Genomic DNA, 230,686 nt, shown 5'->3' with positions numbered 1-230,686 from the left:
CCTGCGGCGCATTGGCTACAAGGTCCAGTTCGGCTACCTCAAGCCCGAGGAGTACGAACGCATCTGGCGCCAGGAATGCGAACGCCTGGGCATCCCCTATGACCCGTTGTTGGTGCGTTATGTCCTGCAGCGGTTGTATGGCGGCGAAGGCATGCCGCTGGTGCCTTGCCATCCCCGTGACCTGTTGAACATGGCGCTCGACCGCCAGCGTTACCTGGGCGGTTCCGGACCCCTGTCGCCGCAAGAGCTGGATTGGGCCTGGCACAACTACTTCGTTCAGCTCGACTTCCTTTGATCTGGAGATACCGACATGAGCTCTCGTACGCTTCCGCTGATAGGCGTTTCCCTGGTGCTGGGCCTTGGTGCCGCATGGATGGCTGACTCCTGGCTGAGCGCGCGACTCAACGCGACCCCCGATGATCACTTGCGAAGCGTGGTGGTCGCGACGGTGGAAATTCCCTTCGGGCAAATGGTCGAGGCCCAGCAGGTCACGACCGTGCGCATGCCCATGGACACGATCCCGGACGATGCCTTCGATGCCAGCGAACAGGCCGTGGGCAAGATCGCCACCTTCGACATCCTGCGCGGCGACATTGTGCGGGGCGCGCGCCTGAGCGAGCACCTGGGCGGCAGCACCCTGGCTTCGTTGATCGCCCCGGACAAACGCGCCATTTCGGTACGTGTGGACGATGTGGTTGGCGTGGGGGGCTTCCTCTTGCCAGGTAACCGGGTCGATGTCTTGGCGACCAAGACCACCAACGCCGGCAGCAACAGCGCCACGTCGCGGACCATCCTGGAAAACCTGCGGGTGCTGGCGGTGGACCAGACGGCGGGCACTGACAAGACCCAGCCGGTGGTGGTGCGGGCCGTGACCCTGGAAATGTCGGTCACCGAAGCGGAAGCGCTGGTCACCGCGCAGACCGAAGGCAAGCTGCAATTGGCCCTGCGCAACCCGTTGAACCTGGAGAAAAAACCTGTCGCCGTTGCGCCGCCAGCCCTTGCGCCGGTCATCGCCATGGCGGCCGCCCCGTTGCCCAAACCTGTGGTGCAGCGCAGTGCCAAGCCGCAAGGCGGGGCTGTCACGTTGATCCGCGGGGTTGAAAGCAGCGTGATCAATGTTCGCTGAGTGACCCCTCCATGCCAGGCCTTTGCGGGCCGTGGCGATGCCGATCCTCAAACGTTGTAGGCGAGGGCTCGATGATGAATGCCAATATCCGGCGCCAGGGAGGGGCGGTGAGTGTACTGATGGTGATCGCGTTGGTGGCGATTTCCATGATGGCCGCGCTGGCCCTCGATGGCGGGCACATGCTGCTGAACAAGACGCGCCTGCAAAATGCGGTGGATGCCGCGGCCTTGGGCGGCGCCAAGACCCTGAGCCAGGTGAGTGGCGGCATCAACATGGCCAGCACCACCCGCGCGGCTGCCCTGGATACGCTGAACAGAAATGCCAGCGCCGTGGGCAACACCGAGCTGGCCACCGCAGTTGCCGGCAACCCGGGCGCGTTCGCCGTGGTGGAACTGGCCAGCAGCGTCTATGGCCCGTTCTCCTACCCTGGGCCTAGCGATGCCAAATACGTGCGGGTGTCGGTGGCCAGCTATCAATTGGACGGCTTTTTCTGGAGCTTCGTGCAAACCATGGGCAGCGCCGGGCTCGGCAACAAGCGCGTGGCGGCGATTGCCACGGCGGGTCCCAGCCCGACCTCGCCGTGTGACCTGGCGCCGTTGATGGTCTGTGGCGAGCCCACTGAGTACAACCCGGCCGCCGGCAACTTCTGGGGGTATCAATTTGGCGATCTGGAAGTCCTGAAGACGGCGGCGGGGAACACCTCGCCCATCGGCCCGGGCAACTTCCAATTGCTGGATTTCGGCTCCGGCGGCAGTGCGGTCCGCGAGGACCTGGCCGGCGGGGGCTCGGTCTGCCGCAGCGTTGGCGACAACGTCCAGACGGCGCCGGGCAATAAAGCCGGCCCGACTTCCCAAGGCTTGAACACCCGTTTCGGTGTCTATAACGGTCCGGTCAGTGCTTCGGACTATCCACCGGACCTGGTCACGTCTTCAGGCAGCCCGGCGATCACCTACAACGATTCGGTCCCCCGGCCGGAATACAAAGGCCAGGCGATCACCTCGAGCAACGGCGATCTCTCGGCGGGCGGCGAGGCGATACAGGACTACAACGACTGGCGGGCCCAAGTCGCCGCCTGTGTGGCGGGGGGCGCCAGCGGCTGTGAAAGCAATGGCGTCTTCGAGCGCCGGATGCTGAAGATCGTGATTGGCGATTGTGCCGGGAAACTGAGCGGCTCGACGTCGATTCCGGTCCTGGGGTTTGGCTGCTATTTCGTCCTGCAGCCGGTGAACGGTGGTGGTTCGGAGTCGATCATCTTCGGCCAGTTCGTCCAGGAGTGCGAGGGCGACAACGTGCCCGGCCCGACGCCATCTTCCGACTCCGGCCCACAGATCATCCAGCTCTACAAAACCTATCTCAACGGCAGCGGCACGCCGAGCACCGACTCGTAGGAGGCGTCATGGGACTTTCTCATTTCAAACCCGCAAGAGCCCAAAAAGGCGTGGCGCTGGTGGAGTTCACCCTGGTGCTGCCGTTGCTGCTGTTGCTGCTGCTGGCCTTCGGCGAGTTCGGCCGGATGCTCTACCAGTACAACGTGCTGTTGCAGGCCAGCCGCGATGCCGATCGCTTCGTCGCCAGCCAGGCGTGGAACACCACCCTGGGCGGCATCACGCTGAACAACACCCTATTGACCCAGACGAAAAACGTGGCGGTGTATGGCGTGCCCAGCGCTGCCGGCGACGCCGTGGTGTCCGGGTTGACCACGGCCGACGTGGAGGTCGTCACCGAGGGCATCGATCATGTGCGCGTCACCATCAAGCACACCTTCTCACCGGTGATCGGCACGGTGATCCCTGGTTTTTTCGGTGCGTCCACCGTCTTGGGCATCGAACTGGTGGCGACCACCGTCATGAGGGCGCTGTGATGAATCGCAAACACATGGGCGGCACCTACATCGTGGAGTTCTCCTTCGTCGGCTTGCTGGTGTTCATCCTGCTGTTCGGCGTGGTGGAAATGGGCCGGCTGTACTTCACGGTCAATGCCCTGGATGAAGCGGCGCGCCGTGGCGCGAGGCTGGCGGCGGTGTGCAATGTCAGCGACCCGGTGGTCCTGCGCCGGGCCATTTTCAACGCCGCGACGGACGCTGGCACCAGTCAGTTGATCAGCAACCTGGCGACCTCGAACCTGGCGCTGACCTACCTGGACGTCAATGGCGCCGTGGTGGCGAACCCCACCAACACGTCCGGCACCACCGGCTTTCGTGCCATCCGCTATGTACGGCTGAGCGTGCAGAACTTCGTTTTCAACCTGTTCATTCCCGGCTTGGGCGTGCCCATTACCTTGCCGACGTTCCGGGCAACCTTGCCACGCGAAAGCCTTGGGCGTCATTCCGATTCCGCGGAGATCACACCATGCTGAACACCAGGGAAAATCCGCTTTCGACCACCACTGGCAGAGCCGGGCTGCGGATACTGATCAGCAGTCGCGATGCCACGGCACTGCGCGACCTGCAATGCGTCTGCCAGCGCATGCCGGGCCTTGAGGTCAGCACGCGCCTGGTCAGCAACGGGCATGTCGACCCGCTCTATGGGCTGGATCGCATGCCCGATCTGTTGCTGCTGCGGGTCAGCCATTTGTGGCGAGAGGAACTGTCGGCGTTGCTGCAACGTCCGGCCCATGAACGGCCGCCGATGCTGGTGTGCGGTCCATTGGGCGAGCAGGAAGGCATGCGCCTGGCGATGCAGGCCGGTGCCCGGGATGTGTTGCCCGAACCCATCGCCGATACGGAGCTGGTGGCGGCGCTCAATCGCCTGGTGGCGGACGTTCGTCTCGGCAACGGCAACGAAGGGAAGTTGGTCGCGGTGATCAGCGCCAAGGGCGGCTCCGGCGGCACCTTGGTGGCCTGCAACCTGGCCCAGCAGCTCAGCGCCCGGGCAGGCAATACCCTGCTGCTGGACATGGACCTGCAATTTGGCAGCGTGACCCATTACCTGGACGTGGCGCAGTCCCACAGTCACTTGGAAGTGCTGCAGCAGGTCGATGAGATGGACAGCGTCGCGCTGCGAGGCTTTTGCAGTCACTTCAGCCCGACCCTGCACGTATTGGGTGGTCGGGCCGGTGAGTTGTGCCTGCCCCAGGACGCCCAGCCTGAACAGCTCGATGCCCTGCTGCAACTGGCCCGCGCCAGCTATGACTGGGTGGTGGTGGACCTGCCGCGGCAGATCGATCACCTCACCGGCTCGGTGCTGGAACAGGTGGACCGGGTGTACGTGGTGGTGCAACAGAGCGTCAGCCACCTGCGTGATGCCAGCGCCCTGGTGCGGATTCTTCGCGAAGACCTCGGTGTGCGCGGGGACCAGTTGCAGATCGTGATCAACCGCTATGACAAAAACGCCGCCGTCAGCCTCAAGGACATCGGCGAGGCCCTGCGTTGCGCGAACCTGTCGAAATTGCCCAATGACTTCAACCTGGTCAGCCAGAGTCAGAACACTGGCGTGCCGTTGGGGCTGCATGCGCCGAAGGCGGCCATCACCGCCGCCCTGCGCGATTTGACCGAAGACCTGGTCGGTCACCAGATGGCCACGAACAAGGGCCTGCTTAAACGCGCCTTCAACCGTTTCTTCGGGGGATGACCCATGATCAGCGACTTTCGTAACCGCTTGCGCAAACAGCCCGCCAAACCTGGCACCTCGGCGGGTGCCCAGCCCGGCGACAGCCTGCCGGACCCGACGGACGCCTTGATGGCCTGGGAACAGGCCATTCCCGACGTGCTCTATGAAACCCGCAGCCAGGTCACGCCGGTGGAGGCCGAGTGGCGGGAGAAGATCTACCAGCAATTGCTCAAGGTCATGGACCTGTCGTTGCTCGATGCCCTCGAACAAGCCGAGGCCGCGCGGCAGATTCGCGATATCTGCCAGCGCTTGCTGGAAGAACATTCCGCGCCGGTGAGTACCGTCAGCCGACAGTTGATCATCAAGCAGATCACCGACGAAGTGCTCGGCCTGGGGCCGCTGGAACCGTTGTTGGCTGACCATAGCGTGTCCGACATCCTGGTCAACGGCTTTGCTTCGGTCTACGTCGAACGCTTCGGCAAGCTGCAACGCACCGACGTGCGTTTTCGCGACGACCAGCATCTGTTGAACATCATCGACCGCATCGTCTCCAGCCTGGGGCGGCGCATCGACGAGTCCTCGCCGTTGGTGGACGCTCGGCTCAAGGACGGTTCGCGGGTCAACGCGATCATTCCGCCGCTGGCCATCGACGGTCCGAGCATGTCGATCCGGCGCTTCGCCGTGGACCTGCTCAATACCGACAGCTTGATCCAGGTCGGCACCATGACACCGGCCATTGCCTTGCTGCTCAAGGCCATTGTTCGCGGGCGCTTGAACGTGCTGATTTCCGGCGGGACCGGCAGCGGCAAGACCACCATGCTCAACGTGCTCTCCAGTTTCATCCCCCACAACGAGCGCATCGTCACCATCGAGGATTCGGCCGAGCTGCAACTGCAGCAGCCCCACGTGGTACGCCTGGAAACCCGGCCGTCGAACATCGAGGGGCGTGGCGAGGTGAGCCAGCGGGAATTGGTGCGCAACAGCCTGCGCATGCGCCCGGACCGCATTGTCATCGGCGAGGTGCGCGGCGCCGAGGCGATGGACATGCTCACGGCGATGAACACCGGCCACGACGGTTCGCTGACCACCGTTCACGCCAATACCGCACGGGATGCCCTGGGGCGAATCGAGAACATGGTGTCGATGACCGGGGCGACGTTTCCGATCAAGGCCATGCGTCAACAAATTGCCTCGGCCATCGATGTGGTCATCCAGCTGGAGCGTCAAGAAGACGGCAAGCGCCGCGTGGTGAGCATGCAAGAGATCAACGGCATGGAAGGCGAGATCATCACCATGACCGAAATTTTCTCCTTCGCGCGCCAGGGCATCGGTGAACATGGCGAGGTGCTTGGGGAGTATCGGCCCAGTGGCATGATCCCGGCCTTCCGCGATGTGCTGGCCAAGCGCGGCATCGAGTTGCCGCTGACCTTGTTTCGCCCTGAGTGGATGGAGGGCCGGACGTCATGAGCAATATCCCCAGCGAGTTCATCCTGATGTTCCTGGGCATGGTGTTCATCGCCGTGTTCCTGCTGTCCCAGGGCGTGGTGGTGCCGGTGTTCGGTGAGGCCGGCAGGATGCGCAAACGTATTCGTGGGCGCCTGCATGTGCTGGAGAAGGCCAACCACTTGCCCAACATGCAGACGGTGTTGCGGCAGAAATACCTGACGCGCCTGTCACCCTTGGAAGCGCGGCTGGAGCAGCTGCCATTCATGGCCAACCTGACGCAACTGATCGAGCAGTCCGGCCATGAATACCGGGCCTATCGGGTCATGCTGCTCGGTCTGGTCCTGGGGGCGGCGGCCGGGGCCTTGGTGCTGATGGTTTCGCCAGTATGGTGGATGGCGCTGCTGGCGGCCTTTGCCGTGACCTGGGTGCCGGTGCTGAAAATCCTGCGGGACCGCAACAAGCGTTTCGCCGCGTTCGAGGAAGGTCTGCCGGATGCGCTGGACGCCATGTGCCGAGCCTTGCGCGCCGGGCACCCGTTCAACGAAACCCTGCGTCTGGTCGCCGAGGAGCACAAGGGGCCGGTCGCCCAGGAATTCGGCATGACCTTTTCCGACATCAACTATGGCAACGATGTGCGCCGGGCCATGCTCGGCTTGCTGGAGCGGATGCCGAGCATGACGGTGATGATGCTGGTGACCTCGATCCTCATTCACCGCGAGACCGGTGGCAACCTGACCGAAGTGCTGGAGCGCCTGAGCCGTTTGATCCGCGGGCGTTTCCGGTTCCAGCGCAAGATCAGGACGCTGTCGGCGGAAGGGCGCATGTCGGCCTGGGTGCTGGTGGCGATCCCGTTCGTGCTGGCGATCGCCATCGTGCTCACCAGCCCCAGCTACATGCCGGTGCTGATCAATGACCCCATAGGGCACAAGCTGATCATCGGCGCGTTCTGCGCCATGTTGATCGGGATTTTCTGGATCAGGAAAATCATCCGGATCCAGGTTTAAGCGCTGTTGCGTCGAGAGGTTTCAGCCATGGACTTTCTGCTCGGATTGTTGAGTCGGTTCACCGGTAACGAAGAACTGGCCCGCCTGTTGTTCATCGCCGCGATTGGCCTCAGCACGGTGCTGACGGCCGTTGCGCTCCTGCTGCTGGTGTTGGGCTTGCAGGATCCGGTGCAGCGGCGCCTGGCGCTGATCAAGCGCGGTTACGCCGGCAACAGCGCCGGGCAAGAGGCACCGGGTAACCTGCAGCTCTTGCTGGAGCGGATCGGCCAGCGCTTTGCCTCGACCGACCAGGCCCACACGTCCGCCACCCAGACTTTGCTGACCCACGCCGGTTACCGGTCTGCCTCGGCGGTGCAGATGTACTGGGCCGTGCGCCTGATGTTGCCGCTGTTGCTGGTTGGCGTTGCGTTGTTGCTGCTGCCGATGGTCAAGGTTTCATTGGCCATTGGCTTGCTGGGGGTGACCCTCGTGGCGGGCATTGGCTGGTTGATCCCGGCGATCTACGTCGGCAAACGCAAGCAGGCCCGCCAAGGCCGGCTGCGCGCCGCGTTCCCGGATGCGCTGGACCTGATGGTGGTGTGCGTCGAGTCGGGCCTGGCCCTGCCGACGACGATTGAGCGGGTGGCTGAGGAAATGTCGGTCAGCCAGGTGGAACTGGCCGAGGAACTGGCGTTGGTCAATGCGCAGATCCGGGCGGGCATCACCAGCACCGAGGCGCTCAAGCAACTGGCCGTGCGCACCGGCCTGGAGGATATCCAGGGCCTGGTCAGCCTGCTGGCGCAAAGTATCCGTTTCGGCACCAGCGTGGCCGATACCCTGCGGATCTACGCCGACGAGTTTCGCGACCGGCGGACCCAGGCCGCGGAAGAAATGGGCGCCAAGATTGGCACCAAGCTGATCTTCCCGCTGATCTTCTGCCTGTGGCCGAGCTTCTTCCTGGTCGCCATTGGGCCGGCCATGATTGGGGTGTTCAGGGCTTTCGGGAATATGTAAAGCACCGGGGTTCTTGTGGGCGCGAGCTTGCTCGCGATAGCGGTTCGACAGTCAATGACAGTGTTGAATGTCAGTCCGCCTTCGCGAGCAGGCTCGCTCCCACAGGTGATCTTGGGTGTTCATGAGGCTTGTGTTCACCACAGGTTTTTCTGACACCCGCCTGCTGATCATTCCAATCGAAACCCCGCACCTGTGGCGGGGGAGCTTGCTCCCGCTGGGCTGCGCAGCGGCCCCGGCTTCTTGCGGCGGCTCCGCACCATTGTGGGAGCGAGCTTGCTCGCGATAGCGGTGGGTCAGTCGGTGAAGTGTTGAATGTAAGTCGGCCATCGCGAGCAAGCTCGCTTGTATGGTAGGACTTGAAGGGAGGAGGAGGGACAAGGCTCGATTCTGACTGTTCGCGCAGTACAGACCGTGGGAGATTTCGCCCCTCCTCCTTTCACCCAAGCGCCGATAAAGAATGCTTCGGCCTGGATCGACGATAGAGACAAGCCTGCGCCTCTGGGTGACCCCTTCAAGTGTTCAAACCTTAGCCCGGAGGATTTTCAATGGCAATGCCGGTTTCTGTCACAAAGCCGATCGTGGGCGTGGATGTCGCCAAGAACGAGCTGGTGATCTATCACGCAGAGCTTGATGTGTTGGAAGCGATTCCCAACGACAAGGCGGCCATCAAAAGGTGGTTGAAAGTACTGCCGGGGCCCGTCGATGTCGCCATTGAGTCGACCAATATCTATCACTTGGATTTTGCTGATCTGGCCTATGAGGCCGGTTGCACGATCTATATGGTGGGCGGTTATGAACTTCACCATTACCGCAAAGGCGTAAAAGTACGCGCCAAAACCGACGCGCTGGACGCCAAGCTGCTGGCTCGTTACCTGAAGAACGAAGGGCATGAGCTTCATCCATGGGCGCCGCCATCTCCGTTGTATCGCCAGCTTCTAAGCCTTTTCCGCCGTCGCGCTGCGTTGGTTCAGGCTCGAGTCGCCCTGGTACAAAGCTGGGCCAATGAGCCGCTGCTCAAGACCGCTTTCGCCGAGCAAATCGCCGCCATGCAGAGGCTTGAGACATTGATCGAGAAGACGATCAAGGATCATCTGAAAAATGCTGGTTTGCTAGGTCAACTGAACCATTGCCTGAAGGTCGAGGGCATCGGATTTCTGACCGGAGCCCGCTTACTTACGGCGTTTCAGCGGGGCGACTTCAAAAACGCAGACGCCTTCATTGCCTTCTTGGGGATGGATTTGCGAGTGTCCCAATCAGGACAAAAAGACGACCGCCGAAGCTTGAGCAAACGAGGCGATCCGGAAGTTCGTCGGCTTTTGCACAACGCAGCCATGTCGGCTAGCCGTACGCCTGCCTGGAAAGGCTTTTATGAAAAACTAAGAGCTCAAGGCTTCGCTACCACCCAGGCGCTAGTGATACTGGCACGCAAGCTTGCTCGGATCGTATTCGCTCTGCTGAAAGGGCAAAGCGAATACCAACCAAAAGCGGCTTGAGGGCTTCCCCTCAACCATAGAATCTCCCACAGGTGATCTTGGGTGTTCATGAGGCTTGTGTTCACCACCGGTTTTCTGACACCCGCCTGCTGATCATTCCAATCGAAACCCCCGCACCTGTGGCGAGGGAGCTTGCTCCCGCTGGGCTGTGCAGCGGCCCCGGTTTTTGAGGCGGCTCTGCACCATTGTGGGAGCGAGCTTGCTCGCGATAGCGGTGGGTCAGTCAGTGAAGTGTTGAATGGCAGTCCGCCTTCGCGAGCAAGCTCGCTCCCACAGGTGATCTTGGGTGTTCATGAGGCTTGTGTTCACCACCGGTTTTTCTGACACCCGCCTGCTGATCATTCCAATCGAAACCCCGCACCTGTGGCGAGGGAGCTTGCTCCCGCTGGGCTGCGCAGCGGCCCCGGCTTCTTGCGGCGGTTCTGCACCATTGTAGGAGCGGGCCTGTGGTCTGCCGGCCGCTCAAGCTAAAAGACCGCAGCCCTCGGCAGTCCCTGCATCGGATCAAATGCAGGAACTGTCGAAGGCTGCGGTGTTCGTTTCCAGCGTGTTTCATTTGCCGCTGGTAATTTCTCCTGCCGAGTCCTGGTCAAAGAACTCCGGGATCGGATAGTTGAAGCTGTTGAGCCAACGCTGCATGGCCATCTCACGTTCGGCGGCCGAGGCGGTTTGCAGGTGGGTGGACGCCGCCACGCCGCGAATCTGCAGTTGCATCCAGCTCTCGGTGCCTTGCTGAGCGGCCGAGGAGGGGCCTGGCTCAATGGCCCAGGCGGCGGTGGACAGGCCCACCATGCACACGATCATCAATTGTTTGGTCATCATTTCTTGAACTCCTCGTAACGCTCTACTTGACCGCGCCGGTTGAAGCATCGACAACTTCGGTCAGGCGGTTGGCGGGTGACGTCACTGCCTGAGGGGCCGAGCCCCTGATTTTTTCCGCACGGGCCTGGGCATCTGCCACTTGCCGGGGACTGAGCTTGGCCATGTTGGCGAGCTCGGCAGCCTGCTTCCAGTTGTCCTGGTAAATCAGCAGGGTCACCATGTTGATCGCGGCCAGCGTGTCGGACTGCTGGAGCTCCATGGCGGTCATGAACTCGAAGCGGGCTTCTGAAATGCGCCGCTGGTTGAGGTAGACCACCCCCAGGTCATTGCGGATCTTGCCCTCGGTCGGGGCCATTTTCGCGGCGCGTTCGAGGTATTGTGTCGCGGCCGCATTGTCCTGTTTGGCCGCCGCCAGCTGACCCAGGCCATGTTCACCGTCAGCGGCCAGGCACGTCCCCTGCAGGCTTTTATACAGCGGTTCGGCCTCGTTGCGGCCCATCAGCCGCAGCACCCGAGCCTTGCGCAGGCGGACCTGGACCAAGTCTTCGGGCAAGCGTTCGAGGTTTGCCAGGCTGGCGTATAGACGGCCCTCGTTGGCCATGTCTTCCGCCATGTTCAGGGCCAACTCCTGGTCGGCCCCGGGCTTGGCACAATCGGCCGAGCGTGAAGCCACCACACCGTTGCTGGCGCAGCCGGCAAGCATCAAGGCCGCCGTTAAAGCGATCACTGTTTTCATGGAATACCCCTTGGCGAGCCGTTGGACATCGAACGCCTTGCACATCAGGCGCCGGCTCATTGGGAAAGCCCGCTGCGGTTGTCAAACTCGCCACTTTCAAGGAAGTACATGCGATAGAAGTTCGGGTCGTAATTGCGCAATTGCTCGCCGGGCAAGCTCGGCAGTTGCGCGTTGGCTGCCAAGGGTTGGACCAGGTGTGGGGTGACGATCATCAGCAGTTCGCGTTCTTCGCGGTTGATGGAATTGTCACGAAAGAACGCGCCGAGAATCGGCACGTCGCCCAGCCCTGGAAACTTGTTCACCTGGGAGCTGTTACGGGTGCTGATCAGGCCGCTGATGACAAAACTTTCGCCATCGGCCAGGGCGATGCTGGTATCGGTGCGGCGTACCGTGAGGGCGGGTACCAATGTCCCGGCGATGTTCACGGCGTTGGTGAAGTCCAGCTCACTGACCTCCGGCGCCACCTTCAAGACGATGCGATTCTTGCCGATGACGGTGGGGGTCAGGGTCAGGCGGATGCCGAACTCCTTGTACTCGATGGACACGTTGTCGCTGCCGGCACTGGGCACCGGGATCGGCACTTCGCCGCCGGCCAGGAAACTCGCACTCTGCCCGCTGAGGGCCACCAGGCTGGGCCGCGCCAGTGTGTAGGCGAAACCGCTGCCTTCCAGGGCGTTGATCATCAACAGGGTCTTACCGGTGGCGAACGACAGGTTGAACATGTCGTTATTGACCGGCAATGAAGGCCGGACCACACCGCCGATGGTGGGCAAGGTCCTTGGCGAACCGAACAGGAAATTGCCGCGGGTGCCGAAAATCGAGGTCGAGGCTTCCTTGAGCTTGGTCCGGCTGACTTCCACGAAACGGATGTCGGTCTGTACCTGGGCGAGCAGCATCGGGTCTTCGGAAGGCATGCTCGCAGCGCTCGTCAGCGCCTCAGTGGCCCGGCCTCTGACAAAGACCATGCTCTGGCGCGGTATTTTCGAACAGTCGGTCCAGACCATCAGGCTGGTGGCGCCGGGCGCCAGGCCCGTGAGAATGAAGGCATCGCTGCCACTGGGTTGCACATCGGCGATTTTCGGGTCGCCGACGGCCAGTTTCGTCACGGGGGCAAGGATGCGCAGTTCGCTCTGGAGCCCTTGGCCAACCTCGAAGGTCGCCGGCAAGCTGTCCAGTTGCGAACAGTTTGCCGTTGCGGCCTGAGCCGCCTCCAGGCCAAGACTCATCCAGAACAGGCCGTGAATGAAATGTTTTAAAACGGGTGCGGTGCGCTGGGTCATGAAGTGATCCTCGATGGAGAGGCCTTCCCTAGGCTTGCCTGATGCCTCGGATCACTTAAGAGGCCCGGGCTGCCCCTTTTCATCTCGCCAGCTTATTTAGTCAATGCCGGCGTCAGACCTCGTCGCTACCAGCAACGGGCGCATTACACCGGCCCGACTGAACGACAGGCAGCTTGCGAACAACCTTTCTGAGCCCCGGGATCTCCGGGATTGTCGAGGGCAGTGACGGTATCGATCAGGGCGTTTGAGGCACTTTTTACCGACCCCGTCCTCGCTTGTGTTTGACGGTAGTTCAAGCATGGCAAAGCGCCACGCCTCGGGACAAAAAAATGACTAAAAGCTGACGGGTGGGAAAGGCAGACAAAATTCGCGTCAATAATCTGTCTTTTCTTGCGGTTTTCGGTTGACGTATTCACATGGAAAGGATCAGCCGGCCGGCAAACAGAATCAGTACGACTCCCATGGTCCGCTCGAACCAATGGCCCATGCGCAGGAATACCTCCCGCACCTTTGCGCTGGAAAAAAACAGCGCCACGACGACGAACCACAGTGCGTTCACCAAGCACATCCAGACCCCATACAATGCCTGGATTTGCAGCGGCGTCGTCGCGCTGATCAACGTGGTGAAAATCGCCAGGAAGAACAGCGTGGCCTTGGGGTTGGTGGCGTTGGTCAGGAAGCCGGTGACAAAAGCTTTAAAGGGCGTTTGTCGGGCGATGGCCTGTTCGTTGTCCTGCTGGTTTTCAAGGGAGGACTTGGGTTGGCTGCGCAGCAGGCTGATGCCCAAGTAGATAATGTATGCTCCGCCCACGATCTTGGCCGCCGTCAGCAACCACGCGGTGGTATGCATCAGCGCACCGACGCCGAGCAAGGTGTAGAGGACATGCACCGAAATGCCAGCACCTATGCCCAGTGCCGTGCAGATCCCGACCCAGCGACCGAAGCGAACGCTCTGGCGAATCGTCACGGCGAAATCCGGACCGGGCGCGACCACCGCGAGAAAGTGGAGGGTAGCCAGGGTCAGAAATTCGCCAAGGTAGTTGGATAGCATTTCAACTCCAAAAGGTCAGGGGCGAGGAATCGCCGCGATAACCGACAAAAAACGAAAGGCTCAGGCGTGGGGCGGCCACACCGGGGCTGACCGAATGCATGTATCGCGAGTTGAACATGATGAAGTCGCCGGGTTGCGGTCGTACTTCCAGGGTCGGGCGGCCGAGCAGGGCGGGGTCTATGCCGTAGCTGTCGCCGCGCATTTCATCGAACAGCTCTGGGGAGACGTGCTTATCCCATATCTGCAGTGCGCCGCCTTCGGAGGGCATGTTGAGATAGAGGTTGCAGGCGAACTGGGCTTGCAGGCTGTGGGCCTGGAAACTGTCGGGCGCGTCCTTGGCGAAAATATCGTGATGGGCCAGGAAACACACGCCGGGTTTCACTACACGAGACAGGCCTACGTACATCTTTCGGCCGTAAAGGCTTTCCAGGTGCGCCCCTGCTGGCCAGGTTTCGTCGAGCATGCAGCGCAAGGTGTCGACTGGCGAGGAATACGGTGCACAACGGTTGCGCAGCTCGACGATATTGCGACCGGCCTGGCGGAAGTAGTCTTCCATCAGTGGTGGCTGATTCTCGGCCTCATAGAAAGCCATGCCGATGCGCCCGATGCTGGGGGCGTTGATATAACCTTCGAAACCGGGGGCAAGGATCTTGTTACCAATTTCAATGGCCAATGATTCCGACAGAAAGTTTTTCAAGCGCACAGCGAGCACTTCGCCATCTATCAATTTCTTGATACACCACTGATCGAGGTGCTCAACATCAAGCATCATGAGACAGGTCCGTCTGAATAGGGGGAGGGGCTTGCGAGCAATTCCTGGCCGCAAGGCTGAATATCAGGCCACGTGGTAGTGAACTGACAACATTCCTTTCTTTTGTGAAAGCGAGGCGATGGTGACGGCTCCCAGCTCTTGCAGCCGCCTGACATGGGTGCCGCCGCAGCCATAAGCCGCCAGCTCACCGAAGCCGACTTCCCGGGTGCCTTGGCGAAGTGCGATCAGGCGCGGCAGGTCCGCGGCGATCCATACATCGATGCCCTGTTGGATGATCGATACATCCAGCTCCTCAAAGTGTTCGCCGGGCTGGAACTGTACGCGGCTTTCTCCGGGCCAGTGGTGGGCCTTGATCGGCTTCCAGCCACGGCTTTCGGCGAAATGCCCGATCAGATGCCCGGCCGAGTGCAGGCGTGAATTGAGCAACCGCCGCTGTTCATCCACGCGGATCGCGACCATGCCCGGGGCTATCGGACGGTCGACGTAATGAATGATCTGCTGCCCGTCCTGAATGACGCGCATGACCTGGCTTTCACCTATCCAGCCAGTGTCGCAAGGCTGGCCGCCGCCCTGGGGGTGGAACAGGGTGGCGCGCAGCACCACGGCATATTCATTCTCCTGGGGGCTGCATTCCAGGACTTCCACGTTGGCCTTGAGGTCATCGCTGTGGAAAAAGAGGCGAAGCGTCATGGTCCATACCCACATCCAGAAATTGTGACGGGATTATAGGTAGCGTGTAAAAGGGTGATAATTCGTTCGAATTTCAAAGGACTGTTGCGCCATGAGCACAAATCTACCGTTGCCGTTGCTTGCCGAAATGGCCATCTTCGTCAAGGTCGTGGAGACCGGCAGTTTTTCCGAAGCGGCCCGTCAATCAGGCTCATCGCCGTCGGCCATCAGCCGCAGCATTTCCCGCCTGGAGAAAGCCCTGGCGACCCGATTGTTGCAGCGCACCACCCGCAAGTTGCGTTTGAGCGATGGCGGGGAAGAGGTGTTCAAGCGCTGCCAGGAAATGGTCGCCGCCGCTCGGTCGGTGATGGAAATCAGCGGCCAGTTCACCCAGGAAGCGCAAGGACGTATCCGCGTCAGTGTGCCCAAGGCAGTGGGGCGTTTCGTGATTCATCCGCACATGCCTGAATTCTTGCGCCGTTATCCCAAGGTCGATGTGGAGCTGTTCCTGGAAGATCGACAGGTCGACTTGATCGATGATCATGTCGACCTGGCCATCCGGATTACCGATCAACCGCCGGCCGGCCTGGTGGGGCGCCAATTGCTGACCATTGACCACTTGCTCTGCGCCACGCCGCAATACCTGGCGGAACACGGTGTTCCCATGCATCCCCACGATCTGCTGGAGCACAGCTGCGTTTACCTGGGAGAAACCCCGAACGATGCGCGCTGGAAATTCAAGAAGGGCAGCAAGGCCGTCACCGTAGCCGTGCGCGGACGCTATGCGGCCAATCACACGGGCGTGCGGTTGGGGGCGGTTTTGCAGCACATCGGCATCGGTAGCCTGCCGTATTTTACCGCCCGACATGCCTTGGAACAGGGGTTGATCGTGCAGGTGCTGGCTGACTGGACGTTCCTGGCTTCCTACCACGGTGGCTTGTGGTTGCTGCATTCGCCGACCCGCTACCTGCCGCCGAAGCTGCGGGTGTTCATTGATTATCTGGTGGAGTGCCTGGCGAAGGAGCCGACCTTGAACAAAGTGGGCACAGGGAGTCGGTCCGGCAAGGTCGCGGCGCACTATGAGTTGCCGGAGAGTGATGGGTTGTTCTGACGGGCGCCATCGCGAGCAAGCTCGCTCCTACACTGGTTGCGTTGATCATAGGAGTTCATGTCCGCTACAGCCCCCTGTGGGAGCGAGCTTGCTCGCGATGAGGCCCATCCAGGCAACACACTTTGCCCAGACAAAAAAAGGCCCGCAGGGTAACCGTGCGGGCCTTTTGCATGACGGGTCGTTATCAGTGCTTGCTGTCCTGGTCCGACATCGCCAGCAATTGCTTTTCCTGGTTCCAGTCGAAAGGCTCGTCGTTCTGCTCGGCTTCGAAACGACGCTCTTCCAGGGCTTGGTACAGGGCGATTTCTTCGTCGGGCATGTAGTGCAGGCAGTCACCGGCGAAGTACCAGAGCAGGTCGCGAGGCACCAGGTGGGCGATCTGTGGATAACGGACGATTACCTGGCACAGCAGGTCCTGACCCAGGTACTGGCTTTCGATCGGGTCGACGGGCAGTTGCGCGCGCAATTCGTCGAAGCGCTCCAGGAACAAGGCGTGGCTTTCTTCGGGCACCTGTTCGGCCTCACCCACGGCGACCAGGATGCTGCGCAAGTGGTCAAGCAAGATAAGGTGATCGGCAACGATGTTGGACACGAGATAAGTCCTCAAGAGCAAAACGGGCGCAGGAGTATAAAGCCCTTGCGCCCGCTTTTATAGGTGATGCACGTACCTGGTCGTCAGGTCACCGGACTTTGTCCTGCGCCAGTGTCAGCTCATCCTTATCGAAATCATCCACATCGATGACCTTGCGCCGCGCCGCCTCGGCCGCGCGCAAGGTCTGCGCTTCGCCGGCTTGCAGCACACCGGCTTCCAGCGCCGCATCGATGAGGGGTTCGCCTGGTGCGGGGTTGAGCTGGCCCTGCTTGAGCGCTCCGTGCAGTTTCTTGTGCAGCGGATGGGCGGCCGCCAGCAGATCGGCGGCGTGTTGCAGGGCGCCCACCGGGTCGTCGGTCGATTGCGGACGATAGCAACCTCGCAACAACTCTTCGAGGGTCGGGTCACCCTTGGGTCGGCCAATGACCGCGGCCACCTCGGCGTCGAGCCTGTCGCTCGGGCCTTTGTGACGACGACCGAAGGGGAACACCACCAGGCGCAACAGGCAACCCAGTACCCGGTTCGGAAAGTTGCCCAGCAGCTCATCCAGCGCGTGTTCCGCCTGGCCGAGGCTTTCCTCCATGGCCCAGTTGAACAGCGGCGCCATGTGCTCCGGCGAATCGAGGTCGTGATAACGCTTGAGCGCGGCGGACGCCAGGTACAGGTTGCTCAAGACATCGCCCAAGCGGGCCGACAGGCGTTCGCGGCGTTTGAGCTCGCCGCCCAGCAGCATCATGCTCAGGTCTGCCAGAAGGGCGAATGCCGCTGCCTGGCGGTTGAGGGCGCGAAAATAACCCTGGCTCAAGGCATTGCCGGGTGCTCTCTCGAAATGCCCCAGGCCCAAGTTGAGCACCAGGGTGCTGGCGGCGTTGCTGACTGCGAAACCGATGTGCTTGAGCAACAAGGCATCGAACTCGACCAGTGCCTGGTCCTTGTCTTCACGGGTCGCCAAGGCCATTTCCTTGAGCACGAACGGATGGCAGCGAATGGCGCCCTGGCCGAAGATCATCAGGTTGCGCGACAGAATGTTCGCGCCTTCGACCGTGATGAAGATCGGCGCACCTTGCCAACTGCGACCCAGGTAATTGTTCGGGCCCATGATGATGCCCTTGCCACCATGCACGTCCATGGCGTGGCTGATGCACTCGCGACCGCGTTCGGTCAGGTGGTACTTGAGAATGGCCGACAGCACCGAGGGTTTTTCCCCCAGGTCCACCGCGTTGGCGGTCAGCATGCGTGCCGCATCCATCATCCAGGCATTGCCGCCGATGCGCGCCATGGCTTCCTGGATGCCTTCGAATGCCGACAACGGTACGTTGAACTGCTCGCGCACCTGGGCGTACTGGCCCGTTACCAGGCTGGTGAACTTCGCTGCACCGGTGCCCACCGCCGGCAGGGAAATCGAGCGTCCGACCGACAGGCAGTTCATCAGCATCATCCAGCCCTTGCCGAGCATGGCCTGGCCACCAATCAGGAAGTCCAGCGGGATGAACACGTCCTTGCCCCAGTTCGGCCCGTTCATGAACGCGGCGCCGAGGGGCAGGTGACGGCGGCCGATGTGCACACCAGGGGTGTCGGTGGGAATCAAGGCGAGGCTGATGCCCAGGTCCTCTTCGTCACCCAGCAGGTGGTCGGGGTCATACGCCTTGAATGCCAGGCCCAAGAGGGTGGCCACCGGGCCGAGGGTGATGTAGCGCTTTTCCCAGTTCAGGCGCAGGCCGAGGGTTTCCTGGCCCTCCCATTCACCCTTGCAGATGATGCCGGTGTCGGGCATGGCTCCGGCGTCGGAGCCGGCCAGCGGCCCGGTCAGGGCGAAGCAGGGAATATCGTCGCCACGGGCCAGTCGCGGCAGGTAGTGGTCGCGTTGTTCGTCGGTGCCGTAGTGCAGCAGCAGTTCCGCCGGGCCGAGGGAGTTGGGGACCATGACGGTGGAGGCCAGGTCGCCGCTGCGGGTGGCCAGTTTCATCGCCACCTGGGAGTGGGCATAGGCGGAGAAACCCTTGCCACCATATTCCTTGGGGATGATTAGCGCGAAGAACCCGTGCTCCTTGATATGGGCCCAGGCTTCAGGTGGCAGGTCCATGGCTTGGCCGATCTGCCAGTCGCTGACCATCGCGCAGAGTGCTTCGGTGGGGCCGTCGAGGAACGCCTGCTCTTCCTCGGTCAGTCGCACCTTGGGGTAAGACAGCAACAAGTCCCAGTCCGGGCGGCCGCTGAACAGTTCGCCGTCCCACCACACCGTACCGGCATCGATGGCGTCGCGCTCGGTCTCGGACATGGGCGGCAGGGTTTTCTGGAACCAGTCGAACATCGGCGCACTGAAATATTTGCGGCGCAGGTCCGGTAGCAGCAGCGGGGCCGCGACAGCCGCGAGCGCCACCCAGAGGATCAGCAGCAGCCAGCCGGGCGCATGGCTGAAAATGCCCATGGCCAACAGGTAGACCGCGACGATACCCAGCGCGGGCAGCGGGTCGGTGCGCCGATGCGCCAGCCAGGCGATCCCGACGACCAAGACCAGTATCCACAACAACAGCATATGTAATCCTCCGTGAACCAAGGCAAAACCGACCTTCAGAGCTTAGACGGCATCTGCAAAACCGGCGGTCAGCGCGATGTGATTGATTTCGTGGGAAACCCTGGGTTCATTGCGCCAGTCTGGTTGGCAACAGCCGTGGGAAATCGTTCGTTATCAAAGTGAGAAAACGCCATTGTTTGGCCGGAATGCCGTTATCGCTGGGCTGGGGCTGTGGATAGACTCGTGTTTTCCCGGTGCCAATACACCAACCCTTGTGGTGAAGACACTTACTGTGGCGAGGGAGCTTGCTCCCGCTCGGTTGCGCAGCAACCGTAAAAGCTGGGGGCCGCTACGCATCCCAGCGGGAGCAAGCTCCCTCGCCACAAGGATCGGGTTCGGCATACCAGCGGTGATTTTCCCAAGAGGTCTTCCTTTTATGCAGCAATACCTGAACCCCAGCCGCTTCACCGACAGCGACCACCCCGCGGTCATCGACTTCGCCGAAACCCACCGCGGCGCCGATCGCGACCCGCTGGCCCAGGCGGTCAGCCTGTATTACGCCGTGCGCGAGGCGGTGCGCTACAACCCCTACACCTTCAGCCGTGACCCGGAGACCCTGCGGGGCAGTTACGCGTTGATGGCCGGCGAAAGCTATTGCGTGCCCAAGGCCACCTTGCTGGCCGGCTGTGCCCGGCATTGCGGCATCCCGGCGCGTATTGGCCTGGCGGACGTCCGTAATCACCTGTCTACGCCGCGCCTGCTGGAATTGCTCAGGAGCGACGTGTTTGCCATGCACGGTTATACCGAGCTGTACCTGAACGACCGCTGGGTCAAGGCCACGCCGGCTTTCAACCAGGGGTTGTGCGAGTTGTTCGATGTGGCCCCGCTGGAGTTCGACGGTCGCCACGACAGCGTCTTCCACCCGTTCAATCGGCAAGGGGCGAAGCTGATGGAGTACGTCACCGAGCACGGCCAGTTCGCCGATGTGCCCGAGGCCTTCTTCTTCGAACACCTGGAAAAATGCTATCCGCACCTGTTCGGCGAGCAGGTGCCGCTCTTGCTCGGCGACATGCAGGGCGATTTGAGTCGCGCCTGATCCGGCGTATGCTGCTGCGGCATTTATCCATCGAGGACGCCGTGATGCTGAAGATATGGGGCCGGAAAAATTCATCGAATGTGCGCAAGGCGTTGTGGTGCGCAGAAGAGTTGGGGCTGGCCTACGAGGCCATCGATGCCGGCGGGGCATTCGGTGTGGTGGACACGCCCGAGTACCGTGCGAAAAACCCCAACGGCCGCGTGCCGATGATCGAAGACGACGGCTTCGTACTTTGGGAATCCAACACCATCGTGCGCTACCTGGCGGCGCGCCATGCGTCGGGCTCGGCCTGGTATCCGGCTGACGTGCAGGCACGGGCCCAGGCTGAGAAGTGGATGGACTGGACCACATCCAGCTTTGCCGCACCGTTTCGCACGGTGTTCTGGGGCGTCTTGCGTACCCCGGCCGAACAACAGGACTGGGCGGCCATCGATGCGGCGATCCAGGAATGTGACGACTTGCTGGCGATGGTCGAGCAGCCCTTGAGCGAGCAACCTTACCTGTCGGGTGATGAAATCGGCATGGGCGACATTCCCCTGGGCAGTTTCATTTATGCCTGGTTCGAGATGCCCATCCAGCGCGCCGAGCGGCCTGGTGTGCAGGCCTGGTACGCGCGGTTGCAGGAGCGTACGGCCTACCGCAAGGCCGTCATGACCGCGTTGACTTAATACTTACTATCGACACACTTGACTGTACTTGTGCGGCGACGCCAAGCACCATTGCCTTCGTGCGCCGTGGTTGTATTGCTCGCCGCCCGCCCTTATCTATTCTTTTCTTCCCTCCCTTCTTGGTGCGTAATCCGATATGAGTTCCGCTCTGTCCATCCGGCAGTTAACCAAAACCTACGGCAACGGTTTCCAGGCCCTGAGTGGTATCGATCTGGATGTCGCCGAAGGTGATTTCTTCGCCTTGCTCGGCCCTAACGGTGCCGGCAAATCCACCACCATCGGCATTCTTTCCACCCTGGTGAACAAGACCAGCGGCACGGTGAATGTCTTTGGTCACGACCTGGATCGCGAGCCCGCCGCCCTCAAGCGTTGCATCGGCGTGGTGCCCCAGGAGTTCAATTTCAACCAGTTCGAAAAGACCTTCGACATCGTCGTGACCCAGGCCGGTTACTACGGCATCCCGCCGAAGATCGCCAACGAGCGCGCCGAGCAGTACCTGACCCAACTGGGCCTGTGGGACAAGCGTGACGTGCCGTCCCGCTCGCTGTCCGGCGGCATGAAACGTCGACTGATGATCGCCCGCGCGTTGGTGCATGAGCCGCGCCTGCTGATCCTCGACGAGCCGACCGCTGGCGTGGACATCGAGCTGCGTCGTTCGATGTGGAGCTTCCTGACCGAGCTGAACCAGAAAGGCATCACCATCATCCTCACCACCCACTATCTGGAAGAGGCTGAGCAGTTGTGCCGCAACATCGGCATCATCGACCACGGCACCATTGTCGAGAACACCAGCATGCGCCAGTTGCTCAGCCAACTGCATGTGGAGACCTTCCTGCTGGACCTGAAAGGCGACCTGGCGACCGCGCCCCAGCTCATCGGTTATCCGGCTCGCCTGGTGGACAGCCACACCCTGGAAGTGCAAGTGGACAAAGCCGCGGGCATCACAGGCTTGTTCACCCAACTGGCCCTGCAAAACATTGAAGTGCTGAGCTTGCGCAACAAAACCAATCGCCTCGAGGAGTTGTTCGTGTCCCTGGTAGAGAAAAATCTGGCGAAGGTGGCGGTATGAGCATGAGTTCCGAACTGCGCCCCAACCTCATCGCCCTCAATACCATCGTCTACCGTGAAGTCCGCCGCTTCATGCGGATCTGGCCGCAGACGCTGCTGCCGCCGGCCATCACCATGGTCCTGTACTTCGTGATCTTCGGTAACCTGATCGGCCGGCAGATCGGCGACATGGGTGGCTTCACGTACATGGACTACATCGTGCCGGGGCTGATCATGATGTCGGTGATCACCAACTCCTACGGCAACGTCGTATCGAGCTTCTTCGGCAGCAAGTTCCAGCGCTCGATCGAAGAGTTGATGGTGTCGCCGGTGTCGCCCCATACGATCCTCGTTGGCTACACCTTGGGCGGCGTGCTGCGCGGCCTGGCGGTGGGCCTGATCGTGACGCTGCTGTCGTTGTTCTTCACCGATCTGCAGGTGCATCACTTGGGGGTGACGGTCTTGGTGGTGGTGCTCACGGCCACGATCTTTTCGCTGCTGGGTTTCATCAATGCCGTGTTTGCGCGCAACTTCGATGACATCTCCATCATCCCGACGTTCGTGCTCACGCCGCTGACCTACCTGGGCGGGGTGTTCTACTCGATCTCCCTGCTGCCGCCGTTCTGGCAGACCGTGTCCCTGGCCAACCCGGTGCTGCACATGGTCAACGCCTTTCGCTACGGCATCCTCGGTGTGTCGGACATCAAGATCAGCATCGCCATCACCTTCATGCTGGTGGCGACCGTGGTGCTCTACATCGGTTGCGCGCGGTTGCTGGTCAGCGGGCGCGGGATGCGGACCTGACCCCGAACTCCCCTGTGGGAGGGCACAAGATTTGTGTTCACTAGAGATCCAGTGTGGGAGCGAGCTTGCTCGCGATGGCGGCGGTACATCCAACACCGATGCAAGCTGACCCACCGCTTTCGCGAGCAAGCTCGCTCCCACAGGGGGGCAGTCAATGCACCACAAAAAAGGCCTCCATTCCCAGGAGGCCTTTGTGCATCTCACATCCGGCTTTTCTTGCGCCGCCGCCACTGCCGCGCCACCCACCAGCGCCAATAACTCATGGTGACGAAGTAGGCCAGGGCGCCGAGCACCAGGCCGGTCACCACCGAGCCCAGCAGGAACGGTTGCCACAAGGTGGACAACTGGCCGCTGATCCATTCCCAGGTCAGTTCTTCGGGCAGCGTCCGGGCGGGTACGTCCATCAGCCAGGCGCCGGTCTGGTAGGTGCAGAAAAACACCGCCGGCATGGTGATCGGGTTGGTCAGCCACACCAGGCTCACCGCAATCGGCATATTGCCGCGCACCGTAACGGCCAGCGCCGCGGCCAGCAACATCTGCAACGGGATCGGCAGGAACGCGGCGAACAGGCCAACGGCCATCGCCCGGGCCACTGAGTGCCGATTGAGGTGCCAAAGATTGGGATCGTGCAGCAGGGTACCGAGAAAACGTAAGGACTTATGTTCCCGAATGCTTTCTGGGTCTGGCATGTAACGTTTGAATAGGCGCCGGGGCATAAGGCTTCTCGGTCGGTTCAACGCAATTAAAGCCGCAAGTATGTCTGGATTCTACGGCTGGCAGATTCAGACTTTGTGACAATTGATAACGCCAGCGGTGCCGCGAACCGTCTATGCCTGAAGGGGGCACTCTCAAGGACGGGTTATGCGCACAGGATTAGTCGCGCTTGCACTGGGGCTGGTGGCCCCGATTTTTTTACCGGCACTGCCGCCGTTGTGGCTGGTTGCAGCCATGCCGCTGCTGGCGTTGATGGTGTTGCCGTTTCGAACCTACCCGCTGGGTTTTTTCCTGTTCGGGCTGGCCTGGGCCTGCCTGTCGGCGCAGTGGGCGCTGGACGACCGGTTACCCGCTACCCTGGACGGAGAAACCCGCTGGGTCGAAGGGCGCGTCGTCGGTTTGCCGCAACAGGGCGACGGCGTGGTGCGCTTCGGACTGGCCGATGTCCAATCACGTCGTACCCGGTTACCGAAAACGCTGCGCCTCGCCTGGTTTGGTGGCCCGCCCATCAACAGCGGCGAACGCTGGCGATTGGCAGTGAAGCTCAAGCGACCCGCCGGGTTGCTGAACCCGCACGGCTTCGATTATGCCGCCTGGTTGTTGAGCCGGGGTATCGGCGCGACCGGGACGATCAAGCAAGGGCGTCTCCTGCAAGCGGCCCGGGGCGCCTGGCGTGACGAGGTGCGCCAGGCGCTGGCACAGGTCGATGCCTACGGCCGCTCCGGTGCGCTGGCGGCATTGGTCCTGGGTGACGGTGGCGGGCTGAGTCGCGAGGATTGGCAGGTGTTGCAGGACACCGGCACCGTTCATTTGCTGGTAATTTCCGGGCAACACATCGGCCTGCTTGCCGGCCTGGTGTACCTGCTGGTGGCCGGCGCGGCGCGTTATGGCCTTTGGCCGGCGGGGCTCGCGTGGTTGCCTTGGGCCTGTGCGCTGGCCTTTTGCGCCGCCCTGGGCTACGGCTTGCTCGCCGGGTTCGAGGTGCCGGTGCGACGGGCCTGCGCGATGATCGGCCTGGTGTTGTTGTGGCGCTTGCGCTTCAAGCAGCCTGATCCCTGGTGGGCTTGGCTACTGGCCTTCGCCGGGGTGCTGGTGTTCGACCCGCTCGCCAGCCTGCGGCCGGGATTTTGGTTGTCGTTCGCGGCCGTCGCCATCTTGATGTTCACCTTTGGTGCTCGCCTGGGGCCCTGGCGCTGGTGGCAAACCTGGACCCGAGCCCAGTGGCTGGTTGCGCTCGGCCTGTGTCCGCTGCTGTTGATCGTGGGCTTGCCGGTCAGCCTCAGCGGACCGCTGGTGAACTTGATCGCGGTGCCGTGGATCAGCCTGCTGGTCTTGCCGCCGGCGCTGCTCGGCACGGCGTTGTTGCCGGTGCCGCTCATCGGTGAAGGGCTGCTGTGGATCGCCGGCGGTTTACTCGATCTGCTGTTCAGGGGGCTGGCGTTGGTGGCCGGGCGATTGCCCGCCTGGGTGCCGGTTGCGGTCCCGTCCTGGGCCTTGGGTATCGCCGCCCTGGGGGCTTTTTTGCTGCTATTGCCCAAAGGGGTGCCGCTGCGCTTGCTGGGGTGGCCGATGGTCTTGCTGATGGTGTTCCCGCCGCGAGAGAACCTGCCGCCAGGGCACGCCGAGGTCTGGCAACTGGACGTCGGCCAAGGACTGGCGGTGCTGGTACGCACCCGGCATCACACCTTGCTTTACGACGCCGGGCCGCGTTTTGGCGAGGCCGACGTGGGCGAACGTGTCGTGCTGCCGACCTTGCGTAAACTCGGCGTGCACGGCTTGGACCTGATGCTTCTCAGCCATGCCGACGCCGATCATGCCGGCGGCGCCCGCGCCGTGCGCAAGGGACTGCCGACGATGGAAGTGATCAGTGGCGATCCCGACGCGCTGCCTGAGCAATTGCAGGCTGGGCCTTGCGACAGCGGCAGGCGTTGGGAGTGGGATGGCGTCGGGTTCGAGCTGTGGCGGTGGGCCTCTGCCGTCGAAAGCAACCAGAAGTCCTGCGTGCTGCTGGTGGAGGCCGGCGGCGAACGCCTGCTGCTGACCGGCGATATCGACACCCACGCCGAGCGCGCCCTGCTCGACGAAGCCTTGGCGCTGCCGATCCAGTGGCTGGCCGCGCCTCATCACGGCAGCCGCAGCTCGTCGTCGATGGCCTTGCTGTCGCGCCTCAAGCCGCATTCGGTGCTGATCTCCCGAGGGCAGGGCAACGCGTTCGGTCATCCCCATCCCCAAGTGATGGCCCGGTACCGCCGCTCGGGCCTGGCGATTTACGACAGCGCCGAGCAGGGTGCCATTCGTCTGCAACTGGGCGCGTTCGAGTTGCCGCGCACCGAGGCCGGGCACCGACGCTACTGGCGCGATCCGCCCGGCGTCGGGCCACCGCGGCAACATTGATCCAGGGCAATCGGCGGATGCGCTTATCGGCGGAGCGGGTCTGCAAGGCGAGTCTGTGTGATAAAGTGGCGCACTTTTTCGAGGGGGCAGTCACTGTGTGGGAATTGGTCAAATCCGGCGGCTGGATGATGTTGCCGATCATTCTGAGTTCCATCGCGGCACTGGGTATCGTTGCCGAACGCCTGTGGACCCTGCGGGCCAGCCGCGTGACGCCGGAGCATCTGCTCGGGCAGGTCTGGGTCTGGATCAAGGACAAGCAGCTGAACAAGGACAAGCTCAAGGAGCTGCGGGCCAGTTCGCCGCTGGGGGAAGTCCTCGCGGCTGGCCTGGCGAACTCCAAGCATGGTCGCGAGATCATGAAGGAGTGCATCGAGGAGGCCGCCGCCCGGGTCATCCATGAACTGGAGCGCTACATCAATACCCTGGGCACCATCGCCGCCATGTCCCCGCTGCTGGGCCTGCTGGGTACGGTGTTGGGCATGATCGACATCTTCAGCGCATTTACCGGTTCCGGCATGACCACCAACGCCGCAGTACTGGCGGGGGGGATTTCCAAGGCCCTGATCACCACCGCCGCTGGCCTGATGGTCGGTATTCCGGCGGTGTTCTTCCATCGATTCCTGCAACGCCGCGTCGACGAGTTGGTGGTGGGCATGGAGCAGGAAGCCATCAAGCTGGTCGAGGTGGTGCAGGGTGATCGTGACGTGGACCTGGCTGGGGGCAAGAAGTGAAATTCCGCCGCAAGCCCCGGGAAAACATCGAGATCAACCTTGCGTCGCTGATCGACGTGGTGTTCATCCTGCTGCTGTTTTTCGTCGTGACCACCACGTTCACCCGGGAAACCCAGCTCAAGGTTGAATTGCCGGAAGCCGTCAGCGGCTCGCCGGCCGAAGACCAGCAACTCAAGAACCTGGAAGTCACTATCAGCGCCGAAGGGGCGTTTTCGGTGAACAACCAATTGCTGCCCAAGAGCGACCTGGCGAGCCTGATCGAGGCCTTGCAGAAAGAGTCTGGCGGCGACACCAGCCTGCCGCTGTCCATCAGCGCCGACGGCAAGACCCCTCATCAATCGGTGATCACCGCCATGGACGCGGCCGGCAAGCTTGGTTTCAGCCATCTGCGCATGACCACGGTCGAGGCGGCTCCGGCACCCTGATGGCCATGTCCGATCGATTGCTTGCCGCGTGGTATGATGGTCACCCGGCCCTGACCCTGCTGCGCCCACTGGAGTGGTTGTACCGGCGGGTGGTGGTGGGCAAGCGCGAGCGTTTCCTGGCAGGTGAAGGCCTGATCTACCAGCCGCCCGTGCCGTTGGTGGTGGTGGGCAATATCACTGTTGGGGGCACCGGCAAGACGCCGTTGATCCTGTGGCTGATCCAGCACTGCCAGCGCAGTGGCCTGCGGGTCGGGGTGGTCAGCCGGGGCTATGGTGCCAAGCCGCCGCAACTGCCGTGGCGGGTCGCGGCCGAGCAGGGCGCCGATGTCGCGGGGGACGAGCCGCTGTTGATCGTCCAGCGCACGGGCGTGCCGCTGATGATCGACCCCGATCGCAGTCGCGCGGTCCAGGCGCTGCTGGAGAGCGAACCGCTGGACCTGATCCTGTCCGACGATGGCATGCAGCATTATCGATTGGCCCGGGACCTTGAGCTGGTGCTGATCGACAGCGCCCGCGGCCTCGGCAACCGACGTTGCCTGCCCGCCGGGCCATTGCGCGAGCCAGTGGAGCGCCTGCAATCGGTCGACGCCGTGCTGTACAACGGTGCCAGTGCCGACCGCGAAGACGGCTTCGCCTTCCAACTGCGTCCCACCGAACTGGTGAACCTGGCGAGCGGCGAGCGCCGTCCCCTCGACCATTTTCCATCCGGCCAGGCCTTGCACGCCGTGGCCGGCATCGGCAATCCCCAGCGTTTCTTCAAGACCCTCGAAACGCTACACTGGCGGCCCATACCGCACGGGTTTGCCGACCATGCGGAATACAGCGCCCAGGCCTTGAATTTCACGCCATCCCTGCCGGTGGTCATGACGGAAAAAGACGCGGTCAAATGCCGTGCCTTCGCCGCGCCCGACTGGTGGTACCTGGCGGTGGATGCCGTGCCGTCGCCGGCCTTCGCGGCCTGGTTCGATACGCAGTTGATGCGCCTGTTGCCGGATCGGCTCTTGCCTTAACACCTTTTACCCAAGGGAATTCCATGGACACCAAACTGCTCGATATTCTGGCCTGCCCGGTCTGCAAAGGCCCGCTCAAGCTCAGCGCCGACAAGACCGAACTGATCAGCAAGGGCGCCGGCCTGGCTTACCCGATTCGCGACGGCATCCCGGTGATGCTCGAAAGCGAAGCCCGTACCCTGACCACCGACGAGCGCCTGGATAAATGACTACCGCCTTTACCGTTGTCATTCCGTCGCGCTTTGCCTCGACGCGCCTGCCCGGCAAGCCGCTGCTGTCGATTGCCGGCAAGCCGATGATCCAGCATGTCTGGGAACAGGCCTGCAAAAGCAACGCCCAGCGCGTCGTGGTGGCGACTGACGATGCGCGCATCGTCGAGGCCTGCAAGGGCTTTGGCGCCGAGGTCGTACTGACGCGCGAAGACCATAATTCCGGCACCGATCGCCTGGCGGAAGTCGCGGCGAAGCTTGGTCTGGCCGCCGACGCGATCGTCGTCAATGTGCAAGGTGACGAGCCGTTGATCCCGCCGAGCGTGATCGATCAGGTCGCCGCCAACCTCGCGGCCCACACCGAAGCGCGCATGGCCACCCTGGCCGAGCCGATCGAGGATGTGCAGACCTTGTTCAACCCCAACGTGGTCAAGGTGGTCAGCGACCTCAATGGCCTGGCATTGACCTTCAGCCGTGCGACGTTGCCCTGGGCGCGGGATGCCTTCGCCCAAGACCGCGACGTGCTGCCAGAAGGCGTGCCGTACCGCCGTCACATCGGCATTTACGCCTACCGCGCCGGTTTCCTCCAGGACTTCGTCACCTGGGGCCCGTGCTGGCTGGAAAACACTGAAGCGCTGGAACAACTGCGGGCCTTGTGGCATGGCGTGCGGATCCATGTCGCCGATGCGTTGATCGCCCCGCCGACCGGTGTCGACACCGCCGAAGACCTCGAGCGCGTTCGTCGCCTGCTGGAGGCCTGATGCGGGTCCTGTTCGTCTGCCTCGGCAATATCTGCCGCTCGCCCACCGCCGAAGGCATCTTGCGCCACAAGCTGCGCGAGGCCGGGCTGGCCGGGCAGGTGGAAGTCGCTTCCGCCGGCACCGGTGACTGGCATGTCGGCAAGGCCCCGGACAAGCGCAGCCAGGCCGCCGCCCTGCGGCGTGGCTACGACTTGTCGGCCCAGCGCGCGCAACAAGTGACGCGCGCCGACTTTGCCGCCTACGACCTGATCCTGGCGATGGACAGCAGCAACCTGCGCAACCTCCAGGCCCTGCAACCGGCGAAGGGCAGGGCCGAGCTGGATCTGTTCCTGCGGCGCTACGAAGCCGAACTCGACGATGTGCCGGACCCGTACTACGACGGCGAGCAGGGCTTCGAGCAGGTGCTGGACTTGATCGAGCGCGCCACGGATCGCCTGGTGATCGAATTGAAGGGGCGGTTATGACCTTGCAGGTGCGGGCGGGCGTCAGCCTCAAGCCCTTCAACAGTTTTGGCGTGGACGTCAGCGCCCGCTTGTTCGCCGAAGCCCACAGCGACGCCGATGTACGCCAGGCGCTGGACTACGCCAGCGAGCATGTCGTACCGTTGCTGGTGATCGGCGGCGGCAGCAACCTGCTGCTGACCGGCGACATCGACGCCTTGGTGGTGCGCATGGCCAGCCAGGGGATCCGCCTGCTCAGCGATGACGGCGAGCGGGTGGTGGTCGAGGCCGAAGCCGGGGAACCCTGGCATCCCTTCGTCCAGCACACGCTGGCGCAAGGCTGGTCGGGCCTGGAAAACCTCAGCCTGATTCCCGGTACTGTAGGCGCGGCACCGATGCAAAACATCGGCGCCTACGGTGTGGAGATCAAGGATGTCTTCGCTGGCCTCACCGCGCTGGATCGCCAGACCGGCGAATTGCACGAGTTCACCCTCGAAGAATGCCGTTTCGCCTACCGTGACAGCCTGTTCAAGCAACAGGCCGGGCGCTGGTTGATCCTGCGGGTGCGTTTCGCCCTCAGTCGCGCTGCGCACTTGCACTTGGAGTATGGCCCGGTCCGCCAGCGATTGACCGAGCAGGGCATCGATCAGCCGACGCCGACGGATGTGAGCCGGGCCATTTGCAGCATCCGCAGCGAAAAACTCCCCGACCCGGCCGTGCTGGGCAATGCCGGCAGCTTCTTCAAGAACCCGCTGGTGCCGGCCGCGCACGTGACGCATCTCAAGCAGCAATACCCCGACCTGGTGGCTTATCCACAGCCTGGCGGGCAGATGAAAATCGCTGCTGGCTGGCTGATCGAACGGGCCGGCTGGAAGGGTTTTCGCGAGGGCGATGCCGGGGTGCACAAGTTGCAGGCGTTGGTGCTGGTCAACTACGGCAACGCTACCGGCCCGCAATTGTTGGACCTGGCCCTGCGCATCCAGAAAGACATTGCCGAATGTTTCCAGGTCGAGCTGGAAATGGAACCCAATCGGTACTGAGCGGCCTTCTCGCAATCGCCTGAAAAAACGCCCTGCACACCCTGCGCACGATCATTTGTGCAGGATTGTGCAGGGCGTTTTGCTTGATCCTGGGTTAATTTAGCCTCCTGACGATGCGACCATCGCATCCAAAAGGCCCGATGCAGACGCCTGCGTGCGCTTGCATAAGAGAGCCTGATCAGCCTGAGCCAGTCTGCGCGAACCGAACCGCTAACCCAGCGGCAGATTGCTCGACCCCATCATTCGATCACTGTGCGGGCGTGCCCATGATTACCCTGAAACTCAATGGAAAAGACCATCAACTGGATGTGACCGAGGACATGCCGCTGCTCTGGGCTATCCGGGATGTGGCCGGTTACAACGGCACCAAATTCGGCTGCGGCATGGGCCTGTGCGGCGCCTGCACCATCCACATCGACGGTGCCCCGGCGCGCAGCTGCATCACGCCGATCGGCTCGGTGAAAGGGCAGCCCATCAGCACCATCGACGGGCTTCACGCCGATCCGGTCGGGCAAGTCGTCCAGAAGGCCTGGCTCGATACCGCTGTGGCCCAATGTGGTTACTGCCAGGGCGGGCAGATCATGTCCGCCACGGCGCTGCTCAAGACCAACCCCAACCCGAGCGATGAGCAGATCGAGGAAGCCATGGTCGGCAACCTCTGCCGTTGCGGCACCTACAACCGGATCAAGACCGCGATCCGCCAAGCCTCCACTCACCTGAAGGAGGCCAAGGCATGAGCCGCTTGCCCGATGATTTCGTGCTGAGCAACCTCAGCCGTCGTGGTTTCCTCAAGGGCGCGAGCGCCACCGGTGTGCTGGTGCTGGCGGCCACGTGGGGCCTGCCGGATGCCTTTGCCGAAGAGAAGAAATTCGGCGCCGAGGGCATGCCCCATGGCGCGGTCGACGATCCCAAGGTCTATGTGAGCATTGCCGCCGATGGCAGCGTGACCGTGATCTGCAACCGTTCGGAAATGGGCCAGGGCGTGCGCACCAGCCTGAGCATGGTCGTGGCCGATGAGCTGGAGGCCGACTGGGCACTCATCAAGGTCAAGCAGGCGCCGGCCGATGAGGCGCGTTTCGGCAACCAGGATACCGACGGCTCGCGCAGCATGCGTCACTGGTTCGAGCCGATGCGCCGTTGCGGGGCCGCCGCCCGGACCATGCTGGAACTGGCCGCCGCTGCGCAGTGGAAGGTGCCAGTAGGCGAATGCCGTGCCCAGCTGCATAAGGTGGTGCACCAGCCTTCGGGGCGCGAATTGGGCTATGGCGAGTTGGCCGCTGCCGCGAGCGCCTTGCCAGTACCCGCCCGTGACAGCCTGCGCCTCAAGCAGCCGTCCGAGTTCCGCTATATCGGCCAGGAAGCGAGCCGGGCCATCGATGGCGCGGACATCGTCAACGGTCGCGCAGTCTTCGGGGCTGACGTGCATTTCGACGGCATGCTCTACGCCGTCATCGCGCGTCCGCCGGTCTATGGTGGCAAGGTCAAGAGCGTGGACAGCAGCGCGGCGTTGAAGGTGCCGGGCGTAGTCAAGGTGGTGTCGATTGAAGGGCGGCCGCTGCCCTCGGAGTTCCAGCCGTTGGGCGGCGTGGCGGTGGTGGCGAAGAACACCTGGGCGGCGATCAAGGGCCGCGAGGCCCTGAAGATCCAGTGGGACGACGGCCCGAATGCCGGCTACGACTCCATTGCCTATCGCAAGGAGTTGGAAGCGGCGGCCCTCAAGCCTGGAAAAGTCGTGCGCAGCAGCGGCGACCTCGACGATGCGCTGGCCAAGGCTGATTCGACATGGGAGGCATCGTATTACTTGCCGCACCTGTCGCAATCGCCTATGGAACCGATGGTTGCCGTCGCCCGGTTCAAGGACGGCCAATGCGAGGCCTGGGCACCGAGCCAGGCGCCGCAGGTCACTCGTGAACGCGTCGCTGAACGCCTGGGCATTCCTTTCGAGAAGGTCACGGTGAATATCACCTTGTTGGGCGGCGGTTTCGGACGCAAGTCGAAACCCGATTTTGTCGTCGAAGCGGCGGTGCTCGCCAAGGAGTTTCCTGGCCAGGCCGTACGCGTGCAGTGGACCCGTGAGGACGATATTCACCACTCGTATTTCCACACCGTGTCGGCCGAATACCTGAAGGCTGGCTTGAACAAGGACGGCATGCCTTCCGGTTGGCTGCATCGCACGGTGGCCCCGACCATCACCGCATTGTTTGCACCGGGCATGACCCACGAGGCGCCGTTCGAAGTGGGCATGGGCGTGACCAACATGGCTTACGCCATTCCCAATCTGCGCCTGGAAAACCCCGAGGCGGTGGCCCATACCCGGGTGGGCTGGTACCGCTCGGTGTCGAACATTCCCCATGGTTTTGCAATCCAGAGCTTCATTGACGAGTTGGCCCACAAGGCCGGCCAGGATCCGCTGAAGTACCACCTCAAGCTGCTGGGCCCGGACCGCAAGATCGATCCGAATAGCCTCAATGACAGTTGGAACTACGGCGAATCCCCCGAGCGTTATCCGATCGATACGGCGCGGATCCGCACGGTGCTGGAAACCGCTGCGAAGGCGGCCGGTTGGGGGCGCGAGTTGCCCAAGGGCCGAGGGTTGGGGCTGGCGGTGCATTACAGCTTCGTCACCTACGTGGCGGCGGCGATTGAAGTCGAGGTCAAGGATGACGGCACGGTGATCGTGCACAAGGCGGACATCACCGTGGACTGCGGTCCGCAGATCAACCCCGAACGCATCCGCTCACAGTTCGAAGGCGCCTGTGTCATGGGCCTGGGCAATGCGATGGTGGGCGAGATCAGCTTCAAGGACGGCAAGGTGCAGCAGGACAACTTCCATATGTATGAAATCGCGCGCATGTCCCTGGCGCCCAAGGAAGTGGCGGTGCATCTGGTCACGCCGCCGGGCGAGGTGCCGTTGGGCGGTGTCGGCGAGCCGGGCGTGCCGCCGATTGCGCCAGCCTTGTGCAACGCGATCTTCGCCGCCACGGGCAAGCGTATCCGTAACCTGCCTGTGCGCTATCAGCTGCAAGGCTGGCAACAGGCCAAGGCCTGATGGACAGCGTCGATCTGAATGTCTTGCGCAGCGTGCTTGAATGGCGTCGCGCCGGGCAGCGGGTGGTGTTGTTCACCGTGGTCCAGACCTGGGGCACCGCGCCCAGGCCGCCGGGGGCGATGCTGGCCCTGCGTGAAGATGGCGTGGTGATTGGTTCGGTGTCGGGCGGTTGTGTCGAGGATGACCTGATCGCCCGGTTGCACGACGGCCGCATTCCGGCGGACGGTCCGCCGGTGCAACTGATCACCTATGGCGTTACTCGCGAAGAGGCGGCGCGCTTCGGCCTGCCGTGCGGTGGCACCCTGCGCCTGACCGAAGAGCGGGTGGGCGATCCGCATTGGGTCGCCCAGTTGCTGGAGCGTTGCGAGGCCCATGAAATCGTTGCCCGTGAGCTGACCGTCGCCAGCGGCAACGTGGTCTTGACCCCGGCCAGCAAGACCGACGCTTTGATGTTCGATGGGCAGGTGTTGCGGGCCATTTACGGCCCGCGTTGGCGGCTGCTGCTGATCGGGGCCGGACAACTGTCGCGCTACGTGGCGGAAATGGCCCGGCTGCTGGATTTCGAGGTGCTGATCTGCGATCCGCGCAAGGAGTTCGTCTACGGTTGGGAGGAGCAGCATGGGCGCTTCGTCTCCGGCATGCCTGACGAAGCGGTGCTGAGCATCCAGACGGACGAGCGCACGGCCATTGTGGCCCTCACCCATGACCCACGTCTGGACGACATGGCGCTGCTCACGGCGCTGGACTCCAAGGCTTTTTATGTCGGCGCCCTGGGTTCGCGGGTCAACAGCCAGAAGCGCCGGGACAACCTGGCTCAGCTAGGCTTGTCAGCAGAGGCCATTGAACGCTTGCATGGACCGATTGGCTTGCACATCGGCAGTCACACCCCGGCGGAAATCGCCTTGTCGTTGCTGGCGGAAATCGTGGCCATCAAGAATGGCGTGGAGCTGCGGCAGAAAAAGCCGCTGTAAGCCATGGGCAAGGAGGACGTATGGGCGAGTCGATTGGCGTGATCATCCTGGCAGCGGGAGCGGGTAGCCGTTTCCGCCGGATTGCAGGTCCCGACAAGGATAAATTGCTCGCCGATTGCACCGGGCGTGACGGCGCCGTGCGGTCGGTGATCGAGCAGGTGCTGGTGAATCTGCCGGCCTCCCTGGAAAAGCGTGTGTTGGTGACGAGCAAGGACCGGCCACAAGCCATACGCATGGCCCAGGCCTATGGCTGCGATTTCGTGGAGCTGGACTCCCCCGGCCTGGGTGACAGCATCGCCGCGGGTGTCCAGGCCTGCCCTGATCTTGATGGCTGGCTGATAGTGCTGGGCGATATGCCCTTCATCTTGCCGTCGAGCATCGAGCAGGTGGCGGCGGGGATTCATGAGGATGGGATCAGCGTGCCGGTCCTGGCAGGGGAGTACGGGCATCCGGTGGGATTTGGTCGTGGGTTTGGGCCGAAATTGATGGCGTTGACTGGAGATCGTGGCGCCAAGGCATTGTTTGCCGGGGCGCAGGTGGTCGAAGTACCGGTGGACGATCCAGGCGTGACGTGGGATGTCGATGTGCCAGAGGCCCTGACCTTCAAATGACAGGCGACGCAAAACCCTTTGGGAGCAAGCTCGCGATGGCTGAGGGTCAATTTGCAGTGATGGTGGATACCCACAAGGTCTCTGGGAGCAGCACGGTCCTGTGGCGAGGGAGCTTGCTCCCGCTGGGTCGCGCAGCGGCCCCCAGAAAGCGATGAGCGCTGCGCACTGGAGCGCCAGCCCGGTCAAGCGGGAGCAAGCTCCCTCGCCACAAAAGCGTCCCAGCCATCACGGCACCGATTGATCAACAATAAACATTGCGGGAGCGAGCTTGCTCGCGAAAGCGGTTTGGCATTCAACATTGATGCAGGCTGAGCCGACGCTATCGCGAGCAAGCTCGGCTCCCACATTGGATCTCAGTGGATATAAGCCTTGTGCCGGGCCCCGGCCTCCTGTGGGAGCGAGCCTGCTCGCGATAGCGGCCTGGCATTTACCATTGATGCAAGCTGAGCCGGCGCCTTCGCGAGCAGGCTCGCTCCCACATTTTTTCCGAGTTGCTCTCAGGTATCGTGCTCGCCACGAGTCCATTGTGGGAGCGAGCTTGCTCGCGAAAGCGGTTTGGCATTCAACATTGATGCAGGCTGAGACGACGCTATCGCGAGCAAGCTCGCTCCCACATTGGAGCTTCGGCGGATATAAGTCTTGTGTCCGGCCCAGTTCCCCTGTGGATAAGTCTGCAGGCATAAAAAAGCCCCGCCTGGCGTTACCAGGCGGGGCTTTTTACTGGGCGGTGGAATCAGGCGTGAGGTTTAGGCTCGTGCTCTTTTTCCAGGGCTTCAGTGTGACGCGGTGCGATTTCTTCAGCGACGTGCTGAGGTTCGTCGAACGTCGGAGTCGATTCAACCGGGGCCTCTGCGACCGGGGCAGGGGCTGCCTCGGCGACTTCTTCCACGACTGGAGCTGGCTCGGCGGCAGGCGCTTGAGCGGCGGCAGCGGCAGCTTGTTCGGCTTCCTTCTGCAGACGCTCGGCTTCACGCTTGCGACGACGCACTTCACGTGGATCGTTCGGCGCGCGGCCATTCGCGGTCAGGGCACTGGCCGGTGCAGGCTCTTCCAGCGGGGCAGGGGCTTCGGCAACCACGGGCGCTTCGACCACTGGAGCAGGCTCGACCACTTCTGGCTCGACCGCTTTCACGGGCTCTGGTGCCGGCTCAGGCTCGACAACCGGTGCCGGTGCGGCTGGCTCGGCGGTCCAGTTGAACGCCGTCTGCTCTTCGCGGACAGGCTCGGGTGCCTTTTCCTCGGCCGGTGCTTCGACGACCGGTTCGGCAGCCACCACTGGCGTCTCGACGACCGGTGCAGGCTCGGCGGCGACTTCAGCTTCAGCTTCAGGCTGGGCTTCAGACGTCGGTGCGAGTTCCACTTCTGGCGAAGCGGTGGCTTCTACCGGGGTGGTGGCTTCGACCGCAGGCGCTTCAACCGGCGCGCTTTCCACCGCAGCGGTGGCACGTTCGGCTTGTTCGTGCGCCTGGGCTTCGGCCGGAGCGCTGATCGCGCTGCTGGCAACGGCCGCCGTCACGGCCAGGCCGGCGGCCAGGTCCGCAGCGCTTGGCGCTTCGGCGTTTTCGCTGGACTCGGACTCTTCCGAACCTTCGATCACGTTGCCGTTGGCGTCGCGTTGACGCTCACGACGGTTGCTGCGACGACGCTGGCCACGGGAGCGGCGGCGTGGACGATCACCTTCGGCGGTGTCCTGGCCGTCTTCCTGCAACTGCTCTTCGGCGTTCAGCACTTCTTCTTCGCTGGCAGCGGCGGCTGCCTGCTCAGCGCGAGGCTGGCGCTCCTCACGTGGCGGACGCGGCGCGCGTTCTTCACGAGGCGGGCGAGCCGGACGCTCTTCAGCAGTGGCAGCAGCCACGGCCGGGGCGGCATCCAGTGGCTCGCGCAGTTCGCGAACACGCTCTTCACGCTCGCCACGTGGCTTGCGATCTTCACGCGGTGCGCGCGGCTGGCGTTCTTCACGCGGCGGACGCGGTGCGCGTTCTTCGCGGGCTACGGCTGGCGCTTCCTCACGGGCTTCGCGCGGTTGGCGTTCTTCACGCGGCTCACGTGGCGCGCGCTCTTCACGCGGTGCACGTTCTTCGCGAGGCTTGCGCTCTTCGTCGCGACGACCGTTGCGGTTGCGGGTTTGCTGGCGACCGTTGCGGCGTTCTTCGTTGCGGGCCGGACGCTCGGTAGCGGCAGGCTTGGCGACGGCGGCCGGGGCAGCAGGCTCTTCCTTGATTGCAAACAGGCTGACCAGCGACTTCACCAGGCCTTTGAACAGGCTGGGCTCCGGGGCTGCGGCCGGGGCGGCAACCGGGGCAACCACTTCGGTCGGAACCGGAGCGTTGGCGCGGGCCGGTGCGGTCTTGACCGCGGCTTCCTGGCGAACCAGGGTGCGAGTGGCGGCGGCCGGCTGGACTTCTTCCACTTCGGCAGCGGCAGCAGCGATTTCATAGCTGGACTGGTTGGTGTGGGCTTCCGGGCTGTCATCGCGCAGGCGCTGCACTTCGAAGTGCGGCGTCTCGAGGTGATCGTTCGGCAGGATGACGATACGGGCGCGGGTGCGCAGTTCGATCTTGGTGATCGAGTTGCGTTTTTCGTTGAGCAGGAACGCGGCCACCGGGATCGGCACTTGGGCGCGAACTTCGGCGGTGCGGTCTTTCAGGGCTTCTTCTTCGATCAGGCGCAGGATCGCCAGGGACAGCGACTCGACGTCGCGGATGATGCCGGTGCCGTTGCAACGCGGGCAAACGATGCCGCTGCTTTCGCCCAAGGATGGACGCAGGCGCTGACGGGACATTTCCAGCAGGCCGAAGCGCGAGATACGACCGACCTGTACGCGGGCGCGGTCGGCTTCCAGGCATTCACGGACCTTTTCTTCCACGGCGCGCTGGTTCTTGGCCGGGGTCATGTCGATGAAGTCGATGACAATCAGGCCGCCAATGTCGCGCAGGCGCAACTGACGGGCGATTTCCTCGGCCGCTTCAAGGTTGGTCTGCAGGGCGGTTTCTTCGATGTCGCTGCCTTTGGTGGCGCGCGCCGAGTTGATGTCGATGGACACCAGGGCTTCGGTCGGGTCGATGACGATGGAGCCGCCGGACGGCAGTTCGACGACGCGCTGGAAGGCGGTCTCGATCTGGCTTTCGATCTGGAAACGGTTGAACAGCGGAACGCTGTCTTCGTAGAGCTTGATCTTGCTGGCGTACTGCGGCATCACCTGGCGAATGAAGGTCAGGGCTTCGTCCTGGGCTTCGACGCTGTCGATCAGCACTTCGCCGATGTCCTGGCGCAGGTAATCGCGGATGGCACGGATGATCACGTTGCTTTCCTGGTAGATCAGGAACGGCGCGGAGCGATCCAGCGAGGCTTCTTTGATGGCGGTCCACAGTTGCAGCAGGTAATCGAGGTCCCACTGCATTTCTTCGCTGCTGCGACCCAGGCCTGCAGTGCGCACGATCAGGCCCATGTCGGCCGGTGCGACCAAGCCATTGAGGGCTTCACGCAGTTCGTTGCGCTCTTCGCCTTCGATGCGACGGGAGATGCCGCCGGCACGCGGGTTGTTCGGCATCAGGACCAGGTAACGGCCGGCCAGGCTGATGAAGGTGGTCAGGGCGGCGCCCTTGTTGCCACGTTCTTCTTTTTCGACCTGGACGATGACTTCCTGGCCTTCGCTCAGGACGTCCTTGATGTTGACGCGGCCTTCAGGGGCCTTCTTGAAGTATTCGCGGGAGATTTCTTTGAGGGGCAGGAAGCCGTGGCGCTCGGAGCCGAAATCGACAAAGGCAGCCTCAAGGCTTGGTTCGATGCGAGTAATCCGGCCTTTATAGATGTTGGCCTTCTTCTGCTCGCGTGCACCGGATTCGATATCCAGGTCGTAGAGGCGCTGGCCGTCTACCAGTGCAACACGCAACTCTTCGGGTTGAGTTGCGTTAATCAGCATTCTTTTCATGTAGTACCGTCGGTTTCCGGGCTGCCGGAAACGGCGTTCGGCACACACGACTTCTCACGGTCGGTGTCAGGTGCGTCCTGGAGGTGGCAAGGCCATTCCAGTGTCCAGCGAGTTCGGCCCAATGATGGCGAAGTCGCGACGGACGCGTCCTGCTTGCTGGTACTCAAGCACTCAGTCAGGAGGAGGAATCAACCGGCGTCTGTGGACGAGATGAAGCGTCTAAATATAAGCCTAGTGCTACACAGTCCGACGGTTGTACGTCTCCACCCTACACGTATCCCTGATAATTCGGGTGCTGCCGCGCGCAGAATCCGCAGCGGGTTGGCATTTACCGTGAGCTCCGGAAGGGGAGGTCACGCATCATGGCTAATTTAGGCGTTGTTTCCGAAGCTCTCGCTCGGGGTCGTTCGCAGCTGACTGCACTTTGTGAACTGGCCGTGAATGTGGCGCGCAAAGCGAGTCAAAACTCTGCTTTGCGGCGTATCTCAGGCCTCATGTCACCTGCGCTCGTTACACCTGAAAACTCTACCGTTACGTAGCGAAAGCCCCGTAGGACGGCCTCTCGTCCTCGTGAATTGCGTTGGTCAGGGCCGGTTTTTGACCGCTGGTCCACTGTCCAGCCACTTTTGGCGGCGTTCGCGACTATAGCAGCAATGATTAAGTGCTTCAATTCCATAAAAAATTGTTATGATCGCCGCCATGACAACTACTGCCCCTTCGACCCCTGGCGTTCAACTGCTCGAGGTCTCGCCGGAATATGCCGGCCAACGAATCGATAATTTCCTGCTGGCCCGGCTCAAAGGCGTGCCCAAGACCTTGATCTACCGCATTTTGCGCAAAGGCGAAGTGCGAGTGAACAAAGGTCGGATCAAGCCTGAATACAAGCTCCAGGCCGGCGACATCGTGCGCGTGCCCCCGGTTCGCGTGCCCGAACGCGATGAGCCGGTGCCCCTGGCCCAGGGATTGTTGCAACGCCTTGAAGCCTCGATCGTCTATGAAGACAAGGCCCTGATCGTAATCAACAAGCCCGCGGGCATTGCGGTCCACGGCGGCAGCGGCCTGAATTTCGGCGTGATCGAAGCCTTTCGTCAGTTGCGTCCGGACGCCAAGGAACTGGAACTGGTCCATCGCCTCGACCGCGACACCTCCGGCCTGCTGATGATTGCCAAGAAACGCAGCATGTTGCGCCACCTGCACGAGCAGTTGCGCGGCGATGGTGTCGACAAGCGCTACATGGCGCTGGTGCGTGGGCGCTGGGAGACCTCCATCAAGCAGGTCCGTGCGCCGCTGCTCAAGAGCAACCTGCGTTCCGGCGAGCGCATGGTGGAAGTCAACGAGGAGGGCAAGGAGGCGCTGACGGTGTTCAAGGTATTGCGCCGTTTCGACGACTTCGCCACCTTGGTCGAGGCCAAGCCGGTGACTGGGCGTACGCACCAGATCCGCGTCCATACCCTGCACGCCGGCCACTGCATTGCCGGTGACAGCAAATATGGCGACGACGATTTCACCAAGGAAATCCGCGACCTGGGCGGCAAGCGCCTGTTTCTCCATGCCTATATGCTCACCGTGCCGCTGCCCGATGGTGGCGAGCTGAAGTTGCAGGCCCCGGTGGATGACATGTGGGCCAAGACCGTGGAGCGGTTGAGTGCATCCTGACTACAAATTGCTGATCTTCGATTGGGACGGCACTCTGGCGAACTCTGTTGGTCGGATTGTCGAAGCGATGCATGTCGCATCGGATCGTTCCGGTTTGGCCCGGTGCGACGATTTTGCAGTGAAGGGCATCATCGGCCTGGGATTGCCGGAAGCGATTCGCAGCTTGTATCCGGATATCGATGACGATGCGCTGGTGGTTTTTCGCCAGCACTATGCCGATCACTACATTGCGCTGGAGGCTGAGCCTTCGCCGTTGTTCGAGGGCGTGGTTCATACCCTTGAAACCTTGAAAGGCGAGGGTTATCGCTTGGCGGTCGCGACCGGCAAGGCTCGTCGGGGGCTGGATCGGGTATTGAAGGCCCATGGTTGGGATGATTATTTCGATATCACTCGTGCCGCCGATGAGACGGCCAGCAAACCGCATCCGTTGATGCTCGAACAGATACTGGCCCATTGCGGGGTGGAGCCTGCGCAAGCGTTGATGGTGGGGGATTCCTCGTTCGACCTGCAGATGGCGCGTAACGCCGGCATGGGTTCGGTGGCTGTCAGCTATGGTGCGCAGTCCATCGAGGCGCTCAAGGCGTTCGAGCCGCGACTGGCGATCGACCATTTTCCTGAATTGCACGCCTGGCTGAGCCGGCGCGCTGATTAAAGTCTGTTGAGGATGCATGTATGACCGATGAATGGAAGGCACCGGCCAAAGCGAGCGCTGACAACGGTGACGAAAAAAGCTGGAAGCTGTTGGAGAAGACCCTGCTGGCCGGGGTGGAAGAGCAGCGTCGTGCGCGCCGGTGGGGGATCTTCTTCAAGTGCCTGGTCTTTATCTATCTGTTTTTCGGCTTGGCGCTGATCTACCAGGCGGTTGACGGGAAAACGAGTCCGGGAGGTGGTGCAGCCTATACGGCGGTCATCGATATTGAAGGCATGATCGCCGACAAGGAAGCGGCCAGCGCGGACAACATCATCGGTAGCCTGCGAGCTGCGTTCGAAGACTCGAAAGTCAAAGGGGTGGTGCTGCGCATCAATAGCCCGGGCGGCAGTCCGGTACAGGCCGGCTACGTCTATGACGAAATCGTTCGTTTGCGTGCGGCGCACCCGGACATCAAGCTCTACGCGGTGATTGCCGATCTCGGCGCCTCCGGTGCTTATTACATCGCCAGTGCCGCGGACCAGATCTATGCCGACAAGGCCAGCCTGGTGGGTTCCATTGGCGTGACGGCGGCCGGTTATGGCTTCGTCGAGACGCTGGGCAAGCTTGGGGTGGAGCGTCGGGTCTATACCGCGGGCGAGCACAAATCCTTCCTGGATCCGTTCCAGCCGCAAAAGCCTGAGGAGACGGCGTTCTGGCAGGGCGTGCTCGACACCACCCATAAACAGTTCATCGCCAGCGTCAAGAAAGGGCGGGGCGAGCGCCTGAAAGACAAAGAGCATCCAGAGTTGTTCTCCGGGCTGGTCTGGTCGGGCGAGCAGGCTTTGCCGCTGGGCTTGATCGATGGCCTGGGCAGCGCCAGTTCCGTGGCTCGGGATGTGATTGGTGAGAAAGAGTTGGTGGATTTCACCGTCGAAGAGTCCCCGATCGACCGCTTCTCGAAGAAGTTGGGTGCCAGTGTCGCCCAGCACCTGGCGATGTGGATGGGGTTCCAGGGGCCTGCGTTGCGCTGATTGCCTTGAAGTTTTCGCTACAGGGGAAGGTTGACACTACCCCTGTGGCGAGGGAGCTTGCTCCCGCTGGGCTGCGAAGCGGCCCCAGATTTTGCGGTCGCTGCGCAACCGAACGGGAGCAAGCTCCCTCGTCACGGATTTTAGCGTTAGGGAACCTGCACGCCCTCGGCCAGCAACATATCCACAAGACGAATCAACGGCAGCCCGATCAGGCTGGTGGCGTCCGGCCCTTCGGTGCTCTGGAACAGGCTTACGCCAAGCCCCTCGGCCTTGAAGCTGCCGGCGCAGTCGTAGGGTTGTTCGGTGCGCAGGTAGCGTTCGACGCGCCCAGGATCCAGGGTGCGCATGTTGACGGTAAATGGAACGCAATCGACCTGGCAGGCGCCGGTCTGGCTGTTGAACAGCGCCAGGCCGGTCAGGAACGTGACCCTGGTGCCGCTGGCGGCCAGCAGTTGCTCGCGAGCATTGTCGAAGGTGTGGGGTTTGCCCAGGATGCGCTCGCCGAGCACGGCGACCTGGTCTGAACCGATGATCAGGTGTGCCGGATGGCTGTCGGCCAGCGCCAGGGCTTTTTCCCGGGCCAGGCGCTTGACCAGCTCGACGGCGGGCTCGCCGGGGCGATGGCTTTCGTCGATATCGGGTGAGCTGCAGACGAACGGCAGTCCCAGGCGGGCAAGCAATTCCCGGCGATAGACCGAGCTCGAGGCAAGTAATAAAGGCAGCATGGACGTCTCCAGGAGGCAGGGGTGAATTCTAGCGAGGCACGCAAGTGACGGACAGGGCTGAATTTCCTTTGACATGGCTGGGGGCATCCCTATAATGCTGCGCCTATGTTGAATGACCCGATTCCACCTCACGTTGACCCGCGCAAATTGGCTGACCGTGGCACCACCCTTCAAGGTGAACTGCTGCTGGCCGATTTGAAGAGACTCTGCGACCCGCTTTCCGACGATGTCGGTACGGTCCAGGCCAAATTCGTTTTTGAACGAGATGAACGTAAATCTGTGGTTATCCACAGCTTTATCGACACCGAAGTCAAAATGGTTTGCCAGCGTTGTCTTGAGCTGGTCACCCTGCCGATCCACAGCGAATGCAGTTACGCCGTGGTGAAGGAGGGTGCGAATACCCAGTCGTTGCCGAAAGGTTATGACGTGCTGGAACTGGGCGAAGATCCATTGGATCTGCAGTCACTGATCGAGGAGGAGCTTCTGCTCGCCTTGCCCATTGTGCCTGCTCATCATCCGGAAGAATGCCAGCAGCCGGCGGGAGCAGATGAGCCCGAACCGAGCGAGGACGAGGTAACGCGGTCCAACCCGTTCAGTGTATTGGCGCAGTTAAAGCGTGACCCAAACGTTTAGGAGTTAATCAATTATGGCTGTTCAGCAGAACAAAAAATCCCGCTCTGCCCGTGACATGCGCCGTTCGCACGACGCTCTCGAGGCTAGCACCCTGTCCGTAGAAAAGACCACCGGTGAAGTTCACCTGCGTCACCACGTATCGCCAGAAGGCGTATACCGTGGCCGTAAAGTGATCGACAAGGGCGCCGACGAGTAATCACTTGTCCGCTCAAGTCATCGCGATTGACGCAATGGGCGGGGACTTCGGTCCCCGCAGCATTGTTCAGGCCAGCCTTGCTTGCCTGAATGCTACTCCCTCGCTGCACCTGACCCTCGTCGGTCAATCCCCTCTCCTGGAAGACATGCTCAGCGGCCAATCGGCTGTGGATCGCGCGCGCCTGACGATTGTCCCGGCGTCTGAAATCATCGCCATGGACGAAAAGCCAGCCCAGGCCCTGCGCGGCAAGCCTGACGCCTCGATGCGGGTGGCCCTTGAGCTGCTGCGCGATGGCAAGGTCCAGGCCTGTGTCAGCGCCGGCAATACCGGTGCGCTGATGGCACTGTCGCGCTACGTGCTCAAGACCTTGCCGGGTATCGACCGGCCCGCGATGGTGGCGGCGATCCCGACCCAGCGTGGGTTCTGTCAGTTGCTCGACCTGGGGGCGAACGTCGACTGCAGTGCCGAGCATTTGCTGCAATTTGCGGTGATGGGCTCGGTCGCGGCTGAAACCCTGGGCATCGTGCGTCCTCGCGTGGCGCTGTTGAATATCGGCACCGAAGACATCAAGGGCAATCAGCAGGTAAAACTGGCGGCCACATTGTTGCAGGCTGCGCGGGGTATCAACTACATCGGTTTCGTCGAGGGCGATGGCTTGTACCGTGGCGAGGCCGATGTGGTGGTCTGTGATGGCTTCGTGGGCAATATCCTGCTCAAATCCAGCGAGGGGCTGGCCACCATGATCGGCCAGCGCATCGAAACCTTGTTCAGGCAAAGCCTCGCCTCGCGGGTGGTCGGCGCCTTGGCGCTGCCGTTGATGCGCCGGTTGCAGGCGGACCTGGCGCCGGCGCGGCACAACGGAGCGAGTTTCCTCGGGCTGCAAGGTATCGTGATCAAGAGTCACGGATCGGCGGGCGTGCAGGGTTTCCAAAGTGCGATCAACCGAGCGGTGATCGAGATCCAGGAGAACCTGCCGGAGCGTTTGCACGGTCGCCTCGAGGATTTGTTAACTTAGGCGTTTTCGTCCGACAATGCTTAAATGTGACCGGTCGGTTCAACCCGCCATCCAATGTGCAGTTTGCTAGCGCCCCCAGGGGCGTCAATTTTTGACGACAAGATCATTAGGGGCTTTGTTTTCATGTCTGCTTCCCTCGCATTCGTCTTTCCAGGGCAGGGCTCGCAGTCCCTCGGCATGCTGGCCGAGCTGGGCGCGCAATACCCGCTGGTCCTCGAAACATTCAAAGAAGCTTCCGATGCGCTCGGCTATGACCTGTGGGCATTGACCCAGCAAGGGCCGGAAGAGCAGCTCAATCAAACCGATAAAACCCAGCCAGCCATCCTCACCGCCTCGATCGCCTTGTGGCGCTTGTGGCTGGCTGAAGGCGGCGCGCGCCCGGCGTTCGTCGCCGGTCACAGCCTGGGCGAATACAGCGCCCTGGTGGCCGCGGGCAGCCTGAGCCTGGGCGCTGCGGTGAAACTGGTGGAGCGTCGTGGCCAGTTGATGCAGGAGGCCGTTCCGGCCGGGCAGGGCGGCATGGCCGCGATCCTGGGTCTGGAAGACGCTGATGTGCTCGCTGCCTGTGCCGAAGCGGCGCAAGGCGATGTGGTCAGCGCGGTGAACTTCAACTCCCCGGGCCAGGTAGTCATCGCCGGTGCCAAGGCGGCCGTCGAGCGTGCCATCGAAGGCTGCAAGGCTCGTGGTGCCAAGCGTGCCATGCCGCTGCCGGTCAGCGTGCCGTCGCACTGTGAACTGATGCGTCCGGCCGCCGAGCGCTTTGCCGAATCCATCGCTGCCATCGACTGGCAGGCTCCGCAGATTCCCGTGGTGCAGAATGTCAGCGCCAACGTGGCGCCAGATCTCGAGACCCTCAAGCGTGATCTGCTGGAACAACTCTACAAGCCGGTTCGCTGGGTCGAATCGGTACAGGCCCTGGCAGCCAAGGGCGCGACCGAACTGGTCGAATGCGGTCCTGGCAAAGTGCTGGCAGGCCTGAACAAACGCTGCGCCGAAGGCGTGTCGACTTCCAATCTCAATACCCCAGATGCCTTCGCTGCCACCCGTGCAGCGCAGGCCTGAACAGGAGAAGCTTGCATGAGTCTGCAAGGTAAAGTTGCACTGGTGACCGGTGCAAGCCGTGGCATCGGCCAGGCCATCGCCCTGGAACTGGGTCGTCAAGGCGCCATCGTCATCGGCACCGCGACTTCCGCTTCGGGCGCCGAGCGCATCGCCGCGACCCTGAAGGAAAACGACATCCAAGGCACCGGCCTTGAGCTGAATGTCACCAGCGACGAATCCGTTGCGGCGGTGCTGGCGAGCATTCAGGCGCAGTTCGGTGCGCCGGCGATCCTGGTCAATAATGCCGGTATCACCCGCGATAACCTGATGATGCGCATGAAAGATGACGAATGGTTCGACGTGGTCGACACCAACCTGAACAGTCTGTACCGGCTGTCCAAGGGCGTTCTGCGTGGCATGACCAAGGCGCGCTGGGGTCGAATTATCAGTATCGGCTCGGTTGTGGGTGCCATGGGCAACGCAGGCCAAGTAAACTATGCTGCGGCGAAGGCCGGTCTGGAAGGTTTCAGCCGTGCGCTGGCGCGTGAAGTGGGTTCGCGCTCGATTACGGTAAACTCGGTTGCACCGGGTTTCATCGACACCGACATGACCCGTGAACTGCCGGAAGCACAGCGTGAAGCCTTGTTGACGCAGATTCCGCTGGGTCGTCTGGGGCAAGCTCAAGAAATCGCGTCCGTGGTCGCTTTTCTTGCTTCGGACGGTGCGGCATACGTGACCGGGGCTACAATCCCGGTGAACGGCGGGATGTACATGAGTTAAATGTGACGGATTGCTTCAAAAAAATGTCATACGAGCTGTCTAAAATCCGTTATAAAGCTGCAATCAATTTATAGACGGCGGGCCGCTGGGTTTGAGGAGTGAAGCTTTCGGTTGAAAAACCGAAAAGTTCTTCTATACACTTACCCACCGGCCAGCTGCCTGAATTTGTCCATTAGGAGTGAAAACAAGGTATGAGCACCATCGAAGAGCGCGTCAAGAAAATCGTTGCCGAGCAACTGGGCGTTAAAGAAGAAGAAGTTGTGAACACCGCTTCCTTCGTAGAAGACCTGGGTGCCGACTCCCTTGACACCGTTGAGCTGGTGATGGCTCTGGAAGAGGAATTCGAGACCGAGATTCCTGACGAAGAAGCTGAGAAGATCACTACTGTACAAGCTGCTATCGACTACGTTACCAGCCACCAGGCGTAATCGTATTTAGTCGTCGCTAGCTGTCATGGAAAAACCGCACTGCCGTCACGGCGTGCGGTTTTTTCTTTAGGCCTGATGCAAAGTCGTCATTAGAAAAAGGAGAGTGCTGTGTCGCGTAGACGCGTCGTAGTCACCGGTATGGGTATGTTGTCGCCACTGGGCACGGATGTGCCGAGCAGTTGGCAGGGCATTCTGGCCGGCCGCAGTGGCATTGGTCTGATCGAACACACCGACCTTTCTGCCTATTCCACCCGTTTTGGCGGCTCGGTAAAGGGCTTCAATGTCGAGGAATACCTGTCGGTCAAGGAAGCCCGCAAGCTTGACCTGTTTATTCAATACGGCCTGGCAGCCGGTTTTCAGGCGGTGCGTAACGCCGGCCTGGAAGTCACCGACGCCAACCGTGAACGCATCGGCGTGGCCATGGGCTCGGGTATTGGCGGCTTGACCAATATCGAAGAAACCAGCCGCACGCTGCACGAATCGGGGCCGCGACGGATTTCTCCGTTCTTCGTGCCGGGCTCGATCATCAACATGATTTCCGGTTTCCTGTCCATCCACCTGGGTGCCCAGGGACCCAACTACGCCATCGCCACGGCGTGCACCACCGGTACCCACTGCATCGGCATGGCCGCGCGCAACATCATGTACGACGAAGCCGACGTGATGATTGCCGGTGGCGCCGAGATGGCCGCTTGCGGCCTCGGCATGGGCGGTTTCGGCGCGTCCCGTGCACTGTCGACCCGCAACGACGAGCCCGCCCGTGCGAGCCGGCCGTGGGACAAGGGCCGTGATGGCTTCGTGTTGTCCGACGGTGCCGGTGCGTTGGTGCTCGAGGAACTGGAGCACGCCAAGGCGCGCGGCGCGACCATCTATGCCGAGCTGATCGGCTTTGGCACCAGTGGCGATGCGTACCACATGACCTCGCCACCGGCCGATGGCGCCGGTGCGGCCCGTTGCATCGCCAACGCTTTGCGTGACGCGAAGCTCAACGGCGAGCAGGTGCAGTACATCAACGCCCACGGCACGTCGACCCCGGCCGGCGACCTGGCCGAAGCCCAGGCGATCAAGACCGTGTTCGGCGAGCACGCCTACAAGCTGGCGGTCAGTTCGACCAAGTCCATGACCGGTCACCTGCTGGGTGCGGCAGGGGCGGTGGAAGCGATCTTCAGCGTCCTGGCGATCAACAGCCAGACCGCGCCGCCGACCATCAACCTCGATGAGCCGGACGAAGGTTGCGACCTGGACTTCGTGCCGCACACGGCCCGCAGCATGGATATCGATGTGGTGCTGTCCAACTCCTTCGGCTTTGGCGGGACCAACGGTTCGCTGGTGTTCCGCCGGTTCGCCGGGTGATGGAAAGCTGGGTCGACGGTCAGCCGGCCGACGTCCTGTCGCTGAAAGATCGCGGCCTGGCTTATGGCGATGGGTTGTTCGAAACCATTGCCGTGCACGATGGCAACCCGGTGCTGTTGGAGCGCCACCTGCAACGCCTGGAAGCAGGTTGCCAGCGGCTGGCGCTCAACGTCGACATGGGCGCATTGAGTACAGAATTGAGCACCTACGCCGGTTGCCTGGGTGATGGTGTGCTGAAACTGATCGTGACCCGTGGCGACAGCCTGCGCGGTTATGCCGCTGATCCTTCGGTGCCGGCCAGGCGCATCTTGCAAGGGAACCCGCCGGCCACTTATCCCACCGCCCATGCCGAACAAGGCGTCCACCTGTTTCCCTGCGCCGTGCGTTTGTCCGAGCAGCCCTTGCTCGCCGGCCTCAAGCACCTCAACCGCCTGGAACAAGTACTCGCCCGTGCCGAATGGCGCGATGCGCAGTACGCCGAAGGCTTGATGTTGGACGCGTCCGGGCGGGTAATCGAAGGCGTATTCAGCAACCTGTTCCTGGTGCGCGATGGCGTTTTGTTCACGGCGGACCTGAGCCGTTGCGGTGTGGCCGGCGTGATGCGCGCGGAATTATTGTTTCAAGCAAAGTCCCAGGGCATCGCCACGCAAATCACCGACATCGGCCTCCAGCAACTGCACCAGGCCGATGAAGTCTTCGTCTGCAACAGCGTATATGGCGTGTGGCCGGTACGCGGATGCGGTTCGGCGTGCTGGTCGGTTGGCCCGCTCACCCGTAAACTGCAGACCCTTGCCCGTGCGCTATTGGATGCTTGATTCGTGAGACGTAAATTCTTGCTGCTGCTGGAGACCGGACTGGTCCTGGCAGGGCTGTTGTTGGGCGCTTCGGCCTGGAAAATTCAATCGGCGCTGCAACAGCCGCTGAACATTACCCAGGAAGAGTTGCTGGACGTGCCCAACGGAACCACCCCGACCGGAACCCTCAAGCGCCTCGAGGCCGATGGCCTGATCAAGGACGCCTTCTGGCTGCGTGTCTATTGGCGCTTCAATCTTGCCGGCCAGCCATTGCACTCCGGTGAATACCGGATGGTGCCAGGCATGACCATGGAGGGGCTGATCGGTGTCTGGAAACGCGGTGAAGTGGTGCAGTACAGCGTGACGCTGGTGGAGGGCTGGAATTTTCGCCAGGTGCGCGCCGCACTGGCCAAGGATGAAAAACTCCAGCAGACCCTTGCCAACCTGAGCGACAGCGAGGTCATGGACCGTCTGGGTCATTCGGGGGTATTTCCCGAAGGCCGGTTCTTTCCGGACACCTACCGCTTCGTGCGCGGCACATCGGATGTCGATTTGCTGAAGAAAGCCTACGACCGTCTGGAAGACGTGCTCGCCAAGGAATGGGCACAGCGTGCCGCCGATGTGCCTTACACCCTGCCGTACCAGGCGCTGATCATGGCGTCCCTGGTGGAGAAGGAAACCGGCGTACCCCAGGAGCGTGGGCAAATTGCCGGCGTCTTTGTCCGGCGCATGCGCCTGGGCATGCTGCTGCAGACCGATCCCACAGTGATCTACGGCTTGGGTGAGCGCTACACCGGCAAGCTCACCCGCGCCCATCTGAAAGAAGAAAACCCCTATAACACCTACCTGATCCCGGGCTTGCCGCCGACGCCGATTGCGATGGTGGGGCGCGAAGCGATTCATGCCGCGTTGAACCCGGCACCGGGCAACAGTCTTTATTTTGTCGCCCGTGGCGATGGCAGCCATGTGTTTTCCGATGACTTGGAATCGCACAACAACGCGGTGCGCGAGTTCCAGCTCAAGCGCCGTGCCGATTACCGCTCCAGCCCGGCGCCGGTAACGCCGGACGAGCAGGCGCCGATCCCGGCGGCATCGCCCGACACGGCACCTGAAGCGGTGCCCCATGTACCACCTCAGGTACCGGCCCCCGAGCCGGACGCCAGCGAGCCACCGAGCCCGCAATGACTTTGATTAAGGATCGCCCCGTGACTGGCTTGTTTATAACGCTGGAAGGCCCGGAAGGCGCCGGCAAGAGCACCAACCGCGAATACCTGGCCGAACGCCTGCGGGCCGCCGGCATCGAGGTGGTGTTGACCCGTGAACCGGGCGGTACGCCACTGGCCGAGCGAATTCGCGAGGTGCTGCTGGCGCCCCTCGAAGAAGTCATGAACCCTGACACTGAGCTGCTGCTGGTGTTCGCCGCCAGGGCGCAGCATCTGGCCGAGGTGATCCGCCCGGCGCTGGCCCGTGGCGCCGTGGTGCTCTGCGATCGTTTTACCGATTCGACCTATGCCTACCAGGGCGGCGGCCGGGGCTTGTCCGTGGAACGCATCGCCGCGTTGGAAAGCTTCGTCCAAGGTGAGCTGCGCCCAGACCTGACCCTGGTGTTCGACCTGCCGGTGGAAATCGGCCTGGCCCGCGCCAGTGCCCGTGGCCGGCTGGATCGTTTCGAGCTTGAAGGCCAGGCTTTCTTCAATGCCGTGCGCAATGCCTTCCTGGGGCGCGCCAAGGCCGATCCGGCGCGTTACCTGCTGATCGATGCCGCACAGCCGCTGGCCCAGGTCCAGCAGTCCCTGGATAGCTTGTTGCCACGTTTGCTGGAGCGTGTCCGTGGCTGAAGCCTATCCCTGGCAAGACGGTCTCTGGCAGCAACTGGCCGGTCGTGCCCAGCATGCCCATGCCTATCTGCTGCACGGCCCGGTCGGCATCGGCAAGCGGGCGCTGGCCGAGCGGCTGATGGCCAGCCTGTTGTGCCAACGCCCGGGTGTCTCCAACGCTTGCGGCGAATGCAAGTCCTGCCTGCTGCTCAAGGCCGGCAGCCATCCCGACAATTACGTGCTGGAGCCGGAAGAGGCGGACAAGGCGATCAAAGTCGACCAGGTTCGCGACCTGGTCAGCTTCGTGGTCCAGACTTCGCAGATGGGCGGGCGCAAAGTGGTGCTGATCGAGCCGGTCGAGTCGATGAACATCAACGCTGCCAACGCCTTGCTCAAGAGCCTCGAAGAGCCTTCTGGCGATACCGTGTTGCTGCTGGTCAGCCACCAGCCGAGTCGCTTGCTGCCGACCATCAAGAGTCGTTGCGTGCAACAGGCCTGCCCGCTGCCGAGCGAGGCGATGAGCTTGCAATGGTTGGCCCAGGCCCTGCCCGACAGCAGCGACGAAGAGCGTGTCGAGCTGCTGACCCTCGCGGCTGGCTCGCCCCTGGCGGCCGTCAGCCTTCAGGCCCAGGGCGTGCGTGAACAGCGGGCCTTGGTGGTGGACGGGGTCAAGAAGCTGCTCAAGCAGCAGCAATCCCCCACGCAACTGGCCGAGGGCTGGAACGCCATCCCGCTACTGCTGCTGTTTGACTGGTTCTGCGACTGGTCGAGCCTGATCCTGCGTTACCAGTTGACCGAAGACGAGACCGGCCTGGGGCTGGCCGACATGCGCAAGGTGATCCAGTACCTGGCGCAGAAAAGCAGCCAGGATAAAATCTTGAACATCCAGGACTGGATTCTTGCCCAACGTCAGAAGGTGCTGAGCAAGGCGAACCTCAATCGAGTGCTGTTGCTCGAGGCGCTGTTGGTGCAGTGGGCGAGTTTGCCTGGTCGAAGTTGACAGGTACCGCCTAGACTCAGCTCAATCGCAGCGGAGATCAGCATGAACGAACCTGTCAGTCCCGGTCCACGCAACGGCATCTTGTCCCTGACCATCAAGGACAAGTCGGTGCTTTATGCCGCCTACATGCCCTTCATCAAGAACGGCGGCCTGTTCATTCCGACCAACAAGAATTATCGCTTGGGCGACGAGGTGTTCATGCTCTTGAGCCTGATGGATGAGTCGGAGAAAATTCCGGTCGCCGGCAAGGTGATCTGGCTGACCCCCAAGGGCGCCCAGGGCAATCGGGCCGCCGGCGTGGGCGTGCAGTTCAGCGACGGCGACAATTCGGCCCGCAATCAGATCGAAACCCACTTGGCCGGCTCCCTGAAGTCCGACCGTCCCACCCATACGATGTAGCCTGGCCTTTTATGCTTGTAGATTCCCATTGTCACCTTGATCGTCTCGACCTCGCTGCCCATGGCGGTTCCCTGGATGCCGCGCTGGACGCGGCCCGGGAGCGGGGCGTCGGTCACTTCCTGTGCATCGGCGTCAGCGCCGACAACGCCGCCGATGTGAAGGCGCTGGCAGAGCGTTATGCCGACGTCGATTGTTCGGTCGGCATCCACCCATTGGACGTCCAGCCCGGCGCCGCGCCGGCGCTCGACTGGCTGTTGCGTGAGCTCGATCATCCACGGGTGGTCGCCATTGGCGAAACCGGCCTGGACTATCACTACGAGCCAGAAGCCGCCGACGTGCAGCAGGCGTCATTCCGGCTGCACCTGGAGGCCGCCCGGCAGACCGGCAAGCCGGTGATCATCCACACCCGCGGCGCCCGGGCCGACACCCTGGCCTTGCTGCGTGACGCCGCGCTGCCCCAGGCCGGTGTGCTGCATTGCTTCACCGAAGACTGGGACATGGCCAAGGCTGCCCTGGACATGGGCTATTACATTTCCTTGTCCGGGATTGTCACGTTCCGCAATGCCGATGCCCTGCGCGACGTTGCCAGCAAAGTGCCGGCTGATCGGCTGCTGGTGGAAACCGACTCGCCTTACCTGGCGCCGATCCCCTATCGCGGCAAGCCGAACCTTCCGCAATACGTACGGGAAGTGGCAGAGTTCCTGGCGATGTTGCGTGGCGAGTCCTACGAGGGATTTGCCGAGCAGACGACGGAAAATTTTAAGCAATTGTTTCCGTTGGCTCACGTTCGATCGGCGCACGCCTGAATTTCATGCAAAAAAAACCCGGGTTCTGGGGGGTGAATCCGGGTTAAGACCATTAGGAGTAAAACAAAGGCACGCGGTCCGTTGGCACCTTTATCAGCGCGTCACTTGGGGGAGATGTCGCGCCGACAGTTCAAGTATTGATCAGTATGCCCGCCCGTCCAGTCTGGCCGGGGCGGTTTTTAAACAAATTTGGAATACGCTCGCTTCGGATAAGTTCTCACTGTCGTCAAAGCTCGCCAGTACGGCCCGTTGGCAAGGGAAACGGCGAGCCGGGTGTGCACGGTTTTGTGAAGAACGGTGGCCGAGAATGGATGATCCGTGCATTTTTGCGTAAGTTAGGCATAATACCCGGCTTCGAATTTTGACCCTTCAGACCTTTTTCTTATGCACAAAGAACCCCGTAAGGTCCGTGAGTTTCGCCGCCGCGAGCAGGAAATTCTCGACACCGCGCTCAAGTTGTTCCTCGACCAGGGTGAAGACAGTGTCACCGTCGAGATGATTGCGGATGCCGTGGGTATCGGCAAAGGCACGATTTATAAACATTTCAAATCCAAGGCGGAGATCTACCTGCGCCTGATGCTCGACTACGAGCGCGATTTGAACGAGCTGCTGCATTCGGCCGATGTGGACAAGGACAAGGAGGCCCTGTCCCGGGCCTACTTCGAGTTCCGCATGCGCGACCCGCAGCGCTACCGCTTGTTCGACCGCTTGGAAGAGAAGGTGGTCAAGGGCAACCAGGTGCCGGAGATGGTCGAGGAGCTGCACAAGATCCGCGCCTCCAACTTCGAACGCCTGACCCTGTTGATCAAGGGCCGGATCAGCGAAGGCAAGCTTGAGGACGTGCCGCCTTATTTCCATTACTGCGCCGCCTGGGCGTTGGTGCACGGCGCGGTGGCGCTGTATCACTCGCCGTTCTGGAGCAACGTGCTGGAAGACCAGGAAGGTTTCTTCCAGTTCCTGATGGACATTGGCGTGCGCATGGGCAACAAGCGCAAGCGCGATACCGACCACCCGAGCACCTGACTGGCCGCACGAGCCAAGACATTCAGCTGCCTTATTGCGCCATGTCCGCTTACATGGCGCAGTGCCCCAGTAATATACTCAGGCTTGGGCCTTGCGAAATCTTGATTTCTAGGTCAATTTTTGCGAGTCCGATTTTTCTCGTGCCGGAGTGATCCATGATCGTTGACCGTCAAGGCAGGCGTTTCCGTAATCTGCGGATCAGCCTGACCTCAGCCTGCAACTACGCCTGTACCTACTGCGTGCCTGACGGCAAGCGGTTGGTGGCTGCGCAGGATGAACTGTCAGCCGAAGCCATGGCGCGCGGCGTGGCCTATTTGATCGAGGCCGCCGGTATCGAGCGGCTGCGCATCACGGGCGGCGAGCCGCTGGTCAGCCCCAAGCTCGAGCGTTTCATGACGGCGGTGGGGCAGATGGGGCTGGAGGACATCAGCCTGACCACCAATGGCCAGTTGCTCGCGAAAAAACTGCCGTTGCTGGTGGATGCCGGTATCCGTCGCATCAACGTTTCCCTCGACACCCTGGACCCCGCCGCGTTTCGCAGTATCGCCCGTGGCGGCGACCTGGCGACCGTGCTCGATGGCATGGAACAGGCCCGGGCCGCCGGGATGAAGATCAAGGTCAACATGGTGCCGTTGCGCGGGCAAAACCTCGACCAGGTGATGCCGTTGCTCGAGTACTGCCTGGAACGTGGTTATGAGTTGCGTTTCATCGAGTTGATGCGCATGGGCCACCTGGCCAGCGATTCCAACGCCTTCCTGCAGCAATTCGTCAGCCTTCAACAACTGCTCAGCCTGATCGGCGACCAGTACGAATACCTGCAGGCCGACGCGCCGGTGGACGCCACGGCGGTGCGTTATGAGATACCGGGGCTGGGGCACTTTGGCGTGATCGCCAACGAAAGCGTGCCTTTTTGCCGTACCTGTTCGCGACTGCGGCTGTCCTCCACGGGCTGGCTGCACGGCTGCCTGTCGTCGAGTAACCGTCACTTCGTCGGCGATCTTCTGGACAAGCCACGCCATCAGGCCTTGCCGGCGCTTCAGCGCTTGTTGGTCAAGGCGCTGGGGGACAAGCAGGAAGTGGCGTTCTCCGGCGGTGCGACCATCATGAAAATCATTGGCGGCTGATCGGACCTTTCCTGGCTTGAGTCTGTAGGAGCTGGCGAAACCTGCGATCTTTTGACTTTTGATCTTTCGCTTGGGATTCAAGTGTCTGGGGAAAGATCGCAGCCTCGTTGCACTCGACAGCTCCTACGGGCGCAGCCCAGCGGGAGCAAGCTCCCTCGCCACAGGTATTCCAAGGCGCAACCCTAACCATCCTGCGAGCTGGCGCAAAAGCTGCATCCTACGACCATTCGCCGGTTTTCCGACACCGGTCTTTGGAGGGATAGGATGCGTAGCCTGGTTTTGCTGCTGGCCGTTTTGGTGCTTGGCGGTTGCATGAATGTCAGCGACATGGGGGAGGGTGTTCGTTATCACATGAGTGATGCCGGCCTGCTGGACCATAGCGAAAGCCGTCGTGTGAACAACCTGCGAATTCAGCCCGACTCGTTCATCTACATCGCCCAGGGCGCCTTCGCTCCGCCGGGCAGTGCCTATCCACGTCCCAATGTCGTGGCCGAAGAAGCCTTCAATGGCTTCATCGAATATTTCCCCATGGTCCGTCGTGCCCGTGTTCCCGAAGGCCTTGATCAGGCGATGGGCGAAGCCCGTGCCGCCGGTGCCCATTACCTGTTGTACACCCGGTTCGCCAAGGCCGATAACCGCATCGGCAACTCCGACGAATGGCTGGATGAGGAAGCCGTGGATCGCCTGGGTGTCGATACCGGCGTGATTCAAATCATGTTGATCGAGACCAGCACGCAGTATTTGATTGATACTGCACGGATCAAGAGTCGTGGCGGTTTACTGACGTTCCACGACAAGCAGCCCCAAGACCTCATCGCCGCGCCTCTGCGTGAATATGCCCGCAGCCTGTTGGGGATGAGCGACCAGTAACTACGAGGAGTCACCATGAGCGGACCGCAAAAAGCCAATGACTTGCTGGGGCAGATCCCCAAGACCAAAGGCCTGCCGCCGGTCCACTTGTGGAACCCCGACTTCTGCGGCGACATCGACATGCGCATCGCCCGGGACGGCACCTGGTACTACTTGGGTACGCCCATCGGACGAAAACCGATGGTCAAGCTGTTCTCCACCATCATCCGCCGCGACGGCGATGATTATTTCCTGATCACCCCTGTGGAAAAAGTCGGCATCAAGGTCGATGACGCGCCGTTCGTGGCCGTGACCCTGGAGGTGGAAGGGCAGGGGGAAGGACAATTGTTGCGCTTCACCACCAATGTCGAGGAAACCACCGAGGCCGGCGCCGCGCACCCGCTGCGGGTGGAGATCGATCCCCAGACCCAGGAACCGACGCCTTACGTGCATGTGCGCAGCAACCTCGAAGCGCTGATCCATCGCAATGTGTTCTATCAACTGGTGGAACTGGCAGTCAGTCGCGAGATCGATGGGCAGCGCTGGCTGGGTGTGTGGAGCGGCGGCGAGTTTTTCCCCATCGGCCTGGAACCCTGATCCTCGGAGCACCGAGGCGTCGCTTTCGCGAGCAGGCTCGCTCCCACAGGGTTTACCGTTGATCAATCTGTGGCGTAATGGCTGGGTAGCTTTTGTGGCGAGGGAGCTTGCTCCCGCTTGAGTGCGCAGCGCTCATCGCTTTTTTTGGGGCCGCTGTGCGACCCAGCGGGAGCAAGCTCCCTCGCCACAGGGTCGTGCAGTACCCAAAAAACCTTGTGGGTATCCAACATCACCGCAAACTGACCCTCCGCCATCGCGAGCAAGCCCGCTCCCACAGGGGTTATGCAAAATTCAAATTGACACCCAATCGTATGATGATTAGCGTGGGCCACCAATAAGAGTGGCCCGCGGGGTTTTCATGTCCAGCAGTTTTCACGCATCGACCGTCGATTGGCTGGGGGGCTGGATCGCCGCTGGCCAGGTCAAGCCTGGGCAAACCATCAAGGTCGAAGCGGACTTGGGCGAGCAACTGGGCGTCAGTCGCACAGTGATTCGCGAGGCGATCAAGACCCTGGTGGCCAAAGGCATGCTGGAAGTCGGGCCGAAAGTCGGCACGCGGGTATTGCCGGTGCGCCGCTGGAACCTGTTCGACCCTCAAGTGGTGGGCTGGCTGTCACGCAGCGGCCTGCCGGAAAACTTCGTCGACGACTTGCTGGACCTGCGCCGTACCATCGAGCCGATGGCGGTGCGCTGGGCCTGTGAGCGGGCCACGGCCGATCAGGTGCAGGCGATCCGCCTGGCCTACCATGCCTTGGAACGGGCAGTGGACAGCGGCGCAGACTACAACCGCGCCGACCAGTTTTTTCATGAGTGCATCCTGGCCGCCAGCCATAATCAATTCATCGAACAGATGGTCCCGGCCCTGGGGGCGTTGCTGGCGGTGTCGTTCGAGGTGTCGGCGGCCGACCCGGATGAGTTGCGCCGCACCTTGCCCATCCACAAGGACATCGCCGACGCCATCGCCGCCCGTGACGCGGCCCGGGGTGTCTGGGCCTGCATGACCCTGATCGATAACGCTGACCTGGCGATCAAACGCTTTTACCCCAATGTCATGGCCGGTCGAACAGACGCCGCCGGGCAAGTCGGGAACGGGAGGTTTCAATGAAGTGGACGGCTGTGACGGAACACCGGGCGAAGTTGGGCGAGGGGCCCTTCTGGGATGCGCCGACCCAAGCGTTGTATTGGGTCGATATCGCTGGTAAGCAGGCACTGCGGCTGATCGGCGCCAACGTGGAGATCTGGCAGATGCCCGAGCATGTGTCCGCCTTCATACCGACCCAAAGTGGCGACGCACTGGTGACCCTGAGCAGTGGCGTCTATCGCCTCGATCTTGATTCGCCGGGCCTGGAGCCGCGCCTGACGCTGCTGTGCATGGCCGACCCCCAACTGGGTAATCGCGCCAACGAAGCCCGTTGCGATGCCCTGGGCCAACTCTGGCTCGGCACCATGCAGAACAACATCGGTGCCGACGGCGAGGACTTGCCGATCGAACAACGGTCCGGTGGCCTGTTTCGCGTCGGTGGCGACGGTCGGGTCATGCCCTTGTTGCGCGGGCTGGGCATCCCCAACACCCTGCTCTGGAGCCCCGATGGCACCACGGTGTATTTCGGCGACAGCCTGGACGGCACGGTGTATCGGCACTTTATCTATCCGGAAGGCAATCTCGCGCCGGCCGAGGTCTGGTTCGGCCCACACCCGCGTGGCGGCCCGGATGGCTCGGCGATGGATGCCAGGGGCTATATCTGGAACGCCCGCTGGGACGGCAGTTGCCTGTTGCGGCTGACGCCGGACGGGCAGGTCGACCGGGTGATCGAATTGCCCGTCAGCCGACCGACCAGTTGTGTGTTCGGCGGCGAAGACCTCAAGACGTTGTACATCACCAGCGCGGCGAGCCCCTTGGGTCATCCGCTGGACGGTGCGGTGCTGTCGATGCGTGTCGATGTGCCTGGCGTGGCCTGTACAAGGTTTGCGGGGTAATCCCAAAATATGGGATGTAAATATATATATTGAGATTATTTGGCGGCCGGGTTTATAGTCGGCTCCATCGGCAATACGCACTCACACTAAAAAAACAAAACAGGTGAAGTGATGCAACGATCTTTCCCCGTACGCCCCGGCGGCGTACGCCGGCCACTGTTCTTCCAAGCGCCTTTGCGCCGGTCATCCGTGGATGCCCGGTTTTCGTCGTGCCCGCACGCAGGAGCCTTGAGCCATGGCTGAGCCCTTGGTCTTGCCGCCCGTGCCGGAGCCACCGAAGGGCGAACGCCTGAAAGACAAGGTCGTGCTGTTGACCGGCGCCGCCCAAGGCATTGGCGAAGCCATCGTCGCGGCGTTCGCCTCGCAGCAGGCCCGACTGGTGATCAGTGACATCCAGGCGCAGAAAGTCGAGGCGGTGGCCGCCCACTGGCGTGAACGCGGTGCCGATGTGCAAGCGTTGCAGGCCGATGTGTCGAAGCAGCAAGACTTGCAGGCCATGGCCCGTCGCGCCGTCGAGCTGCACGGTCGCATCGATGTGCTGGTCAACTGCGCCGGCGTCAACGTCTTCCGCGACCCGCTGGAAATGACCGAAGAGGACTGGCGCCGCTGCTTCGCCATCGACCTGGATGGCGCCTGGTACGGTTGCAAGGCGGTGCTGCCACAAATGATCGAACAGGGCGTGGGCAGCATTATCAACATTGCCTCCGTCCATTCGTCCCACATCATTCCCGGCTGTTTCCCTTACCCGGTGGCCAAGCACGGCCTGCTCGGCCTGACTCGCGCCCTGGGCATCGAATACGCGCCCAAAGGGGTACGCGTCAATGCCATCGCTCCGGGGTACATCGAGACCCAGCTGAACGTCGACTACTGGAACGGCTTTGCCGATCCCCACGCCGAACGCCAACGTGCGCTGGATATGCACCCGCCACGGCGTGTCGGGCAACCGATCGAAGTGGCAATGACGGCCGTGTTCCTGGCCAGTGACGAAGCACCGTTTATCAATGCCTCATGCATCACCATCGATGGAGGACGTTCAGTCATGTACCACGACTGAATATTCCTGGATTGCAGTGGGAAACTTCGCCTGTAATCCAATCATCATACGATATGACTATTTAGGCCTATGCTGTGTAGCAACTTGATGTAACCGCCCAGCCTGCGCATTTCCACCGACGGTGGAGCAGACCCTGGACGTTTGGCTTTCAATAAAAAAAACAAGGAGTCAACTATGAAACATCGTCGTGGGATCCGTTCCCTGTGTCGCGCCGCCCTGGCGGTTACCGCGGTCAGCCTCAGCAGCCACTTGCTGGCGGCCGATGCGGTAAAAATTGGTTTCCTGGTCAAGCAGGCCGAGGAGCCTTGGTTCCAGACCGAGTGGGCGTTTGCCGAGAAGGCGGCCAAGGATAAAGGATTCCAATTGATCAAGATCGCCGTGCCCGACGGCGAGAAAACCCTCTCGGCCATCGACAGCCTGGCCGCCAACGGTGCCAAGGGCTTCGTGATCTGCCCGCCGGACGTGTCCCTCGGCCCAGCCATCATGGCCAAGGCCAAGCTCAACGATCTCAAGGTAATTGCCGTGGACGACCGTTTCGTCGACGCCAACGGCAAGTTCATGGAAGACGTGCCATACCTGGGCATGGCCGCTTTTGAAGTGGGCCAGAAGCAGGGCGCTGCCATGGCCGCTGAAGCGAAGAAGCGTAATTGGGAGTGGAAAGATACCTACGCGGTGATCAACACCTTCAACGAGCTGGACACCGGCAAGAAGCGCACCGACGGTTCGGTCGATGCCCTGAAGAAAGCCGGGATGCCGGAAGACCATATCCTGTTTACGGCGCTCAAGACCCTCGACGTACCCGGCAGCATGGACTCCACCAACTCGGCGTTGGTGAAGCTGCCTAGCGCCGCGAAAAACCTGATCATTGGTGGCATGAACGACAACACCGTGCTGGGCGGCGTGCGCGCCACTGAAGCGGCCGGGTTCAAGGCAGCCAATGTGATTGGTATCGGCATCAACGGCACCGACGCCATCGGCGAGCTCAAGAAACCCAATAGTGGCTTCTTCGGTTCGATGCTGCCAAGCCCGCACATCGAAGGCTACAAGACCGCCGAAATGATGTACGAGTGGATCACCACCGGCAAGGAACCGCCGAAGTACACCGCCATGGACGAGGTGACGCTGATCACCCGGGAGAACTTCAAGCAGGAGCTGGAAAAGATCGGCCTGTGGAACTGACGGTCGGTTGATTCAAAAGCGGCCCTGGCCACATGAGTGGCGGGGTCGCTTGATCTTTGTAAGTTCGAGGTGGTTATGCAAGCGCAAACAGCGACACGGCAACACAACATCGGCGGCAGCTTGCGGTTCAACGGGATCGGCAAATCCTTTCCCGGCGTGCAGGCGCTGGCCAATATCAGTTTCGTCGCGCATCCGGGGCAGGTGCATGCCTTGATGGGCGAGAACGGCGCGGGCAAGTCCACGTTGCTGAAGATCCTCGGTGGCGCCTACATCCCAAGCAGTGGCGACCTGCAGATCGGCGAACAGACGATGGCCTTCAAAGGCACCGCCGACAGCATCGCCAGCGGGGTGGCGGTGATTCACCAGGAGCTGCACCTGGTGCCGGAAATGACCGTCGCGGAAAACCTGTTTCTCGGCCATTTGCCGGCGCGTTTCGGCCTGGTCAACCGTGGTGTGCTGCGCCAACAGGCGCTGGCGCTGCTCAAAGGCCTGGCCGACGAAATCGACCCGCAGGAAAAAGTCGGTCGCCTGTCCCTCGGCCAACGGCAATTGGTGGAAATCGCCAAGGCCTTGTCCCGTGGCGCCCATGTCATTGCCTTCGACGAACCCACCAGTAGCCTGTCGGCCCGGGAAATCGACCGTTTGATGGCGATCATCGCCCGCTTGCGAGACGAGGGCAAAGTGGTGCTGTACGTCAGCCACCGCATGGAAGAGGTGTTCCGTATCTGTAATGCGGTGACCGTGTTCAAGGACGGTCGTTATGTCCGGACCTTCGAGAACATGAGCGAGCTGACCCACGATCAGTTGGTCACCTGCATGGTCGGCCGCGATATCCAGGACATCTACGATTACCGTCCTCGGGAACGCGGCGATGTGGCGCTGCAAGTGAAGGGCCTGCTGGGGCCGGGCTTGCGCGAACCGGTGAGTTTCCAGGTGCACAAGGGCGAGATCCTCGGCTTGTTCGGGTTGGTCGGCGCCGGCCGCACCGAGCTGTTTCGCTTGCTCAGTGGCCTGGAGCGCCAGAGCGAGGGCAGCCTGGTCCTGCACGGCCAGGAACTGAAACTGCGTTCGCCACGGGATGCCATTGCCGCTGGCGTGCTGCTGTGCCCGGAAGATCGCAAGAAGGAAGGCATCATCCCGTTGGGCAGCGTGGGCGAGAACATCAACATCAGCGCCCGACCGTCCCACTCGACCCTCGGCTGCCTGTTGCGCGGTGATTGGGAACGGGGCAATGCCGACAAGCAGATCAAGTCGCTGAAGGTGAAGACGCCGGCGGCCAGCCAGAAAATCATGTACCTGTCTGGCGGCAATCAGCAGAAGGCGATTCTCGGTCGCTGGCTGTCGATGCCGATGAAAGTCCTGCTGCTGGACGAACCGACCCGTGGCATCGACATCGGTGCCAAGGCGGAGATCTATCAGATTATCCACAACCTGGCGGCCGACGGCATCGCGGTGATTGTGGTGTCCAGCGACCTGATGGAAGTGATGGGCATTTCCGACCGAATCCTGGTGCTCTGCGAAGGGGCCATGCGTGGCGAACTGCCGCGCGACCAGGCCAACGAATCCAACCTGCTGCAACTGGCGCTGCCGCGCCAACGCGTTGCCGACGCGGCGAACTGAGAGGTAAATCATGACCATTCAAAACAATGCACTGCCAACGGCACGCAAACCCCTGGACCTGCGTCGTTTCCTCGACGACTGGGTCATGCTGCTGGCGGCCATCGGGATCTTCGTGCTTTGCACCCTGATGATCGACAACTTCCTGTCGCCGCTGAACATGCGCGGCCTGGGCCTGGCGATTTCCACCACTGGCATCGCGGCCTGCACCATGTTGTATTGCCTGGCGTCCGGGCACTTCGACTTGTCGGTCGGTTCGGTGATTGCCTGTGCCGGCGTCGTCGCGGCGGTGGTGATGCGCGACACCAACAGCGTGTTCCTCGGCGTCAGCGCGGCGCTGGCGATGGGGCTGATCGTCGGCCTGATCAACGGCATCGTGATCGCCAAGCTGCGGGTCAACGCCTTGATCACCACCTTGGCGACGATGCAGATCGTCCGCGGCCTGGCCTACATCTTTGCCAACGGCAAGGCGGTGGGTGTGTCCCAGGAATCGTTCTTCGTGTTCGGCAATGGCCAATTGTTCGGCGTGCCGGTGCCGATCCTGATCACCATCGTCTGCTTCCTGTTTTTCGGCTGGCTGTTGAACTACACCACTTACGGGCGCAACACCATGGCCATCGGTGGCAACCAGGAAGCGGCGTTGCTGGCGGGGGTGAACGTTGATCGCACCAAGATCATCATCTTCGCCGTGCATGGTTTGATCGGCGCCTTGGCCGGGGTGATCCTGGCGTCGCGCATGACCTCGGGCCAGCCGATGATCGGCCAGGGCTTCGAGTTGACGGTGATCTCGGCCTGCGTGCTGGGCGGGGTGTCGTTGAGCGGCGGCATCGGCATGATTCGCCACGTCATCGCCGGCGTGCTGATTTTGGCGATCATTGAAAACGCGATGAACCTGAAGAACATCGACACCTTCTACCAATACGTCATCCGCGGCTCGATCCTGTTGCTGGCGGTGGTGATTGACCGGTTGAAGCAGCGCTAGACGGTGGGATTACTGGCGGCTGATCTGCCGCCATCGCGAGCAAGCTCGCTCCCACAGGGTTTTAGTGTCAGGCGCAGGACCTCGGCACAGCACAGACCCCATGTGGGAGCGAGCTTGCTCGCGAAGGCGTCGACACATCCAACACTTCCTTAGCTGACCCACCGCTTTCGCGAGCAAGCCCGCTTCCACAGGGTTTTAGTGTCAGGCGCAGGACCTCGGCACAACACAGACCCCATGTGGGAACGAGCTTGCTCGCGAAGGCGCCCTCCCTGACGCCAACCATCACCCGGCCTTGCGCAACGCTTCGACCAGCTCCTGCTTGCGCATCTTCGAACGTCCGGGAATGTTTTTCGCCCGGGCTTCCTTCATCAAGCTGTCCACGGTCTGGGTCCCATGGGAGGCTTTGCTGGTGCGTGGGTGACCCTCGCGGGTCTTGGCGGCGCGGCGGGCTGATTCCTTGCGGTCGGTTTTCTTGGCCGCCGCCGGTTTTTCCTTGCCTGAACCACCGGAGCGTTCGCCGCCACCGGACTGCTTGTTCACCGTCGCCCAGGCCCGAGCTTCGGCCTCGCCCTCCGACACACCTTTTTGCTCATAACTTTCTTCGATGTGCTCGGCCTTGCGTTTTTGCTTGTCGGTGTATTTGTCTTTGCTTCCACGAGGCATGGGATGTTCCTCCTCAAATGTCCGGGCAAAGGCTACTGGCTGGCGGCGCCACCTTCGGAACCCGAGCCACCGGTCGTGGTTTTCGAGCCCACTCCGGTCTCGGCGTTATCCGGTGCGGTGGAGTCCGGCGTATTCATGCCGCCCTGGCGCCCGGTGTCATTCCCCTGCACGCGTGGATCGGTGCCGGTGGCCGGTGGCTGGCCATTGTTCAGGCTACCGCCACCGGTGCCGTCGGTGTTCAACTTGGGCAGGCCTTGCGTGGCAGGGGAGTTTGGCGCTTGTACGGGATCGGTCGGCCCAGTGCCGTCGGTAGAGGCCGCGAAGGCCGCCGAGGACAGCAGCGCGGCGAAGGTGAATACGGTCAGCCTTGAAGTGATCATGGGTGTCGCCTCCATTTTTCAGAATGCTTACCTGATCTTGGGCCTTGGTGGCTTGGCGTTGGTGCCTTGGGCGCGACGAATGGCAGTTTTGGGAAGAGGCGTGCGTCCGAGATCAAATAGTTGGATCGGTATGTGACGAGCGCCGCGCAGCGGCTTAGTATGGCGCTTTCAATTGGCTACAAGGCCTGTTCATGTCGATCGAGATCCGTCCTGCGCAACCCAGCGATGCGCCTCAAATCCTTGCCTTCATTACCGAGTTGGCCGATTACGAAAAAGCCCGCCACGAAGTCATCGCCAGTGTGGCCGACATCGAGCGCAGCCTGTTCAGCGAAGGCGCAACCGCCCACGGGCTGATCTGCCTGCGTGACGGCGTGCCGATCGGTTTCGCGGTGTTTTTCTTCAGCTATTCCACCTGGCTGGGCAGCAACTGCCTGTACCTCGAAGACCTGTACATCACGCCGGAGCAGCGCGGTGGCGGGGCGGGGAAGACGCTGTTGCGCCACCTGGCGAAGATCGCCTGCGACAACGATTGCGGCCGCTTCGAATGGAGCGTGCTGGACTGGAACACGCCGGCCATCGATTTCTACAAATCCCTCGGCGCGCAACCCCAGGAAGAATGGGTGCGCTACCGAATGGACGGCAAGGTGCTACGGGATTTCGCTAACGGCAATTGATGCTCATGAATATGCGTTGGACGCGTATTCGGCAAATCCGGGGCGTTGTTCGAGCCGCTTGCAATAGGCGGCCACCGCCGGATAGTCCGGGCGTTCCATCGGTGTCTGGCGCCAGCGGTGTGCGGACAGACCGATAAGTACGTCCGCAAGGGAAAACGCCGTACCGGCCACGTAGGCGCCGGTGCGGTTCAACTGCTGTTCCAGCAAACCCATCTTCTCGTTCCAGCCTTTGACGCCCGCGGCGATGAGCTGTGGGTCTTGGAAGTCCGGGTGTTTGCGCACCAATCCGTAAAACGCATCGCCCCAGGAAGGATTGAGTTCCGTGGCCTGCCAGTCCATCCACTGCTCGATGCGTGCCCGTGCGGCAGGTTCGACGGGCAGCAGATCGCTGCGCCCCTGCTTGCCCACCAGATAGCGACAAATAGTGTTCGACTCCCAGAGCACACCGTTCTCATCAATGATCACCGGCACTTGGGCATTCGGGTTCAAGGCCAGGAACGCCGGGTCATGGGTCGAGGCAAAGCCGATACCCCAGTCTTCGCGTTCGTAGGCGATGTCCAGTTCCTGGCAGGTCCACAGCACTTTTCTGACATTGATCGAGGAAGTGCGGCCGAGGATTTTCAGCAATTGTTCCATCACTTTTTCCCTGAGTTGTTTAGCATCCGACCAGAAAACTAGCAGGGTCTTGGACGGATGGCGATTGGCTTTGTGGTTGGCTTATCAGATCCCAATATATGGGAGTGATATTTATATATTGAGATTTTATCGTCCCCAGGTTTATAGTCCGTTCCACTCACTGCCAAAAAACAAAACAGGTGAAGCGGATGCAGGCGCAATTGATCGCGCTCGATTGGGGGACCACCTCATTACGGGCTTACAAACTCGCAGCCGGTGGCGAGGTGCTCGAGCAGCGTTCGCTGTCGTCGGGGATCATGCAGTTGCCCTCCGGGCCACGAACCGTGGCCGGCCGGGTCTGCATCGACGGTTTCGAGCTGGCCTTCGACGAGGCCTGCGGCGACTGGCTCGATGCTCAACCGGGCTTGCCTGTGATTGCCTGCGGCATGGTGGGCAGCGCCCAGGGCTGGCGCGAAGCGCCTTACTGCGACACACCCGCCAACGTCGCCAATCTCGGACATTCCCTACAAACCGTTCGCAGCCTTCGCGGCGTCGATGTGCACATCGTGCCCGGCGTGATCCAGCGTTCACGTTTACCCAATGTCATGCGCGGCGAAGAAACCCAAGTGCTCGGTGCCTTGCACAGCCTGCCAGACGAAGCGGTGCTGATCGGCCTGCCTGGCAGTCATTCGAAATGGGTGGAAGTGGCCGATGGCTGCATTGTGCATTTCGATACCTTCATGACTGGCGAGATCTTCGCCGTGCTCAGTGACCACAGCATTCTCGGCCGCACCCAGCAACGGGGGACGACCTTCGATGGCGTGGCGTTTGACCGTGGCGTGCAGGTGGCGCTGTCGGTGGACGGCCAGATCGGCCCGTTGTCCACCGTGTTCAGCGCCCGCAGCCTGGGCTTGACCGGCGAGCTGGCGGCCAGTGCCCAGGCGGATTACCTCTCGGGCCTGTTGATCGGCCATGAGCTGGCGGCGCTGGCCGAGGTGCAGCGCCGTCGCCGCGACAGCCTGCACCTGCCGACGGTGGTGCTGATCGGCAACTCCCAACTCTGTGTCCGCTATCAACGGGCCCTCGACGCCTGCGGCTTCGCCCGGGTGGTCCTGGCCGAACAGGCCACCGAACGCGGTTTGTGGCAACTGGCCGTGGCGGCCGGGTTGCTCGATTCCACCGTCCCCTGAACCTGACTGGAGGTCTGACATGCTCACACAAGCACTGGCGCACAACGGGTTGATCGCGATCCTGCGTGGCTTGCGTCCCGAAGAGGCGGCGGCCATCGGCGAGGTCCTGTACAGCGCCGGATTTCGTGTCATCGAAGTGCCGCTCAATTCCCCCGAACCGTACGAAAGTATCCGCATCCTGCGCAGTACCTTGCCGGCCGATTGCCTGATCGGTGCCGGCACCGTGCTCACGCCGGAACAGGTCGGGCAGGTGAAAGCCGCTGGCGGCCAAGTGATCGTCATGCCCCACAGCGACCCGAAGGTGCTGCGTGCGGCGAAAGCGGCGGGATTGTACCTGTCGCCCGGCGTCGCCACGCCCACCGAAGCCTTTGCCGCGCTGGCCGAAGGCGCTCATGTACTGAAGATGTTTCCCGCCGAGCAAATGGGCCCGGCGGTGGTCAAGGCCTGGCTCGCGGTGTTGCCGGCCGGGACCGTGCTGGTGCCGGTGGGCGGGATTACGCCGGACAACATGGCGGTGTTCGTCGAAGCCGGCGTCAAGGGTTTCGGCCTCGGATCCGGGCTGTTCAAGCCGGGCCTGACAGCGGATGAAGTGGCGGTACGCGCCAAGGCCTACGTAGCCGCATGGAATGCCTTGAACTGAAGACTTTTCCAGCGCCCCGCGCGCTGCATCTGACAAGAGAGACAACAAGATGAAAATTACCAAGCTGACCACGTTTATCGTTCCGCCGCGCTGGTGCTTCCTCAAGGTCGAGACCGACGAGGGCGTGACCGGTTGGGGCGAGCCCGTGGTCGAGGGCCGTGCCCACACGGTGGCGGCGGCTGTCGAGGAATTGTCCGACTACCTGATCGGCAAAGACCCACGCAACATCGAAGACATCTGGACCGTGCTCTATCGCGGCGGCTTCTACCGCGGCGGCGCCATTCACATGAGCGCCCTGGCCGGCATCGACCAGGCGTTGTGGGACATCAAGGGCAAGGCCCTGGGCGTGTCGGTCAGCGATTTGCTGGGCGGCCAGGTGCGGGACAAGATCCGTGTGTATTCGTGGATCGGCGGCGACCGGCCAGCGGACACCGCCCGCGCGGCGAAAGAGGCCGTAGGGCGGGGCTTCACCGCGGTGAAAATGAATGGCACCGAAGAGTTGCAGTTTCTCGATACCTTCGAAAAAGTCGACCTGGCCCTGGCCAACGTGGCGGCGGTACGCGATGCGGTCGGGCCGAACGTCGGCATTGGCGTGGACTTCCACGGCCGCGTGCACAAGCCGATGGCCAAGGTGCTGATGAAGGAACTCGACCCTTACAAACTGATGTTCATCGAAGAGCCGGTACTCAGCGAAAACTACGAAGCCCTCAAGGAATTGGCGCCGCTGACCAGCACCCCGATTGCCCTCGGCGAGCGGTTGTTCTCGCGCTGGGACTTCAAGCGCGTACTCAGCGAAGGCTACGTGGACATCATCCAGCCGGATGCGTCCCACGCCGGCGGCATCACCGAAACCCGCAAGATCGCCAACATGGCCGAGGCCTACGACGTGGCGCTGGCGCTGCACTGCCCGCTGGGTCCCATCGCCCTGGCGGCGTGCCTGCAACTGGACGCGGTCTGCTACAACGCGTTCATCCAGGAGCAGAGCCTGGGCATCCACTACAACGAGAGCAACGACCTGCTGGATTACATCAAGGATCCGCAGGTGTTCGACTACGACAAGGGCTTCGTGAAGATCCCGAATGGCCCGGGCCTGGGCATCGAGATCAACGAGGAATACGTCATCGAACGCGCAGCCATCGGCCACCGCTGGCGCAACCCGATCTGGCGCCATGCCGATGGCAGTTTTGCCGAGTGGTGAGTCACGCCTGACCCAAGATCCCTGTGGGCCTGTGGTGAATGCAAAAGCCCATGAGCGCCCCAGAGCCCCTGTGGGAGCGAGCTTGCTCGCGATGGCAATGTATCAGTCACACATGCGCCAACTGACACACCGTCATCGCGAGCAAGCTCGCTCCCACAGTTTGATCTTCGCAGGCAGGGAGATCTTCTTCGGTACGCCCGTTCCTCAATAAACATAAAAAGAGGCACCTCACATGCAAGCGCACACCCTGAGCGCGCAGGCGTCGTTGGTGACGCCTAGCCGCAAGCGTTTTTTCATCATGGTCCTGCTGTTCATCACCGTGGTGATCAATTACCTGGACCGCAGTAACCTCTCGATTGCCGCCCCCGCGCTGACCAGTGACCTGGGCATCGACCCGATCCACGTCGGGCTGATTTTCTCCGCGTTCGGCTGGACCTACGCCGCCATGCAGATTCCCGGCGGCTGGCTGGTGGACCGGGTGCCGCCGCGCATCCTCTACAGCGTGGCGTTGCTGCTGTGGTCGGTGGCGACGGTGATGCTGGGGTTCGTCTCCAGCTTCATCGCGTTGTTCGTGCTGCGCATGGCAGTCGGAGCCCTGGAAGCGCCGGCCTATCCAATCAACAGCCGCGTGGTGACGACCTGGTTTCCCGAGCGCGAGCGGGCCACGGCCATCGGTTTCTACACGTCCGGGCAATTCGTCGGGCTGGCTTTCCTGACCCCGGTATTGGCCTGGCTGCAGCACGCCTTCGGTTGGCACATGGTGTTTGTCGCCACAGGCGCGGTGGGCATTCTCTGGGCAGTGATCTGGTACGCGGTGTATCGCGAGCCGCGGGATTTCAAAGGCGCCAACGCCGCCGAAATCGAGCTGATCCGCGAAGGCGGCGGGCTGGTGGACATCCAGGCCGAGGCTGCCAAGGTCAAGGCCAAGTTCAGCTGGGCCGACCTGCGGATCGTCCTGACCCAACGCAAGTTGTGGGGCATTTACCTGGGGCAGTTCTGCCTCAACTCCACGCTGTGGTTTTTCCTGACGTGGTTTCCAACCTACCTGGTGAAATATCGCGGCATGGACTTCATCAAGTCTGGCTTGCTGGCGTCGTTGCCGTTCCTCGCGGCGTTTGTCGGCGTGCTGTGCTCCGGGTTCTTCTCCGATTGGCTGATTCGCCGCGGCGCCACGGTGGGCTTTGCCCGCAAACTGCCGATCATTGGTGGGCTTTTGATTTCCACGGCGATCATTGGTGCCAACTATGTCGAATCGACGCCGCTGGTGATCGCCTTCCTGGCCCTGGCGTTCTTCGGCAATGGCCTGGCGTCGATCACTTGGTCGCTGGTTTCCACCTTGGCACCGGCGCGATTGCTCGGGTTGACCGGCGGGGTGTTCAACTTCATCGGTAACCTGGCGGCCATCGCCACGCCGATTGTCATTGGCTTCCTCGCCAGCGGCGATTCGTTTGCCCCGGCCATTACCTATATCGCTGTCCTGGCATTGGCTGGCGCGCTGTCCTACATCCTGCTGGTCGGGAAGGTCGAGCGCATCGAGTTGTAGTCCGACGGGGCGGGCGACCATAATGCCGCCCGTTCCCCGCTCACTGTTGAAGGTCGGCTATGCAGCAAGACGATCCAAAAATCACCAAGGACGCCGCGCCTACCGGCACGCAGACATTGCTGCGTGGCCTGGGCGTGGTCCAGGCGGTCGCCAGTGGCGCCCGCGACTTGAAGGAAATCGCCCGGCTGATCGGCACCACCCGCAGCACCACCCATCGCCTGGCCAGTTGCCTGGTGGACGAACGTTACCTGCGCGTGGTGCCGCAAGTGGGTTACCTGCTGGGTCCGAAGTTGATCGAACTGGGTTTCCAGGCCCGGGAAGAGCTGCCCCTGGTGAGCCTGGCGGGGCCGTACCTGGACGAGCTGTCGGCGCTGACCGGGGACACCGTTCACTTGGCGATTCGCGAGGGCGACGAAGTCTTGTACCTGCTGAAGAATCCGGGGCGCAACGGCCCGGAAATGCGCTCGCGCGTAGGCCATCGCATGCCGTTGGCGCGCACCGGGATCGGCAAGGCGCTGATGCTCGATGATTCGCAGGAACAATGGAAGCGGCTGTATGAAATCAGCCTGCCGGCGGGAGGGAAAAATCAGTTCTGGCCCCAGCATCAGGAGCAATCCTGGGAACAGTTCCAGCAACGGATGGTGGAATACGTGGCGGGGGGCTATGCCTTCGACCTGGAAGACAACGAGCCGTCGATTCGTTGTGTGGCGGCGCCGATTCGAGACGCTGGCAAGCGCATCGTCGCCGGTATCAGCATCGCCAGCACCGTGCCGTACATGCCGCTGGAAAAGATGGCCGAGCTGATTCCCCTGGTCAAAGGGGTCACAGCCCGGCTGTCGGCGGAGCTGGGCGCCAAGGTCTGACGAGCGTCAGGCCTTGAGCGTCGCCATGTCGATGACGAAGCGGTACTTCACATCCCCGGCGATCATGCGGCTGTAGGCCTCGTTGATCTGGCGGATGTCGAGCATTTCAATGTCGCAACTGATGTCGTGCTCGGCGCAGAAATCCAGCATTTCCTGGGTTTCTGCGATACCGCCGATCAGCGAGCCGGCCAGCACTCGGCGACCCATGATCAGTTTTGCCGCGTGTACCGGTGGGTCGACCGGCTCGACCAGGCCCACGATGATGTGTACACCGTCGAAATGCAGCGTGTCGAGGTAGGGATTGAGGTCGTGCTGCACCGGAATGGTGTCCAGCAGGAAATTGAAACGTCCGGCAGCCGCCGCCATCTGTTCGGCGTCGGTGGATACGATCACATGGTCCGCGCCCTGACGACGGGCTTCTTCAGCCTTGCTCGCCGAGCGGGTGAACAGCGTCACTTCTGCGCCCATGGCCTTGGCGAACTTGATGCCCATGTGGCCCAGGCCGCCCATGCCCAGCACGCCGACCTTGTCGCCAGCCTTCACGCCGTAGTGTTTGAGGGGCGAATAAGTGGTGATGCCGGCGCACAGCAGCGGTGCGGCGCTGGCCGGGTCGAGTGTTTGCGGGATGCGCAGCACAAAGTGCTCGCTGACCACGATGCTGTCGGAATAACCGCCCATGGTGTGGCCACCACTGACGCGGTCCGGGCTGGCGTAGGTCTGGGTCATGCCTTCGAAGCAGTATTGCTCCAAGTCAGCCCGGCACGCTTCGCACTCGCGGCAGGAGTCGACCATGCAGCCCACACCGACCAAGTCGCCGACTTTGTGAGCGGTAACATTCGCACCGACGGCGGTGACTTTTCCGCTGATTTCGTGGCCGGGCATCAGCGGGTAGACGGCAATGCCCCATTCATTGCGGGCCTGGTGGATGTCGGAGTGGCAGACCCCGCAGTAGAGAATATCGATCGCCACATCGTCGGCTCGCGGGCTGCGACGTTCGAACTTCATGGGGGCGAGGGGAGTGGTGGCTGATTGGGCGGCATAGCCGATGGCTGTGTACATGATGGACCTCGCTAAGCAGTGAACGGTGAGGGAATCCATTCTGGGAGTCATGGCGGCAGGCGGCGATGGCGATTCCTCCGCCTGTCATGCCTAATCCTCCGGCATTGGCCAGGATTTGATTCCATGTGACGCCAGACCTGCGATGATGGTTTCATCCCATTTTCCGTGAAGTTTTCGACCATGTTGTTGACCCGCCATCTTGATGCCAACGCCACGCTGGTTTCACTGATCGAACCCTTGGCGACCCGCGACGGTTTTGTCCCTACACCGCTGCCCGGCGTGCATGCTTTGCGCGCCAGCCAGGACGTCGCTCGTGGCCCACAGCTCTACGAACCGAGCCTGGTGATCATTGCCCAGGGCAGCAAACTGGCCTACCTGGGGCCACGCACAATGGAATATGGCGCCGGGCATTATCTGATCCAGGCCTTGCCGGTGCCGTTCGAATGCGAAACCTATGCCATGCCCAATGCTCCGCTGTATGGCGTTTCCGTTGCGATCGACCGGGCGATGTTGGGGGAGTTGGTGCTTTCCATGGGATTGATGCCAGGGCGGAATCTACCGCCCCAGACACCGGAATCCATGACCTGCGCAGTGCTCGATGACGCCATGCGTGGGTGTGTCGAGCGCTTGTTGCGCTGCCTGCACGATCCGCTGGAATGCCAGGTCATGGGCCAGGCACGATTGCGGGAGTTGCTGTTCGTCGCGTTGCGCGGTCCCCAGGCTGATGTGCTGCGGGCGCTGGTGGAGCAGCAAGGCCAGTTTGCCCGGATTGCCGCGGCCCTGAGCCATCTGCATGCGCATTTCACCGAGCCACTGAACGTCGAGACCTTGGCCAGTTGCGCGAACATGAGCGCTTCGACCTTCCATGAGCATTTCAAGCGCAGCACCTTGCTGTCGCCGGTGCAGTACCTCAAGCGGTTGCGCCTGCTCAAGGCTCAGCGCCTGCTGATGTGCGAGGGCATGAGTGTGGCCCACGTCGCGCACCAGGTGGGGTATCAGAGCCCGTCGCAATTCAGTCGCGAATACAAGCGCTACTTCGAGCGCAATCCCGGGGAAGAGCGCGCGGCCTGACCTTTTGAATGTCCCTTGTGGGAGCGAGCTTGCTCGCGATAGCGGTGTATCAGTCGACATCTTTGTTGAATGAACAATAGCTATCGCGAGCAAGCTCGCTCCCACATGGGGTTGCGGTGTTTTTTGAATCGGGGGCAACAAAAAGGCCCCCATTGCGGGAGCCTCGATGTTCGGCGTGTCGGCTTACATGTTCGGGTAAGTCGGCCCGCCAGCGCCTTCCGGCGATACCCAGGTGATGTTCTGCGCAGGGTCCTTGATGTCGCAGGTCTTGCAGTGGACGCAGTTCTGGGCGTTGATCTGGAAGCGCTTCTCGCCGTCTTCCTTGGTCACCACTTCGTACACGCCAGCCGGGCAGTAGCGCTGGGCCGGTTCGTCGTACAGCGGCAGGTTCTTGCTGATCGGGATGCTCGGGTCGGTCAGCTTCAGGTGGCAGGGTTGTTCTTCTTCGTGGTTGGTACCGGAGATGAACACCGAGCTGAGTTTGTCGAAGCTGATCTTGCCGTCCGGTTTCGGGTAGTCGATCTTCTTGCAATCGGCTGCCAGTTTCAGGCACGCATAGTCGGGCTTGTTGTCATGCAGGGTGAACGGAATCTTGCCACCGAAAATGTTCTGGTCGAGCCAGTTGAAACCGCCACCGATGATTGCGCCGTATTTGTGGATCGCCGCACCGAAGTTGCGGCTGGCGAACAGTTCTTCGTACAGCCAGCTGTTCTTGAAGCTGTCGACGTAGGCGGTCAGTTCATCGCCGCCTTCGGATTCGACGAACAGGCGATCGGCCACGGCCTCGGCGGCGAGCATGCCGGATTTCATGGCGGTGTGGCTGCCCTTGATCTTGGCGAAGTTCAGGGTGCCGAGGTCGCAACCGATCAGTGCGCCGCCCTTGAAGACCATTTTCGGCAGCGAGTTCAGGCCGCCCTTGCAGATGGCACGGGCGCCGTAGCTGACGCGTTTGCCGCCTTCCAGGTACTGCTTGAGCACCGGGTGGTGCTTGAGGCGCTGGAACTCGTCGAACGGCGACAGGAAGGTGTTGCTGTAGGACAGGTCGATAATCAGGCCGACCACCACCTGGTTGTTTTCCAGGTGATAGAGGAAGGATCCGCCGGTGTTCTCGGTGCCCATGATGTCCAGCGGCCAGCCAGCAGTGTGCACCACCAGGCCGGGTTGATGCTTGGCCGGGTCGATTTCCCAGATTTCCTTCAAGCCGATGCCGTAGTGCTGGGCGTCGGCCTCGCTGTCCAGGTTGAAGCGCTTGATCAGTTGCTTGCCGATGTGACCACGGCAGCCTTCGGCGAATAGCGTGTATTTGCCACGCAATTCCATGCCGGGGGTGTAGAGGCCTTCCTTTGGATTGCCTTCGCGGTCGACACCCAAGTCGCCGGTGATGATTCCGCGAACCACGCCGTTTTCGTCGAACAGCGCTTCCTGGGCGGCGAAGCCCGGGTAGATTTCCACGCCCAGGTTCTCGGCTTGCTGGGCCAGCCAGCGGCACAGGTTGCCCAGGGAAATAATATAGTTGCCTTCGTTGTGCATGGTCTTGGGCACAAAGAAGTCAGGGATTTTGCTCGCGGCCTCGGCGTTTCTCAGGACATAAATGTCATCGCGTACGACGGGCGTGTTCAACGGTGCGCCGAGTTCTTTCCAGTCCGGGAACAGCTCATTCAAGGCGCGGGGCTCGAACACCGCGCCGGAGAGGATGTGCGCGCCGACTTCGGAACCTTTTTCGACCACGCAGACGCTGATTTCCTTACCGGCTTCGGCGGCCTTCTGTTTCAGTCGGCAAGCGGCAGACAGGCCAGCGGGGCCGGCACCGACGATGACCACGTCGAATTCCATGTATTCGCGTTCCACAGGCTATCTCCTACTCAAGGCTCACAGTTTTTCTAATTGGAGGTTTGGCGTTGCATCCGTTGTTTCCTTCGCGAAAAGCGACGAAAGCGGCAATGGATGAAACGCGGGTCTCTCTTAAGCGGCGCATTATATCTACACCACTCTCAGGGTCCAATACAAACGTTTGTTTGAAATTGCCGCAGCCCAGATAAATCACTGACGTACGGCTTATGACTGACCATTTTGCCGTATTGACCGGAATAGGCGTTCCGGTCAAGATACGGGCGGTTTTGCGCTCGCCGTAGGCTGACTGTTGGTTCCAAGAGCACCTCTAAAGACAGGGCGAAGGCAGCACAAAGTGACGTATTGCGCGGTTCCCAGGCGCAGTTTACACGCCGCGATAATGAATGACTCATCGGTCATCACTGACGAATGGTCTTCACTCCCGTGAGCTGGGTCATGTGTGGTTCATGCCGGCGTTTTTAGAGGTGCCCTTGCGCCCATGAGCATCAACCGCCAGGTTCGCCTAGGCGACTTTTTTTCACCGGAGAGTAACGAGGAATCCATGAAGGTTCTTGTAGCTGTCAAACGAGTGGTCGACTATAACGTCAAGGTTCGCGTCAAGGCGGACAACTCCGGCGTCGACCTCGCCAACGTCAAGATGTCGATGAACCCCTTCTGCGAAATCGCCGTGGAAGAAGCCGTCCGCCTGAAAGAGAAAGGCGTGGCAACGGAAATCGTCGTCGTCTCCATCGGCCCGACCACCGCCCAGGAACAACTGCGCACCGCGCTGGCCCTGGGTGCCGATCGCGCCATCCTCGTCGAATCCGCCGAAGACCTGACCTCCCTGGCCGTGGCCAAGCTGCTCAAGGCCGTCGTTGACAAGGAACAGCCATCGCTGGTGATCCTCGGCAAACAGGCCATCGACAGCGACAACAACCAGACCGGCCAGATGCTCGCGGCATTGAGCGGCTACGGTCAGGGCACCTTCGCTTCGAAAGTCGAAGTGTCCGGCGACAGCGTTGCCGTGACCCGCGAGATCGACGGCGGCGCGCAGACCGTTTCCCTGAAACTGCCGGCCATCGTCACCACCGACCTGCGTTTGAACGAGCCGCGTTATGCGTCGTTGCCAAACATCATGAAAGCCAAGAAGAAGCCGCTTGAAGTGCTGACTCCGGATGCTTTGGGTGTTTCCACCGCCTCCACCAACAAGACCGTCAAAGTCGAAGCGCCGGCTGCACGCAGCGCGGGCATCAAGGTCAAGTCGGTGGCTGAACTGGTCGAGAAACTGAAAAACGAAGCGAAGGTAATCTGACTATGACTATCTTGGTAATCGCCGAACACGATAACAAGGCGCTGGCTCCGGCCACGCTGAACACCGTTGCAGCCGCTGCCAAAATTGGTGGTGACGTGCACGTCCTGGTGGCCGGGCAGGGCGCAAGCGCCGTTGCCGAAGCCGCTGCGAAAATCGCTGGCGTGGCAAAAGTGCTGTCGGCCGACAACGCCGCCTACGCTCACCAGTTGCCGGAAAACGTTGCTCCATTGGTTGCCGAGCTGGGCAAGGGCTACAGCCACATCCTGGCTGCCGCCACCTCGAACGGCAAGAACATCCTGCCGCGCGTTGCTGCCGCGCTGGACGTCGACCAGATCTCCGAGATCATCTCGGTAGAAAGCGCTGACACCTTCAAGCGTCCGATCTACGCCGGCAACGCCATTGCCACCGTGCAATCGACCGCTGCGATCAAGGTCATCACCGTCCGTGCCACCGGTTTCGACCCGGTTGCCGCCGAAGGTGGCTCGGCTGCGGTTGAAGCCGTAGGCGCTGCTCACGACGCCGGCATCTCCAGCTTCGTCAACGAAGAACTGGCCAAGTCCGACCGTCCTGAACTGACCGCTGCCAAGATCGTCGTTTCCGGCGGTCGCGGCATGCAGAACGGTGACAACTTCAAGCACCTGTACGCCCTGGCCGACAAGCTGGGCGCCGCCGTCGGTGCTTCCCGCGCCGCGGTCGACGCCGGTTTCGTGCCGAACGACATGCAGGTCGGCCAGACCGGCAAGATCGTTGCGCCACAGCTGTACATCGCCGTCGGTATCTCTGGCGCGATCCAGCACCTGGCCGGCATGAAAGATTCCAAGGTGATCGTTGCGATCAACAAGGATGAAGAAGCGCCGATCTTCCAGGTGGCTGACTACGGCTTGGTAGCGGACTTGTTCGAAGCCATCCCCGAGCTGGAGAAGCTGGTCTAATCCGGCGTCTTCACTTATAAAGAGCCCGGCCCTTTGGCCGGGCTTTTTATTTTCCGCATCAGAGGAGCTTATCGCCATGGATCTGCGCCGCTTGACCGGCTGGTGGTTGCTGTGGGCGTTGGCGTTCGTGCCGGGCCTGTCTTTCGCCGCCGGCAAATGTGAACGACTGATCGCCACCGGCAGCCCGGACGCACCGCCTTACCTCTGGCAAGACCCTCAAGACCCCAAGCACCTGATCGGTGCCGGTGCCGATCTGCTGGCGCACGTCGGGGCGGAGCTGGGGATCAAAATCGAACTGCTGTATGCCGGCAAGCGCGCCCAGGCGCTGGACGAAGTGCGCAGTGGGCGCATGGACCTGCTCACCGACGCTCCGCTGACCGCCACCGGGCTTGATGCGCTGGATTACGTTCATCCGCCCTTGCTGGAAAACGATTACCTGGTCTGGACACGCAAGGACTCGAGCCTGGACATCAACCAGCCCGAAGATCTTCACGGTCACTCCGGCGCCTTGTCGGAAAAGTCTCGCATGACCCAGGAATTTGGCGTCTTTGCCGAGCAGAAACTATCCCTGGTGCGCACGCCCAACCTGACCCAGGCCTTTCAGAAATTGCTGTTGGGAGAGGTGGAATATGTCCTGGCAGGGCGCTATTCGGGCCTGGCGATGGCGCAGACACTGGGGATGGCCAGCGACCTGCAAGCCGCATCGCAACCGGTGGATAAGCCCGGGCTGTTCCTCGCGGTTTCCCATAACTCCGCCTGCAATGACCCATGGTTACGCGGACAGCTGGCGCAAAAGATGACAGAATTGGCCGCGTCCGGTCTGACGGAGGCTGTGTTGCAGCGCAATCTCGAGCGTTGGAACACACAGTTGCAGCCACCTGTCAGTGCCCCCAAACAGTAGGGAACATTAGTGACTATTCGACCTCTTTTCGCTGCCCTGGCCGTTCTGGCTCTGGCGGGCTGCGCAGCCGATCCGGCGCCGAATGAACAGATCCGCCTGACCGAACAGGCATTGAAGCAAGCCCGGGCCGTTGGCGCCACCGTCGACGAAGTGCCCGAATTGAAACTGGCTGAAGAAAAATTCGCCCGCGCCAAATCCAACATGGCAGACGAATCCTACAAGAAGGCGCGCATGCGGGCCGAACAGGCTGAACTCGACGCCCGACTGGCCGAAGCTAAGGTGCTGACCCTCAAGAGCCAGGAGCAACTGAACGTGCTCGACACCCGCATCAAGCGCTTGCGCAAACAATTGAGGGAGGATGCCCAATGAAGCACTCCCACGTATTGGGCGGCCTGGTCCTCGCCAGCCTTGCCAGCTTGTATGGCTGCGCCGGCCAGCGCAGCGAAGCGGCGCTCGAACAGGCCAGCACCGATTTCCAGAAGGTCAAGGAAGACGCCAACGTATTGCGTGCCGCGCCCCGGGATGTGATCCGCGCTGGCGAGTCCCTGGCCCGTGCCGATCGCCTGTCCAGCTACTGGGGCAGCGGTGAGGATGTGCAGCATTACGCCTACCTGAGCCAGCGCTACAGTGCGATCGCCCGAGAGCACAGCAACCAGGTGCTCAACGAAGAGCGTGCGGCGAAGCTCGAACTGGAGCGCCAGCGCCTGCAATTGGCCTTGCGTGAGTCCAAATTGTTGAGCGTGCAGCAGCAGGGCAAATGGCTCGAAGAACAGATCATGGCGATGGCGACCACCCAGACTGATCGCGGCTTGGTGATGACCTTGGGTGACGTGCTGTTCGACACCGGCGAAGCGGAACTGAAAAACTCGGCCAACCGGGTCGTGCTCAAGATCGTGCAGTTCTTGCAGCTCAATCCCAAGCGCGTGGTGCGTATCGAGGGGTACACCGACAGCACCGGCGGCAAGCAGGAAAACCTCAAGCTGTCCCGCGACCGCGCACAGTCGGTGGCAGATGTGCTGGTGGACTTGGGGATTGATGAAAAGCGCATCCAGGTCGAAGGCTACGGTGATGAGTATCCGGTAGACGTCAACGCTTCCGAGCGTGGCCGGGCACAGAACCGTCGCGTTGAAATTGTGTTCTCCGACGAAAAAGGCCAGCTCGGCGCCGCCCGCTAAGGGCTGCGTCACTGGAAAACCCGGCCCCTGTAAAAGGCGCCGGGTTTTTTTGGCCCTGCAATCGATGCAGGATGAGTACAGTTAGAGCTGTCACTCCACTGTACTGTCGAGTAATCTGGCAACTGTCCCAGTACACTTCTAAACTGTTCCGGTATCGTTTCCGACAAGAATAAAATGCCCGTGAAATCGAGTGCTGCGTCATGACCAACCTCCTGCTCTATCAACGTATTGCTCAACAGCTGGCTGAAGACATCCGGCGCGGTGTGTATCAGCCTGGTGAACGTGTGCCTTCGGTGCGCAAGATGAGCTCGCAGCTCAACGTCAGCCACGCCACGGTGCTGCAGGCCTATGCGAACCTTGAAGACCAGGGGCTGATTCGCGCACGGCCGCAATCGGGCTACTACGTTCACCAGACGCCGGCCCTGACTGCACCGACGCCGGACATTGCCCGGGTTGAGCGTCCGGGGCTGGTGACGCGCAGCAGCATCATCCAGCAGGTATTGGTCGAGTCGCGCCGCGAAGGGGTATTCCCCCTGGGCGCGGCGGTGCCGAGCGTCGACTATCTGCCGGTTCGGGCCCTGCATCAGCAATTGGCCAAGGTCACGCGTTTCCACAGCCCGCGGGCGTTCAGCTACATGTTCAGCCCGGGCTTCGAGCCGTTGCGGCGTCAAGTGGCGATTCGCATGCGCGATGCCGGTGTCGTGGTGGACCCTTCCGAAGTCGTGATTACCCATGGCTGTGTCGATGCGTTGCAGATGTCCTTGCGGGTGCTGACGCGGCCGGGGGACTTGATCGCCGCCGAGTCGCCGACCTACTACGGCTTGCTGCAACTGGCGGATCTGTTGGGGCTCAAGGTCATCGAGATTCCCAGCGACCCGGTTACCGGTATGAGCCTGGAGGCCTTGCAGTTGGCGGCCAACCAGTGGTCGATCAAGGCCTTGGTGCTGACCACGCGCCTGAGCAATCCCCTCGGCGGCACCATGCCCGAAGAGCGACAAAAGCAGTTGCTGCGCCTGGCGTCGGACTTCGATATCCAGATCGTCGAGGACGATATCTATGGCGAGCTGATGTTCGAGCAGGGCCGCACCAAGGCCCTCAAGGCCTACGACCGGCTGGATCGGGTCATCTATTGTTCGAGTTTTTCCAAGACATTGTCACCGGGCGTGCGCATCGGCTGGATGATCGCGGGGAAATTCCAGCAGGAAATACAGCGGCTCCAGACCTTCAGCACTCACTCGGCGTGCAGCGTCACGCAAATGGGCATTGCCGCGTACCTGGAAAACGGCGGCTATGACCGACATTTGCGCTATATCCGCCAGGAGTACCGCAAGAACCTCAGCGCTTTCCAGCTGGCGGTGCAACAGTATTTCCCCGAAGGCACGCAAATGAGCCGTCCCACTGGCGGGTTCATCCTGTGGGTCAGTCTACCGGGGCGGGTCAATACCCAGGAATTGCATGTGCGGGCGTTGCAACAAGGCATCAGCATCGCCCCAGGGCTTATTTTCAGCAACACCGAGCAGTTCAACCACTGCATTCGCTTGAACTGCGGCACACCCTGGAACCGCGAGGCAGAGCGGGCCCTGATGACGCTGGGGTTGTTGGCGACGCAATTGTGCCAAGAGACGGCCAACGGGTTCCTATAGAAATCAGCGGCTTAGCTTGATGTGCTTGTCAGCGCCTGATTATCAGGCGAGCATGGGGATCTCTGCCGTCAGTGCCGTTGTGTCTATGAAAGCCATTGTTCCTGTTGCCTGGGTTTTGATCGGCCTGTTGAGTGCCTTCCAAATGGGAGGCATTGCCGTGGCGGCTTCGACGCAGGAAAAACCGGCCGCCAGTGCCACGAAAGACGGGCCGAAAAAAAACACAGCGGCCAAGAAGCCTTCCCCTAAAAAGGCGACTGCGGCGAAGAAAAAGCGCGCGCCCATCGCCTCCAAGAGCAAATCCGCCCGTGAAGTCGCCAAGACCCCATTGCCGCCGGCCAAGCTGGACTTGAGCCTGCCCCATGACATGGTCGAGGAACTGCAGCCACCGGGTAAAGTGCAGCCGCCCAAGCGTGAACCGCTCTTGCCGTCAATGTTTGGAGATAAGCCCGGACCGTTCCAGCTCAATGGCCGGCTGTTGAGCAATGAAATGCAACTGCCGCTGCGCAATCAGGAGCGTAATGAGGTGGAAGGTGCGGCGCTGGAGTTTGAATTCAAGCAGTAGGCCTCTCACAGGCGTGCCGCTCGTCACTGACCGTTCGGTCATCTCGCCAAGGGCAAAAAAACACGCAGGCGGGAATTTAAAACGGGTGTTTTAGCCGTTACTCTGTGTTCTGTTACTCATCATTACTGTCGCGAGGATGTGGTTGTCGTGAAATGCCGTGAAGGCTGTGGTGCCTGTTGCATCGCCCCCTCTATCAGTTCGCCTATCCCTGGGATGCCCCTAGGCAAGCCTGCGGGAGAACGGTGCGTGCAATTGTCCGTCGATAACCTGTGCCAGATCTTCGGCCAGTCGGAGCGTCCGGCGGTATGCTCGGCGTTCGAAGCCGACATCGAGGTGTGCGGCGACAGCAGTGAAGAGGCCATCCGCTTGATCGGTTGGTGGGAGCAAGTCACGGCAGCGTGATGGGTCAATGAACGGATCCGAAATAAACGAACTTGGACAATAAGGAAAACACTATGGGTTCGCTGCATCGTATGGCTGTGTTGTGTGGGTTGACCGTATTGCTGGCAACGGCCACCGCTCAGGCAGAAGACTGGCAGGTTGCCAAGGAGAAGGACGGCATCAAGGTTTCCCTCAGTGAAGTAGCGGGCTCCGAGTACAAGGCTTATCGTGGCGTGACAGTGATGAAAACCTCCATGGCCAAGCTGCGCAGCTTGCAAGAGGACGTAGCGGGCGCCTGCGCCTGGATTCATGAGTGCAAGAGCCAGAAACTGCTCAAGCACGAAGGCAATCAGAGCTGGACCTACACCCAGTTCAACACGCCATGGCCGGTGACGCCCCGGGACTCGGTGCTGGAAGTCACGACCGAGGAGGGCACCGATGGCAGCCTGACCCGCAAGCTCAAGGGCTTACCTGAGTACTTGCCTGAGGAGAAGGGTTTTGTGCGTGTGACCAAGGTCGACGGTTTCTGGAAGTTCACCCCCAAGGGCGCAGACCAGGTCGAAGTGATCTATCAGGTCCATACCGAGCCGGGTGGTAGCGTACCGTCCATGGTGGCCAACAAGTTCGTGGTGGATGCGCCGTTTAATACATTGAAAGCGTTGAAAGAGCGCGCTGAAAAATAAACAGTATTCGCTGATGAAGAGACCGCCCCCGAGGCGGTCTTTTCATGTGTGCCGTCCGAACTTCCAGCGGAACGATTGTCCCGCCGCCAATGTCGAGATAGAGGTAAGCCAGGTCCTGAATTGATCAAGGAGACACTGATGCAAAAGTGGGAAATCACTTTCATTGACGATCACGGTGAAACCACCGTCGAGCAGTTCGACTATGACCAGAAGCCCACCATGGAGCAGGCTGCCCAACTGATTCGCGAAAGGTTGCTTCCAGTGCTCAACAAGCTGGATATGAACGACTTGGAGAACCGCACCGAAGACCCGACGGTCAAGAATCTCAAGTCCCAGAACAGTATCGAAATCGTCAGCATTACACCAATTTCATGAAACCTTGCCTGGTCTCGCTTGGCAGTGGCCATCACTTGCGGCTACTCTGCAATTGAGATCAGCGAAAGGATCGCCAAGGTCCGGTCTTGTCAGCTACATGCTTGTGTCCCGACGGTCATTTGATGCCGTATCGCTTGCAGCCTGCGGGCTTCACGCACGAGAAGACGGAAAGTCTATCCATCGGTTTTAGGAGGACGTTTCATGAGCACAGCCTATCAAGAAGACATCAGCGCCAGCGTATTGCGCCGCATGAAAGAAGGCGGTTTCGATTTTTCCCGATTCCATCCCATTGAGTTCTACGCCATTTTCCCGGACGAGGAGCGGGCGCGCAGGGCGGCAGGTCAATTTCGGGGAGAATCGTTGAACGCGCAGATCAGTGCACGGGACGACGGGGCTTGGTCATTGGAACTGAGCCGGGTGATGTACGCCACTTACGATGATATTGGCGACTTCGAGCAAGACTTCGAGGCCGTCGTCGAACCTTTGGGTGGCGTGATCGAAGGGTGGGGCGTCAAGCAAGAGATCCGGCGCCTGCAGGCCTGACAATCAGTTACCGCAACCACAGCAACGGCTGACCTTTGTGTCGGCCGTTTTCATGTCTGCGACTAGCCGGGACCTTTGTGGGAGCCGAGCTTGCTCGCGATGACGGTGGGCCAGCTTGCATCAATGTTGAATGTGCCGACGCCATCGCGAGCAAGCTCGGCTCCCACAGGGGAGCTCACCGATAATCCATTGTGGGAGCGAGCTTGCTCGCGATGGCGGCCGCAAACCAACATCACTTTCCCGCTGACTCACCACCATCCTCTCCTCCAGGTTTTGTACCTAACTGTATCGAGACCAAGCCGCGTCGTTTTTCCGTGACTATGCTCATGAAAGCGACGCCCCTGCGTCGCAATGAAGCGGGGGGCAGCGGGTTGGGGGGATTTGCCGCACCATAAAAGTGCGCGGCCTGAGAATGGAGAATCCAACCCGTTGATCATAAAGCGTTTATGCCGATGGCACGGGGCTTGCGAAGCTTGCTGCCAGGGTGACAAGGAGTACGGCATGATCCGCAGCGGTTTTGATGAAATGTACGACGCCGACGGCCAGGTCCGGCCGCACTACCAGGCGTTTGCCCGCTGGTTGGCCGACACGCCTGACGAACTGCTGGCGCAACGCAGGCGCGAAGCCGACCTGTTGTTTCATCGTGCCGGCATTACGTTCACGCTCTACGGTGACGAACAGGGGACCGAGCGCCTGATTCCGTTCGACACGATCCCGCGCAGCATTCCGGCCAGCGAATGGCGGGAGGTGGAGCGCGGCTGCATCCAGCGGGTCAAGGCGCTGAACATGTTCCTGGCCGACCTCTACCACGAACAACGGATCATCCGCGCCGGCATCATTCCCGCCGAGCAGGTGCTGGCCAACGAGCAATATCAACTGGCGATGCAGGGGCTGGACCTGCACCGTGACATCTATGCGCACATTTGCGGTGTCGATCTGGTGCGCGACGGTGACGGTACGTACTACGTGCTCGAAGACAATCTTCGTACGCCCAGCGGTGTCAGCTACATGCTCGAAGACCGCAAGATGATGATGCGCCTGTTTCCCGAACTGTTCGCCGCCCAGCGCATCGCTCCCATTGACCATTATCCGAACCTGCTGCTCGACACCCTGAAAAGCTCCAGCCCACTGGACGACCCCAGCGTCGTGGTGCTGACGCCGGGGCGTTTCAACAGCGCGTTCTTCGAGCACGCGTTCCTCGCCCGGGAAATGGGCGTGGAATTGGTGGAAGGCGCCGACCTGTTCGTCCGGGATGACAAAGTGTTCATGCGCACCACCGACGGCCCGAAAGCGGTGGATGTAATCTACCGTCGCCTCGACGATGCGTTCCTCGATCCCCTGGCCTTCAATCCAGATTCAATGCTCGGCGTGCCGGGGCTGTTGTCCTCCTATCGCTCCGGCAATGTGGTGCTGGCCAATGCCATCGGCACAGGTGTAGCGGATGACAAATCGGTGTACCCGTTCGTCACCGACATGATCCGTTTTTACCTGGACGAAGAGCCGATCCTGAAGAACGTTCCTACCTGGCAGTGCCGTAATCCCGCTGAGCTTTCCCACGTACTGGCGAATCTTCCCGACCTGGTGGTCAAGGAAACCCAGGGTTCCGGCGGTTATGGAATGCTGGTGGGGCCAGCCGCGACCACGGCGCAGATCGATGCCTTTCGCGAGCGGATCAAGGCCAAGCCGCACGCCTACATCGCCCAGCCGACGTTGTCGCTCTCGACCTGCCCGACCTTTGTCGAAAACGGCATCGCCCCGCGCCACATCGACTTGCGTCCGTTCGTGCTGGCCGGCCGCGAGACCCGCGTGGTCCCTGGCGGGCTGACACGGGTGGCGCTGCGCGAGGGCTCCCTGGTGGTGAATTCATCCCAGGGCGGTGGTACCAAGGACACTTGGGTGGTCGAGGATTGAGGAACTGCCATGCTGAGTAGAACCGCCTCGGACCTGTACTGGATGTCGCGCTACCTGGAGCGGGCGGAGAACCTCGCGCGGATGCTCGACGTGAGCTATTCATTGTCGTTGATGCCCCAGGACGGGCGTGGCGACGGCCTGCACGAGCTGGCCATGCCATTGCTGATCACCGGCACGCTGGACGATTACCGGGAGCGACACGGCGATCTGCACGCCGAGCGCCTGCTGCATTTCTTTGCCCTGGAAGCGGCCAATCCAGCCAGCATCTACAGTTGCCTGGGCTCCGCGCGAGCCAGTGCCCACGCGGTACGTGGGCGAATCACCGCCGACATGTGGGAAAACATCAATGCCACCTGGTTGGAAATTCGCGGTATCGCCGAGCAAGGTTTGAATCGCTACGGCATGAGCCGTTTCTGCGAGTGGATCAAGGAGCGCTCGCACCTGTTTCGCGGCGCAACCTACGGCACCATCATGCGTAACGACGCGTTCCGGTTCATTCGCCTGGGGACCTTTATCGAAAGGGCCGACAACACCCTGCGTTTGCTCGATGCCCGTTACGAAATGGCCGGTGACCAAGCCGACGCGGTCAGCGACGGCACGGCCCATGCGTACTACCAATGGAGCGCCTTGTTGCGGGCCTTGTCGTCCTTCGAGGCCTACACCGAGATCTACCGTGAAGCCCCGGGCGCTCGCCATGTGGCGGAGTTGCTGCTGTTGCGCGCCGACGTGCCGCGCTCGCTGCGCGCCTGCACTGAAGAAATCAACCAGATCCTCGCCAGCCTGCCGGGCACTAACGGCCGGCAGGCACAACGGCTGGCGGCGGAAATGGACGCACGCCTGCGCTACACCGGTATCAACGAAATCCTCGACGGGGGCCTGCATGCCTGGCTCACCGAATTCATTCCACTGGTCCGTGAACTGGGCAATGCCATTCACAGTTCCTACCTGGAGGTCATATGAGACTCTCGATCAGCCACGAAACGGCCTACCACTATGAAGACCAGGTTCGCGCCAGCATCCAATATCTGCGCCTGACGCCCCACGACAGCGAACGCCAGCACGTGCTGAGCTGGCAGCTTGATTTGCCACGGCCTGTGCGGGCGCAACTGGATCCGTTCGGAAACATCCTGCACGTACTGACCCTGGATGAGCCCCACGAAACGGTGATCATCGGCGCCCGCGGGCAGGTGGATATCGATCCGTCGCGCGAAGCCGAACATGAAAGCCAGTCGGCGCTGCCGTTCCTGCGCTTCACCCGGCTGACCGAGGCGGACGAGGCTCTTCGAACCTTCGCCGCGCAGCAATGCCAGCAGCGTCGCGATCGTACGGCGCTGATCGACCTGATGCAGGGGCTGAACCAGCACATGATCTATACCCCTGGCACGACGGCGATCGAGACCAGTGCGGCCCAGGCTTTTGCCGGTCGTAGCGGGGTGTGCCAGGACCATACCCACGCCTTCCTGGCGTGCGCCCGTAGCCTGGGCGTGCCGGCGCGTTATGTGTCGGGGTATCTGTTCAACGAAGAAAGCGAACACCTGGCGAGTCATGCCTGGGCAGAAGCCTGGTTGGACGACGCCTGGTACAGCTTTGACGTGACCAACCAACTGGCCCGTCCGGAGCGGCACCTGAAACTGGCCGTGGGCCTGGATTACCTGGACGCCTGCCCGGTGCGAGGCATGCGCCGCGGCGGCGGTTGCGAGCAGATGCACGCCAAGCTGGTCGTGACAGCGGCGCCGGTGATCACGGTGCAACAACAATGATCATTTAGTGAGCGAGCTTTTGTGGCGAGGGAGCTTGCTCCCGCTCGAGTGCGAAGCGCTCGCAAGCCTTATAAGGGGCTGCTACGCTGCCCAGCGGGAGCAAGCTCCCTCGCCACAAAAAAGCGATCTCACGGGGCCAATGGCTGCTTGCGTCCCGCCATATGCTTCAAATAACCCACCAGCAACTCCAGCTCTGGGTCCGGCAGAACTGTTGTGGAGAACCCGGGCATTTTTCCCTGTGGCCAGCGTCGCAGGCCTTGCGGGTCGCGGATGTAGCGCTTGAGGAAATCCCCGGAGAAGTATTCGGTGGGATTGAACGGAATGTTCAAGTCAGGACCGAACTGCGCATCGCCGGCGCCATTGAGCCGATGACACGCCAGGCAGTTTTTCTGGAACAGTGCGAAACCCTTGTTGATCGGGTCATCCTTGGCCAGCCCGGACGCCGGCAGCAGGGCCGGGAAGCGCTCAGCCACGGCCGACAGACGCTTGATGCTCGCCACCGCGTAGGGCCATTGTTCCGGGCTGATCCGACCCGCCTGCGGGTCGGTCCAGACCAGATAAAAAGGCCCGGCACTGGACTTGCCTTCTCCCAGCGACGGCCAAGGCTTGGCCGGGTCCTCGATCGCCAGCCAGGCCCGGGCTCCGCTCTTGTCGAGGAGTGGCGCCGCGGGCATTTCGGCAGCGAATCCGTCCAGGGCAACGGCTTGCAGATGGTCGTCCGGCTGGATACCCGTCAGGAGTGAAGTCAGCGGCACGGCTCGATAACTCATGGGTTTCTTGTAGGAAACGTCCTCGGCAATCTGGACCGTTCGCACATCCGGGTGCTTGAGCAGTTCTTCGGTTTGCCAGGTGCGCGTGCTCGCGCCCAACTCCAGCACCAGTTGCGCGGCATAAAGGGGCGTGCTGAGCAGCAACGCCCCGAACACAATGAGAGCTTTCAAGTCGATCGCCTTCCATGTCGAGGGGAGCCGCAAAGGTTGGCACAGCCATCGCAGCCCGAACAGTGAACCCATCACATTTTTTGGCGATACAACGCATTGGATGATGCAGGTGCCCACGCGCAGGGTTTAGCCAATCACCTTGGTGATATTCGGCAAAATCAACAGCAGCGTCGTGGCAAAGAGAATGAGTCCGGCTTGGCGAACTTTCGATTGTTTGAACATGGCTGACCCGCCTTTTTGTTATTTCCTAAAAACCAGCCTGCATATCCATGATGGCTGGCGGTGCACTTCCTGTTCCGACAAGCGCCTCGGCAAAACCCGACGACTTACTTGTACAAGGATTACATTAGGGGCCGCGGCCGCCTTGGCTTAGATCCAATTCGTATCAGCTTTGAGCAAGTAGCGATAAAAATGATATGAGGCGTATTGCCACCTTCCTGCTGGCCCTTTTGCTAGACAGCTTGCCCTCCTGAAACGGTTAACCCGATAGCTCGCTACCGTTCGTCTGAGCGTGGTCGTCAACGTCATTGAGCGCTGTGGTCATTGAATCCAGCGCCGCTGGGCTTATGGTTGAGGCATCGCATTACGCCCGTGGTTTCGAGGATGGTCATGACCCAAGCTTTGATTTTCGACGCATTACGCACGCCTCGCGGCAAGGGCAAGGCCGATGGTGCCTTGCACAGCGTCAAGCCGGTGAACCTGATGGGCGGCCTGCTCAGTGCCTTGCAGCAGCGTATGGACCTGGACACCAGCCAGGTCGACGACATCGTGCTCGGGTGCGTGACGCCGGTGGGCGAGCAGGGCGCCGATATCGCCAAGACGGCTGCGCTGGTGGCCGATTGGGATGTCAGCGTGGCCGGCGTGCAACTCAATCGGTTTTGCGCCTCGGGCCTGGAAGCGGTGAACCTGGCGGCCATGAAAGTGCGTTCCGGGTTCGAAGACCTGGTGGTGGCCGGCGGTGTCGAATCCATGTCCCGGGTGCCCATGGGCAGCGATGGCGGTGCGTGGGCGCTGGACCCACAGTCAAACCTGCACGGCCACTTCATTCCCCAGGGTATCGGCGCCGACCTGATCGCCACCCTGGAAGGCTTCAGCCGCGAGGATGTCGACGGTTACGCACTGCATTCCCAGCAAAAAGCCGCGCGCGCCCGGGCCGATGGTTCGTTCGATAAATCCCTGGTCGCCGTGCGGGACCAGAATGGCATCGTGCTGCTGGACCACGACGAATTCATCCGCGCCGACTCCACGCTCGACGGCCTGGGCAAGCTCAAGCCGAGTTTCGAAGCCATGGGCCAGATGGGTTTCGATGGCACGGCGCTGCGGGTGTATAGCCATGTCGAGCGAATCAATCATGTGCACACGCCGGGCAACAGTTCCGGCATCGTCGACGGTGCGGCGCTGATGTTGATCGGTTCCGAAGCCAAGGGGCGCGCCATGGGCCTGCAACCCAGGGCGCGAATCGTCGCCACGGCCGTCACCAGCACCGACCCGACCATCATGCTCACCGGCCCGGCACCGGCCACCCGCAAGGCCCTGGCCAAGGCCGGGCTGCGGGTGGAGGACATCGACCTGTTCGAAGTCAACGAAGCCTTCGCCTCGGTGGTGCTCAAATTCATCCGGGACATGGCCATCGATCCCGCCAAGGTCAACGTCAATGGTGGTTCCATCGCCCTGGGACATCCCTTGGGAGCCACCGGCTGCGCAATCCTGGGCACGTTGCTCGACGAGTTGGAAGCGCGTCGCCTGCGCTATGGCCTGGCGACCCTCTGTGTCGGCGGCGGCATGGGCATTGCCACCGTCATCGAGCGCCTCTGAGCCCGACTTCAAGGAACACCTTTCATGACCGATGCCATCCGTTACGAAACCGGCCAGGACCGGATCGTCGTCCTGACCCTGGACATGCCGGGCCAGAGCGCCAACACTATGAATGCGCGTTACCGCGAGGCCATGGCCGCTTGCGTCGCCCGTTTGAAGGCTGAAAAGGACTCGATTGCCGGTGTGATCATCACCTCGGCCAAGCACACGTTTTTTGCCGGTGGTGACCTCAACGAGCTGGTCAAGGTCGGCAAGCCCGAGGCCAAGGCTTTTTATGACAGGGTCCTGCTGCTCAAGGCGCAACTGCGTGCCTTGGAAACCCTGGGCAAGCCCGTGGTGGCGGCCATCAATGGCGCAGCCCTTGGCGGGGGTTGGGAGATCTGCCTGGCCTGCCATCATCGTGTGGCGCTGGACCTGCCATCAGTGCAGCTCGGCTTGCCGGAAGTTACCCTCGGCCTGTTGCCGGGCGGCGGTGGGGTGGTGCGGATGGTGCGCCTGCTCGGCTTGGAAAAGGCCTTGCCCTACCTGCTCGAGGGCAAGAAGGTCAATGCGCAACAAGCACTGCAGGCGGGTTTGATCGATGAGCTGGCGAAGGATCGTGACGAACTGCTGGCCAAGGCCCGGGCCTGGATTCTCGCCAACCCCAGCGTCGTGCAACCCTGGGACGCAAAGGGCTATCGACTGCCGGGCGGCACGCCGTCCGACCCGAAGGTCGCGCAAATGTTGGCAATCGCCCCCTCGATCCTGCGCAACAAGACCCAGGGCTGCTTGCCGGCACCGGAGAAGATCCTCTGCGCGGCCGTAGAGGGCGCCCAGGTGGATTTCGACACTGCCCACCTGATCGAAACCCGCTACTTCACCGAACTGACCACCGGCCAGGTGGCGAAGAACCTGATCGGCACCTTCTGGTTCCAGCTCAACGAGATCAAGGCTGGCGGCTCTCGCCCACAAGGTTTGGCGCCGTATCTGACGAAAAAAGTCGGCGTGCTCGGTGCGGGCATGATGGGGGCTGGTATTGCTTACGCTGGCGCCGTGGCCGGCATTGCGGTGGTGCTGAAGGATGTCGATCTAGCGGCAGCCGAGAAGGGCAAGGCCCGTTCGGCGGCGTTGCTGGATAAAAAGGTCGCCCGCGGACAACTCACTGCCGAGCAGCGCGAAGCCACGCTGGCGCGGATTCACCCCACCGACAGCCACGCGGACCTGGCCGGTTGCGACCTGATCATCGAAGCGGTATTTGAAGATCGAGCCCTGAAAGCCAGCGTGTCGGCCGCCGCCCAGGCAGTGGCGGGAGATGATGCGGTGATCGCCTCCAACACCTCGACCTTGCCTATCACCGGCCTGGCCATGGCCGTGCCGGACCCGACGAAGTTCATTGGCCTGCACTTCTTCAGCCCAGTGGAAAAAATGCCCCTGGTGGAGATCATCAGGGGCGCGCGTACCAGTGACACGACCCTGGCCCGGGGGTTCGATTTTGTCCTGCAGATCAACAAGACGCCGATTGTGGTCAACGACAGTCGCGGTTTCTTCACGTCGCGGGTATTCGGCACCTTTACCAGTGAAGGCATCGCCATGCTCGGCGAGGGCGTGGGCGCGCCGATGATCGAGACCGAAGCGCGCAAGGCCGGGATGCCGGTCGGGCCTCTGGCGATCTCTGACGAAGTTTCCCTCGGCCTGATGAGCCATATCCGCACGCAAACCGCCAAGGACCTGCGTGCAGAAGGGAAAACGCCGACTGAGCACCCTGCGTTCGCCGTGATTGATTTGCTGCTCAACGAATACAAGCGTCCGGGCAAGGCCGCTGGCGCCGGCTTCTACGAATACCCGGCCACTGGACAAAAGTATCTTTGGCCACAGCTAAAGAGCCACTTCGAGAAAGTCGACGGGCAGATTTCCCCGCAGGATATCCGGGATCGCCTGCTGTTCATCCAGGCCCTGGAAACCGTGCGCTGCGTGGAGGAGGGCGTACTGACCTCGACGGCCGACGCCAACGTCGGCTCGATTCTTGGCATCGGCTTTGCGGCCTGGACCGGTGGCGCGCTGCAATTCATCAACCAATACGGCCTGCAGGACTTTATCGGTCGTGCCCAGTACCTGGCCGAGCAATACGGCGAACGCTTCTCACCACCGGCCTTGTTGTTGGAGAAAGCCGCCCGGCACGAACTGTTCTGACAAACCAGGGAAGGGGCTTGCCTTGGGACCGTGTTTCAGGGCAGGCTCTGGGTGTGCAATATTCCCATCACGTGTCAGGTATTTTTTATGTCGCTACGCATCTGCATTCTGGAAACCGATATCCTGCGTCCGGAACTGGTCGACCAATATCAGGGTTACGGGCAGATGTTCCAGCGCCTTTTTTCACAGCAGCCCATCGCGGCCGAATTCATCGTGTACAACGTGATGGAGGGGCATTACCCCAGCGATGACGAGGCGTTCGACGCTTACTTGGTAACCGGCAGCAAAGCGGACTCCTTTGGCACCGACCCTTGGATTCAAACCCTCAAGACCTACCTGCTGGAGCGCTACCAGCGCGGCGACAAATTGCTCGGTGTGTGCTTCGGTCATCAACTGTTGGCGTTGTTGCTGGGCGGTAAGACCGAACGCGCTACCCAAGGCTGGGGCGTTGGCACCCATCGCTACAAACTCGCCGCCAAGGCGCCGTGGATGAGCCCGGTGATGGAAGAACTGACCTTGCTGATCAGCCATCAGGACCAGGTCACCGAACTGCCCGAAAGCGCGACCGTCATCGCCTCCAGCGATTTCTGCCCGTTCGCCGCCTACCACATCAACGACCAGGTGCTGTGCTTCCAGGGCCACCCGGAGTTTATCCACGATTACTCCCGGGCCTTGCTGGAGATTCGCCAGCAACACCTCGGCGAGCAAATCTACAGCCAGGGCGTGGCAAGCCTGGCCCATGAGCACCACGGCACCACAGTGGCGGAGTGGATGATGCGTTTTGTGGCGCACAAGCCGCAGGTTGAAACCAGCCAAGCCTAAAGGTCACACCCGGTCTAATGTGGGAGCGAGCTTGCTCGCGATGGACGCCACACAAATCCCACTGAATGATGTTTGCCTACAACCACCCCGACCGCTTGAAACTCGCCCACAAAGCGGTGCACCCCACTCCGATGAATCCAAGCACCAGAAAATACCCATAGTGCCAGGCCAACTCCGGCATATTTTCGAAGTTCATCCCATAGATCCCGGCCACGGCTGTGGGAAACGCCAGGATTGCCGCCCAAGCGGCGAACTTGCGTTGCACCACGCTCTGGCGCGACGCTTCGAGCAGCACGCCGACTTCGATAGTCTGGCTGGCGATGTCGGCCAGGGTCGCCAGGTCTTCCATTTGCCGCGTTACATGAATCTGCACATCGCGAAAGTACGGGCCCATGTTCTTGTCGATGAAGGGGAAGTCGAGTCGCTGCAGCTCTTCGCTGATTTCCACCATGGGTGCTGCATAGCGACGCAGGCGCAACACGTCGCGGCGCAAGCTGTGCAGGTTCTGGATATCCCGCTCGTTCAGGGAGCTGCACAACACGTTACGTTCCAGCTCGTCGATTTCGGCGTGAATGGCTTCACCTACCGGCTGGTAGTTTTCAATCACGAAATCAAGGATGGCGTAGAGGACGAAATCTTCCCCATGCTTCAGCAAGAGGGGACGTGCCTCACAACGCTGTCGGACGTGGGCGTAGGACGCTGAATGGCCGTTGCGAGCGGTGATGACGTAGCCCTTGCCGGCAAAGATATGGGTCTCGATGAACTCCAGCTTGCCGTCCTTGCGTATCGGCGAATACGTGACGATGAACAGCGCATCACCAAAGGTCTCCAGCTTGGGGCGGCTGTGTTTCTCCATGGCGTCTTCGATCGCCAGTTCGTGCAGGTTGAATTGACGCTGCAGGTTGGTCAGCTCCAGCGTGCTGGGCTCTTCGAGACCGATCCATACAAAGTGACCCGGTTTGGCAGCCCAGGCGCTGCCTTCGTCGAGGGTGATATTGGTGACTTTCTTACCGGCGCTGTAAACCGCAGCGGCAACGACTCTACCCATAATGGTGGTTCACTTCTTATTGGAAAATGGCAGTGGCAGGCAGCGTTCAGCTTAACGCGCCCTGTTGCTTGAGAGTCAGTGAAATCTGCGGAGTTCGGCGGTAAAAGAAAACCCGCCGTAGGGCGGGTTTTCCATTCACGCGGCTTGCAACTGCCGGTCCATGGTCGCGATGCATTCGCGCATCTGCTCGCGGCATTCGGCGATGAGCCGGGGCATGTCATCCATGCTCAGTCCGGCCGTAGGAATTGCCGGCAACGAGCGTATGAGAATGTCGCCACTGCGCCAGCGATTGAGGCGCATGTGCTTGATGTAGCTGCTGACGCACACCGGAATAATCGGGACCCCGGCGGCGATGGCCATCTGGAATGCGCCTTTCTTGAAGGGCAGCAGGTCCTCGCCCAGGTTGCGCGTGCCTTCCGGGAAGACCCAGATCGAGGTGTCCTCATGCTGCAACGTATGAGTGGTGGTCAGCATCGATTGTCGCGCCTTGATCGCGTTGCCGCGGTCGATCAACACATTGCCCGCCAGCCAGAACAACTGCCCGAACAGCGGCACCCATTTCAGGCTCTTCTTGCCAATGCACACGGTACGGCGCGGCACCACGTTGCCGAACATGAATAGGTCATAGTTGGATTGGTGATTGGCGATGATCACGCAGCCGTTGGGCTTATTCACCAGCGTGTCGACCTGCGTCCGGACCCGCAGGCGCAAAATGCACATGGCCGGCAACGCGTAGAGCCTGGCGCACAAACGACTGTTGTCCGGATTGAAGGGGCGGCACAGGCCCAGAATCACCCCAAGCACACCCGCCAGGACAAAGTGCAGGCCCATCAACAACATACGCAATACAAACAGCATCTACAGGGCCCCGTCGGGACAAAAGGTGGCGCAGTGTACGGACGTGCACTGTTTTCAGCAATTGCCCCTATAGAGGTAGAAAATGGACGATGTTTAAGCACATGTTTCTAAATAGTGCGCCAGAAGCGTCCTAGAGCGGTTGCGGATTTTTAAACGGCCCATGTAGGAAAAAGCCCAGCACCAAGGAAAGGCTCATCTGTGGCGAGGGAGCTTGCTCCCGCTGGGCTGCGCAGCAGCCCCAAAACCATTCAACACGGAGCATCAGAAAAACGGCTGGCAGTGTTTACGACTGCTGCGCAGCCGAGCGGGAGCAAGCTCCCTCGCCACAATGATGTTTGGGTGATTTGTGAGCGTCAGCCCATATGCTCCTGATCCAGCAGAATCGCACTGTCCAGCGTTTCCAGCAGCGCCTTGCGAACTTTCAGCTTGGTGTTCTTGTGGGCCGACATGTTGATTTTTTTCAGCAGACGCGCAGCTTCCAGGGCTGCGCCCTGCAGTTCTTCGGCCGACACCACCTTGTCGAGGAAACCGGCATCCACGGCGCCCTGGGGATTGAACATCTCGGCATTGATCACCGAGCGATGAAAGGCCGACTTGCGCAGGCGATCACGGGCCAGCTCAATACCGGCATGGTGCATGGTCATGCCAATCTGCACTTCGTTCAGGCCAATGCTGAACGGGCCTTCAACACCAATGCGGTAATCAGCCGACAGCAGCAGGAACGCGCCTTTGGCTACCGCATGCCCAGGGCAAGCGACAACGACAGGGAAGGGGTGCGACAGCAGGCGACGGGCCAGTGTCGAGCCAGCCGTGACCAGGCTCACCGCTTCCTTGGGACCGGCAGTCATCACCTTCAAATCGTAACCACCCGACAAAATCCCCGGCTGCCCGGTAATGATCACCACCGCCCGATCCGCCGTCGCCTGGTCCAGCGCTGCGTTGAACGCGGCAATCACATCCGGCGAGATGGCATTGACCTTGCCGTTGTTCAAGGTCAGGGTCGCGATACCGTCTTCGAGATGGTAGGCAATCAAGTCGCTCATGACGCTATTCCTTGTAAGAGAAGTGTCGCAGACGTTACCCACCGCCGCAGGCCAGGTAAAGCGCCGTGACTGACTCACCGGTCAGCCCCAAGCTCGACAAACAGCCTGGCCCGCCCATCCCGCCACGCCTTCCTCTATAGGGCAGTACCCATTCAACCCCGAAGATTGGCCGGTTTGCCCTGTCCAGGCGCGTTTGAATGCCCGACGAAGCTTAACCGCATGAAAATTCTGAAAAAAACCTTTGCCATCGGAAAAGCTTTCGACTACATTAGCGCGCCTCGACAGACTGAACAGTTTGGCGAGATACGGTGAAGTGTCCGAGTGGCTTAAGGAGCACGCCTGGAAAGTGTGTATACAGGAAACTGTATCGAGAGTTCGAATCTCTCCTTCACCGCCACATTCTACAAACACAAACCCCTGATTTTCCTAGAGAAAGTCGGGGGTTTGTGGTTTTTGGTGTCCAAGAAACGCTGCCATGGGACCACGGTGGGACTGGATCTATGGAAACTGGTACGCGGTGGACGAACCTGGTTGCGCCGTCGATCTGCAATGGATCTCGGAACTGGGCGAGTCGACGGTTTCAGGAGCCCATCAAAAGGCTATCGGAGTGGCAACATCAACGTAATAGGCGAAAGCTCAGGACACGGAATAAATCCTGCGTGTTTGGCATAAAAGTCTGACAGCCGCTGGTTAAGCGGGTGAACAATCATTGCAGTAGAACCGATGGTTTCAGACGCGATAATTGCTCGTTCAACCGCATCCTGAAGCAAGCCGATAGCGAAGCCCTGGCCCTGTGCTGTTTCAGTGATGCCCATGCGTCCCAACAAGGTCACTGGGTGCACACTCGGAGAATTGCGCTGACGGCTTTTCCGAACGACATTCTCTCGAGCGATCGATCCACTCGACAGGGTGTAATAACCCATGACGACCGATGTGTCCTTGCGACAGACAACGTACACAACGGCTTGCTTGGCGGCTTGAGCTTTACGTGCTGTTTTTTGAAGATAATCGTTGATCGACGCCACGCCTGAATCGAATTCGTCCAGGATGTGTTCGTCGTTCAGCTTTTCTGGAGCCCTCAACTCCACGGTTTGGGCCTTTCGAGAAGTTGAAGTAGGCATTTATTATCTCGGATCGGATTGGCTTCCATGGCCTGTTCAAATGCGTCAAATGCAACGTCGTCGAGAAGGAACAACCGCTTGGCAAGGATGACTTCCTCTGCTTTCTGACAAGCAGCTTCCAAGATAAAGCTGGTTCGATCACGACCGGACATGGCAGCTGCCAGATCGATCAGGTTCCGTTTTTTTTCATCCGCCCTCATGTTGATGGGAACGGGCTTGGATTTTTCGATGCTTACGGTCATGTTGATTCCCGCCTTGGAGATGCCTCAGTGCTTCGCTTATGTGATCAGTCGTTGGAAAGATCTATCGATTGAGATTCGATGCCGTTGAGTCGGCTTCGTGATTAACGCTATATCAATGTGTAGCTGTTGTATATACGAGTGTATCGATTGGCTATACGGTCGCGTCCCCATCGACCCCTAGCCCCATCGCCAAATTCGGTACACACAAGCCCCTGGTTTTCCAAGAAAACCAGGGGCTTGTGGTTTCTGCCGTCTTAAAAAAATGACGATGGGGGCAATGGCCCAGGTGATACGCCGTCAGCGCAAAGGTGCAAACTTCCTAACCTTGACTCCGCCACCCAAACCACTATCCCCGCCTGTAGCCGTGCTACAAAAAGGCCTGTTCAGCGCGTGGAAAACACCGATGTCACCGCTCTCCAACGGCAAGCCCTCCAATCGCTTCGGCCTGTTTTGCGTAGCCAGTTTTCTACTGTCCATTTCTTATGGCGCCACTTTCCTGGTCTCGCTGCTGGTGTCCTCCCTGGGGGGAACTGAGCGCGATGCGGGGCAAGTCTTTGCCGTTGCCATGACGAGTACCCTGGTCGCGGTGGTCGCCTCGGGGCATTTGATGCAGCGCATAGGTGCAGCACTGTGCATGGCCCTTGGCGCTGTATTTCTGGTCATTGCGTCCATGGGGTTTGCGCTGATATCGGGCCTTGGCATCGGTTTGTTGGCCTGCGGTTTGATGCTGGGGATCGGGTGGGGGCTGTTTTACACGGTTGGGCCCATTATGGTCGCAGCGATGGTCGAGCCAGCCAGGCGGACTCATTGCTTCGCGCTTTTGTCGGGCAGCATGTTGACGGGGATCGGTAGCGGCCCTCTTTCAGGCAAGCTGGCCAGTTCCGTCGGGCTACCCATCCAGACGGCTTTCTTCTCTGCCGCCGCCGCGGCATTGCTGGGTGGGGTGTATTTTTGGTGGCTGAGAACGGGATTTTCCGAAGTGGAGCGTCGGTCTGGCGATAAGGCGCGGATGGGGCTGAGATCGGCGACGGATGTGCTGCGCTCACGTTCAGCGTTGTCCATTTTGATGGTGGGGCTGGGGGGCGCGATCTTCGGCGGCCTGGGCAGTTTCCAGACCAGTTATGCCGCCAGTCAGGGGTTTGACTACTCCCTGTTTTTCGTCGGTTTCATGGGGGCGGCTATCGCTTGTCGGTTGTTGATTGCCGGGTGGGTGGTCCGCCGTGATCCCTTTGCGACTTCTTGCCTGTTGACCACGCTGATGTTGGTCGCCGTGACGGGGTTCGGTGTGTGGGTTCATGACAGTCTTAGTTACGGGTTGACGGCGGCCTTGCTTGGGGTCGGTTATGGTCTCAACTATTCGGTCATTAATGGCTTGGCTGCCAACGAGGCGCCACCTGGACTGACCGCCCAGGCACTGCTGCTTTTCAGCCTGTCCTACTTCATTGGCGTATTCGGGTTTCCCTTTATCGCCGGCAAGCTCATCAGCAGCACGGGCGTGAATGGGATGCTGCTTAGTGTCGGATTGATCGCTATGTTGGCCTGGGCCTTGAGTGTCGGTCGCTGGCTGGCCGGGCGATTCTGGAAACCAGCCTCTCTCATGGAATGAAACATTTTCTTCTAGGGTGCAATGGTTTTCCGGTGACGGAGAAGTCTGAGCATAAGGGCATGAAGGTAGTTAAGGCTGAAGGCACAAAGGCGCGGCAAATTGCTTGATGAACGGCTGCTCATGAAATCTATCCACTGAACAGCATCGGGCAACCTCACAGCAGTATCGGGCAAAGGTTTCTGAGCACACGCCGTTAAGGTTCTCCTGGAGGAGCGTCTTATCAACTGCATTGCTGTGAGAGAACATCATGACCCTATGGATGAATTTGGCTTTGCGTGTCCAGGCTCTTGCACTGTCTTTAGTGTTTTTCACGAGTAACGCCTGGGCTTCGGAACCTATTCAAAACGCCAATACGGATCTGGTCCGTCAGGCCTTCGCGAATTGGCAACAAGGCAAAGGCACGGTATTCGATCTGCTGGCGCCCAATGCGAAATGGACCGTGGCCGGGACGAGCCCTGTTTCCGGTGTCTATAACAACAAGGCTGAGCTGGCCCACGTCGTGCGGTCGATTACCGCTCGGCTGGCAACACCGATTGTCCCCACGGTGCAGCACATCGTTGCTCAGGATGATGTCGTGATTGTGATGTGGGACGGCACAGCCACGGCGCTTGATCACAAGCCCTACAACAACACCTACCTGTGGCACATGACTTTCAAGAATGGTCAGATCATTGAAGTCACAGCCTTTCTGGACACCTACGTGCTGGACGACCTTATCCGGCGTGTAAAACCTGAACAGTAGCGGTTCGGCCGAAACAATTGCGTTGGGCTATATTGTTGGCTGTGAAACAGTTCGCTTTTCCGTCGCGTGCTTTTCAAAAGGTTCACTCGACTCAGAACAAAAACCGGAAAGGCATGGTCTTTGTCAGTACCCCAAGTTCGTCTCTTCCTGAGGTCACGCAATGAGTCTGATCGATTGTCCTGAATGCGCATCCCGAATTTCCGACAAGGCCTACGCCTGTCCACATTGCGGCAATCCGTTCCGGGAGCCGAGTTTCCGTCTGACCGAGAAGAACGTGGGGCAGATTGCCGGGGTGACCGGCGTCTGGCTCACCGCGCCGTGGGTCGCGCGGATGGTCTTTGGCGTGGTGGCCGTGATTGCGGTAGCGGCGGTGTTGATTCTGCGGTGACTGTGTCGATTGGCTAGCTAGCCGGACCCGTCGTGCAAGCGCTCTGCCGGACATAATAATTGTCGAACTCGCTGCTTTCGACGAATTGGAAACCATGGCGGATGTAAAAGCGATTCGAGGTGCTTTCCTTAAGGGCACCCACCCTGAGCGGGAGCGCGGCTGCATCCGCTTCGTTGAAAATATGATCGAGAACAGCCGCGCCTATTCCTGATCCTTGCGCGCAGGGCCTTATATACAAGTGGTCAAGCAAGAGTTCATGGCTGAAAGGCTTGACCACAACGAACCCGGCCCTCTTTCCCGACACCTCGATGTGGCGCGTATAGCAGGGTTGGAAACCACCAAGAAACCGCTCGCGCGCCCGCACCGGATCAAATCGCCCCACACGCTCCAGGCTTTCGCGCATGGCCTCGATTCGGATGCCTGCCAGATCTTCCGAGTCGCTTTGTTGAGCGGGGACGAGAATGACGGGAGGGTTTTGCTTGGGGGAGAGGGGCATTCTTCACGCGCTGCTTTTCATCCGGGAAGCCAGTATAGATAACCAACCGAAGAAATCAGGTGATCCAGAATGCAAACCGACTCGCCGTTATGGCGAGAAAAAGTTCGCGCTCACAGGCCATATGGATGACTTAAGCGAAGCGATGAACCCGTGACGAGGGAGCTTGCTCCCGCTTGAGTGCGAAGCGCTCACAAAAGAGGGCCGCTGCGCGACCCAGCGGGAGCAAGCTCCCTCGCCACGGGTTTTCCAGAGCCGACAGATTCATCACGTATTCAACGGCAACTGCGGACTGTCCGGATTCAACTGCTGACGCCTGAACTGCCCCGGCGGCTGTCCATGTATCTGGCGAAAACGCCTGGAAAAATAGGCTTCGTCGGCAAACCCGCACAACCTCGCCACTTCGCCCACTGGCCGTGTGCCATTGAGCAAGTAATTGCGTGCCGCATGCATTCGACGTTCGAGCACCAGCTCGGTAAAGGTCTTGCCGATTTCCTTGCGCAGCCAGTGGGTCAGGTACGTCGGCGACAAGTAAGTCGCCGCAGCCACTTTGATCAGGTTGAGGTCCGGGTCGGCGATGTTCTTGCGCAGGTATTCGGACATCCGGCCCAGCGCATCGCGTCGGCTGACTTCGGCGGCATTTTCTTCGGCCAAGCGCTTGAGTGGCTCCGCGTACAAGGCGCAGACGCTGCCGATCAGTTGCAGCAACAAGCCCTTGAGCATCTCGCGGGTGCCGAACTGGCGGTTCTGGTCCAGGGCGCGCATCTGCTCGATCAAGGCGCAGGCCTTGGTGAAATCCTCGCCCCCCAGGATGAAGTCCAGGTGTTCCTGGAAACGGAACGGCGACAGTTCCGGCGCCAGCAGAATCGAGACTTCTTCCAGGTCCATCGGGTCGCACTGCAGATGCGGCAGCAGGAACGTCTGGGAAAAATTGATCACCATGAAGTTGCTCTCGACCGGGTGCGGAATCACGTGCACGCGGTGGGGCAGGATGAAGGCCAGGGTGTTGCGTGGAAACGGACGCTCGACGTTGCCAATGTGCTGCACGGTGTCGCCGCCGAGGTTGATCTGGATCTGGAAGTACTCGTGGCGATGCGGGCTGGTTTCCGCGCGTCGGCCCTTTTTGTCGCGGATGTAGAAGTCGGTCAATTCGCTGCGTTGCTGCATGACGTAGGTGGGGACTCGGCTCGGTGATGACATCTCCTGGGAATCCTTTGCGGTGCATGGCGGTGATGAAGATTGTGACGGTGCATCTGGATAATGTTCAAGAGGTCATACGATGACGATGCTGGCGTTGTGAGTTTTCTATCGCTCGAAAATGAAGGGCGCTTGTCCAAAAACAATAAATTCGCATGATTAAATTTATCTTTTAAAAACAAATGGTTAATAAAAGTATGAAAAAAATCGCCGATCTGATTTTTTTGGACAGGTTCCTTTGGCGCGCTTTTAAACGGAAAAAAAGATCTAACACCTCAGTTGATTTCGAATGGTTGTACGACCACTGTTGGAGCCACGCAACCCGACCTCCCATCCAAAAACAATCAAAGGTGCGCACATCATGAACCTGTTCCTGTTTCACGCTGACCCGCCCGACTGCTTCTGCGACAAATCCTGTTGCAAGGCCTCTTTGAACACCTGACACCGGCTGTTCACGCCTCTCATTCCTGTAGCGATTGTTCTGCCCCGGCATCGAGGGCATTGATTTCGGCTGCTCGTAAATATTTCGACGCTTCTAACAATAACGAGGTCCACCATGTCGAACTCCCACACCACCCAAATCGCCAGCGCCCGGGACGCCGTGGTGCCTGAGCGCCTGCCGTCGCGGCGGCGTTGGTTCATGCTGTCGTTGCTGCTGATTGCGACGATCATCAACTACATCGACCGGGTGAATATTTCGATTGCCGCGCCGTTCCTCGCCAAGGACCTGGGCTTGGACAAGATCGAAATGGGCCTGATTTTTTCTGCGTTTGCCTGGACCTACGCCATTGCGCTGGTGCCGGCCGGCTTCATCGCCGATCGTTTCGGTTCCCGGTTCACCTACGGGGTGTCGCTGATCAGTTGGTCGACCGTCACCGTGTGCCAGGGCTTTGCCACGGGCTTCGCTTCATTGTTCGGTCTGCGCTTGGCCGTCGGTGCGATGGAAGCGCCGGCGTTCCCGGCCAATAGCCGGGCGGTCACGGTGTGGTTCCCAGCGCGTGAACGGGGCCTGGCCAGCAGCATCTACGTCTGCGGCCAGTACCTCGGCACGGCGCTGTTTACCGGCGCGCTGCTGTGGTTGGCGACCACTTATGACTGGCGCCATGTGTTCTACAGCACCGGTGCGCTTGGTATCGTTTTCGGTGTGGCCTGGCTGTTCCTGTACCGCGATCCAATGAACTGCAAGAAAGTCAGCCAGGAAGAACTCAAGTACATCGAGGCAGGGGGTGGGCTGGTCAAGAGCAGCAAGGAGCGTACCCGGTTCAACTGGCGACAGATCGCCGAGCTGTTCAGCTATCGGCAGGTCTGGGCGATTTGTATCGGTAAATTTGCCAGCACCTCGGCGCTGTACTTCTTTCTCACCTGGTTCCCCACGTACCTGATCGAAGAGCGTCAACTGACCATGATCAAGGCCGGGATCTTCGCTGTGCTGCCGTTCGTGGGCGCGACGGTGGGCATCCTGCTCGCCGGGATCGTCTCCGACCTGCTGATCCGTCGCGGCTATTCGCTGTCTTTTGCCCGCAAGTTACCGTTGGTGGTCGGGTCGATGCTGGGCATGTCCATCGTGCTGGTGAATTTCACGGATTCGAACGTGATCTGCATCGCCGTGCTGACGATTGCCTTCTTCGCCCAGGGCATCGCTTCGTCCTCGTGGGCGGCGGTGTCGGAAGTGGCGCCCAAGGAACTGATCGGACTGACCGGCGGGATCACCAGCCTGGCGGCTAACATCGGCGGTATCGTCACTCCCATCGTGGTCGGCGCGATCGTCCACAAGACCGGCTCATTCGCCTTGGCCTTCTGGTTCATCGGCGGCGTGGCGCTGATCGGCACCTTGTCCTATTCGTTGCTGCTTGGCCGTTTGTATCGCATTGAACTCAAGGCGCGCTGAGCCCGGAAAAAAGCTTTTTTTCTCCAACACGAGGCGGCATTCCTCCAACTTAGCCAGGGATTGCCGCCGTACGCTGACCCTTCCAACAGGACTTTTATCAGGATGAACATGCCCGAGTATGTCTTTACCCCGGACTTGCCAGTGACCCTGCCGGTTGTTGGCTTCCCGCAGCGTTTTCCCGTTGGCCGGGTCTTTTGCGTTGGTCGCAACTACCCTTGGCCCGATACCCACGGTGAATCCCGCGTGCCACCGGTGTTTTTCATGAAACCAGCCAGTTGTGTGGTGGACGCGGTCGGTGGCGTGACGTTTCCACCGATGACCGAGGAGTTCGCACACGAAATCGAATTGGTTGTGGCCATCGGCGAGGGCGGCGCGAATATTCCTGAGAGCCAGGCGCTGGCCTATGTGTGGGGCTACGCGGCGGGTTTGGATCTGACTCGACGTGATGTCCAGCGCCTGGCCAAGCGCAACGGCCTGCCGTGGGAGGGCGCCAAGGTGTTCGATGGTGCCGCGCCGATGACGGCCATCGTGCCGGTCTCGCGGGCGGGGCACCCCGAAGGCGAGCTGTGGTTGAACGTGAACGGCCAGGAGCGCCAGCGCGACAGCCTCGACAGCCAGATCTGGTCGGTCAGTGAAGTGATCGCCCGCATCTCCCAAACGGTGACGCTGCGCGCCGGCGACTTGATCATGACCGGCAGTCCGGCAGGCGTGGATGTGTTGCAGCCGGGAGATGTCATCACGGCCGGCATCGATGGCATAGGCGAACTGGAAATGCGCGTTGGCCCGCGTTTGTCTGACTGATCTAGAAAAGGAGAACTTACGTGTCCAACACATTGAAAGTGGCTTTGGTGACGGGTGCCGGCAGTGGGATTGGCCGTGCGGTGGCCCTGGGATTGATGGAAGACGGCTACACGCTGGTGTTGGCCGGGCGCCGGCCCGAGCCCTTGCAGGCATTGGTCGAGTTGGCCGCCTGCGAGGGGCGCGAAGCCCTGGCGGTGCCCACTGATGTACGCGATCCGGCCAGTGTCGATGCGCTGTTTGCCGCCATCGCCGAGACCTACGGACGCCTGGACGTCGTGTTCAACAACGCCGGGGTCAATGCGCCCGCCGTGCCGCTGGATGAGCTGACGTTCGAACAGTGGCGAAACGTGATCGACACCAACCTCAACGGCGTTTTTCTGTGCGCCCGTGGTGCCTTCGGCCTGATGCGCCGGCAACAGCCCCAAGGTGGACGGATCATCAACAACGGTTCGATTTCGGCCCACACCCCGCGACCGTTCAGCAGCGCCTACACCGCCAGCAAACACGCGGTGCTGGGGTTGACCAAATCCCTGGCCTTGGACGGGCGCGACTACAACATTGCCTGCAGCCAGATCGACATCGGCAACGCCCTCACTGAAATGTCCGTGCGCATGACCCAGGGCGTGCGCCAGGCCAACGGCAGCATCGCGGTGGAGCCGATGGTGGACGTCAAGCACGTGGCCGACGCGGTGCGTTACATCGCCGGCCTGCCATTATCGGCCAACGTCTTGAACATGACCGTCATGGCCACGGCCATGCCGTTTGCCGGTCGCGGTTGAGCCAGCTTTTTTATTCGCCATACGAGGTGTACATGAAGCCAGAAGTCTTGCAACTCAGCCCGATCCTGATCCCTGAAATCAATACCCGGCTCAACGAACTGTTCACGGTGCGGCGCTATTTCGAACAGGCTGATAAACAAGCCTATCTACAAGAACACGGCGCCAACATTCGCGGTGTGATCACCGGTGGGCATACCGGCATCAGCCAGGCGCTCATGGCACAACTGCCCAAGCTGGAAGTGGTCGCTGTCAACGGCGTGGGCACCGATGCGGTGGACCTGGCCTATGCCCGGGATCGCGGAATCCGCGTGACGGCGACCGTTGGCGCGCTGACCGAAGATGTCGCCGACCTGGCGATCGGCCTATTGATAGCCGTGTGTCGCGGCTTATGCACCGGTGATCGCTACGTGCGCTCCGGCCAATGGCCCCAGAGCCCGACGCCGCTGTCTCCGCTGCCATTGGCCCGGCAGGTGTCCGGCATGCGCATCGGCATCGTCGGCATGGGCCGGGTCGGTCGCGCCGTGGCAACCCGCGCCGCCGCGTTCGGTTGTCCGATCAGCTACACCGACCTGCAACCGATGAGCGACGTAAACCACACCTTTGTCGCCGACCTCAAGCAACTGGCCCGCGACAGCGACGCCCTGATCCTCGCGGCGGCCGCCGACAAGGCTGAAGCCCTCGTCGATGCCGAGGTGCTGCAAGCGCTGGGCAAGGGCGGCTACTTGATCAACGTGGCCCGCGGCAAACTGGTAAACGAGCCCGACCTGGTGGCGGCGCTGGCCGACGGGGAAATCGCCGGTGCGGCGCTGGATGTGTTTGTCGATGAGCCCCATGTGCCCGAGGCGTTGTTTGGCAATGAACAGGTGGTGCTGCAACCCCACCGAGCGAGTGCGACGTTGCAGACCCGCACGCGGATGGGGGAGATGGTGGTGGCGAGTCTGGTGGATAGTTTTGCTGGGAAGGTGCCGCAGGGGTGTGTGACGGGGTGAGGCGCAAGCGTTGCGGCGTTGCGGAGCAAATCGATGAGTGTGCTGTGTTGAGCTAGGGGGAGGCGGCAGGTAGGTCTCAGGTATGCAATGGCTGTGCTTGCTCGATCAGCCAATAAGGCGGGAGCCGCCTCCATGCAAATCGTTTTGGCTGATGTGGCCGTCAGCGTATCCGAACTCAAAAAAATCCGTCATCCGTCCTGAACGCTGGCAACGGCGCGCCAGTGGCGGTGTTGAACCACAACCGCGTCATGGGCTATATGGTCCCGGCAAGTGTTTACGAGGCCATGGTTGAGCGCCTGGATGAACTGGAGCTGGCACAGGTGGTAAAGGCACGGATCGAGGCCAATGAGACGCCTGTCCGGGTGTCTCTTGACGAGCTCATTGGCGAAGCTGAGGCTGATATCGCCAACGAGCATTGATTACACCGCGAGGTAGTACCGATAGAACAAGGCCAGAAATGATGTCCACTTTAATTGATCTGACCCCGAAAGCCAGCGGCCTCTGCAAAGGTGGCCGCTCATATCGAAACTGTCCCTCTTCCTGTCAGTAAAACTTCCACCCATTACGTTTTGCACGAGGACTCCCTGACCGCATATTCAGTGGAAGAGGCCGGTGCCGTTGAATACAAAGTGGTGACTTCGAAGGGTCGCAGAAAGACAGCCAAAAGGCTGGACAAGGGGTAGGGCAATCATCTGTTGATCAAGGGGCAGCGTTGGTTGTCGATCCACGCGAGTTGAGGATGATCCGCACCCCCATGACCACCCCAACCAGCACAGCCACAAGACCTGACATCTCCAGGAGTGTCGGCAGCCGATGATGAAACCACAAGCCCAGTAGCGTTGCGAACAGCGACTCCAAGGCGATCAGTTGCCCGGAAAGCACCATGGGCAAACGCCGGGACGCGGCGTTCCAGGCCCAGGCCCCGACAACGGATGACATCAGCGCAATCACGAACTCCCAGAGATATAAAGGCCCTGCGACGGAAACAGCAAAACCCAGGCGCGGCAGTTTGAGCAGGTCGAGTGCTTGTACTGCCGGTAACAAACACAAAGTGCCGATGCCGGCGCCAGTCATCATCAGGCCAGTCCAGGCGCCGGACGCCTGGGGTGGCAGTGTTAGCAGGGCGCGCTGGTTCACCCAACTGAATGCGAGCCACAAGATCACGGCACCGATTGAAAACAACAAGCCCATCAGCCAGGAACCGTCGCTTGCAACGGGTTGATGGACCGCGCCGAGATTCGACAGCAGAAGCCCAACCGTCAAGAACATCAGTGGGATCGTCAGTTTGCGCCACTGGAGGATTTTGGTCGTGGCGTTGCCCAGCAATGCCAGCAAGACCGGCACCATGCCAATAAAGGCCGGTGTCAGCACCGGCCCGCCGAAGATGATGCCGGCGGCGATGCAGGCGCTATAGCCGAGGTAGCCAATCACGCCCAGGCCTGCGGCCAGAAGCACCTGATTGCGACGCAGCCGCCGAAGCTCGGCCCGATAGAGCAGCACGACAGCCAGGCCCAGGGCACCGGCGATCAGGAACCGTACGATCATCAAGTCATAGATCGTGTAGGCGCCGGTGACGTAGGGCGCAATGAAGTTCAACGCCCAGCTCAGCGTCGCGACCACCGCGAGGGCCAATCCGATGAAGAGGCTTGAGTGGGCCTGGATCATCAGGCGTGCGCCCCGGTACGTCGGCTATTGCAGCCAATCCCTGAACCCTCTATAAAATCTCGCGCTGACATCGCGTTCCTCTTGACCGTCGTTGGCCCTGGATATCTGACCCGCATGGAGCATCATCGTGAGCCAATCGCCACACCCCCTCATTTCCCAGACTGATATTTGCCCGGGCACTACCTACCGCGTCCTGCGACATGCCTTGAACTTCACCTTATTGACGCTGCTCACCGGCTGCGGAGCGCTGTCGGATGTCCGCTCTTTCTCCACCCCTTATTCAACGCCTGACGGTGGCGAGACCGCACGCTTGCGGGTGATCAGCGATGGCATGGTCAGGGCCGTACCCAAGTCCGATTGTGTGGATTTCCGCCTGCCGGGCGCGGGCGTCATGGTGGCGTTCCGGGATGGCTACGCCAATCGCAACGGCGAACGACTGGGCATGCCAGACGACGACAAACATTCATCTTCCACGGTAATGACGGAGCTGCTGGTGCCTGCCGGACAGCCCATCGCTTTTCATTACATCGGTGCTCAATGCTACAACATGTTCCGCTTTGTCCCTAAAGCAGGGGCGGATTACCAACTGGAGGCCGCGGGGCGCTTCAAGTGCACGGTCACCCTCAAGCAACTGTCCGTGAAAACGACCGAGCTTCCCCCTTTATCCTTGGAGGACAGCAAGCTGTGCAGGATCATGGATAACTTGTAGCGTGAAAACTTTTCAAGGACGCCATAACGTTTGAAAAGGAATCTTCATCATGGACCCCATCCCCACCTTCCAAACCCGCCGCCTAATCCTCACGCCCCTTGAACTGGCGGATGCACCGGCGATTCAACGATTATTCCCACACTGGGAAGTGGTTCGTTACCTGGACAGCCGCGTGCCCTGGCCGTACCCGGATGACGGCGCGCTGACCTACGTGCGCGACCATGCGCTCCCCGCTGTCGCCGCCGGGCGCGAGTGGCACTGGATGATCGGTATTGCCGAGGACTCGGCACAGAGCATCGGCAGCATCAGCCTCTACGATCAGCCAGGCAACAACCGCGGTTTCTGGCTGGCACCGCAGTGGCAGGGGAAAGGCTATATGCGCGAGGCGTGCGAGGCGATCAATGCCTATTGGTTTGAAACCCTGGAACGCCCCGTCATGCAGGTGCCCAAGGCCGTGGGCAACCTGGCTTCGCGCAGGGTGTCGGAGCGCGAAGGCATGCGCATGATCGGGACGCAGCAGGGGGAATTTGTCTGTGGGCCGTTGCTTAAAGACGTCTGGGAAATGACGCGTGAGGCGTGGCTTAAAGCGAAAGCTACATCGAGCACCTGATTCCCACGCCGGCCAGAGCCACCCATCGAGACAGTTACTGACTCGCCAACGGACGCCACGGGGTGGTCTGCAGATAAGGCCACTGTTTAAACAGTAGACCCCGCGTTGTTTCCACGCCCTGCAAGGTTTCGGTGCAATTGACCATCGCGGTAAAGCTGCGCTCGGTCAGCATGAAACTCTCCGACCCCAGCGCCTGGCACTGTTCGCTGGTACCGATTGGCTGGCAGAACATCGGTTGCATTTTTACGTCGTAGCCTTGGGACCGAGTGAATGCCTGGAACTCCGGCATGGCGAGGCGAGCCGGTGTGCCGCTCAGTGCCGGGCCTTGCCAGACGGCGGTGATGAGGCCCCTTGATGGATAGTCGCTCAGCCCCTGGACTTGCCTGGCCTCGAACAGGGCAAAACAGAACGAAGTATTGGCCGCGCTATTGCTTGCTGGCGATGTCACGGGAGCGGCCAGGGGGCGCGTCGGCGCGGCGGCTGCCGCAGGTGCAAGCGCTACCAAGGGTGCCAAGCCCGATGAGTCGCCCATTTCCACCAACGCGTCGATGGGGGCCCGGTTGCGCCACACCTTCAACGGCGCCGCGAAGCCAGGTCGAATACGACTGGCGACAGCGGTCAGCTCGGCCGGGCTGTTGACCGGGGTCCCGGCAATTTGCAATACGATATCGCCGGCCAACATGCCCGCTTTTTCCGCGCCACTTCCTGGCACTGGCCTCACGACCAATACGCCGCTGGTAGCGGCTAAGCCAAATTGCTGAGCCACCGCCGGTGTAACGCTGGTGATGTGCAGGCCCAAGCCCCCAGACTGATTAGGTTCCGATGCGGGCATTGCCGCGGACATCCCGGGCGTCGGTGACACCGCAGCGGCAACTGGTGCTGGAGCGCTACCGGCTGAACAATCGCGTTGTCTGGCGACTTGTTGGATCACCAGGTTAACGGGATCGCCCGCCATGCTCGGATGCTTTTCCCAGCCCTGTTTGGTCGCCAGGAACGTTTCACAATCCATGGCGTAGTAGGTCGCCGGATCCTTGACCTTGCGCAGGTATTCCGCCGTTTCGGCTCGCTCGGCGGAGCTGTACATCGGGTTGACGCAAGACGCCAGGAGAGGGGAGAGCACCAGTATTGCGGCAAGGCATTTTGTCGACATGGGCTTCTCTGAGGTCGTGGCGTTCAGGCAGGTCCAGGCAAGGTACTATTTGGCCATCATCCTGTCCAACCTCAACCAGGCACTTCGCTGCCGTGGTGATTGAGACGGGTGGCATCCGGGCAAATGTGCATTCGATATACAACTGAAAGGCACTTTGCCATGATGCGGCACGATCCACTCGAATCAATCACTGAGTAGCGAAATGTCCGCATCTGCCTTCAAATCAAGCGCCAGGCTTGTCGTTGCACTTTCGCTCACTGCCTTGGCTGGCTGTGCCTCTGATGGCGGTCTCGGTGAGGCGGCGGTAGTCGGTGCGATGCTGCTGCCCATGGGAGGCGTCGACACCAGCATGATGACCAGTGCAGCAGGCCTTGCGGCCGGTGCCTACGTGGTCTCATCGGTCGCCAGTGCGGACTCTGCCAGCGTCTCCCCCGCAACCTCCACCGTTGCCGCCCCCCAAGGCTTGCCACCCATTGACCTGCAGCAGTTGGTGACCCGGGAAACGCCTGACCGGTATCGCTCCAAATCTTGTGAATACATCGAAATGTCCCTCAGCGAAGTGCCGATGTACCAGGCGAGCGCTGAGCCCATCCTGAAGCAGGTCGCCACGGCTCGAAAAGAAGCGGCCAGCCAGGTCTGGCTTGAAAAAGGCTGCCAGCCGGCCAATTTACCTCGCGGCAGGATCGGCGCCAGTATCGAGACCATCGATCCGAAGCGGGCGATGGCGCTGTCAGCGCCTCCCGCCGGGGTTGTGGTACAGGCGACCGTTCCGGGCAGCGGTGCGCAACAGGCGGGGATCTTGCCTCAAGACGTGATCGTGGCCGTGGATAACGGGCTTATCGCCGATTCAATCGATTTCAGGGTGGCCGTTGCCAAAGCGCCAATCGGCTCGCGGGTGAACCTGAAGGTCTGGCGAAACAACGCGTTTAGCATCGTTCCGGTTCTGGTGGGGCCTGGTGGGACGCAAGTCGCGATGACGCCTACGGTGATGGCCAACGGTGCCACGGCTGTGGTCCCGGCTGCAGCCATGTATTGCACCGCCGTACTGTCCACTCAGCATACGTACGGCGCTGCGGTCAGCCCGGTCAAATTGATCGCCGGTGCCGCGAGCGACATGCAACCCTCGCTCAAAAGCTACATCGCCAAGGTGAAGCAGGAACAGCCCGGCGTTTGGGGTGATTTCAAACTCAACAGCGCCGTTTGCACACCGGGCGCCGTGGTGTGCATGGCCGAAGCCAAGGGGCCGACCGGCAAGACCCAGAACGCCTTCGAGTTCTGCCACGCGACGCAAGCCAAGGCGGATGCTGAACTGGCCCAGATGCGCCAGGGGGATCCGAAAGCGGTGCTTGTTGATTGGCCGTGAGCTGTGATTGTCCGTTGCGGTGCATGACTTGAGGAACTGGCTAATCATGAGTACCTGTCAGCGACGATTGGCGTCCAAACCCGTTGACGACGATGTACAACAGCGGACCGATTGATACGAAGATGGCCGTGATCAGGAAGTAAGGCAGCAGCGATGTGAGCGACCGGCCTTTCGAGCGTGCGTCCCGGTACATCCAGACGCACGCCATGCAAGCGAGCAGATAAAGGTCGATGACAACCTGCGCGGTGTCTGGGCACGACATGAGCCCGAGGCCGAACGCCAGGAGCGATTGCTCGGCGAGAAACAAAGTACTCGCTGTGTACACGGAAAAAAGCAGCAGTGTCACCAGTGCGATGTAAGGTTTCTTCAAGTTGCCTCCCCGGACAAGTTCGTTGATCAGGGAGGTAGGCTAGTGACTAGACCGTCACGGCTTCAATGACCTCTGAGGTCATCGACGCCATTCACCCGCAATGCCAGAGTCAACGGATGACCAGTCGACCTTTCTCTCGAACAACGCCGCCAACCTCGGCCGGTGCCCAACTGCGTCACTTGCGCCAACAGGCCGGACTCAGTCAGTTGGACTGCGCGCTGATAACAGGGCTATCTCAGCGTCACCTTAGTTGCATCGAAACGGGACGTGCGAAGCCAAGTCCCGGCACCCTGCACAACTTATTGACTGCCCTGGATGTGCCTTTGGAACGATGCAATGACATCTTCCTCGCCAGCGGCTACGCCCCTCGCTACGAAACGACGCCGCTCACATCATCGACAATGGAGGTGGTGCGTGCTGCCATTGATCACATCCTTCACGCCAATAACCCCGCCCCAGCAATTGTCTTGGATGCTCAATGGGACATCCTTGCCGCCAACGCCAGCGCGGGAGTCTTGTTCGATCTGGTGGGGCTTGCCAGAGAGGCGGCAGAGGGACTGAACCTGTTGGTGACACTGCTGCAACCCGGTGGCTTGGGTGATCATCTGAGTAACGCCGAGGAAATAAGATTAGTGGCTTGGCAACGCGCATCCAGGGAAGCCTTGAGTCATCCGGCGCTGGCTGAGATCCTGAAGAGCCTGCCGGCCCCACACAGCGCTGCGCTGGCTAACGAACTGCCTCCGCTGCTGCTGACGCGAGTCGACTCTTCCCAGGGTGAGCTTAAGTTCATGTCGACATTCACCACCTTCGGTATGCCCCTCGACATCACGATGAGCTCATTGCGTATCGAGCATCTGATTCCTGCCGACACTGGAACCTGGGAGGTCATGACGACGGCATATAAGAAGACGCAACACTCACACTGATCACGGATGAATACATGCAACCGTCACTCAATCGAATCATGTTGTATGTCCGGAACGCTCAGGCAACCTGCAATTTTTATTACGGTAATTCCATCTCCAGCAGAGCGTTTGCATGTCACTGAGCTTCTATAAGATGCATGCCAATGGCGACGACTTCATTATTGTCGACTCGCGCAATGCAGCCAGCCCAGTGACAAGTGCCATGGCCCGGCGTATGGGCGATAGGAACCGGGGCGTGGGCTTCAACCAACTCGCGGTGTTGCTCGATTGCGACGATGCCGATGCGCGGGTGATGTTCTGGAACGCAGATGGCTCCCCGCTGGATGTTTGCGGCAGCGCGACGCGAGGAGCGGCGGATCTGCTGATGCGCGAAGCAAATGCTACTTCGCTGGTGCTGCGCACTAACCGTGGTCTGCTGACTTGCGAGCGTACTCCAACCGGCGACATTTCCGTCGCCATGGGCGTGCCGCTTTTCGGCTGGTCGGACATTCCTTTAGCGCAAGAACTGGACACTGTTGCTTTACCACTTGCTGGCAGTCCCGCCGCGTGCAGCATGGGTAATCCGCACTGCACTTATTTTGTCGATGATCTGGCCAGCGTTGATATCGCGACGATCGGTCCGGCCATCGAAACCCACGCGCTGTTCCCGCTCAAGACCAACGTTCATTTCGTCCAGATCATTGATCGCAACCATATACGGCTGCGGATCTGGGAACGTGGGGCGGGTATTGCGCTAGGTTCGGGATCCTGCTCGTGCGGTGCGGTTGTTAACGGCATTCGTCGTGGTTTGTTGGACAGCACCGTCGAGGTTGAATGTGATGGCGGAGGCGTGACGGTTCAGTGGGATGGCGTGGGTGCGGTCGTTCTTGTCGGGCCGGTGGAGGCCAGTTTTTCGGGAACGATGAGTCAAGGTTGAGTGGGTGGTGTTTAAACCCTGATACTGATATTCGCAGGACGTTGTGCATCATTAAATCAAAAGGAAGTTTTATTCATGTCGGAGCAACGCATTAGGCCCCTCGCTCTTTGTATCTTTCATCATCACGGAAAAATACTGGTCAACCAGTTTTACGATGCCAATAAAAAACAGGTGTTTTTTCGTCCCGTTGGCGGTGGTATTGAGTTCGGCGAAAGAAGCCATGAGGCCATCGTCCGAGAAGTGCAAGAGGAGCTGGGTGCCTCGATCAGCGACCTTCGATTGATTGGCACCTTGGAAAGCATTTTCACCTACGCCGGCAAGCCTGGGCACGAGATCGTCCAAGTCTACGATGCAAGGTTTGACGACGCCGATCTCTACAAACAACCCTGGCTGGAAGGCTTTGAAAGCGACGGTGCATCGTTCAAGGCCACGTGGTGCTCCAGTGACAGCTTCACGGCTCTGTCACCGCTGGTGCCTGAAGGACTTTACGATTTGCTCAAGTCGGCTTCGCTCCTGGAATAAGTAGAATCAGCGAAAGGCATCCACAATCCTGAGCCACGGCCAGCGAGCCTGATAACTCTTCGCCTTCTCATCGAACAAATCCGGCTGCGGATTATTTGGATTGATACGCAGAAAGCCTTGCTCGATATCGTCCAGGCCAAAGGGCGCATAGACCTCACCGGTTTCAACATCCAGCCCAATGCACGTGCCCGCAATCAAGTAACGATCAATGCCATCCTTGGCCGACTGAAGCTGAGGATAAGGCTTGCCAAACCGCTGACCGTACCAGAGGTGGACGCGAGCCTGATTCTTGACCTCGATGTTGACGTCGAGGTCCTGGAAGAGTCGCTGGGCGGCGTTGATCACTTCGTTCTCGGCTTCCCAAGACAGGTCCGGGTCAAAGTAAAAAACATCGTAATCCTTAACGCCCCAAGAGGACTGTTGCTTCGATTGATGATTCCAGACGGCTTGGAACAGGCAGCCTGCCGTGAGCATGCATTGATTTAAACCGAGTGCAGGCAAGCGCGAAGTGATTTGTGCGTTGATTGGATTGGTCATTGCTATCCTGACCAAACTTTCGACCGTCAATGTCATGTTCATCCTGTGGAAATCGCTCCAGGCGCAGTAACTGAACGATACATCAACTGCAGTTTTCGAATAGGAACGCCCATGAATTTCTTCAAGAAGCTCTTCGGTTCATCAAAAGCCCCTGAAACCCAACACGACCAGCCCGCGCCGCAATCCCCTGAGCTTGTCGACCTGACTGAGGCTGAAGCCGCCAATCTGGCCGTCCGGGAAGCCGGCGCAGCGTGCCTGGATCGTCATTGGAGTGCTGTCGGCACGGTCGAGCGGGATGTCCTTGCCTACTTGATCAGCCCGACCTTTTCCGGCGGCCCGTACTGGCCTTCGACCCGCCAGGCCTACCGCGTGGTTCGCCGTGGCGAGACGATCATCCTCGCCACCGAAGGCCTGTCCGATCCATTCGATGATACGGAAGGCATGGGCAACGGTTTCGAAATGGAGTTGTTCGTCGAAACCGCGGACATCCCCGAACACGTCCATGGCCCCGTGGGCGAGGTCGATCCTTTCAAGGGCAGTTGGGCATTCGAATTGGTGGAACACGTCGCCAAGACGGTGGCCGACGCGGGCGGCATCACCCACCAACTCGACCAGTATGGGGCGCTGTCCCTTGAACTTCCCGGGCTCAGCCAATCGCACCACATGAGCGACCAATTGCCCAAACACTTCGTGACCGATGACGACTCCACCGGCGTTCTGCTCGGTGCCCCGGCGCCGGATTTCCCGACCCAACTGGAGGATATGCCATTGTCCCCCGTCAGATTGGTGCCGGTGGTGTTGATCACCGCGGCGGAGCTGGAGTACGTGCGTTCGGGTGGGCGAGCGGCGCGGGAGGATTTGGTGAGTCGTTTGCAGGCGGCGGGGGTTGGGCATTTGAGCAGTCTGCATCGGGCAAGCGTGGTGTGATGGCGCAGGGATACCTTCTTGGACGCTGCAGTGCTACAGGTCCAAGGTTTTCGTCATGATGATCGTGCGCTCTGATTTGTGGAACTCATCCCGGACTTTTTCAAAGCCAAGCGAAGCATAAAAGCCTTCTGCGGTGATTGAAGAGGGAACCCGCAGCAGCTTCAGGCCTGCGTTGATGGCGATCGATTGAATCCTCGTCATCAGGTGTCTTCCGAGACCCTTCCCTTGATAGCTCGGGTCGACAAACACGCTTCGGACCACGTCCTGATCAAGACTCGCCGTTGCAACGATATGATTGTCGACTGTGGCTACGAGTATCTGGCGTTGAGCCAACAATTGAAGAATTGCCGGCGGGGAAAAATTTTGCACCACTTGATCGATAATTTCGGGTGAGTAGTCTTGGGCATTGGACTGGCGCAAGGCATTGATGATTGTTTGACTGATGGCCGGGGCATCGGTATCCATAGCGTTTCGAATCAGGTAGTCCATTAAAGTTGCTCCTTGCGCATAGTCGCTTGAGCATAGAAGGATTCGGCCTCACTGACCAAAACGGAAGGCGCAATGACTGATTACCGCGGACTCATTCTCGAAGACACCCGTGAAGGCGCCACCGACCGTGCCATCTCACAATTGGAAGCCAGCCTGGGTGCCCGCCTGCCGGACGACTATCGCCAGTTCCTCAAGACCTGCAACGGCGCCTACGTGGAATACGATGTGTTGGCCACGCTCGCCAATGGCGATGAGGAATTGCTCAGCTTTTCACTGTACGGGCTGGATCTGGACGAAAAGTATGAATCCAACCCCTTTGAACTGGAGCAACTGCGGGCCCAGCCCGGTTTCCCCGAGACGGGATTGTTGCCGATAGGTCGCGACGGCGGCGCGAGTATCTTGCTGCTGGATGTGCGGGAAGAGCGCCAGGACGTGGCGGCGATGGTGGCGGGTTTACCGGCCTGGACTGGGCGCCGCCAGCAGGGCGATGAGTACGTGGTGTTGGCGGATTCTTTCAATGGTTATCTGGATTCGCTGCATTTATCGGAAGAGCGGATCGAGGAGCACATCAATCACTTCATGATCAGCCCTGAGAGTGTTGAGGCGACGTTGGAGTGGTTGGATAAGGGGAGCCCGGGGTGGCGGGAGCGGTATCGGGAGTTGTGGAATGCGCGGGTTTTGGATCGGTTGATTTGAGGGTCATAGGTGGAGGGATCCCGTTTGATGCATACAGCAAGCTTCTTTTGAATCGAAACGATGCGTCGCTGATATATCGCAGAATAAAAAAATGAGAGCAGTGCGTCTGCTGCTTGGCCATACGAATCTTGAGAGCACCGTTAGGTATTTATATCGAGGTGCGTCCCCGCTCTTAAACCTCGAAATTCGCAAAGAGAAGGTTTTACCGGTGGATTTTAACCACATCGTGCATGCCTTGACGGAAATAGAGGCAGATGCCAATTTAACATCAAAGCGAGAGGTCAAGGAGTGACGTGTGAAGATCACCATCAACGTATTCCTGCTCAAGAACGGGCGAAGCGTCCAGGACGCACTTTCCGATGAGGTCAACTTGCGACCTATCGCTTTTTCATTGGGCGATGTTGAGTGCCTCTTTTACCATCAGAAAACCCCTTCCCATCCTAAATGGACGCAACTATTCGGTGCCATCCCAGAGGTGGCTGGCCTCGACCTTACCGGCAGATCGCTCAAAGCCCTCCTCGTCCTGGCAGTCCACGGTAGGGTTTTTTGCTTCACTTTTGGCCACGCCAGGCACCTGATCGATCAGCTAGCCATTGAGCGTTATTTCGGGCTGCGCACGGCGCTTAGCCTGACTGATCCACTACTGATCAAGTCCGTGGAAAAGTCCAATATTGATCGCACGCCGCTGCGCTCAAAGGCGCAGTCATCGAGACTGCTGTCGATTTCGGAGTTCGATTTCAAGTTCGACTCGGAGATCCTGAAATCGCTAACCGGCATCGTGGAGAACGATCAGGATGAGGGCGAGTACGTTAGCGGTTCGGACTCATTGGCGTTGCATTCCGATGTAAAGCTCGAAGAATTCCCGGATATCGCGCTTCGACTGTTGGCGGCGTACGAAGACGAGCACTGCAAGGAAAAATACCCTTGGATAGACTTCATCGTCCCAGTACGCGATTCCACACTCATGGGCCAACTGGATGGGCTTCTAGTGGCTGCGATAAATATAGAGCAGTTCGACCGCGTCCGCGTGGCGCCACCCGAGCTACTTGGCAATGACATCAGCGGCTTCGGCTATGTGAAACACAGCGCCCGATCTCGCAACGGCCCGACGATCGCATTCGACCTCGATCTGCGGCAGGCGCTGCTCGCCAAGCACCTTCTGCGGGGCATCACCCGCCAAGCGCTGGCCTCCGAACGTATCTACCTTTACGGTGCAGATGAGCAGCGACTTGCTGCGTGGCCTCTGTATACGTGTCTTGAGGCGGAGATCGAACACGAAGGAAAAATCTATCTGCTCAGCGAGGGTGATTGGTACCAGATTGACCGCGATTACACCGAGCAAGTGAACCGCTTCTTTGACGCTGCAGTTCCATGCAACCTAGTGTTTCCTCCGTATGGCACCGACCACGAGGGCGCTTACCTTAGACGCATCGCAGACAACATGAATTTCTATCTACTAGACCAGAAATTAGTGAGGTTGACGGGAGCTGGTGGCCCATTCGAATTTTGTGACCTGCTCACGCCGGATCACCACATCATCCACGTCAAAAAGTACTCATCGTCGAGCGTGCTGAGCCATCTCTTTTCTCAGGCCTATGTGTCCGCTGAGGCTCTGATCAACACCCCCGATGTCGTTACTCAGGTGAACGGCTATCTAGCGGAGTTGGGTAATTTTCAGTTCTCCTTCAACCCTGTCACGCAACCGCGCAACAGAATCGTGTTCGCTATCATGCAACCCAACGATACGTTGCACATGCCGTTTTTCTCGAAGGTGAACTTCCGACAGTTCGCCCAGCGGCTCGGTGCAATGGGCTACCAGATTGAGGTTTGTAGAATCGGTAATTGACCCATCTGGCCATGGTCAATCAGACCGGCCAGCACATTTTAATGGGCGAACAGTGACGCCCTAAGCCGAAAAATCAGAGGATTTTGACGTCATATGTAGGGTCAGTAGCACGTCGCCGGGCGAGGTGCCGGTCAGTTCCTGAAGGCGCTTGCAGGAGGCCGAGCGCTACCGGTCACGGAATGCGTGACAGGACGGACTGCTGCTTGGGGGAGCGGAAAAGGGGAAGTGTGTGGAGAGGACTACTTTAGACCAATGGTGAGATGAGCCATTGCCGTTTAGTTTCGGATTACTCGGAAGCAAGGGGGCGACATGATCAAGATCTTCGAAGACGATGACTTCGCATGGAAAATCCTCGTCCATGTTCTGGAACACGGAATTGCCGGTATTGCGGGCGGCAGAATGAGCACCCGCAACAAGTTGGAAGAAGTGAAGGAGAAGGCCCGGTCAGATCGGCATGACAATGTTACTGCCCTTTCCACGGTTCATCATTTCTGGGGTGAGCTGGCATTCATCTACGATGAGAAAATCTATCGATTTCAAGAGGCCAGGCAACTGGTGGTCGATGCCTACGAAAAGCAGCTAGCCGCCCAGGGCATTTTCCCTGATACCTATCCCCGCAGTTGAATAGTGCAGCCTATGTGCATTGCGTGTGCAGTATCGTCAGTCGCTTGAAACTAAAGGGAGTAGCCGTAGACATGGCGCGTTTTTTTCAGATCATTTCCGACGATGGAAGTCCAATTGACGCGCACTTCGGAATCGAGTCGGACGAGATTGTATTCCACAGCCGTGGCGGTACTAAAGGTAAGGGCGCGATTAACTCCGAATATGCTCTGGGGCTTTCTGTTTTGCTGGCCAGGCTGAAGCGGGCTTCGTTTGCAGTAGAACACGTCTGGGTTGATAGCAGTCGCGTTCAAGGCATTCCCATTTCTCAGCGAACGATACTGACCTCGGAGGAGAGTCAGGCGCCTGTTGATCAGATTGTGAAAGTCCTTTCCACTCGAATGAAGGCCGTTGGCCGATCGTCCTCTGAGTCCTCGGGAGGCAACTCCACTCGACGCATTCGGATGACGATATCTGGGGGCGACAAGCACGCATTGAGTCTTGCGCTGGGCGGTATCCCCGTAGATAAAAATCTACGAAGTCTCGATCGACTTCCCGCTGAGGTGCTTCGTGGAGTCACCGCCGAGCATATATGGCGTGCTGTTCAAGATTTGATCAACGGGATTGATTCACCTGGCTTTGCTGAGTCAACCGATTACGACCTGATTGTTGATGAACATCTCCGACTGCCACCGAAGGCGGTATTTGGCTTAGCTGCTACACGCGCTCTGGAATTTCAGATACTGCCAAAACACTTCATTGCCGGCGTTAACAGCGTCTGTTTTCAGCTACTAGAGAATGCTGGCTTCCGTATAGTGCCCAAAGGGGCCTTGATGTCTGATCCCGCTCTGCCAACACTGCATGAAGATCGGGTATGGACTGAGGGGCAGCCCAGGCTCGTAGCTCATCTACGGAAGGAGCGCGCTCCAGGGTTGTCGATTGCCAAGAAAGCTGAATTCAAGAGGAACCACGGACGACTCTATTGCGAGCGTTGCAAAATGGATCCGGTTGAAACTTATGGCGCAGAAAACGGAGAGGCCTGCATCGAGGTGCACCATCGAACCGTGCAGGTTGCGCTGATGGCGGAAGGACATCTGACAAGCTTGGAGGATTTGCAATGTCTCTGCGCGAGTTGCCACCGGGTTGTACATCGTGAACTGAGTAGCGAGTAGGGGGGATTAAATTTTTGGGTTGGGAAGGCGCTAATGATCACGGGATGATATCAGCCGATTGTGTTGAAAAAATAAGTCATCTCAGACTGCACGCATACTCATTGCTGAAAACGTCTTTTCTGCGCAGATATGCGAAATCCGAGCTTGGCCCCCCTCTGCACAAGGCAAAGATTTCAATCTCGAGCGCGTACTTTTTTCCTGCGGAAACCATGGCGACTTTTACAACAAAATCCGCCAAAAGCGGTCATCCAATCTCGTTTTTAGCTATGGCCATGCGAAATGACCAACCTTCGATTTCTTTCAAAAGTCCGCTCATGAGTTCGAGTCTTACAGTCTCAAATCTTCTAGGTCCGTGGCGTGGGGATTCACCTACAGGCCTGATGCAGAGGTGCAGGGAGGTCTGGGACACCCCTTTAGAAAATTTGAGCGACCTGATGGTTGCTACTTTTTTGAATCAGAACATCGCTGTCACGCAGATGCTTATCGAAGCAAAGCGCCGCATAAAAGAGCCGGAAAGAGACGGGAGCGAGTACTTCGAGGGGCAGCTTCTCGAAGCTATGAAGCGTGTGCAGTCACGGGCGTAAGTTATCCCTTCGCCGCTTGAATCCAGTCTTCAGTCAAGACGGTCAATGGCACGTGCAAGATTTGCCCGCGCCTGCTGCTCAAATGCATCGAAGTACGCTGCGGTCGTATAGATCCGTCCACGCGCCAGGAAGCCTTCAAGGACCTGGCGCCGCTTTTGGCGGTACACAGGCAGAGGCACAAACTGATACTCGCGGCGAATTTGTTGGTCGTATTCCTCGAACCGCTCGAACGATGCTCCAAGGATCGCCAGATCCGTGTCCACCAACACCGCTTCGTCTGCCGACGCTGGAGCACCGTCGTGTCGCGTCACCATTACCAGGTCGTAAAGCCTGCGTCGCGTTTCATCGTCCAGGCCGCTATCGCGTGCCACGTCGTCCAACCATTGCGCACTGCGCAACTCGTTGTCGCTGCGAAGGGGGGTCGTAGATCGCGTCATGGAACCATAACGCGAGGTCGACTTCTGCGGGGGCCTGGCAGGCCGCGTTGATGTATCGGCGCATATGAAGGCATTCCTTCAGATGCTGCAGGTTGTGGTACGCGCGGTGCGGCTCGCCGTAGTGTCGAATGAGCTCTTCGTACGTTTCGCGTGACGCGTCTCTGATGCCAAGCGCCTTCCAGACGCGAGCCCAGGCGGCGAAACCGATGCCATCAGCCATATTGTCGTTCGTACTGGCCAGGAGTAGACCGTTCCCGTCTGGTGGACTCGTCATTGTTTCTTCTCCACTTTATTGAGCATCACCCGCCGGCGCGTCGTCGGTATCGTCTGCTGGCGCTCCGTAAGGTGCGCCAATCTCGACCCGATCAGCCTTTACCCAACCGGTATAGTCGTCGCCGCTCTTGGCGATGAAGTTCACTTCCAGCCATGATTCGTCTTCAAGGTTGGAGTAAACGGTGAGGGAGTCGCCGGGTATGACGAAAATCTTCTTATTGGCACAGGCTTCATCGGGCGCTTCGTGGAAATGCAGGCGTCCGGTGCCAATGACTTTGCCTTGCACCGACGGATGAAACTCCGGCACCGTCCCGGAGATCTTTTCCGCCAGGGCCGAACAGTTAACAGCGGCCTGGCTCAGGCTGCTGAAAAGGCACAGGCACAACAAGAAGCTTGAGCGCAGATACATCGTGGCGAATCCGTTTAGGGTGGAGGCGTAGGATAGTTAAGTCAGAAACTATTGGGAAAGAGACATGAACAAGGGGATTGGAAAAAGTGCAGAAGGGGGCCCACTTGCCAACACCCCACTATCCAAACCACCCACTCAGCACCGCCGCGCCCAACGCGACTAACACGGTATTGAGACAGACCAGCGTGAAGCCAAACCTTACCAGTTCGCCTTCTTCCTTGGCCTGGGTCTTGGCAAGTCCCAGGATCAGCATGACAACCGACAGCGAGCCCAGCGCAGCATGCCCTGCCGAGCTGTTCTGGACGGCAGCCAACAACAGGCGAGAGGATTCCGGCAACATCGCGATGGCCGGCATGAAGATCGCGTTGCCGCCAACATTCGACCCGGTCATGTAGCCTGACAGCGCGCCAAACAGGGCCACCAGCGACGTCGCGGCGGCGGGTGACAGGCCCGCTAGCAGTTGCATCAAACCCGCGAGGAAGCCGGCCTTCACCATCATCTGCGACATCGCCAGGAAGAAGAAAATGGTCAACAGTGGCCGCTTCGCCCGCGCCACCAGTGCAGCAGGCAGGTTGACGTCGAGTGCTGTCTGGCGTTGTGTGTGGCGCGTGTGAAACCCTATCCCGATCAGCACCAAAACCAGTGCCAGGCCGGGTGAGGCGAGTGGTTTCCAGGTGACCTGGGCGCCCTGTACAACCCAGTGATCTGGCCAAGCGGTGATCGTCCACACCGTCTTCAACGCGACAATGCAGACAATCAGGGCCAGATATGGCCATGCCTGACGCGGCCATTGCACCGCACCGCGCTCGCTATCGTTGCGGCGCAGGCGCCACAGCCCAGCAGAGAGTACCGCAGCAGCCGTCACCAGGCCTGCTGCCACGCCGGCCACTTCCGGCCCCAGCCACCGACTTGCACTGTAAAGCACGCCCACAAACAGCAACCAGAAAGCGCCCAACGCCCTCCATTCCCGCGAATCACGAACGCCTGCAAGCGATAGCGCGATTGCACTGAGGACCAAAAAAACCGGTGCGCTGGTCAATGCCGAGGTCGCTGCCAGCGCGGTTGCGTCCAGGTGAACCAACGAAGCACCAATGACCGATGCCAGGCCCAGCGTTCCCCAAGGCATGATTGCCATGCCGGTCAGTGCTATCCGTAGCGCGACCCGACGTTCGAACAGACTGAGCAGCAGGGGCACCGTGGCGATCAACGACACGCCGAAGCCGGTCATCGCTTCGAGCAACGGTGCCAGTCCAAGAACGATAAACACGACTTGATCGCCGCGCCCAAGCCCCAGTGACCGCACCCATTGGCTAAGCGCCAGGTTGACACTCATGCGCTCGATAAAAATCACAAAAACCAGGCCTGGAACGATCACGAAAGCCGTACTTGCAAACAGCACGGCCGTATCTTGAGCAGCGGCCACCATGCTGCCCAGGTGCCACGCGTCGGCAGCGCCGGCGAGCCAGAGCACCATGACCCATACAGTGCCTGCGATGGCGGCATGCACGGGTGGCCGGCGCAGCACGACGAGCATGGCTGTCACCAACAGGACAGGGGAGAGATGGAACAGTGCGAGCATGCCGATAATATCCTGTGTGTGTTGCGACCAAGGCTGCGTACGCAGACTGCTGGCAAGATAATATTTCTCCAGGCTAGATAAAGGGGTGCAGTTTTCTGTTAGTTTTCGAGAAAATTTCTCACAGGTTTACCATGGCAAAAAGCGACGCCGCACTTGAATCGTTGGACAAATTCGACCGTGCCATCCTGGACCTCGTCCAGCGCGACAACACAATGCCGCTGCGCCTCATGGCCGAGCAGGTCAATCTTTCCACGGCCGCCGTTCAGCGCCGTATCAAGCGGATGGAAGCGGGGGGCGTCATCACGGGCAACGTCGCCATCGTGGATCCCACTGCCGTAGGACGGCCGATCACGATCATTGTGGAAGTGATGGCAGAGCGCACCAGCATCGAGGCACTGGAGGCGATGAAGGCACACTTCGCGGTGCCCGAAGTTCAGCAGTGTTATTACGTCACCGGTGAAGTGGATTTCGTTCTGGTGTTAACCGTGGCCAGCATGAACGAATACCAGGCGTTGGCGCGGCGATTGTTTGCCGAAAATTCCAACGTGACCTGGTTCAAGACAATCGTGGCGCTGGACCGGGTGAAAGTCGGGCTTGATGTGCCGAGCATGCCGGTGGGAAAAGGGATGGAATAGGGGGATTTATTCTTGCTTCCATAAAACGACGTTGTCGTTTTTTTCGACTTTTTACGGCGGTTCTACGCTAGGTGCCTCCTCTCCGACGTTCGACAGAAACAGTTGGATCTGGCGGTTGGACCGCAGACAGATAACGCGACATGTCGATGGGGCCGTTGCTACAAGTTGCTTCATCTTTGCACGCGCCGATTTACGGGTCGCCCACATAAATTTGAAAAACTCCGGAAGGTTCCCTAGCTGCTCTGGGCAATTCTCTGGAAGATCGGGGCGTGGGCGGCCTCGCTGGGTTAACGTTCTGAGAAGCACACGCCAGAACCGAAGTACCGATGAGCGATCAATCCATATCAAAAGATCGGCTCGCGCAATTCGGTTGCCCCAAGTGGCAGAATGACCGCCTTCAAAAATCCATTGATCGCGAGCCTCGACCTCGCGACAAAGCCGCGTCTTTTCGTCCGGGTTTCGCTCGATCCAACCGGGCCGCCAATAAATAGTGTCAATATGAATGACTGGCAATCCGGTATGTTTGCCCATTTCCCGAGCCAGCGTGCTTTTTCCTGAGCCAGGCTGACCGATAATCATGACGCGCTGCATTAGGCGCCCCTACTCGTTAAATATCCCGATAATCCTGGACGTGTGATCTTCATCTAGCCTCCTTCTCAAGCTCTCCAGGGGATTGCGCCAGAAACTCCGCGATCAGCGACACAACCTGCTGCTGAATCACCCCCCGAGCACGGCCGCCATCACCATCCTGACAAATGACCCCATCCCCTGGCACTTCCTCTTCAAGCATTTCTTCCGCGCCAGGTTTGCACATCGACATGAAGCTGAAATGGCTCGCGTCTTTGATCTCGACGTAACGGCTTGTCGCCGATGAAAGTCGCTTGGCCAAATTGGCAGACTCCAACTCGGCGGGAAGCTCTTGCGACGGTACACCGGCAGCGATCACCAGGGCGGGGACAGGCAACGTGGCCAAGCTCTCATCGGTCATCCCCCGTGACAGGCCCAAGTCCAATGTCACCACCGCAGTGACGCGTTTATCGCGCCAATCAGCGGCCAGCTCGGCCTTTGCTTCCGAGGTGCTGGCGGGGTTCATCTGTTGGTAAACGGTGCAACTGGATAACTGCGAATGGGCTTTGCAGTCTTGGGCGAAGCGCTCTGGGTCGAAGCGAGCGCCGGCGATTTCCAGGGCAGTCCAGCCGCCGAGTGAATGGCCCACGGCTGCAATTCGGCCATTGGCGACGCGGCCAAATTTTTCCGGTTGAGTTGTGACCGCATCGATGGCTCGGCGCAGGTCAACGGGCCGCTGCCATAGCTGCGCCGCTGCTTGCGGGCTGCGGTCATGGGTGGTGCTGCCGGGGTGGTTGATGGCGGCGACGATGTAACCCTTCCGGGCCAAGGCGCTGGCCAGCCAGATCTGGTTGCTCCAGTTACCCCTGTAGCCGTGGGAGAGCACCACCAGTGGATGTTCGCCGGCAGTGGGCGGCGCGTTACGCACGGCCGCCGCGCCGACGAACACCGCGTTATCGGCAATCAGTTGCGGGGTTGCGGTGGTTGCGCTGGGGTACCAGACGACCATCTCCAGGGCGCGGCCATTGTTTGGATCCGGCAGGGTGGAGGATTGGAAACCGATGGGGTTTTCGTCAGCGAATGCGGTCGTTGTCAGGCAGGCCAACAGCAGAGCGCCGAGAGCTGTTTTCAATGTCGTTTCTTCCTTGATTAGACGAATGGGCTGTCGATAAGCCCCGGCATTAAAGCTCAGATTCGAACCGCAGTGCATAACTTTCATCGACCCGAGAAACTAGCGCGAAGGCACACTCCGAGAGGGAGAAGTTATCACCGGTGTCCATACGAATATTGCGCAACGCCACTACATTTCTTGGCGCGTCTTTTTCATTGTCGGTAGCGGTTTGCGTCATTGGGGAGTTCTCTACCACAGCCAGACCCTGGCATGGAGCTGTTTTCTTTTGTGGCGAGGGAGCTTGCTCCCGCTTGAGTGCGAAGCGCTCACAAAAGGGGCCGCTGCGCAGCCCAGCGGGAGCAAGCTCCCTCGCCACGGGGTTATCGATTGGCTGGCTTATAGAGTGGAACCGGCCGGTGCTGCATCCAATCTTCGGGCAATCACATCCATCACGTCACACCCATCACGCAGCGGGATGCAGCAAAGTTGTGCCAAATCTTGCAAGGTCGCGGGATCGATGGTCAGTTCATCGCGCATCGCCAAATTCTCCAGGAATTGGGTGGCAGCACGGATTCGGTAGGCTGCTGAGTCGAGCAGGATGTGTAGCGGGGCGGTGGTGTCGACATAGAGGGGTTGGTCGTCGGCGTTGCTGGTAAGGCCCATGTATTGATTCATAAGTAAGCTCCACTGGATAGTTTTGCCCACTGCGGGTCGCCAAACCCGGCCACCATTTGGGCGACGCCAAGACTATAGTCGCCCCCGCAAAAAATACGCAAGGGATTGATAGGGAAGGGGATTCCCAATCATATGTAGGACGTTGCCATAGCGCTGAGTATCTGAGCTGTATGTCTTACAACCAGGCAAGCCCCTCACGTACATCCGGCCAAAACACAACGATTTGTAGGATATTTCTGTAGCCTCATCGCCAATATCTGCCCGTTACCCCCCATTTACCCCCCGACGCATCCCACATTCCAATCGCGCATTCCCACCCCGCGCGGGATAATACGGCCCTGCCTGGGGTCACAAGCTTCCCCCTCGTTGGTATTGGCGTCTCAGAAGGATCGAACGCATGACAGATTGGCTCCAGAGCTACGGAGAAATGGCTGAACGGGTCCGCCGCCATCCTTGGGAGGAGACGTCGCTGGGGCCGCCACTGCAGTGGCCCGATGTGTTGAAAACCACCGTGGCGCTGAGCCTGGCCTCGCATTTTCCCCAGGCCATCGTCTGGGGCCCGGACCTGATCACGGTGTACAACGATGCGTTCCTGCCGATCCTCGGCAGCAAACCCGAGGCGCTGGGGCGAGGGTTCGATGAGGTGTGGCAGGAGGTCTGGCGCGATATCGGGCCGATCGTGCAGGCCGCCTTCGAGGGGCAAGCCACTTATATAGAGAACTTCCCCCTGATCATCGAGCGCGGCGAGGGGCCTGAGCAGGCCTATTTCACGTTCTGCTACAGCCCCATCCGTGACCAGTTCGGCACGGTGGTGGGCATGCTGGACACGGTCACCGAGACCACTTCCACGGTGTTCATGACCCAGCGGCTGGCGGTGCTGGACGCCATCGGCACCGCCGTGGCGAATGCCACCGACCCGCAGGCCATCATGGCGACCACCACGCGGATCCTGGCGGCACACTTGAACCTGTCCAATTGTGCCTACGCCGACATGGATGAGGACGAGGACGGTTTCACCATTCGCGGCGATTGGGCCCGGGTGGGCTCGCCGCATATTCTCGGGCACTATCGGCTGGCTGATTTTGGCCGACTGGCGGTCACGAATCTGCGGGCCGGCAAGCCGCTGGTGCTCAACGATAATCTCAAGGAGCTGCCGCCGGAGGAAGCGGCGGCGTTCCAGGCCCTTGGCATCGCGGCGACTATTTGCGTGCCGTTGATCAAGGGCGGGCGATTGACCGCGCTGATGGCGATTCACGACAAAACGCCGCGGATCTGGTCGTCCAACGATCTGGCGCTGCTGATGGAAGTCACCGAGCGCTCCTGGGCCCACATTGAGCGCGCCCGTGCCGACGCCGCTGTGCGCGAAGGCCTGGCGGCCCTGGCCGAGTTGAACGCGACGTTGGAGGAGCGGGTCGAGGAACGCACCACCCGGTTACAGCAGACCGAAGCGGCGCTGCGCCAGTCGCAAAAGCTCGAAGCCATCGGCCAGCTCACCGGCGGCGTGGCCCATGACTTCAACAATTTGCTGACAATCATCCGTTCTTCGGTCGACTTCCTGCGCATGCCCAACCTGTCCGACGATCGCCGGCAACGCTACATGACGGCGGTGTCCGAAACGGTGGAGCGTGCTTCCAAGTTGACCAGCCAGTTGCTCGCGTTTGCGCGGCGCCAACCCTTGAAGCCGCAAGTCATTGACGTGGGCAAGCTAGTGCAGAGCCTGGGGGACATGCTGCAAACCGTCACGGGGGCGCGGATCCAGGTCAACGTCGAGTTGTGCGATCGGCCCTGTTACATCCGTGCGGATTTGAGCCAGTTCGAGACGGCGCTGATCAACATGGCCCTCAACGCCCGGGATGCCATGAATGGCCAGGGCACGCTGTGGCTGCGGCTCAGTTGTGGCGGTGGCATGCCGCCGATCCGTGGTCATGCCGGGGCCGGGCAATCCTTTGCCGCCATTGCCTTGGCTGATACGGGTACCGGTATAGACGCGCAAGTGCTCGAGCACATCTTCGAACCCTTCTTCACCACCAAGGAAGTGGGCAAGGGCACGGGGTTGGGCTTGTCCCAGGTGTTTGGCTTTGCCAAGCAGTCCGGTGGCAACGTCGATGTTTCCACCGTGGTGGGCGAAGGGACGGTGTTCACGTTGTACCTCCCGGAGGTAGAGCCCGAGAAAAACCACGAGCCGGTCAAGGAAGAACACACGCACCTGGTGCTGGAAAAGGGCAAGCGTCGGGTGTTGGTCGTGGAAGACAATTTGGAGGTGGGACGTTTTGCCAACCAGATCCTCCAGGACCTGGGCTACGAAACCGCCTGGGCGACCAACGCCGAAGAAGCGCTGGAGATGGTCGGCCAGGATGCGATGGCGTTCGACGCGATATTTTCTGACGTGGTGATGCCCGGCATCAGTGGGATTGCCCTCGCGAGAGAACTGCGCCAGCGTCGCCCGGACCTGCCGGTGGTGCTGACTTCTGGTTACAGCGAAGAGTTGGCCCACAGCGGTCATGAGGGCTTCGAGTTCTTGTCCAAACCCTATTCCGCCGATCAGGTTTCCCGGATTTTGAACCGGACGATGCTGGGCGCTGAATGAGTGTTTCCTTTCTGAAACAGTGGGTTCCATTCGTCGGCGAAGGGTGTTGTTGAATCAACAGTCTGTTGATGACCGACTAGTCTCACTCGTGAAGGTCGATATTGTCAGGCAACCGGTTGTTGCCGGTATGGACCTCAATGAAAGGGGAAAGGCAATGGGAACACCGTACAGCGAGGAGCACGGAGCCACATATCCGATCAATGAAGGGTTGCAGTGTGGCCAGTCGACTTACCATGCAGACTTTGGCGATGAACCGATCAAGTCCATCAGGACGAAGGTGGCCAAAGTGCAGCGAGGGGAGAAGTCCAAGTTTTTGCCCAGGGTTCCGGTCAAGAAGTGACGACAAGTCGTGGCCAGAGATCGTTCCCGCCGGGCCGCATAGGAGCTGTGTGGGAGCTGCGTAGGAGCTGTCGAGTGCAACGAGGCTGCGATCTTTCCCCAGACAATTGAGTCTCAAGCGATAGATCAAAGATCAAAAGATCGCAGCCTTCGGCAGCTCCTACAAGGATATCCCGGTCTTTACATAAATATTTTTCATCTTTTCTCAAACCGCGGTTCCTTTCACGTTTCTTTCACAAGCAGGTACGTACTCTGAGCTCATCCGTTAGAAAGCAGTACCTGCCCGTTTCCCCAGCGGGCTTTTTTTTGCCTGTCATAAAATAATCCGCCGTTTCGTTGTCCAACCGTCATGGCTGACGTGGTGTGGCGTAAACTCGCGCCCGCACGCATCGGCCATTTCTCCCCGAAGCGGCATTCTTGAGGTCTCTATCATGCGTTTGACTTTGTCCACCTTGTTACTGGGGTTAGTGGTTGCCCAGGGCGCGATGGCTGCCGGCGACGGTACCGCCGCGGTCGGCGGTGGTCTGGGCGGTGTGTTGGGCAACGTGGTCGGCCAGCAGATGGGCGGCAGCACAGGCGCCGCGATTGGCGCCGGTGTCGGCGGCGCAGCCGGTAGCGCCGTGGGCGCGCGCAAAGGCAGCCGCACGGAAGCCGCCATCGGCGGTGGCCTGGGCTCGGCCGGTGGCTCGATTGTCGGTAACCGCCTGGGCGGCTCCACCGGCTCCACCGTCGGCGCAGGTATCGGCGGCGCGGCGGGCGGCGCGTTGGGCAGCAACCTGTCCAATGACAACGACGGTCACTCTGGTGGCAAGAAGCACAAGCACAAGAGAAAGCATCGCTAAGCGGATGCTTGGATGAATGGACCCGGCCTCATGCCGTGATGCTGTTCAACTAGAAAAAACGGCGCTTCTTTCAGAAATGAGAAGCGCCGTTTTTTTGGGCTTCTTTTGATGCCTGAAGCAAGGGCAACAGACAGCGCCAGCCGCTGTGTAACAGCACCACCGCCATCGCGAGCAAGCTCGCTCCCACAGGGGATTTGGGGTGTTCGTAACATTTGCGTACGACACAAAAACCTGTGGGAGCGAGCTTGCTCGCGAAGAGGCCAGCACATCCGACATCGTCATCGACTGTGACACCGCCTTCGCGCGCAAGCCCGCTCCCACACAGGGGAACGATTGCCGCCCCCCCGCCTCAAATTCATACATCCATCAGCAATCGCGAGGTGTGTCATGACGCCGGAAACTGAAGGCAAGGAAGAAAAAGGCCCGACGGGCGTTCCCTTCATCAATGATCCAGGCCTCAACGACCCAGGCAACGAAGACCCCGGTTCCCTGATGGACGACGCCCAAGTGCCCTTGCTCGACGATGAGGACGCTGAACTTGAGGACGAATCCTACAAATGAAAGCCCTCAAACGGATCGCCCGCGTTCTTTAAGCTGCAGAACAGGTGCGCTCACCTGCCAGGAGGTTGTATGACTGCCGATTCCCACGCCCCCAACGACGAAACCCCGGAATACCCGCTGCCGTCGCCGACCAACCCGCTGAGCCGCGACCAGTTGCCGCCCGATGACGAAGCGGGCGTCGAGCAGGTGCCCAGCGACGATGAAGATGTCGAGGCGACCCCGGATGATCCGGACATCGCCGGTGATGACGCCTCCGGCAAGCCGAGCTGATCGACAGCCCCGCCCGTCGATCCAGTGGCACCATCGACCCTTCACGCATGCCACACATCAGGTAAGTACCTTGAAAAGGAGACTCACCATGATGAAGTCCAACATGACAGCGCTGACACTCGCCGGGATTCTTTCCGTCAGTTCGTTGGCCGCTTTCGCACAATCTTCCAGCGGCACGCCTCCCGTGGACAAGGGCGGGATGCCACCTTCTTCGGAAATGGAGGCTGGCTCAACGTCCGGTGCCAGTGGTAACGCCTTGCCCCCAGGCTCCGTCGGTGGTGGCAATGGCGGCGATGCCAGCGGCAGCAGTACCAGCCCCGGCACGGGCAGCGGTTCGACGAGTGGCGGCAGCACGATGGGCGGTGCCGACGCCGGTGGTGGCACCAGCGGAGGAACCGGTACCAGCGACAGCGGTGGCAGCTCGGGCGGCAGCGGCTCGGGATCGGGCGGCTCCGGCAGCTCGGGTCAATAACCGCTGCATCCTCATCCAAACCGATCCGCTTTTTTGTGGCGAGGGAGCTTGCTCCCGCTGGGGTGCGAAGCAGCCCCACGATCTTACGGTCGCTGCGCAACCGAGCGGGAGCAAGCTCCCTCGCCACAAAACCCGTCCATGGATTTCCCATTGCCGGTTCCAAGCCCCCTTCGTTATTCTGCTGAATCCTTTAAGGCAAACACGCTACCCTGGCCGCACCTGAGCCATCCCTGGAATGTTGTGTTGATAACGGATCAGATGCGATGAATGCACCGCTGAAAGAGTTTGGCCCGATCAAGGCTGTGATTTTCGACATGGACGGGCTGTTGTTGGACACCGAGGGGATCTACACCGAGGTGACTTCCATCATCGCCGAGCGCTACGGGCGCACGTTCGATTGGAGCGTCAAACAGAACATCATCGGACGCGGGGCCGTGGACCTGGCCAATTACGTCGTCCAGGCGCTGGAATTACCGATCACGCCCCAGGAATTCCTGGTCATCCGCGAGCCCTTGATGCGCGAGCGTTTTCCTCACGCCCTGGGCATGCCCGGCGCCGAGGAGCTGGTGCGGCATCTGAAGGCCCACAACATTCCGATAGCGGTGGGGACCAGTTCGTCGAGCCCTACGTTCGAGCTGAAAACCACCTTGCACCGGGACTGGTTCGCGCTGTTCGATTGCATCGTGACGGCGGACGACCCCGAGGTCGGCGCGGCAAAACCGGCACCGGATATCTTCCTCACCGCCGCCCGGCGCCTGGGTGTCGAGCCGCGCGATTGCCTGGTGTTCGAGGATTCCCCGTTCGGCGTGACGGCCGCGAAAGCGGCCGGCATGACCGCCATTGCCATTCCGGATTCGGCCATGGCAGACGAAAAATATGCCCATGCCGACGGGATCATCCGCTCCTTGAGGATGTTCCAGCCAAGCCTTTGCGGTTTGCCGGAACTGGAGTGGGCCTGAAAAAAAGGGGCCGCTGCGCGGCCCAGCGGGAGCAAGCTCCCTCGCCACATGGGATGAAGCCATGACCGGCGTTTTTTCATGCCTGGATCAGGCGCCGAAACCACCGTCGATGGTCAGGCTGGCACCGGTGATGTAACCGGCTTCCGGCCCGGCCAGGTAGGCGACGAAACTGGCGATTTCATCGACGTTGCCGTAGCGGCCGACGGCCATCAGCGACATCAGGCTGGAGGCGAAGTCGCTGTCGGCCGGGTTCATGTCGGTGTCCACCGGGCCGGGCTGCACGTTGTTGACGGTGATGCCGCGCGGGCCGAGGTCACGGGCCAGGCCTTTGGTCAGGCCGACCAGCGCCGATTTACTCATGGCGTACGTGGCGCCGCCAGCGAAGGGCATGCGGTCGGCATTGGTGCTGCCGATGTTGATGATTCGACCGCCTTCGGTCATGTGCCGCGCTGCCGCCTGAGTGGCGACGAACACGCTGCGCACGTTGACGGCCAGGGTCTGGTCGAAATCTTCGAGTTTGAATTCATCCAGCGGCCCCATGGCCAGCACGCCCGCATTGTTGACCAGGATGTCCAGTCGGCCAAACGACTCGACGGTGGCGGCGACGGCGTTACGCACGGCGTCGGCATCGGCGCTGTCCGCCTTGATCGCCAGGGCCTTGCCGCCCGCTGCGGTGATGCTGTTCTGCAGTTCTTCAGATTTCGCGCCGGAGCTGACATAGGTGAAGGCCACGGCGGCGCCTTCTGCCGCGAGGCGTTTGACGATGGCGGCGCCGATGCCACGCGAACCGCCTTGGACCAAGGCGACTTTACCGTTCAGTGCTGGGTTACTCATGATGTTCTCCAAAGTGTGCCGGGGCGAGATGCCGCGGTGATGGAGCGAGTATCAAGAAGCGGTCATGGGCTGTGTAGACCGTCATTGCTATAGTCTGTCTAAACCAAAAGTTTAGAGTGGCGCCCATGGAGACCTTCAACAGTATCGAATGCTTTGTGCGCAGCGCCGAAGTCGGCAGCTTTGCCGAGGCGGCGCGACGCTTGAGCGTGACCCCGGCGGCGGTGGGTAAAAGCGTCGCCAAGCTGGAGGCGCGAATGGGCGTACGCCTGTTCCAGCGCAGCACCCGCAGCCTGCGGCTGACCGAAGCCGGCCAGTTGTTCTTGACGGAGGTCGGCAGCAGCTTCAACACCATCCAGAACGCTGTCGCCAACCTGGCCAGCGCTGGTGGGCAACCGGCGGGGACGCTGAAGGTGAGCATGGGCACGGCGTTCGGTCGATTGTATGTCGTGCCATTGCTGGGGAAGTTTCTGCGGCGCTACCCAGCGATCAACCCGGATTGGCATTTCGATAATCGCCAGGTGGACCTGATCGGCCAAGGCTTCGATGCCGCCATCGGCGGCGGTTTCGAGCTGCCCCAGGGCGTGGTGGCGCGCAAGTTGACGGTGGCCCATCGGGTGCTGGTGGCTTCCACGGACTACCTGCAAACCCATGCCGCGGTGAAAGAGCCGGAAGATCTGTCACAGCACCAGGGCATCCTGATTCGCTCGCCACAAACCGGGCGCGTGCGTTCCTGGCAGTTGACCAGCCGCAGCCGCGAACATAGTCCGTTGACGCTCAAGACGCGCATGACCATGAGTGATTCGGAAGCCGACTGCGCGGCCGCGGCCCAAGGCCTTGGCATCGGTCTGGTGAGCATGCCGATCGCCGTTCCCTTTCTGGAAAACGGGGCGCTGCAGCGGGTATTGCCGGACTGGTACGTCGACGACGGCAACATCTCCATCTACTACGCCGAGCACAAGTTGCTGCCGGGCAAGACCCGGGCGTTCGTGGATTTCATCATCGAGCAGTTTGCCGAGCAGGGGTTGGCGCGGCGGTTTAGTGCGGTTTGAGCCAGGCTCGGGACCGCGTTGGCCCGAATCGCGAGCAAGCTCGCTCCCACAGGGGTGGTGGTGTTCACAAAACTGCTGATCACCACCGATCAACTGTGGGAGCGAGCTTGCTCGCGATTGAGGGCAGCTCGGTCTAACGCCGTGCACTCACCGCCCAAACCGCCCCGGCCAGCCAATGATGGTCTTGGGCCGCGGCGTCGCATAGGTGCGCACTTTCGACGTCGACAACCCCAACCGCACCAGCGATTCGGCAATGGTCACCGCCGCCGTCACCCCATCGACCACCGGCACCCCGGTGCGCTGGCGAATCTGTTCATCGAGTCCGGCCATGCCGCCACAGCCCAGGCAGATCACTTCGGCCTTGTCCTGGCTGACTGCCAGCTCGGCCTGCCGGACGATGGCTTCAACCGCCCGCTGCGGATCCTGCTCAAGCTCCAGCACCGCCAGGCCACTGGCCCGTACCGAGGCGCAGCGGTCGAACAGGCCGGACAGCTTGAGCCGGTCTTCGATCAGCGGCACGGTGCGGTCCAGGGTGGTAACCACCGAATAGGCATGGCCGAGGAACATGGCCGTGCTGGCGCCCGCATCGGTGATGTCCACCACCGGCACGTTCAGCAGTTCCTGCAGGCCTTCGCGGCCATGTTCGCCATAGCCGGCCTGGATCACCGCGTCGAACGGCTGGTCGTAGGACATCACCCGGTCCATCACCGCGATGGCCGCCAGGTAACTTTCAAAATTGCCCTCGATGGAATCAGCGCCGAAATGCGGCGTGAGCCCGACGATCTCGGTGCCCGGCGCGGCGACGGCCTGGGCCTGGCGGGCGATGGCTTGGGTGATGGATTCGGTGGTGTTGACGTTGACCACGAGAATTCGCATGAGCTGTCCTCCTTAACACACAAAAGTAAGCGGCCCGAACCTGGTGGGCCGTTCGGGCGATCAATGATGAACGTTATCCACAGCGATGGACTCACCGCTGACGTCCTCGTAACACGGCTGGCGCTTGGCGATGATCAGGTACAACAACCCTGCAATCGAAGCGCCAATCAGCCAGGAAAACGGTGAGACGGCGTCAAAACCGGGCACCAGGGCCAGGATAATCGCGATCAGCGCGGCCGGAATGAATGCCGCCACGGCACGCAGGTTGACCCCGTTACTGTAGAAGTACGCACCGTTTGGGTCCTCGCTGTACAGTTGCGGCACGTTGATGCGGCCTTTTCGCAGCAGCCAGTAGTCGACCATGATCACCCCGTACAGCGGCCCGAGCAGGGCGCCGAGGCCGGACAGGAAGTACACGATCACCAGCGGGCTGTTGTAGAGGTTCCACGGCAGGATCAGCACGGCGATGGCGGCGCTGATCAGCCCGGCGCGGCGGAAGGTCAGGTACTTGGGCGCCAGGTTGCTGAGGACAAAGGCCGGGGCGACGAAGTTGGCCATGATGTTCACCGCCACGGTGACGATCAGGAAGGCCAGGCAGCCGAGCACGAGGAAGAACGTGTTGGGGATCGAGGCAATGACCTGGGTCGGGCTTTCAATGATCTGCCCGTTGATCTGGAATTGGGCGCCGCAGAGCAGGATGGTGATCCCGGCAAACACCAGGATGTTCACCGGCAGGCCCCAGAAATTGCCGACGATGATGGTCCGACGGCACGGCGAGGAGCGGGCGAAGTCACAGAAATTGAGAATCAAGGTGCCGTAGATCGACAGCCACAGCGCGCCACCGGCAAAAATATTGCGCCACATTTCGCCTCCGGTCAGCGGCTCGCGAATTGACCAGGCAATGGTGGCGTCGGCCTGGGTGTACATCCAGCCAGCGAGGGCCGCGACGGTCACCAGGATCACCGGGCCGGCAAAGCCTTCATAGCGGCGCACCATCTCCATGCCGTAGGCCAAAATCACCAGTTGCACGAACCAGATCGCCACGAAACACACCCAGCCCAGGCTCGACAGGCCGAGGATCGAGTCGCGGTCGTAGTCGGCGAATCCCGGGTGGATCGCCACCAGCAACACGCGGAACACCACCGACGCCAGGTAGGTCTGGATCCCGAACCAGGCAATGGCAATAACCGCCCTGATTAACGCAGGAATCTGCGCGCCGTGGATGCCGAAGCTGATCCGGCTGATCACCGGGAACGGCACCCCGGTTTTCTGGCCCATGTAGCCGGACAGGTTCATGAAGCCATACACCAGCGCCGCGCCGATCCCCAGGGACAGCAAGATCTGCCAGCCGCCCAGGCCCAAGGCATAGAGGCCGATGGCGAAGGAATAATTGGCGATGTTGTGCACGTCGTTGGTCCACAAGGCAAAGATGCTGTAGCGGCCCCAGCGGCGGCCTTCAGCCTTGGTCGGCGCCAGGTCCTTGTTGTGCAGCCTCGGGCTCAGTGCCAGGGACGCGGTGTGGTCTTCGAGGGCGGGGGTGGAGGAGGGCAGATCCAGCGCGATGTTATTGGAGAGACTTGTACGCATTCCGGCAGGCTCCTGATTCTCGGCGCAGCGATGACTGTGCATGAGCGCGAGGCTCGACAAATCTTCGTCGCGGCGGGCGAGCATCATTGGTTACGGGGCATCTGCAGCCTGTACGGGATAGGGCGCTTCAGGCTTGCCGATCTAAAGTGTGTGTATGTTTTATAAATGTTGTATACAAAACACTTGTCGACTCAAGCCAGATTTATGCCACTTACGGATCTATCCGTTGCAGCACTAATTTCGTTTTGTTATGGGTTTTAAATAAGTAACTGAAATGCCGTGATTTAAAACTGACCGTTTAAACAGGTATTTATTTTTTGGCGAACGCCAGTGAAGAAGGGAGAGCAGATAACGCGGGAAGGAAGGTGTAACCTTTCGGGGCAGTTTAGGATTAAGTGCACACAAAAATGGCACTTGTGGTGACATTTTTGTGTACAGGGTCCGGCGCTTGCTTAGACGGCCTTGGATTTGGCGATGATGTTGCCGGCGTGCAGCCCGCATTCTTTCTGCGTGGCTTCTTCCCACCACCAGCGACCTTCGCGCTCGTGTTGGTTCGGCAGCACCGGGCGGGTGCAAGGTTCGCAGCCAATGCTGATGAAGCCGCGTTCATGCAGGCTGTTGTAAGGCAGCTCGAGCATGCGGATGTAGCCCCAGACTTCTTCGCTGGTCATCTGCGACAGGGGGTTGAACTTGTACAGGGTGCGCTCGGGGGTAGAGAACGCCGTGTCGATTTCCAGCACCGCCACCTGGCTGCGGGTGCCGGGGCTCTGGTCGCGGCGCTGGCCGGTAGCCCAGGCGCGGACATCGGTCAGTTTGCGCCGCAGCGGCTCGATCTTGCGGATGCCGCAGCACTCGCCATGACCGTCCTTGTAGAAACTGAACAGGCCTTTTTCCTTCACGAAGGGTTCAAGTTTCGTGTGGTCCGGCGACACCAGTTCGATGTCGATCTTGTAATGCTCGCGCACCTGGTCGATGAACCGATAGGTCTCCGGGTGCAGGCGGCCGGTGTCGAGGCTGAACACCTTGACGTTCTTGTTCAGTTTCCAGGCCATGTCCACCAGCACCACGTCTTCGGCGCCGCTGAAGGATAACCACAAGTCATCGCCGAATTCGGCGAAAGCCAGCTTGAGGATGTCCTGCGGGGACTTGTTGGCATAGGTCGTGGCGAGTTCCACGACGTCAAACGATGGGCTCATCAGGGCGGTTTCCTACAGGTCGGTGGCGCTGGGCGCTCTATATGGGGCTGATGGTAACAAAAGCTGTCGGGGCTGGCGCGTCCCTGTGCGTTGCGCGGGCTTCGACGAATGGCTAGAGTCGGCAGGCCTTTTGTTCGCTCAACCGATAAACATCAAAAAAATGGGAGTGTCTTGTGGAAATTGCCTGTCTCGATTTGGAAGGTGTGCTGGTCCCGGAGATCTGGATCGCCTTCGCTGAAAAAACCGGGATTGAATCCCTCAGGGCAACCACTCGGGACATTCCCGACTACGATGTGCTGATGAAGCAACGGTTGCGCATCCTCGACGAGCATGGCCTCAAGCTCTCCGATATCCAGGAAGTCATCGCCACCCTCAAGCCGCTGGACGGTGCCATCGAGTTCGTCGACTGGCTGCGCGAGCGCTTCCAGGTGGTGATTCTGTCCGACACGTTCTACGAGTTTTCCCAACCGCTGATGCGCCAGCTGGGCTTCCCCACCTTGCTCTGCCATCGCCTGATCACCGATGACGGCGGGCGGGTGACCGGCTACCAGTTGCGTCAGAAAGATCCCAAGCGCCAGTCGGTCCTGGCCTTCAAGAGCCTGTACTACCGGGTGATTGCGGCAGGGGATTCCTACAACGACACCACGATGCTGGGCGAAGCCGACGCCGGGATTCTGTTCCATGCGCCTGAGAATGTGATCCGTGAATTCCCGCAATTCCCGGCGGTGCACACGTTTGCCGAGTTGAAGCAGGAATTCATCAAGGCTTCGAACCGCAATCTCAACCTGTAAGCCAGTTAGACCTGGACAGGCACAGGACCTGTGGGAGCGAGCCTGCTCGCGATAGCGGTGGTTCAGCCAGCATTGATGCTGACTGACACGACGTCATCGCGAGCAGGCTCGCTCCCACAGGGGGTATAGCGTGAACCTGTGGGAGCAAGGCTTGCCCGCGATGCTTTAGAGGTTCTGCAAGGTTTCCAGCAGCACTTTCACCTTGGTAATCGACTCCTGATACTCCGCCTCCCAATCCGAGTCCGCGACAATCCCGCCACCGCCCCAACAGCACACCTGCCCATCCTTGACCAGCAAACTGCGGATGGCGATGGAACTGTCCATTTCCCCGCGCACATCCAGGTACAGCAACGAGCCGCAATACAGCCCGCGCCGGGTCGGTTCGAGTTCGTCAATGATTTGCATGGCGCGGATTTTCGGCGCGCCGGTGATCGAACCTCCGGGGAAGCTGCCAGCGATCAGGTCCAGGGCGTCCTTATCCACAGCCAGTTCGCCCGTCACGCTGCTGACCAGGTGATGCACGTTGGGGTAGCTTTCCAGGCTGAACAACTCCGGCACCCGCACCGAGCCGATGCGGCAGGTGCGGCCCAGGTCGTTGCGCAGCAGGTCGACGATCATCAGGTTTTCCGCCCGGTCCTTGGGGCTGGCCAGCAGCTCGGCGGCGTGGGCCGCGTCGTCCTCGGGCGTTGTGCCACGAGGGCGGGTGCCCTTGATCGGACGGGTTTCGACGTGGCTTTCGCTGACCTTGACGAAGCGCTCCGGGGACAGGCTCAGCACCGCACCGCCCTCCGGCAGGCTCTGGAAACCGGAAAATGGCGTCGGGCACGCCGCCCGCAGCGCCTGGTAAGCGGCCCAGGCATCACCCTGGCAAGGGGCGCGAAAGCGTTGGGCAAAGTTGACCTGGTAGCAGTCGCCGGCCTGGATATACGCCTGGATGCGTTCGAACGCCTGTCGATAGGCGTCGGCGCTGAGGTCCGGCGTCATCGGTCCTTCAAGGCTGAACGGCGGAACGGGCGCCGGGGTCGGCTGGCTGAACAATGTGATCAGTCGCTGGCGTTCGTCTTCGCCGCAATGGGGGTGGAACACCAGTTGGCTGGTACCCGCCTGATGGTCGCTGACCAACGCCCAGTCGTACACGCCGAAACGTGCGTCGGGCAGTTGCAAGTCATCCTGGGCGTGGGACGGCAGGGTTTCGAGGTGTCGGCCGAAGTCGTAGCTCAAGTAGCCGATCAGGCCGCCGGCGAAGGGCAATTGCACCGTGGCCGGCAGTACCGCGTCGCCCAGTTGCGTCAGATGAGTACGCAGGCGTTGTAGGAAATCGCTGCCGCTCTCGTCTGGCAGCACCGTCAGTTGCGTAAGCGGCCAGGCGCTGAGCAGGTCGTAACGCCCACGTTCGGCGCTTGGCCGGCCACTGTCGAGCAGCACGCTGCCGGGGGCAAGACGAATCGCCGCGAAGTATTCGGCGGGGTTGGCGCGGTAGGGCAACGGGTGTACGGAGCAGGTTGGCATGGGCGGGGTGGGTCGGCCGTTCAGGCGGGGGAGCGATTGTAATCCCTCTGTAGGATTTGCTCCTAGAGGGATGTCGGTATTGAACAGGTCTGAAGCTTCAATGAGACCCGTGGCGAGGGAGCTTGCTCCCGCTGGGCTGCGAAGCGGCCCCCTGGGCAGTTGAGCGCGATCATTCTGATACACCGAGGTGCTGGGCTTTGGGGTTGCTGCGCAACCCAGCGGGAGCAAGCTCCCTCGCCACAGGTTTTAACCCTTAACCTCATTCAGCCTTCAAATCTCAGCATTAGCCATCAAGCCTCAGGCTCAAGTATCAGCTTCAACCCTCAACCGGCGGAATATGCCCAAACAACTCCTGGGCAAACGCCACGCGCTCTTGCGCGGTTTCGATAACGCCGCGGGCCTGGAGTTCTTCCAGGCGGGCTTCCACCGCGTGGGTGCGCAAGGTCAGGCCGCAATCGTTGGCGATCTGGATGTTCAGGCCCGGGCGGGCGTTCAGCTCCAGGATCAACGGCCCTTTCTCCTGGTCCAGCACCATGTCGACGCCGATGTAGCCCAGCCCGCACAATTCATAGCAACCGGCGGCCAGTTTCATGAAGCCGTCCCAGTAGGGCAGTTGCACGCCGTCCACCGCGTTGGTGGTGTCTGGGTGTTTGGTGATGATGTTGTTCAGCCAGGTGCCGCGCAGGGTCAGGCCGGTGGCGAGGTCGACGCCGACGCCGATGGCGCCCTGGTGCAGGTTGGCCTTGCCGCCGGACTGACGGGTCGGCAAGCGCAGCATGGCCATCACCGGATAGCCCATCAGCACGATGATGCGGATGTCCGGCACGCCTTCGTAGCTGATGCTCTTGAAGATCTGGTCCGGCGTCACGCGGTACTCGATCAGCGCTCGGTCACGGTGCCCGCCCAAGGAATACAGGCCAGTGAGGATGCTGGAGACATGGTGCTCGATCTCCTCATGGCTGATGATCTTGCCGGACACCGTGCGGTAGCGACCTTCGAAGCGGTCGGCGATGACGATGATGCCGTCGCCGCCCGCGCCCTGGGCTGGCTTGATGACGAAGTCGGTGCGCCCGCCGATGATCTCGTCGAGCTTGTCGATTTCCTTCTCGGTGGAGATCACCCCGTACAGCTCTGGCACATGGATGCCGGCGGCGATGGCCCGTTCCTTGGTGATGATCTTGTCATCGACGATGGGGTACAGGCTGCGCTTGTTGTACTTGAGCACGTAGTCGGCATTGCGCCGGTTGATGCCCATGATGCCCCGGGCTTCCAGGGCCTTCCAGGTCTTCCAGAAGCCGAACATCAGGAGTCTGCCTTGAGGAAGGCCTTGAACCGCACCAACTCGGTCAGGCGGTAGCCGCGATAACGACCCATGGCCAGCATGAAGCCCACCAGGATCAGCAGGATCGCCGGGAAGGTGAACACGAAGTAGACCAGTTCCGGCACGCTCATGATCAGGTGCGCCAGGGACGCGGCGAACAGGGTGCCGATGGCGACTTTCATCGCGTGGCCGGCGCCGCGCTCTTCCCAGGTGATGGACAGGCGTTCGATGGTCATGGTCAGGATCACCATTGGGAACAGCGCCACCGACAAGCCGCGCTCCAGGCCCAGCTTATGGCTGAACAGGCTGATGGCGGCGATCAGCACCACCACGAACGTCAGCACCACCGAGAGCCTCGGCAGCATCTGCAGCTTGAGGTGCTCCAGGTACGAACGCAGCGACAGGCCCAGCGTGGTGATCACCGTGAACAGGATGATGCCGAAGCCCAGTTGGGTTTCGCGGAAGGCGAGGGCGATCAGCACCGGGGTGAAGGTCCCCAGGGTTTGCAGGCCGATCAGGTTGCGCAGCACCAGGATCACCAGCACGCCAATCGGGATCATCACCATGATCATGAAGGTTTGCTGGGTCTGCAGCGGCAGGCCGTAGAGGGAATATTCGAGGAAGTTGGCGTCGGTGTTCTCGTCCGTCAGCTTGGCCAGGCGAATGGCGTTCATTTCGCTGTTGTTCATGCTGAAGGTGACGGTGGCTTTCTTGCCGCCATCGACGGTGATCAGGTTTTCATCGCCGGTCCACCACAGCAGGCGGTCGGTGGGCAGGCCCTGTTCGCCGGAGTCCGGGTTGAAATACAGCCAGTCGGTGCCGTTGAAACTGCGCAGCCACAACTCAGGTGTCTGCGGCTGGTCGGCCACCAGGCGGATGGTGTGGACCTTTTCCACCGGCACGTGGGCGATGGACAGTACCAATTCGACGATGCGCGCCTTGTTGGCTGAGGAAGGATCACCGGCCAGCAACAGCTTGACGTTGTCGTCGTTGAGGTTGTTGACCCGCTTGATCGCTTCGCTGATGAACGTCTCGACGTCGGCCGAGTGCTGGCGGATCGGTGCGAGCAGGGCTTCGGCTGCGAGTTTTTCCGGGCCTTCGACGGCGATGCTGTCGCGGAAGGTCGGACCCTTGACCTTGGTTTTCTCGGCGCTGTAGCGCTTGGTCAGCACCAGGCGGTAATAAAGGGTCTGGTTGCCCTTGGCGCGACGGGCCGACCAGGTCACCTTGCGGTTGCCGTCGACCCGGTTCACCGCCACACCGTAGTTATTGGAAATGAAACTCTCGTTGAGGCTCACGTAGTCGCGGCTCAGGGGCGGCACGAACATCTGGATCTTCACCGGATCCTTGGCGTTGGGCACGAATTCGACCTTGGCGTCGATGTTCCACAAGTCGTCGGTGGCGTCTTCGGTGACCGGGATGCCGAGCACGAAAATCTGATAGGCCGTTACCGACAGGCCCAGCACCACCAGGATGGCGATCAGCATTTTCAAATGGAGGGTAAGGGAGCGCATTGGAATTACTCTGCGGTTTGAGCGGCATTGGCGCAGGCGGGTTTGCCGGCAGCGTATTTAAGACTGGGGTCGACCAGCGCGTCGAAGCGCTTGAGCGCCTCGGAACCGATCAGCAACGGGTATTGGAAGGCGCTGCGGTCGGTCAGGTTCACTTCGATGCTGCGCAGGGCCGAGCCCATGCAGATGTCCAGTTCGATGACCGGCCGGGCCGTGTATTTCTTGCCTTCTTCCGGGTCGTAGTCACCGGCGCGGCGCTTGATCTTGCTGACTCGGGCCAGCGGACGTTCGATGGGGTGCGAGTGGGCCGCGTCGATGGCCAGGTAAAAGCGCACCCAGGATTCGCCATTGCGCTTGAAGCGCTTGATGTCCCGGGCACTGAGTGAGGCGGTCTTGGCGCCGGTGTCCAGCTTGGCGGCGACCTCCAGGTCGATGCCCTGCAGGGCGGCATATTCGTTAAGGCCGTACACGGTTTTTTCACCCGCCACGGCAAGCCCCGGCAGGCACATGAAATAGAAAGCAGCAGATAAGGGCTTGAGTGTCATAGATCCTGGTGCGCAGCGTTCCGTTTATCGGTTCAGGCCCTGGCATTACTGCACAAGCTCCCTAGGCAGCCTTTCTCTATAAAAGGAGAGCGGCGAATAACCGCGGCATTCTAGCACGGTGGTTTTCTGGCGCCACCGCTGGCCGGACGCTACGAGTCTCTTCATATAGCAGGGTTATCGGCAAAGCGTTTATTAGACGATTGTCGACAATATTGATTTTTGTTTTGACGTTAAGGGCACTATTGGTTAGTTTTTGCCATATTGATTTTCAAGGTGTCGACAATATGCTCGATCAGCTCGAAACCCCGGTGGTCGCCCAGGATGACTCGGAGACCCTGTCCGAGAACGTCTTCCGGCGTATTCAGGCCGCTATCGTCAAGGGCGAGATCGCGCCTGGCAGCAAGATCTCCGAGCCCGAGCTGGCGCGCACCTACGGCATTAGCCGCGGGCCGCTGCGCGAGGCGATCCACCGCCTGGAAGGCCAGCGCCTGCTGGTGCGGGTGCCCCACGTCGGTGCCCGGGTGGTGTCGCTGAGTCATGCCGAGCTGTTGGAACTCTATGAAATCCGTGAGTCCCTCGAAGGCATGGCCTGCCGCCTGGCGGCCGAACGCATGACCTTGGAAGAAATCGACGAACTGCGCCGGGTCCTCGAGACCCACGAGCGCGATGCGGCGTTCCAGGCCGGGGTCGGTTACTACCAGCAGGAAGGCGATTTCGACTTTCATTACCGGATCATCCAGGGCAGCGGCAACCGCACCCTGACGCAGATGCTCTGCGGCGAGCTATACCAATTGGTGCGCATGTACCGCATCCAGTTCTCCACCACGCCCAACCGTCCGCGCCAGGCCTTTGCCGAGCACCATCGGATTCTCGACGCCATCGCCGACCGTGACGGCGAACTGGCTGAATTATTGATGCGCCGGCACATCGGCGCGTCCAAACGCAACATTGCGCGTCATTTCCAGGACAGCGCCGCCACTGAACGAGGTGAGTCATGAGCAACAGCACTCCAGGCCAGCGTTTCCGCGATGCGGTCGCCAGCGAGCATCCGCTGCAAGTGGTCGGCACGATCAACGCCAACCACGCGCTGCTGGCCAAGCGCGCCGGTTTCAAGGCGATCTACCTGTCGGGTGGCGGCGTCGCGGCCGGTTCCCTCGGCGTGCCGGACCTGGGCATCACCGGCCTGGATGACGTGCTGACCGATGTGCGTCGCATCACCGATGTCTGCGACCTGCCGCTGCTGGTAGACGTGGACACCGGTTTCGGCTCCTCGGCGTTCAACGTGGCGCGCACGGTCAAGTCGATGATCAAGTTCGGCGCCGCGGCGATCCATATCGAGGACCAGGTCGGCGCCAAGCGTTGCGGCCACCGTCCGAACAAGGAAATCGTCTCCCAGCAGGAGATGGTCGACCGCATCAAGGCCGCCGTCGATGCCCGTACCGATGACAGTTTCGTGATCATGGCCCGTACCGATGCCCTGGCGGTGGAAGGCTTGGAGTCGGCCCTGGACCGCGCCGCCGCGTGCATCGAGGCCGGTGCCGACATGATTTTCCCCGAAGCCATCACCGAACTTGAAATGTACAAGCTGTTTGCCAGCCGCGTGAAAGCGCCGATCCTGGCCAACATCACCGAATTCGGCGCGACCCCGCTGTACACCACCGAACAGCTGGGCGGTGCCGACGTGTCCCTGGTGCTGTATCCGTTGTCGGCCTTCCGGGCCATGAACAAAGCGGCCGAAAACGTCTACACCGCGATTCGCCGCGACGGCACGCAACAGAATGTCATCGACACCATGCAGACCCGCATGGAGCTTTACGATCGCATCGACTACCACACCTTCGAGCAGAAGCTCGATGCGTTATTCGCGGCGAAGAAGTAAGGCGCGACTCCCCTACAAATTCAAGAAAATGGAGACAGCAAATGGCCGAAGCAAAAGTACTCAGTGGCGCCGGGCTCCGTGGCCAGGTGGCCGGGCAAACCGCCTTGTCCACCGTGGGCCAATCGGGCGCCGGCCTGACCTATCGCGGCTACGATGTTCGCGACCTGGCGGCAGATGCGCAATTTGAAGAAGTCGCCTACCTGCTGCTGTACGGCGAGCTGCCGACCCAGGCCCAGCTGGACGCCTACACCGGTAAACTGCGCCAGTTGCGCGATTTGCCCCAAGCCTTGAAAGAAGTGCTGGAGCGCATTCCCGCCGACGCCCACCCGATGGACGTGATGCGCACCGGTTGCTCGTTCCTGGGCAACCTGGAACCTGAGCAGGATTTCTCCCAGCAGCACGACAAGACCGATCGCCTGCTGGCCGCGTTCCCGGCGATCATGTGCTATTGGTATCGCTTCAGCCACCAAGGCCAGCGCATCGACTGCGTGACCGACGAAGTGTCCATCGGCGGGCATTTCCTGCACCTGCTGCACGGCAAGAAGCCGAGCGAGCTGCACGTCAAGGTGATGAACGTCTCGCTGATCCTCTACGCCGAGCACGAATTCAACGCTTCGACCTTCACCGCCCGGGTCTGCGCTTCCACGCTGTCGGACCTGTTCTCCTGCATCACTGCCGCCATCGGTTCGCTGCGGGGCCCGCTGCATGGCGGTGCCAACGAGGCGGCGATGGAAATGATCGAGCGCTTCAGCTCACCCCAGGATGCCGTCGAAGGCACCCTCGGCATGCTGGCGCGCAAGGACAAGATCATGGGCTTCGGCCACGCGATCTATAAGGACAACGACCCGCGCAACGAGGTGATCAAGGGCTGGTCGAAAAAACTCGCTGACGAAGTGGGCGACACGGTGCTGTTCCCGGTCTCCGAAGCCATCGACAAGACCATGTGGGAGCAGAAAAAACTGTTCCCCAACGCCGATTTCTACCATGCCTCGGCGTACCACTTCATGGGCATCCCGACCAAGCTGTTCACGCCGATCTTCGTTTGCTCGCGCCTGACCGGCTGGGCCGCCCACGTGTTCGAACAACGCGCCAACAACCGCATCATCCGACCGAGCGCCGAGTACACCGGCGTCGAACAGCGCAAGTTCGTGCCAATCGAACAACGCTGAGCTGGAGGGTTCTAGCCGCAGGCACTGGATACCCCCGAAACCCTGTGGGAGCGAGCTTGCTCGCGATTGCGCACTGACATTCAACATTAATGTCGACTGATGCACCGCTATCGCGAGCAAGCTCGCTCCCACAGGGGCCGGGGGTATCCAAGACCGGCCAACCCCTCTGAAACCACCGTGACCCGAGTCCTGACGATGAACACAGAATTTCGCAAACCGCTGCCCGGCACTTCGCTGGATTATTTCGACGTTCGCGGGGCAGTGGAGGCCATTCGCCCCGGCGCCTATGACGGCCTGCCGTATACCTCCCGCGTGCTGGCGGAAAACCTGGTGCGGCGCTGCGACCCGGCCACGCTGCGCGAGTCGCTGCTGCAACTGATCGAGCGCAAGCGCGACCTGGACTTCCCGTGGTTCCCGGCGCGCGTGGTGTGCCATGACATCCTCGGCCAGACTGCCCTGGTGGACCTCGCCGGCTTGCGTGACGCCATCGCCTTGCAGGGTGGCGACCCGGCGCAGGTCAACCCGGTGGTGCCGACGCAACTGATCGTCGACCATTCCCTGGCGGTGGAAAGCGGTGGTTCCGACCCGCAAGCCTTCGCCAAGAACCGCGCCATTGAAGACCGCCGCAACGAAGACCGCTTCCACTTCATCAACTGGACCAAGAAAGCCTTCAAGAACGTCGATGTGATTCCGCCGGGCAACGGGATCATGCACCAGATCAACCTGGAAAAAATGTCGCCGGTGATCCAGCAGCGTGACGGCGTGGCCTTCCCCGACACCTGCGTCGGCACCGACAGCCACACGCCTCACGTCGATGCCCTGGGCGTGATCGCCATCGGCGTCGGTGGCCTGGAAGCCGAAAGCGTCATGCTCGGTCGCGCCTCGTGGATGCGCCTGCCGGAAATCGTCGGCGTCGAGCTGACCGGCAAGCTGCAACCGGGCATTACCGCCACCGACATGGTGCTGGCGCTGACCGAGTTCCTGCGCAAGCAGAAAGTCGTCGGGGCGTGGCTGGAGTTCTTCGGCGAAGGCGCCAGCGCCCTGACCCTGGGCGACCGCGCGACCATCTCCAACATGGCCCCGGAATACGGCGCCACGGCGGCGATGTTCCATATCGATCAACAGACGATCGATTACCTGAAGCTCACCGGCCGCGAAGACACCCAGGTGCAGTTGGTGGAAACCTATGCCAAGCACGTGGGCCTGTGGGCCGATAGCCTCAAGGGCGCGCAATACGAGCGTGGCCTGACCTTCGACCTGTCGTCGGTGGTGCGCAACATGGCAGGTCCCAGCAATCCCCACTCCCGTGTCGCGGTGTCGGACCTGGCCGCCAAAGGCATTTCCGGCCAGTGGGACGATGTGCCCGGACAAATGCCCGACGGCGCGGTGATCATCGCCGCGATCACCAGTTGCACCAACACCAGCAACCCGCGCAACGTGATCGCCGCCGGCCTGCTGGCGCGCAACGCCAACCGCCTGGGCCTGGCCCGCAAGCCGTGGGTCAAGTCGTCCTTGGCGCCGGGTTCGAAAACCGTGGCGTTGTACCTGGATGAAGCCGGCCTGACGTCCGAACTCGAGAAGCTGGGCTTCGGCGTGGTGGCGTTCGCCTGCACCACCTGTAACGGCATGTCGGGTGCGTTGGACCCGGTGATCCAGCAGGAAATCATCGATCGCGACCTGTACGCCACCGCCGTGTTGTCGGGCAACCGCAACTTTGACGGGCGTATCCATCCGTACGCCAAGCAGGCGTTCCTGGCCTCGCCGCCGCTGGTGGTCGCGTATGCCATCGCCGGGACCATTCGTTTCGACATCGAGAAGGATGTGCTGGGCGTGGTGGACGGTCGGGAAATCCGCCTCAAGGACATCTGGCCGAGCGATGAAGAAATCGACGCCGTGGTCAAGGCGTCAGTGAAACCCGAGCAGTTCCGCCAGGTGTACATCCCGATGTTCGCTATCCAGGAAGACACCGGGCCGAAAGTGACGCCGCTGTACGACTGGCGCCCACAAAGCACCTACATCCGTCGCCCACCGTATTGGGAAGGCGCACTGGCCGGTGCGCGGCCGCTCAAGGGCATGCGCCCGCTGGCGGTGCTGCCAGACAACATCACCACTGATCACCTGTCGCCGTCCAACGCCATCATGCTGGACAGCGCCGCCGGTGAATACTTGGCGAAAATGGGCTTGCCGGAAGAGGACTTCAACTCCTACGCGACCCACCGCGGCGACCACCTGACCGCGCAGCGCGCCACTTTCGCCAACCCGAAACTGTTCAACGAAATGGTCGTTGAGGACGGTAAGGTCAAGCAGGGTTCCCTGGCGCGGGTCGAGCCGGAAGGCAAAGTCATGCGCATGTGGGAAGCCATCGAGACCTACATGGAGCGCAAGCAGCCGCTGATCATCATTGCCGGTGCCGACTATGGCCAGGGTTCGTCTCGGGACTGGGCGGCCAAGGGCGTGCGCCTGGCAGGTGTCGAGGCGATCGCGGCCGAAGGGTTCGAGCGCATCCACCGCACCAACCTGGTGGGCATGGGCGTGTTGCCGTTGGAGTTCAAGCCCGGTACCGATCGCAAGACCCTGGGCATCGACGGCAGCGAAATCTATGACGTGATCGGCGAGCGCACCCCGCGGGCGACACTGACCCTGGTCATCACTCGCAAGAATGGCGAGCGCGTCGAGGTGCCGGTGACCTGCCGCCTCGATACCGCCGAAGAAGTGTCGATCTACGAAGCCGGGGGCGTGTTGCAACGCTTCGCCCAGGATTTCCTGGAGTCGGCGGTCGCCGTTTAAATCGCTTGGGTGGCCGGTGTTCTGGCCACCCATTTTTTCAGGAGTTAGAGCATGGCTCACTCGCCTCAAATCAAGATTCCCGCGACCTACATGCGTGGCGGCACCAGCAAAGGCGTGTTCTTCAGCCTGCAAGACCTGCCCGAAGCGGCCCGCGTCCCTGGCCCGGTCCGGGACGCCCTGTTGCTGCGGGTGATTGGCAGCCCTGACCCGTACGAGAAGCAGATCGATGGCATGGGCGGCGCGACCTCCAGCACCAGCAAGACGGTGATCCTGTCCAAGAGCACCCGGGCCGACCACGATGTCGATTACCTGTTCGGCCAGGTGTCCATTGATAAACCGTTCGTGGACTGGAGTGGCAACTGCGGCAACCTGTCGGCGGCGGTGGGGTCGTTTGCCATCAGCAGTGGCTTGGTGGAGCCCGGCCGTATTCCGCACAACGGCGTGGCCGTGGTGCGGATCTGGCAGGCCAACATCGGCAAGACCATCATCGCCCATGTGCCGATCACCGACGGCGCGGTGCAGGAAACCGGTGACTTCGAACTCGACGGCGTGACCTTTCCGGCGGCCGAAGTGCAGTTGGAGTTCATGGACCCGGCGGCCGAGGAAGAGGGCGGTGGCGGCTCGATGTTCCCGACCGGCCATTTGGTGGATGACTTGGAGGTGCCCGGTGTCGGTACTTTGAAGGCGACGCTGATCAACGCCGGGATCCCGACGATTTTCATCAATGCTCGCGATGTGGGCTACACCGGCACCGAGTTGCAAGGTGCTATCAATGGCGACCCCAAGGCGTTGGCGATGTTCGAAACCATTCGCGCCCACGGCGCCTTGCGCATGGGCTTGATCAAGCACCTGGACGAAGCCGCCCAGCGCCAGCACACGCCGAAAGTGGCATTCGTGGCACCGCCGGCGGACTACGTTTCATCCAGCGGGAAAGCCGTGGTGGCTGGTGACGTTGATCTGTTGGTACGGGCGCTGTCCATGGGCAAGCTGCACCACGCCATGATGGGTACGGCAGCAGTGGCCATCGGCACGGCCGCGGCGATTTCCGGCACCCTGGTGAATCTCGCGGCGGGCGGCATCGAGCGCAACGCCGTGCGCTTCGGCCACCCGTCCGGCACCTTGCGCGTCGGCGCCGAGGCCAGCCAGGTCAACGGCGAATGGACCGTAAAAAAAGCCATCATGAGCCGCAGTGCGCGGGTTTTGATGGAAGGGTTCGTGCGGGTGCCAGGGGATGCTTTCTAACTCAATACTTCAGGAATAACCAAAACCTGTGGGAGCGAGCCTGCTCGCGATGGCGGTGGATCAGTCGACGCCAATGTCGAATGTGCCGACCCCTTCGCGAGCAAGCCCGCTCCCACAGTGGATTTGTGGTGAACACAGAATCTTCGAACATCCACGACAAACCTGTGGGAGCGGGCTTGCTCGCGAAAGCGGTGTGTCAGTCCACATCAATGTTGAATGCGCCGACCCCATCGCGAGCAGGCTCGCTCCCACAGGTTGATCGTATTTCTTCCGTCAGTCCGCCGTCAGTGCGGTGACCACCAGCCCAACATTACTTTCCAGCTCGGCCACCGGATCGGGCCCGTCGGTGCTCAACACAAGCAGTTGGCTACCTCCTTCGGTAATGGCGGCCTTCAGCGCATCCGAGGGTTGGCGGTGATGCAGCACCAGCGCTACGTCGTTGTCTTTCAATATCGCACTCAACTGCTTGAGGGCTTCGGCTGACCACTCGGCATCGGGCCGGGTGTCGGTGCTGATGGCGTCCAGGTTGAGCCCGCTGATCAGGTAGCCGAAATGCTCGCTCAGGCTGACCACGCTCAAGTTATCGGCGCTGGCGAGGCGTTTTTCGCTGTCGGCGCTGAGTTTGAGCAGGCGCTGCTTGAGGGCCGCCAGGTTGGCGTCGATTTTCGATTTGTCCGCCGGGGCCAGGCGCACCAGGTCGGCGGCGATCACGTCGGCCATGCGCCCCAGGTTATGGCTGGCCATCCATGGTTGACTTGCCAAGCCGTCAGTCATGCCCGGTTGCACGGCGATACCGGGCAGGGCGCCGTCCACCGGGCGCGCGGCATCGACTTCGACGATGCGGATATTGCTGCGTCGGGCCATGGGGTACAGCGGATCGTCCGGCCAGAGCGAGCGCAGGCCGACCACCCCATCGGCATTGCTGGCCAGTTTGCTCAAGGCCGGTGCGCCCCGGCCGCTGAAGTAGGCGCTCTGGCGGGTGCCGGGCAGATTGTCGGGCGCGGCCCGCTCCAGGCTGACCTCGGTGCCCTTGAGCAAGGCCTCGCTCAACCCATAGGTGACCGGCAGCGATGCCAGCAGACGGACCTTTTCGTCGGCGAATGACGAGGTGACGGCCACGCCGCACAACGCGACGGCCAGGGTCAGTTGTCGCAATGAAAAAACCATTTATCCAAGATTCCCTTTGAGGCTGGGGACGACACCACGGGCGATGGCGCTCAGGGCGAAGGCGATGCCGGCCACCAGGATGATCGCGGCACCGGACGGGATCGGCAGGTCGAACACAATCGGCGCGAGGATCCCGCACAAGGTACTGACGGTGGCGATCAGCACCGAACACCAGAAAAAGCCTTTCAATGATTGGCTGAGCAAGCGCGCCGCCGCAGCGGGAATCACGAGCAACGCGCCCACCAGAATGGCACCGATGACTTTCACCGCCGCCACGGTGATCAGCGTTACCAGGACCACGAACAGGTAGTCCAGGGTCTTGACCGCCACCCCGCGCACCGCCGCCAGTTGCGGGTTGAAGCTGGCGAGCATGATGCGGTTGTACAGCGGCAAGGCCAGGGCCATCACCAGCGAGCCGACCACCGCCAGCACCAGCAGGTCATTGCCATTGACCGTCAGTACCGAGCCGAACAGTACGTTTTCCAGGATGTGTACATTGATCTTGCCCGCCAGGATCAGCAGCAGGCTGGCGCCCAGGGCCAGGGACACCGACAGGAAGACGCCGATCAGCGTATCGGGCGCCAGGCCGGTGCGGTTGCGCAGGTAATTGAGCAGGATGCCGAACAGCAAGCAGTAGCCGAACAGGCTGCCGTAAGGCCCGGTGTAGGGCTCGCCGAGCAGGATGCCGATGGCCACGCCGGTCAGCGCCGCGTGGCCCACCGCTTCGGAGAAAAACGCGAAGCGCTTGACCACCACCAGCGTGCCGAGGCCGCCCAGCACCGGACCGATCAATAGCCCGGCCAGTAGTGCATTGACGACGAACCCATAGGCCAGCGCCTCGGGCAGGTAACCGGCCGAAGCCCACCCCTGGACCATCAAACGAAAGGCTTCATAACTCATCAAGCCGCGCTCCCGTTCGTGCGTGGATGGGTGGAAAACAGCGTCAGCAGCCGCTCAGGGGTCAGGGTCTGGCGTGGCGGGCCGTCGAACAGCACTCGACGATTCAGGCCGGTGACACGGTCGGCCAAGCGTCCGACGGCTTCCAGGTCATGTTCGATCCACAGCACGGTGATCCCGGCCTGGCGCCAGTCCTGCAGCAACCGTTCGAACACCTGGATACCGGCCTCGTCCAGGGCCGACATCGGTTCATCCAGCACCAGCAATTGCGGCGAGGGAATCAACCCCTGGGCCAGCAACACCCGCTGGCGCTCGCCGCCGGACAGCGCGCCCATGCGTCGCTTGCGCTTGTCCTGCATGCCGACCCGCTCCAGGGCCTGGCCAATGGCGCCGGCGTAATGCTTGCTCACGCCGAGAAAGGCCGGCCGCCGCTGACACATTGCCGCCATGAAATCATCCACCGTCATGGGCAGGCCCCGGTCGAATTCCAGCGCCTGGGGCACGTAGCCGATCACCCCCGGTTCGCCCGGCCATTGCAGGCTCAAGCGGCCCTGGTGCGGCATCTGCCCCAACAAGGTCTTGATCAGCGAGCTCTTGCCGCCGCCATTAGGGCCGACCAAGGCATGAATGCTGCCGGGCTCCACCTGGAAGGCGACGTTGTCGAGAATGCTGGTGCGGCCCAGGTTCAGGCTGACCTCGGCGAACGCAATCAAGGGACCCGCGGGGTGCAGGGTGAGGGGTTCCTGGACAGTCATGCGCCGGACTCCTGGATCGCCCGGACCACGGTGTCGAGGTTGCCGGCCATTTCTTTTTCGTACTTCTCGGCACTGTAGTCGCCGTAGGAAATGTGCGAGAGCGGGTACAACTTCACGCCCGATTCACGCTGGATGGTGTCGACGTAGGTGGAAGGGAAATCCATCTCCGAAAAGATCACCTTCACGTCCAGCTCGCGCAATTGATCGATGGTTTTCTTCAATTGGCTGGGGCTCGGCTCGATGCCATGGGCCGGCTCGACCACGGCGGTCACTTCCAGGCCGAATTCGCGCAGCAGATAGTCGTAGGCGGCATGCACCGTGGCGACCCGCAATTCGGCATTGGGGGCCTGGGTCAGTTTCGCCAGGGCGGCGGCGCGCATCTGCCGCAGGCGCTTGCCGTAGGCGCGGGCGTTCTGGGTGTACGCCTTGGCATTGTCCGGGTCGAGCTTGCCCAACTCCCGGGCAATGTTATTGACCTGGGCGATAGAGGCGCTGATGGACAGGAAGGTGTGCGGGTTTACCACTTTGCCCGCGCCTCGGGCGGCGGTGCCGGTGGCGGCCAGCAGGGGCACGTTCTCGTTGGCCTCGATGACCTTCACGTTCGGGGTTTCGCTGGCTGCGATCATGCGGTCGGCAAAATCGTCGTGACCGACGCCGTTCAGCACGATCACGTCGAGGCCGCCGATACGCTTGATGTCTTCGGCCCGGGGCTCATAGGCGTGGGGGTTGAAACCGGCCGGGATCAGCGGCACGACCTCGGCCTTGTCGCCGACGATGTTGGACACGTAGCTGTAATACGGGTGCAAGGTGATACCGATGCGCAGGCGCTTGGCTGTTTCGGCGCTCACCGGCGAGGTGAACAGGCAGGCCAGCAGGCCGATCAACAGAAGGCGCAGCAAGGGTCGGCGTTGGGATGCAATAGGCATGGGCAAACGGTCTTCTCTCGAATGAAGGCGTGGGGTCAGTGCCGGTGCTGGCGGGTTACGCCGGCATCGTATTGCGCGACGATCTGCCGCCAGCCAGCGGCGGACAAAGCCGCGTCGTCCAGGGTGGTGGGCGTCGCGAGGCCCTTGCCGCGGTTGAGCCAGATGTCCGGGGCGGCGTTGGACGCTTCGCCGATGCGCATCAGAAACGAACCAGCCACGGACGAATTGGCACTGGCGCCGAAGTAGGCCTGGTCCTGCAGCTGTTGCCAGGCATGGCCGCCGCGGCTGACGGAACTGGCGTCCTGGGCGAATGGCGCAAAGCCTTCCTCGGCCAGGGTCTGCGGGGCGGGCAGGGTGTGTTGGTCTTCGCGCAGCAAGCGGATTTCATCCAGGGTCACCCGCAGGTCGGCATAGATACCTTGCTCGGCGGCGCTGAGGTCGCGGCGGGCGTCGAGTTGGTTCGAGGCCAGGTGAGGGGCCTCTTCGGCTTTGCCATGCCACGCCACCACGGACCCGGCCACCAGCGCGATGACCAGGCACAGCAACAACACATACAGGGTTTCATGACCCGCGCCGGCGGGACGGATGACTTGAGTCGTGGCGTTGCTCATGGGGCCTCGATGTCGGCTTGGTCGATTTCCACCACGTGGCCGGGGCCGGCGTCGAAGAGTACGTAGAATTCAGCGTTCGGTTTCTTGAAGGTCAGCTTCGAGTCGGCGCCGAGCTTGCCCGGGACGAGGATGGTTTCGTCATAACCGATCACGTCGAGGGTCACCCCCGGCGCACCGCTGCCGTCGGAAAAACCACCGGTGCATTGGATCTGCTCGGCGTCGATGGCCTTGCACTCGCACATCGGGTTGTGGGCCAGGACGCTGGTGCTTGCGCCCGCGCATAACAGCAGCGCCAGGCCCTTGGATAAGGCGCGAAGGGTCATGGTTTGGCTCCTTGATTCTTCAGCCAGGCAACAGTGGCCGGGGAGGCCTGGCTCAGGGGGATGGAAGCCTGATGCATCGAACCGTCCCAACCCTCCAGGGTTATCCACAGTTCGGCGTCGGGCTGGGTCTTTGCCGGGACGGGCAACAAGGCACCCATACGGTAGGGCGAGCCGAAGAAAATCACCCCGGCGGCCCTAAGGCTGCGAGGTTTGCCGATGCGCAGGTAGGTGGCCTTGACCTGGCCGATACAGCTTTGGCACAGAGCCGCGTTGAAGTGTTTCATGGGGCCGGCAGGCCCTTGGATGCGTGGGGCTTCGTTGCGAAATTCCGCCAGGCGCAGGCTCCAGGGTCCGACCTGGACTTCGCCGACTTCCCGCTCGCCCAGCCCGGCATCACCGCGGAACAGCGCGGCTTCGGAGAGGTATTTAGGCATGAACCCCAGGGGGATCAGCAGCAACAGCACGTTGAGGTGGAAGCGCCATTTATGCCAGAACAGGCTCAGGCGCGACGGTGATGAAGCGGCATTGGATGGGGTCACAGGCTGCCCTCCGACGATTCGCGGTGGACGGACGGTTGCAATGCCTGCGTGAGGCGGGCGCCACGGGTAGGTTTCTGGCTACGCTTGAAGGCATTGGCGGTGGCCAGGGCCGTGCGTTTGGTCCAGATCAGCAGCCCGCTGAGGACCATCATGCTCATGATCAAACCGAAGAAAAACCAGATGAGCTTGATCCAGAGGCCGCCGAAATCCCCGGTGTGCAAGGGCCGCATGGATTCGGTGACGAACTCCAGGGTCGTGCGATCGGACAGCAGCCGCGAGGCGGCCACGTCACCGTTGTAGGGGTTGATGGTGGCAGTCTGGAACATCAGTGGATACCAGCCGCGGCCGCCGATTTCCAGATGGCTATAGGCATTGGCGGGCAGGCTGATGAAACTTGCTTCCAGTCCCGGGATGCGTTGCTGGGCGATTTCAATGGCTCGGTCCAGGTTCAACAGCGGGGGAGGCAGGCCGTCGACGGACAACGGCACGTTTTCACGGGCCACCACCGGGATGACCGGTTCGCTGGAAATGGAAATCTGGTTGTCGCCCAGCAAGGCCTGGATCAGGAACCAGGTGCCGGTGACGGAGATGACCGCGATGAACCAGATCGACCAGATCCCGCTGAGCCGGTGGAAATCACCCCAGAAAATCCGCGCGCCATGGCGGATTCGCAGGGTCGGACGCAAGAAGCCTTTCCAGAAACGCTTGTAGACCACCAGCCCCGTCACCAGTGACGCGAGCAACGGCAGGCCCAGGAACGACACCAGGTACCAGCCCCAGCTGTAGCCGTTGGTGAACGGCACCAGCCACCAGCCATGCAGGGCGCGGGTGAAGGCCTGGAAGTTGAACGTCGGCGCCGAGCCCTGGATGGCGCCGCTGTACGGGTTGACGTAGACCGTGTCGGGACGTCCGTCAGGGTAGGTCACGCCGACTTCCAGGGCAAAATGCGACTCGTCCGGGCGAATGATGTTTTGCACCTGGGTTTGCGGCTGGGCCTGCTTGATCGCGCTGATGATCTGGTCGTAGCTGAGCAGCGCGGCATCGTCCGAGGGCTTGCTGGCGCGCATCTCAGGGTTGACGAGCCAGACGATCTCCTGGCTGACCACCGCCAGGGTGCCGGTGACACAGACAATGAGCACGAAGAACCAGATGGGCAATGCCAGCCAGCTATGGACCAGGAACCAGAGTTTGGAGCGGGATTTCTTCGACATGATTGAACGTCTTGATTCGATGAAAGGTTCCGTATTACGGGCTTCGTAATACCCGTGAACCCAAAAAGCAGGCCGTGGCTTTTGCCGACGCGGCCTGCTGCATCTAATTAAGACGAACGAGCGATCCCAATCCTGAAGGGAAAGATGAAAGAAAATGTTTCGCGTGGTAGGAACTGCCGAAGGCTGCGATCTTTCGCTTGAGACTCAAGTGTCTGGGGAAAGATCGCAGCCTCGTTGCACTCGGCAGCTCCTACAGGGGGGCGAACCAGTGGATACCAGTCAAGTCAGCCTTGTTGAAACATCTCCCTGGCCCGTTGCTCGATCTGTTCCTGGCTCAGATCCTCTTTGTGTGTCGCCAGGAACCATAGATGCCCATAGGGATCCTTCAAGGTGCCGGTGCGATCCCCATAGAACTGGTCCTTGACCTCGGAAATCACCGTGCCGCCCGCGGCAATGGCCTGGGCGAATGCGCTGTCCACATCTTCGACATAGAGATGCAGGCCGACCGATGGCGATGTGTCCGGGTTACTCAGCGGGCCTTGATCGCAAGGGGTGCCGAGCATGATCGGATATCCGTTGATCCGCAGTTCGGCATGCCCGATGCCGCCATCAGGCATGGCCAGGCGCATGACCTCGGTGGCATTGAAGGCTTTTTTATAGAAGTCGATGGCTTCGGCGGCTTTTTGAATGCCCAGGTAGGGGGTGATGTTATGGAAACCTTCGGGAATAGCGTTGACGCCCATGACGTTTCTCCTTTTGTTATGGGAGGCGAAGAGAGTCTTCGTCGATTTGCGCCCCTCCACTATAGGCCAGCGAGCCTGGGTGGGCGTGGAGCCCGACGAACGCTTCAGGGCTGTTCCAGCAGATGGGCTCCCGGCCCGTGCTGGCCCAGCACATCGCCCTGATTGCGCAGCGGACACGCTTCCATCGACAGGCATCCGCAGCCAATGCAGCCGTTGAGTCGATCACGCAGCGCCATCAATTGGCTGATGCGCTCGTCCAGGTCCCGGCTCCACTGCGCCGACAAGGTCTGCCAGTCGGCGGCCGTTGGGGCACGGTTGTCCGGCAGTTTTTTCAACGCCTCGCCGATCTCCGCCAAGGGAATGCCCAGGCGCTGGGCGACCTTGATCAGTGCCACGCGGCGCAATACCGCCCGTGGATAACGACGTTGGTTGCCCTGATTGCGCGTGCTTTTGATCAGCCCCTTGGATTCGTAGAAGTGCAGGGCAGTCACCGCCACGCCGCTGCGGGCGGCCACTTGGCCGACGGTGAGTTCCTTGTGGACATCGATTTGCGCCATCGCCTCAATTCACTGCTTGACCTTGACTTAACTAGAGGTTTTACCCTGCACGCCTTCGGATCGCAAGATCCGCCTGACCTGCATAGGGGACCTTTCATGCAATCGCCAAGGAACAATCGCAGTTTCACCCAACTGATGGAATTCGACATCGAACCTCAATGGCAGCAGGCGCTGGTCACGGCCTTGTCGGAACAGACCGAGCGCCTGGCCCGGGACCACCAGGGTTTCCTGAGTGCGAGTATCCAGGCCAGCGAGGATGGTCGGCGCGTGCTCAACTATTTGCAGTGGCAAACCCGCGAGGCCGGCGAGGCGGCGCTTCGAAGCTTCGAAAGTGGCGACTCGGGTTTCTGGCGGCTGATCCAGGTTCATCGAGCCAAAGCCGTCACATTCGGCTCGTTCCAGGTGCTACGCAACATTGAGCGCAGCCTGGACAACGCGCTGCATTGCCAGTTGGTCGATTAAGCGCAACGGCTGATCCAAGTAGGCAATACCCACTATCGAGAGGGTTGATTTCTGCAGCGCAAGGCCGGCGGGTAGCCTTTGTTCATCGCCCAACTCCAGAACACCGGACACCTGCCATGAACCGTACCTTAGCTGTTTTGCTGCTGTTGGCCGCCACCCTCTTGGGCGGCTGCGCCAGCTCCTCCCCGGAGCTGCGCCCCTACACCGCCGACGAGACTCGCGAGCTGGCCCTTGAAGCCTTGAATCGCCGAGGCCTTTCGTTCGAGGAGTACCACGCAAAGAAAGCCGAGCTGCTCGGCTCGTCACCGAAAAACGTGGGGTTCGACGATCAAGGCCAGATGAGCGCCGAGCAGGTCGTGCAACAGCCAGGCCGGTCAAGCTAAGGACTGTACCGCTCAAAGTTTTGCCTAACTGTCCGTGGGTTTGGGCCAGGACGTGGGGTAGGGTCGTGACTTGACTGACCGCCCCTGATGGACTGACCTGACATGACCCTTTCGCTTGACCTGCTGCTGGGCTTCGCCCTGTTTGCCCTGGTGACTTCGATCACGCCCGGCCCTAACAACACCATGTTGTTGGCCTCGGGTGTCAATTTCGGTTTCAACCGCACCATTCCGCACATGCTGGGCATTACCTGCGGCTTCTTTTCCCTGGTGCTGGCGGTAGGCCTTGGCCTGGGTGCGGTGTTCCAGACATATCCACTGCTCTATACCGCGCTGCGCTACATCGGCGCCGCATACCTGTTGTACCTGGCGTGGAAAATTGCCCACTCCGGTCCGGTTTCGGACAGCCAGCCGGGGAACAATACGCCGATCAGCTACTGGGGCGCCGCGGCGTTCCAATGGGTCAATCCCAAGGCCTGGATCATGGCCATCGGTGCCATCAGCACCTACACGCCACTTCAAGGCTACTTCTTCAATGTGCTGGTGATTGCGGCGGTGTTTGCCTTGATCAACCTGCCAAGCGTGAGCCTGTGGGTGGTGTGCGGCAGCCTGTTGCGCAACCTGTTGCGGGACCGTCGCTGGTTGCGCGTGTTCAACTGGGGCATGGCGCTGTTGTTGGTCGCTTCGATGTATCCGTTGCTGCTCGAAAGCATCAGTTGAGGGCTGAGCTTCGACGCGATGCCTGCTAAGCTCGCTGTTCAGGAGCGTTCCTACGCACTTTTAAACGAAGTCCGACTTCTTTAAGGTCTTTGATCAGGTATTGCTAGTCTCGAACCCAACGAGGGCGCCTGATCCCGGAGCAGGCTCTGCGAGTTTCCTATGAATAAACGTCCTTTGTATTTCGATTATGCCGCCACCACGCCGGTGGATGAGCGGGTCATCCGAGTCATGGTCGAGTGCCTGGGTTTTGACGGCAACTTTGGCAACCCGGCTTCCAGTTCCCACGCCTTCGGCCAGGAGGCCCGGCGCTCGGTGGAGCGTGCCCGCCAGCAGGTGGCGCAATTGGTGGGGGCCCAGCCCGAACAGATCGTCTGGACGTCCGGCGCCACCGAATCCAACAACCTGGCCCTCAAGGGTGTGGCCCAGTCACGCGGTGCTTGCGCCGGCCACATCATCACCAGCCTGATCGAGCACAAGGCGATTCTCGATACGGCGCGCCAACTCGAAGAGAGCGGCGTCGCGGTCACCTGGTTGGCGCCGGACGCCGAGGGGCTGGTCAGCCCACAGGCGGTTCGCGAGGCGTTGCGTGAAGACACGTTCCTGGTGTCGCTGATGCTGGTGAACAACGAGCTGGGCACCGTCAACGACGTCATCGCCATCGGCGAGATCGTTCGCCAGCACGGTGCGTTGTTTCATGTGGACGCCGCCCAAGGCGCCGGCAAGGTACAGATCGACCTGTCCCACTGGCCGGTGGACCTGATGTCTTTTTCCGCGCATAAAATCTACGGCCCCAAGGGCATCGGTGCGCTCTACGTCGGCGACCGTGCCCGGCCACGGCTGTCGGCGCAGATTCATGGCGGTGGCCATGAGGGCGGTTTGCGTTCCGGAACCCTGGCGACCCACCAGATTGCCGCCATGGGCGCCGCATTCGAATTGGCAGCCACGGCATTTGACGAAGAACTCGCTAAAGTCGCCCGATTGCGCAATCGTTTGCTCGAGCCGCTGCTGGCCTTGCCCGGAGTGTGTATAAACGGCAGTGCAAGCTGCCGGATTCCCCACACACTGAGCCTGACGTTCAACGAAGGTGAGTTCAATCCGGCGACATTGGGCGCATCGATTGCGTTTTCCGCGACCTCGGCCTGCAATTCGGCGCAGAACACGCCGTCCCACGTGCTGCTGGCCCTGGGTCACGATGCCCGGGCGGCCGGGCGGACCATTCGCTTGAGCTTGGGGCGCTTTACCACCGAGCAGGATATCGATGAGGCGGTGCGGTTGATCAAGGCCGCGTGCGCGACTGCGCCGGCATTCTGGGTCACCACTCAATAAGCCGTCTTCGGCATCGAACAACAATTTCAATGAGCAGGAGAAACAATGAGCACCGAGCCTTTGCCCCATGGACTGGTTCCCCAGCGTCTGGCCCGAATCCGCCAACTGATGAGCCGAGAGGGCGTTCACGCATTGCTGGTGCCATCGGCCGACCCGCATCTGTCTGAATACCTGCCGGGTTATTGGCAGGGACGACAATGGTTGTCGGGGTTCCATGGCTCGGTGGGTACCTTGATCGTAACCGGCAGTTTCGCCGGTGTCTGGGCTGACAGCCGTTATTGGGAGCAGGCGACCAAGGAGCTGGAGGGCAGCGGTATCGAGTTGGTCAAGCTCATTCCGGGCCAGTCCGGTCCGCTGGACTGGCTGGCCGAACAAACGCCCGAGGGCGGGGTGGTCGCGGTCGATGGTGCAGTCATGGCCGTGGCCTCGGCCCGCACCCTGGGCGGCAAGCTCGCCGAACGCGGCGCGCGGTTGCGCACCGACATAGACCTGCTCAAGGAAGTCTGGACCGATCGCCCGAGTTTGCCGGATCAACCGGTCTACGCCCATTTGCCGCCCCAGGCGACCGTCAGCCGCGTCGAAAAGCTCGCCAAGTTGCGCGAATCCCTCCAGGAGCGTGGTGCCGACTGGCATTTCATCGCCACGCTGGACGACATCGCCTGGTTGTTCAACCTGCGCGGTGCGGATGTGTCGTTCAACCCGGTGTTCGTCTCCTTTGCCTTGATTAGCCAGCAGCAGGCAACGCTGTTCGTGGCCCTGGACAAGGTTGACGCACCGTTGCGGGCCGTTCTGGCGCAGGACGGCGTGACCCTGCGTGATTACAGCGAAGCCGCCGCCGCGTTGCGTGAAGTGCCGGACGGCGCGAGCCTGCAGATCGATCCGGCGAGGGTGACGGTCGGCTTGCTGGATAACCTGGGCAGCGGCGTGAAGCTGGTCGAAGGCCTGAATCCAACGACGCTGGCTAAATCGCGCAAAAGCCTGGCCGACGCCGAGCACATCCGTCGCGCCATGGAGCAGGACGGCGCGGCGCTCTGTGAGTTTTTCGCCTGGCTGGAAGGGGCCTGGGGCCGCGAGCGCATCACCGAGCTGACCATCGACGAGCACCTGACCGCCGCCCGCACGCGTCGGCCAGACTTCGTCTCCCTGAGTTTCAACACCATCGCTGCCTTTAACGCCAACGGCGCGATGCCTCATTACCACGCGACGGAAGAAGCCCATGCGGTCATCGAAGGTGATGGCCTGTTGCTGATCGATTCCGGCGGCCAGTACTTGGGAGGCACCACGGACATCACCCGTATGGTGCCGGTCGGAACACCCACCGCTGAGCAGAAACGTGATTGCACGCGCGTGCTCAAGGGGGTGATTGCCCTGTCCCGGGCCAAATTTCCGCGGGGTATTCTTTCGCCCTTGCTCGATGCCATTGCTCGGGCGCCGATCTGGGCGGAGCAGGTCGATTACGGCCACGGCACCGGCCATGGCGTAGGCTATTTCCTCAATGTCCACGAAGGCCCGCAGGTGATTGCCTATCAAGCCGCTGCCGCGCCGCAAACGGCGATGCAGGCCGGGATGATCACCTCGATCGAACCGGGCACTTATCGTCCCGGCCGCTGGGGTGTGCGCATCGAGAACCTGGTGTTGAACCGCGAAGCCGGAAGCAGCGAGTTCGGTGAGTTCCTTAAGTTCGAAACCCTCACCCTGTGCCCGATCGACACCCGCTGCCTGGAACCTTCGCTGCTGACCCAGGATGAAAAAGACTGGTTCAACGCCTACCATGCCGAGGTTCAGCGTCGATTGAGCCCATTGCTGGACGGTGACGCACTGCAATGGCTCAACACCCGGACGATGGCGATCTGATCTATAGGATCAGGCGAGGGCTTCACGGACGAAGTCCAGCCGATCCTGGCCGAAAAACAGCTCGTCGCCGACAAACATGCTCGGGGCGCCAAATATGCCCCGGCCGATGGCTGCTTCGGTGGCGCTCTTGAGTGCTTGTTTAACCTGCTCGTCGTTCGTCAGGGCCAGCACGTAGTCGGCGTCGAAACCGCCTTCGTTCAGGACCGATGCGACCGTCGCCGGGTCATTGAGGTTGCGGGCGTCCACCCAAAAGGCGCGGAACAGGCAATCGACGAATGCCTCGAAGCGTTCGGGGTGGCGCAGTTGCATGCCGGTCACTGCGCGCATCAGCAACAGTGTGTTGACGGGAAAGTGTGGATTGAACTGGAACGCGACGCCGTAGCGTTTGGCGAAGCGATTCAGATCCTTGAATAGGTAAGGGTTCTTGGCCGGCACTGTTGCCGGCGATGCGTTGCCGGTCGCCTTGAAGACGCCCCCCAATAACATCGGACGGTAGATCAACTGGCTGTTTGTCTGTGCACACAGCGTTGGCAGCTGGGTGTAGGCCAGGTACGTCGTCGGACTGCCCAGATCGAAGTAAAACTCCACGGATTTGCTCATGGTAACTGTGCTCTTGTTGTTATGAGGGGAGGGGTTACCAGCGTTCGCTCCAGGGGCGCAGGTCCAGCTCGAAGGTCCAGGCGTCGCGGGGTTGGCTGTGCAGGTACCAATAATTGTCGGCAATGTGTTCGGGGTTCAGGATGCCGTCCTGATCCTTGGTGGCATACTTTTCCGGGAAGTTATCGCGGATGAAGTCGGTGTCGATAGCGCCGTCCACCACCACATGAGCCACATGGATATTCAGCGGCCCCAGTTCACGGGCCATGCTTTGGGCCAGCGCCCGAATGCCATGCTTGGCCCCCGCGAATGCGGCGAACCCCGAAGCGCCGCGTAATCCCGCTGTTGCCCCGGTAAACAGGATTGTCCCGCGCTGGCGCTTGACCATGCGCTTGGCCACTTCCCGTGCATTGAGAAAGCCTGAGAAGCAGGCCATTTCCCAGATCTTGAAATACTTGCGCGCGGTTTCTTCAAGGATGCTGCAGGGGACGTTGGCGCCGATGTTGAACACAAAGGCTTCGATCGGGCCGATCTGGTTCTCGATTTGCTCGATGAGTGCGATCACGTCGTCTTCTTTGCGTGCATCACAGGCGAACCCGTGGGCTTCGCCGCCTTCGGCGCGGATGCCGTTGACCAGCGGCTCGAGTTTATCGGCGCTGCGACGGGTCACACAGGCCACGTAACCTTCCTCGGCGAAGCGTCTGGCGATCGCTCCGCCAGTGGCATCGCCTGCGCCAACAACCAGTACGACCTTCTTGTTATTCATGGTTAGCCTCATTGGTAAACGATCGTTAACTAAACGGACGTTATGCTAAGATCCGGCAAGCGTCAAGGTGAGCGATCAGGGGCAGGACCATGCGATATTCAGCCAATCACAAAATGGAAACCCGCGAGAAACTGCTCGCCAGCAGTGCCGTATCCGCCAAGAAATCAGGTTTCTCCACGGTCGGTGTCGATGGCCTGATGAAAGCGATCGGGTTGAGCGGCGGCGCGTTCTACAGCCACTTCTCATCCAAGGATGAGCTGTTCAAGGCCATTGTTGAGCGGGAACTGGCCCAAAGCCTCGACCGCTTGAGCGGCGACGGCGCCATGGACTCGATGAAACTGGAGCGCTGCCTCAAGCAATACTTGAGCATGAGCCATGTCGAGCAGCCCGAGGCAGGGTGTGCGTTGCCGGTACTGGGCGCTGAGATCGCACGATCAGATGCCCAAGTGAGGGAGGCGGCGCAAACGTGGATCTGCCGTTTGCATGAAAGTTGGGCGCGGATATTGGGAAGCGACAGCCTGGCCTGGGCCATTCTGTCTCAATGCGTGGGGGCATTGGTGGTTGCGCGGATGTTGGTCTCGCCGCAGGTCCAGCGTGACGTCCTCAGGTCCAGCCATGAGGAAATCAGTCGTCGAATGGCCGAACAAGGGCTCGACTAAGGTCGCTTATTTGCAGATGACAATCATGCTGCGGCTGGTATAGCCGGCGGGGTTGAGGCCGAAGGGATAATCCCCGGGTTCTTCGACGGCGTCGCCGGACTTGGCAATGACCTTGTAACCCTTGGGAGCGCATGAGTTGGCGGCGCTGGCGGCGCACTGGTTCCAGGATGAGGACAGGCCGGAGCAGTTGATGTGCAGGCCTTTTTTGCCGCGCTTGACTTCTGTTTTCGATGTCGCCGCACAGCCCGCTACTGCAAGTACGGCGATCAGTATCAAAATTCGTTTCATTCCCGTCCTTATAATCGCCGCGGATCTTGTGTCCGCGTACGATCGTGTTCGCTCTTGCGTAAAGCGTTCATGACGTCCTGTATGAAAAAATCCATGTCTGACATTAGGTTACGGACCTAAACATGGCCTAAATGCGCGGCAAATACCAGAGCTTCGTTAAATCCTGCTTCAATCTGCCGCGACGGCAGGCTTTGCCGTATTAGCCATGGTCAGCGTTGCACCCACCGACGCGAGGATGATGCAGGTGATGGCCATCCACTGGGCCAGGGACAAGTACTCCTGGAGAAAGACGAGCCCCGACAAGGCTGCGATTGCCGGTTCGATGCTCATCAGGGTGCCGAAGGTACGGGCAGGCATTCGAGTCAGGGAAATCATTTCCAATGTATAGGGCAGGGCTGTGGACAGGATGGCGACGCCGATGGCGATTGGAATCAGGCTCGGTGTGAGCAGTGCGGCGCCCGCGTGGACAATGCCGATGGGCGCGACGAACAGGGCCGCGATCATGACCCCCAGTGCAGCGGTCTGCACACCATTGTCCGCACCGGCTTTCTGGCCAAACAGGATGTACAACGCCCAGCAGAAACCGGCACCGAGTGCGTAGCCGGCACCCACCAGGTCGATACTGGCGCTGGTCGCGCCGGTCGGTATGAGCAGCAACAGACCCACCACTGCCAGGGCAATCCAGAGAAAGTCGATGGCCCGGCGCGAGGCGTAAATGGCGACTGCCAGAGGCCCGGTGAATTCCAATGCAACGGCGATGCCCAGCGGAACGGTACGAACTGACATATAGAAGAGGAAATTCATGCCGCCCAGTGCCATCCCATAGACGATCACCGTGCGCAGGGACTGGGCGGTGAGCTTGGCGCGCCAGGGGCGTAGCATCAACAGCATGATGAGGCTGGCAAAGATGAGTCGCAGCGTCGTCGTGCCTTGTGCGCCCACTACCGGGAACATGCTTTTGGCGAGGGAAGCCCCCGCTTGAATGGAAGCCATGGCTATTAATAGCAAGGCAACCGGGTACAGGGTGGAAGCCAGGTTGCGATGTGAGAGGGGGGTCATTGCGAAGTGTCGTCCAGAGTAAGTGCGGAGAAGCTGAGTTGAGCAGTATATTGCGCATATGCAGCGATTCCGTCTATATAGCGGCCCTATTTAAGTGCCGTCTCGACGCGTTAGATAGAAAAATCAAATTAAGGGTTGACGGCAGATTCTGGAAGTCTATAATTCGCCCCACTTCCGGCGCAGTCGAAACGGAAAACTCCTTGAGTTTCAATGAGTTAAGTAGGTTTCGAGAGTGTTGGGCTTCAGTTCATCGAGGCCCGGAAGGAGCAGGTAGAGCGGTGATGTTTGGCTCTATCGGCGGTTCGATCTTCTCGGTCGAAAGCGGTGAAAAAGAGGTGTTGACAGCAGCGAGTAACGCTGTAGAATTCGCCTCCCGCTAACGAGAGATCGGAAGCGCAAGTGGTTGAAGTTGTTGATGTTTCCGAAGCGAAACTTTGAAAACTTCTTAAAATAACCGCTTGACAGATACACGGGGCGCTGTAGAATGCGCGCCTCGGTTGAGACGAAAGACTCAGCCAACCGCTCTTTAACAACTGAATCAAGCAATTCGTGTGGGTGCTTGTGGAGTCAGACTGCTAGTCAACAGATTATCAGCATCACAAGTTACTCCGCGAGAAATCAAAGATGTAACCAACGATTGCTGAGCCAAGTTTAGGGTTTTCTCAAAACCCAAAGATGTTTGAACTGAAGAGTTTGATCATGGCTCAGATTGAACGCTGGCGGCAGGCCTAACACATGCAAGTCGAGCGGTAGAGAGGTGCTTGCACCTCTTGAGAGCGGCGGACGGGTGAGTAATGCCTAGGAATCTGCCTGGTAGTGGGGGATAACGCTCGGAAACGGACGCTAATACCGCATACGTCCTACGGGAGAAAGCAGGGGACCTTCGGGCCTTGCGCTATCAGATGAGCCTAGGTCGGATTAGCTAGTTGGTGGGGTAATGGCTCACCAAGGCGACGATCCGTAACTGGTCTGAGAGGATGATCAGTCACACTGGAACTGAGACACGGTCCAGACTCCTACGGGAGGCAGCAGTGGGGAATATTGGACAATGGGCGAAAGCCTGATCCAGCCATGCCGCGTGTGTGAAGAAGGTCTTCGGATTGTAAAGCACTTTAAGTTGGGAGGAAGGGCATTAACCTAATACGTTAGTGTTTTGACGTTACCGACAGAATAAGCACCGGCTAACTCTGTGCCAGCAGCCGCGGTAATACAGAGGGTGCAAGCGTTAATCGGAATTACTGGGCGTAAAGCGCGCGTAGGTGGTTCGTTAAGTTGGATGTGAAAGCCCCGGGCTCAACCTGGGAACTGCATTCAAAACTGTCGAGCTAGAGTATGGTAGAGGGTGGTGGAATTTCCTGTGTAGCGGTGAAATGCGTAGATATAGGAAGGAACACCAGTGGCGAAGGCGACCACCTGGACTGATACTGACACTGAGGTGCGAAAGCGTGGGGAGCAAACAGGATTAGATACCCTGGTAGTCCACGCCGTAAACGATGTCAACTAGCCGTTGGGAGCCTTGAGCTCTTAGTGGCGCAGCTAACGCATTAAGTTGACCGCCTGGGGAGTACGGCCGCAAGGTTAAAACTCAAATGAATTGACGGGGGCCCGCACAAGCGGTGGAGCATGTGGTTTAATTCGAAGCAACGCGAAGAACCTTACCAGGCCTTGACATCCAATGAACTTTCCAGAGATGGATTGGTGCCTTCGGGAACATTGAGACAGGTGCTGCATGGCTGTCGTCAGCTCGTGTCGTGAGATGTTGGGTTAAGTCCCGTAACGAGCGCAACCCTTGTCCTTAGTTACCAGCACGTAATGGTGGGCACTCTAAGGAGACTGCCGGTGACAAACCGGAGGAAGGTGGGGATGACGTCAAGTCATCATGGCCCTTACGGCCTGGGCTACACACGTGCTACAATGGTCGGTACAGAGGGTTGCCAAGCCGCGAGGTGGAGCTAATCCCACAAAACCGATCGTAGTCCGGATCGCAGTCTGCAACTCGACTGCGTGAAGTCGGAATCGCTAGTAATCGCGAATCAGAATGTCGCGGTGAATACGTTCCCGGGCCTTGTACACACCGCCCGTCACACCATGGGAGTGGGTTGCACCAGAAGTAGCTAGTCTAACCTTCGGGAGGACGGTTACCACGGTGTGATTCATGACTGGGGTGAAGTCGTAACAAGGTAGCCGTAGGGGAACCTGCGGCTGGATCACCTCCTTAATCGACGACCGCAGCTGCTTCATGAGCTCCCACACGAATTGCTTGATTCATTGAAGAAGACGAAAGAAGCAGCCCGAAATTGGGTCTGTAGCTCAGTTGGTTAGAGCGCACCCCTGATAAGGGTGAGGTCGGCAGTTCGAATCTGCCCAGACCCACCAATTTTGTGTGGGAAACGCCTGTAGAAATACGGGGCCATAGCTCAGCTGGGAGAGCGCCTGCCTTGCACGCAGGAGGTCAGCGGTTCGATCCCGCTTGGCTCCACCACTACTGCTTCGATTGTATAAAGCTTAGAAATGAGCATTCCATCGGTTCGATGGTGAATGTTGATTTCTAGTCTTTGACTAGTTCGTTCTTTAAAAATTTGGGTATGTGATAGAAAGATAGACTGAACGTTACTTTCACTGGTAACGGATCAGGCTAAGGTAAAATTTGTGAGTTCTCTTAGTTGAGAAATTCGAATTTTCGGCGAATGTCGTCTTCACAGTATAACCAGATTGCTTGGGGTTATATGGTCAAGTGAAGAAGCGCATACGGTGGATGCCTTGGCAGTCAGAGGCGATGAAAGACGTGGTAGCCTGCGAAAAGCTTCGGGGAGTCGGCAAACAGACTTTGATCCGGAGATGTCTGAATGGGGGAACCCAGCCATCATAAGATGGTTATCTTGTACTGAATACATAGGTGCAAGAGGCGAACCAGGGGAACTGAAACATCTAAGTACCCTGAGGAAAAGAAATCAACCGAGATTCCCTTAGTAGTGGCGAGCGAACGGGGACTAGCCCTTAAGCTTCTTTGATTTTAGCGGAACGCTCTGGAAAGTGCGGCCATAGTGGGTGATAGCCCTGTACGCGAAAGGATCTTAGAAGTGAAATCGAGTAGGACGGAGCACGAGAAACTTTGTCTGAATATGGGGGGACCATCCTCCAAGGCTAAATACTACTGACTGACCGATAGTGAACTAGTACCGTGAGGGAAAGGCGAAAAGAACCCCGGAGAGGGGAGTGAAATAGATCCTGAAACCGTATGCGTACAAGCAGTGGGAGCCCACTTTGTTGGGTGACTGCGTACCTTTTGTATAATGGGTCAGCGACTTATTTTCAGTGGCGAGCTTAACCGAATAGGGGAGGCGTAGCGAAAGCGAGTCTTAATAGGGCGTCTAGTCGCTGGGAATAGACCCGAAACCGGGCGATCTATCCATGGGCAGGTTGAAGGTTGGGTAACACTAACTGGAGGACCGAACCGACTACCGTTGAAAAGTTAGCGGATGACCTGTGGATCGGAGTGAAAGGCTAATCAAGCTCGGAGATAGCTGGTTCTCCTCGAAAGCTATTTAGGTAGCGCCTCATGTATCACTGTAGGGGGTAGAGCACTGTTTCGGCTAGGGGGTCATCCCGACTTACCAAACCGATGCAAACTCCGAATACCTACAAGTGCCGAGCATGGGAGACACACGGCGGGTGCTAACGTCCGTCGTGAAAAGGGAAACAACCCAGACCGTCAGCTAAGGTCCCAAAGTTATGGTTAAGTGGGAAACGATGTGGGAAGGCTTAGACAGCTAGGAGGTTGGCTTAGAAGCAGCCACCCTTTAAAGAAAGCGTAATAGCTCACTAGTCGAGTCGGCCTGCGCGGAAGATGTAACGGGGCTCAAACCATACACCGAAGCTACGGGTATCACGTAAGTGATGCGGTAGAGGAGCGTTCTGTAAGCCTGTGAAGGTGAGTTGAGAAGCTTGCTGGAGGTATCAGAAGTGCGAATGCTGACATGAGTAACGACAATGGGTGTGAAAAACACCCACGCCGAAAGACCAAGGTTTCCTGCGCAACGTTAATCGACGCAGGGTTAGTCGGTCCCTAAGGCGAGGCTGAAAAGCGTAGTCGATGGAAAACAGGTTAATATTCCTGTACTTCTGGTTATTGCGATGGAGGGACGGAGAAGGCTAGGCCAGCTTGGCGTTGGTTGTCCAAGTTTAAGGTGGTAGGCTGGAATCTTAGGTAAATCCGGGATTCTAAGGCCGAGAGCTGATGACGAGTTACCCTTTGGGTGACGAAGTGGTTGATGCCATGCTTCCAAGAAAAGCTTCTAAGCTTCAGGTAACCAGGAACCGTACCCCAAACCGACACAGGTGGTTGGGTAGAGAATACCAAGGCGCTTGAGAGAACTCGGGTGAAGGAACTAGGCAAAATGGCACCGTAACTTCGGGAGAAGGTGCGCCGGTGAGGGTGAAGCACTTGCTGCGTAAGCCCACGCCGGTCGAAGATACCAGGCCGCTGCGACTGTTTATTAAAAACACAGCACTCTGCAAACACGAAAGTGGACGTATAGGGTGTGACGCCTGCCCGGTGCCGGAAGGTTAATTGATGGGGTTAGCTAACGCGAAGCTCTTGATCGAAGCCCCGGTAAACGGCGGCCGTAACTATAACGGTCCTAAGGTAGCGAAATTCCTTGTCGGGTAAGTTCCGACCTGCACGAATGGCGTAACGATGGCGGCGCTGTCTCCACCCGAGACTCAGTGAAATTGAAATCGCTGTGAAGATGCAGTGTATCCGCGGCTAGACGGAAAGACCCCGTGAACCTTTACTATAGCTTTGCACTGGACTTTGAATTTGCTTGTGTAGGATAGGTGGGAGGCTTTGAAGCGTGGACGCCAGTCTGCGTGGAGCCATCCTTGAAATACCACCCTGGCAACTTTGAGGTTCTAACTCAGGTCCGTTATCCGGATCGAGGACAGTGTATGGTGGGTAGTTTGACTGGGGCGGTCTCCTCCTAAAGAGTAACGGAGGAGTACGAAGGTGCGCTCAGACCGGTCGGAAATCGGTCGTAGAGTATAAAGGCAAAAGCGCGCTTGACTGCGAGACAGACACGTCGAGCAGGTACGAAAGTAGGTCTTAGTGATCCGGTGGTTCTGTATGGAAGGGCCATCGCTCAACGGATAAAAGGTACTCCGGGGATAACAGGCTGATACCGCCCAAGAGTTCATATCGACGGCGGTGTTTGGCACCTCGATGTCGGCTCATCACATCCTGGGGCTGAAGCCGGTCCCAAGGGTATGGCTGTTCGCCATTTAAAGTGGTACGCGAGCTGGGTTTAGAACGTCGTGAGACAGTTCGGTCCCTATCTGCCGTGGACGTTTGAGATTTGAGAGGGGCTGCTCCTAGTACGAGAGGACCGGAGTGGACGAACCTCTGGTGTTCCGGTTGTCACGCCAGTGGCATTGCCGGGTAGCTATGTTCGGGAAAGATAACCGCTGAAAGCATCTAAGCGGGAAACTTGCCTCAAGATGAGATCTCACTGGGACCTTGAGTCCCCTGAAGGGCCGTCGAAGACTACGACGTTGATAGGCAGGGTGTGTAAGCGCTGTGAGGCGTTGAGCTAACCTGTACTAATTGCCCGTGAGGCTTGACCATATAACACCCAAGCAATTTGCTGACTCGAAAGAGCACCAGATTGCGGTGTGTGAAGACGAAACGAACCGAAAGTTCGAATCTCACAAAACACCGAAAGCTGTCACATACCCAATTTGCTGAAGCGAGGCCACCAGGCCACGATTCGGTACCCGAATTTCTTGACGACCATAGAGCATTGGAACCACCTGATCCCATCCCGAACTCAGCAGTGAAACGATGCATCGCCGATGGTAGTGTGGGGTTTCCCCATGTGAGAGTAGGTCATCGTCAAGATTAAATTCCGAAACCCCTATCTGCTGATGCAGGTAGGGGTTTTGTTTTGCCCGCGATAAAAACGCTGACCAAAAAAAGGATGACCTGCAGAGGTCATCCTTTTTTACTTCCTGGCTATCAAGCCTCGGGTACGGGGCAGCTCAGATCCCCCTCCTTGCACTTGAGATAGGTCTTGAATGCCTCGACCCGGGCTTTAGTCTGGGTGGTGATGCAATTGTCATAGATCAGCGGATATACGCTGCCGCCCTCGACGCCAGAGGCGGAGAATTCACATTCTGCGTCACGGAAGCCTATCCAGGCACGCTGTGCCTTGACCAGCATGTTCTTGGCGTCGGGATTGTCCTTCAGGCGTGCGGTGATCTGCTTGTACAAGCTGTTCAGCTCGTGGTCGGCGGCCTTGCTTTCCTTGGCTGCGCACTGGTTCATTTCGCCTTGGGTGATGGCGTTGGCGCAGTCGTCGGCCTTGGCAACAGCGACAAAAAGCAACGGTGTCAGGGCCAGAAGCCAGCGTGGGGACATGTCGGGTCTCTCCTTGAGGGGTGGAAAACGCCGGGGGAGTTTACAACGCTCCATACAGTTTTAACGCCGGCAGCGCTAAACAACTCTCTGATACAACTTTCCGGTTGGCCTTGTGGTCTTACAAGCCTACTGTTGAAACACAGGAGGTGACACATGCATTCATCCGACCGCATTGAACGAAAGATCCTGCTCAAGGCCCCGCGCTCCCAAGTCTGGCGCGCCCTGGCCAATGCCGAAGCCTTCGGCCAGTGGTTTGGTGTCGCCCTTGAGGGGAAACGGTTTGTAGCAGGTGAGCGTACCCAGGGGCAAATCACTTACCCAGGTTACGAGCACCTTATCTGGGACGTCGCGGTGGAGCGGGTGGAACCCGAGCGAGTGTTCTCGTTTCGCTGGCATCCTTACGCAGTCGAACCCCAGGTGGATTATTCCCAGGAGTCTGAGACCCGTGTGTTATTCGAACTTGAGGACATGGATGGCGGTACCTTGCTCAAAGTCGTGGAGTCAGGTTTCAACAACATCCCAGAGGCTCGCCGACTCAAGGCTTTTCGCATGGACAGCCGTGGCTGGGATGAGCAAATGGCCAATATTGAAACCTTCCTGAACAAGGCTTGAGATCGAACGGCTGGTGGAGCTAAGGGTTTTCGGAAGGGCAGGTATAGCGAATGTCTTACACGAGATGGTAGCTATGTCGTCTATTTCGTTTTGGATCCGAGGCGTAATCTGGACTCATCCACTGAAGCACAGGAAGTGCTCAGGATCAGGGACGATCGACCATGCAAGGATTAGCTATCGACAGGGAGTCGTAATGGTCTTGGAAAAACCCGCTTCGGCGGGTTTTTTTTCGTCTGCTGGAACGTGTCAAAGGGTTCTATAGCGAAACGCTTACACGGCGTTGCTGCTTTCTCGTCTTTTCCCAGGACACCGGCAGGCCTAATCTATGTTCATCCACTGGGTACAGGGAGTGCTCAGGGTCATGGATGATTGGACCAGGCATGGAATGCCGGACAGGGAGTCAAATTGGTCCTCAAAAAACCCGCTTAGGCGGGTTTTTTTTCGTCTGTGAAAAAGTAGCCTGATGTGCCAAACGCAGGGTCAAGCGCCACTGGCTTGCAGCGCCTGGGCACGCAAACGAGCGATGTCCTTGCTCGGCGAGGCGCCAAATAGACGGCTGTATTCGCGGCTGAACTGCGAAGGACTTTCATACCCCATCTTGTAGCCGATTGACGAAACATCGCTGCTCTCCGCCAACAACAACCGGCGGGCCTCTTGCAGGCGCAGCTGTTTCTGATATTGCAGGGGGCTCATGGCGGTCACGGCCTTGAAGCGGTGATGCAGGGCCGAAGGGCTGAGGTTGATCATTTGTGCCAGGCTGTCGATGCTCAGCGGCTCGGCGTAATGACTATTGAGCCACTCGATGGCGCGACTGATGCGATGGGTCTGGGTGTCGGGAATGGCGATATCGTGCAAGCGCCGGCCTTGGGCGCCACGCAGCAGCCGGTAGAAAATCTCCTGTTGGGCCAGCGGCGCGAGCGTGGCGATATCGTCCGGGCTGTCCAGCAGCCGCAGCAAGCGCAACACCGCGTCCAGCAATGGCGCATCGATGCGATCCAGGAACAGCCCACGTCCGGTTCTTTCGGTCGGCACGCCGATGGGACTGGCGTCGGCAATCAGGCGACAGATCTGTGCCGGATCGATGTCGAGGCGGATGCACAGGTAGGGGCGCTCGGGACTGGCTTCAATCACCTGGCCGGCCAACGGCAGGGTCACCGAGACGACGAGGTAATTGAGCGGGTCATACACGTAGCACTCGTCCGCCAGGCGCACTTCCTTGCGCCCTTCGACAATCACGCACAAACCAGGTTTGTGCACGGTGTGCAGGGCTTCGGTTGGTTCGTCGCTGCGGATCAGGTGCAAGGCCTCGATGGCCGTGGGATGGACGCCGAAGTCCGGAGCGAAGCGCATCATCAGGCTCGCCAGTTCGGCGCGACGCTGACTAACGCCGTCGTCTGACGCCATATGGATGGACGTGGATACCGACATGCCGATCAATCTCCCAGGCCAAATGAGTGGACCGCGCTAGTAAAACCGATTGCGCGGTTGCCGGCCAGAGTCGGATTTATCGCTACAGGATCGTGCAAGTGCGCAGGAGGATCCGACTAACCCAGGCAAAGGTCGGTTGCCTAATCTGGACCTGTCAAAACGCTCCCACCCCGGGGGCCAACACGTCCAGACGAGGAAACCATCATGTCCGATATTCAAAACAAAGTCGTGGTCATCACCGGCGCCAGCAGCGGGATTGGTGAAGCGGCGGCGCGGTTGCTCGCGGCTCGCGGTGCTCGTGTCGTACTCGGCGCCCGGCGTATCGATCGTTTGCAAGCGCTGGTGCAGGAACTCGAAGCCGCCGGCCAGCAGGCGGCCTGCAAATCCGTGGACGTGAGCCGCCGCGATGACGTCCAGAGCCTGATTGACTTCGCTGTCGAACGGTTCGGTCGGGTCGACGTGATCATCAACAACGCCGGGGTCATGCCGCTCTCCAAACTCGAGGCGCTGAAAGTCGAGGAGTGGGACCGTATGATCGACGTCAATATCCGCGGCGTGCTTCACGGCATCGCCGCCGGCCTGCCGCTGATGCAGCGCCAACGTAGCGGGCAGTTCATCAATATCGCATCCATCGGTGCCTACGCCGTCAGCCCGACGGCCGCTGTGTATTGCGCCACCAAATACGCCGTGCGGGCGATTTCCGAGGGCTTGCGCCAGGAAGTCGGAGGTGATGTGCGCGTGACGGTGATTTCCCCCGGCGTGACCGAGTCGGAACTGGCCGAGAGCATTTCCGATGAAGGGGGGCGTGCCGAAATGCGTGAGTTTCGCCGGATCGCCATTCCGGCCGAAGCCATCGCCCGGGCGATCGCCTATGCCATCGAACAGCCGGCGGATGTGGACGTCAGCGAACTGATTGTGCGACCCACTGCCAGTCCGTTCTGAGTCGAGTTGAACCGACAAGGAAACCCTTTGTGGCGAGGGAGCTTGCTCCCGCTGGGTTGCGAAGCGACCCCAGGATTTTGCGACTGCTGCGCAGTCGAGCGGGAGCAAGCTCCCTCGCCACAATGGGACTGCCTCAAGGTTGTGTCCAACCCGACATAGTCTGTGCGCCGGCTTTGGTGCTTATCGTTACGCCAGTTCCAACCGCGCCGCAGCACGCTGGGTGATCTGCGAGCGCACCCGGAACGACTCGGCCGCACGCCGTTGGGCTTCTTCCAGGACGCGCGTCGGCGCGGTGTCCGGGCTGCCGGCGGTAAACGGCGGGGCAGGGGCGTATTCGAGCTGCAGTTGGACCAGCTCGGCGGTGTCCTGGTCGAACAGTTCGGCCGCCAGGGTCAGGGCAAAATCGATCCCGGCCGTGATGCCACCCCCGGTGAGCAGGTTGCCGTCGCGGACCACGCGGTCCTTGACCGGCGTCGCGCCCAGGGTTAGCAACAGGCTGTGATAGGCCCAGTGAGTGGTGGCGCGCTTGCCTTGCAACAGGCCTGCCGCACCGAGCACCAACGCACCGGTGCACACCGAGGTGATGTATTTCGCGTCGGCGGCTTGCCGCCTGACGAAGGCCAGCGTCTGCTCGTCTTCCATCAGCGGCCCGACGCCGGTCCCGCCGGGGACGCAGATCACATCGAGCTTCGGGCAGTCCTCGAACGTGGTGGTGGGCAGCAGCACCAGCCCGGTACTCGCGGTGACCGGGGCCAGGTCCTTCCAGATCAGGTGGACCTTCACATCTGGCAACGAGGCCAATACGTCATAAGGGCCGGTCAGGTCCAACTGCTGGACTTGGGGAAATAACAGCAAACCGATCTGCAACGTCATGTCGCGTTCTCCTTTGGATGATGCCCGAGGGGTGGACGGTTTTACTTTAGATCCGTAGGCTCTGGCGTATACGCCAATAAGCCCACGAATCACGCCAATATGCCCAACCCACCGAAAACCGTTCATGTCCTGGCCTTCGCCAACGTGCAAGTGCTGGATGTCACCGGGCCCTTGCAGGTGTTTGCCTCGGCCAACGATTTGGCTCGCCAGCAAGGCCTGCCGCTGCCTTATACGCCGACGGTCATCGCGGTGGGTGGCGGGGCGGTGATGTCCTCCGCGGGGTTGGCGCTGATGGCCGAGCCGCTGCCGAGCGAGGGCAGCGACACGTTGCTGATTGCTGGTGGCTGGGGCGTGTACGAAGCGGCGAAAGATCCGGCGCTGGTGGCCTGGATCAAGGCGCACGGCCTGCGTTCGCGAAGGGTGGCGTCGGTGTGCACCGGAGCGTTCCTGCTGGCCGCCAGCGGTTGGCTGGACGGACGGCGCGTGGTGACGCACTGGACTCGCTGCGAGCAATTGGCCGAGCAACATCCGCAATTGCGGGTCGAGCCCAACCCGATTTTTATCAACGACGGTCCGGTCTGGACCTCGGCCGGGGTGACGGCCGGCATCGACCTGGCCCTGGCGCTGGTCGAGGAGGACTTGGGCCGCGCGGTGGCGCTGGAGGTCGCCCGCCAACTGGTGGTGTTCCTCAAGCGTCCTGGCGGGCAATCGCAGTTCAGCGTGACGTTGTCGCTGCAAAAACAGGGCAGTCGGTTCGATGACCTGCACGCCTGGATCGCCGAAAACCTCACCCGTGACCTTGGCCTGTCGAGCCTGGCCGCCGAGGTGGGCATGAGCGAGCGCAGCTTTGTGCGTCACTACCGCGCCGACACCGGCCAGACCCCGGCGCGGGCCGTCGAGTTGATTCGCGTGGAAACCGCGCGCCGTTTGTTGTCCGACACCGCGGTGTCAATCAAACGGGTGGCGGTGCAATGTGGTTTTGGCAGCGAGGAAACCTTGCGCCGAAGTTTCCTACGGGCCATGGGCGTGACGCCCCAGGCCTATCGCGAGCGGTTCGCCGTCAGCCCTCAAGCAGATCCAACAACGCCTTGAGCGTGGCCTCGGGAGCTTCCTGGGGAATGTTGTGGCCGACACCGGCGAGCACTCGGCGCTCATAAAAACCCGTGAAATGCGCAATGTCTTCATCGTGTTCCGCAGCAGGCCCCACGCCATCATCGGCGCCGCACAGGGAAATGCTCGGCACGCTGATGGCCGGTTGCGCCGTCAGTTTTTCCTCCATCCACTCCAGCGTCGGATCGCCCGGTGCGTACATGAAGCGATGGCGGTAGGAGTGGATCACCACATCGACGAAGTCCGGGTTGTCGAACGACGCGGCGCTGAGGGGGTACAGTTCGGCGCCACGTTTCCAGGTCGGCGACCACAGGCGCCAAAGCAAGCCACACAGCTCGCGCCGGTTCTGGGTCAGGCCCTCGACACCCCGGGCCGTGTGGAAGTAGTACTGATACCACAGCCGATGTTCGGTTTCCGGGCCCAGCGGTTGCCTGGAGCGCGGAATATCCTGCAGGTTGTAGCCATCGCCGGTCACCAGGCAGCGCACGCGCTCGGGCCACAGTGCCGCGACGATACACGCCGCCCGACCGCCCCAGTCGTAGCCACACAGCGCCGCTTGGGGGATGGAGAGTGCGTCCATCAGGTCCAGCAGGTCCTGGGCCAGGGCGGCTTGCTGGCCGGAGCGCAGGATGGCCGGATTGTTGAAACGGGTCGGGCCGTAGCCGCGCAGGTAGGGCACGATGACCCGGTAGCCACGCTGGGCCAGGGCCGGCGCGACTTCATCGAACGCCCTGGGATCGTAAGGAAAACCGTGCAGCAGGATGATCGGGTCGCCGCTGGCGGGGCCGTGTTCTTCGTAGGCAATGCGCAGTAACGGCGTGACGGCGAAGTTGATCCTGGGCTCAAGGTTCATGTCGGCCTCCGGCAGTGTGCGGTTGTGTTCAGGCAGGTTCCTGGTTGACGTATTTGGCCCGATCCGGCGTGAACGTCACAATCATGTTCGTGCTGGAACAGGGCAGGGTGCGCTCCTGGGTCAGGTCGATGTCCAGGTCTTCACCGCGCAGGCCCTGCCATTGGGCGAGGTATTTGAGGCAACCGAATTTTTCGTTTTTCTTCAGGCTGCGGCTGACGCCACCTTTCCACCCCAGCACCGGCAACTCCCCGGCCAGACAGCGTTGCGCCAGTTCGGGAAACTTCACCGAACGATCGCGGCCGATTTCCCAGCACTTGATCAAGCCCCGGTCGTGGCCTTCCCAGAGGTCTTCGCGGGTCAGGCCTGTTCGGGGTGGGGTGGTGATGGGGCGTTTGATATGGGTCATGTCAGGTCCTTGAGTCGGGTTTTTATCGGGCAGCTCCGCTGCACCCGTGAGAGCGTCGATCTTAGGAGGGGTTGGCGGGGCTGGCAACTCGAAACGGGGTGTAACGCTAAATGGGTGACTTGCGGTGATTGCTTCTGTGGCGAGGGAGCTTGCTCCCGCTAGGTTGCGAAGCGACCCCATACCGGACGCTGTTTTTTGGAGGCTGGAAGATTTTTGCGCCTGCTGCGCAGTCGAGCGGGAGCAAGCTCCCTCGCCACGGGGTTGTGTTCCTACAAAAAAATAGGTGAACCGGAATTTTCTGGCGACTCACGTCGGTTGCCGGTTCGGAAGGGGTGGGGATAGGCTTTGCCCGTCGCTGCAAAATCAGCGACCGGGTTTGGTCACCCGTCCAATGTCAGGCGCATACGCGCCAACCTCAGCCTTTTTCGTAGCGAGGTCGGTGAACTCATTTTTCAAGCTAGGAGTTTCACAATGGACAAGATCAATCGTCATGGAGCCGAAAACCTCTCTGCCTACACCACCTTCGATACACAAAAACTCCGTGAAGCCGCCGACCGGGCGCTGAACGTTCACTTGTCTCCTCCCGCCCCACCCAAGCCCGACACCCAGGACGGCCAGGTTTTCACCGTGGTTCCCGGCCTCAACACCGAATCGGTGCTGACCACCCTCAGCGAAACCCTGGCTTCGGCCGATGCGCTGGTCAGTGACCTGGGGTTCGAGTTGGAAGGTTCCCGGCGTCATGTAGCGCTGGGGATTCAACAATTGATCGAACTGGCCAGGTTGCTGGCCAACCGAGCGTTGGATGACCTCGAATTGGCCGACTCAATACAATAGTCAGCCCACCACTTTCCCTGTGGCGAGGGAGCTTGCTCCCGCTCGACTGCGCAGCAGGCGCAAAATCTTGGGGTCGCTTCGCAACCCAGCGGGAGCAAGCTCCCTCGCCACAGGGACTGTGCCCAGTCTGAAGGGCCATTCAGCTCACGGCTGCCAATGATTCTTCTCGCCGCTCAACTTGCGGTCCAGGAAGCTCGCCGCACTGATCAGCGCCAGGTGGGTCAGGGCCTGGGGAGTATTGCCCAGGTGGTAGCCGTGGCTGTCGAATTCTTCGGCGTACAACCCCAGCGGGTTGGCGTAGCGCAGCAGTTGTTCGAACTCCAGCTGGGCTTTTTCCACGCGGCCGGCGCGGGCCAGGCATTCGACGTACCAGAACGAGCAGGCTGCGAAGGAGCCTTCGGTGCCGCTGAGGCCGTCGATGGGGCTGTCGTCGTTGCGGTAGCGGTAGACCATGCCGTCGCGCACCAGGCTTTTTTCGATGGCGTCGAGTGTCGACAGCCAGCGCGGGTCGCGGGCGCTGACGAAACGCACCAAAGGCATCAACAGCATCGAGCCGTCAAGGGCGGTGCTGCCCAGGCGTTGGATGAAGTGCTGGTGTTCGTCGTTCCAGAAGTGGGTCCAGATGTCTTGGTAAATGGCCTGGCGCGTCTCGTCCCAGCGAGCGAACGGGGCGGGCAGGGAGCGTTTTTCCGCCAGGCGGATGGCGCGGTCGACGGCGACCCAACACATCAGCCGCGAGTGCAGGAGATGCTGTTTGTCGCCGCGCATTTCCCAGATGCCCACGTCCTTGTCCTGCCAGACAGTGCATACCTGGTCGATCACCTCGACGGTGTGTTTCCAACCTTGATGGGAAATGGCTTCGCCGTATTTGTTGACCAGGTACACGGCGTCCATCAGCTCGCCGAAAATATCCAATTGCACCTGCTGGTAAGCCAGGTTGCCGATGCGCACCGGTTGCGCATTGCCGAAGCCGCTCAAGTGCGGCAGCTCGGTTTCCGGCAGTTCCTGCCTGCCGTCCAGGCCATAAAGGATGTTGAGTTTGGTCGGCTGCTCGCAGCAGTCGCTGACCCGGCCCCGCAGCCAGCGCATGTAGGCATTGGCTTCGTCGACGAAACCCAGGCGCATGAACGCGTAGACCGTGAACGAAGCGTCGCGGATCCAGGTGTAGCGGTAATCCCAGTTGCGCTCGCCCCCGCGGGTTTCCGGCAGGCCGAAGGTGGCGGCGGCGAGGATGGCGCCGTGTTTGCGCGAGGTCAGCAGTTTCAGCGCCAGGGCCGAGCGGTTGACCACTTCGCGCCAGCGCCCGCGATAGTTGGATTGGCCGATCCAGCCGCGCCAGAACGCCAGGGTCCGTTCCAGGCACATCGCGCTGGCATCGTCCTGCAGGCGCGGGTCGTCGATGCCGCCCAGCAGGAATTCGGCGCGCTGGCCCTGTTCCAGGGTGAACTCGGCCACGGCGACGTTGCCGTCCAGCGTCATGGGCTGATCGCCGCATAAACGCAGGCTCGGATGCCCCGGCGCGCTGAAGCAAATGTGGCTGCCGTCCTGGCTCGCGGTCGTCGCGGCCCGGGCGTAGTCATGCCGCACCGCGCAGCGCAGGCGAAACGTCGCACTGCCGACGGTCATGTGGACCTTGCGCATCAGCACCGGCAAATCGTCTTCGCTGTCGCCGATGGGCAGCAGGTCGGTGATTTCCACCACAGCGCCGTCGCTCAGCCAACGGGTTTGCAACACGTTGGTGTCGGGCAGGTAGATCTGTTGCCGACGGGCGTTCGGCAGGTCAGGCGCGAGTTGGAAAATGCCCGCTTCCGGAGTATCGAGCAGGGAACAGAAGATCGACGGGCTGTCGAATTCCGGCCAGCAGAAGAAATCGACGCTGCCCCGGTCGTTGACCAGCGCGGCGCTGCGCATGTCGCCGATGATGCCGTGGTTCTCGATGGGGCTTTGCGGTTCGTCATGGTCAGCCATTGCCGCGAAACCCCGGATAAAGGCTCATCCCGCCATCGATGAACAGCGTGGTGCCCACCACATAATCGGACCAGTCCGAGGCCAGCCAGACCACCGCATTGGCGACGTCCTCGACATCGCCGACGCGACCGTATGGAATCAGCTCCAGCAGTTTCTGCTCCTGCTTGCCCTCGGTGGCTTCGCGGTTGATGGCCGTGCGGATGGCGCCGGGAGCGATGCTGTTGATGCGGATGCGCTGGTGGCTGGTTTCCTGGGCCAGGCTCTGCATCAGCAGATCGACACCGCCCTTGGACGCGGCGTAATTGACGTGGCCGGCCCAGGGAATGCGCTGGTGCACCGAGCTCATGTGGATGATCTTGCCGGCGGCCCGGGACACGCCCTGGCGAATGCCCTGGCGATTGAAGATTCGCAGGGCGGCGCGGGCGCAAAGGAACTGGCCGGTGAGGTTGGTGCCGATCACGGTGTTCCAGTCTTCCAGGCTCATATCGACGGCGGCGGCGTCTTTTTGCAAACCGGAATTGGCCACCAGGATGTCCAGTGTGCCAAAGGCATCGAGGGCTTGGGCGAACAGGTGCTCGACCTCCTGTTCCTTCGATACGTCGGCCCCCACGGCGATGGCGCGGCCGCCGTTGGCGTTGATTTCACGGGCCAGTTCTTGCGCCGGCTCGGCGTTGGAATGGTAGTTGAGCACCACGGCGGCACCCGCATCTGCCAACGCCTTGGCCGCGCCTGCGCCAATGCCGGAGCTGGCGCCGGTGACCAGGGCAACCTGTCGGGCGAGGGATATCTGCATGGTCTAGCACCTTGAGTTGAGGGCCTTACCTGCTGACTGGTTTGAGGTGGGTGGAGTTCAGTTGGGTGAGGCGGTCATTCACAATGAACGGAACACATCAACAGATGTACAACACAAGACATGTGGCGAGGGAGCTTGCTCCCGCTGGGCTGCGCAGCAGCCCCAAAAGGCAATGAGCTCAATCTACCTGAATGTTCGAGGCGTCAGGTTTTGGGGCCGCTTCGCAGCCCAGCGGGAGCAAGCTCCCTCGCCACAAAAGGCCGCCTGCCGCAGGGCCGCTGTTACCACCCCCGTCCCGAATTCACCCAGAAATTCACCGACAACGACGTCGACACCGACTCCACCTGGTGAAACCAGCCCTCCGGCAAAAACAGCAAATCCCCAGCCTCCAGCGTCACGCGCAGGAAGGTCACGTCACGGGCCTGGGGGAAGCGTTGGTAGTCCGGCGCGTCCGGGTTGAAATCGCAGCCGTCCAGCCCGCCTTGGGGCGCCGTGGACCAGGTGCCCAAGGCTTCGCGATGATGAGGCGCGGCGAGGGTGAAGGTTTTCTGGCCCCAGACCTGGGCGAACAGATTGTCGGTGTCGTCGCGATGCAGGGGCGTCAGGGTGCCCTTGGGGCCGATCCAGATACGCGGTGGGATGAACAACGACGGGTCGAAGTAGGGCGGGTACTTGATCTGCTCCATTAGCTGCGCCGGCAGGATGTTGTTGCCCATGTAGGCCGGTGGTTCACCGTCGGCACCCTTGGCCGCCGGGCTGTCGAGGGAAGCGATAAAGTCGGCCATGGACGTGGAGCGAAAATCCCGCTCGGTGGAGAAGGTCTTCTTCACGTAGTCGCCGTGACGGGTGATGCCTTGCAGCTCGGCGAAATGCACTAGGGATTCTTCGCGGCTGAGCTTGAACAATGGCCAGTCCTGCAGGGCATCGCTGATGACCAGCGGAATGCCGTGGGGCAGGTACTGGGCGCGGAACTGCTGCACCGACAGCCCGCTGCGCGGCCGCCGTTCCACGCTGCGTTGGGTCGGCAGGCTGGCGGTGAGTTTTTCACTGAAGCGTGGCGGGGTCGGGTAGCGCTTGTTCATGTCGACCTTTTCCACCACGCCACCGCCATGCCGGGCATGGTCGATGATCTGCGGCAGCAACGTCGCCAGGCCCATGTTGCCGCCGATTTTCAGGCGACCGCTGGCGAACAGTTCCTCGACATTGGCCATGCCGGCCATGATCCCGAGGAAGTCCTTCTCCGCCACCTCGATGGTCACGTCGGGGCTGGTGTGGCGGCCCGCCTCCGTGCGGCTGTTGGCCTTGACCTCGGACCAGTACGCCTGGTGCGGGCCGAACACGAATTGGAAGACGCCTTCGATACCAACGGCGCCGGCATTGGCGAACAGCTTGCCCAGGATGGTTTGCAGGTCCACGGTGGTCACTCTTGCGGGTTTTTGGTCTTAGCAGGTAACGAGGGCCCGGATCAGAAATTTAGGCCTTGTCGCTGCGTCATCGACCCTTGCCCTAGCGCGTTGCGACCATGAACAGCCGGGGAAACGGCAGCAGCACCGTTCCATCGTCCTGGGCTGGGTAAGCCTGTTCGATCGCCTTGAGATACTGTGCCAGGTATTGCTCGCGCTGTGTCTCGTCCAGCGGCTCGAGAAACGGCCGCAAGGCGCTGCCCTTGAACCATTCCACCACGCCTGCGGCACCGCCGGCCAAGGGGTGATGGTAGGTGGTGCGCCACACATCGACGCGGCTGCAGTGGGGCTTGAGGATCGCGTAATAGGCGCTGGCATCCGCCATCTCGGTACGCGAATCAGCCGCCGCGGCCAGTTGGCTGGCCCAAGGCCCGTTGGCGGCGATTTCCCGCATCAAGCGGTGGGAGGGCTGGTGCAGGTTGTCGGGCATCTGGATCGCCAGGCTGCCGCCGGGGGCGAGTTTGCCCATCAGCGAGGGCAGCAGGGTGGCGTGGTCGGGCAGCCATTGCAGCACCGCGTTGGCGAAGATCACGTCGAACGGCCCGGGTTCATCCCATTGGCCAATGTCGGCCGTATCGAATGTTACGGCGGGCAAGCGCTTGCGTGCGGCGTCGACCATGTCGCTGGAACTGTCCAGGCCGCGTACCGTGGCGCCGCTGAAATGTTCCACCAACAGTTCGGTGGAGTTGCCCGGGCCGCATCCCAGGTCGATCACCGTGCGCGCCTCCACGGGAGGAATGGCGGCGAGCAGGTCCCGGGACGGACGGGTGCGTTCCTGTTCGAAGGTGACATATTGCTTGGCGGACCAACCCATGGCGTTCTCCTGTGCGGTGCAGTGATCGAGATGTCGCCAGTATAAGGTCGTGTGGGAAGATGAGCCGCGTTATCGTTCATCGCGGGCAAGCCTTGCTCCCACATGCCTCGCTCTCACATGCCTTACACCCAGAAGGGGCAGGCATCTCGTGGCGAACGTCACGGTTTTGACTAATTCCATGGGTTAGGATTTCGTTATCTTCCCTACACGACCGATCGGAGAAAACCGCAGTGACCCAACTGACCCTGCTGTGCCTGCCTTATTCCGGCGCCAGCGCGATGGTGTATAGCCGCTGGCGGCGCACGTTGCCGCAATGGCTGCACGTGCAACCGGTGGAATTGCCGGGGCGCGGTGCGCGCTTCGACGAGCCGCTGCACACCGACATGGGCCCGTTGGCGATGCAACTGGCGCGGGAGCTGCACCCGACGCTCCAGGCCCCGTACGCCTTGTTCGGCCACAGCCTGGGCGCGCTGCTGGCCTGCGAAATCGCCCATGCCCTGCGTGAGCTTGGCAGCCCGGAACCGGTGGCGCTGTTTGCCTCCGGCACCGCGGCGCCGACGATGCGCGCCGACTATGACCGCGGTTTCGCCAAGGCGAAAACCGACGCTGAGTTGATCGAGCAACTGCGCACCCTCAATGGTACGAGCGAGGAGATACTGGCCAATGAAGAGCTGATGGACCTGACCCTGCCGATCCTGCGGGCCGACTTTTTGCTGTGCGGCCGTTTCCAGCCACGGCAACGTCCGCTGCTCAAGTGCCCGGTGCATGTATTCGGCGGCACGGCCGACAAGGCCACCACGGAGCAACTGATGGGCTGGCGCCAGGAAACCACGGGCAGCTTCTCGGTCGACATGCTGGCGGGCGGGCACTTCTTCATTCATGAGCACGAGGCCAAGGTGCTGCGGCTGATCAAGGATCAATTGAGCGTGCATCATCGGCGGCATGGGTTGGCCATCAGCGCCTAGCCCGTTCAAGACCCGCTTCTGTGGCGAGGGAGCTTGCTCCCGCTGGGCGGCGAAGCCGCCCCAAAGAAACTTGCAGTAGTCCAGACAGACCGCATCAGCCGGTTTACGACTGCTGCGCAGCCGAGCGGGAGCAAGCTCCCTCGCCACGGGTTTCTTCCTTTCTGACACTTGTTCTCAAGCGCTAATTTTTCCGGTTTGCATTCGTTTCATAGGGACGACTTGCCTTTGTGCCTTGTGCCCACTGATTCCGGATACCCCAGAAATGAATGCTGAAGACGCCTTGAAACTTGCTCGCCGGTTTATCGGGTTGCCCCTGGAAAAGCGCCGGATGTTCCTGGCCGCGTTGGCCAAGGAGGGCGTGGAGTTCAGCGGTTTCCCCATTCCCCAAGGCGTCGAGGCCGAGGATCGCCAGGCGTTGTCCTATGCCCAGCAGCGCATGTGGTTTCTCTGGCAACTGGAGCCGGGCAGCGGCGCCTACAACCTGCCGGGAGCGGTGCGGCTCAAGGGCGCGTTGAGCCTGTCGGCGCTGGAGCAAGCCTTCGCCAGCCTGGTGGCCCGTCATGAAACCCTGCGCACGGTGTTCCAGCGCCAGGCCGACGACAGCCTCCTGCAAGTGCCCTCCAGCGCCGCACTGGTGATAGGCCGCAAGGACTTCAGCGCCTTGCCGGTTGCCGAGCGCGAGCAGGCGGTGCGCCAGGCCGCCGAAGCCCAATCGCTGCAGCCCTTCGACCTGTCCAGCGGCCCGTTGCTGCGGGTCGAACTGCTCAAGCTCGATGATCAAGAGCACGTGCTGCTGCTGACCTTGCACCACATCGTCTCAGACGGCTGGTCGATGAACGTGCTGATCGACGAATTCATTCGCTGCTATGACGCCCATGAGGCGGGGGTGGAACCACAACTGGCCGACTTGCCGATCCAGTACAGCGACTATGCCTTGTGGCAGCGCCGCTGGCTGGAAGCCGGCGAGCAGGCGCGTCAACTCGACTATTGGCAGGCGCAACTGGGCGATGAGCATCCCGTGCTGGAACTGCCTATCGATCACCCGCGCCCGGCGATGCCCAGCTATCGCGGCACGCGCTTTGAATTCGCCGTGGAGCCGGCACTGGCCGAGCAACTGCGCACCACCGCCCAGCAGCATGGCGTCACCCTGTTCATGCTCCTGCTCGGCGCGTTCAACGTGCTGCTGCATCGCTACACCGGCCACACCGATATCCGCGTTGGTGTGCCCATCGCCAACCGCAATCGCGCCGAAACCGAAGGGCTGATCGGCTTTTTCGTCAACACCCAGGTGTTGCGTACCGAGCTCGGCGGCCAGACCCGGGTCGATGAGTTGCTGCGCACGGTCAAGGAAGCCGCCCTCGGCGCCCAGGCCCATCAGGACTTGCCCTTCGAACGGTTGGTGGAAGCCCTGAAACTGGAACGCAGCCTCAGCCATACCCCGCTGTTCCAAGTGATGTATAACCACCAGCCGCAAGTGGCCGACATCGCCAGTATCCGCACGGCTTCGGGGCTGGAGTTGTCGATGTTGGAATGGCAGGGCCGCACCACGCAATTCGACTTGACCCTCGACACCTGGGAAAAGGCCGGCAAGCTGCATGCGGCACTGACCTACGCCAACGATCTGTTCGACGCCGCGACGGTCGAGCGCATGGCCCGGCACTGGACGCGGCTGCTGCAAGGCATGGTCGACGACAATCGCGCGCTCGTCGGCGAGTTGCCGCTGCTGGAAGCCGATGAATATCAGCGCCTGATCCATGATTGGAACCCGGTGGACGCGCCGTTCGACCAGGCGCTGTGCATCCACCAGATGATCACCCGCCAGGCCGAGGCCACGCCGGATGCCTTGGCCGTCACCTTCGCCAACACGCGCCTGACCTACAGTGAACTCGACGGCCGCGCCAATCGGCTGGCCCACAAGCTCATCGAGCTGGGCGTGGGCCCGGAAGTCCGTGTCGGCGTGGCGATGCCGCGCTCCGAACACCTGCTGATCGCCTTGCTGGCAGTGCTCAAGGCCGGTGGCGCCTACGTGCCGCTGGACCCGGACTACCCGGCCGAGCGCGTGGCCTACATGCTTGACGACAGTCGCGCCCGGGTCTTGCTGACAGAACAGGCGGTGGCGGCGACGCTCAGCGTGCCGGCCGAAACCGCCGTGCTGATGCTGGATCGGATCGAGTTGGGGCAGTACTCACTCAGCGCGCCGACCACTCAAGTCACGCCAGACAACCTCGCGTACGTGATCTACACCTCCGGTTCCACCGGCCAGCCCAAGGGCGTGGCGATTGCCCATCGCAACGTGCTGGCGCTGATCGACTGGTCCCGATCGGTCTACAGCCGCGACGACATCCAGGGCGTACTCGCCTCCACGTCGGTGTGCTTCGATTTGTCGGTATGGGAACTGTTCGTGACCCTGGCCAACGGTGGCTCGCTGATCATCGCCCGCAATGCCCTGGAGTTGCCGCAACTGCCGGCCCGGGACCAGGTGCGCCTGATCAACACCGTGCCCTCGGCGATTGCCGCGTTGCAGCGCGGCGGTGAGATCCCGGCCAGTGTGCGGATCATCAACCTGGCCGGTGAGCCCTTGAAACAAAGTTTGGTAGACGCCCTGTACTGTGGGAGCGAGCTTGCTCGCGATAGCGGTGTGCCAATCACTGATGGGTCAACTGACAGAGCGCCATCGCGAGCAAGCTCGCTCCCACAGTTGGGTGGCGTTGAGCATGTGTACGATCTTTATGGCCCCTCGGAAGACACCACCTATTCCACCTGGACCCGCCGCACCGCCGGCGGCACGGCGAACATCGGCCGGCCCCTCAAGCACACCGCCAGCTACCTGCTCGACGCTGACCTGCAACCGGTGCCCCAAGGCGTTTCGGCGGAGTTGTACCTGAGCGGCGCGGGCATCACCCGGGGTTACCTCGGCCAGGCCGCGATGACCGCTGAAAAGTATGTGCCCAACCCGTTCTCCACCCACGGCGAACGCTTGTACCGCACCGGTGACCTGACCCGTTACCAGGCCGACGGCGCCTTGCAGTACGTTGGCCGTATCGATCATCAGGTCAAGGTCCGCGGCTTCCGTATCGAACTGGGGGAAATCGAGGCGCGCCTGCTGCAACAACCCCAGGTGCGCGAACTGGCGGTGCTGGCCCAGGACGGCGAGCATGGCCAACAACTGGTGGCCTTCATCGTCCCGAGCGAGGCCGCGGTGCTGAGGGAGGCCGATGCCCAGGTACGGTTGCGCGAAACCCTCAAGGCTGCTTTGCGTGAACACCTGCCGGACTACATGGTCCCGGCCTACCTGGTGTTCCTCGCAGAACTGCCGCTGACCCCCAACGGCAAACTCGACCGCAAGGCGTTGCCGGCCATCGATGGCAGTGAGCAGCAACGTGAATTCGTCGCGCCCCATAGCCCGATGGAAAAAGCCCTGGCGGCGATCTGGCAGGACGTGCTGAACCTCGACAGCATCGGCCTGGAAGACAACTTCTTCGAACTGGGCGGCGATTCCATCGTCTCCATGCAAGTGGTCAGCCGGGCGCGGCAGGCCGGGATCATGCTCAATCCCAAGGCGCTGTTCCAGCACCAGACCCTGCGCAGCCTGGCGCTGGTCGCGCGCCAGGGCGACAGTCATACGATCGATCAGGGCTTGGCGCGCGGCGCGGTGCCGTTGACGCCGGTGCAGCAGTGGTTCTTCGAGCGTGACATCCCCGAGCGCCAGCACTGGAACCAGTCGCTGTTGCTGGTGCCTGGCGAACACCTCGACGCCGTGGCATTGGCGTCGGCCCTGGCCCGTCTGGCTGAGCACCATGACAGCCTGCGCCTGCGCTTTACCCAAGTGAACGGCCACTGGCAGCAAGCCTATGCCGAGCCGTCGACGGCCAGCCTGTTGTGGCAGCGCTCGGCGACGTCGGTCGAGCAGCTCAACGCCCTGTGCGATGACGCCCAGCGCAGCCTCGACCTGGAAGACGGACCGCTGCTGCGGGCCTTGCTGGTGGACATGGCCGATGGCAGCCAGCGCTTGTTGCTGGCGATCCATCACTTGGTGGTAGACGGTGTTTCCTGGCGCGTGCTGCTGGACGATCTGCAACAGTTCTACCGCCAATTGCGGGCCGGCCAGCCGATCCAGGTACCGGCCAAGACCAGCGCTTATGGACAATGGGCCGAGCAACTGCACGGGCATCTCGATGGCTTCATGGGCAGTCTCGATTACTGGCGCGCCCAGGGTCATGCACCGGCCGGCAACGGCTTGCCGTGCGACTACCCCGAGCGGCTGCTGGAGGTCCGTGACGAGCGCAAGGTGCAAGTGCGGCTGGACGCCGAACAGACCCGCCAACTGCTGCAACAGGCGCCCAAGGCCTACCGCACCCAGGTCAATGACCTGCTGCTGACGGCCCTGGCCCTTACGGTGTGCCGTTGGACCGGCCAGGACAGCACGCTGATCCAGCTCGAAGGCCATGGCCGTGAAGAGCTGTTCGAGGGCGTTGACCTGACCCGCACCGTCGGTTGGTTCACCAGCCTGTTCCCGATCAGCCTCAGCCCGGCGCCGGCGTTGAGTGCATCGGTCAAGGCCATCAAGGAACAACTGCGCGCCGTGCCGGACAAGGGCCTGGGCTACGGCGTGCTGCGCTATTGGGGCGAACCTGATGTGCGTGCCGAACTGGCGGCCTTGCCGGTGCCGCGCATCACCTTCAACTACCTGGGCCAGTTCGACCGGCAGTTCGATGACGGCGCGCTGTTCGTGCCGTCCAGCGAAGGCAGTGGCGCGGCGCAGCATGCCCGGGCGCCGCTGGCAAACTGGTTGACGGTGGAAGGCCAGGTCTACGGCGGCGAGCTGTCCCTGAACTGGGGTTTCAGCGAGCGGATGTTCAAGCAGCAGACCATCGAGGCCCTGGCCGCTGACTACCTCGCCGAACTGAGGGCGTTGATCGAACATTGCTGCGCGCTGGAAGCGCCCCAGGCCACGCCCTCGGACTTCCCCCTGGCGCGCATCAGCCAGGCGCAACTCGACAGCCTGCCGGTGGCCGCCGGGCAGCTCGACGATCTCTATCCGTTGTCACCGATGCAGCAGGGCTTGCTGTTCCACACCTTGTACGAGCAGGCAGCGGGGGAATACATCAACCAGTTGCGGGTGAACGTCCAAGGCATCGATGCTCAGCGCTTTGCCGAGGCCTGGCAGGCCACCCTCGATGCTCACGATAGCTTGCGCAGCGGCTTTGTCTGGCAGGGCGACCTCGAGCAGCCGTTGCAGATCGTCCGTCGCCAGGTCGAATTGCCATTCACGCTCCTCGATTGGCGCGGACGCGATCACCTCGCCGAGGCCCTGAATGAGCGTGCCGACGCCGAGCGCCGCGCGGGTTTCGACCTGGCCCAGGCGCCGTTGCTGCGCCTGGTGCTGGTGCAGACCGAGGCCGAGGGCTGGCACCTGATCTACACCCATCACCACATCCTGATGGACGGCTGGAGCAACGCTCAACTGCTCGGTGAAGTATTGCAGCGCTACAGCGGTCGCTTGCCCAAGGCCAATGTCGGGCGTTATCGCGACTACATCGCCTGGCTGCAACGCCAGGACGCGCAACTGGGCGAGACGTTCTGGACCGGCCAGTTGGCCACCCTGCAAGAACCAACCCGATTGGCGCGCGTCATGTCTGCCAGTGAAATCCACAGCGGCCATGGCGATCACTTCCAGACCCTGGACGCGACCCGTACCCAGGCCCTGGAACAGTTCGCCCGCCAACAGAAAGTCACCCTCAACACCTTGGTGCAAGCGGCGTGGCTGTTGCTGCTGCAACGCTACACCGGTCATGACAGCGTCGCCTTTGGTGCCACCGTGGCCGGGCGTCCGGCGGATCTGCCGGGCATCGAGCAACAGGTCGGCCTGTTCATCAACACCTTGCCGGTGATCGCCGCGCCGCGTCCGGACCAAACGGTCGGTGCCTGGCTGCAAGCCGTGCAGGCGCAGAACCTCAGCCTGCGGGAGTTCGAGCACACACCGTTGGCGGATATCCAGCGCTGGGCCGGGCAGGGCGGCGAGGCGCTGTTCGACAACATCCTGGTCTTCGAGAACTACCCGATTGCCCAGGCCCTGGCAGAAGGTGCCGGACAGGGCGCGGTGTTTGGCGACGTCAGCCACCTGGAGCAAACCCATTACCCATTGAGTGTGGCCGTGACGCTCGGCCAGACCTTAGCGCTGCATTACAGTTTCGACCGGGCGCATTTCAGCCAAGCGGCCATCGAAGGCATCGGCGCGCATCTGTTGCAGCTGTTGCAGCGCTTCGCCGAATCCCCCGTGCGCCATCTTGGACAAATCGCCCTGGTCAGCGCCGAGGAACAGGCCCGGCAACAGGCCGCCAATCATCCGCAGCCGTACCCGACCGACATCCCCGTACATCAACGCATTGCCGATCTGGCGGCGCACAAGCCCCACGCCACGGCAGTGATCTTCGACGGCCAGCGTTTCAGCTATGGCGACATCGACCGTCGCGCCAACCGCCTGGCCCACAAGCTCATCGAACTGGGCGTGGGGCCGGAAACCCGCGTTGGCGTGGCCCTGCCGCGCAGCGAAGGGGTGATCGTCGCGCTGCTGGCGGTGCTCAAGGCCGGCGGCGCCTATGTGCCGCTGGACACCAGCTACCCACGGGAACGCCTGACGTACCTGATCGAGGATTCCGGGCTGGCGCTGTTGCTCACCGACTCCCGGGTGTCGGCGCAGTTGCCGCTGGAGGGTGCCGACCAGGTGCTGGAGCTCGATCGCCTGGACGTGAGCCTGCAATCGGCGGATGCACCTTCGGTCAGCGTCGATCCGCAGAACCTCGCCTACGTGATCTACACCTCCGGCTCCACCGGCAACCCCAAAGGCGTGAGCGTGGCCCACGGTCCGCTGGCGATGCACTGCCAGGCCATCGGCGAGCGCTACGAGATGCGCGACAGTGATTGCGAATTCCATTTCATGTCCTTCGCCTTCGACGGTGCCCACGAGCGCTGGCTCACCAGCCTGACCCACGGCGCCTCGCTGCTGATTCGCGACGACAGCCTGTGGACCCCGGAACAGACTTATAGCGCGATGGGCGAGCACGGCGTGACCGTGGTGGCGTTCCCGCCGGTGTACCTGCAGCAACTGGCCGAACACGCCGAACGCGAAGGCAACCCGCCGAAGGTGCGCATCTACTGCTTTGGCGGCGATGCGGTGCCCAATGCCAGCTTCGAACGGGTCAAGCGTGCCCTCGATCCGGACTTCATCATCAACGGCTACGGCCCTACCGAAACCGTGGTCACCCCGCTGATCTGGAAGGCTGGCCGCGAGGTGGCGTGTGGCGCCGCGTATGCGCCCATCGGCAGCCGCATCGGTGACCGCAGCGCCTACGTGCTCGACGCCGACTTGAACCTGCTGCCCCAAGGCATGGCGGGTGAGCTGTACCTGGGCGGCACCGGCCTGGCGCGGGGTTACCTGAACCGTCCGGGCCTGACGGCCGAGCGCTTTGTTGCCGACCCGTTCAGCACGGGCGGCGGCTTGCTCTACCGCACCGGCGACCTGGTGCGCCAACGCGCCGATGGCACTTTCGATTACCTGGACCGCATCGACAACCAGGTGAAGATCCGCGGCTTCCGCATTGAACTGGGTGAAGTCGAAGCCAGCCTGCAAGCCCTCGATGGGGTGCGCGAAGCGGTGGTCGTGGCACAGGAAGGGGCTGCTGGCAGCGGCAAGCGCCTGGTGGCCTATGTGGTTGCCAATGAAACTGTGCAAAAGGATTTCGCCGAGCACTTGCGTGACCAACTCAAGGCGACCCTGCCGGCACACATGGTCCCGGCCTATCTGCTGCTGCTCGACCGCCTACCGCTGACCCCCAATGGCAAGCTCGACCGCAAGAACCTGCCCAAGCCCGACGTCAGTCAGTTGCAGCAATCCTACGTGGCCCCGCGCAGCGCGCTGGAGCAGCAACTGGTGTCGATCTGGCAGGACGTGCTCAAACTTGAACGCGTGGGCCTGGGGGACAACTTCTTCGAACTGGGCGGCGATTCCATCGTCTCGATCCAGGTGGTCAGTCGCGCGCGGCTGGTCGGTATCCACTTCACGCCGAAGGACCTGTTCCAGCACCAGACCATCGAGGCGCTGGCCGCCGTGGCACAGACGGGCGCGCCGCTGCAATTGATCGACCAGCAACCCGCGACCGGCGAAACCGCACTGCTGCCGATTCATCAATGGTTCTTCGCCCAGCCGATTCCCGACCGTCATCACTGGAACCAGTCGGTGATGCTCAAGCCGACCGAGGCACTCGATCCCCAGGCATTGGAGCGGGCCTTGGGTGCGCTGGTGGTGCACCACGACAGCCTGCGCCTGGCCTTCACCGAGCAGGCTGACGGCTGGACGGCGCGCTACCGTGACGGGGTTGCTGACGGCATTGTCTGGCACGCCGAAGTCGTCGATCTTGTCGCACTGCAAGCCTTGGGCGACCAGGCCCAGCGCAGCCTGCAACTGGACGGCGGCACGCTGATCCGTGCGGTGCTGGCGAACCTCGCCGATGGCACCCAGCGTCTGTTGCTGATCGTGCATCACCTAGTGATCGACGGGGTGTCCTGGCGGATCCTCGTCGAAGACCTGCAAACGGCTTATCGGCAGGTGCTTGTAGGAATAATCGTGCAACTGCCAGCCAAGACCAGCGCGATCAAGGCCTGGACCGAAGCGTTGCAGGGCTACGCCAGCAGCGCAGCCCTGCAGGCCGAGATGGGCTTCTGGCAGCAGCAATTGCAAGGCACCTCCACGGCGTTGCCATGGGACAACCCCCAGGGCGGACGGCAGCATCGCCAAGCCTTGACCATTCGCTCTTCACTGGACAAGACCCTCACTCGACAACTGTTGCAGGAGGCGCCGGCGGCCTATCGCACCCAGGTCAATGACCTGCTGCTCACCGCCCTGGCGCGGGTGATGGTGCGCTGGACCGGCGCTGACAGTGTGCTGCTGCAACTTGAAGGCCATGGCCGTGAAGAGCTGTTCGAGCACATCGACCTGACCCGCACGGTCGGCTGGTTCACCAGCCTGTTCCCGGCCCGATTGACGCCGGTAGCGGATGACCTTGGCGCTTCGCTCAAACAGATCAAGGAACAACTGCGGGCCATCCCCAACAAGGGCATTGGCTTCGGGGCCTTGGCGCACCTGGGCGATGATGCCGCACGTCAAACCCTGCAAGCCTTGCCGAAACCGCAACTGACGTTCAACTACCTCGGCCAGTTCGACGGCAGTTTCGCCGCGGCTGACGACGCCTTGTTCGTGCCCACCGACGAGCATGGCGGTGAAGAGCTGAACATGCAGGGCCCGCTGGGCAGTCCGCTGGCGCTGGACGGCAAAGTCTTCGGCGGCGAGCTGGACTTGAGCTGGACCTTCAGCGGCGAGCTGTTCAATACCGCGACCATCCAGCGCCTGGCGGATGACTACCTGCAAGAGCTCACGGCGCTCATCGCCCATTGCTGCGACAGTCACCGCCGGGGCGTGACGCCGTCGGATTTCCCGTTGGCGCGGCTGACCCAGGCGCAACTGGACACGCTGGTCCCAGTCCCCCAGGCCATCGACGACCTCTACCCGTTGTCGCCGATGCAGCAAGGCATGCTGTTTCATTCCTTGCTTGGGCAGGGCAGCGGCGACTACATCAACCAGATGCGCCTCGACGTCGACGGTCTCGATCCGCAGCGTTTTCGCGCCGCCTGGCAAGCGGTGGTCGATGCCCATGACATCCTGCGTACCGGGTTCTTCTGGCAGGGCGACCTGGAGCAGCCGGTGCAAATCGTCCAGCGTCAGGTCGAGGTGCCGTTTCGTGTGCTCGACTGGAACGGGCGGACGGAGATTGAGGGTGCCTTGCAAACCCTCGCCGATGAAGAGCGCGCCCAAGGCGTGGACCTGACCCAGGCGCCGCTGATGCGCCTGGTGCTGGTGCGCACGGCGACTGATCGGCATCACCTGATCTACACCAACCATCACATCCTGATGGATGGCTGGAGCAGCGCGCAGTTGTTCGGCGAAGTGTTGCAGCACTACCGCGGCGACAGCGTGGCCCGCCTGGCTGGCCGTTATCGCGACTACATCGCCTGGCTGCAACGCCAGGACGCGAGCCTCGGCGAAGGGTTCTGGACGCAACAATTGCGCACGCTGGATGAACCGGTGCGCCTGGCCCAGGTGTTTGCGCGCCCGGCCCAGGACGTCTCGGCGAACCTGTACGGTCATCATCATGTGCAACTGGATGCGCAGCAGACCCAACGCCTGGCCGAATTCGCCCGCGAATCCAAAGTGACCGTCAATACCCTGGTGCAAGCGGCCTGGCTGTTGCTCTTGCAGCGCTACACCGGCAAAGCCAGCGTGGCGTTCGGCGCGACGGTGGCGGGGCGGCCGGCGGACCTGGTGGGCGTCGAGGGGCAGATCGGCCTGTTCATCAACACCTTGCCGGTCATCGCCAGCCCGCGTCCCGAACAGGCGCTGGGCGACTGGCTGCACAGCGTCCAGGCGCAGAACCTGGCCTTGCGCGAGTTCGAGCATACGGCGTTGTTCGATATCCAGCGCTGGGCCGGCCTGGGCGGCGAAGCGTTGTTCGACAACATCCTGGTGTTCGAGAACTACCCGATTTCCGAAGCCCTGGAGCACGGTGCGCCTGACGGCTTGCGTTTCGGTGCCGTGGACAACCTGGAACAGACCAATTACCCGCTGACCCTGCTGGTCAGCCTCGGTGCCGAGCTGGCGGTGCAGTTCAGCTACCAGTGCGCCAGTTTCGCCCCGGCCTCGGTCGAGCAGATCGGCGTGCATCTGCGGCGCTTGCTGCTGCAAATGACCGACGGCACGCAACGGCCCCTGGGGGAACTGAGCTTGCTCGACAGCGGTGAAACCCACCAGCAGGTGCAAGGCTGGAACGCCACCGCCGCCGCTTATCCGGATGAGCATTGCGTCCATCGCCTGTTCGAGGCCCAGGCCCGCCGAACGCCGGATGCCACCGCGCTGGTGTTCGCTGAACAGGCGCTGAGCTACGCCGAACTCAACGTCCGGGCCAACCGCCTGGCCCATCGCTTGATCGAGCAAGGCGTGGGGCCCGATCAATTGGTCGGCGTCGCCCTGGAGCGTGGCGTGGAGATGATTGTCGCCTTGCTGGCCATCCTGAAGGCCGGTGGTGCCTATGTGCCGCTCGACCCGCAATACCCGGCCGACCGCCTGGCGCACATGATCGAAGACAGCGGCATCGAATTGCTGTTGACCCAACGTTCGCAACTCAACCAGCTACCGCTGACCTGTGGGAGCGAGCTTGCTCGCGATGGCGGTGGTTCAGTCAATATTGATGGTGAAGGTGAGGGCCTCATCGCGAGCAAGCTCGCTCCCACAGGGGTTGGGGTTGAGACATTGGTGTTGGACCAGGAGGGCGGCTGGCTCGACGGTTATACCGGCGAGGCGCCAGCGATGCGCCTGGATGCGGAGCACTTGGCCTACGCCATCTACACCTCGGGTTCCACTGGCAAACCCAAGGGCGTGATGGTGCGGCATGGGGCGCTGGTGAATTTCGTCGCGAGCATGGTCCGCGAACCGGGTATCGCCGCCAGTGATCGGGTGCTGTCACTGACCACGTTCTCGTTCGACATCTTCGGCCTGGAACTTTATGGCGCGCTGTTGAGCGGTGCCTGCGTGGTGCTGGTGGACAAGCAGAGCGCCCACGACCCAGAAGCGCTGCTCAAGACCATCGACCAGCAGCACGTCAGCGTGGTCCAGGCCACGCCATCGACCTGGCGCATGCTGCTCGACCACCCGGCGTCCGCCTTGCTGGCCGGGCGCAAATGCCTGTGCGGTGGCGAGGCGTTGGCCGAGGACCTGGCCGAGCGGCTGCTGGATGTCGCGGGCGAAGTCTGGAACCTGTATGGCCCGACCGAAACCACCATCTGGTCGGCGGCCTACCGCTTGACCGCCGAGCAGCGCCTGCCGTACCTCGGCCGGCCGATTGCCAACACGTCGCTGCATATCGTCGGCGATCACTTCGCGCCGAACCCGGTCGGGCTCATCGGCGAACTGTTGATTGGCGGCGACGGCCTGGCCCGGGGTTACCACGACCGTGCGGCGCTCACCGCCGAGCGCTTCCTGCCGGACCCGTTCGGCACCGGCGCGCGGGTGTACCGCACCGGTGACCTGGCGCGCCAGCGGGGCGACGGCGTGATCGAGTACATCGGCCGGGTCGATCACCAGGTGAAGATCCGCGGCTTTCGCATCGAACTGGGGGAAATCGAAGCCTGCCTGCTGGCCCAGGCGTCGATCCGCGAAGCGGTGGTGGTGCCGCAACAAGGGCCGGGCGGCCTGCAGTTGGTGGCATACCTGATCGCCGCGCATCCAGAAACGGCGGAACCGGCGGCTCTGCGCGACGCCCTCAAGGCCCGGCTCGCGCCTTTACTGCCCGACTACATGATGCCGGCGCACTGGCTGTTGCTCGAACGCTTCCCGCTGACCCCCAACGGCAAGCTCGACCGCAAGGCCTTGCCGCTGCCGGACGCCCAGCAACTGCTACGAGCCTACGTGGCGCCCGAGGGCGCGCTGGAGCAGGGCATCGCTGATATCTGGCAAGACGTGCTCAAGCTCGAACGGGTAGGGCGTGACGACAACTTCTTTGAACTGGGCGGGCATTCCCTGCTGGCGACGCAAGCGACGGCGCGCCTGCAAATGCAGCAAGGCGCCGCGGTGCCCCTGGACTTGCTGTTCAGCACCACGTCCCTGGCCGACTACGCCGCCCAACTGGCGGCCCACCTGAGCCCTCACTCCAGCGACGACCTGAGTGAGATGCATGATTTCCTGGCAGACCTGGAGACCCTTTGAATGACTCAGCTCGATAACCTGTCTCTGGTTCAGCGATTCATCCGTTTACCGCTCGCCCAACGGCAAGCGTTCCTGCACAAGCTGCACAGCAAGCACATGAGCCTGGCGACGTTGCCGATCCCGGCGATGCGCGACGAGTTCGCGACGCTCGACCTGTCCTACGCCCAGGAGCGCCAGTGGTTCCTCTGGCAACTGGACCGCCACAGCGCCGCCTATCACGTGCCCACGGCGCTGCGCTTGCGCGGCGCTCTCGAACTGCCGGCGCTGCAACGCAGTTTCGACGCCTTGCTGGCCCGTCACGACGTGCTGCGCACCGTGTTCGTCGACAGCCCGGAAGGGCCCCAACAAGTGGTGCAGGCGTGCTTGAGCCTGGCGATCGAGCCCCAGATGGTATCGGGGCCAGTGGACGACGCCGTGCTCAAAGCCCTGATCGATGACGAGATCGCTGGATTGTTCGACCTGCAACAAGGGCCGCTGCTGCGGGTCAAGCTGCTGCAACTCGCCGCGGACGATCATGTGCTGGTGCTGACCCAGCACCACATCATCTGCGACGGTGCGTCGGCGCGGATCATGGTCAACGACCTGGTCCAGCTCTACGCCGCTCACCGCAGCGGTCAGGCGCCGACCCTGGCGACCTTGCCGATCCAATACGCCGACTATGCGATCTGGCAGCGCAAATGGATGGAGGCCGGCGAGCTGGAGCGGCAACTGGCCTATTGGACCGAACGGCTGGGTGACGGCGGCGAAGTCCTGCCGTTGCCGACGGACCGCCCGCGTCCGGCGGTGCAGAGCCATCGCGGCGCACGCCTGGACCTGACTGTCGATGCCGCGCTGACCCAGGGCCTGAAGCAACTGGCCCAGCGCCAGGCCTCGACGTTGTTCATGGTCTTGCTGGCCTCGTTCCAGGCCTTGTTGCACCGTTACAGCGGCCAGTCGGACATCCGTGTCGGCGTGCCGGTCGCCAACCGCAATCGCCCGGAAACCGAGGGCCTGATCGGCTTTTTCGTCAACACCCAGGTGCTCAATGCCCAGGTGCGAGGTGACTTGTCTTTCGAGCAATTGCTGGCGCAGGTCAAGCAGGCCTCGCTGGGGGCGCAGGCCCATCAGGACCTGCCGTTCGAGCAATTGGTGCAGGCACTGGCACCGCAGCGGCAGGCGAGCCATAGCCCGCTGTTCCAGGTGATGTTCAACCACCAGAGCAACGGCGCAGCCCAGGCCCTGCAATTGCCGGGGCTGGAGGTCGAGAGCCTGGATTGGAGTTCCCACACCGCCCAGTTCGACTTGACCCTCGACACCCACGAGACCCACGGTGAACTGGCCGCATCCCTGAGCTACGCCACCGACCTGTTCGACGCCAGCACCGTGCAACGCATGGCCGAGCACTGGCTGAATCTGCTGCGCGGCATCGTCGCCGATGCCCATCAACGTGTGGGTGAACTGCCGCTGCTGAGCGCCACCGAGCAACAGCAGCACATCGGCCAATGGAACCCGGCCCCGCGCAGCTTCCCGGGCGCGGCCTGCCTGCATCAGCGCATCGCCGAGCAGGCGCGCTTGCGTCCCGACGCCATCGCGTTGCGTTTCAACACCCAAACCCTGACCTACGGCGAACTCAACGCCCAGGCCAACCGCCGCGCCCATCAGTTGATCGCCCACGGCGTCGGCCCGGATGTGCTGGTGGGATTGGCCGCCGAGCGGGGCTTCGACATGCTGGTGGGCCTGCTGGCGATCCTCAAGGCCGGCGGCGCCTACGTGCCGCTGGACCCGACGTATCCCCAGGATCGTCTGGCCTACATGATGCAGGACAGCGGCATTCAATTGCTGCTGACCCAAGCGGCCCAGGTCGATCAGTTGCCAGTGCCGGAGGGCGTGCAGACGCTGCTGCTGGACGCCGAAGTCAGCGCTTTCGCCGACAGCGATCCGCAGGTGGCAATGGACGCCGCGAACCTCGCCTACGTGATCTACACCTCCGGTTCCACCGGTAATCCAAAAGGCACCTTGCTGCCGCACTACAACGTGCTGCGCCTGTTCGAGGCCACCGAGCCCTGGTTCAACTTCGGCGCGCAGGATGTCTGGAGCCTGTTCCATTCCTACGCGTTCGACTTCTCGGTCTGGGAAATCTTTGGCGCACTGCTGCACGGTGGCGAGTTGTTGATCGTGCCGTATGACATCAGCCGCTCACCGCAGCAGTTCCATGAACTGCTCTGCGACGCCGGGGTGACGGTGCTCAACCAGACACCGTCGGCGTTCAAGCAACTGATGCACGAAGCTTGCGCCGATGACCGGGCCAACGCCTTGCGCTACGTGGTGTTCGGCGGCGAGGCGCTGGACGTCAAGTCCTTGCGCCCGTGGTTCGAGCGCTTCGGCGATGCCGCGCCGCAACTGATCAACATGTACGGCATCACCGAAACCACCGTGCACGTGACCTACCGTCCGCTGTCGATAGCGGACCTGGAACAGGACGCCAGCAGCCCGATTGGCGAACCGATTGCCGACCTGTCCTGGTATCTGCTGGACGGCGATTTGAACCCGGTGCCAAAAGGTTGCATCGGTGAACTGTACGTCGGTCGCGCCGGCCTGGCCCGGGGCTACCTGAATCGTGGCGACCTTACCGCATTGCGGTTCATCCCCGATCCGTTCGGCGAAAGCGGCGCACGTTTGTACCGCACCGGCGACCTGGCGCAGTACCGCAGCGACGGCGTGATCGAGTACGTCGGTCGTGTCGACCATCAAGTGAAGATCCGCGGTTTCCGCATCGAACTGGGCGAGATCGAAGCGCGCCTGAACGCCTTGGCTTCGGTGCGCGAAGCGTTGGTGTTGGCCCTGGAAGGGCCGAGCGGCCAGCAACTGGTGGCTTACGTGATCCCGGCCCACGCCACCGAAGCCCCAGCCGATCTACGCGAGCAGATCAAGACCCAGCTCAAGGCCGAGCTGCCGGACTACATGGTGCCGACGCACCTGTTGTTCCTTGAACAATGGCCGCTGACCGCCAACGGCAAGCTCGACCGCAAGGCCTTGCCCACCGCCGACGCCAGCCAGGTCCAGCAGGCCTACGTGGCGCCGCGAAGCGAGCTGGAACAACAGATCGCGGCGATCTGGCAAGACGTGCTCAAGGTCGAGCGGGTCGGCTTGAGCGATAGCTTCTTCGAGTTGGGCGGCCACTCGCTGCTGGCGACGCAGATGGTGTCGCGCATTCACCAGGCCCTCGGCCTGAACCTGCAACTGCGCCAGTTGTTCGAGAACGCCAGCCTTGAGGCCTGTGTGGCGGCGCTGATAGACGGCGACGTGGCACGGCCGGCGAGCATCCCGCGTCTTTCCCGGGACCAGGCGCCGCTGCCGCTGTCCTACGCCCAGCAGCGCCAGTGGTTCCTCTGGCAGATGGAGCCCGACAGCGCGGCGTACCACATTCCGGCGGCGCTGCGGATTCAGGGCGACCTGGACCTGGAGGCTTTGCAACAGAGTTTCGCCGCCCTGGTGCGGCGCCACGAAAGCCTGCGTACCACCTTCGTCCAGGTCGATGAGCGAGCGTTCCAGGTCATTCACCCACAGATGAACCCGGTGGTCATCCCGCAGATACTCGACGGCGGCAATGAACAGATCCAGGCCTTCGTCCGCCAGCAGATCGCCCAGCCCTTCGACCTGCAAAACGGCCCGCTGCTGCGGGTCGGCCTGTTGCGGGTGGCGGCCGACGAGCATGTGCTGGTGCTGACCCAGCACCACATCGTCTCCGATGGCTGGTCGATGCAATTGCTGGTGCAGGAACTGATGCAAGGTTATGCGGCGTGCCGCCAGGGTGAGTCCCTGGCATTGGCCGGACTGCCGATCCAGTACGCCGATTACGCAGTATGGCAACGTCAATGGATGGACGCCGGCGAGCGGGAACGGCAATTGGCGTATTGGACCGATGTGCTGGGGGGCGAGCAACCGTTGCTGGCGCTGCCGACCGACCGACCGCGCCCGACCCGGCAGAGCTTTGCCGGGGCACGCCTGGCCATCGACTTGCCGCCGGTTTTGGGCCAACAACTGCGACAACTGGCCCAGCGCGAAGGCAGCACGCTGTTCATGGTCTTGCTGGCCTCGTTCCAAGCCTTGCTGCACCGCTACAGCGGCCAGTCGGACATCCGTGTCGGCGTGCCCATCGCCAACCGCAACCGGGTGGAAACCGAAGGCTTGATCGGCTTTTTCGTCAACACCCAGGTGCTCAAGGCCGAGGTCGATCCGCAGCGGCGTTTCAGTGAGTTGCTGGCGCAGGTCAAACAGGCGGCCATCGGCGCCGAGGCCCATCAGGACCTGCCGTTCGAACAACTGGTCGAAGCCCTGCGGCCTGAACGCAACCTGAGCCACAGCCCGTTGTTCCAGGTGTTGTACAACCACCAGAGTGTGGCTCGCCAGGCACTGCCGGCGCTGCCCGGTCTGCTGATCAAGGCCCAGGAATGGGAAAGCCAGACTGCCCAGTTCGACCTGACCCTCGACACCCTGGAAGCCGAGGGTGAACTGGGTGCGGCGCTGACTTATGCCACTGACTTGTTCGACGCCAGCACCGTGCAGCGCCTGGCCGAACACTGGCTGAACTTGCTGCACGGCATCGTCGCCAATCCCGGCCAACGTATCAGTGAATTGCCGTTGCTGACGGCCACCGAGCAACAGCAACACATCGCCCAATGGAACCCGACACCGCGCAGCTTCCCGGGCGAGGCCTGCCTGCATCAGCGCATCGCCGAACAGGCGCGCTTGCGTCCCGACGCCATCGCGTTGCGTTTCAACGCCCAAGTCCTGACCTACGGCGAACTCAACGCCCAGGCCAACCGCCGCGCCCATCAGTTGATCGCCCACGGCGTCGGCCCGGATGTGCTGGTGGGATTGGCCGCCGAGCGGGGCTTCGACATGCTGCTGGGCTTGCTGGCGATCCTCAAGGCCGGCGGCGCCTACGTGCCGCTGGACCCGACGTATCCCCAGGATCGTCTGGCCTACATGATGCAGGACAGCGGCATTCGCTTGCTGCTGACCCAAGCGGCCCTGGTCGATCAGTTGCCAGTGCCGGAGGGCGTGCAGACGCTGCTGCTGGATGCCGATGTCAGTGCTTTCACCGACAGCGATCCGCAGGTGGCGATGGACGCCGCGAACCTCGCCTACGTGATCTACACCTCCGGCTCCACCGGTAATCCAAAAGGCACCTTGCTGCCGCACCACAACGTGCTGCGCCTGTTCGAGGCCACCGAACCCTGGTTCAACTTCGGCGCGCAGGATGTCTGGAGCCTGTTCCATTCCTACGCGTTCGACTTCTCGGTCTGGGAAATCTTTGGCGCACTGCTCCACGGTGGCGAGTTGCTGATCGTGCCGTATGACATCAGCCGCTCACCGCAGCAGTTCCATGAACTGCTGTGCGACGCCGGGGTGACTGTGCTCAACCAGACACCGTCGGCGTTCAAGCAACTGATGCACGAAGCTTGCGCCGATGACCGGGCCAACGCCTTGCGCTACGTGGTGTTCGGCGGCGAGGCGCTGGACGTCAAGTCCTTGCGCCCCTGGTTCGAGCGCTTCGGCGATGCCGCGCCGCAACTGATCAACATGTACGGCATCACCGAAACCACCGTGCACGTGACCTACCGTCCGCTATCGATAGCGGACCTGGAACAGGACGCCAGCAGCCCGATTGGCGAGCCGATTGCCGACCTGTCCTGGTATCTATTGGACGGCGATTTGAACCCGGTGCCAAAAGGTTGCATCGGTGAGTTGTACGTCGGTCGCGCAGGCCTGGCCCGGGGCTACCTGAATCGTGGCGACCTTACCGCGTTGCGGTTCATCCCCGACCCGTTCGGCGAAAGCGGCGCACGTTTGTACCGCACCGGCGATCTGGCGCAGTACCGCAGCGACGGCGTGATCGAGTACGTCGGTCGCATCGACCATCAAGTGAAGATCCGCGGTTTCCGCATCGAACTGGGCGAGATCGAAGCGCGCCTGAACGCCTTGGCTTCCGTGCGTGAAGCGTTGGTGCTGGCCCAGGAAGGACCGAGCGGCCAGCAACTGGTGGCTTACGTGATCCCGGCCCACGCCAGCGAAGCCCCAGCCGACCTGCGCGAGCAGATCAAGACTCAACTCAAAGCCGACCTGCCGGACTACATGGTGCCGACGCACCTGTTGTTCCTCGAACAATGGCCACTGACCGCCAACGGCAAGCTCGACCGCAAGGCCTTGCCCACCGCCGACGCCAGCCAGATCCAGCAGGACTACGTGGCGCCGCGAAGCGAGCTGGAACAACAGATCGCGGCGATCTGGCAAGACGTGCTCAAGGTCGGGCGGGTCGGCTTGAGCGATAACTTCTTCGAGTTGGGCGGCGACTCGATTGTCTCCATCCAGGTGGTCAGTCGCGCCCGCCAAGCGGGTATTCGCTTTACGCCCAAGGACCTTTTCCAGCACCAGACCGTGCAGGCGCTGGCAGGTGTCGCCCAGACCGGTAGGGAAGCGTCGGCAATCGATCAGGCGCCGGCCGAAGGGTCGACGCCGCTGCTGCCGATTCAACAGGCGTTTTTCGCCGAGGCGATTCCCCTGCGTCATCACTACAACCAGTCGGTGCTGTTGCAACCGGCCAGTGCGCTGCAAGCATCTTTGGTGGAGCAGGCTTTGCAGGCGTTGGTGCTGCACCACGACGCCTTGCGTTTGTCCTTCAGTGAAACCGCCGAAGGTTGGCGCGCCGAGCACCGTGAGGTGGCGGCGCAACAGCAAGCTTGGGCGAACGACGGTTTGCTGTGGCAGCGTGACGTGGCTGATGCCAGCGCGCTGGAAACCCTCGCCAACCAGGCCCAGCGCAGCCTCGACCTGCACGCCGGGCCGCTGTTGCGCGGCGTCCTGGCGACCTTGGCCGATGGCAGCCAGCGCCTGTTGCTGGTGGTCCATCACCTGGCGGTGGACGGTGTGTCGTGGCGAATTCTGTTCGACGACCTGCAAACCGCCTACCAGCAGTTGCTCGCCGGTCAAAGGCTGCAACTGCCGGCCAAGACCAGCTCGGTCAAGGTGTTTGCCGAGCACTTGCAGGCCCACGCCCGCAGCGCGGAACTGCAGCTGCAATTGGCCTACTGGCAAGGGCAACTGCACGACGCCCCGACCGACCTGCCGTGCCTCGACCCCGAGGCGATCGGGCAAAACCATGAGGCCGTCACCGTTCATACACGGCTCGACGCGCACTTGACCCGGCAGTTGCTGCAAGAGGCGCCGGCGGCCTATCGCACCCAGGTCAACGACCTGTTGCTCACGGCCCTGGCCCGGGTGATCTGCCGCTGGACCGGTCATGACAGCCTGTTGCTGCAGCTCGAAGGCCATGGCCGCGAAGAGCTGTTCGCCAATGTCGACCTGACCCGCACGGTGGGGTGGTTCACCAGCCTGTTCCCGGTGCGGTTGTCGCCGGCCGTCGAACTGGCGGACTCGATCAAGTCGATCAAGCAAGGACTGCGGACGATTCCCGACAAAGGCGTGGGTTTCGGTGCGCTGCGTTACCTGGGCGACGACGCCAGCCGGGCAGCTCTGGAAGCACTGCCGGTGCCGCGCATCACGTTCAACTACCTCGGTCAGTTCGACGGCAGTTTCGATCAGGACCAAGGCGCGCTGTTCAGCCCGGCCAGCGAAAGCGCCGGTGACGAGCAAAGCCCGCTGACCACCTTGGGCAACTGGCTGACGCTCAACGGCCAGGTGTTCGATGGCGCGCTGCGGTTGGGCTGGACGTTCAGCCAGCGACAGTTCGAGCCGGCGACCATCCAGCAATTGGCCGATGACTACGCCAGCGAGCTGGCGCTGTTGATCGCCCATTGCTGCGACCCGACGAACCAGGGCATGACGCCGACGGATTTCCCCCTGGCCGGCCTGACCCAGGCGCAACTCGATGGCCTGGCGCTGTCGGCGCGCGGCGTGGAAGACCTTTACCCGCTGGCACCGATGCAGCAGGGCATGTTGTTCCACAGCCTCTACGAGGCGGGCAGCGGCCAGTACATCAACCAGATGCGCCTGGACATCGAAGGCCTCGACCCCCGGCGTTTCGAGGCCGCCTGGCAAGCGGCGGTCGATGCCCATGACATTCTGCGCAGCAGTTTTATCTGGCAGGGCAGCGAGCGCCCGGTGCAGGTGGTGCACAAGCAGGTGCGCGTGCCGTTCGCTTCGCTGGACTGGAGCGCCCGCACTGATGCCAGCCAGGCCCTGGACGCGCTGGCGGATGCCGAGCGCGAGCAGGGCTTCGACCTGGCCTGCGCGCCGTTACTGCGCCTGGTGCTGGTGCGCACCGCCGAGCGGCGTTATCACCTGATCTACACCCATCACCACATCCTGATGGACGGCTGGAGCAACTCGCAGTTGCTCGGCGAGGTGCTGCAACGCTATGACGGCCAGGCCCCGCCGCGCCCGGCCGGGCGCTATCGGGACTACATCGCCTGGCTGCAAGGCCGCGACGCCCAGGCCAGCGAAACCTTCTGGCTGGCGCAACTGCAACCCCTGGAGGCGCCGACCCGTCTGGCCGAGACCCGTTTCGCGCCGCTGCAATCGGTGCTGGAAAGCAGCCACGCCAGTCACTATCACCACCTGACGCCGGAGCAGACCCAGCGCCTGAGCGAGTTCGCCCGCCAGCAGAAGGTCACCCTCAATACCGTCGTCCAGGCGACCTGGCTGTTGCTGCTGCAGCACTACACCGGCCACGCCACCGTGGCCTTCGGCGCCACCGTGTCGGGGCGTCCGAGCGAGCTCAAGGGCGTCGAGCAGCAGATCGGCCTGTTCATCAACACCTTGCCGGTCATCGCCAGCCCGCGTCCGGAGCAAGCGCTGAGCGGGCTGCTGCTACAGATCCAAGGCCAGAACGTGGCCTTGCGCGAGCACGAACATACGCCGCTGTTCGAGATCCAGCGCTGGGCCGGGCAGGGCGGCGACGGTTTGTTCGACACCTTGCTGGTGTTCGAAAACTACCCCGTGTCCCAGGCCCTGCAAGAGCAGGCGCCCTCGGGCTTGAGCTTCGGCAGCGTGGCCAGCCAGGAACAGACTAATTTCCCGTTGACCCTGGCCGTCAATCTAACTGACATCCTGAGCCTGCACTTCACCTATGCCCATGCTGCTTTCCCTACACACACCGTCGAGCGCCTGGCTGAGCAGGTGGCACACGTGCTCGCGCAGATGGTGAGCCTGCCGGCTGGCGGTTGCGTGGGAGACATCCAACTGCTGGATGCGACGACCCGCGACAGGCTGCTGGGCGACTGGAACGCCACGTCGGTGGTGGAGCCACCTCGGCGCCTGGTCCATCAATGGATCGAGGCCCAGGCCCAAAGCAGCCCCGACGCGGTCGCCCTGGTCAGCGAGCAGGAAACGCTCACTTACGCCGAGCTCAATGCCTGGGCCAATCGCCTGGCCCATGGCTTGATCGAACGCGGCATTGGCCCCGATGTATTAGTGGGCCTGGCGTTGTCGCGCAGCGTGCAGATGGTGGTCGGCTTGCTGGCGGTGCTCAAGGCCGGTGGCGCCTACGTGCCGCTGGACCCGGCCTATCCCCGGGATCGCCTGGCGTACATGGTCGAGGACAGCGGCATCGCCTTGCTGCTCACCGAAACCGAGGTGCTGCCGCTGTTCGGCAACGCTGCCGTGGCCGCGCTGCTGTTGGATCAACCCGGGCAATGGCTGGCCGGCTACAGCGAGCGCGACCCTGGCGTGGTCATCGACGGCGAAAACCTCGCTTATGTGATCTACACCTCCGGCTCCACCGGCAAGCCCAAGGGCGTGACCTTGCGCCATGCCGCCCTGAGCAACCACATGGCGTGGATGCAAGGTTGCTTGAAACTGACGGCCGCCGACCGCGTCCTGCAAAAAACCGCGATCAGTTTCGATGCCTCGGTCTGGGAGTTCTGGCTGCCGTTGATGAGCGGCGCGCAACTGGTGCTCGCCAACCCGCACCTGAACCTCGACCTGACCACCCTCTGGGCCGACGTGGCGCGGTGGCGCATCAGCGTGCTGCAAATGGCGCCGTCGCTGTTGCAGGCGTTGCTGCCAGTGGCGACCCGCGAACAGCTGGCCTCCCTGCGCCTGCTGCTGTGCGGTGGCGAAGCCCTCAGCGCGCACCTGTCGCGCCAGGTCATGGCGCTGTTCGAGGGTGAACTGCGCAACCTGTATGGCCCGACCGAAGCGACCATCGACACCAGCAGCCATGCCGTGGTGCGCGACAGCGAGGACGACGCCGAGCGAATCATCGCCATTGGTCGTCCCATCGATAACGTGCGCACCTACGTGCTGGATGCGGCATTGCAGCCTTGCGCCGTGGGCGCCGTCGGCGAGTTGCACATCGCCGGTGATTCCCTGGCCCGTGGTTACCACCAGCGACCGGCCCTGAGCGCCGAGCGCTTCATTCCCGATCCGTTCGCCCCCGTTGCGGGCGGTCGCCTGTATCGCACCGGTGACCTGGCGCGTTATGGCGCGGACGGGGTGATCGAGTACCTCGGCCGGATCGACCATCAAGTGAAGATCCGTGGCCTGCGCATCGAACTGGGGGAAATCGAAGCGCGCCTGCAGGCCGATGCCGAGGTGCGCGATGCGGTGGTGCTGGCGCGGGACGACGTGAGCGGACCGAACCTGGTGGCCTATCTGGTCGGCCAGGACGGCTCCCTGGATTCGGCCAGCCTGGGCGACCGACTCAAGGCGCGACTGGCGGCCCAGGTGCCGGACTTCATGGTGCCGACCCATTGGGTCTTCCTCGACCGCTTGCCACTGACCCCCAACGGCAAGCTCGATCGCAAGGCCTTGCCGGCACCGGACACCCGTGCCCTGCAACCGGCTTACCTGGCGCCCCGGAGCGACCTGGAATGCCGGGTCGCGGCGATCTGGCAAGACGTGCTCAAGGTCGAGCAGGTCGGGCTGGGCGACGACTTCTTCGAGCTGGGCGGGCATTCGCTGCTGGTGGTGAGCGTGGTCTCGCGCCTGCAACTGGAACTGGGCCTGGCCTTGACCCCGCAACTGATTTTCCAATTCCCGGTACTCGGCGCGTTCGTGGCGCAACTCGAGCCTGCCGGCGAACCCATGAGTACGTCGAAATTGAGCAAGCTTGAAGCGCTGCTCGATGAATTTGAGGAGGTTTGATGGACACCGCTGTCGCACAACGTATTGCCAGGCGCTTCATAACGCTGCCGCTGGAAAAACGTCGCTTGTACTTGCAGAAAATGCTCGAAGAGAACGTTTCCCCGGCGAACCTGCCCATTGCGCCTGTCAGTGCCGAGTTCGACACGTTGTCGCTGTCGTTTGCCCAGGAACGCCAATGGTTCCTCTGGCAGTTGGACCCCGACAGCGCGGCCTATCACATGCCCACGGCCCTGCGCTTGCGCGGGCCGCTGGACATCGCTGCCCTGGAGCAGAGTTTCACGGCGTTGGTGGCGCGTCACGAGAGCCTGCGCACCACCTTCCAGATCCATGGCGAGCAGGTCGTGCAGCAAGTGCACGCGGCGGCGCCGGTGCGTTTGCAGGCCGACACCCTGGAACCATTGCCGGACGAGACGCAGCTGCGCCGGTTGATCGAAGCAGAAACCCGCCAGCTCTTCGACCTGCAACAGGGGCCGCTGCTGCGCACGCGCCTGCTGCGGTTGGCGGCGGATGACCACGTGCTGATCGTGACCTTGCACCACATCGTTGCCGATGGCTGGTCGATGCAGGTGATGGTCGAGGAATTGGTCAACGGCTACGCCGCCTTCAGCCAGGGCCGCGCGCTGGAACTGCCGGCGCTGCCGATCCAGTACGCCGACTACGCCATCTGGCAGCGGCACTGGATGGAAGCGGGCGAGCGCGAACGCCAGTTGGAATACTGGACCGCACGCTTGGGGGGCCAGCAACCGGTGCTGGAGCTGCCGACCGACTTCCCCCGTCCGGCGGTGATGAGCTATCGCGGCGCGCGGCTGCAGCTCGCCATCGACGCGGTGCTGGCCGGCGACCTCAAGCACATGGCCCAGCGTGAGGGCGTCAGCCTGTTCATGATTTTGCTGGCCTCGTTCCAGGCGCTGCTGCATCGCTACAGCGGCCAGAACGACATCCGCGTCGGCGTGCCGACGGCCAACCGCAACCGGGTCGAGACCGAGCGCCTGATCGGCTTTTTCGTCAATACCCAGGTGCTCGACAGCGATGTGCAGAGCGAGGATGCGTTTGGCGCCTTGTTGCAACAAGTGAAACAGACAGCCCTGGGCGCCCAGGCTCACCAGGAGCTGCCGTTCGAGCAATTGGTGGAAGCGTTACAGCCTGAGCGCAACCTGAGCCACAGCCCGCTGTTCCAAGTGATGTTCAACCACCGGACCCAAGGCCCGGCGGGCGAGGGGCCGGTCGGTGCGTTGCAAGTCGAGGGGCTGAGCTGGGACTCGCACACGGCACAATTCGACCTGACCCTGGAAACCGTCGAGCATGGCGAAGGCCTTTCGGCTGCACTGATCTATGCCACCGACCTGTTTGGCGCCGAGACGATTGCGCGCATGGCCGGGCATTGGCAGAACCTGTTGCGCGCCATCGTGGCCGACCCGGCACAGCGCATCGGTGAATTGCCGTTGCTCCACGCGGCCGAGCGCCAGGCCTTGCTCGACGACAGCCAGCGCACCGCGGTGCCGGCGCCCGAGGCGGGTTTTGTCCACCAACTATTCGAAAGACAAGCGGCGCGCACCCCGGACGCTCCGGCGCTGGTGATCGACGGCGAGCGCTGGAGCTACGGCCAACTCAATGCCCGGGCCAATCAACTGGCGGGGAAACTGCAGAGCCTCGGCGTGACTTCCGACGTCTTGGTGGGCATTGCCGTGGAGCGCAGCGCGCACATGCTGGTGGGCCTGCTGGCGATCCTCAAGGCCGGCGGCGCCTACTTGCCGCTGGACCCGGCGTTCCCCCAGGATCGCCTGGCGTACATGATCGAAGACAGCGGCATCGAGCTGCTGCTGACCCAACGCTCGTTGCTCGACCAGCTACCGCTGTCCTGTGGGAGCGAGCTTGCTCGCGATGGCGGTGGTTCAGTGAATGACGATGTTGGGTGTGCCGACGCTATCGCGAGCAAGCTCGCTCCCACAGGGGGCGGGGTTGGCGTTAAGACATTGGTATTGGACCAGGAGAGTGACTGGCTCGACGGCTATAGCGGCGAGGCGCCGGCGACGCGCCTGGATGCGGAACACCTGGCCTACGCGATCTACACCTCCGGCTCCACTGGCAAGCCCAAGGGCGTGATGGTGCGCCACGGCGCGCTGACCAACTTCGTCGCGAGCATGGCCAAGGCACCGGGCATGACGGCCCAGGATCGGGCATTGTCGCTGACCACGTTCTCGTTCGATATTTTCGGCCTGGAAATCTACGTGCCGCTGATGGTCGGCGCATGCATCGTGCTGACCGGCCAACAGATCGCCCAGGACCCATACGCGGTGTTGGCATTGATCGCGGCCGAGCAGGTCAATGTGCTGCAGGCCACGCCGTCGACCTGGCGCATGTTGCTGGACAATGAACACGCCCAGGGGCTGCGCGGCTGCAAATGCCTGTGCGGGGGCGAGGCGTTGCCCCGGGAACTGGCCGTGCGCATGCTCGCCCTCGGCGGTGAAGTGTGGAACCTCTACGGCCCGACGGAAACCACCATCTGGTCGGCCTTGCACCCGTTGCAAACCCAGGCCGCGCAACCGTGGCTCGGCGGGCCCATCGACAACACCACGCTGTACATCGTCGGTGCCGACCTGATGCCGGTGCCTTATGGCGTGGCCGGGGAATTGCTGATCGGCGGCCAAGGCCTGGCCCGTGGTTATTTCCAGCGCCCGGCGCTGACCGCCGAACGCTTCGTGCCCCATCCGTTTGTCGCCGGCGAGCGTCTGTATCGCACCGGTGACCTGGCGCGCCAGCGTGCCGACGGTGTCCTCGAATACCTCGGGCGCATCGACCATCAAGTGAAGATCCGCGGCTTTCGCATCGAGCTGGGAGAGATCGAGGCGCGCCTGCTGGAACAGGACAGTGTCCGCGAAGCGGCGGTGCTGGCCCAGGACGCGCCAGGCGGCCAGGCGTTGGTGGCGTACATCGTTCCAACCGCCGAGCTGAATGACCTGGACGCCACCGCCCAGAGCGGCCTGCGCGACAGCCTCACCACACGGCTCAAGGCCAACCTGCCCGACTACATGGTGCCGTCCCATGTGGTGCTGTTGCCGCGCTTCCCGCTGACGCCCAACGGCAAGCTGGATCGCAAGCAATTGCCCAAGCCCGATGCCAGCCAATGGCAGAAAACCTATGTCGCGCCGCAGACGCCCACGCAGCAGGCGGTGGCGACGATCTGGGCCGATATCCTCAAGGTCCGGCGGGTCGGCCTGGAGGACAGTTTCTTTGAACTGGGTGGCCACTCCTTGCTGGCGACCCAGGTGATGTCACGGATCCGCCAGCAACTGAATATCCAGGTGCCGTTGCGCCTGTTGTTTGCCCATCACAGCCTGCGGGCGTTTGTCGAGGCCATGGGCACGGCATCGGCGCACGATGAAGCGAGCATTCCACGCATCCCTCGCGATCAGCCGCTGGCGCTCTCGTTCGCCCAGCAACGGCAGTGGTTCCTCTGGCAACTGGAGCCCACCAGCAGCGCCTATCACATTCCGGCAGCGCTGCGTTTGCGCGGCGCCCTCGACCGTGTCGCGCTGCAACAGAGCTTCGATGCCCTGGTGGCGCGTCACGAGAGCCTGCGCACCCGCTTCGTGCTCGACAACGAGCGCCCCCTGCAAGTGATCGACGAACCGGCGCCGCTGGCCCTGGCGGTCGAATCAATCGACGCCACTGTCGATGACCAGGCCTTGCGCGGCTTGATCGAAGCCGAAACCCGGCAGTTGTTCGATTTGCAGCGCGGCCCGTTGCTGCGGGTCAAGTGGCTGCAACTGGGCGCTGATGACCATGTGCTGATCCTGACCCAGCACCACATCGTCTCCGACGCCTGGTCGATGCAGATCATGGTCGACGACCTGCTGCAGTTGTACGCAGGTTTCAGCCAGGGCCAGGCCGTGGAACTGGCGCCGCTGCCGATCCAGTACGCCGACTACGCGCACTGGCAGCGGCAATGGCTGGCGGCGGGGGAGCAGCAGCGTCAACTCGATTACTGGATCGAGCAGTTGGGCGGCGAGCAACCGATTCTCGAACTGCCGACCGACCATCCGCGCCCGGCCCAGCAAAGTTATCGCGGCGCACGGCTGCCCATCGTCATCGAACCGGCGTTGGCCGAAGGCCTCAAGCGCCTGGCCCAGCAGCACAACAGCACGCTGTTCATGCTCTTGCTCGCGGGCTTGCAGACCTTGTTGCACCGCTACAGCGGCCAGGACGACATCCGCGTCGGCGTGCCGATTGCCAACCGTAACCGGGTGGAAACCGAGCGCCTGCTGGGCTTCTTCGTCAACACCCAGGTGCTCAAGGCCGACATCGACGGCAACCTGCGATTCGACCAGTTGCTCGATCAGGTCAAGCAACGCGCATTGGGTGCCCAGGCCCACCAGGACCTGCCATTCGAACAACTGGTGGAACGGCTGGAGCCAGCGCGCAACCTGAGCCACACGCCGTTGTTCCAAGTGATGTTCAACCATGCCAGCGATGCCCGCCGGGACCTGTCGGCGTTGCCGGGCCTGAACCTGGAGCAACTGACCTGGGATGCAGGCACCGCCCAGTTCGACCTGACCCTGGACACCTTCGAATACGCCGATGGCCTCAGCGCCGCGCTGACCTACGCCAGCGACCTGTTCGAGCCGAGCACCATCGCCCGCCTCGGCGAGCACTGGCTGAACCTGTTGCGCGCCATCGTCGCCAATCCGACCCAGCGCATCGCCGAACTGCCGATGCTGGACGGGGCGCAGCGGCGCCTGATCGTCGAGGACTGGAACCGCACCTTCGCCGATTACCCGAACCATCTCCCGGTGCATCAGTTGATCGAAGCCCAGGTCGAGCGTGACCCCCACGCCGAGGCGCTGGTGTTCGAAGGGCAGTCGCTGAGCTATGCCCAGCTCAACGCCCGCGCCAACCAGTTGGCCCACGCCTTGATTGCCCGCGGTGTCGGCCCGGATGTGCTGGTGGGCATCTCGGTGCAGCGCAGCGTGGAAATGGTCGTTGGCCTGCTGGCGATCCTCAAGGCCGGCGGCGCCTACGTGCCGCTGGACCCGGACTACCCGCCGGAGCGCCTGGCCTACATGATCGAGGACAGTGGCATCGGGCTGTTGCTGACCCAGAGTTCATTGCTCAACCCGCTCCCCCTGTCCTGTGGGAGCGAGCTTGCTCGCGATAGCGGTGGTTCAGCCAATGGCGATGTTGAAAATGAAGGCCTCATCGCGAGCAAGCTCGCTCCCACAGGGAGAGGTGGCGTCAAGACGCTGGTGTTGGATGGGGACGACGACTGGCTGCGAGACAATGCCACCGACAACCCACCACGCCGGGCCGGCGCCGAGAACCTCGCCTACGTGATCTACACCTCCGGCTCCACCGGCAAGCCCAAGGGCGCTGGCAACAGCCATGGCGCGCTGACCAACCGCTTGTGCTGGATGCAACAGGCCTATGGCCTGGGGGCCGGTGACAGCGTCCTGCAGAAGACGCCGTTCAGTTTCGACGTGTCGGTCTGGGAGTTCTTCTGGCCGTTGATGACCGGCGTGCGCCTGGTCGTCGCGGCACCGGGCGATCATCGCGATCCGCAAAAACTGGTCCGCCTGATCGAACGGGAAACCATCACCACCCTGCATTTCGTGCCGTCGATGCTGCAAGCGTTCGTGCTCGACGCCAACGTCAGCCGTTGCACCAGCCTGGCTCGCATCGTCTGCAGCGGCGAAGCCCTGCCGGTGGATGCCCAGCAGCAGGTGTTCGCCAAGTTGCCCAATGCCCGGTTGTATAACCTCTACGGTCCGACTGAAGCGGCCATCGACGTGACCCATTGGACCTGCCGCGACGAAGGGCGCGATGCGGTGCCCATTGGCGAGCCGATTGCCAACCTGATGACCTACATCCTCGACGATGAGCTGAACCCGGTGCCGAGCGGCGTCAACGGCGAGCTGTACCTCAGCGGCCAGGGCCTGGCCCGCGGTTATCACCGCCGTCCCGAACTGACGGCCGAGCGTTTCGTCGCCAGCCCGTTCGTGGCCGGCGAGCGGCTGTACCGCACCGGCGACCTGGCGCGCTATCGCCCGGACGGGGTGATCGACTACATCGGTCGGATCGACCATCAGGTGAAAATCCGTGGGTTCCGTATCGAGTTGGGGGAAATCGAAGCACGTCTGCTCGAACACGGTGCGGTGCGCGAAGCGGTGGTAGTGGCCCAGGACAGCCGCAGCGGCAAGGTGCTGAGCGGCTACGTGGTCGCCCAGGCCGAGGCAACCGGCGCTTGGTCCCAATTGCGTGAAGCGCTGCTGGCCCATTTGCGCCTGAGCCTGCCGGAACACATGGTGCCGACGCACCTGACCCGCCTGGAACACATGCCACTGAGCCCGAACGGCAAGCTCGACCGCAAGGCGTTGCCGGCGCCGGACCTGGCCGAGCGCCAAGAGGTGTTCACCGCACCGGTCAACGCCATCGAGCGGGCGCTGGTGGAGATCTGGCAAAGGGTGCTCGGCGCCGAGCGGGTGGGCACCGCCGACAACTTCTTCGCCCTGGGCGGCGACTCGATCAACTCGATCCAGGTGGTCAGCCGGGCGCGTGCCCAAGGCATCGGCCTGACCCCCAAGGACCTGTTCCTGCACCAGAACATCCAGGCCCTGGCGCGGGTCGCCACCGCCACCGACGAAGGGCTGATCGACCAGGGGCCGGTCACCGGCGACAGCCTGCTGGTGCCGATGCAGCACTGGTTCTTCGCCAGTGATATCCCGCACCGCGATCACTGGAACCAATCGGTCCTGCTGACCCCGCGCGAACCGCTGGACATCGCGCACCTGCAACAGGCCCTCGCTCACGTGGTGGCCCATCACGATGCCTTGCGCCTGCGGTTCACCCAGGCCGACGATGGCCGTTGGCGCGCCAGCCACCAGGCCATGGATGAGCAGCCCCTGGAGATCTGGCAGCGCACTGCGCAGGATGCCACCGAAATCGTCGCCATCGCCGACCGGGCGCAACGTAGCCTCGACCTGCAACACGGCCCGTTGCTGCGTTGCAGCCTGATCGCGGTGCAGGACGGCAGTGCGCGTCTGCACTTGGCGATTCATCACCTGGTCATGGACGGCGTGTCGTGGCGGGTGCTGCTGGAAGACCTGCAAAACGTCTATCGCCAATTGCGGACGAACCAGGCGCCGGCCTTGCCGGGCAAGTCCACGGCGTTCAAGGCCTGGGCCGCCCGGTTGCAGGACTACGCCCGCAGCGAAACCCTGAACAAGGAACTGGATTACTGGGTCGGGCAACTGGACCAGCCTCTGCCGCCATTGCCACGGGCCCGTCCCGAGGGCAGCCAGGCTGCGGCCCATGGCCGTTCGGTGAGCACGCGCCTGGATGCCAACCAGACCCAGCGTTTGCTCAAGCAAGCGCCGACGGCCTATCGCACCCAGGTCAACGATTTGCTGCTCAGCGCATTGGCGCAAGTGGTCTGCCAATGGACCGGGCAACCGGCCTGCCTGGTGCAGCTCGAAGGCCATGGCCGCGAAGAGCTGTTCGAGGGCGTCGACCTGAGTCGCACCGTCGGTTGGTTCACCAGCCTGTTCCCGGTGTTGCTGACGCCGGCGAGCGACCCGGCCGAGTCGATCAAGCGGATCAAGGAACAACTGCGCGCAGTGCCGAACAAGGGCCTCGGGTATGGCGTGCTGCGTTACCTCGGTGCCGAAGCGGTCCAGCAACGGCTGGCAAAACTGCCGCCAGCGCGCATCACCTTCAACTACCTGGGGCAGTTCGACCAGAGCTTCGATGAACAGGCGCTGTTCGTGCCGAGTGAGGAGGGCAGTGGCGCAGGGCATGGCGACGATGTGGCGCTGGGCAACTGGCTGACCATCGACGGGCGGATTTTCAACGGCCAGTTGTCCCTCGATTGGACCTTCAGTGGCGATGTCTTCGACGAGGCCACGCTCCAGCAATTGGCCGATGCCTACGCGGTGGCGTTGCAGCAACTGATCGACCACTGCTGCACCGACGGGCACCTGGGCCTGACACCTTCCGACTTCCCGCTGGCGCGCCTGAGCCAGGCGCAACTCAACGGCCTGCCGGTGCCGGTGGCGCAGGTGGAGGACATCTATCCGCTGTCACCGATGCAGGACGGCATGTTGTTCCACACCCTGGCCGACGACAGCTCCGGCTTGTACATCAACCAGATCTGCCTGCCGGTGCATGGCCTGGACACGGAGCGTTTCGCCCGGGCCTGGACCTCGGTGATCGAGCGCGAGGACATCCTGCGCACCAGTTTCCACTGGCAGGATGGCTTGAGCGCGCCGGTGCAAATCGTCCATCGCCACGTTGAATTGCCGCTGCAGGTCGAAGACTGGCGTGGACAGGACATCAGCGAGCAGGCGATCAGCGCCCGGGCGACCGCCGACTACCTGGCCGGTTTCGACTTGAGCCGCGCGCCCCTGCAACGGGTGCTGTTGCTGCGCCTGGAAGATGATCGCTACCAGATGATCTGGACCTGCCACCACATCCTCATGGATGGCTGGAGCAGTTCGCGGTTGTTCGGTGAAGTGCTGCAATTCTACGCCCACGGGCAGGTGCCCAACCGCAATGGTCGCTATCGCGAGTTCATCGAATGGCTGCAACGCCAGGACCAGGGTGCGCTGGAGCGCTTCTGGCGCAGCCGACTCGATACCCTGGAGCAGGCGACCTCCCTCAACCAGGCGATGTTCCCCCGGCATGTCGAGGCACTGCCGGGGCATGAGGCGTTGTATTCGCGCTGGGACGTGACGCAGACCGCTCGCCTGCAACAGGCCTGCCGCGCCTTGCAGATCACCCCCAATACCTTGATCCAAGGGGCGTGGCTGCTGTTGCTGCAACGCTTTACCGGGCAGGACACCGTGGTCTTCGGCGCCACCGTCGCCGGGCGTCCGGCGGGGCTGGTCAACGCCGATAACATTCTCGGCCTGTTCATCAACACCTTGCCGGTGATCCAGACCCTGGATCCCGAGCAACCACTGGATCAATGGCTGCAACAGTTGCAGGCCTACAACCTGGACCTGCGTGAGCATTCCCATGCGCCACTGGCGGACATCCAGCGTTGGTCGGGCCTCGGCGGGCAGGGCTTGTTCGACAGCATCATCGTGTTCGAGAACTACCCCATCGACGAACGCCTGGGCGAGCAGCAGGACACCGGCCTGAGCTTCGGCGAGTCGCGCAATCATGACGTGACCAACTTCCCGATGGACCTGGCGGTCAACCTGGGCGAAACGCTGTCCATCGAGTACCTGTTCCTGCGCAACGCCTTCAGTGTCGAAGCGGTGGAACGCATCCGCCGGACGATGGAAGACACCCTGGAAGCGATGATCCATGCACCCCACGCGTGCCTGGGCAATTTGCAGCGCTTGTCGGTGGAACAGTGGCAGGCCTTCGAACAATGGAGCGCGGCGCCGAATGGCTGCCATCAGCCGCAGTTGTTGCCAGAGCTGATTGACCGGCATGCCCAGTCGCGACCGCAGGCCACGGCGCTGGTGTGTGGCGACGATTCGTTGAGTTACGGCGAACTGGAGCGCCGGGCCAACCGCCTGGCCCACCGCTTGATCGAACTCGGCGCCGGTCCGGAAGTGGTGGTCGGCGTGGCCCTGGAGCGTTCGGTGGACATGGTCGTGGCGCTGCTGGCGGTGATGAAAAGCGGCTCGGCGTATGTGCCGCTGGACATCGATTATCCACCCGAGCGCCTGGCGTTCATGATCGAAGATTCGGCCATGGCGCTGTTGCTGACCCACAGCCGGGTACAGGGGCGCTTGCCGGATCTCGACGGTTTGCCGCGCCTGGCCATCGACGGTTTCGACAGCCGTGGCTACAGCGACTTGCCGCCGCGCAGCGGTTTGCTCGGCGGCAACCTGGCCTACCTGATCTACACCTCGGGTTCCACCGGTCGACCCAAGGGTGTCGCCGTGGCGCACGGGCCGATGAGCATGCACTGCCAGGCCATCGCCGGGCTGTATGACATGGACGAGGACACTCGTGAACTGCACTTCATGTCGTTCGCTTTCGACGGTGCCCATGAACGCTGGCTAAGCACGTTGTTCAGCGGCGGCACCCTGGTGATTCGCGACGGCGCGCTGTGGACACCGGAGCAGACCTTCGACGCCTTGCACCGCCATGGCATTACCATCGCCTGCTTCCCGCCGGCCTACCTCAAGCAACTGGCCGAATACGCCGCCCACAGCCAACTGGCGCCACCGCCGGTGCGGGTGTACTGCTTCGGCGGCGATGCGGTGCCGGACCAGACCTTCGAGCAAGTGAAGGCGGCGCTGCGCCCACGATTCTTCACCAACGGCTACGGCCCGACGGAAACCGTGGTCACACCCATGTTGTGGAAGGTGCCGGCCAGCGAACGTTGCGAGGCCGCCTACGCGCCGATCGGGCGTGCGGTGGGCGAGCGCGCCTTGTATGTGCTCGACGACCACCTCAACCCGTTGCCGCCGGGCATTGCCGGCGAGTTGTACATCGGTGGCGCGGGCATCGCCCGTGGTTATCACCGTCGCCCGGACCTGAGTGCCGAGCGCTTCGTGCCGGACCCGTTCGGCCAGCCGGGCGATCGCCTGTATCGCAGCGGCGACCTGGTGCGCCAGCGCGCCGACGGCGTGCTCGATTACGTCGGGCGTATCGACCACCAGATCAAGGTGCGGGGCTTCCGCATCGAACTGGGGGAAGTCGAGGCCAGCCTGCGGCAACTGGACGACGTCAGCGATGCGTTGGTGATCGCCCGGGACAGCGCCTCGGGCAAGCAACTGATCGGCTACGTGGTTACCCCCGATGGCGTGGCCATCGGCGATCGGCTCAAGGCCGAGCTGCGGGCGCAATTGCCGGACTACATGGTGCCGGCCCAGGTGATCTGCCTGGAGGCGTTGCCGGTCACGCCAAACGGCAAGCTCGATCGCCAGGCCCTGCCGGAGCCGGAGTTCAAGGGCAGCGAGTATGTGCCGGGGCGCAACCGCGATGAGCAACTGTTGGCCGAGGTCTGGGCTGATGTGTTGCAAGTCGAGCGGGTGGGTATCACCGACAATTTCTTCGAATTGGGCGGTGACTCGATCCTCAGCCTGCAAGTGGTCTCGCGGGTACGCAACCATTCGGAACTGAAGATGGAGCTCAAGTTGCGGGACCTGATGCGTGGCCAGACCATCGAGGCGATTTTCGACCAGCGTTCGAACACGCGCGCCGTGACGGCCGAGGATGTGACCCAGGTGGCCGCCGAAGGGCAGTTCAACCTGATTCCGATCCAGCAGTGGTGGTTTGACCAGCGCATGAGCGAACCCCATCACTACAACCAGGCACTGATGCTGCGGGCCCGCCAAGGGTTGAACCTGACGGCGTTGGAATTGGCGTTGCGCGGCATGATGCAGCAGCACGACGCCTTGCGCCTGCGCTTCAGCGAAGCCGGCGGACGTCACCTGCAGCATTACCAGGCGCTGGAAGACATGCAGGCGCAGTGGGCCAGCGAACCCTTGCTGTGGCAGCACAGCGTGGCCGATGAGGCTGAGCTGGAGTTGTACGCCGAACAGGTGCAACGCAGCCTCGATCTGCACAACGGCCCGGTGTGGCGCACAGCGCACGTGACCTTGGGCAACGGTGAAACCCGCGTGTTGATGGTCATTCATCACCTGGTCATCGACACGGTGTCGTGGCGTTTGCTGCTGCAGGATTTGCAGACTGCTTATACGGCCTACAGTGAGGGCCAGGCGCCGAACCTGCCGATTCGCACCAGCAGCTACCGGGCCTGGGCCGAGGGCCTGCAAGCCTATGCGCTGGATTATCCGGCGCAGGAAAAAGCCTGGTGGCTGGAACAGATCGACCAGCCGGGCAGCGAGTTGCCGTGTGACAACCAGCGGGGCAAGAACCAGGTGCAGTACCAGTCGGTGGCGCATTTGAGCTTGTCGGAGCAGCACACCCAGCAGTTGCTCAAACAAGTGCCGGCGGTCTACCAGACGCAGATCAACGACGTGTTGCTGGCGGCGCTGAGCCGGGTGTTGTGCCGTTGGAGCCAGCAGCCTTCGGTGCTGATCCAGTTGGAGGGGCATGGTCGCGAGGACTTGGTCAAGGACATCGACCTGAGCCGCAGCCTGGGCTGGTTCACCAGCATGTTCCCGGTGCGACTGGCCCCGAACCCTGAAGCCGATATCGGCACGTCGGTGCGGGCGGTGCAGCGGCAGTTGGCCGCGGTGCCGAACAAGGGCTTGGGCTACGGCGTGTTGCGCTACATGAGCGGCGAGCCGATGGCCGCCACCTTGGGGCGTGCGCCCCAGGCCCGGGTGACCTTCAACTACCTGGGGCAGTTTGACCAGAGCTTCGACGACAAGGCATTGCTGGTGCCGGCGGCGGAAAGCTACGGCAGCTGCTACAGCCCCCATGCCGCGCTCGGTAACTGGCTGGAAGTGGTGGGGCAGGTGTACGACGGGCGCCTGGCGCTGCGTTGCATCTTCAGCACCCGCCGCTACCGTGCCGAGACTGTCGAGGGTTTGATGCGTGCGTACCAGGAGGAACTGGAAGCGTTGATCGAGCACTGCGTGGCGCAGGCGGCTTAAGCCTTGGGGTGGGGCTGTGGGAGTGTCAGTGGTGTTTACACATTCGAAGCCCCACCACCATTCCCTTGTGGGAGCGAGCTTGCTCGCGATGGCGGTGCATCAGTCAGCCTCGATGTTGGCTGGAGCAAAGCTATCGCGAGCAAGCTCGCTCCCACAGGGGTCTGTGTCGTTTCACAGATTCCACCGTTTTTTTCTCCAAGATTTTCATAAGGAACCCCTGCGATGTCCCTGCATCCGGAACTCAATGCCTTCCTCGACCTGGCCGAAGAAAGCCAGGCCGAGGGCCCCGGGCCGTTTCACCTGTCGACACCGGCCCAGGCCCGCGAGGCGTTCGAGCGCACCACGGTGCAATTGCGCTGGAGCGCTCCGGCGAATGTGCAGTGCGCCGCTCACTCATTCACGACCCGTGACGGCGTGACGCTGGCGCTGCGCCTGTACCGTCCCGCCACGGCTTCGGCCCAGGCGCTGCCGGTGCTGGTGTACTTTCACGGCGGTGGTTATGTGGTCGGCAGCCTGGACTCCCACGACGGCGTCTGCCGCGAATTCTGCGCGCGGACACCCTGCGCGGTGTTGTCGGTGGGCTATCGCCTGGCCCCGGAACACACTTTCCCGACCCCGCTGAACGACGGCGCCGATGCCCTCGACTGGCTGGCCCGGCGGGCCCACACCGAGGGTTTGGATATCAGCCGCGTGGCGTTCGGCGGCGACAGTGTCGGCGCGACCCTGGCGACGGTGCTGGCGCTGCAATCGGCCTTGGAACCCGCCTCCCTGGCGGTCAAGCCGTGCTTTCAATTGCTCTGCTACCCGGTGACCGATGCGTCCACCAGCAGCCCGTCCACCGAGTTGTTCGGCGAAGGTTATCTGCTGGAGAGCGACACCCTCGAGTGGTTCTACCGGCACTACGCCAATGAGCCCACCGATCGCCTGGACTGGCGGTTCTCGCCGTTGCTGGCGCCCGGTTGCCCAGGCCTGGCCCCGGCCCTGATCGCCCTGGCCGGCCATGACCCGCTGCTGGACGAAGGCCGCGCCTACGCGCGGCGTTTGCAGGAGCAGGGGGTGAGCGTGGAACTGATCGAATACACCGGCCTGATCCACGACTACCTGCGCTTGCAGAGCGTGGTGCCGGAGATTGACGAGGTGTATGGGCAACTGAGCCAGGCGCTGCGGGTTGCACTGACTGCCTGAAGGCCCACCGTTCCCTGTGGGGTGGCCTCAGGATTTGCACACGCCACAAATCCCTTGTGGGAGCGAGCTTGCTCGCGATAGCGGTAGGTCAGCCGGCATTTGAAGTGACTGATACACCGCCATCGCGAGCAAGCTCGCTCCCACAGTTGTGTTTGGGTGGTCTGAGGATTTGCATACGCCACAAATCCCTTGTGGGAGCGGGCTTGCTCGCGAAAGCGGTGGGTCAAACGACATCGATGTTGACTGTACTGCCGTCTTCGCGAGCAAGCCCGCTCCCACAGTGTTTTTGGGATGACTTCAAGATTTGCAGGCACAAAAAAACCGGGCCAGGCCTAATGCCTGTCAGTTAAGTGGATAGCACGGGCAAACACACAAACCGTGGCGAGGGAGCTTGCTCCCGCTGGGCTGCGTAGCAGCCCCAAAAACAGGGCCGCTTCGCGACCCAGCGGGAGCAAGCTCCCTCGCCACAGGGTTACTGCCGGGCTTTATTTCGCTTAACTGATCGGCATTAGGACCAGGCCCGGTTTTTTTGTGTGCGGTGTTGCTTAGAAGTCGTAGGTCACGTCCAGCGAGGCCACGCGTTCCTGACCGTAGTAGCAGCCGAACGAGTAGTTGCAGTGGGACACGTACTCGCGGTCGAAGATGTTCTGCACGTTCAGGCTGGTGGTGACGCCACGCAGGCTCGAAGTGGCCTTGCCCATGTCATAGCTGATGGTGGTGTCGAACACGGTGAAGGCCGGTACGTCGAACGAGTTGGCCGCGTCGCCCGGCTTGCGGCCGGTGTGACGGGCGCCTGCGCCGAAGGTCAGGCCATTGAGGGTGGCCTGGGTGAAGTGATAGTCAACCCACAGCGTGGCGGAGAACGGTGCCTGTTGCTCGCTGCGGTTGTCCTCGTTGCCGTAGTTGTCCTTGGTGTAGAACGAGTCGAGGTAGGTGGCGGCGGCCATCACGTCGATGTTGTCGAGGGTGGATTTGACTTCCAGTTCAACGCCCCGTGAACGCACCTGGCCCGACTGGATCGAGTTCTGCGGATCGGAGGGATCGGCGGTGACCAGGTTCTTCTGTTTGATCTGGAACACCGAGGCGGTAATCATCGTCTTGTCGAACGGCTGGTACTTCACACCCACTTCGTACTGCTCGCCTTCGGTCGGCTTGAACGACTCGCCAGCGGCGTCGGTGCCCACGGTTGGCAGGAAGGATTCGGAGTAGCTGATGTAGGGCGCCAGGCCGAAATCGGTGACATAGGTCAGGCCGATCCGACCGGTGAACTTGTTGTCACGCAATGAGGAGACGGTGCCCGCCAGCAAGTCCTTGTTGTCCACTTCGGCCCAGTCCTGGCGGCCACCCACGGTCAGGATCCACTGGTCCAGCTTGATCTGGTCCTGCACGTAGACGCCGGTCTGGCGCACGGTGTTGTCCCATTGGGTGTCCAGCGTCGGCGTTACGCTGCCGGTGTCGTAGTTGTTGTTATTGCCGTACAGGTCGATCGGCACCACGTTGTAGGCGTTGTAACCGTCGTACTTGCGGTTGAAATGACGATAGTCCACGCCCGCCAGGGTGGTGTGCTCCAGGGCGCCGGTGTTGAATTTGTATTCCACGTTGTTATCGACGGTGTAGGCGGTGTTGTGCTGTTGCCAGTCGAGTTTTACGCGGTTGGCCCGGGTCTGGTCAGTCACGCCACCGGTGGTGACGAAGCTGCGCAGGTAGAAACCCCGGTACTGGTCACGCACATCGGTGTAGCGGGCAGTGGAGCGGAATTTCAGGTCATCGGTGAGGTTGTGGCTGAAGTCGTAGCCGAGGATGAACTGGTCACGCTTGTAGTCGTTCCACCGCGTGTCGCCGGAGAAAAAGTCCCGGTCGATCCGCTGGCCGTTGGGGCCGCGCTCCAGGGAGCCGATCCGCGGCAGCGCCTGGTAGTCTTCCAGGCCGTCGTCCTTCTGGATCTGTGCCAGCACTGTCAGCGAGGTGTCTTCGTTGGGTGCCCAGGTCAGGCTCGGTGCCAGCAGCATGCGCTCGCTGTGGGTGTGATCGACCTGCTGGTTGCCTTTTTTCGCCACGCCGATGACGCGGTAGCTGAATTCCTTCTGGTCGTCGATCGGGCCGCTGGTGTCGAACGCGCCGTTGACCCGGTCATAGCTGCCCGCGCCCAGTTTGATCTGGCTGCGCTGTTCAGTGGTCGGGCGCTTGGAAACCATGTTGATCAGGCCGCCCGGCTGGTTCTGCCCGTACAGCACCGACGAGGGGCCCTTGAGCACTTCGATACGCTCCAGGGTATACGGATCGATTTGCGGCGCCCCCCCCAGGCTGCCGGCATAAGGCAGGTAGGCACCGTCGAGGTACAACGGGGTTGGCGAGAAACCACGGCTGGTGATTTCGTCGGCGATGGCGTTGCGGTCGGTGAAGCCGCCGGTGTTCAGGCCCGGCGTGTAGCGCAGGGCCTGGGTCAGGTTGCGCGCGCCCTGGACGGCGATCTGGTCGGCGGTGACCACGTTGATGGTCTGCGGGATTTCCAGGATCGGCGTGTCGGTCTTGGTGCCGGTGGCGCTGCGGGTGGCGACGTAGCCGTCCACCGGGCCGTAGGCCGATTCCGCGGTTTTACCGGTGATGGTCGTGGCGCCCAGTTCCAGCGAATCCCCCGACGTCCTGGCGCGCACGCTGGCCGTGTTGCCCTGGAGGGTGAACATGACGCCGGTCCCCACCAGCATCTGCGACAGCGCTTGCGCCGGCGACAATCGGCCACTGACCGGCTGGCTGCGCAGGCCCTGGACATCATCGGCGCTGTAGAGCACTTGCATGTTCGTTTGATTGCTCAACGCCTGCAGGGCACTCGCCAGCGACTGCGCCGCAATGTTGAGGTCGACTTCCTGTGCCTGGACCTGTGCGCTGAACGGCATGGCCAGTGCCAGGCTGAACGCGGTGGCGCTGAAGCCTGGTTGCAGCAGGCGCCGCATGATCAGTGCCTTGGTAAAACGTGGAATCCCCGGAGTTGCTGGCATGTGTTTCACTCTTGCAGGTTTTAGTTTTAATAGGGTGTAGTTGTGATCAATTCTTAATTAGGACGCACCACCCCAGAAAAACCAGAATGAGAATCGTGATTATTTACGCGGGTTGCAGTTCGGTGATGACGCGGCCGGCTTCCATGCGCACCAATTGGTCGGCCACGTCGAAGTAACGATCGTCGTGGGAAATCACGATGATGGTCTTGCCCAGGCGCTTGAGATCCGGCAGCAGCTCGGTGTAGAAAATTCGCCGGAAGGTCGGGTCCTGGTCGGCCGCCCACTCGTCGAAGACCAGCACCGGACGCTCTTCCAGCCACGCATTGACCAGCGCCAGGCGCTTGCGCTGGCCGGTGGACAGGTCGGTGGTGGTGAAGGCGCCGTCGCGCACGCTGACCTTGTGGGCGATCTCCAGGCGTTGCAGGTATTGGTTGGCGTCGTCCGGGATATGGGTGTCGCCCTGGACGATGTCGTCGAACAGGTAGTAGTCGGCAAAAATCGTCGTGAACAACTGGCGATAGTCATCGCGGGTCACGGCCGTCACGGCGTGGTCGTTGAGACGGATTTCCCCTTGCTGCGGCGCGTAGAGGCCCAACAGCAGCTTGATCAGCGTGGTCTTGCCACAGCCGTTTTCACCCACGATGAACACGATGTCGCCCTGGTCGATCTTCAGGTTCACCGGCCCCAGGCGGAACGGCGCGGCGCCTTCCACCGCCGGGAAGCTGTAGGCCACATTGCTCAGTTCCAGTGTCTGCACCGGCGTTTTCGGCTGGCCTTGGTCGTTGAGTAGCAAGTGGGGTTCAGGGGATGAAAACTGTTCCGACAATTCGGCGATGCGGCGGAAGGCGATTTGCGCACGGCTGACGATGGGCAGGGTGCCGATCAGGTGTTCCAGCGGGCCTTTCATGTACAGCAACACCAGCACGAAACCGCTCATCACCGCTTTGTCGGCGCTCGGCCACAGCGACTGCAGGGCCAGGGCCAGGCCGATCACCACGAAGAACAGCATCGAGCCGAAGGTCTTGGCGATCACGAAAATGTTCACCGAGCGGATCTGCGTGTCGCAGATCTTGTCGGCGGTGTGCTCGATGCCCGAGACGAACATGCGTTGCCGACGAGGGCGATGGATGCGCAGCTCCTTGGCGCCTTCGGCGATGGCGTTGTAGTGCTTCTGCAACTCGTCCTCGGAGTCGCGCGCCTCCATGAAGCCCTTGATCCCCCGACCGCGGGCGATGTACTGCACCACGGTGCCGATGATGATCGCCACGACCATCATCAGGAACATCGGCCACGACAGCATTGCCAGGTACCCCATGCACCCAAGGGTGACGGTCAGGGAAATGGCCAGGGGGGCGAAGGCGAAGGCGAAATCGCTGATAGTGTCGACGTCGTGGGTCAACACCGGGATCAGGCGATGGCTGCGGTAGCGTTCGATCTGCTGGATCGGCGCCGACAGGACTTTTTCCCCCAGTTCCTTGCGCAGCTTGGCGATGATCTTCTGGCCAACGTAGTTGGTGCCGATGTCGGAACAGATGGAGCTGATCAGGGCCAGCAGGCACAACCCGGCGAACACGCCCACCACGGTGTGGCTCAGCCCGCCTTCGGCGTGCAGCACCTGGTTGATGGTGGCCAGCAGCACGGTGACGCTCAGGCCACCGACCATGCCCAGCAGGATGGCGCCGATGACAATCAGCCGGAAGGGTTTGAGCAGGGTGAACAATTCATTGATCACCCCGCGTTTTGGTTGGCTCATGGAGGTTTCCCTGCAAGATGAAAAGGACGAACGCCATCGCGGGGACATTCACCGCATGGGCTGGAGGACGGCGGCACGCCGGGTTGGGTCGCGCCCATCTGTAGAACGATTGGATGGGAGGGGGATTTAGCGAGGAGCCGGCTGACACACAATTGTGGTGAGGGAGCTTGCTCCCACTCGGTTGCGCAGCGACCGTAAAAACTTGGGGCAGCTTCGCCCGAAGCGTCGGACCGGCCCAGCGGGAGCAAGCTCCCTCGCCACAGGTGTGTTCGCAGCCCTGGTATGGGCTGTGTTCATGGAATTCAGGATTAAAAGGCCGGCGCCCAACAGAGCCGGCCTTTTTTTTGATCGTTTTCGCGAATGATAAGTAAAGTCATTCCGGTTTTGGCAGATGCTGCGTCTTATTTAGGTATGTGGGCACATCGGGTCGGCCACGCCCTGACACATTGCCCTGGGGCAATCGACGGTGCGGGTTCACGTGTGCCGGCGAGCGGCGGGCCCTTCGGCCCCATGGACTTTTACTTCGACCAATAATAGAGAGCACGATGTCATCCATTCATGAGTTGAAACCTCTGTTCAAGGCACTCGTCATGTCCCGCGGCCTGCGTTCGTGGCGGGTGTTGGCAGGTTTGGGGTGGGTCTGTGTACTGCCCCTCAGCACTCAGGTAATGGCGCAAGACGTCAGTATCGACAGCCCTGCCACGGGAGGCCTTGAGCTGGGTGCGACCACCATCAGTGCACAAGCGTTGGACGCGACAACCGAAGGCAGTCATTCCTACACCAGCAAGGCCGTGACCCTCGGCAAGGGCACCCACACCCTCAAGGAAATTCCCCAGTCGATCACCGTGATGACGCGCAAGCAGATGGATGACCAGAACCTGGTCAGCCTCAAGGACGCCGTCAACCAGACCACCGGCATCGTCGGCCTGCAGGGCGTCGGCCAAGGCATGATCCTGTCGTCACGGGGTTTCCAGATCGACGATTGGCAATACGATGGCGTGCCGATCCTGCGCAATAACTATTCGCTGGGCAACTGGGCGACCCAGGACCTGATCTTCTTCGACCGCCTGGAAATCATGCGCGGCGCGGCCGGCTTGCTGCAAGGTACTGGCAGCCCCGGCGGTGCCGTCAACCTGGTGCGCAAGCGTGGCCAGCATGCCCCGACCGTAACCCTGACCGGCAAGGCCGGCTCCTGGGATCACTACGGCCTGCAACTGGACGCTGGCGGCCCGCTGAACCAGGCCGGCAATATCCGCGGCCGTGTCGTCATCGACGAAGACCAGAGCAATTCGTTCGTCGATCATGCGTGGAGC

General features: G+C 61.4%; 194 protein-coding genes, 3 tRNA genes, 3 rRNA genes and 2 pseudogenes (2 of these 202 cut by a window edge). 134 read left to right on the top strand and 68 right to left on the bottom strand.

Going from position 1 to position 230,686, the window contains the following annotated elements; all coding sequences use genetic code 11:
* The 10 genes from ACLH0I_RS21180 to ACLH0I_RS21135 all read left to right on the top strand — a co-directional run.
* Positions 1-295, top strand: partial view of an AAA family ATPase gene (locus tag ACLH0I_RS21180; protein WP_411385304.1) — the 3' portion only. It extends 1,034 nt beyond the left edge of the window; the window shows 295 of its 1,329 coding nt (coding positions 1,035-1,329); the start codon falls outside the window, past its left edge; the stop codon is at positions 293-295.
* A 15-nt stretch (positions 296-310) separates the two neighbouring features.
* A complete protein-coding gene (gene cpaB, locus ACLH0I_RS21175; protein WP_411385303.1) occupies positions 311-1,126 on the top strand; it encodes a Flp pilus assembly protein CpaB in 816 nt (271 codons plus the stop codon).
* A 71-nt stretch (positions 1,127-1,197) separates the two neighbouring features.
* Positions 1,198-2,514, top strand: coding sequence for a TadE/TadG family type IV pilus assembly protein (locus tag ACLH0I_RS21170; RefSeq protein ID WP_411385302.1), 1,317 nt, complete (start codon positions 1,198-1,200; stop codon positions 2,512-2,514).
* Positions 2,515-2,522: 8 nt separating this feature from the next.
* Positions 2,523-2,987: a TadE/TadG family type IV pilus assembly protein gene (locus ACLH0I_RS21165; RefSeq protein ID WP_250965233.1), complete on the top strand. Its 465-nt coding sequence runs from the start codon at positions 2,523-2,525 to the stop codon at positions 2,985-2,987.
* Positions 2,987-3,481 (top strand): TadE family protein, encoded by a 495-nt coding sequence (locus ACLH0I_RS21160; protein ID WP_207964778.1) that lies wholly within the window; start codon positions 2,987-2,989, stop codon positions 3,479-3,481. The genes ACLH0I_RS21165 and ACLH0I_RS21160 overlap by 1 nt, the downstream gene beginning before the upstream one ends.
* Positions 3,475-4,695, top strand: coding sequence for an AAA family ATPase (locus ACLH0I_RS21155; RefSeq protein WP_186707165.1), 1,221 nt, complete (start codon positions 3,475-3,477; stop codon positions 4,693-4,695). Before ACLH0I_RS21160 ends, ACLH0I_RS21155 begins: the two co-directional genes overlap by 7 nt.
* Before the next feature lie 3 nt (positions 4,696-4,698).
* Complete coding sequence (locus ACLH0I_RS21150; RefSeq protein WP_411385301.1) at positions 4,699-6,141, top strand: CpaF family protein; 1,443 nt, start codon at positions 4,699-4,701, stop codon at positions 6,139-6,141.
* A complete protein-coding gene (locus ACLH0I_RS21145) occupies positions 6,138-7,124 on the top strand; it encodes a type II secretion system F family protein (RefSeq protein WP_411385300.1) in 987 nt (328 codons plus the stop codon). The genes ACLH0I_RS21150 and ACLH0I_RS21145 overlap by 4 nt, the downstream gene beginning before the upstream one ends.
* Before the next feature lie 27 nt (positions 7,125-7,151).
* Positions 7,152-8,117: a type II secretion system F family protein gene (locus ACLH0I_RS21140; RefSeq protein ID WP_411385299.1), complete on the top strand. Its 966-nt coding sequence runs from the start codon at positions 7,152-7,154 to the stop codon at positions 8,115-8,117.
* A gap of 545 nt (positions 8,118-8,662) precedes the next feature.
* Positions 8,663-9,610, top strand: a complete 948-nt coding sequence (locus ACLH0I_RS21135; protein ID WP_250966064.1) for an IS110 family transposase — start codon at positions 8,663-8,665, stop codon at positions 9,608-9,610.
* A gap of 552 nt (positions 9,611-10,162) precedes the next feature.
* Here the strand turns inward: ACLH0I_RS21135 and ACLH0I_RS21130 are convergent.
* From ACLH0I_RS21130 to ACLH0I_RS21105, 6 genes are all read right to left on the bottom strand, one after another.
* Complete coding sequence (locus tag ACLH0I_RS21130; protein ID WP_186707169.1) at positions 10,163-10,432, bottom strand: DUF3613 domain-containing protein; 270 nt, start codon at positions 10,430-10,432, stop codon at positions 10,163-10,165.
* A 22-nt stretch (positions 10,433-10,454) separates the two neighbouring features.
* Positions 10,455-11,168: a tetratricopeptide repeat protein gene (locus ACLH0I_RS21125; protein WP_250962522.1), complete on the bottom strand. Its 714-nt coding sequence runs from the start codon at positions 11,166-11,168 to the stop codon at positions 10,455-10,457.
* Between the two features lie 56 nt (positions 11,169-11,224).
* Complete coding sequence (locus ACLH0I_RS21120; RefSeq protein ID WP_250962523.1) at positions 11,225-12,448, bottom strand: type II and III secretion system protein family protein; 1,224 nt, start codon at positions 12,446-12,448, stop codon at positions 11,225-11,227.
* Positions 12,449-12,860: 412 nt separating this feature from the next.
* Entirely contained in the window at positions 12,861-13,499 is a 639-nt protein-coding gene (locus tag ACLH0I_RS21115; protein ID WP_250962524.1) for a LysE family translocator, read from the bottom strand.
* 1 nt (position 13,500) lies between these two features.
* Complete coding sequence (locus tag ACLH0I_RS21110; protein WP_250962525.1) at positions 13,501-14,271, bottom strand: 2OG-Fe(II) oxygenase; 771 nt, start codon at positions 14,269-14,271, stop codon at positions 13,501-13,503.
* 63 nt (positions 14,272-14,334) lie between these two features.
* Positions 14,335-14,961 (bottom strand): alanyl-tRNA editing protein, encoded by a 627-nt coding sequence (locus ACLH0I_RS21105; protein ID WP_250962526.1) that lies wholly within the window; start codon positions 14,959-14,961, stop codon positions 14,335-14,337.
* A gap of 91 nt (positions 14,962-15,052) precedes the next feature.
* Here ACLH0I_RS21105 and ACLH0I_RS21100 point away from each other — a divergent pair, with 91 nt between their 5' ends.
* Positions 15,053-16,051 (top strand): LysR substrate-binding domain-containing protein, encoded by a 999-nt coding sequence (locus tag ACLH0I_RS21100; RefSeq protein ID WP_411385298.1) that lies wholly within the window; start codon positions 15,053-15,055, stop codon positions 16,049-16,051.
* Positions 16,052-16,235: 184 nt separating this feature from the next.
* Here the strand turns inward: ACLH0I_RS21100 and ACLH0I_RS21095 are convergent, their stop codons facing one another.
* Positions 16,236-16,643 (bottom strand): PA2817 family protein, encoded by a 408-nt coding sequence (locus tag ACLH0I_RS21095; RefSeq protein ID WP_186707174.1) that lies wholly within the window; start codon positions 16,641-16,643, stop codon positions 16,236-16,238.
* An 88-nt stretch (positions 16,644-16,731) separates the two neighbouring features.
* Positions 16,732-19,179, bottom strand: coding sequence for an acyl-CoA dehydrogenase (locus ACLH0I_RS21090; RefSeq protein ID WP_411385297.1), 2,448 nt, complete (start codon positions 19,177-19,179; stop codon positions 16,732-16,734).
* Between the two features lie 415 nt (positions 19,180-19,594).
* Between ACLH0I_RS21090 and ACLH0I_RS21085 the strand changes: the two genes are divergently transcribed.
* The 4 genes from ACLH0I_RS21085 (at position 19,595) to ACLH0I_RS21070 (ending at position 22,773) form a co-directional block, all read left to right on the top strand.
* The gene (locus ACLH0I_RS21085) at positions 19,595-20,254 is read left to right on the top strand and encodes a transglutaminase-like domain-containing protein (protein WP_411385296.1); all 660 of its coding nucleotides are present in this window, start codon (positions 19,595-19,597) and stop codon (positions 20,252-20,254) included.
* Between the two features lie 44 nt (positions 20,255-20,298).
* The gene (locus tag ACLH0I_RS21080) at positions 20,299-20,922 is read left to right on the top strand and encodes a glutathione S-transferase family protein (RefSeq protein ID WP_411385295.1); all 624 of its coding nucleotides are present in this window, start codon (positions 20,299-20,301) and stop codon (positions 20,920-20,922) included.
* Between the two features lie 136 nt (positions 20,923-21,058).
* Positions 21,059-21,991, top strand: coding sequence for an ABC transporter ATP-binding protein (locus ACLH0I_RS21075; RefSeq protein WP_186707178.1), 933 nt, complete (start codon positions 21,059-21,061; stop codon positions 21,989-21,991).
* 2 nt (positions 21,992-21,993) lie between these two features.
* The gene (locus tag ACLH0I_RS21070) at positions 21,994-22,773 is read left to right on the top strand and encodes an ABC transporter permease (protein WP_411387542.1); all 780 of its coding nucleotides are present in this window, start codon (positions 21,994-21,996) and stop codon (positions 22,771-22,773) included.
* Positions 22,774-22,973: 200 nt separating this feature from the next.
* Here the strand turns inward: ACLH0I_RS21070 and ACLH0I_RS21065 are convergent, their stop codons facing one another.
* A complete protein-coding gene (locus ACLH0I_RS21065) occupies positions 22,974-23,489 on the bottom strand; it encodes a DUF2062 domain-containing protein (RefSeq protein ID WP_046063671.1) in 516 nt (171 codons plus the stop codon).
* Positions 23,490-23,634: 145 nt separating this feature from the next.
* On the opposite strand from ACLH0I_RS21065, the gene ACLH0I_RS21060 reads away from it, so the two are divergent.
* The 12 genes from ACLH0I_RS21060 to ACLH0I_RS21005 all read left to right on the top strand — a co-directional run bounded on the left by ACLH0I_RS21060 (position 23,635) and on the right by ACLH0I_RS21005 (position 35,128).
* Positions 23,635-25,881: a DNA internalization-related competence protein ComEC/Rec2 gene (locus ACLH0I_RS21060; protein WP_411385294.1), complete on the top strand. Its 2,247-nt coding sequence runs from the start codon at positions 23,635-23,637 to the stop codon at positions 25,879-25,881.
* Between the two features lie 95 nt (positions 25,882-25,976).
* Entirely contained in the window at positions 25,977-26,612 is a 636-nt protein-coding gene (locus tag ACLH0I_RS21055; protein WP_024616893.1) for a MotA/TolQ/ExbB proton channel family protein, read from the top strand.
* A complete protein-coding gene (locus ACLH0I_RS21050; protein ID WP_250962532.1) occupies positions 26,609-27,037 on the top strand; it encodes an ExbD/TolR family protein in 429 nt (142 codons plus the stop codon). The genes ACLH0I_RS21055 and ACLH0I_RS21050 overlap by 4 nt, the downstream gene beginning before the upstream one ends.
* Entirely contained in the window at positions 27,037-28,047 is a 1,011-nt protein-coding gene (gene lpxK / locus ACLH0I_RS21045; RefSeq protein ID WP_411385293.1) for a tetraacyldisaccharide 4'-kinase, read from the top strand. Before ACLH0I_RS21050 ends, lpxK begins: the two co-directional genes overlap by 1 nt.
* A gap of 23 nt (positions 28,048-28,070) precedes the next feature.
* Complete coding sequence (locus tag ACLH0I_RS21040; protein ID WP_003179363.1) at positions 28,071-28,256, top strand: Trm112 family protein; 186 nt, start codon at positions 28,071-28,073, stop codon at positions 28,254-28,256.
* Positions 28,253-29,017 carry a 3-deoxy-manno-octulosonate cytidylyltransferase gene (gene kdsB, locus ACLH0I_RS21035; protein WP_186707182.1) on the top strand — a complete coding sequence of 255 codons (765 nt, stop codon included), beginning with the start codon at positions 28,253-28,255 and terminating at the stop codon, positions 29,015-29,017. Before ACLH0I_RS21040 ends, kdsB begins: the two co-directional genes overlap by 4 nt.
* Positions 29,017-29,481: a low molecular weight protein-tyrosine-phosphatase gene (locus ACLH0I_RS21030; RefSeq protein WP_186707183.1), complete on the top strand. Its 465-nt coding sequence runs from the start codon at positions 29,017-29,019 to the stop codon at positions 29,479-29,481. The genes kdsB and ACLH0I_RS21030 overlap by 1 nt, the downstream gene beginning before the upstream one ends.
* Complete coding sequence (murB, locus tag ACLH0I_RS21025) at positions 29,478-30,497, top strand: UDP-N-acetylmuramate dehydrogenase (RefSeq protein ID WP_411385292.1); 1,020 nt, start codon at positions 29,478-29,480, stop codon at positions 30,495-30,497. The genes ACLH0I_RS21030 and murB overlap by 4 nt, the downstream gene beginning before the upstream one ends.
* 266 nt (positions 30,498-30,763) lie before the next feature.
* Positions 30,764-31,234: a (2Fe-2S)-binding protein gene (locus ACLH0I_RS21020; protein ID WP_250962537.1), complete on the top strand. Its 471-nt coding sequence runs from the start codon at positions 30,764-30,766 to the stop codon at positions 31,232-31,234.
* On the top strand, positions 31,231-33,546 hold the full coding sequence (locus ACLH0I_RS21015; protein ID WP_411385291.1) for a molybdopterin cofactor-binding domain-containing protein: 2,316 nt from the start codon (positions 31,231-31,233) through the stop codon (positions 33,544-33,546). Before ACLH0I_RS21020 ends, ACLH0I_RS21015 begins: the two co-directional genes overlap by 4 nt.
* Positions 33,546-34,517, top strand: coding sequence for an XdhC family protein (locus tag ACLH0I_RS21010; RefSeq protein WP_411385290.1), 972 nt, complete (start codon positions 33,546-33,548; stop codon positions 34,515-34,517). Before ACLH0I_RS21015 ends, ACLH0I_RS21010 begins: the two co-directional genes overlap by 1 nt.
* 20 nt (positions 34,518-34,537) lie before the next feature.
* Positions 34,538-35,128 (top strand): NTP transferase domain-containing protein, encoded by a 591-nt coding sequence (locus ACLH0I_RS21005; protein WP_250962540.1) that lies wholly within the window; start codon positions 34,538-34,540, stop codon positions 35,126-35,128.
* Positions 35,129-35,861: 733 nt separating this feature from the next.
* Here ACLH0I_RS21005 and rne read toward each other — a convergent pair.
* Positions 35,862-39,059, bottom strand: a complete 3,198-nt coding sequence (gene rne / locus ACLH0I_RS21000; RefSeq protein WP_411385289.1) for a ribonuclease E — start codon at positions 39,057-39,059, stop codon at positions 35,862-35,864.
* 699 nt (positions 39,060-39,758) lie between these two features.
* Here rne and rluC point away from each other — a divergent pair.
* Genes rluC through ACLH0I_RS20985 form a run of 3 tightly spaced genes read left to right on the top strand, consistent with a single transcriptional unit; the run spans position 39,759 to position 42,377 of the window.
* Positions 39,759-40,715, top strand: coding sequence for a 23S rRNA pseudouridine(955/2504/2580) synthase RluC (gene rluC / locus ACLH0I_RS20995; RefSeq protein WP_060743156.1), 957 nt, complete (start codon positions 39,759-39,761; stop codon positions 40,713-40,715).
* A complete protein-coding gene (locus ACLH0I_RS20990; RefSeq protein WP_186707189.1) occupies positions 40,705-41,367 on the top strand; it encodes an HAD-IA family hydrolase in 663 nt (220 codons plus the stop codon). The genes rluC and ACLH0I_RS20990 overlap by 11 nt, the downstream gene beginning before the upstream one ends.
* A 20-nt stretch (positions 41,368-41,387) precedes the next feature.
* A complete protein-coding gene (locus tag ACLH0I_RS20985) occupies positions 41,388-42,377 on the top strand; it encodes a S49 family peptidase (RefSeq protein ID WP_186707190.1) in 990 nt (329 codons plus the stop codon).
* A 146-nt stretch (positions 42,378-42,523) separates the two neighbouring features.
* On the opposite strand, the gene ACLH0I_RS20980 is transcribed toward ACLH0I_RS20985, so the two are convergent.
* Positions 42,524-43,102, bottom strand: a complete 579-nt coding sequence (locus ACLH0I_RS20980; RefSeq protein WP_411385288.1) for a Maf family protein — start codon at positions 43,100-43,102, stop codon at positions 42,524-42,526.
* A 105-nt stretch (positions 43,103-43,207) separates the two neighbouring features.
* On the opposite strand from ACLH0I_RS20980, the gene ACLH0I_RS20975 reads away from it, so the two are divergent.
* The 23 genes from ACLH0I_RS20975 (at position 43,208) to araH (ending at position 63,766) form a co-directional block, all read left to right on the top strand.
* Positions 43,208-43,735, top strand: a complete 528-nt coding sequence (locus tag ACLH0I_RS20975; RefSeq protein ID WP_003204262.1) for a YceD family protein — start codon at positions 43,208-43,210, stop codon at positions 43,733-43,735.
* Between the two features lie 13 nt (positions 43,736-43,748).
* On the top strand, positions 43,749-43,931 hold the full coding sequence (gene rpmF, locus ACLH0I_RS20970; RefSeq protein ID WP_003179396.1) for a 50S ribosomal protein L32: 183 nt from the start codon (positions 43,749-43,751) through the stop codon (positions 43,929-43,931).
* A gap of 4 nt (positions 43,932-43,935) precedes the next feature.
* Positions 43,936-44,946: a phosphate acyltransferase PlsX gene (gene plsX, locus ACLH0I_RS20965; RefSeq protein ID WP_411385287.1), complete on the top strand. Its 1,011-nt coding sequence runs from the start codon at positions 43,936-43,938 to the stop codon at positions 44,944-44,946.
* A 123-nt stretch (positions 44,947-45,069) separates the two neighbouring features.
* Positions 45,070-46,008, top strand: a complete 939-nt coding sequence (gene fabD / locus ACLH0I_RS20960) for an ACP S-malonyltransferase (protein ID WP_186707193.1) — start codon at positions 45,070-45,072, stop codon at positions 46,006-46,008.
* A gap of 15 nt (positions 46,009-46,023) precedes the next feature.
* Positions 46,024-46,767, top strand: a complete 744-nt coding sequence (gene fabG, locus ACLH0I_RS20955) for a 3-oxoacyl-ACP reductase FabG (RefSeq protein ID WP_186707194.1) — start codon at positions 46,024-46,026, stop codon at positions 46,765-46,767.
* A gap of 191 nt (positions 46,768-46,958) precedes the next feature.
* The gene (acpP, locus tag ACLH0I_RS20950) at positions 46,959-47,195 is read left to right on the top strand and encodes an acyl carrier protein (protein ID WP_003175607.1); all 237 of its coding nucleotides are present in this window, start codon (positions 46,959-46,961) and stop codon (positions 47,193-47,195) included.
* A 108-nt stretch (positions 47,196-47,303) separates the two neighbouring features.
* Positions 47,304-48,548 (top strand): beta-ketoacyl-ACP synthase II, encoded by a 1,245-nt coding sequence (gene fabF, locus ACLH0I_RS20945; protein ID WP_018613569.1) that lies wholly within the window; start codon positions 47,304-47,306, stop codon positions 48,546-48,548.
* Positions 48,548-49,363: an aminodeoxychorismate lyase gene (pabC, locus tag ACLH0I_RS20940; protein ID WP_411385286.1), complete on the top strand. Its 816-nt coding sequence runs from the start codon at positions 48,548-48,550 to the stop codon at positions 49,361-49,363. Before fabF ends, pabC begins: the two co-directional genes overlap by 1 nt.
* A gap of 3 nt (positions 49,364-49,366) precedes the next feature.
* Entirely contained in the window at positions 49,367-50,527 is a 1,161-nt protein-coding gene (gene mltG / locus ACLH0I_RS20935) for an endolytic transglycosylase MltG (RefSeq protein ID WP_411385285.1), read from the top strand.
* Positions 50,528-50,547: 20 nt separating this feature from the next.
* Positions 50,548-51,180 carry a dTMP kinase gene (gene tmk, locus ACLH0I_RS20930; RefSeq protein ID WP_411387541.1) on the top strand — a complete coding sequence of 211 codons (633 nt, stop codon included), beginning with the start codon at positions 50,548-50,550 and terminating at the stop codon, positions 51,178-51,180.
* A complete protein-coding gene (locus ACLH0I_RS20925) occupies positions 51,173-52,159 on the top strand; it encodes a DNA polymerase III subunit delta' (RefSeq protein WP_411385284.1) in 987 nt (328 codons plus the stop codon). The genes tmk and ACLH0I_RS20925 overlap by 8 nt, the downstream gene beginning before the upstream one ends.
* 42 nt (positions 52,160-52,201) lie before the next feature.
* On the top strand, positions 52,202-52,558 hold the full coding sequence (locus tag ACLH0I_RS20920) for a PilZ domain-containing protein (RefSeq protein WP_186707199.1): 357 nt from the start codon (positions 52,202-52,204) through the stop codon (positions 52,556-52,558).
* A gap of 11 nt (positions 52,559-52,569) precedes the next feature.
* Complete coding sequence (locus tag ACLH0I_RS20915) at positions 52,570-53,364, top strand: TatD family hydrolase (RefSeq protein WP_411385283.1); 795 nt, start codon at positions 52,570-52,572, stop codon at positions 53,362-53,364.
* 384 nt (positions 53,365-53,748) lie between these two features.
* Positions 53,749-54,387, top strand: a complete 639-nt coding sequence (locus ACLH0I_RS20910) for a TetR/AcrR family transcriptional regulator (protein ID WP_186707201.1) — start codon at positions 53,749-53,751, stop codon at positions 54,385-54,387.
* Between the two features lie 155 nt (positions 54,388-54,542).
* Positions 54,543-55,511, top strand: coding sequence for a GTP 3',8-cyclase MoaA (locus ACLH0I_RS20905; protein WP_003204238.1), 969 nt, complete (start codon positions 54,543-54,545; stop codon positions 55,509-55,511).
* A 264-nt stretch (positions 55,512-55,775) separates the two neighbouring features.
* Positions 55,776-56,381 carry a DUF4823 domain-containing protein gene (locus ACLH0I_RS20900; protein WP_411385282.1) on the top strand — a complete coding sequence of 202 codons (606 nt, stop codon included), beginning with the start codon at positions 55,776-55,778 and terminating at the stop codon, positions 56,379-56,381.
* Between the two features lie 15 nt (positions 56,382-56,396).
* Positions 56,397-56,957 (top strand): DUF1285 domain-containing protein, encoded by a 561-nt coding sequence (locus ACLH0I_RS20895; RefSeq protein ID WP_250962551.1) that lies wholly within the window; start codon positions 56,397-56,399, stop codon positions 56,955-56,957.
* Positions 56,958-57,315: 358 nt separating this feature from the next.
* A complete protein-coding gene (locus ACLH0I_RS20890; protein ID WP_060741242.1) occupies positions 57,316-58,062 on the top strand; it encodes a FadR/GntR family transcriptional regulator in 747 nt (248 codons plus the stop codon).
* On the top strand, positions 58,059-58,934 hold the full coding sequence (locus ACLH0I_RS20885; RefSeq protein ID WP_186707204.1) for an SMP-30/gluconolactonase/LRE family protein: 876 nt from the start codon (positions 58,059-58,061) through the stop codon (positions 58,932-58,934). The genes ACLH0I_RS20890 and ACLH0I_RS20885 overlap by 4 nt, the downstream gene beginning before the upstream one ends.
* Before the next feature lie 235 nt (positions 58,935-59,169).
* Complete coding sequence (locus ACLH0I_RS20880) at positions 59,170-59,988, top strand: SDR family oxidoreductase (protein WP_186707205.1); 819 nt, start codon at positions 59,170-59,172, stop codon at positions 59,986-59,988.
* A 174-nt stretch (positions 59,989-60,162) separates the two neighbouring features.
* Complete coding sequence (locus ACLH0I_RS20875) at positions 60,163-61,167, top strand: substrate-binding domain-containing protein (RefSeq protein WP_411385281.1); 1,005 nt, start codon at positions 60,163-60,165, stop codon at positions 61,165-61,167.
* Positions 61,168-61,242: 75 nt separating this feature from the next.
* Positions 61,243-62,787: an L-arabinose ABC transporter ATP-binding protein AraG gene (gene araG / locus ACLH0I_RS20870; protein ID WP_186707207.1), complete on the top strand. Its 1,545-nt coding sequence runs from the start codon at positions 61,243-61,245 to the stop codon at positions 62,785-62,787.
* A gap of 10 nt (positions 62,788-62,797) precedes the next feature.
* Complete coding sequence (gene araH, locus ACLH0I_RS20865) at positions 62,798-63,766, top strand: L-arabinose ABC transporter permease AraH (RefSeq protein ID WP_025214842.1); 969 nt, start codon at positions 62,798-62,800, stop codon at positions 63,764-63,766.
* 282 nt (positions 63,767-64,048) lie between these two features.
* Here the strand turns inward: araH and ACLH0I_RS20860 are convergent, their stop codons facing one another.
* On the bottom strand, positions 64,049-64,429 hold the full coding sequence (locus tag ACLH0I_RS20860; protein ID WP_411385280.1) for a Rho termination factor N-terminal domain-containing protein: 381 nt from the start codon (positions 64,427-64,429) through the stop codon (positions 64,049-64,051).
* A 32-nt stretch (positions 64,430-64,461) separates the two neighbouring features.
* Positions 64,462-64,809: a hypothetical protein gene (locus ACLH0I_RS20855; RefSeq protein ID WP_411385279.1), complete on the bottom strand. Its 348-nt coding sequence runs from the start codon at positions 64,807-64,809 to the stop codon at positions 64,462-64,464.
* A 191-nt stretch (positions 64,810-65,000) separates the two neighbouring features.
* Here ACLH0I_RS20855 and ACLH0I_RS20850 point away from each other — a divergent pair, with 191 nt between their 5' ends.
* The gene (locus ACLH0I_RS20850; RefSeq protein WP_030137727.1) at positions 65,001-65,483 is read left to right on the top strand and encodes a GNAT family N-acetyltransferase; all 483 of its coding nucleotides are present in this window, start codon (positions 65,001-65,003) and stop codon (positions 65,481-65,483) included.
* A gap of 3 nt (positions 65,484-65,486) precedes the next feature.
* Here ACLH0I_RS20850 and ACLH0I_RS20845 read toward each other — a convergent pair whose 3' ends face one another.
* Positions 65,487-66,119: a glutathione S-transferase family protein gene (locus tag ACLH0I_RS20845; RefSeq protein ID WP_411385278.1), complete on the bottom strand. Its 633-nt coding sequence runs from the start codon at positions 66,117-66,119 to the stop codon at positions 65,487-65,489.
* A gap of 188 nt (positions 66,120-66,307) precedes the next feature.
* Between ACLH0I_RS20845 and ACLH0I_RS20840 the strand changes: the two genes are divergently transcribed.
* The 5 genes from ACLH0I_RS20840 (at position 66,308) to ACLH0I_RS20820 (ending at position 71,532) form a co-directional block, all read left to right on the top strand.
* Positions 66,308-67,288, top strand: a complete 981-nt coding sequence (locus ACLH0I_RS20840) for a 2-dehydro-3-deoxygalactonokinase (RefSeq protein WP_411385277.1) — start codon at positions 66,308-66,310, stop codon at positions 67,286-67,288.
* Positions 67,289-67,307: 19 nt separating this feature from the next.
* Positions 67,308-67,928 (top strand): 2-dehydro-3-deoxy-6-phosphogalactonate aldolase, encoded by a 621-nt coding sequence (locus tag ACLH0I_RS20835; protein ID WP_250962561.1) that lies wholly within the window; start codon positions 67,308-67,310, stop codon positions 67,926-67,928.
* A gap of 49 nt (positions 67,929-67,977) precedes the next feature.
* A complete protein-coding gene (gene dgoD, locus ACLH0I_RS20830) occupies positions 67,978-69,126 on the top strand; it encodes a galactonate dehydratase (RefSeq protein ID WP_186707213.1) in 1,149 nt (382 codons plus the stop codon).
* A 232-nt stretch (positions 69,127-69,358) separates the two neighbouring features.
* On the top strand, positions 69,359-70,669 hold the full coding sequence (locus ACLH0I_RS20825) for an MFS transporter (protein ID WP_411385276.1): 1,311 nt from the start codon (positions 69,359-69,361) through the stop codon (positions 70,667-70,669).
* Positions 70,670-70,728: 59 nt separating this feature from the next.
* A complete protein-coding gene (locus ACLH0I_RS20820; RefSeq protein WP_013693986.1) occupies positions 70,729-71,532 on the top strand; it encodes an IclR family transcriptional regulator in 804 nt (267 codons plus the stop codon).
* Positions 71,533-71,538: 6 nt separating this feature from the next.
* Here the strand turns inward: ACLH0I_RS20820 and ACLH0I_RS20815 are convergent, their stop codons facing one another.
* On the bottom strand, positions 71,539-72,591 hold the full coding sequence (locus tag ACLH0I_RS20815; RefSeq protein ID WP_411385275.1) for an NAD(P)-dependent alcohol dehydrogenase: 1,053 nt from the start codon (positions 72,589-72,591) through the stop codon (positions 71,539-71,541).
* 180 nt (positions 72,592-72,771) lie between these two features.
* Here ACLH0I_RS20815 and ACLH0I_RS20810 point away from each other — a divergent pair, with 180 nt between their 5' ends.
* Positions 72,772-73,662, top strand: coding sequence for an AraC family transcriptional regulator (locus tag ACLH0I_RS20810; protein ID WP_250962564.1), 891 nt, complete (start codon positions 72,772-72,774; stop codon positions 73,660-73,662).
* A 183-nt stretch (positions 73,663-73,845) separates the two neighbouring features.
* On the opposite strand, the gene ACLH0I_RS20805 is transcribed toward ACLH0I_RS20810, so the two are convergent.
* Complete coding sequence (locus ACLH0I_RS20805; RefSeq protein ID WP_411385274.1) at positions 73,846-75,510, bottom strand: electron transfer flavoprotein-ubiquinone oxidoreductase; 1,665 nt, start codon at positions 75,508-75,510, stop codon at positions 73,846-73,848.
* A 544-nt stretch (positions 75,511-76,054) separates the two neighbouring features.
* Here ACLH0I_RS20805 and ACLH0I_RS20800 point away from each other — a divergent pair.
* The 14 genes from ACLH0I_RS20800 to ACLH0I_RS20735 all read left to right on the top strand — a co-directional run bounded on the left by ACLH0I_RS20800 (position 76,055) and on the right by ACLH0I_RS20735 (position 87,670).
* A complete protein-coding gene (locus tag ACLH0I_RS20800) occupies positions 76,055-76,804 on the top strand; it encodes an electron transfer flavoprotein subunit beta/FixA family protein (RefSeq protein ID WP_003179445.1) in 750 nt (249 codons plus the stop codon).
* Positions 76,805-76,806: 2 nt separating this feature from the next.
* Complete coding sequence (locus ACLH0I_RS20795) at positions 76,807-77,736, top strand: electron transfer flavoprotein subunit alpha/FixB family protein (RefSeq protein WP_053123770.1); 930 nt, start codon at positions 76,807-76,809, stop codon at positions 77,734-77,736.
* Positions 77,737-77,812: 76 nt separating this feature from the next.
* Positions 77,813-78,637, top strand: a complete 825-nt coding sequence (locus ACLH0I_RS20790; protein WP_411385273.1) for a substrate-binding periplasmic protein — start codon at positions 77,813-77,815, stop codon at positions 78,635-78,637.
* A gap of 9 nt (positions 78,638-78,646) precedes the next feature.
* Positions 78,647-79,006 carry a DUF4398 domain-containing protein gene (locus tag ACLH0I_RS20785; RefSeq protein WP_186707219.1) on the top strand — a complete coding sequence of 120 codons (360 nt, stop codon included), beginning with the start codon at positions 78,647-78,649 and terminating at the stop codon, positions 79,004-79,006.
* Positions 79,003-79,812: an OmpA family protein gene (locus ACLH0I_RS20780; RefSeq protein ID WP_250962567.1), complete on the top strand. Its 810-nt coding sequence runs from the start codon at positions 79,003-79,005 to the stop codon at positions 79,810-79,812. Before ACLH0I_RS20785 ends, ACLH0I_RS20780 begins: the two co-directional genes overlap by 4 nt.
* A 200-nt stretch (positions 79,813-80,012) precedes the next feature.
* The gene (locus ACLH0I_RS20775) at positions 80,013-81,455 is read left to right on the top strand and encodes a PLP-dependent aminotransferase family protein (protein ID WP_014339472.1); all 1,443 of its coding nucleotides are present in this window, start codon (positions 80,013-80,015) and stop codon (positions 81,453-81,455) included.
* A gap of 85 nt (positions 81,456-81,540) precedes the next feature.
* On the top strand, positions 81,541-82,017 hold the full coding sequence (locus ACLH0I_RS20770; protein ID WP_411387540.1) for a translation initiation factor 2: 477 nt from the start codon (positions 81,541-81,543) through the stop codon (positions 82,015-82,017).
* A 147-nt stretch (positions 82,018-82,164) separates the two neighbouring features.
* A complete protein-coding gene (locus ACLH0I_RS20765) occupies positions 82,165-82,419 on the top strand; it encodes a YkgJ family cysteine cluster protein (protein ID WP_250962569.1) in 255 nt (84 codons plus the stop codon).
* Between the two features lie 53 nt (positions 82,420-82,472).
* Positions 82,473-83,081 carry an START domain-containing protein gene (locus ACLH0I_RS20760; protein WP_250962570.1) on the top strand — a complete coding sequence of 203 codons (609 nt, stop codon included), beginning with the start codon at positions 82,473-82,475 and terminating at the stop codon, positions 83,079-83,081.
* Positions 83,082-83,219: 138 nt separating this feature from the next.
* Positions 83,220-83,456, top strand: coding sequence for a hypothetical protein (locus ACLH0I_RS20755; RefSeq protein ID WP_186730199.1), 237 nt, complete (start codon positions 83,220-83,222; stop codon positions 83,454-83,456).
* A gap of 201 nt (positions 83,457-83,657) precedes the next feature.
* Entirely contained in the window at positions 83,658-83,999 is a 342-nt protein-coding gene (locus ACLH0I_RS20750) for a ribonuclease E inhibitor RraB (RefSeq protein ID WP_411385272.1), read from the top strand.
* Positions 84,000-84,500: 501 nt separating this feature from the next.
* Entirely contained in the window at positions 84,501-85,910 is a 1,410-nt protein-coding gene (locus ACLH0I_RS20745; RefSeq protein WP_411385271.1) for a circularly permuted type 2 ATP-grasp protein, read from the top strand.
* A 9-nt stretch (positions 85,911-85,919) separates the two neighbouring features.
* The gene (locus tag ACLH0I_RS20740) at positions 85,920-86,870 is read left to right on the top strand and encodes an alpha-E domain-containing protein (RefSeq protein ID WP_186707225.1); all 951 of its coding nucleotides are present in this window, start codon (positions 85,920-85,922) and stop codon (positions 86,868-86,870) included.
* Positions 86,867-87,670: a transglutaminase family protein gene (locus ACLH0I_RS20735; RefSeq protein WP_250962574.1), complete on the top strand. Its 804-nt coding sequence runs from the start codon at positions 86,867-86,869 to the stop codon at positions 87,668-87,670. Before ACLH0I_RS20740 ends, ACLH0I_RS20735 begins: the two co-directional genes overlap by 4 nt.
* A gap of 128 nt (positions 87,671-87,798) precedes the next feature.
* Here the strand turns inward: ACLH0I_RS20735 and ACLH0I_RS20730 are convergent, their stop codons facing one another.
* On the bottom strand, positions 87,799-88,611 hold the full coding sequence (locus ACLH0I_RS20730; protein ID WP_411385270.1) for a c-type cytochrome: 813 nt from the start codon (positions 88,609-88,611) through the stop codon (positions 87,799-87,801).
* Positions 88,612-89,220: 609 nt separating this feature from the next.
* On the opposite strand from ACLH0I_RS20730, the gene ACLH0I_RS20725 reads away from it, so the two are divergent.
* The 3 genes from ACLH0I_RS20725 to ACLH0I_RS20715 all read left to right on the top strand — a co-directional run bounded on the left by ACLH0I_RS20725 (position 89,221) and on the right by ACLH0I_RS20715 (position 93,417).
* Positions 89,221-90,426: an acetyl-CoA C-acetyltransferase gene (locus ACLH0I_RS20725; RefSeq protein WP_186707228.1), complete on the top strand. Its 1,206-nt coding sequence runs from the start codon at positions 89,221-89,223 to the stop codon at positions 90,424-90,426.
* Between the two features lie 24 nt (positions 90,427-90,450).
* On the top strand, positions 90,451-92,595 hold the full coding sequence (locus tag ACLH0I_RS20720) for a 3-hydroxyacyl-CoA dehydrogenase NAD-binding domain-containing protein (protein ID WP_411385269.1): 2,145 nt from the start codon (positions 90,451-90,453) through the stop codon (positions 92,593-92,595).
* 87 nt (positions 92,596-92,682) lie between these two features.
* Positions 92,683-93,417 carry an amidotransferase gene (locus ACLH0I_RS20715; protein ID WP_186707230.1) on the top strand — a complete coding sequence of 245 codons (735 nt, stop codon included), beginning with the start codon at positions 92,683-92,685 and terminating at the stop codon, positions 93,415-93,417.
* A 76-nt stretch (positions 93,418-93,493) separates the two neighbouring features.
* Here the strand turns inward: ACLH0I_RS20715 and ACLH0I_RS20710 are convergent, their stop codons facing one another.
* The 3 genes from ACLH0I_RS20710 to ACLH0I_RS20700 form a co-directional block, all read right to left on the bottom strand.
* On the bottom strand, positions 93,494-94,465 hold the full coding sequence (locus ACLH0I_RS20710) for a magnesium and cobalt transport protein CorA (RefSeq protein WP_186707231.1): 972 nt from the start codon (positions 94,463-94,465) through the stop codon (positions 93,494-93,496).
* 135 nt (positions 94,466-94,600) lie between these two features.
* A complete protein-coding gene (locus tag ACLH0I_RS20705) occupies positions 94,601-95,323 on the bottom strand; it encodes a 1-acylglycerol-3-phosphate O-acyltransferase (RefSeq protein ID WP_186707232.1) in 723 nt (240 codons plus the stop codon).
* Between the two features lie 353 nt (positions 95,324-95,676).
* The gene (locus tag ACLH0I_RS20700; RefSeq protein WP_411385268.1) at positions 95,677-96,366 is read right to left on the bottom strand and encodes a crotonase/enoyl-CoA hydratase family protein; all 690 of its coding nucleotides are present in this window, start codon (positions 96,364-96,366) and stop codon (positions 95,677-95,679) included.
* A 307-nt stretch (positions 96,367-96,673) separates the two neighbouring features.
* Here ACLH0I_RS20700 and ACLH0I_RS20695 point away from each other — a divergent pair.
* Positions 96,674-96,763: transfer RNA gene (locus ACLH0I_RS20695), tRNA-Ser, on the top strand.
* 202 nt (positions 96,764-96,965) lie between these two features.
* On the opposite strand, the gene ACLH0I_RS20690 is transcribed toward ACLH0I_RS20695, so the two are convergent.
* Both ACLH0I_RS20690 and ACLH0I_RS20685 read right to left on the bottom strand, forming a co-directional pair.
* Positions 96,966-97,487 (bottom strand): hypothetical protein, encoded by a 522-nt coding sequence (locus ACLH0I_RS20690; RefSeq protein ID WP_250962582.1) that lies wholly within the window; start codon positions 97,485-97,487, stop codon positions 96,966-96,968.
* Positions 97,445-97,729 carry a DUF1778 domain-containing protein gene (locus ACLH0I_RS20685; protein ID WP_250962583.1) on the bottom strand — a complete coding sequence of 95 codons (285 nt, stop codon included), beginning with the start codon at positions 97,727-97,729 and terminating at the stop codon, positions 97,445-97,447. Before ACLH0I_RS20685 ends, ACLH0I_RS20690 begins: the two co-directional genes overlap by 43 nt.
* Before the next feature lie 403 nt (positions 97,730-98,132).
* Here ACLH0I_RS20685 and ACLH0I_RS20680 point away from each other — a divergent pair, with 403 nt between their 5' ends.
* The 3 genes from ACLH0I_RS20680 (at position 98,133) to ACLH0I_RS20670 (ending at position 100,465) form a co-directional block, all read left to right on the top strand.
* The gene (locus ACLH0I_RS20680) at positions 98,133-99,335 is read left to right on the top strand and encodes an MFS transporter (RefSeq protein WP_411385267.1); all 1,203 of its coding nucleotides are present in this window, start codon (positions 98,133-98,135) and stop codon (positions 99,333-99,335) included.
* A gap of 259 nt (positions 99,336-99,594) precedes the next feature.
* Positions 99,595-100,077 carry a nuclear transport factor 2 family protein gene (locus tag ACLH0I_RS20675; RefSeq protein ID WP_411387539.1) on the top strand — a complete coding sequence of 161 codons (483 nt, stop codon included), beginning with the start codon at positions 99,595-99,597 and terminating at the stop codon, positions 100,075-100,077.
* 160 nt (positions 100,078-100,237) lie between these two features.
* A complete protein-coding gene (locus ACLH0I_RS20670) occupies positions 100,238-100,465 on the top strand; it encodes a zinc ribbon domain-containing protein (protein ID WP_186707235.1) in 228 nt (75 codons plus the stop codon).
* Between the two features lie 13 nt (positions 100,466-100,478).
* Here ACLH0I_RS20670 and ACLH0I_RS20665 read toward each other — a convergent pair whose 3' ends face one another.
* Both ACLH0I_RS20665 and ACLH0I_RS20660 read right to left on the bottom strand, forming a co-directional pair.
* Positions 100,479-100,961, bottom strand: coding sequence for a GNAT family N-acetyltransferase (locus ACLH0I_RS20665; protein WP_411385266.1), 483 nt, complete (start codon positions 100,959-100,961; stop codon positions 100,479-100,481).
* A gap of 264 nt (positions 100,962-101,225) precedes the next feature.
* The gene (locus tag ACLH0I_RS20660) at positions 101,226-102,158 is read right to left on the bottom strand and encodes a helix-turn-helix transcriptional regulator (protein WP_250962586.1); all 933 of its coding nucleotides are present in this window, start codon (positions 102,156-102,158) and stop codon (positions 101,226-101,228) included.
* Between the two features lie 553 nt (positions 102,159-102,711).
* Here ACLH0I_RS20660 and ACLH0I_RS20655 point away from each other — a divergent pair.
* The 5 genes and pseudogenes from ACLH0I_RS20655 to ACLH0I_RS20635 all read left to right on the top strand — a co-directional run bounded on the left by ACLH0I_RS20655 (position 102,712) and on the right by ACLH0I_RS20635 (position 107,031).
* Positions 102,712-104,043, top strand: a complete 1,332-nt coding sequence (locus tag ACLH0I_RS20655) for an MFS transporter (protein ID WP_411385265.1) — start codon at positions 102,712-102,714, stop codon at positions 104,041-104,043.
* A gap of 102 nt (positions 104,044-104,145) precedes the next feature.
* Positions 104,146-104,844, top strand: a complete 699-nt coding sequence (locus ACLH0I_RS20650; RefSeq protein WP_250962588.1) for a fumarylacetoacetate hydrolase family protein — start codon at positions 104,146-104,148, stop codon at positions 104,842-104,844.
* Positions 104,845-104,864: 20 nt separating this feature from the next.
* The gene (locus ACLH0I_RS20645) at positions 104,865-105,623 is read left to right on the top strand and encodes an SDR family oxidoreductase (protein ID WP_411385264.1); all 759 of its coding nucleotides are present in this window, start codon (positions 104,865-104,867) and stop codon (positions 105,621-105,623) included.
* Positions 105,624-105,655: 32 nt separating this feature from the next.
* Complete coding sequence (locus ACLH0I_RS20640; RefSeq protein ID WP_411385263.1) at positions 105,656-106,612, top strand: 2-hydroxyacid dehydrogenase; 957 nt, start codon at positions 105,656-105,658, stop codon at positions 106,610-106,612.
* Positions 106,613-106,744: 132 nt separating this feature from the next.
* Positions 106,745-107,031 (top strand): annotated as a pseudogene (locus tag ACLH0I_RS20635) (type II toxin-antitoxin system Phd/YefM family antitoxin).
* Between the two features lie 280 nt (positions 107,032-107,311).
* On the opposite strand, the gene ACLH0I_RS20630 reads toward ACLH0I_RS20635, so the two are convergent.
* Positions 107,312-108,277, bottom strand: a complete 966-nt coding sequence (locus tag ACLH0I_RS20630; protein WP_411385262.1) for a DMT family transporter — start codon at positions 108,275-108,277, stop codon at positions 107,312-107,314.
* Between the two features lie 127 nt (positions 108,278-108,404).
* On the opposite strand from ACLH0I_RS20630, the gene ACLH0I_RS20625 reads away from it, so the two are divergent.
* Both ACLH0I_RS20625 and ACLH0I_RS20620 read left to right on the top strand, forming a co-directional pair.
* Entirely contained in the window at positions 108,405-108,986 is a 582-nt protein-coding gene (locus ACLH0I_RS20625; RefSeq protein ID WP_411385261.1) for a hypothetical protein, read from the top strand.
* A gap of 49 nt (positions 108,987-109,035) precedes the next feature.
* Entirely contained in the window at positions 109,036-109,596 is a 561-nt protein-coding gene (locus ACLH0I_RS20620; protein ID WP_411385260.1) for a GNAT family N-acetyltransferase, read from the top strand.
* A gap of 34 nt (positions 109,597-109,630) precedes the next feature.
* On the opposite strand, the gene ACLH0I_RS20615 is transcribed toward ACLH0I_RS20620, so the two are convergent.
* On the bottom strand, positions 109,631-110,680 hold the full coding sequence (locus tag ACLH0I_RS20615) for a S1C family serine protease (protein ID WP_411385259.1): 1,050 nt from the start codon (positions 110,678-110,680) through the stop codon (positions 109,631-109,633).
* 382 nt (positions 110,681-111,062) lie between these two features.
* On the opposite strand from ACLH0I_RS20615, the gene ACLH0I_RS20610 reads away from it, so the two are divergent.
* Complete coding sequence (locus tag ACLH0I_RS20610; RefSeq protein ID WP_411385258.1) at positions 111,063-112,109, top strand: PDZ domain-containing protein; 1,047 nt, start codon at positions 111,063-111,065, stop codon at positions 112,107-112,109.
* A 40-nt stretch (positions 112,110-112,149) separates the two neighbouring features.
* Here ACLH0I_RS20610 and ACLH0I_RS20605 read toward each other — a convergent pair whose 3' ends face one another.
* Positions 112,150-112,479, bottom strand: a complete 330-nt coding sequence (locus tag ACLH0I_RS20605; RefSeq protein ID WP_411385257.1) for a DUF2834 domain-containing protein — start codon at positions 112,477-112,479, stop codon at positions 112,150-112,152.
* A 116-nt stretch (positions 112,480-112,595) separates the two neighbouring features.
* Here ACLH0I_RS20605 and ACLH0I_RS20600 point away from each other — a divergent pair, with 116 nt between their 5' ends.
* From ACLH0I_RS20600 to ACLH0I_RS20590, 3 genes are all read left to right on the top strand, one after another.
* A complete protein-coding gene (locus tag ACLH0I_RS20600) occupies positions 112,596-113,405 on the top strand; it encodes a helix-turn-helix domain-containing protein (protein ID WP_411385256.1) in 810 nt (269 codons plus the stop codon).
* Between the two features lie 112 nt (positions 113,406-113,517).
* Positions 113,518-114,321, top strand: coding sequence for a diaminopimelate epimerase (gene dapF / locus ACLH0I_RS20595; protein WP_411385255.1), 804 nt, complete (start codon positions 113,518-113,520; stop codon positions 114,319-114,321).
* Positions 114,322-114,396: 75 nt separating this feature from the next.
* Positions 114,397-114,843, top strand: coding sequence for an NUDIX hydrolase (locus ACLH0I_RS20590; RefSeq protein WP_411385254.1), 447 nt, complete (start codon positions 114,397-114,399; stop codon positions 114,841-114,843).
* Positions 114,844-114,849: 6 nt separating this feature from the next.
* On the opposite strand, the gene ACLH0I_RS20585 is transcribed toward ACLH0I_RS20590, so the two are convergent.
* Positions 114,850-115,416, bottom strand: a complete 567-nt coding sequence (locus ACLH0I_RS20585; RefSeq protein ID WP_411385253.1) for a nucleotidyltransferase family protein — start codon at positions 115,414-115,416, stop codon at positions 114,850-114,852.
* A 75-nt stretch (positions 115,417-115,491) separates the two neighbouring features.
* Between ACLH0I_RS20585 and ACLH0I_RS20580 the strand changes: the two genes are divergently transcribed.
* A complete protein-coding gene (locus ACLH0I_RS20580; protein WP_411385252.1) occupies positions 115,492-116,307 on the top strand; it encodes a suppressor of fused domain protein in 816 nt (271 codons plus the stop codon).
* A 33-nt stretch (positions 116,308-116,340) separates the two neighbouring features.
* Here ACLH0I_RS20580 and ACLH0I_RS20575 read toward each other — a convergent pair whose 3' ends face one another.
* On the bottom strand, positions 116,341-116,796 hold the full coding sequence (locus ACLH0I_RS20575) for an N-acetyltransferase family protein (RefSeq protein WP_411385251.1): 456 nt from the start codon (positions 116,794-116,796) through the stop codon (positions 116,341-116,343).
* Positions 116,797-116,868: 72 nt separating this feature from the next.
* On the opposite strand from ACLH0I_RS20575, the gene ACLH0I_RS20570 reads away from it, so the two are divergent.
* The 6 genes and pseudogenes from ACLH0I_RS20570 to ACLH0I_RS20545 all read left to right on the top strand — a co-directional run bounded on the left by ACLH0I_RS20570 (position 116,869) and on the right by ACLH0I_RS20545 (position 121,694).
* Positions 116,869-117,492: an SMI1/KNR4 family protein gene (locus ACLH0I_RS20570; RefSeq protein ID WP_411385250.1), complete on the top strand. Its 624-nt coding sequence runs from the start codon at positions 116,869-116,871 to the stop codon at positions 117,490-117,492.
* A gap of 53 nt (positions 117,493-117,545) precedes the next feature.
* Positions 117,546-117,643 (top strand): annotated as a pseudogene (locus ACLH0I_RS20565) (integrase); the annotation flags it as partial.
* A 144-nt stretch (positions 117,644-117,787) separates the two neighbouring features.
* Entirely contained in the window at positions 117,788-119,338 is a 1,551-nt protein-coding gene (locus ACLH0I_RS20560) for a TIGR04141 family sporadically distributed protein (RefSeq protein ID WP_411385249.1), read from the top strand.
* A gap of 309 nt (positions 119,339-119,647) precedes the next feature.
* On the top strand, positions 119,648-119,962 hold the full coding sequence (locus ACLH0I_RS20555; protein ID WP_411385248.1) for a hypothetical protein: 315 nt from the start codon (positions 119,648-119,650) through the stop codon (positions 119,960-119,962).
* Between the two features lie 71 nt (positions 119,963-120,033).
* Positions 120,034-121,110, top strand: a complete 1,077-nt coding sequence (locus tag ACLH0I_RS20550; RefSeq protein ID WP_411385247.1) for a hypothetical protein — start codon at positions 120,034-120,036, stop codon at positions 121,108-121,110.
* A gap of 44 nt (positions 121,111-121,154) precedes the next feature.
* Positions 121,155-121,694, top strand: a complete 540-nt coding sequence (locus ACLH0I_RS20545) for a hypothetical protein (protein WP_411385246.1) — start codon at positions 121,155-121,157, stop codon at positions 121,692-121,694.
* Between the two features lie 29 nt (positions 121,695-121,723).
* Here the strand turns inward: ACLH0I_RS20545 and ACLH0I_RS20540 are convergent, their stop codons facing one another.
* From ACLH0I_RS20540 to ACLH0I_RS20530, 3 genes are all read right to left on the bottom strand, one after another.
* A complete protein-coding gene (locus ACLH0I_RS20540; RefSeq protein WP_411385245.1) occupies positions 121,724-122,065 on the bottom strand; it encodes a hypothetical protein in 342 nt (113 codons plus the stop codon).
* Positions 122,066-122,420: 355 nt separating this feature from the next.
* Positions 122,421-122,813, bottom strand: coding sequence for a hypothetical protein (locus tag ACLH0I_RS20535; protein ID WP_411385244.1), 393 nt, complete (start codon positions 122,811-122,813; stop codon positions 122,421-122,423).
* A 118-nt stretch (positions 122,814-122,931) separates the two neighbouring features.
* Positions 122,932-124,392, bottom strand: a complete 1,461-nt coding sequence (locus tag ACLH0I_RS20530; protein ID WP_411385243.1) for a transporter — start codon at positions 124,390-124,392, stop codon at positions 122,932-122,934.
* Positions 124,393-124,523: 131 nt separating this feature from the next.
* Here ACLH0I_RS20530 and ACLH0I_RS20525 point away from each other — a divergent pair, with 131 nt between their 5' ends.
* Positions 124,524-125,027, top strand: coding sequence for an Lrp/AsnC family transcriptional regulator (locus tag ACLH0I_RS20525; RefSeq protein ID WP_411385242.1), 504 nt, complete (start codon positions 124,524-124,526; stop codon positions 125,025-125,027).
* Between the two features lie 51 nt (positions 125,028-125,078).
* On the opposite strand, the gene ACLH0I_RS20520 is transcribed toward ACLH0I_RS20525, so the two are convergent.
* The 3 genes from ACLH0I_RS20520 to ACLH0I_RS20510 form a co-directional block, all read right to left on the bottom strand.
* Positions 125,079-125,618, bottom strand: coding sequence for an AAA family ATPase (locus ACLH0I_RS20520; protein ID WP_411385241.1), 540 nt, complete (start codon positions 125,616-125,618; stop codon positions 125,079-125,081).
* A 49-nt stretch (positions 125,619-125,667) separates the two neighbouring features.
* The gene (locus ACLH0I_RS20515; protein WP_411387538.1) at positions 125,668-126,726 is read right to left on the bottom strand and encodes an alpha/beta hydrolase family protein; all 1,059 of its coding nucleotides are present in this window, start codon (positions 126,724-126,726) and stop codon (positions 125,668-125,670) included.
* Between the two features lie 375 nt (positions 126,727-127,101).
* The gene (locus tag ACLH0I_RS20510; RefSeq protein WP_058544244.1) at positions 127,102-127,380 is read right to left on the bottom strand and encodes a hypothetical protein; all 279 of its coding nucleotides are present in this window, start codon (positions 127,378-127,380) and stop codon (positions 127,102-127,104) included.
* Positions 127,381-127,777: 397 nt separating this feature from the next.
* Here ACLH0I_RS20510 and ACLH0I_RS20505 point away from each other — a divergent pair, with 397 nt between their 5' ends.
* The 6 genes from ACLH0I_RS20505 (at position 127,778) to ACLH0I_RS20480 (ending at position 133,410) form a co-directional block, all read left to right on the top strand.
* Positions 127,778-129,967 carry a response regulator gene (locus ACLH0I_RS20505; RefSeq protein WP_411385240.1) on the top strand — a complete coding sequence of 730 codons (2,190 nt, stop codon included), beginning with the start codon at positions 127,778-127,780 and terminating at the stop codon, positions 129,965-129,967.
* 770 nt (positions 129,968-130,737) lie between these two features.
* Entirely contained in the window at positions 130,738-131,148 is a 411-nt protein-coding gene (locus ACLH0I_RS20500) for a glycine zipper domain-containing protein (RefSeq protein WP_411385239.1), read from the top strand.
* Between the two features lie 387 nt (positions 131,149-131,535).
* Positions 131,536-131,709: a hypothetical protein gene (locus ACLH0I_RS20495; RefSeq protein WP_163006860.1), complete on the top strand. Its 174-nt coding sequence runs from the start codon at positions 131,536-131,538 to the stop codon at positions 131,707-131,709.
* Positions 131,710-131,778: 69 nt separating this feature from the next.
* Positions 131,779-131,979, top strand: coding sequence for a hypothetical protein (locus ACLH0I_RS20490; RefSeq protein ID WP_250964984.1), 201 nt, complete (start codon positions 131,779-131,781; stop codon positions 131,977-131,979).
* A gap of 88 nt (positions 131,980-132,067) precedes the next feature.
* Positions 132,068-132,451, top strand: a complete 384-nt coding sequence (locus ACLH0I_RS20485) for a hypothetical protein (RefSeq protein WP_411385238.1) — start codon at positions 132,068-132,070, stop codon at positions 132,449-132,451.
* A 263-nt stretch (positions 132,452-132,714) separates the two neighbouring features.
* The gene (locus ACLH0I_RS20480) at positions 132,715-133,410 is read left to right on the top strand and encodes an HAD-IA family hydrolase (RefSeq protein WP_411385237.1); all 696 of its coding nucleotides are present in this window, start codon (positions 132,715-132,717) and stop codon (positions 133,408-133,410) included.
* An 87-nt stretch (positions 133,411-133,497) separates the two neighbouring features.
* Here the strand turns inward: ACLH0I_RS20480 and ACLH0I_RS20475 are convergent, their stop codons facing one another.
* The gene (locus ACLH0I_RS20475) at positions 133,498-134,244 is read right to left on the bottom strand and encodes a 3-oxoacyl-ACP reductase family protein (protein WP_411385236.1); all 747 of its coding nucleotides are present in this window, start codon (positions 134,242-134,244) and stop codon (positions 133,498-133,500) included.
* A gap of 125 nt (positions 134,245-134,369) precedes the next feature.
* Between ACLH0I_RS20475 and ACLH0I_RS20470 the strand changes: the two genes are divergently transcribed.
* A complete protein-coding gene (locus tag ACLH0I_RS20470) occupies positions 134,370-135,293 on the top strand; it encodes a LysR family transcriptional regulator (RefSeq protein WP_411385235.1) in 924 nt (307 codons plus the stop codon).
* Positions 135,294-135,440: 147 nt separating this feature from the next.
* Here the strand turns inward: ACLH0I_RS20470 and ACLH0I_RS20465 are convergent, their stop codons facing one another.
* The 3 genes from ACLH0I_RS20465 to ACLH0I_RS20455 form a co-directional block, all read right to left on the bottom strand.
* A complete protein-coding gene (locus ACLH0I_RS20465) occupies positions 135,441-136,169 on the bottom strand; it encodes an aspartate/glutamate racemase family protein (protein ID WP_060741345.1) in 729 nt (242 codons plus the stop codon).
* 60 nt (positions 136,170-136,229) lie between these two features.
* A complete protein-coding gene (locus ACLH0I_RS20460) occupies positions 136,230-137,756 on the bottom strand; it encodes an NCS1 family nucleobase:cation symporter-1 (RefSeq protein WP_411385234.1) in 1,527 nt (508 codons plus the stop codon).
* 452 nt (positions 137,757-138,208) lie between these two features.
* Positions 138,209-138,952: a phosphoadenylyl-sulfate reductase gene (locus ACLH0I_RS20455; RefSeq protein WP_207966986.1), complete on the bottom strand. Its 744-nt coding sequence runs from the start codon at positions 138,950-138,952 to the stop codon at positions 138,209-138,211.
* 173 nt (positions 138,953-139,125) lie between these two features.
* On the opposite strand from ACLH0I_RS20455, the gene thrH reads away from it, so the two are divergent.
* Entirely contained in the window at positions 139,126-139,743 is a 618-nt protein-coding gene (thrH, locus tag ACLH0I_RS20450) for a bifunctional phosphoserine phosphatase/homoserine phosphotransferase ThrH (RefSeq protein ID WP_411385233.1), read from the top strand.
* 165 nt (positions 139,744-139,908) lie between these two features.
* Here the strand turns inward: thrH and pabB are convergent, their stop codons facing one another.
* The 4 genes from pabB to ACLH0I_RS20430 form a co-directional block, all read right to left on the bottom strand.
* Entirely contained in the window at positions 139,909-141,252 is a 1,344-nt protein-coding gene (gene pabB, locus ACLH0I_RS20445; RefSeq protein WP_411385232.1) for an aminodeoxychorismate synthase component I, read from the bottom strand.
* Positions 141,253-141,568: 316 nt separating this feature from the next.
* Positions 141,569-142,555, bottom strand: a complete 987-nt coding sequence (locus tag ACLH0I_RS20440) for an alpha-L-glutamate ligase-like protein (protein ID WP_186709677.1) — start codon at positions 142,553-142,555, stop codon at positions 141,569-141,571.
* Positions 142,555-144,087: an inactive transglutaminase family protein gene (locus tag ACLH0I_RS20435; protein WP_186709676.1), complete on the bottom strand. Its 1,533-nt coding sequence runs from the start codon at positions 144,085-144,087 to the stop codon at positions 142,555-142,557. Before ACLH0I_RS20435 ends, ACLH0I_RS20440 begins: the two co-directional genes overlap by 1 nt.
* A gap of 5 nt (positions 144,088-144,092) precedes the next feature.
* Positions 144,093-144,629, bottom strand: coding sequence for an ATP-dependent zinc protease (locus ACLH0I_RS20430; protein WP_053186065.1), 537 nt, complete (start codon positions 144,627-144,629; stop codon positions 144,093-144,095).
* A 284-nt stretch (positions 144,630-144,913) separates the two neighbouring features.
* On the opposite strand from ACLH0I_RS20430, the gene ACLH0I_RS20425 reads away from it, so the two are divergent.
* The 5 genes from ACLH0I_RS20425 to prpF all read left to right on the top strand — a co-directional run bounded on the left by ACLH0I_RS20425 (position 144,914) and on the right by prpF (position 151,706).
* On the top strand, positions 144,914-145,627 hold the full coding sequence (locus ACLH0I_RS20425) for a GntR family transcriptional regulator (protein WP_186731048.1): 714 nt from the start codon (positions 144,914-144,916) through the stop codon (positions 145,625-145,627).
* Complete coding sequence (gene prpB, locus ACLH0I_RS20420; RefSeq protein ID WP_186709668.1) at positions 145,624-146,508, top strand: methylisocitrate lyase; 885 nt, start codon at positions 145,624-145,626, stop codon at positions 146,506-146,508. The genes ACLH0I_RS20425 and prpB overlap by 4 nt, the downstream gene beginning before the upstream one ends.
* A gap of 41 nt (positions 146,509-146,549) precedes the next feature.
* Positions 146,550-147,677 (top strand): 2-methylcitrate synthase, encoded by a 1,128-nt coding sequence (gene prpC / locus ACLH0I_RS20415; RefSeq protein WP_411385231.1) that lies wholly within the window; start codon positions 146,550-146,552, stop codon positions 147,675-147,677.
* A 195-nt stretch (positions 147,678-147,872) separates the two neighbouring features.
* Complete coding sequence (acnD, locus tag ACLH0I_RS20410; protein WP_411385230.1) at positions 147,873-150,464, top strand: Fe/S-dependent 2-methylisocitrate dehydratase AcnD; 2,592 nt, start codon at positions 147,873-147,875, stop codon at positions 150,462-150,464.
* 51 nt (positions 150,465-150,515) lie between these two features.
* Entirely contained in the window at positions 150,516-151,706 is a 1,191-nt protein-coding gene (gene prpF, locus ACLH0I_RS20405; protein WP_411385229.1) for a 2-methylaconitate cis-trans isomerase PrpF, read from the top strand.
* A 273-nt stretch (positions 151,707-151,979) separates the two neighbouring features.
* Here prpF and ACLH0I_RS20400 read toward each other — a convergent pair whose 3' ends face one another.
* The 10 genes from ACLH0I_RS20400 to soxR all read right to left on the bottom strand — a co-directional run bounded on the left by ACLH0I_RS20400 (position 151,980) and on the right by soxR (position 159,435).
* Entirely contained in the window at positions 151,980-152,873 is an 894-nt protein-coding gene (locus ACLH0I_RS20400; protein ID WP_411385228.1) for a metal ABC transporter substrate-binding protein, read from the bottom strand.
* The gene (locus ACLH0I_RS20395) at positions 152,874-153,773 is read right to left on the bottom strand and encodes a metal ABC transporter permease (RefSeq protein ID WP_014339414.1); all 900 of its coding nucleotides are present in this window, start codon (positions 153,771-153,773) and stop codon (positions 152,874-152,876) included.
* Positions 153,773-154,525, bottom strand: a complete 753-nt coding sequence (locus tag ACLH0I_RS20390; RefSeq protein ID WP_411385227.1) for a metal ABC transporter ATP-binding protein — start codon at positions 154,523-154,525, stop codon at positions 153,773-153,775. Before ACLH0I_RS20390 ends, ACLH0I_RS20395 begins: the two co-directional genes overlap by 1 nt.
* Complete coding sequence (locus ACLH0I_RS20385) at positions 154,522-155,451, bottom strand: metal ABC transporter substrate-binding protein (RefSeq protein ID WP_411385226.1); 930 nt, start codon at positions 155,449-155,451, stop codon at positions 154,522-154,524. The genes ACLH0I_RS20390 and ACLH0I_RS20385 overlap by 4 nt, the downstream gene beginning before the upstream one ends.
* 35 nt (positions 155,452-155,486) lie before the next feature.
* Complete coding sequence (locus tag ACLH0I_RS20380) at positions 155,487-156,062, bottom strand: DUF6162 family protein (RefSeq protein WP_411385225.1); 576 nt, start codon at positions 156,060-156,062, stop codon at positions 155,487-155,489.
* Positions 156,059-156,385 carry a hypothetical protein gene (locus tag ACLH0I_RS20375; protein ID WP_186709646.1) on the bottom strand — a complete coding sequence of 109 codons (327 nt, stop codon included), beginning with the start codon at positions 156,383-156,385 and terminating at the stop codon, positions 156,059-156,061. Before ACLH0I_RS20375 ends, ACLH0I_RS20380 begins: the two co-directional genes overlap by 4 nt.
* Positions 156,382-156,924, bottom strand: a complete 543-nt coding sequence (locus tag ACLH0I_RS20370) for a thiamine pyrophosphate-binding protein (protein ID WP_250965312.1) — start codon at positions 156,922-156,924, stop codon at positions 156,382-156,384. Before ACLH0I_RS20370 ends, ACLH0I_RS20375 begins: the two co-directional genes overlap by 4 nt.
* Positions 156,921-158,135 (bottom strand): PepSY-associated TM helix domain-containing protein, encoded by a 1,215-nt coding sequence (locus tag ACLH0I_RS20365; protein ID WP_411385224.1) that lies wholly within the window; start codon positions 158,133-158,135, stop codon positions 156,921-156,923. Before ACLH0I_RS20365 ends, ACLH0I_RS20370 begins: the two co-directional genes overlap by 4 nt.
* A 284-nt stretch (positions 158,136-158,419) precedes the next feature.
* On the bottom strand, positions 158,420-158,878 hold the full coding sequence (locus ACLH0I_RS20360) for a VOC family protein (protein WP_186730980.1): 459 nt from the start codon (positions 158,876-158,878) through the stop codon (positions 158,420-158,422).
* Positions 158,879-158,982: 104 nt separating this feature from the next.
* Positions 158,983-159,435 carry a redox-sensitive transcriptional activator SoxR gene (soxR, locus tag ACLH0I_RS20355; RefSeq protein ID WP_250965315.1) on the bottom strand — a complete coding sequence of 151 codons (453 nt, stop codon included), beginning with the start codon at positions 159,433-159,435 and terminating at the stop codon, positions 158,983-158,985.
* A gap of 96 nt (positions 159,436-159,531) precedes the next feature.
* On the opposite strand from soxR, the gene ACLH0I_RS20350 reads away from it, so the two are divergent.
* The 5 genes from ACLH0I_RS20350 to ACLH0I_RS20330 all read left to right on the top strand — a co-directional run bounded on the left by ACLH0I_RS20350 (position 159,532) and on the right by ACLH0I_RS20330 (position 164,177).
* Complete coding sequence (locus tag ACLH0I_RS20350; RefSeq protein ID WP_186709636.1) at positions 159,532-159,897, top strand: antibiotic biosynthesis monooxygenase; 366 nt, start codon at positions 159,532-159,534, stop codon at positions 159,895-159,897.
* A 116-nt stretch (positions 159,898-160,013) separates the two neighbouring features.
* Complete coding sequence (locus tag ACLH0I_RS20345; protein ID WP_250965317.1) at positions 160,014-160,280, top strand: hypothetical protein; 267 nt, start codon at positions 160,014-160,016, stop codon at positions 160,278-160,280.
* 102 nt (positions 160,281-160,382) lie between these two features.
* A complete protein-coding gene (locus tag ACLH0I_RS20340; protein ID WP_053123629.1) occupies positions 160,383-160,997 on the top strand; it encodes a LysE family translocator in 615 nt (204 codons plus the stop codon).
* A gap of 159 nt (positions 160,998-161,156) precedes the next feature.
* Positions 161,157-162,323, top strand: a complete 1,167-nt coding sequence (locus tag ACLH0I_RS20335) for a cysteine desulfurase family protein (RefSeq protein ID WP_411385223.1) — start codon at positions 161,157-161,159, stop codon at positions 162,321-162,323.
* A gap of 45 nt (positions 162,324-162,368) precedes the next feature.
* Positions 162,369-164,177 (top strand): aminopeptidase P family protein, encoded by a 1,809-nt coding sequence (locus tag ACLH0I_RS20330; protein WP_250965319.1) that lies wholly within the window; start codon positions 162,369-162,371, stop codon positions 164,175-164,177.
* A 9-nt stretch (positions 164,178-164,186) separates the two neighbouring features.
* Here the strand turns inward: ACLH0I_RS20330 and ACLH0I_RS20325 are convergent, their stop codons facing one another.
* Both ACLH0I_RS20325 and ACLH0I_RS20320 read right to left on the bottom strand, forming a co-directional pair.
* Positions 164,187-164,777, bottom strand: coding sequence for a 2-hydroxychromene-2-carboxylate isomerase (locus ACLH0I_RS20325; protein ID WP_250965320.1), 591 nt, complete (start codon positions 164,775-164,777; stop codon positions 164,187-164,189).
* Positions 164,778-164,811: 34 nt separating this feature from the next.
* Positions 164,812-165,540 carry an SDR family oxidoreductase gene (locus tag ACLH0I_RS20320; RefSeq protein WP_250965321.1) on the bottom strand — a complete coding sequence of 243 codons (729 nt, stop codon included), beginning with the start codon at positions 165,538-165,540 and terminating at the stop codon, positions 164,812-164,814.
* Positions 165,541-165,629: 89 nt separating this feature from the next.
* On the opposite strand from ACLH0I_RS20320, the gene ACLH0I_RS20315 reads away from it, so the two are divergent.
* Complete coding sequence (locus ACLH0I_RS20315) at positions 165,630-166,199, top strand: TetR/AcrR family transcriptional regulator (RefSeq protein WP_250965322.1); 570 nt, start codon at positions 165,630-165,632, stop codon at positions 166,197-166,199.
* Between the two features lie 6 nt (positions 166,200-166,205).
* Here the strand turns inward: ACLH0I_RS20315 and ACLH0I_RS20310 are convergent, their stop codons facing one another.
* Positions 166,206-166,487, bottom strand: a complete 282-nt coding sequence (locus ACLH0I_RS20310; protein ID WP_411385222.1) for a hypothetical protein — start codon at positions 166,485-166,487, stop codon at positions 166,206-166,208.
* A gap of 168 nt (positions 166,488-166,655) precedes the next feature.
* On the bottom strand, positions 166,656-167,546 hold the full coding sequence (rhtA, locus tag ACLH0I_RS20305; RefSeq protein WP_250965323.1) for a threonine/homoserine exporter RhtA: 891 nt from the start codon (positions 167,544-167,546) through the stop codon (positions 166,656-166,658).
* A gap of 681 nt (positions 167,547-168,227) precedes the next feature.
* On the opposite strand from rhtA, the gene ACLH0I_RS20300 reads away from it, so the two are divergent.
* The 5 genes from ACLH0I_RS20300 (at position 168,228) to rrf (ending at position 173,439) form a co-directional block, all read left to right on the top strand.
* Positions 168,228-169,764: ribosomal RNA gene (locus tag ACLH0I_RS20300) — 16S ribosomal RNA — on the top strand.
* 81 nt (positions 169,765-169,845) lie between these two features.
* Positions 169,846-169,922, top strand: a tRNA-Ile gene (locus ACLH0I_RS20295).
* Positions 169,923-169,952: 30 nt separating this feature from the next.
* Positions 169,953-170,028 (top strand) — tRNA-Ala (locus ACLH0I_RS20290).
* A 246-nt stretch (positions 170,029-170,274) separates the two neighbouring features.
* Positions 170,275-173,166: ribosomal RNA gene (locus ACLH0I_RS20285) — 23S ribosomal RNA — on the top strand.
* 157 nt (positions 173,167-173,323) lie between these two features.
* Positions 173,324-173,439 (top strand): 5S ribosomal RNA (gene rrf / locus ACLH0I_RS20280).
* Together the 16S, 23S and 5S rRNA genes with 2 tRNA genes alongside form the textbook arrangement of a ribosomal RNA operon.
* A gap of 117 nt (positions 173,440-173,556) precedes the next feature.
* On the opposite strand, the gene ACLH0I_RS20275 is transcribed toward rrf, so the two are convergent.
* A complete protein-coding gene (locus ACLH0I_RS20275) occupies positions 173,557-173,958 on the bottom strand; it encodes a lysozyme inhibitor LprI family protein (RefSeq protein WP_250963117.1) in 402 nt (133 codons plus the stop codon).
* 153 nt (positions 173,959-174,111) lie between these two features.
* Between ACLH0I_RS20275 and ACLH0I_RS20270 the strand changes: the two genes are divergently transcribed.
* Complete coding sequence (locus ACLH0I_RS20270) at positions 174,112-174,570, top strand: SRPBCC family protein (RefSeq protein WP_250963118.1); 459 nt, start codon at positions 174,112-174,114, stop codon at positions 174,568-174,570.
* Between the two features lie 480 nt (positions 174,571-175,050).
* Here ACLH0I_RS20270 and ACLH0I_RS20265 read toward each other — a convergent pair whose 3' ends face one another.
* Positions 175,051-175,998, bottom strand: a complete 948-nt coding sequence (locus ACLH0I_RS20265) for an AraC family transcriptional regulator N-terminal domain-containing protein (RefSeq protein WP_411385221.1) — start codon at positions 175,996-175,998, stop codon at positions 175,051-175,053.
* Positions 175,999-176,202: 204 nt separating this feature from the next.
* Here ACLH0I_RS20265 and ACLH0I_RS20260 point away from each other — a divergent pair, with 204 nt between their 5' ends.
* A complete protein-coding gene (locus tag ACLH0I_RS20260; protein ID WP_411385220.1) occupies positions 176,203-176,940 on the top strand; it encodes an SDR family oxidoreductase in 738 nt (245 codons plus the stop codon).
* A gap of 186 nt (positions 176,941-177,126) precedes the next feature.
* Here the strand turns inward: ACLH0I_RS20260 and inhA are convergent, their stop codons facing one another.
* Entirely contained in the window at positions 177,127-177,813 is a 687-nt protein-coding gene (gene inhA, locus ACLH0I_RS20255) for an isonitrile hydratase (RefSeq protein ID WP_250963121.1), read from the bottom strand.
* 99 nt (positions 177,814-177,912) lie between these two features.
* On the opposite strand from inhA, the gene ACLH0I_RS20250 reads away from it, so the two are divergent.
* Complete coding sequence (locus ACLH0I_RS20250) at positions 177,913-178,905, top strand: GlxA family transcriptional regulator (RefSeq protein WP_411385219.1); 993 nt, start codon at positions 177,913-177,915, stop codon at positions 178,903-178,905.
* On the opposite strand, the gene ACLH0I_RS20245 is transcribed toward ACLH0I_RS20250, so the two are convergent.
* Together ACLH0I_RS20245 and ACLH0I_RS20240 are read right to left on the bottom strand one after the other, a co-directional pair.
* The gene (locus tag ACLH0I_RS20245; RefSeq protein WP_250963123.1) at positions 178,874-179,776 is read right to left on the bottom strand and encodes an alpha/beta fold hydrolase; all 903 of its coding nucleotides are present in this window, start codon (positions 179,774-179,776) and stop codon (positions 178,874-178,876) included. The genes ACLH0I_RS20250 and ACLH0I_RS20245 overlap by 32 nt on opposite strands.
* Before the next feature lie 28 nt (positions 179,777-179,804).
* Complete coding sequence (locus tag ACLH0I_RS20240) at positions 179,805-180,182, bottom strand: hypothetical protein (RefSeq protein WP_411385218.1); 378 nt, start codon at positions 180,180-180,182, stop codon at positions 179,805-179,807.
* A gap of 471 nt (positions 180,183-180,653) precedes the next feature.
* On the opposite strand from ACLH0I_RS20240, the gene ACLH0I_RS20235 reads away from it, so the two are divergent.
* Complete coding sequence (locus ACLH0I_RS20235; RefSeq protein WP_250963125.1) at positions 180,654-181,016, top strand: DUF6124 family protein; 363 nt, start codon at positions 180,654-180,656, stop codon at positions 181,014-181,016.
* 144 nt (positions 181,017-181,160) lie between these two features.
* On the opposite strand, the gene ACLH0I_RS20230 is transcribed toward ACLH0I_RS20235, so the two are convergent.
* The 4 genes from ACLH0I_RS20230 to tam all read right to left on the bottom strand — a co-directional run bounded on the left by ACLH0I_RS20230 (position 181,161) and on the right by tam (position 186,054).
* Positions 181,161-182,984, bottom strand: a complete 1,824-nt coding sequence (locus ACLH0I_RS20230) for a glycoside hydrolase family 15 protein (protein WP_411385217.1) — start codon at positions 182,982-182,984, stop codon at positions 181,161-181,163.
* Positions 182,977-183,777 (bottom strand): SDR family oxidoreductase, encoded by an 801-nt coding sequence (locus ACLH0I_RS20225; RefSeq protein ID WP_411385216.1) that lies wholly within the window; start codon positions 183,775-183,777, stop codon positions 182,977-182,979. The genes ACLH0I_RS20230 and ACLH0I_RS20225 overlap by 8 nt, the downstream gene beginning before the upstream one ends.
* Before the next feature lie 281 nt (positions 183,778-184,058).
* On the bottom strand, positions 184,059-185,192 hold the full coding sequence (locus tag ACLH0I_RS20220; RefSeq protein WP_411385215.1) for a cupin-like domain-containing protein: 1,134 nt from the start codon (positions 185,190-185,192) through the stop codon (positions 184,059-184,061).
* Positions 185,193-185,283: 91 nt separating this feature from the next.
* A complete protein-coding gene (tam, locus tag ACLH0I_RS20215) occupies positions 185,284-186,054 on the bottom strand; it encodes a trans-aconitate 2-methyltransferase (RefSeq protein WP_411385214.1) in 771 nt (256 codons plus the stop codon).
* 230 nt (positions 186,055-186,284) lie between these two features.
* Here tam and ACLH0I_RS20210 point away from each other — a divergent pair, with 230 nt between their 5' ends.
* The 5 genes from ACLH0I_RS20210 (at position 186,285) to ACLH0I_RS20190 (ending at position 224,624) form a co-directional block, all read left to right on the top strand.
* Entirely contained in the window at positions 186,285-187,019 is a 735-nt protein-coding gene (locus ACLH0I_RS20210) for a thioesterase II family protein (protein WP_250963130.1), read from the top strand.
* A 262-nt stretch (positions 187,020-187,281) separates the two neighbouring features.
* Positions 187,282-199,830 (top strand): non-ribosomal peptide synthase/polyketide synthase, encoded by a 12,549-nt coding sequence (locus ACLH0I_RS20205; protein WP_411385213.1) that lies wholly within the window; start codon positions 187,282-187,284, stop codon positions 199,828-199,830.
* The gene (locus ACLH0I_RS20200) at positions 199,831-210,918 is read left to right on the top strand and encodes an amino acid adenylation domain-containing protein (protein ID WP_411385212.1); all 11,088 of its coding nucleotides are present in this window, start codon (positions 199,831-199,833) and stop codon (positions 210,916-210,918) included. It begins immediately after the preceding gene.
* Positions 210,918-223,439, top strand: a complete 12,522-nt coding sequence (locus ACLH0I_RS20195; protein ID WP_411385211.1) for a non-ribosomal peptide synthase/polyketide synthase — start codon at positions 210,918-210,920, stop codon at positions 223,437-223,439. Before ACLH0I_RS20200 ends, ACLH0I_RS20195 begins: the two co-directional genes overlap by 1 nt.
* A gap of 222 nt (positions 223,440-223,661) precedes the next feature.
* Positions 223,662-224,624 (top strand): alpha/beta hydrolase fold domain-containing protein, encoded by a 963-nt coding sequence (locus tag ACLH0I_RS20190; protein WP_411385210.1) that lies wholly within the window; start codon positions 223,662-223,664, stop codon positions 224,622-224,624.
* Between the two features lie 545 nt (positions 224,625-225,169).
* On the opposite strand, the gene ACLH0I_RS20185 is transcribed toward ACLH0I_RS20190, so the two are convergent.
* On the bottom strand, positions 225,170-227,620 hold the full coding sequence (locus ACLH0I_RS20185) for a TonB-dependent siderophore receptor (protein ID WP_411385209.1): 2,451 nt from the start codon (positions 227,618-227,620) through the stop codon (positions 225,170-225,172).
* Between the two features lie 103 nt (positions 227,621-227,723).
* Positions 227,724-229,373: a cyclic peptide export ABC transporter gene (locus tag ACLH0I_RS20180; protein WP_250963136.1), complete on the bottom strand. Its 1,650-nt coding sequence runs from the start codon at positions 229,371-229,373 to the stop codon at positions 227,724-227,726.
* 545 nt (positions 229,374-229,918) lie between these two features.
* Here ACLH0I_RS20180 and ACLH0I_RS20175 point away from each other — a divergent pair.
* On the top strand, positions 229,919-230,686 hold the 5' end (the start) of the coding sequence (locus ACLH0I_RS20175) for a TonB-dependent siderophore receptor (protein ID WP_411385208.1). 1,506 nt of this gene lie beyond the right edge of the window; 768 of the gene's 2,274 nt are visible here — the first part of the coding sequence; its start codon is at positions 229,919-229,921; its stop codon lies beyond the right edge, outside the window.

Source organism: Pseudomonas sp. MPB03 (assembly GCF_046605385.1).
GTDB classification, from domain to species: Bacteria; Pseudomonadota; Gammaproteobacteria; order Pseudomonadales; family Pseudomonadaceae; genus Aquipseudomonas; species Aquipseudomonas zanjanensis.
The sequence above is the reverse complement of the archived record's forward strand: the minus strand, read 5'-3'. Positions and strand labels throughout refer to the sequence as shown.

Coding starts and splice junctions, on each gene's coding strand:
- cpaB (WP_411385303.1), top strand. CDS start 311: ATGAGCTCTCGTACGCTTCCGCTGATAGGCGTTTCCCTGGTGCTGGGC.
- ACLH0I_RS21170 (WP_411385302.1), top strand. CDS start 1,198: ATGATGAATGCCAATATCCGGCGCCAGGGAGGGGCGGTGAGTGTACTG.
- ACLH0I_RS21165 (WP_250965233.1), top strand. CDS start 2,523: ATGGGACTTTCTCATTTCAAACCCGCAAGAGCCCAAAAAGGCGTGGCG.
- ACLH0I_RS21160 (WP_207964778.1), top strand. CDS start 2,987: ATGAATCGCAAACACATGGGCGGCACCTACATCGTGGAGTTCTCCTTC.
- ACLH0I_RS21155 (WP_186707165.1), top strand. CDS start 3,475: ATGCTGAACACCAGGGAAAATCCGCTTTCGACCACCACTGGCAGAGCC.
- ACLH0I_RS21150 (WP_411385301.1), top strand. CDS start 4,699: ATGATCAGCGACTTTCGTAACCGCTTGCGCAAACAGCCCGCCAAACCT.
- ACLH0I_RS21145 (WP_411385300.1), top strand. CDS start 6,138: ATGAGCAATATCCCCAGCGAGTTCATCCTGATGTTCCTGGGCATGGTG.
- ACLH0I_RS21140 (WP_411385299.1), top strand. CDS start 7,152: ATGGACTTTCTGCTCGGATTGTTGAGTCGGTTCACCGGTAACGAAGAA.
- ACLH0I_RS21135 (WP_250966064.1), top strand. CDS start 8,663: ATGGCAATGCCGGTTTCTGTCACAAAGCCGATCGTGGGCGTGGATGTC.
- ACLH0I_RS21130 (WP_186707169.1), bottom strand. CDS start 10,432: ATGATGACCAAACAATTGATGATCGTGTGCATGGTGGGCCTGTCCACC.
- ACLH0I_RS21125 (WP_250962522.1), bottom strand. CDS start 11,168: ATGAAAACAGTGATCGCTTTAACGGCGGCCTTGATGCTTGCCGGCTGC.
- ACLH0I_RS21120 (WP_250962523.1), bottom strand. CDS start 12,448: ATGACCCAGCGCACCGCACCCGTTTTAAAACATTTCATTCACGGCCTG.
- ACLH0I_RS21115 (WP_250962524.1), bottom strand. CDS start 13,499: ATGCTATCCAACTACCTTGGCGAATTTCTGACCCTGGCTACCCTCCAC.
- ACLH0I_RS21110 (WP_250962525.1), bottom strand. CDS start 14,271: ATGATGCTTGATGTTGAGCACCTCGATCAGTGGTGTATCAAGAAATTG.
- ACLH0I_RS21105 (WP_250962526.1), bottom strand. CDS start 14,961: ATGACGCTTCGCCTCTTTTTCCACAGCGATGACCTCAAGGCCAACGTG.
- ACLH0I_RS21100 (WP_411385298.1), top strand. CDS start 15,053: ATGAGCACAAATCTACCGTTGCCGTTGCTTGCCGAAATGGCCATCTTC.
- ACLH0I_RS21090 (WP_411385297.1), bottom strand. CDS start 19,179: ATGCTGTTGTTGTGGATACTGGTCTTGGTCGTCGGGATCGCCTGGCTG.
- ACLH0I_RS21085 (WP_411385296.1), top strand. CDS start 19,595: ATGCAGCAATACCTGAACCCCAGCCGCTTCACCGACAGCGACCACCCC.
- ACLH0I_RS21080 (WP_411385295.1), top strand. CDS start 20,299: ATGCTGAAGATATGGGGCCGGAAAAATTCATCGAATGTGCGCAAGGCG.
- ACLH0I_RS21075 (WP_186707178.1), top strand. CDS start 21,059: ATGAGTTCCGCTCTGTCCATCCGGCAGTTAACCAAAACCTACGGCAAC.
- ACLH0I_RS21070 (WP_411387542.1), top strand. CDS start 21,994: ATGAGTTCCGAACTGCGCCCCAACCTCATCGCCCTCAATACCATCGTC.
- ACLH0I_RS21065 (WP_046063671.1), bottom strand. CDS start 23,489: ATGCCCCGGCGCCTATTCAAACGTTACATGCCAGACCCAGAAAGCATT.
- ACLH0I_RS21060 (WP_411385294.1), top strand. CDS start 23,635: ATGCGCACAGGATTAGTCGCGCTTGCACTGGGGCTGGTGGCCCCGATT.
- lpxK (WP_411385293.1), top strand. CDS start 27,037: ATGGCCATGTCCGATCGATTGCTTGCCGCGTGGTATGATGGTCACCCG.
- ACLH0I_RS21040 (WP_003179363.1), top strand. CDS start 28,071: ATGGACACCAAACTGCTCGATATTCTGGCCTGCCCGGTCTGCAAAGGC.
- kdsB (WP_186707182.1), top strand. CDS start 28,253: ATGACTACCGCCTTTACCGTTGTCATTCCGTCGCGCTTTGCCTCGACG.
- ACLH0I_RS21030 (WP_186707183.1), top strand. CDS start 29,017: ATGCGGGTCCTGTTCGTCTGCCTCGGCAATATCTGCCGCTCGCCCACC.
- murB (WP_411385292.1), top strand. CDS start 29,478: ATGACCTTGCAGGTGCGGGCGGGCGTCAGCCTCAAGCCCTTCAACAGT.
- ACLH0I_RS21020 (WP_250962537.1), top strand. CDS start 30,764: ATGATTACCCTGAAACTCAATGGAAAAGACCATCAACTGGATGTGACC.
- ACLH0I_RS21015 (WP_411385291.1), top strand. CDS start 31,231: ATGAGCCGCTTGCCCGATGATTTCGTGCTGAGCAACCTCAGCCGTCGT.
- ACLH0I_RS21010 (WP_411385290.1), top strand. CDS start 33,546: ATGGACAGCGTCGATCTGAATGTCTTGCGCAGCGTGCTTGAATGGCGT.
- ACLH0I_RS21005 (WP_250962540.1), top strand. CDS start 34,538: ATGGGCGAGTCGATTGGCGTGATCATCCTGGCAGCGGGAGCGGGTAGC.
- rne (WP_411385289.1), bottom strand. CDS start 39,059: ATGAAAAGAATGCTGATTAACGCAACTCAACCCGAAGAGTTGCGTGTT.
- rluC (WP_060743156.1), top strand. CDS start 39,759: ATGACAACTACTGCCCCTTCGACCCCTGGCGTTCAACTGCTCGAGGTC.
- ACLH0I_RS20985 (WP_186707190.1), top strand. CDS start 41,388: ATGACCGATGAATGGAAGGCACCGGCCAAAGCGAGCGCTGACAACGGT.
- ACLH0I_RS20980 (WP_411385288.1), bottom strand. CDS start 43,102: ATGCTGCCTTTATTACTTGCCTCGAGCTCGGTCTATCGCCGGGAATTG.
- ACLH0I_RS20975 (WP_003204262.1), top strand. CDS start 43,208: ATGTTGAATGACCCGATTCCACCTCACGTTGACCCGCGCAAATTGGCT.
- rpmF (WP_003179396.1), top strand. CDS start 43,749: ATGGCTGTTCAGCAGAACAAAAAATCCCGCTCTGCCCGTGACATGCGC.
- fabD (WP_186707193.1), top strand. CDS start 45,070: ATGTCTGCTTCCCTCGCATTCGTCTTTCCAGGGCAGGGCTCGCAGTCC.
- fabG (WP_186707194.1), top strand. CDS start 46,024: ATGAGTCTGCAAGGTAAAGTTGCACTGGTGACCGGTGCAAGCCGTGGC.
- acpP (WP_003175607.1), top strand. CDS start 46,959: ATGAGCACCATCGAAGAGCGCGTCAAGAAAATCGTTGCCGAGCAACTG.
- pabC (WP_411385286.1), top strand. CDS start 48,548: ATGGAAAGCTGGGTCGACGGTCAGCCGGCCGACGTCCTGTCGCTGAAA.
- ACLH0I_RS20920 (WP_186707199.1), top strand. CDS start 52,202: ATGAACGAACCTGTCAGTCCCGGTCCACGCAACGGCATCTTGTCCCTG.
- ACLH0I_RS20915 (WP_411385283.1), top strand. CDS start 52,570: ATGCTTGTAGATTCCCATTGTCACCTTGATCGTCTCGACCTCGCTGCC.
- ACLH0I_RS20910 (WP_186707201.1), top strand. CDS start 53,749: ATGCACAAAGAACCCCGTAAGGTCCGTGAGTTTCGCCGCCGCGAGCAG.
- ACLH0I_RS20905 (WP_003204238.1), top strand. CDS start 54,543: ATGATCGTTGACCGTCAAGGCAGGCGTTTCCGTAATCTGCGGATCAGC.
- ACLH0I_RS20900 (WP_411385282.1), top strand. CDS start 55,776: ATGCGTAGCCTGGTTTTGCTGCTGGCCGTTTTGGTGCTTGGCGGTTGC.
- ACLH0I_RS20895 (WP_250962551.1), top strand. CDS start 56,397: ATGAGCGGACCGCAAAAAGCCAATGACTTGCTGGGGCAGATCCCCAAG.
- ACLH0I_RS20890 (WP_060741242.1), top strand. CDS start 57,316: ATGTCCAGCAGTTTTCACGCATCGACCGTCGATTGGCTGGGGGGCTGG.
- ACLH0I_RS20885 (WP_186707204.1), top strand. CDS start 58,059: ATGAAGTGGACGGCTGTGACGGAACACCGGGCGAAGTTGGGCGAGGGG.
- ACLH0I_RS20880 (WP_186707205.1), top strand. CDS start 59,170: ATGGCTGAGCCCTTGGTCTTGCCGCCCGTGCCGGAGCCACCGAAGGGC.
- ACLH0I_RS20875 (WP_411385281.1), top strand. CDS start 60,163: ATGAAACATCGTCGTGGGATCCGTTCCCTGTGTCGCGCCGCCCTGGCG.
- araG (WP_186707207.1), top strand. CDS start 61,243: ATGCAAGCGCAAACAGCGACACGGCAACACAACATCGGCGGCAGCTTG.
- araH (WP_025214842.1), top strand. CDS start 62,798: ATGACCATTCAAAACAATGCACTGCCAACGGCACGCAAACCCCTGGAC.
- ACLH0I_RS20860 (WP_411385280.1), bottom strand. CDS start 64,429: ATGCCTCGTGGAAGCAAAGACAAATACACCGACAAGCAAAAACGCAAG.
- ACLH0I_RS20855 (WP_411385279.1), bottom strand. CDS start 64,809: ATGATCACTTCAAGGCTGACCGTATTCACCTTCGCCGCGCTGCTGTCC.
- ACLH0I_RS20850 (WP_030137727.1), top strand. CDS start 65,001: ATGTCGATCGAGATCCGTCCTGCGCAACCCAGCGATGCGCCTCAAATC.
- ACLH0I_RS20845 (WP_411385278.1), bottom strand. CDS start 66,119: ATGGAACAATTGCTGAAAATCCTCGGCCGCACTTCCTCGATCAATGTC.
- ACLH0I_RS20840 (WP_411385277.1), top strand. CDS start 66,308: ATGCAGGCGCAATTGATCGCGCTCGATTGGGGGACCACCTCATTACGG.
- ACLH0I_RS20835 (WP_250962561.1), top strand. CDS start 67,308: ATGCTCACACAAGCACTGGCGCACAACGGGTTGATCGCGATCCTGCGT.
- dgoD (WP_186707213.1), top strand. CDS start 67,978: ATGAAAATTACCAAGCTGACCACGTTTATCGTTCCGCCGCGCTGGTGC.
- ACLH0I_RS20825 (WP_411385276.1), top strand. CDS start 69,359: ATGCAAGCGCACACCCTGAGCGCGCAGGCGTCGTTGGTGACGCCTAGC.
- ACLH0I_RS20820 (WP_013693986.1), top strand. CDS start 70,729: ATGCAGCAAGACGATCCAAAAATCACCAAGGACGCCGCGCCTACCGGC.
- ACLH0I_RS20815 (WP_411385275.1), bottom strand. CDS start 72,591: ATGTACACAGCCATCGGCTATGCCGCCCAATCAGCCACCACTCCCCTC.
- ACLH0I_RS20810 (WP_250962564.1), top strand. CDS start 72,772: ATGTTGTTGACCCGCCATCTTGATGCCAACGCCACGCTGGTTTCACTG.
- ACLH0I_RS20800 (WP_003179445.1), top strand. CDS start 76,055: ATGAAGGTTCTTGTAGCTGTCAAACGAGTGGTCGACTATAACGTCAAG.
- ACLH0I_RS20795 (WP_053123770.1), top strand. CDS start 76,807: ATGACTATCTTGGTAATCGCCGAACACGATAACAAGGCGCTGGCTCCG.
- ACLH0I_RS20790 (WP_411385273.1), top strand. CDS start 77,813: ATGGATCTGCGCCGCTTGACCGGCTGGTGGTTGCTGTGGGCGTTGGCG.
- ACLH0I_RS20780 (WP_250962567.1), top strand. CDS start 79,003: ATGAAGCACTCCCACGTATTGGGCGGCCTGGTCCTCGCCAGCCTTGCC.
- ACLH0I_RS20775 (WP_014339472.1), top strand. CDS start 80,013: ATGACCAACCTCCTGCTCTATCAACGTATTGCTCAACAGCTGGCTGAA.
- ACLH0I_RS20770 (WP_411387540.1), top strand. CDS start 81,541: ATGAAAGCCATTGTTCCTGTTGCCTGGGTTTTGATCGGCCTGTTGAGT.
- ACLH0I_RS20760 (WP_250962570.1), top strand. CDS start 82,473: ATGGGTTCGCTGCATCGTATGGCTGTGTTGTGTGGGTTGACCGTATTG.
- ACLH0I_RS20755 (WP_186730199.1), top strand. CDS start 83,220: ATGCAAAAGTGGGAAATCACTTTCATTGACGATCACGGTGAAACCACC.
- ACLH0I_RS20750 (WP_411385272.1), top strand. CDS start 83,658: ATGAGCACAGCCTATCAAGAAGACATCAGCGCCAGCGTATTGCGCCGC.
- ACLH0I_RS20745 (WP_411385271.1), top strand. CDS start 84,501: ATGATCCGCAGCGGTTTTGATGAAATGTACGACGCCGACGGCCAGGTC.
- ACLH0I_RS20740 (WP_186707225.1), top strand. CDS start 85,920: ATGCTGAGTAGAACCGCCTCGGACCTGTACTGGATGTCGCGCTACCTG.
- ACLH0I_RS20735 (WP_250962574.1), top strand. CDS start 86,867: ATGAGACTCTCGATCAGCCACGAAACGGCCTACCACTATGAAGACCAG.
- ACLH0I_RS20725 (WP_186707228.1), top strand. CDS start 89,221: ATGACCCAAGCTTTGATTTTCGACGCATTACGCACGCCTCGCGGCAAG.
- ACLH0I_RS20720 (WP_411385269.1), top strand. CDS start 90,451: ATGACCGATGCCATCCGTTACGAAACCGGCCAGGACCGGATCGTCGTC.
- ACLH0I_RS20715 (WP_186707230.1), top strand. CDS start 92,683: ATGTCGCTACGCATCTGCATTCTGGAAACCGATATCCTGCGTCCGGAA.
- ACLH0I_RS20710 (WP_186707231.1), bottom strand. CDS start 94,465: ATGGGTAGAGTCGTTGCCGCTGCGGTTTACAGCGCCGGTAAGAAAGTC.
- ACLH0I_RS20705 (WP_186707232.1), bottom strand. CDS start 95,323: ATGCTGTTTGTATTGCGTATGTTGTTGATGGGCCTGCACTTTGTCCTG.
- ACLH0I_RS20700 (WP_411385268.1), bottom strand. CDS start 96,366: ATGAGCGACTTGATTGCCTACCATCTCGAAGACGGTATCGCGACCCTG.
- ACLH0I_RS20690 (WP_250962582.1), bottom strand. CDS start 97,487: ATGCCTACTTCAACTTCTCGAAAGGCCCAAACCGTGGAGTTGAGGGCT.
- ACLH0I_RS20685 (WP_250962583.1), bottom strand. CDS start 97,729: ATGACCGTAAGCATCGAAAAATCCAAGCCCGTTCCCATCAACATGAGG.
- ACLH0I_RS20680 (WP_411385267.1), top strand. CDS start 98,133: ATGTCACCGCTCTCCAACGGCAAGCCCTCCAATCGCTTCGGCCTGTTT.
- ACLH0I_RS20675 (WP_411387539.1), top strand. CDS start 99,595: ATGAATTTGGCTTTGCGTGTCCAGGCTCTTGCACTGTCTTTAGTGTTT.
- ACLH0I_RS20670 (WP_186707235.1), top strand. CDS start 100,238: ATGAGTCTGATCGATTGTCCTGAATGCGCATCCCGAATTTCCGACAAG.
- ACLH0I_RS20665 (WP_411385266.1), bottom strand. CDS start 100,961: ATGCCCCTCTCCCCCAAGCAAAACCCTCCCGTCATTCTCGTCCCCGCT.
- ACLH0I_RS20660 (WP_250962586.1), bottom strand. CDS start 102,158: ATGTCATCACCGAGCCGAGTCCCCACCTACGTCATGCAGCAACGCAGC.
- ACLH0I_RS20655 (WP_411385265.1), top strand. CDS start 102,712: ATGTCGAACTCCCACACCACCCAAATCGCCAGCGCCCGGGACGCCGTG.
- ACLH0I_RS20650 (WP_250962588.1), top strand. CDS start 104,146: ATGAACATGCCCGAGTATGTCTTTACCCCGGACTTGCCAGTGACCCTG.
- ACLH0I_RS20640 (WP_411385263.1), top strand. CDS start 105,656: ATGAAGCCAGAAGTCTTGCAACTCAGCCCGATCCTGATCCCTGAAATC.
- ACLH0I_RS20630 (WP_411385262.1), bottom strand. CDS start 108,277: ATGATCCAGGCCCACTCAAGCCTCTTCATCGGATTGGCCCTCGCGGTG.
- ACLH0I_RS20620 (WP_411385260.1), top strand. CDS start 109,036: ATGGACCCCATCCCCACCTTCCAAACCCGCCGCCTAATCCTCACGCCC.
- ACLH0I_RS20615 (WP_411385259.1), bottom strand. CDS start 110,680: ATGTACAGCTCCGCCGAGCGAGCCGAAACGGCGGAATACCTGCGCAAG.
- ACLH0I_RS20610 (WP_411385258.1), top strand. CDS start 111,063: ATGCTGCTGCCCATGGGAGGCGTCGACACCAGCATGATGACCAGTGCA.
- ACLH0I_RS20600 (WP_411385256.1), top strand. CDS start 112,596: ATGACCAGTCGACCTTTCTCTCGAACAACGCCGCCAACCTCGGCCGGT.
- dapF (WP_411385255.1), top strand. CDS start 113,518: ATGTCACTGAGCTTCTATAAGATGCATGCCAATGGCGACGACTTCATT.
- ACLH0I_RS20590 (WP_411385254.1), top strand. CDS start 114,397: ATGTCGGAGCAACGCATTAGGCCCCTCGCTCTTTGTATCTTTCATCAT.
- ACLH0I_RS20585 (WP_411385253.1), bottom strand. CDS start 115,416: ATGACATTGACGGTCGAAAGTTTGGTCAGGATAGCAATGACCAATCCA.
- ACLH0I_RS20580 (WP_411385252.1), top strand. CDS start 115,492: ATGAATTTCTTCAAGAAGCTCTTCGGTTCATCAAAAGCCCCTGAAACC.
- ACLH0I_RS20575 (WP_411385251.1), bottom strand. CDS start 116,796: ATGGACTACCTGATTCGAAACGCTATGGATACCGATGCCCCGGCCATC.
- ACLH0I_RS20570 (WP_411385250.1), top strand. CDS start 116,869: ATGACTGATTACCGCGGACTCATTCTCGAAGACACCCGTGAAGGCGCC.
- ACLH0I_RS20555 (WP_411385248.1), top strand. CDS start 119,648: ATGATCAAGATCTTCGAAGACGATGACTTCGCATGGAAAATCCTCGTC.
- ACLH0I_RS20550 (WP_411385247.1), top strand. CDS start 120,034: ATGGCGCGTTTTTTTCAGATCATTTCCGACGATGGAAGTCCAATTGAC.
- ACLH0I_RS20545 (WP_411385246.1), top strand. CDS start 121,155: ATGATATCAGCCGATTGTGTTGAAAAAATAAGTCATCTCAGACTGCAC.
- ACLH0I_RS20535 (WP_411385244.1), bottom strand. CDS start 122,813: ATGTATCTGCGCTCAAGCTTCTTGTTGTGCCTGTGCCTTTTCAGCAGC.
- ACLH0I_RS20530 (WP_411385243.1), bottom strand. CDS start 124,392: ATGCTCGCACTGTTCCATCTCTCCCCTGTCCTGTTGGTGACAGCCATG.
- ACLH0I_RS20525 (WP_411385242.1), top strand. CDS start 124,524: ATGGCAAAAAGCGACGCCGCACTTGAATCGTTGGACAAATTCGACCGT.
- ACLH0I_RS20520 (WP_411385241.1), bottom strand. CDS start 125,618: ATGCAGCGCGTCATGATTATCGGTCAGCCTGGCTCAGGAAAAAGCACG.
- ACLH0I_RS20510 (WP_058544244.1), bottom strand. CDS start 127,380: ATGAATCAATACATGGGCCTTACCAGCAACGCCGACGACCAACCCCTC.
- ACLH0I_RS20505 (WP_411385240.1), top strand. CDS start 127,778: ATGACAGATTGGCTCCAGAGCTACGGAGAAATGGCTGAACGGGTCCGC.
- ACLH0I_RS20500 (WP_411385239.1), top strand. CDS start 130,738: ATGCGTTTGACTTTGTCCACCTTGTTACTGGGGTTAGTGGTTGCCCAG.
- ACLH0I_RS20495 (WP_163006860.1), top strand. CDS start 131,536: ATGACGCCGGAAACTGAAGGCAAGGAAGAAAAAGGCCCGACGGGCGTT.
- ACLH0I_RS20490 (WP_250964984.1), top strand. CDS start 131,779: ATGACTGCCGATTCCCACGCCCCCAACGACGAAACCCCGGAATACCCG.
- ACLH0I_RS20485 (WP_411385238.1), top strand. CDS start 132,068: ATGATGAAGTCCAACATGACAGCGCTGACACTCGCCGGGATTCTTTCC.
- ACLH0I_RS20480 (WP_411385237.1), top strand. CDS start 132,715: ATGAATGCACCGCTGAAAGAGTTTGGCCCGATCAAGGCTGTGATTTTC.
- ACLH0I_RS20475 (WP_411385236.1), bottom strand. CDS start 134,244: ATGAGTAACCCAGCACTGAACGGTAAAGTCGCCTTGGTCCAAGGCGGT.
- ACLH0I_RS20470 (WP_411385235.1), top strand. CDS start 134,370: ATGGAGACCTTCAACAGTATCGAATGCTTTGTGCGCAGCGCCGAAGTC.
- ACLH0I_RS20465 (WP_060741345.1), bottom strand. CDS start 136,169: ATGCGAATTCTCGTGGTCAACGTCAACACCACCGAATCCATCACCCAA.
- ACLH0I_RS20460 (WP_411385234.1), bottom strand. CDS start 137,756: ATGCGTACAAGTCTCTCCAATAACATCGCGCTGGATCTGCCCTCCTCC.
- ACLH0I_RS20455 (WP_207966986.1), bottom strand. CDS start 138,952: ATGAGCCCATCGTTTGACGTCGTGGAACTCGCCACGACCTATGCCAAC.
- pabB (WP_411385232.1), bottom strand. CDS start 141,252: ATGCCAACCTGCTCCGTACACCCGTTGCCCTACCGCGCCAACCCCGCC.
- ACLH0I_RS20440 (WP_186709677.1), bottom strand. CDS start 142,555: ATGTTCGGCTTCTGGAAGACCTGGAAGGCCCTGGAAGCCCGGGGCATC.
- ACLH0I_RS20435 (WP_186709676.1), bottom strand. CDS start 144,087: ATGCGCTCCCTTACCCTCCATTTGAAAATGCTGATCGCCATCCTGGTG.
- ACLH0I_RS20430 (WP_053186065.1), bottom strand. CDS start 144,629: ATGACACTCAAGCCCTTATCTGCTGCTTTCTATTTCATGTGCCTGCCG.
- ACLH0I_RS20425 (WP_186731048.1), top strand. CDS start 144,914: ATGCTCGATCAGCTCGAAACCCCGGTGGTCGCCCAGGATGACTCGGAG.
- prpB (WP_186709668.1), top strand. CDS start 145,624: ATGAGCAACAGCACTCCAGGCCAGCGTTTCCGCGATGCGGTCGCCAGC.
- prpC (WP_411385231.1), top strand. CDS start 146,550: ATGGCCGAAGCAAAAGTACTCAGTGGCGCCGGGCTCCGTGGCCAGGTG.
- acnD (WP_411385230.1), top strand. CDS start 147,873: ATGAACACAGAATTTCGCAAACCGCTGCCCGGCACTTCGCTGGATTAT.
- prpF (WP_411385229.1), top strand. CDS start 150,516: ATGGCTCACTCGCCTCAAATCAAGATTCCCGCGACCTACATGCGTGGC.
- ACLH0I_RS20400 (WP_411385228.1), bottom strand. CDS start 152,873: ATGGTTTTTTCATTGCGACAACTGACCCTGGCCGTCGCGTTGTGCGGC.
- ACLH0I_RS20395 (WP_014339414.1), bottom strand. CDS start 153,773: ATGAGTTATGAAGCCTTTCGTTTGATGGTCCAGGGGTGGGCTTCGGCC.
- ACLH0I_RS20390 (WP_411385227.1), bottom strand. CDS start 154,525: ATGACTGTCCAGGAACCCCTCACCCTGCACCCCGCGGGTCCCTTGATT.
- ACLH0I_RS20385 (WP_411385226.1), bottom strand. CDS start 155,451: ATGCCTATTGCATCCCAACGCCGACCCTTGCTGCGCCTTCTGTTGATC.
- ACLH0I_RS20380 (WP_411385225.1), bottom strand. CDS start 156,062: ATGAGCAACGCCACGACTCAAGTCATCCGTCCCGCCGGCGCGGGTCAT.
- ACLH0I_RS20375 (WP_186709646.1), bottom strand. CDS start 156,385: ATGACCCTTCGCGCCTTATCCAAGGGCCTGGCGCTGCTGTTATGCGCG.
- ACLH0I_RS20365 (WP_411385224.1), bottom strand. CDS start 158,135: ATGTCGAAGAAATCCCGCTCCAAACTCTGGTTCCTGGTCCATAGCTGG.
- ACLH0I_RS20360 (WP_186730980.1), bottom strand. CDS start 158,878: ATGGGCGTCAACGCTATTCCCGAAGGTTTCCATAACATCACCCCCTAC.
- soxR (WP_250965315.1), bottom strand. CDS start 159,435: ATGGCGCAAATCGATGTCCACAAGGAACTCACCGTCGGCCAAGTGGCC.
- ACLH0I_RS20350 (WP_186709636.1), top strand. CDS start 159,532: ATGCAATCGCCAAGGAACAATCGCAGTTTCACCCAACTGATGGAATTC.
- ACLH0I_RS20345 (WP_250965317.1), top strand. CDS start 160,014: ATGAACCGTACCTTAGCTGTTTTGCTGCTGTTGGCCGCCACCCTCTTG.
- ACLH0I_RS20340 (WP_053123629.1), top strand. CDS start 160,383: ATGACCCTTTCGCTTGACCTGCTGCTGGGCTTCGCCCTGTTTGCCCTG.
- ACLH0I_RS20335 (WP_411385223.1), top strand. CDS start 161,157: ATGAATAAACGTCCTTTGTATTTCGATTATGCCGCCACCACGCCGGTG.
- ACLH0I_RS20330 (WP_250965319.1), top strand. CDS start 162,369: ATGAGCACCGAGCCTTTGCCCCATGGACTGGTTCCCCAGCGTCTGGCC.
- ACLH0I_RS20325 (WP_250965320.1), bottom strand. CDS start 164,777: ATGAGCAAATCCGTGGAGTTTTACTTCGATCTGGGCAGTCCGACGACG.
- ACLH0I_RS20320 (WP_250965321.1), bottom strand. CDS start 165,540: ATGAATAACAAGAAGGTCGTACTGGTTGTTGGCGCAGGCGATGCCACT.
- ACLH0I_RS20315 (WP_250965322.1), top strand. CDS start 165,630: ATGCGATATTCAGCCAATCACAAAATGGAAACCCGCGAGAAACTGCTC.
- ACLH0I_RS20310 (WP_411385222.1), bottom strand. CDS start 166,487: ATGAAACGAATTTTGATACTGATCGCCGTACTTGCAGTAGCGGGCTGT.
- rhtA (WP_250965323.1), bottom strand. CDS start 167,546: ATGACCCCCCTCTCACATCGCAACCTGGCTTCCACCCTGTACCCGGTT.
- ACLH0I_RS20275 (WP_250963117.1), bottom strand. CDS start 173,958: ATGTCCCCACGCTGGCTTCTGGCCCTGACACCGTTGCTTTTTGTCGCT.
- ACLH0I_RS20270 (WP_250963118.1), top strand. CDS start 174,112: ATGCATTCATCCGACCGCATTGAACGAAAGATCCTGCTCAAGGCCCCG.
- ACLH0I_RS20265 (WP_411385221.1), bottom strand. CDS start 175,998: ATGTCGGTATCCACGTCCATCCATATGGCGTCAGACGACGGCGTTAGT.
- ACLH0I_RS20260 (WP_411385220.1), top strand. CDS start 176,203: ATGTCCGATATTCAAAACAAAGTCGTGGTCATCACCGGCGCCAGCAGC.
- inhA (WP_250963121.1), bottom strand. CDS start 177,813: ATGACGTTGCAGATCGGTTTGCTGTTATTTCCCCAAGTCCAGCAGTTG.
- ACLH0I_RS20250 (WP_411385219.1), top strand. CDS start 177,913: ATGCCCAACCCACCGAAAACCGTTCATGTCCTGGCCTTCGCCAACGTG.
- ACLH0I_RS20245 (WP_250963123.1), bottom strand. CDS start 179,776: ATGAACCTTGAGCCCAGGATCAACTTCGCCGTCACGCCGTTACTGCGC.
- ACLH0I_RS20240 (WP_411385218.1), bottom strand. CDS start 180,182: ATGACCCATATCAAACGCCCCATCACCACCCCACCCCGAACAGGCCTG.
- ACLH0I_RS20235 (WP_250963125.1), top strand. CDS start 180,654: ATGGACAAGATCAATCGTCATGGAGCCGAAAACCTCTCTGCCTACACC.
- ACLH0I_RS20230 (WP_411385217.1), bottom strand. CDS start 182,984: ATGGCTGACCATGACGAACCGCAAAGCCCCATCGAGAACCACGGCATC.
- ACLH0I_RS20225 (WP_411385216.1), bottom strand. CDS start 183,777: ATGCAGATATCCCTCGCCCGACAGGTTGCCCTGGTCACCGGCGCCAGC.
- tam (WP_411385214.1), bottom strand. CDS start 186,054: ATGGGTTGGTCCGCCAAGCAATATGTCACCTTCGAACAGGAACGCACC.
- ACLH0I_RS20205 (WP_411385213.1), top strand. CDS start 187,282: ATGAATGCTGAAGACGCCTTGAAACTTGCTCGCCGGTTTATCGGGTTG.
- ACLH0I_RS20200 (WP_411385212.1), top strand. CDS start 199,831: ATGACTCAGCTCGATAACCTGTCTCTGGTTCAGCGATTCATCCGTTTA.
- ACLH0I_RS20195 (WP_411385211.1), top strand. CDS start 210,918: ATGGACACCGCTGTCGCACAACGTATTGCCAGGCGCTTCATAACGCTG.
- ACLH0I_RS20190 (WP_411385210.1), top strand. CDS start 223,662: ATGTCCCTGCATCCGGAACTCAATGCCTTCCTCGACCTGGCCGAAGAA.
- ACLH0I_RS20185 (WP_411385209.1), bottom strand. CDS start 227,620: ATGCCAGCAACTCCGGGGATTCCACGTTTTACCAAGGCACTGATCATG.
- ACLH0I_RS20180 (WP_250963136.1), bottom strand. CDS start 229,373: ATGAGCCAACCAAAACGCGGGGTGATCAATGAATTGTTCACCCTGCTC.